The organism is Vibrio sp. Vb2880 (assembly GCF_033337975.1).
GTDB lineage: Bacteria > Pseudomonadota > Gammaproteobacteria > Enterobacterales > Vibrionaceae > Vibrio > Vibrio alginolyticus.
Window position 1 is genome coordinate 1 of sequence record NZ_JAWORT010000008.1, and the last position, 230,686, is coordinate 230,686.

195 protein-coding genes, 2 tRNA genes, 1 pseudogene and 1 riboswitch (1 of these 199 cut by a window edge) are annotated in these 230,686 nt (G+C 44.9%); of the genes and pseudogenes, 81 read left to right on the forward strand and 117 right to left on the reverse strand.

Features of this window, described 5'->3' with window-relative positions:
* Nucleotides 1-97: 97 nt before the first annotated feature.
* From R7M92_RS10785 to R7M92_RS10795, 3 genes are all read right to left on the reverse strand, one after another.
* Nucleotides 98-1,684 carry an AbgT family transporter gene (locus R7M92_RS10785; protein WP_005380301.1) on the reverse strand — a complete coding sequence of 529 codons (1,587 nt, stop codon included), beginning with the start codon at nt 1,682-1,684 and terminating at the stop codon, nt 98-100.
* 229 nt (nt 1,685-1,913) lie between these two features.
* Complete coding sequence (gene ykgO / locus R7M92_RS10790; RefSeq protein ID WP_005380299.1) at nt 1,914-2,039, reverse strand: type B 50S ribosomal protein L36; 126 nt, start codon at nt 2,037-2,039, stop codon at nt 1,914-1,916.
* Nucleotides 2,040-2,042: 3 nt separating this feature from the next.
* Nucleotides 2,043-2,303, reverse strand: a complete 261-nt coding sequence (locus R7M92_RS10795) for a type B 50S ribosomal protein L31 (RefSeq protein WP_005380295.1) — start codon at nt 2,301-2,303, stop codon at nt 2,043-2,045.
* Nucleotides 2,304-2,426: 123 nt separating this feature from the next.
* Between R7M92_RS10795 and tsaA the strand changes: the two genes are divergently transcribed.
* The 5 genes from tsaA (at nt 2,427) to R7M92_RS10820 (ending at nt 6,306) form a co-directional block, all read left to right on the forward strand.
* A complete protein-coding gene (gene tsaA / locus R7M92_RS10800; protein ID WP_005380294.1) occupies nt 2,427-3,122 on the forward strand; it encodes a tRNA (N6-threonylcarbamoyladenosine(37)-N6)-methyltransferase TrmO in 696 nt (231 codons plus the stop codon).
* Nucleotides 3,123-3,233: 111 nt separating this feature from the next.
* Complete coding sequence (locus R7M92_RS10805) at nt 3,234-4,949, forward strand: proline--tRNA ligase (RefSeq protein WP_005380292.1); 1,716 nt, start codon at nt 3,234-3,236, stop codon at nt 4,947-4,949.
* A 179-nt stretch (nt 4,950-5,128) separates the two neighbouring features.
* Nucleotides 5,129-5,797 (forward strand): tellurite resistance TerB family protein, encoded by a 669-nt coding sequence (locus R7M92_RS10810; protein ID WP_318133361.1) that lies wholly within the window; start codon nt 5,129-5,131, stop codon nt 5,795-5,797.
* 111 nt (nt 5,798-5,908) lie between these two features.
* Nucleotides 5,909-6,115, forward strand: coding sequence for a YaeP family protein (locus R7M92_RS10815; RefSeq protein ID WP_005391765.1), 207 nt, complete (start codon nt 5,909-5,911; stop codon nt 6,113-6,115).
* Entirely contained in the window at nt 6,115-6,306 is a 192-nt protein-coding gene (locus R7M92_RS10820) for a DUF4250 domain-containing protein (protein ID WP_005380289.1), read from the forward strand. The genes R7M92_RS10815 and R7M92_RS10820 overlap by 1 nt, the downstream gene beginning before the upstream one ends.
* A 104-nt stretch (nt 6,307-6,410) precedes the next feature.
* Here the strand turns inward: R7M92_RS10820 and R7M92_RS10825 are convergent, their stop codons facing one another.
* Complete coding sequence (locus R7M92_RS10825) at nt 6,411-7,775, reverse strand: sodium-dependent transporter (protein WP_033905531.1); 1,365 nt, start codon at nt 7,773-7,775, stop codon at nt 6,411-6,413.
* 378 nt (nt 7,776-8,153) lie between these two features.
* Here R7M92_RS10825 and R7M92_RS10830 point away from each other — a divergent pair, with 378 nt between their 5' ends.
* Nucleotides 8,154-10,700, forward strand: a complete 2,547-nt coding sequence (locus R7M92_RS10830; RefSeq protein ID WP_213871642.1) for an Ig-like domain-containing protein — start codon at nt 8,154-8,156, stop codon at nt 10,698-10,700.
* A 135-nt stretch (nt 10,701-10,835) separates the two neighbouring features.
* Here the strand turns inward: R7M92_RS10830 and R7M92_RS10835 are convergent, their stop codons facing one another.
* Nucleotides 10,836-11,579: a YggN family protein gene (locus R7M92_RS10835; RefSeq protein WP_005385316.1), complete on the reverse strand. Its 744-nt coding sequence runs from the start codon at nt 11,577-11,579 to the stop codon at nt 10,836-10,838.
* A 61-nt stretch (nt 11,580-11,640) separates the two neighbouring features.
* Nucleotides 11,641-12,120, reverse strand: a complete 480-nt coding sequence (locus tag R7M92_RS10840; RefSeq protein ID WP_318133364.1) for a GreA/GreB family elongation factor — start codon at nt 12,118-12,120, stop codon at nt 11,641-11,643.
* 76 nt (nt 12,121-12,196) lie between these two features.
* Here R7M92_RS10840 and R7M92_RS10845 point away from each other — a divergent pair, with 76 nt between their 5' ends.
* Nucleotides 12,197-14,122 (forward strand): ATP-dependent DNA helicase RecQ, encoded by a 1,926-nt coding sequence (locus R7M92_RS10845; protein WP_005380279.1) that lies wholly within the window; start codon nt 12,197-12,199, stop codon nt 14,120-14,122.
* Here the strand turns inward: R7M92_RS10845 and dinB are convergent.
* Together dinB and R7M92_RS10855 are read right to left on the reverse strand one after the other, a co-directional pair.
* Nucleotides 14,119-15,183 carry a DNA polymerase IV gene (gene dinB, locus R7M92_RS10850; RefSeq protein WP_025768236.1) on the reverse strand — a complete coding sequence of 355 codons (1,065 nt, stop codon included), beginning with the start codon at nt 15,181-15,183 and terminating at the stop codon, nt 14,119-14,121. The two genes, R7M92_RS10845 and dinB, sit on opposite strands and share 4 nt — an antisense overlap.
* Nucleotides 15,184-15,259: 76 nt before the next feature.
* On the reverse strand, nt 15,260-15,493 hold the full coding sequence (locus tag R7M92_RS10855) for a DUF2789 domain-containing protein (protein ID WP_005380277.1): 234 nt from the start codon (nt 15,491-15,493) through the stop codon (nt 15,260-15,262).
* 187 nt (nt 15,494-15,680) lie between these two features.
* Between R7M92_RS10855 and R7M92_RS10860 the strand changes: the two genes are divergently transcribed.
* Nucleotides 15,681-16,898 (forward strand): response regulator, encoded by a 1,218-nt coding sequence (locus R7M92_RS10860; protein WP_005380276.1) that lies wholly within the window; start codon nt 15,681-15,683, stop codon nt 16,896-16,898.
* A 157-nt stretch (nt 16,899-17,055) separates the two neighbouring features.
* On the opposite strand, the gene nqrM is transcribed toward R7M92_RS10860, so the two are convergent.
* The 9 genes from nqrM to bolA form a co-directional block, all read right to left on the reverse strand.
* Nucleotides 17,056-17,289 (reverse strand): (Na+)-NQR maturation NqrM, encoded by a 234-nt coding sequence (gene nqrM, locus R7M92_RS10865; RefSeq protein WP_005380273.1) that lies wholly within the window; start codon nt 17,287-17,289, stop codon nt 17,056-17,058.
* A gap of 22 nt (nt 17,290-17,311) precedes the next feature.
* Nucleotides 17,312-18,316, reverse strand: a complete 1,005-nt coding sequence (locus tag R7M92_RS10870; RefSeq protein WP_005380272.1) for an FAD:protein FMN transferase — start codon at nt 18,314-18,316, stop codon at nt 17,312-17,314.
* Nucleotides 18,317-18,473: 157 nt separating this feature from the next.
* Nucleotides 18,474-19,697, reverse strand: coding sequence for an NADH:ubiquinone reductase (Na(+)-transporting) subunit F (gene nqrF / locus R7M92_RS10875; protein ID WP_005380271.1), 1,224 nt, complete (start codon nt 19,695-19,697; stop codon nt 18,474-18,476).
* A 33-nt stretch (nt 19,698-19,730) separates the two neighbouring features.
* Entirely contained in the window at nt 19,731-20,327 is a 597-nt protein-coding gene (gene nqrE / locus R7M92_RS10880) for an NADH:ubiquinone reductase (Na(+)-transporting) subunit E (protein WP_005380270.1), read from the reverse strand.
* Nucleotides 20,328-20,334: 7 nt separating this feature from the next.
* A complete protein-coding gene (locus R7M92_RS10885; RefSeq protein ID WP_005380269.1) occupies nt 20,335-20,967 on the reverse strand; it encodes an NADH:ubiquinone reductase (Na(+)-transporting) subunit D in 633 nt (210 codons plus the stop codon).
* Entirely contained in the window at nt 20,967-21,737 is a 771-nt protein-coding gene (locus R7M92_RS10890) for a Na(+)-translocating NADH-quinone reductase subunit C (RefSeq protein ID WP_005380267.1), read from the reverse strand. Before R7M92_RS10890 ends, R7M92_RS10885 begins: the two co-directional genes overlap by 1 nt.
* Nucleotides 21,727-22,971: an NADH:ubiquinone reductase (Na(+)-transporting) subunit B gene (locus R7M92_RS10895; protein WP_005380265.1), complete on the reverse strand. Its 1,245-nt coding sequence runs from the start codon at nt 22,969-22,971 to the stop codon at nt 21,727-21,729. Before R7M92_RS10895 ends, R7M92_RS10890 begins: the two co-directional genes overlap by 11 nt.
* Nucleotides 22,972-22,976: 5 nt before the next feature.
* Complete coding sequence (locus tag R7M92_RS10900; protein WP_042521444.1) at nt 22,977-24,317, reverse strand: Na(+)-translocating NADH-quinone reductase subunit A; 1,341 nt, start codon at nt 24,315-24,317, stop codon at nt 22,977-22,979.
* 473 nt (nt 24,318-24,790) lie between these two features.
* Nucleotides 24,791-25,099 (reverse strand): transcriptional regulator BolA, encoded by a 309-nt coding sequence (gene bolA, locus R7M92_RS10905; protein WP_005380262.1) that lies wholly within the window; start codon nt 25,097-25,099, stop codon nt 24,791-24,793.
* Between the two features lie 243 nt (nt 25,100-25,342).
* On the opposite strand from bolA, the gene R7M92_RS10910 reads away from it, so the two are divergent.
* From R7M92_RS10910 to R7M92_RS10925, 4 genes are all read left to right on the forward strand, one after another.
* The gene (locus R7M92_RS10910; protein WP_054865671.1) at nt 25,343-26,497 is read left to right on the forward strand and encodes a methyltransferase; all 1,155 of its coding nucleotides are present in this window, start codon (nt 25,343-25,345) and stop codon (nt 26,495-26,497) included.
* A gap of 32 nt (nt 26,498-26,529) precedes the next feature.
* Complete coding sequence (locus R7M92_RS10915) at nt 26,530-27,099, forward strand: YajG family lipoprotein (protein WP_005380259.1); 570 nt, start codon at nt 26,530-26,532, stop codon at nt 27,097-27,099.
* The gene (locus tag R7M92_RS10920) at nt 27,099-27,644 is read left to right on the forward strand and encodes a peptidylprolyl isomerase (protein WP_318133366.1); all 546 of its coding nucleotides are present in this window, start codon (nt 27,099-27,101) and stop codon (nt 27,642-27,644) included. Before R7M92_RS10915 ends, R7M92_RS10920 begins: the two co-directional genes overlap by 1 nt.
* A gap of 71 nt (nt 27,645-27,715) precedes the next feature.
* On the forward strand, nt 27,716-29,068 hold the full coding sequence (locus tag R7M92_RS10925; RefSeq protein WP_005380257.1) for an AmpG family muropeptide MFS transporter: 1,353 nt from the start codon (nt 27,716-27,718) through the stop codon (nt 29,066-29,068).
* Between the two features lie 62 nt (nt 29,069-29,130).
* Here the strand turns inward: R7M92_RS10925 and R7M92_RS10930 are convergent, their stop codons facing one another.
* Genes R7M92_RS10930 through R7M92_RS10945 form a run of 4 tightly spaced genes read right to left on the reverse strand, consistent with a single transcriptional unit; the run spans nt 29,131 to nt 32,367 of the window.
* The gene (locus R7M92_RS10930; RefSeq protein ID WP_318133368.1) at nt 29,131-29,790 is read right to left on the reverse strand and encodes a ChrR family anti-sigma-E factor; all 660 of its coding nucleotides are present in this window, start codon (nt 29,788-29,790) and stop codon (nt 29,131-29,133) included.
* Nucleotides 29,787-30,371: an RNA polymerase sigma factor gene (locus R7M92_RS10935; RefSeq protein WP_005380255.1), complete on the reverse strand. Its 585-nt coding sequence runs from the start codon at nt 30,369-30,371 to the stop codon at nt 29,787-29,789. The genes R7M92_RS10930 and R7M92_RS10935 overlap by 4 nt, the downstream gene beginning before the upstream one ends.
* Nucleotides 30,372-30,415: 44 nt before the next feature.
* On the reverse strand, nt 30,416-31,774 hold the full coding sequence (locus tag R7M92_RS10940; RefSeq protein ID WP_005380254.1) for a DUF4397 domain-containing protein: 1,359 nt from the start codon (nt 31,772-31,774) through the stop codon (nt 30,416-30,418).
* Entirely contained in the window at nt 31,771-32,367 is a 597-nt protein-coding gene (locus R7M92_RS10945; RefSeq protein ID WP_005380253.1) for an LON peptidase substrate-binding domain-containing protein, read from the reverse strand. Before R7M92_RS10945 ends, R7M92_RS10940 begins: the two co-directional genes overlap by 4 nt.
* Nucleotides 32,368-32,690: 323 nt before the next feature.
* Between R7M92_RS10945 and R7M92_RS10950 the strand changes: the two genes are divergently transcribed.
* The 4 genes from R7M92_RS10950 (at nt 32,691) to csdA (ending at nt 36,294) form a co-directional block, all read left to right on the forward strand.
* The gene (locus tag R7M92_RS10950) at nt 32,691-33,488 is read left to right on the forward strand and encodes an outer membrane protein OmpK (protein WP_005380251.1); all 798 of its coding nucleotides are present in this window, start codon (nt 32,691-32,693) and stop codon (nt 33,486-33,488) included.
* Between the two features lie 108 nt (nt 33,489-33,596).
* Complete coding sequence (gene panE / locus R7M92_RS10955) at nt 33,597-34,487, forward strand: 2-dehydropantoate 2-reductase (RefSeq protein WP_206949382.1); 891 nt, start codon at nt 33,597-33,599, stop codon at nt 34,485-34,487.
* Complete coding sequence (locus tag R7M92_RS10960) at nt 34,484-35,083, forward strand: DJ-1 family glyoxalase III (protein ID WP_213962822.1); 600 nt, start codon at nt 34,484-34,486, stop codon at nt 35,081-35,083. The genes panE and R7M92_RS10960 overlap by 4 nt, the downstream gene beginning before the upstream one ends.
* A complete protein-coding gene (csdA, locus tag R7M92_RS10965) occupies nt 35,083-36,294 on the forward strand; it encodes a cysteine desulfurase CsdA (RefSeq protein ID WP_213962823.1) in 1,212 nt (403 codons plus the stop codon). The genes R7M92_RS10960 and csdA overlap by 1 nt, the downstream gene beginning before the upstream one ends.
* Nucleotides 36,295-36,327: 33 nt before the next feature.
* On the opposite strand, the gene R7M92_RS10970 is transcribed toward csdA, so the two are convergent.
* The 5 genes from R7M92_RS10970 to R7M92_RS10990 all read right to left on the reverse strand — a co-directional run bounded on the left by R7M92_RS10970 (nt 36,328) and on the right by R7M92_RS10990 (nt 40,747).
* Nucleotides 36,328-37,248 carry a GGDEF domain-containing protein gene (locus tag R7M92_RS10970; RefSeq protein ID WP_213868643.1) on the reverse strand — a complete coding sequence of 307 codons (921 nt, stop codon included), beginning with the start codon at nt 37,246-37,248 and terminating at the stop codon, nt 36,328-36,330.
* A 309-nt stretch (nt 37,249-37,557) separates the two neighbouring features.
* Entirely contained in the window at nt 37,558-37,986 is a 429-nt protein-coding gene (gene csdE, locus R7M92_RS10975; protein WP_017636016.1) for a cysteine desulfurase sulfur acceptor subunit CsdE, read from the reverse strand.
* Between the two features lie 19 nt (nt 37,987-38,005).
* A complete protein-coding gene (tcdA, locus tag R7M92_RS10980; protein ID WP_005380241.1) occupies nt 38,006-38,815 on the reverse strand; it encodes a tRNA cyclic N6-threonylcarbamoyladenosine(37) synthase TcdA in 810 nt (269 codons plus the stop codon).
* A gap of 99 nt (nt 38,816-38,914) precedes the next feature.
* On the reverse strand, nt 38,915-40,018 hold the full coding sequence (mltA, locus tag R7M92_RS10985; protein ID WP_318133371.1) for a murein transglycosylase A: 1,104 nt from the start codon (nt 40,016-40,018) through the stop codon (nt 38,915-38,917).
* Between the two features lie 273 nt (nt 40,019-40,291).
* Nucleotides 40,292-40,747 (reverse strand): DUF2850 domain-containing protein, encoded by a 456-nt coding sequence (locus tag R7M92_RS10990; protein ID WP_054728413.1) that lies wholly within the window; start codon nt 40,745-40,747, stop codon nt 40,292-40,294.
* Between the two features lie 162 nt (nt 40,748-40,909).
* Between R7M92_RS10990 and argA the strand changes: the two genes are divergently transcribed.
* Entirely contained in the window at nt 40,910-42,247 is a 1,338-nt protein-coding gene (argA, locus tag R7M92_RS10995; RefSeq protein ID WP_086047007.1) for an amino-acid N-acetyltransferase, read from the forward strand.
* Nucleotides 42,248-42,663: 416 nt separating this feature from the next.
* On the forward strand, nt 42,664-42,852 hold the full coding sequence (locus R7M92_RS11000; protein WP_005380230.1) for a hypothetical protein: 189 nt from the start codon (nt 42,664-42,666) through the stop codon (nt 42,850-42,852).
* A 34-nt stretch (nt 42,853-42,886) separates the two neighbouring features.
* Here the strand turns inward: R7M92_RS11000 and recD are convergent, their stop codons facing one another.
* The 3 genes from recD to recC form a co-directional block, all read right to left on the reverse strand.
* Complete coding sequence (gene recD, locus R7M92_RS11005; protein WP_318133373.1) at nt 42,887-45,034, reverse strand: exodeoxyribonuclease V subunit alpha; 2,148 nt, start codon at nt 45,032-45,034, stop codon at nt 42,887-42,889.
* Nucleotides 45,034-48,708 (reverse strand): exodeoxyribonuclease V subunit beta, encoded by a 3,675-nt coding sequence (recB, locus tag R7M92_RS11010; RefSeq protein WP_258667094.1) that lies wholly within the window; start codon nt 48,706-48,708, stop codon nt 45,034-45,036. The genes recD and recB overlap by 1 nt, the downstream gene beginning before the upstream one ends.
* Before the next feature lie 326 nt (nt 48,709-49,034).
* On the reverse strand, nt 49,035-52,526 hold the full coding sequence (gene recC, locus R7M92_RS11015; RefSeq protein ID WP_258509685.1) for an exodeoxyribonuclease V subunit gamma: 3,492 nt from the start codon (nt 52,524-52,526) through the stop codon (nt 49,035-49,037).
* 252 nt (nt 52,527-52,778) lie between these two features.
* Here recC and R7M92_RS11020 point away from each other — a divergent pair, with 252 nt between their 5' ends.
* Nucleotides 52,779-54,602 (forward strand): DUF3413 domain-containing protein, encoded by a 1,824-nt coding sequence (locus tag R7M92_RS11020; RefSeq protein WP_318133374.1) that lies wholly within the window; start codon nt 52,779-52,781, stop codon nt 54,600-54,602.
* A 75-nt stretch (nt 54,603-54,677) separates the two neighbouring features.
* Here R7M92_RS11020 and R7M92_RS11025 read toward each other — a convergent pair whose 3' ends face one another.
* Nucleotides 54,678-55,652: a TDT family transporter gene (locus R7M92_RS11025; RefSeq protein ID WP_017636010.1), complete on the reverse strand. Its 975-nt coding sequence runs from the start codon at nt 55,650-55,652 to the stop codon at nt 54,678-54,680.
* A gap of 109 nt (nt 55,653-55,761) precedes the next feature.
* Between R7M92_RS11025 and R7M92_RS11030 the strand changes: the two genes are divergently transcribed.
* The 5 genes from R7M92_RS11030 to dapD all read left to right on the forward strand — a co-directional run bounded on the left by R7M92_RS11030 (nt 55,762) and on the right by dapD (nt 60,663).
* Nucleotides 55,762-56,688: a LysR substrate-binding domain-containing protein gene (locus R7M92_RS11030; RefSeq protein WP_005386506.1), complete on the forward strand. Its 927-nt coding sequence runs from the start codon at nt 55,762-55,764 to the stop codon at nt 56,686-56,688.
* 128 nt (nt 56,689-56,816) lie between these two features.
* Entirely contained in the window at nt 56,817-57,116 is a 300-nt protein-coding gene (locus R7M92_RS11035; RefSeq protein ID WP_005380208.1) for a YebG family protein, read from the forward strand.
* 156 nt (nt 57,117-57,272) lie between these two features.
* Nucleotides 57,273-57,348, forward strand: a riboswitch (Fluoride riboswitch).
* A 259-nt stretch (nt 57,349-57,607) separates the two neighbouring features.
* Nucleotides 57,608-58,300, forward strand: a complete 693-nt coding sequence (locus R7M92_RS11040; protein WP_005386501.1) for an iron-sulfur cluster assembly scaffold protein — start codon at nt 57,608-57,610, stop codon at nt 58,298-58,300.
* Between the two features lie 23 nt (nt 58,301-58,323).
* Entirely contained in the window at nt 58,324-59,307 is a 984-nt protein-coding gene (locus R7M92_RS11045) for a GGGtGRT protein (RefSeq protein WP_318133377.1), read from the forward strand.
* A gap of 324 nt (nt 59,308-59,631) precedes the next feature.
* Entirely contained in the window at nt 59,632-60,663 is a 1,032-nt protein-coding gene (dapD, locus tag R7M92_RS11050; RefSeq protein ID WP_005391708.1) for a 2,3,4,5-tetrahydropyridine-2,6-dicarboxylate N-succinyltransferase, read from the forward strand.
* A gap of 81 nt (nt 60,664-60,744) precedes the next feature.
* On the opposite strand, the gene glpQ is transcribed toward dapD, so the two are convergent.
* Nucleotides 60,745-61,800, reverse strand: coding sequence for a glycerophosphodiester phosphodiesterase (gene glpQ / locus R7M92_RS11055; RefSeq protein ID WP_025768218.1), 1,056 nt, complete (start codon nt 61,798-61,800; stop codon nt 60,745-60,747).
* Between the two features lie 56 nt (nt 61,801-61,856).
* Nucleotides 61,857-63,221: a glycerol-3-phosphate transporter gene (gene glpT, locus R7M92_RS11060; RefSeq protein WP_318133379.1), complete on the reverse strand. Its 1,365-nt coding sequence runs from the start codon at nt 63,219-63,221 to the stop codon at nt 61,857-61,859.
* Nucleotides 63,222-64,117: 896 nt separating this feature from the next.
* Here glpT and R7M92_RS11065 point away from each other — a divergent pair.
* From R7M92_RS11065 to R7M92_RS11085, 5 genes are all read left to right on the forward strand, one after another.
* The gene (locus R7M92_RS11065; RefSeq protein WP_005380195.1) at nt 64,118-64,972 is read left to right on the forward strand and encodes an MIP/aquaporin family protein; all 855 of its coding nucleotides are present in this window, start codon (nt 64,118-64,120) and stop codon (nt 64,970-64,972) included.
* Nucleotides 64,973-65,031: 59 nt separating this feature from the next.
* Nucleotides 65,032-66,549: a glycerol kinase GlpK gene (gene glpK / locus R7M92_RS11070; RefSeq protein WP_005380193.1), complete on the forward strand. Its 1,518-nt coding sequence runs from the start codon at nt 65,032-65,034 to the stop codon at nt 66,547-66,549.
* Between the two features lie 159 nt (nt 66,550-66,708).
* Nucleotides 66,709-67,500, forward strand: a complete 792-nt coding sequence (locus R7M92_RS11075) for a DeoR/GlpR family transcriptional regulator (RefSeq protein WP_136976866.1) — start codon at nt 66,709-66,711, stop codon at nt 67,498-67,500.
* A gap of 176 nt (nt 67,501-67,676) precedes the next feature.
* Complete coding sequence (gene glpD / locus R7M92_RS11080) at nt 67,677-69,236, forward strand: glycerol-3-phosphate dehydrogenase (RefSeq protein WP_017636005.1); 1,560 nt, start codon at nt 67,677-67,679, stop codon at nt 69,234-69,236.
* Nucleotides 69,237-69,473: 237 nt separating this feature from the next.
* Nucleotides 69,474-70,427: a CorA family divalent cation transporter gene (locus tag R7M92_RS11085; RefSeq protein WP_005380188.1), complete on the forward strand. Its 954-nt coding sequence runs from the start codon at nt 69,474-69,476 to the stop codon at nt 70,425-70,427.
* A gap of 73 nt (nt 70,428-70,500) precedes the next feature.
* Here R7M92_RS11085 and R7M92_RS11090 read toward each other — a convergent pair whose 3' ends face one another.
* Nucleotides 70,501-71,685, reverse strand: coding sequence for an NnrS family protein (locus R7M92_RS11090; protein WP_318133381.1), 1,185 nt, complete (start codon nt 71,683-71,685; stop codon nt 70,501-70,503).
* A 182-nt stretch (nt 71,686-71,867) separates the two neighbouring features.
* Between R7M92_RS11090 and R7M92_RS11095 the strand changes: the two genes are divergently transcribed.
* The gene (locus R7M92_RS11095) at nt 71,868-72,419 is read left to right on the forward strand and encodes a gamma-glutamylcyclotransferase family protein (RefSeq protein ID WP_042521366.1); all 552 of its coding nucleotides are present in this window, start codon (nt 71,868-71,870) and stop codon (nt 72,417-72,419) included.
* Between the two features lie 38 nt (nt 72,420-72,457).
* Here the strand turns inward: R7M92_RS11095 and R7M92_RS11100 are convergent, their stop codons facing one another.
* Nucleotides 72,458-73,045 (reverse strand): outer membrane beta-barrel protein, encoded by a 588-nt coding sequence (locus R7M92_RS11100; RefSeq protein WP_005380175.1) that lies wholly within the window; start codon nt 73,043-73,045, stop codon nt 72,458-72,460.
* Between the two features lie 427 nt (nt 73,046-73,472).
* On the opposite strand from R7M92_RS11100, the gene ebgR reads away from it, so the two are divergent.
* Nucleotides 73,473-74,459: a transcriptional regulator EbgR gene (gene ebgR, locus R7M92_RS11105; RefSeq protein ID WP_005380173.1), complete on the forward strand. Its 987-nt coding sequence runs from the start codon at nt 73,473-73,475 to the stop codon at nt 74,457-74,459.
* Between the two features lie 169 nt (nt 74,460-74,628).
* Here the strand turns inward: ebgR and R7M92_RS11110 are convergent, their stop codons facing one another.
* Complete coding sequence (locus R7M92_RS11110; protein ID WP_395230267.1) at nt 74,629-75,546, reverse strand: LysR family transcriptional regulator; 918 nt, start codon at nt 75,544-75,546, stop codon at nt 74,629-74,631.
* A 112-nt stretch (nt 75,547-75,658) separates the two neighbouring features.
* Here R7M92_RS11110 and chrA point away from each other — a divergent pair, with 112 nt between their 5' ends.
* The gene (chrA, locus tag R7M92_RS11115) at nt 75,659-76,798 is read left to right on the forward strand and encodes a chromate efflux transporter (protein ID WP_318133383.1); all 1,140 of its coding nucleotides are present in this window, start codon (nt 75,659-75,661) and stop codon (nt 76,796-76,798) included.
* Between the two features lie 113 nt (nt 76,799-76,911).
* On the forward strand, nt 76,912-78,027 hold the full coding sequence (locus R7M92_RS11120; protein WP_318133385.1) for a phosphatase PAP2 family protein: 1,116 nt from the start codon (nt 76,912-76,914) through the stop codon (nt 78,025-78,027).
* A 99-nt stretch (nt 78,028-78,126) separates the two neighbouring features.
* Here R7M92_RS11120 and R7M92_RS11125 read toward each other — a convergent pair whose 3' ends face one another.
* From R7M92_RS11125 to R7M92_RS11190, 14 genes are all read right to left on the reverse strand, one after another.
* Nucleotides 78,127-79,140: a tetratricopeptide repeat protein gene (locus R7M92_RS11125; protein WP_005386465.1), complete on the reverse strand. Its 1,014-nt coding sequence runs from the start codon at nt 79,138-79,140 to the stop codon at nt 78,127-78,129.
* 20 nt (nt 79,141-79,160) lie between these two features.
* On the reverse strand, nt 79,161-80,102 hold the full coding sequence (locus R7M92_RS11130; protein WP_318133386.1) for a type II secretion system F family protein: 942 nt from the start codon (nt 80,100-80,102) through the stop codon (nt 79,161-79,163).
* Nucleotides 80,103-80,104: 2 nt separating this feature from the next.
* Nucleotides 80,105-81,073 carry a type II secretion system F family protein gene (locus tag R7M92_RS11135; protein ID WP_046875024.1) on the reverse strand — a complete coding sequence of 323 codons (969 nt, stop codon included), beginning with the start codon at nt 81,071-81,073 and terminating at the stop codon, nt 80,105-80,107.
* Nucleotides 81,074-81,082: 9 nt separating this feature from the next.
* Complete coding sequence (locus tag R7M92_RS11140) at nt 81,083-82,528, reverse strand: CpaF family protein (RefSeq protein ID WP_046875025.1); 1,446 nt, start codon at nt 82,526-82,528, stop codon at nt 81,083-81,085.
* Between the two features lie 12 nt (nt 82,529-82,540).
* On the reverse strand, nt 82,541-83,749 hold the full coding sequence (locus R7M92_RS11145) for an AAA family ATPase (RefSeq protein ID WP_005386455.1): 1,209 nt from the start codon (nt 83,747-83,749) through the stop codon (nt 82,541-82,543).
* 4 nt (nt 83,750-83,753) lie between these two features.
* Nucleotides 83,754-84,287 carry a TadE/TadG family type IV pilus assembly protein gene (locus R7M92_RS11150; RefSeq protein ID WP_005386454.1) on the reverse strand — a complete coding sequence of 178 codons (534 nt, stop codon included), beginning with the start codon at nt 84,285-84,287 and terminating at the stop codon, nt 83,754-83,756.
* Complete coding sequence (locus R7M92_RS11155; protein WP_031781046.1) at nt 84,284-84,748, reverse strand: TadE/TadG family type IV pilus assembly protein; 465 nt, start codon at nt 84,746-84,748, stop codon at nt 84,284-84,286. The genes R7M92_RS11150 and R7M92_RS11155 overlap by 4 nt, the downstream gene beginning before the upstream one ends.
* Before the next feature lies 1 nt (nt 84,749).
* Nucleotides 84,750-86,069, reverse strand: coding sequence for a pilus assembly protein TadG-related protein (locus tag R7M92_RS11160; RefSeq protein ID WP_137282334.1), 1,320 nt, complete (start codon nt 86,067-86,069; stop codon nt 84,750-84,752).
* 25 nt (nt 86,070-86,094) lie between these two features.
* On the reverse strand, nt 86,095-86,319 hold the full coding sequence (locus tag R7M92_RS11165) for a hypothetical protein (protein ID WP_031781045.1): 225 nt from the start codon (nt 86,317-86,319) through the stop codon (nt 86,095-86,097).
* A 13-nt stretch (nt 86,320-86,332) separates the two neighbouring features.
* A complete protein-coding gene (locus tag R7M92_RS11170; RefSeq protein ID WP_005386449.1) occupies nt 86,333-87,796 on the reverse strand; it encodes a type II and III secretion system protein family protein in 1,464 nt (487 codons plus the stop codon).
* A 7-nt stretch (nt 87,797-87,803) separates the two neighbouring features.
* A complete protein-coding gene (cpaB, locus tag R7M92_RS11175) occupies nt 87,804-88,559 on the reverse strand; it encodes a Flp pilus assembly protein CpaB (RefSeq protein ID WP_005386448.1) in 756 nt (251 codons plus the stop codon).
* Nucleotides 88,560-88,572: 13 nt separating this feature from the next.
* Complete coding sequence (locus R7M92_RS11180) at nt 88,573-89,886, reverse strand: AAA family ATPase (protein WP_165401630.1); 1,314 nt, start codon at nt 89,884-89,886, stop codon at nt 88,573-88,575.
* Nucleotides 89,887-89,948: 62 nt separating this feature from the next.
* Nucleotides 89,949-90,437 carry a prepilin peptidase gene (locus tag R7M92_RS11185; RefSeq protein WP_031781044.1) on the reverse strand — a complete coding sequence of 163 codons (489 nt, stop codon included), beginning with the start codon at nt 90,435-90,437 and terminating at the stop codon, nt 89,949-89,951.
* The gene (locus tag R7M92_RS11190) at nt 90,437-90,610 is read right to left on the reverse strand and encodes a Flp family type IVb pilin (RefSeq protein WP_031781043.1); all 174 of its coding nucleotides are present in this window, start codon (nt 90,608-90,610) and stop codon (nt 90,437-90,439) included. Before R7M92_RS11190 ends, R7M92_RS11185 begins: the two co-directional genes overlap by 1 nt.
* A gap of 336 nt (nt 90,611-90,946) precedes the next feature.
* Between R7M92_RS11190 and R7M92_RS11195 the strand changes: the two genes are divergently transcribed.
* Nucleotides 90,947-91,672, forward strand: coding sequence for a helix-turn-helix domain-containing protein (locus R7M92_RS11195; protein ID WP_130545037.1), 726 nt, complete (start codon nt 90,947-90,949; stop codon nt 91,670-91,672).
* Nucleotides 91,673-91,820: 148 nt separating this feature from the next.
* The gene (locus tag R7M92_RS11200; protein WP_206953302.1) at nt 91,821-93,512 is read left to right on the forward strand and encodes an AMP-binding protein; all 1,692 of its coding nucleotides are present in this window, start codon (nt 91,821-91,823) and stop codon (nt 93,510-93,512) included.
* Between the two features lie 68 nt (nt 93,513-93,580).
* Here the strand turns inward: R7M92_RS11200 and R7M92_RS11205 are convergent, their stop codons facing one another.
* Nucleotides 93,581-93,790, reverse strand: a complete 210-nt coding sequence (locus R7M92_RS11205; protein ID WP_005380156.1) for a DUF1127 domain-containing protein — start codon at nt 93,788-93,790, stop codon at nt 93,581-93,583.
* 97 nt (nt 93,791-93,887) lie between these two features.
* Between R7M92_RS11205 and R7M92_RS11210 the strand changes: the two genes are divergently transcribed.
* Complete coding sequence (locus tag R7M92_RS11210) at nt 93,888-94,835, forward strand: LysR substrate-binding domain-containing protein (protein ID WP_170893994.1); 948 nt, start codon at nt 93,888-93,890, stop codon at nt 94,833-94,835.
* Between the two features lie 118 nt (nt 94,836-94,953).
* On the opposite strand, the gene fusA is transcribed toward R7M92_RS11210, so the two are convergent.
* Together fusA and radA are read right to left on the reverse strand one after the other, a co-directional pair.
* The gene (gene fusA, locus R7M92_RS11215; protein ID WP_005386444.1) at nt 94,954-97,044 is read right to left on the reverse strand and encodes an elongation factor G; all 2,091 of its coding nucleotides are present in this window, start codon (nt 97,042-97,044) and stop codon (nt 94,954-94,956) included.
* Nucleotides 97,045-97,259: 215 nt separating this feature from the next.
* On the reverse strand, nt 97,260-98,639 hold the full coding sequence (radA, locus tag R7M92_RS11220) for a DNA repair protein RadA (RefSeq protein ID WP_005386443.1): 1,380 nt from the start codon (nt 98,637-98,639) through the stop codon (nt 97,260-97,262).
* Between the two features lie 136 nt (nt 98,640-98,775).
* On the opposite strand from radA, the gene R7M92_RS11225 reads away from it, so the two are divergent.
* On the forward strand, nt 98,776-101,124 hold the full coding sequence (locus tag R7M92_RS11225; protein WP_065274783.1) for a PilZ domain-containing protein: 2,349 nt from the start codon (nt 98,776-98,778) through the stop codon (nt 101,122-101,124).
* Nucleotides 101,125-101,187: 63 nt separating this feature from the next.
* On the opposite strand, the gene serB is transcribed toward R7M92_RS11225, so the two are convergent.
* Nucleotides 101,188-102,168, reverse strand: a complete 981-nt coding sequence (gene serB, locus R7M92_RS11230) for a phosphoserine phosphatase (protein WP_005386439.1) — start codon at nt 102,166-102,168, stop codon at nt 101,188-101,190.
* Nucleotides 102,169-102,259: 91 nt separating this feature from the next.
* On the opposite strand from serB, the gene R7M92_RS11235 reads away from it, so the two are divergent.
* Nucleotides 102,260-102,865, forward strand: coding sequence for a YtjB family periplasmic protein (locus R7M92_RS11235; RefSeq protein ID WP_005391677.1), 606 nt, complete (start codon nt 102,260-102,262; stop codon nt 102,863-102,865).
* Nucleotides 102,866-102,960: 95 nt separating this feature from the next.
* Here the strand turns inward: R7M92_RS11235 and deoD are convergent, their stop codons facing one another.
* The 4 genes from deoD to deoC all read right to left on the reverse strand — a co-directional run bounded on the left by deoD (nt 102,961) and on the right by deoC (nt 107,315).
* Nucleotides 102,961-103,680: a purine-nucleoside phosphorylase gene (gene deoD, locus R7M92_RS11240; RefSeq protein ID WP_005380140.1), complete on the reverse strand. Its 720-nt coding sequence runs from the start codon at nt 103,678-103,680 to the stop codon at nt 102,961-102,963.
* A gap of 143 nt (nt 103,681-103,823) precedes the next feature.
* Nucleotides 103,824-105,044: a phosphopentomutase gene (locus R7M92_RS11245; RefSeq protein WP_005386434.1), complete on the reverse strand. Its 1,221-nt coding sequence runs from the start codon at nt 105,042-105,044 to the stop codon at nt 103,824-103,826.
* 68 nt (nt 105,045-105,112) lie between these two features.
* Nucleotides 105,113-106,441 (reverse strand): thymidine phosphorylase, encoded by a 1,329-nt coding sequence (deoA, locus tag R7M92_RS11250; RefSeq protein WP_025768209.1) that lies wholly within the window; start codon nt 106,439-106,441, stop codon nt 105,113-105,115.
* Nucleotides 106,442-106,538: 97 nt separating this feature from the next.
* Entirely contained in the window at nt 106,539-107,315 is a 777-nt protein-coding gene (gene deoC, locus R7M92_RS11255) for a deoxyribose-phosphate aldolase (RefSeq protein WP_005380133.1), read from the reverse strand.
* A gap of 90 nt (nt 107,316-107,405) precedes the next feature.
* On the opposite strand from deoC, the gene R7M92_RS11260 reads away from it, so the two are divergent.
* Entirely contained in the window at nt 107,406-107,540 is a 135-nt protein-coding gene (locus R7M92_RS11260; RefSeq protein ID WP_005391675.1) for a hypothetical protein, read from the forward strand.
* A 358-nt stretch (nt 107,541-107,898) separates the two neighbouring features.
* On the opposite strand, the gene R7M92_RS11265 is transcribed toward R7M92_RS11260, so the two are convergent.
* From R7M92_RS11265 to R7M92_RS11290, 6 genes are all read right to left on the reverse strand, one after another.
* A complete protein-coding gene (locus R7M92_RS11265) occupies nt 107,899-109,182 on the reverse strand; it encodes a NupC/NupG family nucleoside CNT transporter (protein ID WP_005380131.1) in 1,284 nt (427 codons plus the stop codon).
* A gap of 204 nt (nt 109,183-109,386) precedes the next feature.
* Nucleotides 109,387-110,160 carry a TatD family hydrolase gene (locus R7M92_RS11270; protein ID WP_062730461.1) on the reverse strand — a complete coding sequence of 258 codons (774 nt, stop codon included), beginning with the start codon at nt 110,158-110,160 and terminating at the stop codon, nt 109,387-109,389.
* Nucleotides 110,147-110,344 (reverse strand): DUF5363 family protein, encoded by a 198-nt coding sequence (locus R7M92_RS11275; RefSeq protein ID WP_005380125.1) that lies wholly within the window; start codon nt 110,342-110,344, stop codon nt 110,147-110,149. Before R7M92_RS11275 ends, R7M92_RS11270 begins: the two co-directional genes overlap by 14 nt.
* Before the next feature lie 94 nt (nt 110,345-110,438).
* Entirely contained in the window at nt 110,439-112,028 is a 1,590-nt protein-coding gene (gene prfC / locus R7M92_RS11280) for a peptide chain release factor 3 (protein ID WP_005380123.1), read from the reverse strand.
* A 285-nt stretch (nt 112,029-112,313) separates the two neighbouring features.
* The gene (gene rimI / locus R7M92_RS11285; protein ID WP_005380122.1) at nt 112,314-112,769 is read right to left on the reverse strand and encodes a ribosomal protein S18-alanine N-acetyltransferase; all 456 of its coding nucleotides are present in this window, start codon (nt 112,767-112,769) and stop codon (nt 112,314-112,316) included.
* 12 nt (nt 112,770-112,781) lie between these two features.
* Nucleotides 112,782-113,180, reverse strand: a complete 399-nt coding sequence (locus tag R7M92_RS11290; RefSeq protein ID WP_017635885.1) for a DNA polymerase III subunit psi — start codon at nt 113,178-113,180, stop codon at nt 112,782-112,784.
* Nucleotides 113,181-113,339: 159 nt separating this feature from the next.
* Between R7M92_RS11290 and R7M92_RS11295 the strand changes: the two are divergent.
* A pseudogene (locus R7M92_RS11295) lies at nt 113,340-113,785 on the forward strand (hypothetical protein).
* A 62-nt stretch (nt 113,786-113,847) separates the two neighbouring features.
* On the opposite strand, the gene R7M92_RS11300 reads toward R7M92_RS11295, so the two are convergent.
* Together R7M92_RS11300 and R7M92_RS11305 are read right to left on the reverse strand one after the other, a co-directional pair.
* A complete protein-coding gene (locus R7M92_RS11300; RefSeq protein ID WP_213906511.1) occupies nt 113,848-114,351 on the reverse strand; it encodes a GNAT family N-acetyltransferase in 504 nt (167 codons plus the stop codon).
* A complete protein-coding gene (locus tag R7M92_RS11305; protein ID WP_005394645.1) occupies nt 114,335-114,862 on the reverse strand; it encodes a ubiquinone anaerobic biosynthesis accessory factor UbiT in 528 nt (175 codons plus the stop codon). The genes R7M92_RS11300 and R7M92_RS11305 overlap by 17 nt, the downstream gene beginning before the upstream one ends.
* 363 nt (nt 114,863-115,225) lie before the next feature.
* Here R7M92_RS11305 and R7M92_RS11310 point away from each other — a divergent pair, with 363 nt between their 5' ends.
* The 3 genes from R7M92_RS11310 to R7M92_RS11320 all read left to right on the forward strand — a co-directional run bounded on the left by R7M92_RS11310 (nt 115,226) and on the right by R7M92_RS11320 (nt 119,311).
* Nucleotides 115,226-117,265, forward strand: a complete 2,040-nt coding sequence (locus R7M92_RS11310; protein ID WP_005380112.1) for a bifunctional diguanylate cyclase/phosphodiesterase — start codon at nt 115,226-115,228, stop codon at nt 117,263-117,265.
* Nucleotides 117,266-117,398: 133 nt separating this feature from the next.
* Complete coding sequence (locus R7M92_RS11315; protein ID WP_005386427.1) at nt 117,399-118,412, forward strand: ubiquinone anaerobic biosynthesis protein UbiU; 1,014 nt, start codon at nt 117,399-117,401, stop codon at nt 118,410-118,412.
* Between the two features lie 20 nt (nt 118,413-118,432).
* On the forward strand, nt 118,433-119,311 hold the full coding sequence (locus R7M92_RS11320) for a U32 family peptidase (protein ID WP_318133408.1): 879 nt from the start codon (nt 118,433-118,435) through the stop codon (nt 119,309-119,311).
* A 53-nt stretch (nt 119,312-119,364) separates the two neighbouring features.
* Here R7M92_RS11320 and R7M92_RS11325 read toward each other — a convergent pair whose 3' ends face one another.
* From R7M92_RS11325 to rlmE, 17 genes are all read right to left on the reverse strand, one after another.
* Nucleotides 119,365-120,711 (reverse strand): MATE family efflux transporter, encoded by a 1,347-nt coding sequence (locus R7M92_RS11325; protein WP_062730457.1) that lies wholly within the window; start codon nt 120,709-120,711, stop codon nt 119,365-119,367.
* Nucleotides 120,712-120,835: 124 nt separating this feature from the next.
* Nucleotides 120,836-121,258 (reverse strand): MarR family winged helix-turn-helix transcriptional regulator, encoded by a 423-nt coding sequence (locus R7M92_RS11330; RefSeq protein WP_005380103.1) that lies wholly within the window; start codon nt 121,256-121,258, stop codon nt 120,836-120,838.
* A 99-nt stretch (nt 121,259-121,357) separates the two neighbouring features.
* Nucleotides 121,358-122,278 carry a lipoprotein NlpI gene (gene nlpI, locus R7M92_RS11335; protein ID WP_005380101.1) on the reverse strand — a complete coding sequence of 307 codons (921 nt, stop codon included), beginning with the start codon at nt 122,276-122,278 and terminating at the stop codon, nt 121,358-121,360.
* Between the two features lie 178 nt (nt 122,279-122,456).
* Entirely contained in the window at nt 122,457-124,592 is a 2,136-nt protein-coding gene (gene pnp / locus R7M92_RS11340; RefSeq protein WP_005380098.1) for a polyribonucleotide nucleotidyltransferase, read from the reverse strand.
* Nucleotides 124,593-124,884: 292 nt separating this feature from the next.
* A complete protein-coding gene (gene rpsO, locus R7M92_RS11345) occupies nt 124,885-125,154 on the reverse strand; it encodes a 30S ribosomal protein S15 (protein ID WP_005380094.1) in 270 nt (89 codons plus the stop codon).
* A gap of 141 nt (nt 125,155-125,295) precedes the next feature.
* Nucleotides 125,296-126,249 (reverse strand): tRNA pseudouridine(55) synthase TruB, encoded by a 954-nt coding sequence (gene truB, locus R7M92_RS11350; protein WP_005380088.1) that lies wholly within the window; start codon nt 126,247-126,249, stop codon nt 125,296-125,298.
* Nucleotides 126,249-126,644: a 30S ribosome-binding factor RbfA gene (rbfA, locus tag R7M92_RS11355; RefSeq protein WP_005380087.1), complete on the reverse strand. Its 396-nt coding sequence runs from the start codon at nt 126,642-126,644 to the stop codon at nt 126,249-126,251. The genes truB and rbfA overlap by 1 nt, the downstream gene beginning before the upstream one ends.
* A gap of 114 nt (nt 126,645-126,758) precedes the next feature.
* Entirely contained in the window at nt 126,759-129,470 is a 2,712-nt protein-coding gene (gene infB, locus R7M92_RS11360; protein ID WP_005380086.1) for a translation initiation factor IF-2, read from the reverse strand.
* A 22-nt stretch (nt 129,471-129,492) separates the two neighbouring features.
* Complete coding sequence (gene nusA / locus R7M92_RS11365) at nt 129,493-130,980, reverse strand: transcription termination factor NusA (RefSeq protein WP_005380084.1); 1,488 nt, start codon at nt 130,978-130,980, stop codon at nt 129,493-129,495.
* Nucleotides 130,981-131,016: 36 nt separating this feature from the next.
* A complete protein-coding gene (rimP, locus tag R7M92_RS11370; RefSeq protein ID WP_005386424.1) occupies nt 131,017-131,472 on the reverse strand; it encodes a ribosome maturation factor RimP in 456 nt (151 codons plus the stop codon).
* A 225-nt stretch (nt 131,473-131,697) separates the two neighbouring features.
* Nucleotides 131,698-131,774, reverse strand: a tRNA-Met gene (locus R7M92_RS11375).
* Nucleotides 131,775-131,830: 56 nt separating this feature from the next.
* Nucleotides 131,831-131,914, reverse strand: a tRNA-Leu gene (locus R7M92_RS11380).
* A 16-nt stretch (nt 131,915-131,930) separates the two neighbouring features.
* Nucleotides 131,931-132,269, reverse strand: coding sequence for a preprotein translocase subunit SecG (gene secG, locus R7M92_RS11385; RefSeq protein ID WP_005380080.1), 339 nt, complete (start codon nt 132,267-132,269; stop codon nt 131,931-131,933).
* Between the two features lie 220 nt (nt 132,270-132,489).
* A complete protein-coding gene (glmM, locus tag R7M92_RS11390; RefSeq protein WP_005388992.1) occupies nt 132,490-133,830 on the reverse strand; it encodes a phosphoglucosamine mutase in 1,341 nt (446 codons plus the stop codon).
* Nucleotides 133,831-133,849: 19 nt separating this feature from the next.
* Complete coding sequence (gene folP / locus R7M92_RS11395; protein ID WP_017820419.1) at nt 133,850-134,680, reverse strand: dihydropteroate synthase; 831 nt, start codon at nt 134,678-134,680, stop codon at nt 133,850-133,852.
* A gap of 52 nt (nt 134,681-134,732) precedes the next feature.
* Nucleotides 134,733-136,706: an ATP-dependent zinc metalloprotease FtsH gene (gene ftsH / locus R7M92_RS11400; protein ID WP_017635895.1), complete on the reverse strand. Its 1,974-nt coding sequence runs from the start codon at nt 136,704-136,706 to the stop codon at nt 134,733-134,735.
* Nucleotides 136,707-136,814: 108 nt separating this feature from the next.
* Complete coding sequence (rlmE, locus tag R7M92_RS11405) at nt 136,815-137,444, reverse strand: 23S rRNA (uridine(2552)-2'-O)-methyltransferase RlmE (protein WP_005388985.1); 630 nt, start codon at nt 137,442-137,444, stop codon at nt 136,815-136,817.
* Between the two features lie 138 nt (nt 137,445-137,582).
* Here rlmE and yhbY point away from each other — a divergent pair, with 138 nt between their 5' ends.
* Nucleotides 137,583-137,879: a ribosome assembly RNA-binding protein YhbY gene (gene yhbY, locus R7M92_RS11410; protein WP_005380066.1), complete on the forward strand. Its 297-nt coding sequence runs from the start codon at nt 137,583-137,585 to the stop codon at nt 137,877-137,879.
* A gap of 84 nt (nt 137,880-137,963) precedes the next feature.
* Here the strand turns inward: yhbY and greA are convergent, their stop codons facing one another.
* A complete protein-coding gene (greA, locus tag R7M92_RS11415; protein WP_005380065.1) occupies nt 137,964-138,437 on the reverse strand; it encodes a transcription elongation factor GreA in 474 nt (157 codons plus the stop codon).
* A gap of 546 nt (nt 138,438-138,983) precedes the next feature.
* Here greA and R7M92_RS11420 point away from each other — a divergent pair.
* On the forward strand, nt 138,984-140,006 hold the full coding sequence (locus R7M92_RS11420; RefSeq protein WP_005380064.1) for a porin: 1,023 nt from the start codon (nt 138,984-138,986) through the stop codon (nt 140,004-140,006).
* A 186-nt stretch (nt 140,007-140,192) separates the two neighbouring features.
* Nucleotides 140,193-141,614: a serine-type D-Ala-D-Ala carboxypeptidase gene (gene dacB, locus R7M92_RS11425; RefSeq protein WP_158159760.1), complete on the forward strand. Its 1,422-nt coding sequence runs from the start codon at nt 140,193-140,195 to the stop codon at nt 141,612-141,614.
* On the opposite strand, the gene R7M92_RS11430 is transcribed toward dacB, so the two are convergent.
* Nucleotides 141,593-142,438 (reverse strand): magnesium transporter, encoded by an 846-nt coding sequence (locus R7M92_RS11430; protein WP_318133390.1) that lies wholly within the window; start codon nt 142,436-142,438, stop codon nt 141,593-141,595. The genes dacB and R7M92_RS11430 overlap by 22 nt on opposite strands.
* Nucleotides 142,439-142,857: 419 nt before the next feature.
* Entirely contained in the window at nt 142,858-144,045 is a 1,188-nt protein-coding gene (gene tyrS, locus R7M92_RS11435) for a tyrosine--tRNA ligase (protein ID WP_017820416.1), read from the reverse strand.
* 130 nt (nt 144,046-144,175) lie between these two features.
* Between tyrS and R7M92_RS11440 the strand changes: the two genes are divergently transcribed.
* Nucleotides 144,176-145,468 (forward strand): peptidoglycan DD-metalloendopeptidase family protein, encoded by a 1,293-nt coding sequence (locus tag R7M92_RS11440; RefSeq protein ID WP_005386530.1) that lies wholly within the window; start codon nt 144,176-144,178, stop codon nt 145,466-145,468.
* A 64-nt stretch (nt 145,469-145,532) separates the two neighbouring features.
* On the opposite strand, the gene vmeK is transcribed toward R7M92_RS11440, so the two are convergent.
* The 3 genes from vmeK to erpA all read right to left on the reverse strand — a co-directional run bounded on the left by vmeK (nt 145,533) and on the right by erpA (nt 150,209).
* The gene (gene vmeK, locus R7M92_RS11445) at nt 145,533-148,637 is read right to left on the reverse strand and encodes a multidrug efflux RND transporter permease subunit VmeK (protein ID WP_213871659.1); all 3,105 of its coding nucleotides are present in this window, start codon (nt 148,635-148,637) and stop codon (nt 145,533-145,535) included.
* A gap of 9 nt (nt 148,638-148,646) precedes the next feature.
* The gene (locus tag R7M92_RS11450) at nt 148,647-149,762 is read right to left on the reverse strand and encodes an efflux RND transporter periplasmic adaptor subunit (protein ID WP_318133391.1); all 1,116 of its coding nucleotides are present in this window, start codon (nt 149,760-149,762) and stop codon (nt 148,647-148,649) included.
* Nucleotides 149,763-149,867: 105 nt separating this feature from the next.
* The gene (gene erpA / locus R7M92_RS11455; protein WP_005380031.1) at nt 149,868-150,209 is read right to left on the reverse strand and encodes an iron-sulfur cluster insertion protein ErpA; all 342 of its coding nucleotides are present in this window, start codon (nt 150,207-150,209) and stop codon (nt 149,868-149,870) included.
* 246 nt (nt 150,210-150,455) lie between these two features.
* On the opposite strand from erpA, the gene hemL reads away from it, so the two are divergent.
* The 15 genes from hemL (at nt 150,456) to R7M92_RS11525 (ending at nt 173,228) form a co-directional block, all read left to right on the forward strand.
* Nucleotides 150,456-151,751, forward strand: a complete 1,296-nt coding sequence (gene hemL / locus R7M92_RS11460) for a glutamate-1-semialdehyde 2,1-aminomutase (RefSeq protein ID WP_130545026.1) — start codon at nt 150,456-150,458, stop codon at nt 151,749-151,751.
* A 345-nt stretch (nt 151,752-152,096) separates the two neighbouring features.
* Complete coding sequence (locus R7M92_RS11465) at nt 152,097-153,182, forward strand: AI-2E family transporter (RefSeq protein ID WP_005386541.1); 1,086 nt, start codon at nt 152,097-152,099, stop codon at nt 153,180-153,182.
* 76 nt (nt 153,183-153,258) lie between these two features.
* Nucleotides 153,259-154,284: a 16S rRNA (guanine(1207)-N(2))-methyltransferase RsmC gene (gene rsmC, locus R7M92_RS11470; RefSeq protein WP_213987386.1), complete on the forward strand. Its 1,026-nt coding sequence runs from the start codon at nt 153,259-153,261 to the stop codon at nt 154,282-154,284.
* A 277-nt stretch (nt 154,285-154,561) separates the two neighbouring features.
* Nucleotides 154,562-155,131, forward strand: coding sequence for a hypothetical protein (locus R7M92_RS25085; protein WP_411974277.1), 570 nt, complete (start codon nt 154,562-154,564; stop codon nt 155,129-155,131).
* Nucleotides 155,132-155,589: 458 nt separating this feature from the next.
* On the forward strand, nt 155,590-157,896 hold the full coding sequence (locus R7M92_RS11475) for a response regulator (protein ID WP_411974278.1): 2,307 nt from the start codon (nt 155,590-155,592) through the stop codon (nt 157,894-157,896).
* A gap of 780 nt (nt 157,897-158,676) precedes the next feature.
* Nucleotides 158,677-160,359 carry an ABC transporter substrate-binding protein gene (locus R7M92_RS11480; protein WP_005380037.1) on the forward strand — a complete coding sequence of 561 codons (1,683 nt, stop codon included), beginning with the start codon at nt 158,677-158,679 and terminating at the stop codon, nt 160,357-160,359.
* A 170-nt stretch (nt 160,360-160,529) separates the two neighbouring features.
* Nucleotides 160,530-161,516, forward strand: coding sequence for an ABC transporter permease (locus R7M92_RS11485; RefSeq protein WP_005380038.1), 987 nt, complete (start codon nt 160,530-160,532; stop codon nt 161,514-161,516).
* Between the two features lie 2 nt (nt 161,517-161,518).
* Complete coding sequence (locus R7M92_RS11490; protein ID WP_025768199.1) at nt 161,519-162,544, forward strand: ABC transporter permease; 1,026 nt, start codon at nt 161,519-161,521, stop codon at nt 162,542-162,544.
* 2 nt (nt 162,545-162,546) lie between these two features.
* Nucleotides 162,547-163,530, forward strand: coding sequence for an ABC transporter ATP-binding protein (locus R7M92_RS11495; protein WP_005386550.1), 984 nt, complete (start codon nt 162,547-162,549; stop codon nt 163,528-163,530).
* Between the two features lie 47 nt (nt 163,531-163,577).
* The gene (locus R7M92_RS11500) at nt 163,578-164,573 is read left to right on the forward strand and encodes an ABC transporter ATP-binding protein (protein ID WP_005380041.1); all 996 of its coding nucleotides are present in this window, start codon (nt 163,578-163,580) and stop codon (nt 164,571-164,573) included.
* Nucleotides 164,574-164,636: 63 nt separating this feature from the next.
* Nucleotides 164,637-166,376 (forward strand): glycoside hydrolase family 9 protein, encoded by a 1,740-nt coding sequence (locus tag R7M92_RS11505; protein ID WP_318133393.1) that lies wholly within the window; start codon nt 164,637-164,639, stop codon nt 166,374-166,376.
* A gap of 2 nt (nt 166,377-166,378) precedes the next feature.
* The gene (locus R7M92_RS11510) at nt 166,379-167,269 is read left to right on the forward strand and encodes an N-acetylglucosamine kinase (RefSeq protein WP_262671912.1); all 891 of its coding nucleotides are present in this window, start codon (nt 166,379-166,381) and stop codon (nt 167,267-167,269) included.
* An 8-nt stretch (nt 167,270-167,277) separates the two neighbouring features.
* Complete coding sequence (locus R7M92_RS11515) at nt 167,278-169,197, forward strand: beta-N-acetylhexosaminidase (protein WP_258656333.1); 1,920 nt, start codon at nt 167,278-167,280, stop codon at nt 169,195-169,197.
* An 84-nt stretch (nt 169,198-169,281) separates the two neighbouring features.
* The gene (locus R7M92_RS11520) at nt 169,282-171,690 is read left to right on the forward strand and encodes a GH36-type glycosyl hydrolase domain-containing protein (RefSeq protein ID WP_039984526.1); all 2,409 of its coding nucleotides are present in this window, start codon (nt 169,282-169,284) and stop codon (nt 171,688-171,690) included.
* Between the two features lie 125 nt (nt 171,691-171,815).
* Entirely contained in the window at nt 171,816-173,228 is a 1,413-nt protein-coding gene (locus R7M92_RS11525; protein WP_005380053.1) for a phosphoglucomutase/phosphomannomutase family protein, read from the forward strand.
* Between the two features lie 157 nt (nt 173,229-173,385).
* On the opposite strand, the gene R7M92_RS11530 is transcribed toward R7M92_RS11525, so the two are convergent.
* The 10 genes from R7M92_RS11530 to hrpB form a co-directional block, all read right to left on the reverse strand.
* Nucleotides 173,386-174,417 (reverse strand): ABC transporter ATP-binding protein, encoded by a 1,032-nt coding sequence (locus R7M92_RS11530; RefSeq protein ID WP_005380055.1) that lies wholly within the window; start codon nt 174,415-174,417, stop codon nt 173,386-173,388.
* Nucleotides 174,417-176,042: an ABC transporter permease gene (locus tag R7M92_RS11535; protein WP_005386564.1), complete on the reverse strand. Its 1,626-nt coding sequence runs from the start codon at nt 176,040-176,042 to the stop codon at nt 174,417-174,419. The genes R7M92_RS11530 and R7M92_RS11535 overlap by 1 nt, the downstream gene beginning before the upstream one ends.
* 99 nt (nt 176,043-176,141) lie before the next feature.
* Nucleotides 176,142-177,155: a Fe(3+) ABC transporter substrate-binding protein gene (locus R7M92_RS11540; RefSeq protein ID WP_005386566.1), complete on the reverse strand. Its 1,014-nt coding sequence runs from the start codon at nt 177,153-177,155 to the stop codon at nt 176,142-176,144.
* A gap of 152 nt (nt 177,156-177,307) precedes the next feature.
* Entirely contained in the window at nt 177,308-178,537 is a 1,230-nt protein-coding gene (locus tag R7M92_RS11545; RefSeq protein ID WP_047102648.1) for an ammonium transporter, read from the reverse strand.
* A 27-nt stretch (nt 178,538-178,564) separates the two neighbouring features.
* Nucleotides 178,565-178,903 carry a P-II family nitrogen regulator gene (locus R7M92_RS11550; RefSeq protein WP_005386570.1) on the reverse strand — a complete coding sequence of 113 codons (339 nt, stop codon included), beginning with the start codon at nt 178,901-178,903 and terminating at the stop codon, nt 178,565-178,567.
* Between the two features lie 188 nt (nt 178,904-179,091).
* The gene (locus R7M92_RS11555; protein ID WP_054579081.1) at nt 179,092-179,460 is read right to left on the reverse strand and encodes a YacL family protein; all 369 of its coding nucleotides are present in this window, start codon (nt 179,458-179,460) and stop codon (nt 179,092-179,094) included.
* 99 nt (nt 179,461-179,559) lie between these two features.
* Nucleotides 179,560-182,157: a bifunctional aconitate hydratase 2/2-methylisocitrate dehydratase gene (gene acnB, locus R7M92_RS11560; RefSeq protein WP_318133396.1), complete on the reverse strand. Its 2,598-nt coding sequence runs from the start codon at nt 182,155-182,157 to the stop codon at nt 179,560-179,562.
* A 268-nt stretch (nt 182,158-182,425) separates the two neighbouring features.
* A complete protein-coding gene (locus tag R7M92_RS11565) occupies nt 182,426-184,756 on the reverse strand; it encodes a patatin-like phospholipase family protein (RefSeq protein WP_005380018.1) in 2,331 nt (776 codons plus the stop codon).
* A 122-nt stretch (nt 184,757-184,878) separates the two neighbouring features.
* On the reverse strand, nt 184,879-187,251 hold the full coding sequence (gene mrcB, locus R7M92_RS11570; protein WP_005380020.1) for a penicillin-binding protein 1B: 2,373 nt from the start codon (nt 187,249-187,251) through the stop codon (nt 184,879-184,881).
* Entirely contained in the window at nt 187,244-189,712 is a 2,469-nt protein-coding gene (gene hrpB / locus R7M92_RS11575; protein ID WP_213901485.1) for an ATP-dependent helicase HrpB, read from the reverse strand. Before hrpB ends, mrcB begins: the two co-directional genes overlap by 8 nt.
* Nucleotides 189,713-189,778: 66 nt before the next feature.
* Here hrpB and sfsA point away from each other — a divergent pair, with 66 nt between their 5' ends.
* From sfsA to panC, 7 genes are all read left to right on the forward strand, one after another.
* Nucleotides 189,779-190,495 carry a DNA/RNA nuclease SfsA gene (gene sfsA / locus R7M92_RS11580; RefSeq protein ID WP_318133399.1) on the forward strand — a complete coding sequence of 239 codons (717 nt, stop codon included), beginning with the start codon at nt 189,779-189,781 and terminating at the stop codon, nt 190,493-190,495.
* Between the two features lie 136 nt (nt 190,496-190,631).
* Nucleotides 190,632-191,078 carry an RNA polymerase-binding protein DksA gene (gene dksA / locus R7M92_RS11585; RefSeq protein WP_005386584.1) on the forward strand — a complete coding sequence of 149 codons (447 nt, stop codon included), beginning with the start codon at nt 190,632-190,634 and terminating at the stop codon, nt 191,076-191,078.
* 95 nt (nt 191,079-191,173) lie between these two features.
* Entirely contained in the window at nt 191,174-192,037 is an 864-nt protein-coding gene (gene gluQRS / locus R7M92_RS11590) for a tRNA glutamyl-Q(34) synthetase GluQRS (protein ID WP_104975576.1), read from the forward strand.
* 102 nt (nt 192,038-192,139) lie between these two features.
* Nucleotides 192,140-193,507, forward strand: a complete 1,368-nt coding sequence (gene pcnB, locus R7M92_RS11595) for a polynucleotide adenylyltransferase PcnB (RefSeq protein ID WP_005386589.1) — start codon at nt 192,140-192,142, stop codon at nt 193,505-193,507.
* Complete coding sequence (folK, locus tag R7M92_RS11600; protein ID WP_005380007.1) at nt 193,504-193,989, forward strand: 2-amino-4-hydroxy-6-hydroxymethyldihydropteridine diphosphokinase; 486 nt, start codon at nt 193,504-193,506, stop codon at nt 193,987-193,989. The genes pcnB and folK overlap by 4 nt, the downstream gene beginning before the upstream one ends.
* A 24-nt stretch (nt 193,990-194,013) precedes the next feature.
* Nucleotides 194,014-194,808: a 3-methyl-2-oxobutanoate hydroxymethyltransferase gene (gene panB / locus R7M92_RS11605; protein WP_005386592.1), complete on the forward strand. Its 795-nt coding sequence runs from the start codon at nt 194,014-194,016 to the stop codon at nt 194,806-194,808.
* Nucleotides 194,809-194,819: 11 nt separating this feature from the next.
* Nucleotides 194,820-195,725: a pantoate--beta-alanine ligase gene (gene panC / locus R7M92_RS11610; protein ID WP_005380005.1), complete on the forward strand. Its 906-nt coding sequence runs from the start codon at nt 194,820-194,822 to the stop codon at nt 195,723-195,725.
* Between the two features lie 54 nt (nt 195,726-195,779).
* Here the strand turns inward: panC and R7M92_RS11615 are convergent, their stop codons facing one another.
* The 4 genes from R7M92_RS11615 to R7M92_RS11630 all read right to left on the reverse strand — a co-directional run bounded on the left by R7M92_RS11615 (nt 195,780) and on the right by R7M92_RS11630 (nt 200,446).
* The gene (locus R7M92_RS11615; protein WP_213871669.1) at nt 195,780-196,709 is read right to left on the reverse strand and encodes a Kdo(2)-lipid IV(A) acyltransferase; all 930 of its coding nucleotides are present in this window, start codon (nt 196,707-196,709) and stop codon (nt 195,780-195,782) included.
* A 127-nt stretch (nt 196,710-196,836) separates the two neighbouring features.
* A complete protein-coding gene (locus R7M92_RS11620; RefSeq protein ID WP_005386598.1) occupies nt 196,837-197,607 on the reverse strand; it encodes an ABC transporter permease in 771 nt (256 codons plus the stop codon).
* On the reverse strand, nt 197,608-198,525 hold the full coding sequence (locus R7M92_RS11625) for an ABC transporter ATP-binding protein (RefSeq protein WP_005380000.1): 918 nt from the start codon (nt 198,523-198,525) through the stop codon (nt 197,608-197,610).
* Between the two features lie 250 nt (nt 198,526-198,775).
* The gene (locus tag R7M92_RS11630; protein WP_005379997.1) at nt 198,776-200,446 is read right to left on the reverse strand and encodes a SulP family inorganic anion transporter; all 1,671 of its coding nucleotides are present in this window, start codon (nt 200,444-200,446) and stop codon (nt 198,776-198,778) included.
* A 281-nt stretch (nt 200,447-200,727) separates the two neighbouring features.
* On the opposite strand from R7M92_RS11630, the gene can reads away from it, so the two are divergent.
* On the forward strand, nt 200,728-201,396 hold the full coding sequence (gene can / locus R7M92_RS11635) for a carbonate dehydratase (protein WP_005379996.1): 669 nt from the start codon (nt 200,728-200,730) through the stop codon (nt 201,394-201,396).
* A gap of 77 nt (nt 201,397-201,473) precedes the next feature.
* Here can and hpt read toward each other — a convergent pair whose 3' ends face one another.
* Nucleotides 201,474-202,004, reverse strand: coding sequence for a hypoxanthine phosphoribosyltransferase (gene hpt / locus R7M92_RS11640; protein WP_005379995.1), 531 nt, complete (start codon nt 202,002-202,004; stop codon nt 201,474-201,476).
* 319 nt (nt 202,005-202,323) lie between these two features.
* On the opposite strand from hpt, the gene opaR reads away from it, so the two are divergent.
* Nucleotides 202,324-202,938: a transcriptional regulator OpaR gene (gene opaR / locus R7M92_RS11645; RefSeq protein WP_005379994.1), complete on the forward strand. Its 615-nt coding sequence runs from the start codon at nt 202,324-202,326 to the stop codon at nt 202,936-202,938.
* Between the two features lie 145 nt (nt 202,939-203,083).
* Here the strand turns inward: opaR and lpdA are convergent, their stop codons facing one another.
* The 5 genes from lpdA to ampD all read right to left on the reverse strand — a co-directional run bounded on the left by lpdA (nt 203,084) and on the right by ampD (nt 211,127).
* Entirely contained in the window at nt 203,084-204,511 is a 1,428-nt protein-coding gene (lpdA, locus tag R7M92_RS11650; RefSeq protein WP_005379993.1) for a dihydrolipoyl dehydrogenase, read from the reverse strand.
* Between the two features lie 267 nt (nt 204,512-204,778).
* Entirely contained in the window at nt 204,779-206,671 is a 1,893-nt protein-coding gene (aceF, locus tag R7M92_RS11655; RefSeq protein ID WP_213871671.1) for a pyruvate dehydrogenase complex dihydrolipoyllysine-residue acetyltransferase, read from the reverse strand.
* A gap of 19 nt (nt 206,672-206,690) precedes the next feature.
* The gene (aceE, locus tag R7M92_RS11660) at nt 206,691-209,354 is read right to left on the reverse strand and encodes a pyruvate dehydrogenase (acetyl-transferring), homodimeric type (protein WP_005386612.1); all 2,664 of its coding nucleotides are present in this window, start codon (nt 209,352-209,354) and stop codon (nt 206,691-206,693) included.
* Nucleotides 209,355-209,402: 48 nt separating this feature from the next.
* Nucleotides 209,403-210,170, reverse strand: coding sequence for a pyruvate dehydrogenase complex transcriptional repressor PdhR (gene pdhR, locus R7M92_RS11665; RefSeq protein ID WP_005379989.1), 768 nt, complete (start codon nt 210,168-210,170; stop codon nt 209,403-209,405).
* 405 nt (nt 210,171-210,575) lie between these two features.
* A complete protein-coding gene (gene ampD, locus R7M92_RS11670; RefSeq protein ID WP_042521337.1) occupies nt 210,576-211,127 on the reverse strand; it encodes a 1,6-anhydro-N-acetylmuramyl-L-alanine amidase AmpD in 552 nt (183 codons plus the stop codon).
* A gap of 92 nt (nt 211,128-211,219) precedes the next feature.
* Between ampD and nadC the strand changes: the two genes are divergently transcribed.
* The 8 genes from nadC (at nt 211,220) to yacG (ending at nt 218,424) form a co-directional block, all read left to right on the forward strand.
* Nucleotides 211,220-212,107, forward strand: a complete 888-nt coding sequence (nadC, locus tag R7M92_RS11675) for a carboxylating nicotinate-nucleotide diphosphorylase (protein ID WP_005386616.1) — start codon at nt 211,220-211,222, stop codon at nt 212,105-212,107.
* Nucleotides 212,108-212,368: 261 nt separating this feature from the next.
* Nucleotides 212,369-212,818 carry a pilin gene (locus R7M92_RS11680; protein WP_054574816.1) on the forward strand — a complete coding sequence of 150 codons (450 nt, stop codon included), beginning with the start codon at nt 212,369-212,371 and terminating at the stop codon, nt 212,816-212,818.
* A 3-nt stretch (nt 212,819-212,821) separates the two neighbouring features.
* Entirely contained in the window at nt 212,822-214,507 is a 1,686-nt protein-coding gene (gene pilB / locus R7M92_RS11685) for a type IV-A pilus assembly ATPase PilB (protein WP_136976641.1), read from the forward strand.
* Between the two features lie 23 nt (nt 214,508-214,530).
* Entirely contained in the window at nt 214,531-215,754 is a 1,224-nt protein-coding gene (locus R7M92_RS11690) for a type II secretion system F family protein (RefSeq protein ID WP_318133402.1), read from the forward strand.
* Nucleotides 215,755-215,818: 64 nt separating this feature from the next.
* The gene (locus R7M92_RS11695) at nt 215,819-216,688 is read left to right on the forward strand and encodes a prepilin peptidase (protein WP_017635919.1); all 870 of its coding nucleotides are present in this window, start codon (nt 215,819-215,821) and stop codon (nt 216,686-216,688) included.
* Entirely contained in the window at nt 216,689-217,303 is a 615-nt protein-coding gene (gene coaE, locus R7M92_RS11700) for a dephospho-CoA kinase (RefSeq protein ID WP_017635920.1), read from the forward strand.
* Nucleotides 217,304-217,330: 27 nt separating this feature from the next.
* Nucleotides 217,331-218,071: a cell division protein ZapD gene (gene zapD, locus R7M92_RS11705; protein ID WP_005373086.1), complete on the forward strand. Its 741-nt coding sequence runs from the start codon at nt 217,331-217,333 to the stop codon at nt 218,069-218,071.
* Nucleotides 218,072-218,229: 158 nt separating this feature from the next.
* Nucleotides 218,230-218,424, forward strand: coding sequence for a DNA gyrase inhibitor YacG (gene yacG / locus R7M92_RS11710; protein ID WP_017635922.1), 195 nt, complete (start codon nt 218,230-218,232; stop codon nt 218,422-218,424).
* An 825-nt stretch (nt 218,425-219,249) separates the two neighbouring features.
* Here the strand turns inward: yacG and rplS are convergent.
* From rplS to ffh, 5 genes are all read right to left on the reverse strand, one after another.
* On the reverse strand, nt 219,250-219,603 hold the full coding sequence (rplS, locus tag R7M92_RS11715) for a 50S ribosomal protein L19 (protein WP_005379971.1): 354 nt from the start codon (nt 219,601-219,603) through the stop codon (nt 219,250-219,252).
* A 41-nt stretch (nt 219,604-219,644) separates the two neighbouring features.
* Complete coding sequence (gene trmD / locus R7M92_RS11720) at nt 219,645-220,406, reverse strand: tRNA (guanosine(37)-N1)-methyltransferase TrmD (protein WP_005385420.1); 762 nt, start codon at nt 220,404-220,406, stop codon at nt 219,645-219,647.
* 27 nt (nt 220,407-220,433) lie between these two features.
* Complete coding sequence (rimM, locus tag R7M92_RS11725; RefSeq protein WP_005379964.1) at nt 220,434-220,982, reverse strand: ribosome maturation factor RimM; 549 nt, start codon at nt 220,980-220,982, stop codon at nt 220,434-220,436.
* A 29-nt stretch (nt 220,983-221,011) separates the two neighbouring features.
* Entirely contained in the window at nt 221,012-221,260 is a 249-nt protein-coding gene (gene rpsP / locus R7M92_RS11730) for a 30S ribosomal protein S16 (protein WP_005379962.1), read from the reverse strand.
* Between the two features lie 209 nt (nt 221,261-221,469).
* Nucleotides 221,470-222,852 (reverse strand): signal recognition particle protein, encoded by a 1,383-nt coding sequence (ffh, locus tag R7M92_RS11735; protein WP_005385423.1) that lies wholly within the window; start codon nt 222,850-222,852, stop codon nt 221,470-221,472.
* A 224-nt stretch (nt 222,853-223,076) separates the two neighbouring features.
* Here ffh and R7M92_RS11740 point away from each other — a divergent pair, with 224 nt between their 5' ends.
* Complete coding sequence (locus tag R7M92_RS11740) at nt 223,077-223,871, forward strand: inner membrane protein YpjD (protein ID WP_005379950.1); 795 nt, start codon at nt 223,077-223,079, stop codon at nt 223,869-223,871.
* A 124-nt stretch (nt 223,872-223,995) separates the two neighbouring features.
* Nucleotides 223,996-225,276, forward strand: coding sequence for an HlyC/CorC family transporter (locus R7M92_RS11745; protein ID WP_005379948.1), 1,281 nt, complete (start codon nt 223,996-223,998; stop codon nt 225,274-225,276).
* 67 nt (nt 225,277-225,343) lie between these two features.
* Here R7M92_RS11745 and luxS read toward each other — a convergent pair whose 3' ends face one another.
* From luxS to R7M92_RS11765, 4 genes are all read right to left on the reverse strand, one after another.
* Nucleotides 225,344-225,862, reverse strand: a complete 519-nt coding sequence (luxS, locus tag R7M92_RS11750; RefSeq protein WP_017820391.1) for an S-ribosylhomocysteine lyase — start codon at nt 225,860-225,862, stop codon at nt 225,344-225,346.
* 84 nt (nt 225,863-225,946) lie between these two features.
* A complete protein-coding gene (locus R7M92_RS11755; RefSeq protein ID WP_005379943.1) occupies nt 225,947-226,552 on the reverse strand; it encodes a hypothetical protein in 606 nt (201 codons plus the stop codon).
* A 23-nt stretch (nt 226,553-226,575) separates the two neighbouring features.
* Nucleotides 226,576-228,144, reverse strand: coding sequence for a glutamate--cysteine ligase (gshA, locus tag R7M92_RS11760; protein WP_005385430.1), 1,569 nt, complete (start codon nt 228,142-228,144; stop codon nt 226,576-226,578).
* A 156-nt stretch (nt 228,145-228,300) separates the two neighbouring features.
* On the reverse strand, nt 228,301-230,686 hold the 3' portion of the coding sequence (locus R7M92_RS11765; RefSeq protein ID WP_017820389.1) for a M16 family metallopeptidase. The gene runs 458 nt beyond the window's last position; only the last 2,386 of its 2,844 coding nucleotides appear in the window; its start codon lies off the right edge, out of view; the stop codon is at nt 228,301-228,303.

The following is a 230,686-nucleotide window of genomic DNA, read 5'->3' on the forward strand; positions in this document are numbered from 1 at the left end:
TTAAAATACAAAACGCCCGATGAAGTACATCGAGCGTTTTAGTTAAAAAGTGTCAACCCATATCAGGACGGGTCAAGCTGTGTGAGGTAACCGTTTTCTAAGGTGTGTAGTATGTTGCTGCGCCAGGGCCTACTGGTAAACCAAATACGAATACCCATAGGTAGAACAGCACACTCCAACCTACAATGAAGCAGATTGAGTAAGGTAGCATGGTCGCGATCAGCGTACCGATACCTAAGTTCTTCATGTAACGAGTCGCTACGGCAAGAATCAAACCAAAGTAGCTCATCATTGGAGTAATGATGTTTGTCGTCGAGTCACCAATTCGGTAAGCAGCCTGAATCGTTTCTGGTGCATAACCAACAAGCATCAACATAGGAACAAAAATCGGAGCCGTTACTGCCCACTGTGCCGATGCCGAACCAATCATTAGGTTAATAAAGCCACACATCAGGATGAAGGCAAAGAACAACATTGGGCCAGTTAAGCCAATTTCTTGCAGGAAGCTAGCGCCAGCAACCGCGAATACCTGACCGAAGTTAGTCCATTTAAAGAAAGCAACGAACTGAGCCGCAAAGAAAACTAATACAATGTACATGCCCATAGAAGACATAGATTTCGCCATTGCATCAATTACATCGCGATCCGTCTTCATCGTGCCAACAACTTTACCAAACACAAAGCCTGGAATAGCAAAGAACACAAAGATGAATGCCACGATACTTTTCAGGAATGGTGAACCTGCAATTGTACCTGCATCAGAACGTAGAATGCCGTCTTCTGGAACAACCGTCCAAGCAAGCAGCGCTGAAACAACCAGTACAGCAACACCTGCTAGTTTTAGGCCTTTCTTCTCAATGTCTGTTAAGCCACCCATTTTGTCGTTCGACAAATCTTCTGAGGCTTCTTCTTCACTGTATTTGCCAAGCTTTGGCTCAACAATTTTTTCAGTAACAAACGCACCTGTGATTGCAATGAAGAATGTCGACACAAACATGAAGTACCAGTTAACTTCTGGACCAACAGTGTAAGTTGGGTCAATCATTTGCGCCGCCGTTTCAGTAATGCCTGACAACAGCGGGTCAACCGTACCAATAAGTAGGTTTGCTGAGTAACCACCAGATACACCAGCGAACGCCGCAGCAAGACCGGCAAGTGGGTGACGACCTAAAGAATGGAACAGCATTGCAGCCAGTGGAATAAGTACCACATAGCCAAGCTCTGATGCCGTATTTGAAATGATACCCGCGAAAACGACCGTCACTGTTACCATGCGTTGTGATGCACCCATGACTAAGCCACGCATTGCTGCAGATAGCAAGCCTGAGTATTCAGCAATAGCAACACCCAACATCGCAACCAATACCGTACCCAAAGGTGCAAAGCCGACAAAGTTTTTCACTAGATTGGTAACGATTAGTTCAAGGCCATCAGCGTTAAGCAAGCTAACGACATGAATCATGCCATCCGCGGCACGACCTTTTGCACCCTCAGGACGAGGATCAACTACGGAAACTTCGAAGTATCCTGCAATACCCGACATCACCAGAATGGCTAAACAGAAAATGGCAAATAGTGTGATCGGGTGGGGTAATAAGTTCCCCAAATATTCGACAGTATCCAAAAAGCGCGTAAACAGCGGCTTCTTAGGCGAGTTTTGTTTAATTGAATCAGATGAACTCATCTGTTCCCTCCTTGTTTTTATTCCTATGCAAATGTGACAAAAATGTCAAAAAGCGTGCGAAGGGTACTTGAGTAGAAGGTCAAATAAAAGCCCTAAATGTTACAAACTGTGACGAACAGAGGCATTTATAACCAACATTGAATAAAAATGTAGATATTTCATCCATGTAAGATAATTAACTCAACATTATCAATTAAACAAAACCATAAGTTAGATATATGCAGGCTGATTACTTTTGCACAGCTTTGAATCTCGGGTTCGTTTTACAAATGACATAAAGACGCCCTCTCCGTTTTACAATCTGACAATCCGGATGACGACTTTTTGCACTTTTTAATGATTTTACTACCTTCATGATTTATTCCTTTTCGCTCTTAAATTGACCAAAACGACGGTTGAAGTTCGCAATGCGACCTTCGGTTTGTACAACGCGCTGTTTACCGGTGTAGTACGGGTGAGAAGCTGACGACACATCTAACGTAAAGTAAGGGTAAGTTTTGCCATCTTTCCATTCGATGGTTCTCTCCGTTTTCAACGTAGAACCAACGACAAAGTACTTATCTACACTGGTGTCGTGGAACACCACAGGACGATATTCAGGGTGGATTCCTGGTTTCATAATACTTTTCCTTTCAATTAAATTGTTATGTTATAACATTTTAATTAATAATCATTATCAACAAGAAAAGCAAGAGAAATTTGTGATACTTTTCATCTCAATGAATTCTTAAAGATATCCACCATGTATTCCATCGAACCCATCGGCGTCATTGAGACACCGTACAAAGAAAAGTTTGCAGTTCCGCGCCAACCACGCTTAGTACCAGAGGCTAAAGCACGCGTAAAACTGTTAGGTGCAGCAAATAGCCCTGAAGCAGTGCGTGGGCTAGAACAGTTCTCTCACGTTTGGTTGTTGTTTCTATTTGATCAGAACCTGGAAGCTGGTTGGAAACCAACTGTACGTCCGCCACGATTAGGCGGCAATGAACGAATTGGTGTCTTTGCCTCGCGCTCGACTTTCCGTCCAAACGGAATCGGAATGTCAGCCGTTGAAGTGAAAGGAGTCACTAAGCAAGGCGATCAAATCTATCTTGATTTAGGCAGTGTAGATCTCGTGGATGGGACACCGATTGTGGATATTAAGCCTTATATCCCCTATTCGGATTCTATTTCGGAAGCACAAGGCGGATACGCAGACCAAGAGCCAGAAAAGTCACAAGTCACCTTTTCTGCTCAAGCATTAGCAACGATAGAAAATCGATCCGATACTGACTATGTAAGATCAGTCATTGAACAAGTTCTGGCACAAGATCCTCGCCCTGCATATAAGAAAAACAAGCCGGACGACAAAGAATATGCGGTAAATTTGTTCGACTTGAACGTAAAGTTCACAGCAACAAGCAACTTAATAACGGTTACCGCTATTGAAAGCTTTTGACAAACGCAATTGGCTGATATTATAGACGGCTAACAAATTTCCCTTTCGGGAACTCCCATACTCCTGCTTATTCAAGCTTGAGTATCTAACTTAAATAAACGGATAAATTTAATGCGTACCAGTAATTATCTTCTTTCTACTCTGAAGGAGACTCCAAACGACGCAGAAGTAGTGAGCCACCAGCTCATGCTACGTGCAGGTATGATCCGTAAGCTGGCTTCAGGTTTATACACCTGGCTACCTACTGGTCTACGTGTACTGCGTAAAGTCGAAAACATCGTTCGTCAAGAAATCGACAATGCAGGCGCAGTCGAAACTTTGATGCCCGTTGTTCAGCCGTTTGAACTATGGGAAGAGACAGGCCGCAGCGAAAAGATGGGTCCTGAGCTACTTCGCTTTACTGACCGTCATGTTCGTCCGTTTGTACTTAGCCCAACCGCTGAAGAAGTGATCACTAGCCTTGTTCGCAATGAAGTGAGCTCTTACAAACAGCTTCCGCTAAACCTGTACCAAATCCAAACTAAATTCCGTGACGAACGACGCCCACGTTTTGGCGTAATGCGTTCACGTGAATTCTCAATGATGGATGCGTACAGCTTTGACATTGATAAAGACGGACTACAAAAGTCATACGACGCAATGCATGATGCTTACTGTAAAGCATTCGATCGCATGGGTCTGGATTACCGTCCTGTACTTGCAGATAGCGGTGCTATCGGTGGTAGCGGCTCTCAAGAGTTCCACGTACTGGCTGAAAGCGGCGAAGATATCATCGCATTCTCTAGCGAGTCAGATTACGCGGCAAACATTGAAAAAGCAGAAGCACTAGCTCCAGCCTCTGAGGCTGCGGCACCAACACAAGAAATGACGTTGGTTGATACGCCAAACGCGAAAACAATCGCTGAATTGGTTGAGCAGTTCGAACTACCAATTGAAAAAACAGTGAAAACACTTTTTGTGAAAGCATCTGACGAAGTTGATGCGCCAATCATCGCGCTTATTATTCGTGGTGATCATGAACTGAACGAAGTGAAAGCAGAAAACCTTCCTCAGGTTGCAGCTCCACTGGAAATGGCATCTGAAGAAGAAATTCGTGCGCTTATCGGTGCAGGCCCTGGTTCACTAGGCCCTGTTGGCCTTAAACTGCCGTTCATTGTTGACCGCAGCGTTGCGGTAATGAGCGACTTCGGTGCGGGCGCGAACATCGATGGCAAACACTACTTCGGTATTAACTGGGGTCGTGATGTAGAGCTTGGCCAAGTTGAAGACCTACGTAACGTTGTGGAAGGTGACCCAAGCCCATGTGGCAAGGGCATTATCCAGCTTAAGCGTGGTATCGAAGTTGGCCATATCTTCCAACTAGGTAACGCTTACTCCGCAGCGATGAACTGTGGTGTACTGGGTCCTGATGGTAAGAACGTCATCCTAGAAATGGGTTGTTACGGTATCGGTATCACTCGCGTAGTAGCGGCTGCTATTGAACAAAACCACGACAAATACGGCATCATCTGGCCAGATGCAATCGCACCATTCCAGGTAGCGATCGTTCCAATGAACATGCACAAGTCAGAAGAAGTGAAAGAAGCCGCTGAGAAATTGTACGCTGAGCTAACGGCAATGGGCATCGAAGTGCTATTTGACGACCGAAAAGAACGCCCAGGCGTAATGTTCTCTGACATGGAGCTTATTGGTGTACCGCATACCATTATTATCGGTGACCGCTCAATGAAAGAAGGCAACTTCGAATACAAGAACCGTGCTACTGGTGAGAAAACAGCAGTCGCAATGACTGACATTGTTGAGCACGTAAAAGCTCAACTAAAGTAAGCACTCGACGAGTTCGCATTTGAAGTAGTTTCAAATAGTTAAAAAGGGTTGGCTTCGGTCAGCCCTTTTTTATTACAGCTCAACGCCCTCCCTCGACCTTTTTCGAACTATTCACTTTGTTAATCTTTGGTTCAGCTTCTTGCTATTAAACTGATTTCATCATCTAAAGGAGGTCAGTTATGGATTTAAAAAGTCTTCTAAACCAAGCACTCAAATCAGACTTACTTAAGCAAGGTGCAGATGCATTGGGCAAACAAACCAACAACATCAAATCCTCATCAAATTCAAGTAGCCTAAAAACGCTAGGAGTAGGTGCTGTAGGCGGAGGCCTCATCGGTATGCTGATGGGCTCAAAGAAAAGTAAAAAAATGACTAAAAAAATAGGGTCAAGCGCATTAAAAGTCGGTGGCGCAGCTGCGCTTGGAGCCTTGGCCTACAAAGTGTATAACGACTGGCAAGCCAAGCAATCCGGTCAAGGTGTTCAAGAAACCTTTGACCCCGATGACAGTAAACACAGTGTCTTAATTTTAAAAGCAATGATTGGAGCTGCAAAAGCTGATGGTCACGTTGATGAAGAGGAAATGGCTCGCATTGAACAAGCTCTCGCGGATATGGGCGCAGATGAGCACGTTCGTCACCTCGTTCAGCAAGAGTTAAACAAACCGCTTGATCCTGCTGAAATTGCTAATCAGGCGACCTCTCCTCAACAAGCGTCAGAAATTTACCTGGCGTCTTTGATCGTCGCTGATGAACAAAACTTTATGGAAAAAGCGTATCTGCAAGAACTAGCAAAACAACTTCAACTTTCGCCAGAAGTCACTCAGCAGTTAGAAGCACAAATGCAGTGATTAAATCTCGCTCAAGCAAACCTTCAACTTGAGCCAAAACAACTCTGTACTTTGAGTTTCAAATCCGCTGTGTGTATATTGAGATAAGTTATCATTTAGTGGAAAGAAAACATGCAAGTATACGGCTGTTGTGAACTGGTTCGTGAGCTTTATGCTCAGATTGGTAGTGGCGATCAAGCTTATATTCCCCAAGCAATTTCATGTGCAGTTAAAGCACTGAACGATGTTGCAGCGGATGAGTCCCTGCCTAAAGAAGTGCGTGAAAAAGCGGCATTTGCTGCGGCAAACCTACTGATTTCAGATTTTGAGGATAAGTAATGAATCTAGCGAACTTTGAATCCATGGATCCTGTCATGCTGATGAGCATTGTGAATATGAAGCTACGCGACGACTTCGGTGGTGACTTAGATAAACTGGTGGCTTTCTTCGATATCGAACGCACAGCACTGGAGACAAAACTGGCTTCTGCTGGTTTTGACTTTCTTCCAGAAGCAGGACAATTCCGTTAATCAACACCATTCTTGGCGGATAACCGAAACGAGAATAACCAATATGAAAAAGGGCTTGATGAGTTACCATCAAGCCCTTTTCTTTTATTCGATAGGCGTCTCGGTTAGCCAAATGAAGCCCAGATGACTGTCGCCACAAGAATTGGACATACAAACTTCACATACGCAGGCCATAACTTACCAAACCAACCTTGCGTAAACTCCGGGCAACCTTGCTCAAGCTCTTTGATTTTTGAGTTGCGATTCCATACCCAACCACCAAATAAGCAGAATAAGAGCGCAGCGGTTGGTTGTAGATACTGAGTAGCAACCGTCGCGACCATACCAAATAGAGCACCAAAATTATAAACAATCACCACACTGAACAAAGCAATGAGACCACCTAAAACCCAGCTCGTTGCGCTGCGCTTAGTATTGAAGCGCTCACTCACTAAAGCCACTGGACACTCTAACATTGAAATGGAAGACGTTAGCGCCGCAATCGTCAGCAATAAGAAGAACACAATAGAGAATAATTGACCAAGCAAACCTAAACTATCAAACATTAGTGGCAATACCGTAAACACTAACGTATCTGAGCTTAAGAGAGAGCCATCTTCTGCATAGATTTGAACGCCCTTTTGCATTGCTACAAACATCGCTGGCATCACCACTAACCCTGCAATGAAAGCAACGGCAGTATCTACCATGGTCACGTTCATCGCCATCTTTGGTAGGTTTTCTTTCTTACTCAAGTAAGATCCGTAAATCAACATTGAGCAGCCACCGATCGTAAGCGAGAAGAAGCCCTGTCCCATTGCAGCAAGAATCAACTTGCGGTCCCATACCTTTTCAAAATCCGGCACTAGGTAATGTTTCAGACCTTCCATCGCACCGTTTTGCGTCATGATGTAAGCAAATAGCAGAGCAAACAGAACAAACAATGCTGGCATCAAACGTGTGGACCACTTCTCAATACCTTGTTTTACGCCACCTTGTACGATGAGAATCGTCAGTACATAAAAAGTAATGGTTCCGAACAAGTTACGTTCAACACTAAAGCCCTTTAGCCATTGAGTTGCAGCTTCTAACCCCATTAGATCTGTGATTGCACCCAGTAAAAAGCAGATCAACCAACCACCAACAATTGAATAAAACGCTAAGACAGCGCTTGGTACGCTTAAACCAATCCAACCCACAATGCCGCCGAGTTTTTTACCGGTAGGGTTATCTGTGATTGCACGCATACTGTCTACAGGGTTGGCTTGACCATGGCGACCAATCGCCATTTCAACCACCAGCATCGGAAATGCGACGATAAGAATCATCACCAAATAAACTAATAGGAAAGCACCGCCACCATTACTGGCTGCTTGAGTTGGGAAGCCCCAAATATTGCCAAGGCCAACTGCAGCACCTGCGGCAGCTAAGATGAACCCGAGACGAGAGCCAAAATGCTCGCGAGGCTGAGAAGAGGTTTGCTGTGTCATACTACTCACACAAAAATATCATTGAACTAGCTAACTAGTACACTATAGCAATATTCACTATTCAACAAGAGTACCTCGGTTAAATCCTCGACAGTTGAAATAATTTATAGTCATTCAGCTTGTAAATTTTAACGTACATCTCATATTCATCGCTCAAAAGCCTCGTGACTGTTGCTCGTTTTACGTGGCTGAATTTTACCAATCCTTCTGCCGTGAAGTGAGCCGAAAAATAATGAGCTCTGGTGTAAGGGACGAACTGTTCCTCGTGATACTGTGTCGAAAAGCAGAATATTGTGCTTCGCTTTTTCCCCCTAATGTCTATTTATCAGCTAGTTATTACTCTGTTCTCATTTATACCCATGATTCAAGGAGAGGAAAATGAAGGTCACCCTACTTCACGGAGCGATGGTTGTAGCACTCAGCGCCAGCTACCAAGCTCAAGCCTATAACTGTCAAAGTCTACCCGACTGGGACAGCACTGCGACTTATACATCGGGCGCTTTAGTAAAAACGCAAGGAGCCGCTTATGAGGCTGCATATTGGACGCAAGGCAATGATCCCGTGACCAACTCAGGATCTTGGGAAGCATGGAAAGCGTTAGGGCAATGTGATGGTGGAAGCAACAATTTATCACCAACGGTGTCGTTCTCCTCTCCAATAAACAACGCACAAATTCCCGAAGGCAGTGCGATCACTTTGTTAGCCAACGCGGCAGACGAAGATGGCCAAATCACACAAGTTGAGTTTGTCGCAGGCAACCAAACGGTTGCTGTGGTAACTCAAGCACCATTCGAAGCTTCTTGGACAGCTATTGAAGGGATCTCGCAATTGACCGCAATTGCGACCGATAATGAGGGAGCTGTTAGCACCACGACGATTTCTATCCAAGTTCAACCACAAGTCGAATTACCACCACCAAGCATTTCATTGACCAGCCCAGTAGGCACAGAAGTGCTTAATGCAGGTGATAGCCTAACCGTAGCCGCTCAAGCTGACGATATTGATGGTGTGGTCACACAAGTTGAGTTCTTCGTAAACAATCAATCTGTCGCCATTGATACTAGTGCACCTTACGAATATCAATGGACCGCGAGTTCAGGTACATACTCGTTCAAAGCACAAGCGACTGATGATACAAACCTCGCAACGATGAGCCAAGAAGTAGCGCTGGTTATTAGTAATTCAGAAACCGGAACGGGCGGATGTGCAGATGCAGTACCTTATGTGGCAGGCACAAGTTATCAAGCTGGCGACCTGGTTTCTCACTTCAACCAAAAATATCGTTGTGATGTTGCTGGTTGGTGCTCCTCGGATGCGACATGGGCTTACGAGCCTGGTGAAGGGCTATACTGGCAAGATGCTTGGAGTGGCCTAGGTGCTTGTTCGACACCACCGCAAGTTACCATTACGGCACCAACGGATGGACAAGTCGTGCTCGCTGGCAGCAATAACGAAATCACGGCAAACGCAAGCGATGCTGATGGCACAGTCACACAAGTTGAGTTTTTTGCGAACAACACCAGCTTAGGGGTCACCACTCAAGCGCCATATTCCGTTACTTGGAACGCCACACTTATTGGCGCTAACCAGCTTAAAGCTGTCGCAACCGATAATGATAACAACACGTCAGAGTCCCTGGTTGGTGTGGAAGTCAGCGATAAAGATTTGGTCGTCTCTCTGACTTCACCAAGCAGCGGTCAGACCACCGGATTAGGCAAAAGCCTCGCATTAAGCGCCGATGCAACGTCTTTAACTTCAGGCATTAAACACGTTGATTTCATGATCAACGGCTCTATTGTTGCAACCGATACCACGGCACCTTACACAGCCAACTGGACACCAACTGCACTTGGTAACTTTACAGTTAGCGCCCAAGCTGTGGATTTGTCAGGAAGCAATGCATTGTCTGACGCCGCAGCAATAACGGTGGTTGAGCAAGTAGAGAAACGCCATAAACTCATCGGTTACTGGCACAATTTTGTAAATGGAGCGGGCTGTCCAATTCGTCTAGCGGATATGGCAGATGCTTGGGATGTGATTGATATTGCCTTTGCTGAAAATGACCGCAACAGTGATGGCACCGTGCACTTTAATCTATATTCAGGCGATATTTACAGCGATTGTCCAGCACTCGATCCAACACAATTCAAGCAGGACATGGCAGCGCTTCAAGCTAAAGGTAAGAAGTTTGTTCTCTCTCTTGGCGGCGCAGAAGGCACGATTACGCTGAATACCGACCAAGATGAAGCCAACTTTGTCTCTAGCCTAACAGGTCTTATCGCTGAGTGGGGCTTTGATGGTCTAGATGTGGATTTAGAGAGTGGTTCTAACTTAGTTCATGGCTCGCAAATTCAAGCTCGCCTTGGTCGTGCTTTGCTTCAAATAGAGCAAAACATGGGTGGAGATATGTACCTAACCATGGCGCCTGAGCACCCTTATGTTCAAGGTGGTTATGTGGCTTACAGCGGTATTTGGGGGGCGTACATCCCTGTGATTAACGAGACACGCAGCACGCTCGACTTGCTTCACGTCCAGTTATATAACAACGGCGGTTTGCCAAACCCATACCTGCCAGGCAGTGCACCAGAAGGCTCTGTGGATATGATGGTAGCGCAATCTAAAATGCTTATCGAAGGTTTTGAGTTGGCCGACGGCACTCAATTTGCACCATTGCGCGATGATCAAGTCGCAATCGGTTTACCTTCAGGTCCTAGCTCGGCAAATTCAGGGCAGGCTCCAACACAGAATATAATCAACGCACTAGATTGTTTAACCAAAGGCACTTCATGTGGCACCGTTAAACCAGCGTACCATTACCCGAATTATGCAGGAGTAATGACATGGTCTATCAACTGGGATCAACATGATGGTTTTAACTTCTCAAAACCTGTCGGCGATAAACTCACCGAGATGAATGCGCAATAAGCTATCAAAGAATAAGCGAGTAAAACGCAAATATCGTCTTGTTTTCATTACTTGTTCAAGTATGTAAAAACGCAAAGAGAGCACAATAGTGCTCTCTTTCTTTATCTCATCGAGTTTTTACTTTTTAATGAGTAATTAAATCGTAAATACTCGGTAATCTTTTAGCTCAGGGATTTTCTTCAACAGATCGTCTTCTTGCCCTGCCATGTCATCTAACGAGTCACACAAGTCTTCTGCTTGTTGCTCTACCTCTTTCGAATGCTCAGCTAAACGCTCTTCTACTTTCGCGCTGAGTTCAGCCATACTCTCCGATAATGCAGTGAGGTTTATTCCTCCCTCTTCCTTCATTTTTTTCGATAAAGCATCCAACGAACTCGCTAAAAACTCTTTATTGAAGATCTCTTGTGCTTTTGCAAAGTCTTCAGTCCACCCTTGTGTCATGGACTCAAAACTTTCCGCTGGTAGAATGAAATCGCCATCTTTGTAGTAACGTGATTCAACATCAGCGAAAAAGTCCTGTACTGCGACTTTGACGTTATCAAACGCGCCAGGTGCGTCTAGGCTTTCCGCGACATCATCAATAATATCATTTGCAAGCGCTAAACCATCACTCGCCAACTGCTTTGCTTGTGGAATATACGCGTTCATTTTTTCGCGATAGTCTTCAATTGCCGCTTTTTGGTCGGCATTGAGTTCAATTAGCTCACCTTTGATGAAGAGGTTGTTATCCTCATCCACGACAGCTTTATCACCTGTCGTTTGGCGAATTTCCAAGCTTTGCCCATCCATACGGACTTCATTATTGATGTCCACACGACACTGCGCTGCATAACCAGTAGCACTGACCATCAGCAATGAGAGTGTAAAAAGCTTTTTCATGTCATTCTCTTTTATTTAACATTACTCGTGTTAAACATAACACTGAGTGATACATGAGATGTCAGCAAATCGTCACGACTTCGTAACAATTTGTTTTATCTCCTATTTTCACGTCAACCTCATCACCTTCTTCTTTTCCGAACAACGCTCGACCCAGAGGAGATTTGGCTGTTAAGACAAAGACTTCCAGAGTCTGATATTGAACAGTCAAACCACCAGAGCAAGGGCCTACAAAGAAGTGCTTTTCGATCAAATTCTCATCTGCGAGAACAACGTAAGCACCAACACCAACAGGCGCATTCTTAAAGTTACGAGTCACTAAAGAACGATATTGACGCAACTCCTCTTCACTATCTTGAATTCGCATGGCTTGTCCATGAGCAAGATACGCGGCTTCAAGTGCCAATGTATCGTACTTGTGCTCGGGAACAGTTTCTTCATCTGTGGCGGCATCGATAGCTCGCTGAGCCGATGAATGGGCAACTTGAAGTTTTTCTTCCAGATGTTGGATGATAATTTGGACTAAGTCAGCTTTGTTCATACTTTTAGGACGCGCGTTTAGTATTCGGGGTGTGTTAATGTAGCCAAGTTTACCATCAAAGAAAGGTTTCCCTATTATGCAAAGTGACTCGCTGCATCAAACACTTCAATCTGTATTTGGTTTTGACTCATTACGCCAAGGTCAGCAACCCGTTATTGAAGCCGTTATGAATGGTTACTCTGCTGCGGCAATCTTTCCTACAGGCTCGGGGAAGTCACTCTGTTATCAACTACCTGCAACCATATTACCCAACCTTACGTTGGTGATCTCTCCGTTGTTGGCGTTAATGAAGGATCAACTGAGCTTTTTACAAAGTAAAGGAATCGCGGCCGCTTCTATCGATAGCAGTCAAAGTAGAGAAGAAGCACAACAGGTCATGGCTGGCGTGAAGAATGGACAAATCAAAATCTTGATGATTTCTGTTGAGCGACTAAAAAATGAGCGTTTTCGTGAATTCATTCGCCAAGTACCGATTTCTTTGATGGTCATTGATGAAGCGCACTGTATTTCCGAATGGGGGCATAACTTTCGTCCAGATTATCTCAAACTACCGCAATATCAACGTGAACTGAACATCCCACAGTCTTTACTTCTCACCGCAACGGCAACGCCTGCAGTTATTGAAGACATGCAAAAAAAGTTCGATATTTCCAGTGAACATATTACCGTTACAGGCTTCTACCGCTCTAATCTGGATATCTCGGTGATCCCGTGTGAGGAAACAAAGAAACAAGAACAGCTCAGTGAGATCATCGCCTCTTCACCTAAGCTTCCGACCATCGTATACGTGACGCAGCAGCAAACAGCAGAACGAGTAGCAAAGTCATTAATCCATATTGGCATTAACGCTCACGCATACCACGCTGGCATGAAAAGCGACGTTCGTGAACAAATCCAACAGCAGTTCATGGATGGCCAAATTGACTGTATTGTTGCAACGATTGCATTTGGTATGGGGGTCGATAAATCTGATATTCGACGCGTCATTCACTTCGACTTACCCAAATCAATCGAGAACTACGCACAAGAGATTGGACGTGCAGGCAGGGACGGGCAACGCTCGGAGTGCATTCTGCTAGGCAATACGTCCGGCCTAACGGTGTTGGAGAATTTTGTCTATGGTGACACACCAGAATTTACGTCAATTAACTATGTAGTCGAGCAAGCGAAAGAACATGCTCCACAATGGGAGGTAGTGCCACTGCGTTTGTCGCGTGAAAGTAATATCCGCCAATTGCCACTCAAAACCTTGTTGGTTTATTTGGAGCTACATAACGTCATTGAAGCAAAGTACAGTTACTTTGCGGAATATCGGTTTAAGTTTTTGCACGATCAGCAATTTATTGTGAATCAATTTCAAGGCGAGCGACGTCAATTTGTGGAGGCTATTTTTTCCTGCTCACAAAAAGCCAAAGTGTGGTGCCAAGTTGATCTAGAAGCGCTATGGATGAACTATCAATCGGAACGCAGCCGAGTTGTCGCAGCGCTCGACTATTTTCACCAGAACGGCTGGATAGAACTAGAGAGCAAACAACTGACGGACGTGTACTCAGTTATGCCAACCAAACAGAGCTCGGATGTTTTAATCCAACAACTGTATGAACTGTTCCAATCCAAAGAAAGCAAAGATATCGAAAGAATCCACACCATGCTGCACTTGTTCCAGTCCGAGCACTGTTTGAGCTCACAATTGGCGAACTACTTTGCGGATCACGATGCACCAAAGCAATGTGGTCACTGCTCCGTGTGTCGTGGTCACGTCGCCACATTCACAGCACCAGAACCTGAAGATATTGAACAATCTCAAGTATCGATATGGGCGCGGGAGTTTATTCAGCTTTCCCCATCGGCCATCAGTAATGATGCCGTTGCTCGCTTCTTGTGCGGAATCAGCACTCCTTTGATTAGCCAGCTAAAAGCCTCAAAGCTAGCAGGTTATGGTGCAATGGCAAATGTAAGTTTTGAGCAGGTATTAACGCAGGTAGAAACGGTAAGGGCCTAAAAAAAGCTCAATTGACGCGCTTGGTCTTCGGGCTTGAGCATCACGTTCAAGCCTAAAAGGCGAATTTCCCGTCCATTTTGGCGTTTAAGAATATCTCTTAGCAAGATCTTGAAGTCCTCAAGCTCTAATTGCGGATGGATGTGCTCAATTGTTGTCAGTTGAAAGTCGGCAAATTTGACTTTAATACCTTGTTTAATAATCGACTTATCTGGGCTTGCACGCTCTAAACGTTTCTCGAGTTCAGGATAAAGTTTCTCCTCAATCACTTGCCAACATTCATCATAGGTTGCGATGTTCTGGCTGAATGTCCTTTCCACACCGACGGACTTTCTCTCGCGCTCAACAACGACTTCTCGATTATCAATTCCATGGCTTCGCTGCCATAAGGAGGCACCCTGACGACCAAACTGCCTCAACAACTCTCGATAGTCACTGTTTTTAATGTCCTCACATCGATAAAAACCGGCTTGGTGGAGCTTCTCAAGACTCACCTTCCCCACACCAGGAATGTTCTCTAGCGGAAGACTATCGATAACCTCTTGGACTTTCTCTGGCGGAATCACAAACTGACCGTTGGGCTTGTTCATGTCTGACGCGACCTTGGCAAGAAACTTTATCGGAGCAATGCCCGCCGATGCCGTCAACCCAAGTTCACTCCAGATATCGCGGCGAATTGACTCTGCGATCAACGTAGCGGAGCCACGGCAAGCTGTCGAGTCCGTGACATCGAGGTATGCTTCATCCAATGAGAGAGGTTCAATGATAGGCGTATAACGCTCAAAAATAGCACGAATCTGCTGAGAGACTTGCTTATATACATGCATTCTACCGGGCACAACCAACAAATGAGGACAGAGTTGCAGCGCGCGCGCCGTTGACATTGCACTGCGAACACCATATTTACGCGCATCATAATTACAGGTGCTAATCACTCCACGCTGCTTTTCATGTCCGCCAACAGCGAGTGCAATGCCACGGTAACTGGGGTTATCTCTCATCTCTACGGCAGCATAAAAACAATCCATATCGACATGAATAATTTTTCTAATTCGATCTGACATAGCCATCAAAGCACTGTTCAAAAAAACAGTATAAATCAAATCTACCTGAAGAGAAATGGGCGTGTTTAAGCGAACGTCAATCTCGAAGCATTACGTCCAATTGATCGACTAATTCGGCCCAATCTGCATCTTCTTCGATGGCTTGTTTTAGAAAGTTCGCCTGTGACATCGTCCAAAAGCTAGCTTCATGTAAAGGCGCAGAATCTCTTTTGTGTCGATGTTGATTAATAAAATCTTTCATTTCTTGAGGAGAGCTACCGAGGCCCAGTTGTTGAAATAGCTCAGCCATACCATGTTGATGCATTTCCATACTACTTTCTCCCTACGTTAGCTAAACATAATTATATAACTAAGACAGGAATAATGATGTGATGTTAACGGATGCGTGTCAAACATTTGAGTAGTTGTTCTACTTTTGGTTGACATGTGTTTTTTGATGGCGATAAGTTTAATTTTAGTTATCATTGATTTTAAACAATTAATTTTGGGGACTGCGCTTGAGTAATAAGATTCTGGTTGTTGAAGATAGTCGTGCATTTAAAAACTTTCTTTGCCAAACAATAAGCCAAGCTGGTTATGAGGTCATCGCAGCGGAAAGCTACGCGGAGGCAAAGAACTTGTTATCTTCAGCACAGGACCTCTTCTGTGCGGTTTTAGACTATTGTTTACCGGATGCTCAAGATGGCGAGATTATTGACCTCGTTTTGGAACATGGTCATCGTGTCATTGTTTTAACGGCTCGATTTCAAGAAGACACTCGCGAAAAGATGCTTGCAAAAGGTGTCCTCGACTATATTTTGAAAGACAGCATGGCGTCCGTTTCCTATCTATTACCACTCCTCAAGCGACTAACCAACAATCAACAACACAAATGTTTAGTCGTTGATGATTCACACACCGTAAGAAGACACATTGCCCAACTTTTGGAGCATCAATATATTCAGACGTTGGAAGCTGACAATGGGCAAAAAGCCCTAGAGCTTGTCGAGCAAAATCCAGATATCACTCTCGTTTTAACCGACCATGATATGCCCGTTAAAGATGGCATTACTATGGTGCGTGAATTACGTCGGAAGTGGGATAAAAATCAATTAGCCATTCTCGGCTTGTCGGGTAGTAACTCTAAGACCATGACGGCTAGGTTTCTAAAAGCAGGGGCCAATGACTTTTTATACAAGCCATTTAATCAAGAAGAATTTTTTTGCCGTATTCACCAACTGTTAGATATCAAAGACGCAACATCTGAACTGTTTAAAATGGCAAATCAAGATGCGCTAACGGGCTTATGGAACCGCCGCTTTCTGTTTGAGCAACCCCATGTAGAAAACGCTCAAAGAAACATCGCGATGCTTGATATCGATTTCTTTAAGCAAGTAAATGATACACACGGACATGAGGGCGGCGATGCAGTGTTAGTCATGATAGCGAATATTCTAAAAATCTATTTTCCAAATGATATTGTCGCTAGGCTTGGTGGCGAGGAGTTTTGTATTCAAGCCAGTGGCGACTATGACGGCTTTCTAACACGCTTAGAACAAATGAGACAGCGCATAGAAAAAACGCCAATAACTTATTTGGACAAAAACATTCTTGTGACCGCGAGTATTGGTGTAAGCAACATCGAGGGGGAGCTGGAACAACAAATAAAAGTGGCGGATGAGCGACTTTACATGGCCAAAGAGAACGGACGTAACCAAATCATTTCTTCGTCCTAATACTATCAGTGTGGTCTTGCTCTGTAACATGAGAGAAAGAAACAACAAAACACGGTATTGGGCTCTTTCTCGGACATCTGAGCTTTGGTTAGCTGCCTAAAAATAAAGCTCAGCAGAACGCTGAGCTTTATCACTTTCTTAGTACGATTAACCAATACTAAGCAATTCTATCTTTTTCCCACGCCGCCAATTTCTCAGCACGCGCAGCCTCGCGCGCTTCACGTTTTTTACGCGCATCGCAGGGTTCTGGACAATTACACACTTTTTCGATGCCAACTGCCCCTAAGCCACCACAGCTACCTTTCACGACTTTCTTTTGGAAAATGTATCCGACAGCCATTGCAGTGATTACCGCGACAAACACAGCAAAGGTAATTAGAAATGTATTCATAAAAACATGCTCACTTCTGTTGTTATTTCTTCATGAATGGCTTGTATGCTTCCGAAGCCAACTCTTTAAAACCATCTTCCGTTTTCACAATCATGAAAACAGGAATATTATTTTCGTTCGCAATTGCCATGCCTTTGTCTTCACCTAGCACCATAAGACCAGTTGCAAGACCATCAGCAGTCATCGACGATTTATCTAATACCGTTACAGACACCACTTTATGATGAATTGGTTTGCCTGTTCGTGGATTAATAATATGAGAGTATCTCACACCATTACTCTCAAAGTAATTACGATAGTCACCACTTGTTGCAATTGCCATGTCGCCTGGTTCAATAATTTCTTGAATTGAACGTTCATCAACGGTCGGTTTTTCAATTGCGATACGCCAAGGCACACCTTCACGATTGACACCTTTGAGACGCATTTCACCGCCAACTTCGACCATAAAGTTCTGTACCCCTTCAGATTGAAGGTAGTCAGCAACCACGTCAACCCCCCAACCTTTCGCAATCGTCGATAGGTCGACGTACAAGTTAGGAAGGTCTTTGGACAGTGTATTACCATCAACAGATAGGTGGTGAATACCGGTATTTGCTTTGCGAGCAGCGAGTTCTTCATCGGTTGGAACTACATCTGGACGAGCTTCTGGACCAAACCCCCACAGGTTAACTAGAGGGCCGACCGTCACATCCAATGCACCTAAAGTAAGACCGTTAAGGCGAATTGCTTCTTTCACTACCGTTGCAGTTTGTGTCGAAACTGTAAATGGCTCGCTCGTTTGATGCTGATTAAAACGACTTAACTCTGAGTCGTCACGATAGGTCGACATTTGGTCATTAACCTCTTCCAATAAGCGATCAATTTCTGTCTGCATCGCTTTTGGCGTTGGAATACCATCTTGCTCGATATACTTGATGTTGTAAGAAGTCCCCATGGTAGGGCCACTTAAATGAATTTGATCGGCAGGCTGCTCACAGCCAGCCAAAATCAATAGAGAAGCAAATGCAACAAGCCACTTTTTCACTTGTTAACTCCCAATGTTGTTGAATTGATATGGGAAATAGGATCAATCCTTTCAATCCGATTACCTATATCAACTGTTGAGTATCAGTTTTATGTCTATAAAAAATAATGGCTAGCTCTCTTGGAGAGCTAGCCATAGATTCAATCACTTGGAGGAATTAACCACCGAAGTCATCTAGTAGGATGTTTTCATCCTCTACACCTAGATCTTTTAGCATGCCGATTACAGCAGCGTTCATCATAGGTGGACCACACATGTAGTATTCACAGTCTTCTGGCGCTTCGTGATCACGTAGGTAGTTCTCGTAAAGAACGTTGTGAATAAAGCCAGTGTAACCATCCCAGTTATCTTCTGGAAGTGGATCAGACAGTGCACAGTGCCATACGAAGTTGTCATTCTCAGCTTGTAGCATATCGAAGTCTTCTACGTAGAACATTTCACGCTTAGAACGTGCGCCGTACCAGAAAGACATCTTACGCTTAGAGTGCAGACGCTTAAGTTGGTCGAAGATGTGTGAGCGCATTGGAGCCATACCAGCACCACCACCAACGAATACCATTTCTGCATCTGTATCTTTCGCAAAGAACTCACCAAATGGACCAGAAATAGTACACTTGTCGCCTTCTTTTAGAGACCAGATGTACGAAGACATGATGCCTGGTGGTACGTCTGGGTTGTTCGGCGGCGGAGTTGCGATACGAACGTTAAGCATGATGATACCGTGCTCTTCTGGGTAGTTAGCCATAGAGTATGCACGAATGGTCTCTTCATTAACTTTAGACTCGTAACGGAAAAGGTTGAACTTCTCCCAGTCTTCACGGTATTCCTCAGGAATATCGTAGTCTGCGTATTTCACGTGGTGAGCAGGAGCTTCAATCTGGATGTAACCACCAGCACGGAAAGGTACTGATTCGCCATCTGGAATTTGCAGCTTAAGCTCTTTGATGAATGTCGCTTTGTTATCGTTAGAGATAACAGTACATTCCCACTTCTTAACGCCGAAGATTTCTTCAGGAAGCTCGATATCCATGTCAGTTTTCATTGCTACCTGACACGCTAGACGCTCACCTTCACGCGCTTCACCTTTAGTAATATGGTCAAGCTCGGTTGGTAGGATGTCGCCACCACCTGATTTAACTTTTACGCGACACTGACCACATGAGCCACCGCCACCACAAGCAGAAGATACGAATACGCCAGCACCTGCTAGAGCACTCAGTAGCTTACCACCTGGTTGTGTAACGATCGCCAGAGAAGGGTCATCGTTCACAGAAATTGTAATGTCACCTGTTGGTACAAGCTTAGACTTAGCGAAAAGAATCACTAGTACTAGTGCTAGTACGATCAGAGTAAACATCACTACACCAAGAATAATGTCCATTGACTATTCCTTAATTGTTGCGGTTTACCCGACTTACAGTTGAACACCAGAGAAAGACATAAAGCCTAACGCCATAAGACCTACAGTGATAAATGTGATACCAAGACCACGTAGACCTGGAGGTACGTCAGAGTACTTCATCTTCTCACGGATACCTGCAAGAGCAACGATTGCTAGCATCCAGCCCACACCAGAGCCGAAACCGTAAACGATCGATTCAGCAAAGTTGTAGTCACGTTGTACCATGAAAGATACACCACCGAAGATTGCACAGTTTACTGTGATCAGCGGTAGGAAGATGCCTAGCGCGTTGTACAAAGGTGGGAAGAAACGGTCTAGGACCATCTCTAGAATCTGTACAAGTGCTGCAATTACACCGATAAAGGTGATGAAGTTTAGGAAGCTAAGGTCCACGCCCTCAACTAACGCGTTCTCTCTTAGAACTAGGTTGTATACCAGGTTGTTCACAGGAACAGCGATAGTCAGAACTACCACAACTGCAACACCTAGGCCGAAAGAGGTCTTAACCTTCTTAGATACGGCAAGGAAAGTACACATACCTAGGAAGAAAGACAGAGCCATGTTTTCGATGAAAATCGATTTAACTAACAGACTAATGTAATGTTCCATGACGTCCTTACTCCTTCGCTTCTACTTGTTCTGGTTTCAGAATACGGATTACCCAGATAAGGAAGCCGATTAGGAAGAATGCTGATGGTGCTAGTAGCATTAGGCCGTTAGGCTGGTACCAACCACCGTTGCTCACTAGAGGTAGAACTTCTAGACCAAATAGTTTGCCTGAGCCAAATAGCTCACGGAAGAAACCTACAGTGATAAGAACGAAGCCGTAACCTAGACCGTTACCAATACCGTCAATAAGAGATGGTACTGGCGCAGACTTCATTGCGAATGCTTCAGCACGACCCATTACGATACAGTTAGTGATAATCAGACCAACGAATACAGATAGCTGTTTAGAGATATCGTATAGGTAAGCTTTTAGCACTTGGTCTACCACGATTACTAACGATGCGATGATTGCCATCTGAACGATGATACGCACACTGTTAGGAATGTGGTTACGGATCAATGAAACAGAGAAGTTAGACAACGCAGTTACAAATGTTACCGCTAGTGTCATTACAAAAGCTGTTTCTAGTTTAGTTGTTACTGCAAGAGCAGAACATACACCAAGAACTTGTAGCGCGATTGGGTTGTTATCCAATACTGGCGCTAGAATGCTCTTTTTAACGTTTTGTGCACTAGACATTAGTTAAGTTCTCCGTCACGAACTTTTGCTAGGAAAGGACCAAAGCCCATATCACCTAACCAGAAGTCAAATGTGTGTTGAACACCATTACTAGTGAGCGTCGCTCCTGATAGGCCATCAACACCGTGCTCAGAACCTTGCGGTGCGCCGCCTTTCACGACCTTAATCGCTGGCTGGTGATCTTCATTGTACAATTTCTTGCCAATGAATTGATCGCGCCATGAAGGGTTCTCTACTTCACCACCAAGTCCAGGAGTTTCGCCTTGCTCGTAGTAAGTAATAGCAGACACAGTGTTACCATCAGTTTCAACGGCTACAAAGGCATACATCATCGACCATAGTCCTTTACCGTGCATAGGCAGGATAACTTTTTGGACTTCATCTTGATCTTTTACAAGGTACACCACTGCTGTATTCGCGCGACGACGGATATCAGCTACGTCTTCTTCTGGTGTCAATGCGATTGAACGTTCTGCATCTTTTGATGCTTCACGTTGATCGTACGTAGATGCATTACCCTCAGTAAAGTTACCTGTTTCAAGGTCTACTAGACGAGGTTCGATGTACTCAGCAAATAGCTCTGGTACTTTCTTACCGTTTGCGTCAATGCCTGCAACTTCAACGATCTTTGATTGCTTATCTAGGACAGCGTTAGCTTTTTGCTTATCACGCAGACCTACTGCTGCTGTTGATACGATGATTGAACAAACAAGGCTCAACCCGATAACAACACCCAGCGTCTTTTTAATGCTGTCGTTATTACTTGCCATAGCGTGCTAGTCTCCGCTTGATGTTCTTCTCAATCACTACATGGTCGAACAGAGGTGCGAATAGGTTCGCGAATAGAATCGCCAGCATCATACCTTCTGGGTACGCTGGGTTAACTACACGGATCATCACACACATTGCACCAATCAGGATGCCGTACCACCATTTACCTTTGCTAGTAAATGACGCTGATACTGGGTCCGTTGCCATGAAGAACATACCGAATGCAAAACCACCTAGAACTAGGTGCCAGTGCCATGGCATATTAAACATTGGATTAGTGTCAGAACCGATCACGTTAAACAGAGTCGATACTGCGATCATACCGATCATTACACCCGCAATGATGCGCCATGAAGCGATTCGCATGTAAACGATCATCGCTGCACCGATCATTAGAGCTAGAGTCGATACTTCACCAATTGAACCAGGGATGTTACCGATGAACGCGTCCATCCAAGTGATAGGAGCGCCAGTTACTGTGTTAACTAGAGCACCGTTACCACCTTGAGCCCATTGGCTAAGAGCAGTAGCACCAGAGAAGCCGTCAGCTGCAGTCCATACTACGTCACCCGAAATTTGCGCTGGGTAAGCGAAGAATAGAAATGCACGACCTGCAAGTGCAGGGTTAAGGAAGTTACGACCTGTACCACCGAAGATCTCTTTTGCTACAACAACACCAAATGTGATACCCAGCGCCGCTTGCCATAGAGGTAGCGTTGGTGGAACGATAAGTGCGAATAAGATAGAAGTTACAAAGAAACCTTCGTTAACTTCGTGCTTACGCACCATACAGAACAACACTTCCCAGAAACCACCAACAATAAATACTGTTGCGTAGATTGGCAGGAAGTAAGTCGCACCTAGTAGCATCTTACTGCCAACACCCGCTTCCGCACCGATAGTGCCGCCAAGCATTTCTGTTAGCCAGTAGTGCCAGTTACCTGCGATAACTGTCGCTAGTTGGTCACCAGCGTACATGTGGTTAAGTGCTGCAATAGCTTGGCCACCTGCGTTGTACATACCCCAGAACATTGCTGGGAATACCGCAAACCAAACCATGATCATGATACGTTTTAGGTCAACGCTATCACGAACGTGCGAGCTTTTATTTGTTACGATACCTGGCGTGTAAAAAACTGTTGCTACAGCTTCGTACAGGGCAAACCATTTTTCGTGTTTGCCACCAGGCTCAAAATGATGCTCGATGTCTTCAAGAAACTTTTTAAGAGCCATGAAAATTACCCTTCCTTCTCGATAGTATCTAGGCATTCACGAAGTAACGTACCGTACTCGTACTTACCTGGACATACAAAGGTACACAATGCTAGATCTTCTTCATCCAGTTCAAGCGCACCCAGTGCTTGAGCACTGTCTGTGTCGCCGGCACATAGATCACGAAGCAGCAAAGTAGGCTCCATATCTAGAGGCATTACGCGTTCGTAGTTGCCAATTGGAACCATTGAACGATCACTACCATTGGTCGTCGTTGTCATATTGAACAACTGACCTTTGAATACGTGACCAAGGAAAGAGCGAGTTACCGAGAACTTATTCTTACCAGGCATTGCCCAGCCAAATAGTTCTTTTTCACGGCCTTCACGTAATACAGAAACCTGTTGATGGTAACGGCCAAGGTATGCGTGTGGACCAGTTGCATGTGTACCTGTTAGTACTGAACCAGAGATCACACGAACTTCGCCAGGCATCAGCTCGTTATCTGTTAGGTCATCTAAGCTTGCACCCATTACGGTACGAACTAGACGAGGGTTATTCACAACTGGGCCAGCTAGAGACACAACACGATCTGTGCATAGCTCACCAGTTAGGAACAGCTTACCGAACGCGATAACGTCTTGGTAGTTGATGCTCCATGCCACATTCTCTGCATTTACTGGGTATAGGAAATGCATGTGGGTGCCAGCAAGACCTGCTGGGTGAGGGCCATCGAAGACGTGTTCTTCTACGTTAGACTGTGAAGAGCGTGGCAAGCTAGTGCCAGATTTACATACGTAAACCTTGTCTTCTGTCAGGGCTGAAAGAATGTCTAGACCAGCAATGAATGCTTCTTGTTGCTCATTAATGATCAACTCAGGCTTAGCTGCTAGTGGATTAGTATCCATTGCAGTTACGAAAATAGCCTTAGTAGAAGACTCGATTGCAGGAACCTTGCTAAACGGACGAGTACGTAAAGCGGTCCATAAGCCAGAGTCAACCAACTGAGTCTTGATCACTTCACGATCTAGACCTGAAAGTTGAGCGGCTTCGAACTTATCAAATGTCACCTGCTCTTCACCTGCCACTTCAATCACTACAGATTGAAGGACACGTTTAGCGCCACGGTTAACTTCGATCACTTTACCGGCTGCTGGTGCAGTAAATTTCACGCCTGGGTTCTTTTTATCTTCAAAAAGAACTTGCGCTTTTTTCACTTCATCACCAACGCGGACATGCATGGTAGGTCGCATGCCAACGTACTCTTCGCCAAGCAAGGCGACTTTTTTGATGGTCTTACCATCATTAATCACCTGGGATGGAGTTCCTGCGATAGGAAGATCCAAGCCCTTCTTTATTGTAATCATACGCACTTGCACTACTTTTATCGGGAAAAAGATTCTTTTGATTGCGTAACTTTTAGACACGACATCAGTGTCCGGTTTTGATGTTGTTTTAAACATCAAAATCGCAACATCCTATTAAAAATCTCGTCACAAGGAATACGCGAGATTTATCAGGTGCCGTAGTCTAGCATTTTTTAGGAACTTGATGCCATGATCAATCATTAGAATAGAGGGGTTATTTCGGTAGAATCAGGTCTAAAAGGTCAAAGAATAGTCATAACTTTGACCCATCGCACAAATGCCATATTCCATACATATCTTATGGAAAAGTGATATTCATCGCCTGAAATATTCTGCAATTTCCATTCATTTGTTGAAACACTGTTAACACATTTTTTAACCAGAATTTGTGCCACGTTAACGTCCCTAAAGAATGTAAAACGAAAAAAGATGGCCTTAAGCCACCTTTCTCTGCACCTTTATATCTTGCGTTTTTAGTGACCACCACCCATACACATCGGGCTATCAGGGGCGCCATCTTGTTCACGCTTCCACTCTTCATCAGTGTATGTATGAATAGCTAATGCATGAATGTGGTTATCCAGTTCATCTGCCAAAATTTGATGAACTTGACGATGGCGCCCAATCAAACGCTGTCCCGCGAACGAATCACTCACAACAATCACTTTGAAATGACTCTCTGAGCCTGGTGGCACATTATGCATGTAGCTCTCATTAATGACTTTGAGATAGCTGGGTTGCAGCTCACTGTGTAGTTTCTTCTCTATGATTTCTTGGATCATATTCGTTCCTCATTGATGCGAATTCCATAAGTATATACCTAAGTAAAGCAGACATGCATCACTCAAACATCACTCTCATTATTGACGCACTTTGTAGACATATTGTCTCAAGGCCCTCGACTCCATGAACATGCCTAGAGAGCGGCCATCACTGAACTCGTAAAATTTGACAGCTTTTTGTATCTCGACACGTCATCATTTGCGACAATAACACTTAATTTCTAAATCAACTTACATTTAGCTATGAAAACCGAACTGAACCTTCACGAGCGAAGCTTAACACTTCATCGTTTCCCAAAACGTAGTAACGAAACGCTACAAGCGTGGGATGCCGGTGATGAGTATCTTATTAATCATGTTGAAGAGCTTGCTTTGCCAGACAATCAAAACATCCTCGTGATTAATGACAGCTTTGGTGCCCTCTCCTGCTGGTTTTCGGAAAAGCACCATGTAACGCTAATGAGTGATTCATTCATCTCACATAAAGGTGCACAGCAAAATCTCGAGCAAAACCAGTGCAATAAAGTAGCGTTTGCCACCACGATGGACCTCGTTCCTGCCAATATTGATCTCGTCTTGCTGCAACTGCCCAAAAGTAACCGCCATCTAGTGTGGATACTAAGCCAATTAAGAAAGGCGCTACCGGCTTCCTGCCCCGTCTTTGCAGTCAATAAAGCGAAAGACATTCACACTTCGACGCTAAAACTGTTTGAAAAATACTTAGGCGAAACAAAAACATCTTTGGCCTGGAAAAAGCACAGATTGGTGTTTTCTCAAGCAACAGTTGAGCCTCCGATTGAAGTAATGCCTTTCACGACTTGGCGCGTTGATGGCGAAGATATCGAACTCAAGAACATGCCAAATGTCTATTCAGGAGAAAGTTTAGATTTAGGTGCACGCTTTATGCTGCAGCACCTGCCTCAAGACCCTTCGATAGACAATGTCATCGACCTCGGCTGCGGCAATGGTGTTCTGTCTGTTAAATTTGGTCAGTTGAATCCAAATGCTCGGCTAACATGTGTTGATGAAAGTTTTATGGCGCTTGAGTCGGCAAAACAGAACCTACGCGACAACCTTGGTGAAAATAGAGACATACAGTGCATAGCGAACAATTGCTTGGACGGTTTTAAACACAGCAGCAGCTCTATGGTTATGTGTAATCCACCGTTTCATCAACAACAGGCAATCACCGATCATATTGCTTGGCAAATGTTCTGCGATGCTAAACAAGTATTAAGTGAAAATGGCCGTTTACTGGTTATCGGAAATCGTCACCTCGGGTACGACGCAAAACTCAAACGTCTGTTTGGCGATAAAAATGTGAAACTTATCGCTTCCAACAATAAGTTTGTGATTTTACAGGCTACAAAAAATCCTGCTAAATTAAGCGCAAAATAAGCTTTAGCAAAATAGTTAAAAGGAATAATAAAATGAGAAAATTGGTACTTGCGGCTTCGGTTGCGTTGCTTGCTGCGTGTTCAGCCCCTCAACAACCTCAGCTGAACCTGATGCCAGAAAGCACATTGAGCACCAATCCAATTGTTCAAGGCAAGACTTACAGTTTGACCAGCAAAGATGTACGTGCAGCGCAGTACGTGGCGTTGGTGGATAACGGCCGTTCGAACATTCTTCCTCTTCATGCTAAACAGAATTTACGTATTGCGTTAGAAGAAGCATTAGAGAAGCAATTCTCATCTCAAGGTTTCCATGCGGATCTAAACAGCAACAACGCGATTGAATTGAGCGTTCAAGAAGCGTTGGTCAACGTGAAGCATTCGGTGATGGAAAATGAGATGGATGCTAAAGTTGTGCTGGAAATCACAGCAGAGACACCTGAGGGCAAGCTAGTCAAAACTTATACAGGTACAGCAAAGCGATCTGGCACATTGAGTGCTTCTGATGCCGATATTGAAGAGACATTGAATGATGTGGTGACATTGACGCTTAAAGAGATTGCCAATGACCCTGAGCTTCGTCAATACATGCAGGAGCGTTTCTAATGTTACGCAAAGCGATTCTGTCTTTAGCACTACTCAGCTGCAGCGTTTGGGCTGGACCAAAAATAGCGTTTGAAACGACACTTGGTTCATTTACGGTTGAGTTAAACGAAGAGAAAGCACCTATCACTGTCGCTAATTTTCTAAAATATGTAGAAGATGGGAGCTACGAGGGTACTATTTTTCATCGTATTATCCCAGGCTTCATGGCACAAGGTGGCGGCTTTAACCAAGATATGCAGATGGTGAAAACATACGCGCCAATCAAAAACGAAGGAAATAATGGTCTAAACAATGACCGTGCTACCATCGCCATGGCACGAACCAATGCACCAAACTCTGCAACTCGTCAGTTTTTCGTCAACTTAGTCGACAATGACTTTCTCAACTATGGCGCTCGACCACCAGGTTATGCTGTATTTGGTGAGGTTACTGAGGGGTTCGACGTTATCCAGAAAATGGCTCAGCAGCCGACCACGACGGTAGGCCGAATGCGTGATGTACCAGAGACGCAAATCGTCATCACCAAAGCTACACTACTTAAATAGCCAAAACGATAAGCCCTTTGAATAATCGAAGGGCTTTCTCTTTCAACGGCTTCATTTTATTGGATTGATTTATGTCTTCATTACCTTCCATCACTTGGTTGGAAACGGTAAAAAGTTACCTCGATAAACGACTCATGTGGGTTTTCATGCTGGGCTGCTCTAGCGGCTTTCCGTGGGTTCTTATCGGTTCAAACATGTCAGGTTGGCTAAAAGATGCCGGCTTGACCCTCTCCGCAATTGGCTATTTTGGTAGCGTTTTTGCGGTCTATGCGATCAACTTTCTGTGGGCACCTCTGGTTGACCGCGTGAAGCTGCCAGTCCTCTTTAGACTGCTGGGGCAAAGACGTAGCTGGATTTTCTTTTGTCAAAGTATCGTACTCGTCGCTACCCTATTTATTGCCGGTGTTAATCCAGCGGAAAACTTGGTGTTTGCGTCACTACTCGCCTTGTGTATTGCAACGGCTTCAGCGACACAAGACATCGCAATTGATGCTTTTCGTATTGATACTTTCCCAAAGTCAGAAGAGTCTAAACTACCTCAAGCTTCTGCAATGGCGGTCATTGGCTGGTGGACAGGTTATTCACTACCGGGTTATTTAGCGTTTGTTAATGCTGACAGTGTCGGTTGGAATGGTGTGTATTACGGGATGGCGGTGATAGTCGGCATTCTAATGGTCTTTACGATTTTAGTCGGTGAACCTAAGACTCAACGCGAACAACTTCAGTCTGCCGCTGAACAACGCCACAAAGAAGTGGTTGGTTCGAAAGTCGTAGCTTGGTTTACCGTGACTGTTGTGGAACCTTTCCTTGATTTCTTTAATCGCAATGGTGTCCGTGTCGCGATTACTCTGTTGCTGTTCGTTTTCCTATTTAAAATTGGCGAAGCGTTTTTGGGCAGGATGTCGATCGCGTTCTACAAAGATATTGGTTTTAGCAATGAACAAATTGGCTATTACTCCAAACTGATTGGTTGGGGAGCCACCATCTTCTTTACTTTTGTCGGAAGCATGTTCAACGTTAGGTTTGGTATTGTACGTGGATTAATGATCGGCGGTATTGCTATGTCTGCCAGCAACTTGATGTTTGCTTGGATTGCTTCGGTAGGCCCAAACGAGCACTTGTACTTAGCCACGATTATTGTCGATAACTTTACGACTGCTTTCTCAACTGTCGCTTTTGTTTCATTTTTGACGATTCTAACCGGACAAGCATTTTCGGCAACTCAGTATGCGTTGCTTGCCTCTCTAGGAAACTTCGGACGGACGACTCTTGCTTCTTTCAGTGGCGAGCTAGTGGATTATCTTAATGATTGGAGCACATTCTTCGTGCTTACCGCTGTCATGGTCGTGCCAAGCTTGATTATGTTGTACTCGCTACGACATTACTTTGATGCTCTATTGGAAAAAGCACGTCACAAGCATTAACGAAACATATAAAAACCACCGAATTCGGTGGTTTTTGTTTTGCGAGATATAAGATAAGAGGTCTATGGGTATAACCCTTTACCAAACATATTAAATATACGTGCCACGCCTTGAGTAAAGATCATCGGCTCAGTCAATACGGTTAAACACAAGCAGTCTTCTCCGGCCTTAGTGTAAGGGCTGTGCTTCACTGATGCGTCTCTAATCATCAAATCGCCCTCTTCATATTGGCCATCCTCGTCACTAAATCCACCATGTAGGATCAATGTAGCCTCCAGGCCTTTGTGCGTATGTTGAGGGATTTGCACATCTTCCCCGATGTACATTAAGCTGACACGAGCGTCTTCCCCTAGATCAATCTGAGCACTGAAAACCTTGCCTCCGTAACTTCTCCATGACCCTACGAGGTCAGAGAAACGCGCTAAGGTTTTAGGAAGAGCGAAGCTTTTTCCTGCCACATTAACAGCAGCAGAGTCGCGGATCACGATGTTATCAGTCGCTGGCTCCGCGTTGATGATGTCATTGAACATATCGTCAAATTCAGAAACATACTCAGAAGGTATGTCACTTACGATGTTCGCTTGACTTGCTTCGACTTGGTTCACATAAGCTCGGCACTTGGTGCATGTTTCTAAATGGGTTGCGACCACAAGACCAGAAACTGCATCAATGCTTCCCGAAGCGTATGCTTCTAACAAGCTGTTATCTGGGTGTTTGTTCATAGTTGCTCCGTATGCATTGAATGCCTTAGCTTTTCTACTGCAAGCCTCAGCCTGGATTTTACGGTACCGAGGGGTATATCAAATAATTCCGCGACCTGTTGATGAGGTAACTCTTCAAGATATACCGCTTGTAAAACATCTCTCTGGTTTTTCGGTAATATATCTAAAAACTTAACCACCTGTTCTTTCAACATATCTTGTTCTGGTGAATAGTGATCAACAAGATCAGGTGGATAATACTCTGACGGCCAAATGTCATCAGAATGAATGTGTAATTCCTTACCTTTCTGTTTTCTGAGCAGATCAAAACAAAGGTTTCGGATTATGGTATATATCCAAGTCGATAACGCGCTCTTTTCACCATCATAGAGGTGCGCTTTCTGCCAAACTGTCGCCATGGTCTCTTGCACCATCTCCATAGCAACTTGCTCATTACCAACATGTTTGTAAGCGAATTGCTTCAGCTTGGGTGCGTAAAAACGGAATACAAAAGCGAACGCGTCTTTGTCTCGAGCCTTCACTTTATCCATGTAATCGTTCCAATCACTGCGCCCCAGTTTTTTCGGGCTATCACTCATCATAATCGGCCTTAATTTGTGGGAGGAGTCTCCTCCTCCCATTCATCCTAATCGGTCACGTCATCGACCAACAAGTTGAAACCACCGTTGTTCCCATCATCAATGGCAACGACTTGGTACACAACACCGTTCATTACATTGACTGGTGCTGAGTCAACCGCAACAATACTTGGGTTACCAGCCACTGTTACCGTTACATAATATGTACCTTCAGCGACATATAATCCTTGTACACTATTTTTATACGCAAAATTAGCAATAGTTGGATCACTTCCATCTATTCCTGCACTCGTAGTGAGGTAAATATCCACCATTTCCGCTATAGGATTAGCCGCCGCGTGTGTCACATTCAATGTCGCGCTAGTCGCCACAGCGCGTCTCATATCTTCAACAACCAGAGCTTCGATATCAATCGCTGGGCTAACAACACCGACTGCATAAACACTGTAATCCATTCCACCTGCAACCATTAACCCGTCAACATCTATGATCGGATTGGTTGTTGTGCCATCCACGTAAACGTCAATATCGTAAGCGCCAGCAGCAAGATCCAAATAACCACGAATCTCTTTGAACGCTAAGTCGGCAAGAGGAGCGAAGGCCGCCCCGTTAACGTTAACATCGACGACTGGCGCTCCATCGACAAGGTGTCCGACTCTTACTTCAGCTTGGCTGCCCATATCTTCAATTATAGAAGAGCCCGAACCGTCCAACACCAAGAGTTTGACAGGTGACGTGCTATTCGAATCTCCTGTGCCGATAGCGGCAATCGTCAAGTTGGAATTAGCCGCAAGAGGTACTGTGCCGGAGTCAAAAGCAACGCTGTCTCCTACGGCAAGTCGAACTTGATACTCACCAGCTGGGATGTTCAATACGTCGGTAGAAGCTTTGTAAGCAAGGTTAGTTATTGGAGTCGCGCTAGCAAGAGCAACACCTGGCTCAGTGACATAAAGATCAACAGCAGGAACGCCTGAAGCTGCATGAACAACTTGAACATCTAGACTATTGGCATCTGCCATTGAATCGGCGCTGCGAGTCACAACTAAAGGCTCAACTGGGTTTGGCGAACCATCGGCATCGCCAACAACGAACACGTTATAATTGAGGTCGGAATCAAGATCTAGTTCTGTTTTAGGTATTACGGTCGCGGTTTCATTACCTGGGAGCTGAACATCGACCTGAATCGAATTCATCCCCTCTCGCAATTTAACGTAGCCAGATCCCACACCATAATCAACATTCGTTAATGATGGTTTATCGTTGATCCACACATTTGCAAGCGGCGCATCAGAAGACGCGTGCACTGCTTGTAAATTGGAATACTCAATAGTGTCACTGTCGGAGCCACACGCCGCCAGTCCTAATGCCGCCACCATAGTTAGCGCAGCTCTGCCAAATCCTTTCATATCCTTGCCTCTTTGTTAGTCGGGGCTTCTATGGCTTCTGTCAGAAATTGCAACGCAGGAATGCAGTTCTCTGCGCCAACGAGCTGTTCGAACAGATTGCAGTCTAAAGGAAGTAATTCAAGCCAGCGCTGGGTCACCCAAGCTGAGTCATCGTAAAAACGATGCTGGTAGAGGTTTCCAAGTTGAGGAAACTCTTCATAAACATGGGATAACTGCTGGCTTAAATAGAAGAAATCTGGTGAGTTGTCTGGATGTTGCCAATTGTCTAACCATTCGACCTCTGCATGGCGTAAGCCGTCCGCATCTGCACGAACTCGTTTGACAACAAAGCGTTTCTCACCAGCGACTGTAATACCAAGAAGACCATCACTGAGTGTTTCAAAATCAACGATCCTGACCAAAGTTCCGATAGATGAAACGTTACCCACGTCTTTAGGGTCACCTTCACTTCCTACTAGGCAAACTCCAAAACCCACATTTTGTAGGCTGCATTCCTTTACCATTCGCTTATATCGTGGCTCAAAAATGCGCAGATTCATTTTACCTTCAGGGAGTACAACTGAAGTGAGTGGGAATAACATGACTTCTTTCATTCAAACGTCCTCTTTGATTCACGGATACATACGAATCCCTTATCACTCCGATCACTAACGATTTATGTTGGTTAATCGACTGGCTTAAAAAGTCATAAAATCGCTCACGCAAACGATCCAAATCACACATTTATTGCAATAAAATGCAACAAACAAAAAGTTCCGTAAATAAAGATAATTTCGTGATGCAACTCACCAAAAACGTTTCATTTTGCACCCTTTATCACTTTCATTTGGGATTTTTATCGCTATTATTCCCGCCAATTGGAAAGCGCAGCACAGATTGCGTGTTCTGAATCATTACAAACATAGAGAGTCCCCTTATGCGTAAATCACTTTTAGCTCTTAGCCTTCTAGCGGCTACTTCAGCTCCAGTTATGGCGGCAGATTACTCTGACGGCGATATTCACAAAAACGATTACAAGTGGATGCAATTTAACCTAATGGGTGCATTTGACGAACTTCCAGGTGAGTCTTCACACGACTACCTAGAAATGGAATTCGGCGGCCGCTCTGGTATCTTCGACCTTTACGGCTACGTTGATGTATTTAACCTAACTTCTGATCCAGGTAGCGACAAAGCTGGCGCAGAGAAGATCTTTATGAAATTCGCTCCACGTATGTCTCTAGATGCGGTAACTGGTAAAGACCTATCTTTCGGTCCAGTTCAAGAGCTATACGTTGCAACTCTAATCGAGTGGGGTGGTAACTCTGGTGTTAACTCTCAAAAAATCGGTCTAGGTTCTGACGTAATGGTTCCTTGGTTTGGTAAAGTTGGTGTTAACCTATACGGCACTTACGACGGCAACAAAAAGGATTGGAACGGTTTCCAAATCTCGACTAACTGGTTCAAACCATTCTACTTCTTCGAGAACGGTTCATTCATTTCTTACCAAGGCTACATCGATTACCAATTCGGTATGGATGATGCTGCTGGTAACAAGTTTGGTTCAACCGCGTCAAACGGTGGTGCAATGTTCAACGGTATCTACTGGCACTCAGACCGCTTCGCAGTGGGTTACGGTCTAAAAGGTTACAAAGACGTGTACGGTATCAAAGATACTGATGGGTTCAAGTCAACTGGCTTTGGCCACTACCTTGCTGTAACTTACAAGTTCTAATTGAACCACTAAGTTTGCTCAAAAATGGCGCCTTTCGGCGCCATTTTTATTTGCTTTCCTTTTTTCCCTCATTATCCTTGCAGCAAACCTTTTTAATGAGAGCGTTTGGTGAATATCCTTATCCTCGGTCCAGGTGCGGTGGGCTCACTCTGGGCAACAAAATTTAAGCTTGCCGGGCACAATGTTTCATTGTGGGGAAGAAGTTCTGAAAGCCAACAATCACTTCAGTTGGATGACACACCCGCAAACGTATTCAGTAATCAAGATATTTCCTCCGTAAATCAAGCGGACCTCATTTTGATCACGGTAAAAGCTTGGCAAGTGGAAGACGCCATTCAGCCTTTACTGCCTCATATCAATACAGACACGATTATCATGCTGATGCACAATGGTATGGGTACTGCCTCTGCCGTGGAGAAGGTTGTGCCAAACAATCCGATAGTGCTCGCAACAACGACGCACGGCGCATACAAACCAGATAACCAACACGTATTGCATACCGGTCACGGAACAACGCAAGCGGGTGGTTATAATGACAAAGGAATGCAGTGCACTTTTCTGCAAGATGTTATGCATAATGCCCTTCCAGAGGTCATTTGGAATCCACACATCCAATCTGCGTTATGGACTAAGTTAGCGATCAACTGCGCGATTAACCCACTGACTGCGATTCTCCAGTGTAAGAATGGTGAACTTGCGAAGCCCGAGTTTAAGATACAACTCGAAAGCATCACTCAAGAACTGGTTGAAGTAATGAGTAAAGAAGGTATTGCTATCGAGTTTCGCTCTCTTTTCGATACGGTAATGCAAGTGGTGAACGCCACAGCTGAGAACTATTCTTCAATGAGACAAGACGTATTCCATCAGCGTCGAACGGAAATTGATTTTATAACCGGATACTTGTTAAAGGCTGCCGAGAAACATCGCATCAATACGCCTGAGAATTTAAAACTTTACCAACGCATCAAACAAATAGAACAAAGCTGGACAGAACAATGAGTAAGAAAATCTTAGTGCCAATCGCTCCAGGCACCGAAGAAATGGAAGCCGTCACCGTTATCGACATGATGGTTCGCGCGGGTTATGACGTTACGGTAGCGAGTGCTGCTTTTGATGGCTCATTGACGATGAAAGCTTCTCGCGGAGTCACATTAACGGCAGATTGTAAGCTGGTCGATATCGCTGATGATGAGTTTGATGCCATAGCGCTTTCTGGTGGTGTTGGTGGTGCAGAAATTTTCCGTGATAGTACGGTGATGATAGAAATCCTTAAGCAGCACATCTACGAGGGAAAATTGGTCGCAGCTATCTGCGCAGCACCAGCGTTGGTATTGCAACACCATGATCTTTTCCCACAATCACTGATGACCTGTCACCCGAGCTTTCAGTCGCATATCCCGGTAGAGAAGTGGCGCAGTAAACGTGTGACCTTTGATATCAACCACAACCTGATCACTAGTCAAGGTCCGGGTACAGCTTTAGAGTTCGCGATGGAAGTAATCATTCAACTCTCAGGTAAAAAACACGCATGGTCAGTTGCTGAACCAATGATCCCTCTGCCTACTCTGCACTACCACAAGCTTGGTGAAGAATAATGTTTGACGTAAATGCTGTACGCGAGCAATTTCCTGCTCTAAACCAATCCGTCAACGATACGCCCTTAGTGTATCTAGATAGCGCAGCGACAACGCAAAAACCGCAATGTGTGATTAATGTCATCAGTCATTACTACAGTGCGCAAAATGCCAATGTTCACCGTGGCAGCCATAGTTTAACGGCTAATGCCACCAGCCAATTTGAAGCGGCACGAGAACGAGTGGCAAGCTTTATTGGTGCAAACAGCTCTAAAGAGATCATTTGGACACGGGGCGCAACCGAAGCACTGAACTTAATTGCTCAAACCTACGCCCGTAGCACGTTACAACCAGGTGATGAGATCTTGATTAGCGAGATGGAGCACCACGCCAACATCGTGCCCTGGCAAATCGTGGCAGAGCAAACGGGTGCTAAAGTCATTAAAGTTCCGATGACATCAGATTGCCAGTTCGACATCAGTGCATTTGAGGCGCTTCTGTCTGACCGCTGTAAAATTGTTGCTTGCGCACAAATAACCAACGTAACAGGCACACGCCAACCTATCGAAAAAATCACTGAACTGGCGCACAACGTTGGCGCGGTTGTTGTAGTTGATGGCGCGCAAGGCATCGTACATGAGCAACTTGATTTATCGACATCAGATATCGATTTCTACGTTTTCTCAGGTCACAAACTTTATGCACCAGCAGGCATTGGGGTTTTATACGGCAAGCTTAAACTTTTGGAAGCCATGCCACCATGGCACGGCGGCGGTAAAATGGTTGAACGTGTTTCTTTCGAGAAAACGACGTTTTCTGCACTTCCTGGTAAATTTGAAGCGGGCACACCAAACGTTGCGGGCGCGATTGCTCTAGCGAAAGCCATTGAGTGGTACCAAGGTTTTAACCATCACGAAGTAGAGGATCATCTCCATGTGCTTCAGGATAAGGCCTACCAAGCACTAAGCGCTTTGGATGACATCCATATTCTAGGCTATCAACCGAATGCCTCTGTACTGACGTTCGTCATGGACGGCGTTCATCACCAAGACATGGCGACGCTGCTCGATCAACAAGGCATTGCGGTACGAGCAGGACACCACTGCGCTCACCCATTGATGGATGCGCTAAACGTTAAAGGCACGGTACGCGTTTCTTTTGGTATTTATAACACGGCTGAAGATGTGGATAGACTCATCGCCGCCGTAGAAAAAGCCGTCGACATGCTATAACGCCAACGGTTTGATTTGGAGTAACCAACAAGGTTACTCCATCTGCCTATCCAGAGTCGCCACGCAATTTCTGCCATTTCTTTTCGCAGCATAAAGCGCTTTATCTGCATGCGCATACAAACGTTTGGTGGTTTCATTTCTGCCTATTTCCACCACGCCTACACTCACCGTGACCGGAATTTCAATCTTTTCAAATTCGAACTGACAATTTTGAATGTGGGAACGTACTTCCTCTCCTACCTCTTTCGCCGCCGACATAGAAGTTTCAGGCAAAATAATCGCAAACTCCTCCCCTCCGACTCTTGCAAAAATTTCGTCTTTGACGAGTAAGTGAGAAACCAAATCAGCTAAGGTCTCTAAGACATAATCCCCCGCATCATGACCACGTTTATCATTGATGACTTTAAAAAAGTCCAAATCAAACAATAACAACGCGGAGTGATAGTTCGGCTCTTGAGCTTTAATGACCTCTTCTGTGAGCTTTTCGAAAAAGACACGTCGATTGTAGATGTTGGTAAGAGCATCAATTTGGCTTTGATGGCGAAGAAGGGTTTCAACTCGGTGGCGATTGGAGATGTTGCGTGTAAGAATAAGGACAACGCGACGACCTCGGTATTTTATAGCGAGTGGGCAGATCTTGCCTTCGTAGTATAGGTCGCCTCTTGGCCCACTGTTAGCATCTATTCCCTGAATGCTGTCGGCGCACATCTTGTACTCGATCGTCACAATACTGTCTTGTTTCAGTGATCGACTGATCTGCTCGATAAACCAGTCAGCTTTATCTTTCTCGAGTACGCTGTGCAGCGTCTCACCTATCAAATTACTTCCATCGTGATAGGCTTTTTTATCTGTTCCTCCAAAAACATCAATATAGATACCATCTTCACTCAGAATAAAAGTGGGGTCTGGCATTCCGGATAACACGTCTTGCGCATGTTCCAAGGTGAATTGCATATAGGGAGGTTCCTAGCATTTGTATCTAAGTAACCCAATCGCTTCCAAGTGTGTTTCCACATTGGGGAATAGGAGCGAATGGGGCATATGTCTATTATCTAATATAGACAAATTTTAAATACAATTGAGTTTATAAAAACCAAGTGGGCAATATAATCAACCAGGATCAATAGAATGGTTAATTAACGCTAAAATAGTCGACCATTTGCATACTTTTTATCCATATGCAAAAAATATCTCAACTCAGATACAAAAAACGCCAAACAGCCAGGCTATTCAGCGTTTTTTAAGAATTGGGAAAATGACTCGTTACACGGCGGTTTGCTTAATCTGCTCTACAATAGCTTTCAAGCCATTACCACGTGACGGGCTTAAATGGGAGACAAGCCCCAGCTGATCAAAATAAGCATCAATATCAAATGCTTGAATTTGATCGGCCGTTTTTCCGTCATAAGCCGCCATCACCAAGGCAATCAATCCACGGACGATACGCGCATCGGAGTCCGCACAAAAATGCCAAACGCCATCTTGCTCTTGGCTCACTAACCACACCAAGCTTTCACAACCCGAAACGGTAACTTGTTCTGATTTCAGCTCTTCTGGCATTTGTGGCAGCTTTTTACCCCACTGAATAACCTGACGGTAGCGATCTTCCCAGCCTTGAAATTGTTGCATAGTCGCTACAATATCTTCGCTGGTGATATCTGTACCAAATGGAGAAACGGGAAAATCTGTCATGATGCGCTCTTCTTCTAGTTTACTTCTTATATTTTGAAATCAACTTCTCAACGATTCGCGATACCGCGACAAAGCCAAACGTTGCAGTTACAACAGTCGCCGCACCAAAACCGCTAGCACAATCCATACGTTTTGGGCCTTCCGCTGTCGACTTCACACCACACACTGAACCGTCTGCTTGAGGGTACTTCAGCTGCTCGGTTGAAAACACGCAATCAATACCAAACTTACGAGCCGGATTCTTAGGGAAGTTATGATGACGACGCAGGGTGTCTTTGATTTTCTTCGCTAGAGGATCTTGGATCGTTTTCGTTAAATCAGCGACCATAATCTGCGTTGGGTCAACCTGACCACCAGCACCACCCGTGGTGATCACTTTGATCTTGTTGCTGCGGCAATACGCCAACAAAGACGCCTTCGCTTTTACGCTGTCAATCGCATCTAGCACGTAATCAAACTCTTTGCTTAAGTACTCATGTTGATTGTCTGGCGTGATGAAATCATCAATCAGATTGACTTTACACTCTGGGTTGATCAATTTGACACGCTCGGCCATCACTTCAATCTTGCTTTGGCCAACGGTGCCCGTCATCGCATGAATTTGGCGGTTAATGTTCGTGACACAAACATCATCCATATCAATCAGAGTCAACTCACCGATCCCAGTACGGGCCAGCGCTTCGACCGCCCATGAACCCACGCCACCAATACCAATAACACAAACGTGTGCAGCGCGAAGAATGTCCACTTCACTGTTGCCATAAAGACGACGAGTGCCGCCAAAGCGTTGATTGTAGCTGTCAGATGCTGGGGTATCGAGTTCACGCATATTGAAGTCCAGATGATCGATAGAAAAACAAAGAGTGCGATTTATACGCACTCTTTGATGAAATGTCTAGATAAGAGGCGGTTCCTCTTTCTTGGGTCGCTATTGTAGCTTTTCTGGCGGCAAAGCCCAAGGCGCTTGAGTTGGTGAGTTTTCCAGCCCAAGTTTCCAAACTCGACCAAAATGCTTGTAGTGCCCTGCTTCCGTTCCTGCTCTCGCACCAATGCCATGATACAGATCCAAATGGTTCTGTTTTACCGCACCACCAGTGTCTAAAACGATCAGCATTCGCAGTTGATGCGCACCGCTCCACGTACCATCCGCATTCAGCAATGGTACTTCCGCCAAGATTGGTGTGCCCATTGGTAAGATAGAACGGTCACCCGCGACCGCGGCCATTGGCAACAAAGGAATACCAGCCGACCCCGTTACTGGCGCTTCCGCTTTTGGCGCAAAGAAGACGTAAGAAGGGTTTTGCTCCAACAACTCGCGTACTGTTGCGTCGTCGTTGTCCATTACCCATTCTTTAATCGCTTTGAGAGACATTTTTTCACGCGGCACTTCACCACGTTCAATCAAAATGCGGCCAATACTAACGTAAGCTTTATTATTTTTCCCTGCGTACGCGAAGTACTCCAACGTATCATCATCTTCAAAATGCACATAGCCACTGCCCTGCACTTCCATCATAAACGGGTCAATACGATTAGGCGCATAACCTAGCACTAAACCTTGGCCATCTAATGCCCCGTTGTAGATCTCCGCGCGAGTCGGACAATCTGATGAGCAGTTTGGCTTGCCATAAACTGGGTACTTAAAAATGTCGTTTGGTGTATGACGCAGCTCCATCACGGGAGAAAAGTATCCGGTAAACAGTACATTACCTTTTTGATCACCACCGCCTAATTGCGCAGCTTGAATGCCAAACGCACTCAACGCGCTGGTGTCTCCGCTTTGTTGCGCCCACTCACTTAATCGTTGATATAGCGGTTGGTAAATCTTCGCCATGGATGGTGACTTTATCACCACTTGCTCTGCTTGCTTGTTAAATTCAGTAAAATCGCGTGGTTTGTTAGACTCAACTACGTCCACTTTATTGAGGAGCTGAGGAAACTCACCATCAAGATATTGCTGAGCACGATCATTTTGTTGAGCACAGCCAAAGAGTAGGCTCAAAGAGATAATAGGAAGGAGTTTTTTTAACACGTGTCTTTTCCGTAAAAGAGAATAGCAAAAGGATGGCAAACAAATGAATACGACGCAATTGAAAAGCAACGACAAAATGTTTCAACGCTAAGCCAATCCGTTTACTCGTTGTAAATTCATTCAGTTAATGCAACATGATAACAGCGGAAGAATTACGGAATTGTCCGGATTATGTTTGAAAGTAAAATTTACTGATTGAGAGATGAAGTTGTGATCATCCATGTGACTCACAGACGAAAAAGCTGTCAGCTTAAGAGACAATAATAAAAACGACTATCTTACCGCAATCCTTGCACGCCCCTCTAAACGGAATACAGGTAGATAATGTGCATTAGCATCCAGCTTCATTTCTGCATGCTGCTTACCCACAAAATTGAAGTGCCGCTCATTTGAACCCACTCGATACGAAAACGAATCCCCATCGAATTCAAAACTGGTCGCCACTGTAGAACCATTTACGGTAACACCGCGCTCACTCAACACAAATTCTTCACGAGCATAAGGCGCAACATCTTGCTCAACCCAGCGACCATAAATTGTCGATTTGGGAATGGGCGGATTAATGGTTCGAGTAATCAAATCACTATACAGCATGCACACGACAACGGTTCCAACTATCGCTATAAGCATGAGAGAACGCTCTAGCCACTTACGAAACATTGATTTAGATGACGTTTTTGACAGATTGGAAGCAGTGATCGCAGCATTCTTATTAACAGCAGAAGACATGAGGTTCACGTATTGAGGAAAGACGCCACCATTGTAACCTTCCCTCTTAACGGGACCAAGAACCTACCTCAATATGTTTGTGCTTTATTCCAAAATTTCACCTTGCCACCAAGTGAATAAAAAGGCATTATTTTAACATAATTAAACAAAGGAATGGCTGTAGTGAAAATTCGTAGTACTGCTCTCGTAAAAGGATTCCGTCAATCAACACCTTATGTCAATGCTCACCGCGGAAAAACCATGGTGATCATGCTGGGCGGAGAAGCCGTCGCACACAAAAATTTTGGCAATATTATTAATGATATCGCACTCATGCACAGCCTCGGAATCAAAGTCGTGGTGGTGTATGGTGCACGTCCTCAAATTAATCAGCAGCTAGAAAAACAAGACCTCACTACGCCTTACCACAAAAATATCCGCATTACGGATGAATCGGCTTTATCTGTTGTTATGCAAGCTGCCGGACAACTTCAACTTGCGATTACTGCGCGCCTATCAATGAGCCTCAACAACACTCCGATGGCAGGTACCCAGCTCAATGTCGTTAGCGGAAACTACATCATTGCCCAACCACTCGGCGTTGATGATGGTGTGGACTATTGTCATAGTGGACGCATTCGCCGCATTGACACCGATGCTATCAACCGCACTCTTGATCAAGGTTCAATTGTTCTGCTAGGTCCCATTGCGAGCTCTGTGACTGGCGAGTGTTTTAACTTACTTTCTGAAGAAGTCGCGACACAACTGGCGATAAAGCTGGGTGCGGATAAGCTGATTGGTTTTTGCTCCGAACAAGGTGTCATTGATGACAACGGCAATGCTGTCGCCGAGTTACTACCAATTGAGGCGGAGCATGTCATCAAAACGCTTTCTGAAAATACGTCTCCTGACCTAGATTACAACACTGGAACACTGCGCTTTCTTAAAGGATCTATTGCCGCTTGTCGTGCCGGAGTGCCTCGTAGCCACTTGATCAGCTATAAAGTGGATGGAGCCCTAATTCAGGAGTTGTTCTCTTTCGACGGTATCGGAACCCAAGTCGTTATGGCGAGCGCTGAACAAGTGAGGCAAGCTAATATTGACGATATTGGCGGTATCTTAGACCTCATTCGCCCGTTAGAAGAACAAGGTGTACTGGTTAGGCGCTCTCGAGAACAGCTAGAGCAAGAGATTGGAAAATTTACCATCATCGAAAAAGACGGCTTGATTATTGGCTGTGCTGCCCTTTATCCATACCCAGAAGAGCGCAAAGCTGAGATGGCTTGCGTAGCGATTCACCCTGACTATCGTGATGGGAACCGAGGTTTGTTACTGCTCAACTACATGAAACATCGTTCTAAATCCGAAACCATTGATCAGATCTTTGTCCTCACGACACACAGTCTGCATTGGTTCAGAGAGCAAGGTTTTTACGAAGTCAGTGTCGACTATTTGCCCGGAGCCAAACAAGGGCTATATAACTTCCAGCGTAAGTCAAAAATCTTAGCGCTAGATTTGTAGCTTAACCTTAAATCACGAAGCAAAATTTAACGCTCCGCTATACCAAAACCTCAAGGTGCGGGATTCAGCTCATTAACGCTCAATCCTGCACATCGAGCTTGTTTAGGAACGAGTTTGTTTAGGAGTAAGGCCACACATAAACCCTACTCCGGACTAGCGAGTCATCATATAAACACCAACTTAGAAATACGCAAACCATTGCTTGATTTTCGTTCCAATTTTATCTTTTAAATATACATTTGGTTGGCTATACTCTGCTCGCTAGTGATTGGTTTTTAACCAATACGAATGGATCTAGGTGATGTAATGTAGCCTTCACCCTAAAATACTGGGCAATTGAAAAACTAGTTAGCTCCGTATTGCACACCAAGGACAGTTGTTAATCTGACTTTAAATAAGCCGAGACGAGCACTGTTATGAGAACAATCATTTGTAATTCGCTTCAAAGCTTCTGGGATATGGCTGACAATCAGTTTTTAGAAGGCCTAGACGTCCACTGTGTTTTCCCCGTAAATGACGCTATCCGAGATTTTATTCTTGCTTATCAACAGCAATACAAAATACGCAGCGTGTCTTTTACCAATGCGTTTGCAAAACATGCATAAAAGAAGACCGAGCCATAAGCTCGGTCTTCTTGTTTTAGTTGGTAAGCCGCTTTACTAACCCACTCGCGCGAGTGGTTTTCACCTTAATGCCTCGCTTCAGAACATTGAGTTCGGCGTAAAGAGCTAAACGCTTTTTCGCGCGGGTAATGCCTGTGTAAATCAACTCACGGGTTAATATCGGGCTAAAGTCTGGTGGCAAAATCATCAGGGTGTAATCAAATTCACTGCCTTGCGATTTATGGATGGTCATGGCGTAAGCCGTTTCATGTTCAGGTACTCGGCTCGGTAAGACCGATTTCACACTGCCGTCAGGTAACTCAAAAAAGACTTTCAAACGCGGTTCTTCTTCACTGTCATCTCGCATGCAAATACCAATATCACCGTTATACAAACCTAAACCGTGATCATTACGCGTAACCATGACGGGTCTGCCGTGATACCAAATTTCATCCTGAACTTGAATGAACTTGCGCGCCGCGAGCGATTTCTCGATGCGTTGGTTTAGCCCAGCCACACCAAAATCACCTTCACGGATCGCGCACAGCAGTCGGCATTGGTTGAAGGTATCTAACACCGCTTTGGCTTTGTGCGTTAGCGACTCTAGCTCTCCGGTTTTAGGATCTGTTTCCTGTTGTCCAATGCGTTTGAGGTAACGACCGTATTCCTGCACCAACGTCTGCATCATTTGGTTGTAATGTTGACTACTTAGCGCGAAATGTTCGATGTCAGAAAAGTCACGCGCCCAGACGTTATCTACGCTCGCAGCAGAACCGGAGTTAACCGCTTTTGCCAACTGACCAATGCCTGAGCGAGCATCAAATCGGTAGCTCTTTTGCAGCATACATAAACTATCAGCAATGCTAGATGCACTGTTACCTGTATGGGCTAAAGTATCGAAACCCGTCAGTTTTGCGATGGCTGACGCCTGCTCTTTGCCATAACCCAATGCATGGAACGAACAGATATCACCCAACACAGCCCCTGCTTCAACTGAAGCAAGTTGGTCTTTATCACCTAGCAAAATCAGCCGCGCATGTTTCGGTAAGGCATCGACCACTTTATACATCATTGGTAAATCAACCATCGACGCTTCGTCGATAACTAAAATATCCAAATGCAGTGGATTTTGCTTGTTGTGACGAAATTCTGCGCTATTAGGAATCGCGCCAAGCAATCGATGCAAGGTGCTTGATTCAGTCGGTATTTTGGCTTTTAGCTCCGGAGAAACTGGCAGCTCTTGCACTGCTTTACCAATGGACTCGGTTAATCGCGCCGCCGCTTTCCCCGTCGGGGCCACCAGCTTGATGGTTAGATTTTTCTCGTGCTTTGCCTGTTCAATCAAAGCAGCAAGCAATTTGGTTACTGTCGTCGTTTTACCCGTACCAGGACCACCAGAAATCACAGCAAATCGACGAGTTAACGCAACCGCCGCCGCGACTTTTTGCCAGTTCACACAAGCAGAAAGTGGCACCAGCTCATCCAGTTGCTGCAAATCCTGAACCTTGCGCGCATTGCTAAGCACGGAATCAATGGCGTGCCAATCCAACGATTCGCTTGCGACCACATCAAGGTGGTCACACACCAATTGTTGACGCAACACTTGGTTGCTGCTTCCCGCTTCTACTGCTTTGCCTAACGCGTTAAACAGAAAATGGTATTGGCGTGCAAATAAATGGTTGAGCAACTCGGATAATCGCGCAAACTCTTGTGGTTGCAAGTTAACTGCGGCGCCCAAGTGATTAAGCTTTTCCGCCAGAGTCACTTCATAATGCCAATAGCGGTGCAGATACAGACGCTCGCCATCGAACATCAACGGCAAGGCTTCTCCTTGCGCGCCGACCAAGCTGGAATTTTGTAATAGTTCTATCCAGTCTATGACTTGTAGCTGTGTGTTGAGCGCCAATGCCGACTCACCAAACAGCCCTAGCTTACTGGCTAAATCCGTAGATTGCCCTTGTGCATCGAACAGAGACAGGCAGATATGTCCTTTGCCAAGCTCACTACTGACAACACCAGCGATAAACGCCAGTGCTTGGCTATCCGACTGTTCATCATGCGTTTGAGAATCAATAAAACAGGCGAATTGGTAGTCGAGCTGACGAATAGCGCCTTTGTGCGCCAAGCGTTCCAGCACTACCAATAGACTATCTTGGCCAGAATGAAGATTGTGATTTGTCGTCATTAAAGTAGCTCCATCTGCCCGGCTTGAGTTGAGCGCGTTTCAAGTACTTGACCATCAATCAAACGATCCATCTCTTGTAAGAAGTCTAAGGTTGGTTTCGCGGCAAAAATGCCGTGGTCACTCTGCCCATCCATGCCGCGCAAGAACAAGTAATACACGCCACCGAAGTGATGATCATATTGATAATTCGCCAATCGGCTGCTTAGGAAACGATGCAGTGCTAACGCATAAATCTGATACTGCAAATCGTAGCGGTGATCCGCCATCGCCGATTTCAGAGCCTCACCATGGTAGCTCGTCACATCGTCGCCAAGATGATTCGATTTCCAGTCAAGCACGTAGTATTTACCTTGATGTTCAAACACCAAGTCGATAAAACCTTTGAGCATACCTTGCACGGTTTGGAAACCTAAATCCCCCGCTTTCGCCGACAACGGATCGTGACGTTGAATGACTCGGTTTAACGCCGGTGCAGACAAAACTTCAATCGGCAGCAAAAATTCCATCTCCACCAAACGTTGCGACGGTGCTTTTTGATTCAGCAGCAAAGACTTACCATCCAACGGCGTTGCGAGTACGGTATCAATCAATTGCTGTAAAATGGGTAACCACTCTTCATCGAGCTGTTCGCTTTCCATCAAACCAAGGATGATTTGTGTATTCTCTTCCGTCGTGGCTGGCTGAGTAAATTCAATTTCCTCAAACAGGCTGTGCAGGAACGTACCCGGACGCGCACCACGAGGGAAGGTAAAAATAGAACGCTCTGGCTCCACCAAATCCGCTTCGTCTTGTTCTTCAGATGAGTCGATATCAAAACCCGTAATCTCAATCGTGGCATCATGCTCGGCGTGATGAGAGCCTTGCTTGACCAAGCCAGAATAACTGGTGATGCGCCAGTTTCTATCGATAGGGTTTTGCAGCTCTTTCGCGCTAAGATCGTGTATTTCTTCTTGTGGCGCTACGTACTTCTCTTCGAGTTGCTGCGGCGGATCGGCCACAACGACACAATCAAGCTCGTCTTGTTGCTTTGTTAAACCTTGGTACAAATCGTTAATGCCACCTTCTTGACCATTTTGAATCAAATAGCCAATCGCACTGCGGTGTACGCCGGTTGGCTCTTTGGTCGAACGGCCATTGCGCAAAGGCGAGGCTCCAATAAAACACGCATACACAGCACGCGTTAACGCCACGTATATCAAGCGTAAGTCTTCCGCCAAACGCTCTTTATCCGCTTGCTTCATGGACGCATCGTTGCCAGTGATATCCAGTACCGTGCGGTCATTGGCTGCATCGTAATATTTGGCTTCGCTGGCTTCTCGATAGCTGAACACAAACGGCAGAAATACGAGGTCATACTCCAAGCCTTTTGATTTATGAATAGTTACGATCTGCACTAAGTTACGTTCCGATTCTAAACGTTGGATTTGGTCATCACTGCCGCCCAAACCATTTTCCGCATCACTGATGGACTGAGCGAGCCAACGCAGCAGACCGTGGTCGCTATCCAGTTCATTACTGGCTTGTTGAAGCAGTTCACCGATGTGCATTAAATCGGTAAGTGCTCGCTCACCATTTTCACCCTGTGAACTCGCACCTTCTTCTAGTAATCGCTCGGCAATATGGCGTTTGCTGATCACCGCGCGCAACATCGGCAGCACACCACGTTGAATCCAAAGTTTGCGATATTCTTTGAATTCGTTTACGGCGTTTTCCCACACCACTTCATCGTTATTAAGTGCATCCAAACTTGCTGCGTCGAGGGCAAACAGCTCAGAAGCAAGACTTGCACGCAGCGCACGGTCATTTTCTGGAGTCAGCACCGCTTGCAGCAAACGCTGTAGATCCTGCGCCACTGAACTGGTAAACACACTGTCTCGGTTAGACAGGTACACGCTGGCAATGCCTTGATCAGCCAACGCTTGTTTGATCATTCGACCTTCACTACCTGTTCGAACCAACACTGCGATATCGCCCGCTTGAACCGCTTTCTGTTTTTCGCCATTCACCAGACACGCTTTCCCCTGTTGAGCCTGCGTCAAAATGGTTTGGATTTGGCTTGCGGTCGCCTCCGCCATTCGAGTCAAATACTCGCCTTTGGGTAGCGGTTTATCGTCCGCTTCTTGCAACCAATAGGTCAGCGCGGGTTGCTTTTGGCCACCCATAGTCCAAATGCGTTTTTCGGCATTGGGACTGTATTTTACGGGTAAGAACGGGATGTCCGAATCATAGATAAATGGACTATCAGGCAAGGCAAATACTTGGTTTACCGCCTGCACCATATCTGCGCTAGAACGCCAGTTGGTTCCTAACGTGTAGTGGGCACTTACTTGGTTACGCGCTTTGATATAGGTGAAAATGTCTGCGCCACGAAAGCCATAAATCGCCTGCTTGGGGTCACCGATCATAAACAAACCACATTCCGGGTTGTTCAGATAAATACGGCTGAAAATACTGTATTGAAGCGGGTCGGTATCTTGGAACTCGTCAATCATTGCGACAGGATACAAAGTACGAATACGCGCCGCTAAAAGCTCGCTTTCGTCCGTATCGATAGAAGCAGAAAGTTGTGTCAGCAAATCATCGAAAGAGAGCCACTGTTTTTGATTTTTCGCGTTGGCCAGCATCACACGACAATGCTCAATCGCATGAGCAAGCAGTGGCGCTTTTAAGCTGATTGGGTTAGCAAGAAATGTTTCAATGGCTTCAAATACCGCGTGCTGCGGCGCACTGCCTTTCGGTGTTTTTTCCAACAAGACGTTTTGCGCGAATTTCTCCAGCTTGTCTGGATAATCGTAACCTGTGGTTTCCGTTGCTGCCCAAGCGTTTACCGCCTCCAACCACGTCGGCAGAGACTTTTTGGTGTAGCTGCGTTTGTTAATATCTGAATCTGAAATCAGCGTCAAGAAGTCATCTTGGCTTTCTCGCCACTGTGCTTTTAATTCATCAATTTTTTTCAAATTTTCAGTATGAAGATCAGCCAAACTGCCTTTCATTGCTGGAACAGAAAGGCTTAACGGCGCGCCAGTTAAGTAATTGCTGATGTCAGACAACAACGCAGATGGAGAGCCCCATAGCTGGCGGATTTCTCCCGCCAAAGTAAATGGCAATGGGTAGAAATTTCGGCGCCAGTAATCGGCTACAACTTGCGCTTTTAGGTGACTTTCATCGGTCACAAACTCGTTATTAAATCGGCTGCCAGATTCAAACGCATTTTGCGTTAGCATACGTTGGCAAAAACCGTGAATGGTGTAGACCGCCGCCTCGTCCATCTGACGCTCTGCCTGCAATAAAATTTCTGCGGCTTGCTTGTGATCGTCAAACTCATTAAGCAAAGGTTGGATCACCGGATCGGAACTCTGTCCACGCGCAAACGCGATTCGCGCATCATGGATTCTTGCCCTGATACGATCGCGTAATTCCGCAGTTGCCGCTTCGGTAAAGGTTACGACCAGAATTTGGTCGACCGTAAGCGGTACGCGATGTCGAGTTTCCGCGCTGCCGTGACCAAGCAAAAGGCGCAGATATAAACCTGCAATAGTGAAGGTTTTACCTGTACCTGCTGATGCCTCGATTAACCTCGCACCGTGCAGAGGAAACGTCATCGGTTCTAGTGGCGTTGGTTGAGGTTGCTCTGTGCGGTCTAACGTATGTAGAGGACACTCTGCACCTGACATTTGATCCATAACGCTGAATCTCTCCGGATTATTTACTAGGACGTATCACCTAATAAATGTGATCTATAGTTAAAAATTCTATTAATATGTTTAACAAGTTGGATAATTTAGAGCTTTGTGAGATCTTTCTCACGGTTATCCATAAGACGTACCGTTAGTATGCGCCCCACGAGATAAGCCAAACCTTTTGGCGGCACAACTCAAATGAATTAAACAAAAGTATCATGGTCCCTCTGACCTTGTGGCCGTACAGCGAACGCCCTACAAAAAATAATGATTTTCTGGCGGCCACCCTACTCTTCCTTCTCTTTATCCAACTGTCTTTATTACGCTTTTACGTCATCAGCGTCTTGAACCGCTAAGCGCGCACCTTGCAAAACTAATGCTGTCAGCAAACGAACTTCTGAGGCCAACTCATCATTCCAAGCAGGCCAAATTCGAGAGATGTACGCATTATTGCCTTCGCCCGGGCTCATGAAGCCATCATTGAATGCGTCAGCCATTTTCTTCAAAGATTTCTCTTCGTCATCTACCCACTGACCGCGACTAAAGCCCGCTTCAACACAAGCCAACGCCGTTTTCGGGAAATAAGGCAAAGGCTTAGTCATGCCTTCGAAGAATAAGCGAACTAATTCAGTCAGTAGCTGTTTGGCATACTGAGCATCGGCAATTTCTGGGTAGATCAAATGCAGCGCGCCTTCTTTACGATCGTAACCAATGATGTGGGTTTTCTTAGCATGACCCGACGCCGACATGGCAAGGTGATCGATCCACGCTGCAAGGTAATCCTGCGATCGAATCTTACCGCTTCGATAGCGAATCAAACCGGATTGGTAGCATTGAGTTAGCCAACCTGTTAGGCGAACGTTTTTCTCTTCGCCTTCATTTCGCTCAAACAAGGAATCAAACGTCAGGTCGATTTCCAAATCGTCTTGAGGCGCACCAGATAAAAACGCCAGTTTATCCACCAGCTCTTCCGCCTGAACTCGGTTGGTTTCAAATTCGATATCACCAAACGCCCCCACCGGCAGTTTGCCTTGCGCGCGCTGTTGACTCATAAAGTGTTTAAGCACCTCTGTTTTTTTCTCTGGCTGCATCAATGTCGTTTCAAGCAAGATTTCTAACAGCTCATCACGCATTTGATAGCTTTCCAAACCACCTAAAACAAAGGGTTCGTCGTCTTCCATCACCGGTAGCGGCGGTTCAAAGATTACTTTTAAACGACGATTGAAAAAATACTGCACTGGTAAACGCCAGAAACGTTGCAACTCGACTAAGTCGAGCTCAAGCGGGAACGTCGCTCCCAACAGATAGTCGTCTAATGCCCGATTAAAATCACGACGGACATAGCCTTGCGATTGACTGCTTTGAGTCAATGCCGCTGGAATCCACTCTTTCGCGTAGCTGGCGTGCATGCCTTGGAACGCACTTGGGCTAAACGGCACCATGGCGTGGGTATTCACCAACGCATTTAATAAGTTGTCGCCAGACTCATCAACAGGCAACGCTTCATCACCACTTAAACAATAGTTTTGGTGGCAGTATTCCATCAGCTCAGAAACCAGAACCGAAGGCACTCGCTCGGTATTGTCTTGGATTGAACGGCCAACATAACTGATGTAGAGCGTTTGTTGTGCAGACAACATCGCTTCGAGGAATAGGTAACGGTCATCATCTCGGCGCGAACGGTCGCCCGGTTTGGTTCTTCCTGTCATCAAGTCAAAGCCTTCTGGCGGCATGGAGCGTGGGTACACGCCGTCATTCATCCCCAGTAGACAAACGGTTCTAAACGGAATAGAGCGCATCGGCATCAGGGTACAAAAGTTCACTTGACCAGCAAGGAAGCGCTGGCTGACTCGTGTGCCAGATAATTTGTTTTGAAGGTATTGGCTGATGATCGACGGCGATAACGCATCATCAAATGCGGCATCAGCTAATTGCTCTTTGAGTTGGCTGAGCGTATCGCGAATGGACTTGAGCGCCATTTCGCCTTCTAACTCAACTGAGAAGAAGTCATCCAGCAGTGAAACCAAAGTCTCTCGCCAACCATCGATAGTTTGAACATGAGAAAGTTTGCTTCGATAAGTGCTAATTTGTTGGATAAAGTGTGCCAACTTGCCCGCCAGCTCTGCGCCCATGCCTTGCACTTCGTTGTACGGAGACAAACTGCCTTGCTCGGTTTCAAACAAACCTGCGGATTCTGGCATCGCGTAGCCAAGCAACATGCGTTGAATACCAAATTGCCATGTGTTTTGACGGGTTTCCGGCAGTTCAAATTCGCGTCCGGTATTGGCATCCAATCCCCAGCGAATTCCCGATTCCTCAACCCATTGTTTGGCTTGTAAAAAATCATCTTCGCTGAGTTCAAAACGCTTTAATATCGCCGGAGTTTCCAGAAGTTCGAGTAGTTCTGATGCCAAACAGCGCGTATTGGGTAAGTTCACCAACTGCATAAATGCGGCCAGAATTGGGCTCTCTTGATCGGCGGTTCGGTCAGAAATCGAATAGGGAATAAAACGCTCACCCGGCGCGTTACCAAAGACCGCCTGAATCGCAGGGCTGTAAGCGTTGATGTCCGCGACCATCACGATAATATCGCGCGGTTTTAACGTTGGGTCAGCATCGAACATCGCCAACAGTTGATCATGCAGCACTTCCACTTCGCGCATCGGGCTGTGACAAGCGTGTAGGCTCAGTGATTTATCACCCAAGCTAACCACTTGTTTGTGATGACTGTTTTCAATCTGTTGGTCATCTTGATGTTCTTCAAGATTGAGAATATCCGCTTGCAATTGATGGAGCAGACTGTCGCGCTCAACATCAACAAAGGCTTCGATTTCATGAGATTCCAGCTGAGACAACAGATACATATTGTCGCGCCCGAGTTTACCCATGGACGCCAACAGACTGTTTCCGACCACATCGGTGTGCAGCTCATCGATCACATTATCTTCCAATGAACCTTTCAGTTGCTCAGTTTCACCTTGCACTTCCGAGTGATCGTCCTGCCACACAACGTGCTGACGATGTTTCGCCGCCAAACGAGCCAGATATTTGCGATCTCGAACTTCACCCCAATAATAACGACAAGGGTTAGTGAACATCAGATGCACGTCGATGTGTTCACCAATTGCTTTTAGCGCATCCATATAGCGAGGCGGCAACGAAGAAATGCCAAAAACAAACAAACGCTTGGGCAAATGGTCAAAATTGCAGTTAAAACTCTCTAACGTGTCGATAAAGTGCTCATAAAGGTTGGCACGGTGATAAGGAGACTGCCCTAATGACACAGTGTGATCATACAACGCTTGCCATAAGATCGGCTGCCACGGATGCTCATCTTCCAGCTCTGGCACACTCTGCCCAGCTTCCCAACTTGCGATCCATTCCGGACGATACACCAAGTAACCATCGAAAATATCGGCAATTTTCTCAGCCAGCTGATACAGCTTAGAGTGGTCAATGTCATCTTTGAGGTACTGCGCTAACGGCGAAAACACCTCTTGGTTGAGAAGCCCCGGCAGCAGATGCATCAACTTCCACGTCATCGCTTCTTTGTTAAACGCACTGCGTTTTGGCACGTCTGGCAACACCTGCGTAAACATTTCCCAAATGAAAGTAGCAGGGAGCGGAAAATCAATGTTCGCGGCAACACCAAACTCTTTGGCCAATTCCATTTTTAGCCACTGGGACATGCCCGGACTTTGAACCAGAATTTGTTCTTTTTCGAACGGGTTTTCCAGCGGACTGATTCGAATCAGTTCGACAAGGAGTGATTTAAGAACGTCAACTTGGTTGGAGTGATAAACAGTAAACAAATTGGGAATACCGAGCGCCGATTGAAACTGTTAGCTAGCTTAGCACAGCCCCATTTAAACCCGCAGTGATCTCGCGTTCGGAAAAAACAAAAGGTTATATATTACTCAAATAGAGTATGAATCTTCTGAATTTTCACATGTCAATCAAGTCTGACACTTCCATACAAAATGTGACATTCGTCGCAACTATTCCATAATAAAAAACACTGTTTTATACTCCCTCTACCCATAATTTATAAACAAACAAAAAGTATGTTTCGCAAACTGTCTTCCAACAGCGCTTGGCTGATTGCTTTTTTTGCTTGCTTTGCAGTGTACCTGTCGATCGCTTGTTATCCTTTTGTGTTGTCTAACAATCAGAATGAACCGCTAACCTTGTTGCAAGGTTACTATTTGGTTTCGACTCAATATGGCTGGCTGGGCTTGATCGCTCTTCCATTTATGTTGTTGAGTTTATTGCTCTCTTTTCTACCGACTCGAGCATTCAAAGGTATCGTGATCGCTATCGCGATCTGTCTATTGATCATGTTTAAAGTCGATATCCTCGTTTTTCAGCAATACAAACTTCACATCAACGCCCTATTAATCCGTATGTTTTTCGAAGGTGGCGGTGATGTCTTCGATATTTCTTGGATGAGTTGGCTAATCTTCATCAGTGAAATTGCCATTCTGGTGATCGGGCTCGCTTGTACCGTTTGGGTAAGTAATCAACTGTCAGAAAGCCGAGCTAAGTTCGTTTTGATCAGCGTTTGGTTTGCTGTATTGCTTAGCACGCAGATGATTCATGCGTACAAAAATGCCCTTTACGACGATGAAGTCAGTCAGTTTTCGAATAACTGGCCACTTTACTACCCGCTGACGGCTCGTAAATTTATTTACAAACACGACCTAGTGGATGAGAGCATTGCATCGAAGAACCGCGTAGAGTTAACCAACATTGAACGTAGCTCACTCAACTATCCGCTTGCGCCGATTCAAGTGCAAAGCAAAGAGAAACAGCCCAATGTCTTGTTTATCTTGGTTGATGCGTGGCGCTACAGTGATGCGACGCCGGAAGTCATGCCAAATGTCAGCAAGTTCGCCGAAAAAACGGTGAATTTCACACAACATATGAGCGGCGGCAACTCAACTCAAGCGGGTATTTTCAGCCTGTTTTACAGCTTGCCAGCGACCTACTGGGAAAGCTTTTACGCAAGTCAACGCTCTCCTGTGTTTATGGATACGCTGCAAGCAGAAGGCTACCGCATGGGCATTTTTGGCTCGGCACCGCTCACCAGCCCGCCACTTTCTCGCACGGTATTCAAAAAAGTGTCGGACTTGACCTTGAAACAAACTGGGGAAACAGCTGTCGAGCGCGATCAGCAGATAACAGACAAGTTCATCGAGTTCCAAAAGCAGGACAGCGACAAGCCGTACTTTGGTTTTCTGTTCTACGATGCCGCCCACGGCACAGTATTTCCCGAACCTGAATTTGCGAAATTCAAACCATACTGGGAACGCGTTGACCACATTTTGCTCAACAACGATTTTGACGCTTCGCTTTACCACAATCGATACAAGAACTCGTTGTACTACATCGATAGCTTGATTGGCGATGTGCTGAAAAACGTCGACTTAGACAACACCATTGTGGTGATTTCATCAGATCATGGTGAAGAGTTTAACGACCATAAGATGAACTATTGGGGCCACACGGGTAATTACAGTGACGTTCAAGTGCATGTGCCTCTTTACGTGTACATGCCAAATCGTCAGCCAGAGCAAGTTGATTACCGCACGACCCATTTTGACGTCGTGCCAACCATGATGAATACGCTGTTTGACGTTCAAGGCACAACGAGTTCATACAGCGTTGGTCATAACTTGTTTGATAGCTCTGCCTCTCGCGATTGGTATATTGCAGGCAGCTACTACAACTATGCATTGGTCGGCAAAGAACTGATGCTTGTGGTCAACCCTGGCGGACACTCTCAGCAACTGAATCGCCAGTTAAAAGTCGAGAAAGAACAGAAAGTTCCTGTCGATATCATTCGTCATTCTCTGGATGAGATGTCGCGATTTTACAAAAAAGACTAGCGTCCAACATCGACGCCGATTGAAATAAAAAAGCCTCTTGGTTGTAAGACCAAGAGGCTTTTTCCTATCTGCTATTTAAGCGTGATGAGCGTGCATCAAGCGTGGCTGAATCAATAAGTTGTTGATGTATTGTAAGGCCACATAAGAGACAACAAATGTTGCCACAATCAACTCAAGACCAGCTAAGCCTCGCACTTGTTGAACATAGTGCGCAGCCAATCCTTGCAACTCCATCCAATTCGCCATTTTAAACAGCGCCGTCGCACCGATCACCATCGGGAAGGTAAACGCTGCATAGCCAGGGCTGAATGGCAGTCTAAGCAATTTAAAGAACGCGAGATATATGATGGCTGTCATCAATACCGCGATACCAAATAGCATAGCGATGATCACTGGTGATGGTGTCGCAGTGACCGTTAAGTACCCTGCCAATGATAGACTTGCTGGTGCCGCCATAATTGCCATGGTTGGTTTTGCTGCATCCGGAATTTCATGGGTGAACATGAAACGGTAAATCATCATCGGCAACATGATCGCGTACGCCACCATACCAAACATCAGTGCACCTTGTGCCACTGGTGCTAACATCGGGTTGCCAGAGAAAGACACATCCGCAACGATGATACCCACAGGCGGTACAAACCAACTAGGAACCATGTGGTGCAATTCAAAATCTTTGGCGCGATGGTAAACAAAGCTCACCAAGAACACGATGTGCAAAACCACCGCAATCAGCCAAAGCGCATCGCCAGCTAATGGGTAAAAATGGCCGAGAGAGTTCGATACCACCATAGTGCCCATCGCAAATGTCGGAACCACGCTGCCCACAACCGGATGAGCAAGATCTTGTCTCAACAGATGATTATGTAGCAAAAACTTGGTTGCCAATATAGCCAACAATATGCTCGCGATACCCGCACTAATCCACTGTCCGTAGCCATGTAATTCGGCGAAGTTCTCCCAACTCCAGCCCAAGCTTGCAATACCAAGAGCCAAACCCGCCATTGGAGTTGGCGCTCCCATTACTTTTGCTTTTGTTCTTTGAATCATGATGACCTCAACCAGACTCACTCTTGATGGGACGTATAATACGCTTGCACTTCGTTCCGATATATCTAATTATTTAAAACAAACGTTCAGAATTACTTAACGGTAGGGTATGGCAAGTCACATTTCTCTTAAACAACTGAAAGTGTTTACGACGATCACGCAGCACAAAACGCTCACAGCGGCTTCTGATAGTCTCTTTTTATCGAAAGCCGCAGTGAGCATGGCACTCTCAGAATTAGAAAAACAGATCGGCCATCACTTGTTTGATCGTGTTAACAACCGACTGATTTTGAACCAAGAAGGTCAAAAACTGCTACCACTGGCGGATGAGTTACTCAACCGAGCCAAAGACATCGAGAGCATTTTCGATGGTGACCAAGCGCTATCGGGCCAACTTCGCATTGGTGCCAGCGACACCATTGGCAACCAAGTCGCGCCCTATTTGCTTAGCGAATTTCGTCAGCAAACGAACCATCGTTCTCAAAGCCTGTTCATTTCTAACTCCGCACAAATCTGCGACATGCTGACCGATTACGAGTTAGACATAGCCCTCATTGAGGGCAAAACACTTCACCCTGAATTGCAGTCTACCCAGTTTAGCGAAGATGAAATGTGCGTGATTTGCGCGCCCGATTACCCAGCCGCGCACGAAGGGCCAGTAAACTTAACCGAGCTAGAAAACAGTGAATGGATATTGCGAGAGGCAGGATCTGGTTCACGCGAATTTTTTATGCGCGTTGTCGCACCGCGCTTGGAACATTGGCATGAAGCTTTTCAGCTCAATACCACCGAAGCGTTGATCAACTCAGTATCGGCAGGGTTAGGCTTGGGCTGCTTGTCACGTTTGTCTGCAGAACCTGCTATTCGTGACGGCCGCGTAAAACTGCTCGACATGCCTTTAGATATGAAACGTCGCTTCTGGTTACTGGTTCATAAAGAGAAATATCAAAGCCCATTGCTCAAAACGTTTATCGAATTTTGCCAAGATTGGGAGCGACCAACAAACCTTCCTTTGACGGACAAACCCGCAAAGTGAAACCAAGATAGTTTAAATGCTAGTCAGTTAGTTGTACGTGTCTCTCATTCTGAGGCTTGTCGCTAGACTTGATTGGTCAAAAACTGTATAAAAAGCCAGTATCAATACACCAAATTAGGGGACCAACCATGGCTGTAATCGTCAAGTACGTGGTAGAACGCAATGGAGAAGAGAAAATGACTTTTACCTCTAAAGCGGAAGCTGACGCATACGACAAAATGCTGGATATGGCAGACGAGTTATTCTCACTGCTGGGTAAAAGTGAACTTCTAGAAGACGAAGGTAAGCAAGAAGATCTTGCAATGTTCCTTGCGCAAAACAAAGAAGAAGTGCTTTACGCTCTTGGTGCAAAACGTAAACCTGCACCAAAAAAAGCAAAGAAGCTTGAAGCTGTTGAAGAAGATAGCGAGCAAGAAGACGCTGCATAAGCCTCTCATTTGTTTAGAAAAAACGTCGCATTATGCGGCGTTTTTTTATTCCTTCCGTTTATCTCCATATATCTCTGAGAATATAAAGAACCGATTTAATATCCCAAATTACTCTAAATTTCATGTTGCAGATTAGTGTGACTTAGCTCTAGTCTAAATGGGTTCGGTGATGGGGTACCACCGGAATCGAAAGATTCGAACCGCTGTTAAAGCTAATGACTCCTACAGAAACGAAAACAGGTCAGCCCTGTTGGAAGTGCTTTCGCTTATGTTGTGAAAGCGAGAGTTCTGTAGTGAGCAATTCAACTCTTCTCCAACCCCGCTCCTGTTTTCTCAAAAATTAAAAAGATATCCAAAATAGTTGTTAACTCAACAAGGCGACAAACGCATGAACCTCCTGAACATAGTTTTCTATTTGATGGAGCGAATAAGAGCAGTCAACGCCGTTGAGTCTGACAAATAGGCTGGATATCGTACACTGGGAAAACACTATGCAATACTCACACGAAATCCAATCAATGTGCCCGATTCAACGCGGCGATCTTCATGCATCTGCACCGATCCCTGTTGAAGGCGCAATGATCAATCCAAAAGACGTTATCGCGATTTCTGGTCTTAGCCACGGCGTTGGTGCTTGTGCTCCTCAACAAGGTGCAGCAAAACTGACTCTTAACGTCAAAAACGGCATCATCGAAGAAGCTTTGATCGAAACGATCGGCTGTTCAGGCATGACTCAATCAGCCGCGATGGCCGCAGAAATCCTAACAGGCAAAACTATTCTGGAAGCACTGAATACCGACTTGGTATGTGATGCTATCAACGTCGCGATGCGCGAAATCTTCCTTCAATTTGTTTACGGTCGTACTCAATCTGCTTTCTCTGAAGGCGGCTTGGAAATTGGTGCGGCACTGGAAGACCTTGGTCAAACTCAACGCAGCCAAGTGGGTACTAGCTACTCAACTAAAGCAAAAGGCGTGCGTTACATGGAGTTAGCTGAAGGCTACGTAACAAAACTCGCGCTAGACGAAAACAAAGAAGTGATTGGTTACCAATATCTCAACCTCGGCAAGATGATGAAAGCCATCAACGAAGGCGTATCTGCTGCAGAAGCCGCAGACAAAGCAACGGGGACTTACGGTCGTTTTGACGAAGCCGTAACGACCATCAACCCACGCCAACAATAATTGCCACCAAGAGGGAAGAGATTATGAACACTCCGATTACTGAATCTGTACGTCGCACATTAGACGAAATGCAACTATCTTCTCTGGAAGAGGCTTACCAATACTGTATGGATCGTGGTATCGACCCAAAAGCATTGGTGATGGACACTCAACCTATCGCGTTTGAAAGCGCTGCCGATGCCTACACACTGGGCACTGCTTTGGCGATTTTCCGCGGAGCAAAAACAGCAGAAGAAGCGGCAAACATCATCGGTGAAGGTCTTCAAGCCTGCACAAAACCGGGCAGCGTAGCGCAGCAGCGCCAAGTGGGTATCGGTCACGGTGCATTGGCGGCTCGTCTATTGAATGAAGAAAGTGGCTGTTTTGCTTTCCTTGCCGGTCACGAGTCATTCGCTGCGGCAGAAGGCGCTATCAAAATCGCATTGAACGTTAACAAATCACGAAAAAATCCGTTGAAAGTTATCCTAAATGGTTTGGGTAAAGACGCCGCTTACCTAATCTCACGCATCAATGGTTTCACTTACGTACGCACTCAATACAACTACCAAACTGGTGAGTTAGTGGAAGTAGAACGTCGCCGTTTCTCCCAAGGTCCACGTGGTGAGATCCTTTGCTACGGTGCAGACGATGTGCGTGAAGGCGTGGCTATCATGCATAAAGAACAAGTGGATGTGAGCATCACTGGTAACTCAACTAACCCGACTCGCTTCCAACACCCAGTAGCAGGTATCTACAAAGCAGAACGTAACCGTGAAGGCATGCCTTACTTCTCTGTAGCATCAGGTGGTGGTACTGGTCGTACTCTACACCCAGATAACATCGCGGCAGGCCCTGCATCTTACGGAATGACCGACACTATGGGTCGCATGCACGCCGATGCTCAGTTCGCGGGTAGCTCTTCTGTACCAGCGCACGTTGCAATGATGGGCTTCATCGGCATGGGTAACAACCCAATGGTAGGGGCAACGGTTGCACTTGCAGTAGAGGTCGGCGAGCTAAGCCTCTAAGTCGATTTATCGCTTTACTATCCAAAGCCAGTAAATCCAACAAACCCAGTGTAGGGGGAGTGACTTCGGTCCTCCCCTTATTTTTTGCTATGCCCCCTTCTCCAACTTCACTGTGTCTCTGCCCAAAATCGGTCTGGTAAGGCTTTTGCGACACATTTCTCATCAGACAAACATATCTCTAAAAAGACAAAAGGTATCCATCTACAGACTTTCTCCATTTCCCCTCTTTAAACTCCCCAACACTCTCTTTATGATGACTGACAACTTAATTATTTCTTGTCAGTGAACAGACGAGACACAAGACTCAACACATGGAGATCAACTATGGCTTTCTTCTCTCTAGCCTTTGGTACGGCAACTAAAAATCGCGACGGCAAAATCATCGAAGCGTTTTTCCCAAACCCAGTTCTTAACCCAAGCGAAGCGCTTGTTAACGCACTAGCAGCAGTAGCAGGTTACGAGCAAGGCAACCAAGCTATCGAGATCTCTGCAGCACAAAGCGCAGAACTGGCAGCAGCATTTGAAGCAAACGGCGATGCGGCAAACGCTTCTTTCGCAGCAAAAGCAGCAGAATCAGCACAACCACTTGTACTGGTTATCCTTGCAACTGACGAACAGCCACAAAGCGTTGCTGAAGGTTTCCTAAAACTTCAACTTATCTCTAACCGCCTAGTTCAACCGCACGGCACGGTACTAGACGGCATCTTCGGTCTACTACACAACATCGCATGGACTAACGAAGGTCCAATCGATCTACCTGAACTAGCAGAGCGTCAAATCGAAGCTCGCCTAGCGGGTCGTGCACTAAGCGTAGATTGCGTAGACAAGTTCCCTAAAATGGTGGACTACGTGGTACCAACTGGCGTTCGTATCGCTGACACTTCTCGCGTACGTCTTGGCGCACACGTTGGCGAAGGCACAACGGTAATGCACGAAGGCTTCATCAACTTCAACGCGGGTACAACTGGCGTGAGCATGGTTGAAGGTCGTATCTCTGCTGGCGTAGTGGTTGGTAACGGCTCTGACATCGGCGGCGGCGCATCTATCATGGGTACGCTATCTGGCGGCGGTAAAGTTGTGGTTTCTATCGGTGAAAACTCGCTACTAGGCGCGAACGCAGGTCTTGGCTTCCCAATGGGTGACCGTTGTACTATCGAATCAGGTCTATACGTAACTGCTGGTTCTAAAGTACGTATGCTAGATTCTGCTGGCCAAGAAGTAGAAGTGGTGAAAGCACGCGATCTTGCTGGTGTGTCTGACCTACTGTTCCGTCGTAACTCTGTAACAGGTCAAATCGAGTGTCTTGCAAACAAGAGCGCGGTTGAACTGAACAGCGAACTGCATAAAAACAACTAATTCATTCGTGAATTAGCCCTACGAAAAATCCCCCAGCAGGAAACTGTTGGGGGATTTTTTAGCTTACAGCAAAATGCGTGATTACTGATTTAAAAAGCTGACCGCTTTATCTGGGAAATCAGTAAACAAGCCATCCACTTTTACTTGGTTGTAGTACACATCCATCATGCCTTCAAAGCTGTCAGTGTACGCTGGAATGCGTCCTGGATCGGCGCGGAACGTGTATGGATGCACTTGCAAGCCAGCGTCTTTTGCAGCCTTCATCAACGGCTTGATGATGATATTGTCTTTGGTTGACTTATCATCCACCAGCATCGGCTTCCAAGGTCCAATTCCTTCCGCGTAACTCGCTACTTTCTTCATTCCGTCGGCTTCGAACATCCAGTCATAACTGTATGGTGTTGCCTTGTCGCCTTTGTACACCATAGTTTCGTTCCAGTCCGTGTAAGCCATAAGCTGAACGAGCTTTAAGTCCATGTCCATTGCAGGCATGAGTTCACTGTTGATGCGTTGAAGTTCATTCGCATCAAAACACTGAAGGTAGACTTTGTCGTCTTGAGAGCCGTAACCGTACTGCTTCAAGACTTTAAGTACTGCTTTAGAAATGTCCTTACCTTCATGACGATGGAACCAAGGCGCTTTAATTTCTGGGTAAATACCGATGTCATAACCCAGCGTTTTGTTTAAGCCTTGGATCAGCTCAATCTCTTCAGCAAACGTCGGCACGGTGAAATCAGATTTCCACATAGGGAATCGGGTTGGATAGCCCGCTACTTTGTTGCCTTTGTCATCGATATTAAAGCCTTCAGTTACTCGCAAGGATTTGATTTCCGCCAGAGTGAAATCAATCGCGTAATAACGACCATCTTTACGTGCACGATCAGGAAAACGCTCCGCAACATCCGTTACGCGATCGAGATAATGGTCATGCAACACGACCAACTGGTCGTCTTTCGTCATTACCACATCTTGCTCTATGTAGTCAGGTTTCATTGCGTAAGCAAGTGCTTTGGCTTCTAGCGTGTGCTCAGGCAAGTAGCCCGATGCGCCACGGTGCGCAATGACAAGCGGCTTCGCAATCGCACCAGCAGAAAGGCTAAGTGCTAAAAAAGTAAGACATACTGACTTTGTTTTCATTGTTATTTCCTTGATAAAGCGAAGAGGCAGTATTCCACTGCCTCTTTAAATAAATATTACGCTAGCGCTTCCTTCTCACGCTCTTTTTGCTCGTGGTGCGCACGTTCACCTAAGAAGGCGTACATCAAACACACGATAGAAGTAATACAAGAACCCACTAAGATGATAAAGCCACCATCCCAGCCAAAGTGGTCTACGGTGTAGCCCAAAATCGCGTTTGCGGCAACTGCCCCACCCAGGTATCCAAACAAACCAGTAAGACCAGCGGCAGTACCTGCGGCTTTCTTCGGAGCGAGTTCAAGTGCGTACAAACCGATCAGCATAACCGGACCATAGATTAGGAAGCCAATTGCAATAAGCGCCATCATATCGACTGTTGGGTTGCCCGCAGGGTTAAACCAATAAACCATCACTGCAACTGTCACTAGCACCATAAATAAGATACCAGCAGGTGCACGACGACCTTTGAACAATTTGTCAGAGATCCAACCACACAATAGTGTTCCTGGAATGCCAGCCCATTCGTATAAGAAATAAGCCCATGACGATTTATCTACCGAGAAATCCTTCGCTTCTTTTAGGTAAACAGGTGCCCAGTCCAGTACGCCGTAACGAATTAGGTAAACAAATGCGTTTGCAATTGCAATCGACCAAAGAAGTTTGTTGTTGAAGACGTATTTGAAGAAGATTTCCTTCGCTGTCATTTCTTGTTCATGGGACTTGTCATAGTCATCTGGGTAATCGTCTTTGTATTCTTCAATAGGAGGCAGACCACAAGACTGAGGGGTATCGCTAACCGTCATCCAAACAAACACAGCAACCAACGTGGCGAAAAATGCAGGAACATAAAATGCAGTGCGCCAATCATCGTTAAATGCCCACAGGCCAAGAATAAATAGTGGACCAATCAAGCCGCCACCCACGTTGTGCGCCACGTTCCAAACCGAAACGATCTCACCACGCTCTTTACGTGACCACCAGTGCACCATGGTTCGGCCACAAGCAGGCCACCCCATCCCTTGGAACCAACCGTTCAAGAAAAGCAAAATGAACATCGCAGTGACGCTACCAGTCGCCCATGGCATAAAGCCAAAGCAAAACATCACTAATGCAGACATCAATAGGCCGCCACTAAGGAAATAGCGAGGGTTGGAGCGGTCTGAAACGCTGCCCATTAGAAACTTAGAGAGACCATATGCAATGGAAACAGCTGCCAAGGCGACACCTAAGTCTCCGCGGCTAAAGCCTTGCTCGATAAGATAAGGCATCGCCAAACTGAAGTTTTTACGAACTAGATAGTAACCGGCGTAGCCAACAAAGATACCGATAAAGAGTTGCCAACGGAGGCGAGAGTAGGTGCTATCGATGCTGCCAGGGGACAGACGATCAATGTGCGCCTTAGGTTTGAATATTCCAAACATAGGAACCTCATTATTTTGTATGCGATGGTAAAAACACAAAAGGAGCGAACGAAACAAAACAAATCTTCGTTCGAAAGTTCATGAATTGTATGGAGTTAGGATTTTATTTCTGTGACAAATGTTGCACATGGATTAAATGTAAGTAAATACAGTAAATTATATGAGCATTAATTAGATCATCGTTCAACTTTACTCAAGATTCGTTAATATGAAACTGATATTCAAACCTCTCACTTGAGCATTCCAATTCGAAACCTTTGAAACAAAAGCTCGAATTAGAACATAAACTAACCGTAAAAAGGGCGATTTACGCCTGCCCTACTCGCTCCGAACCAACTAATAACTATAAAACTGAAAAACGATCACGTTTAGCATCAAACGAAATAAAAAAAACAATTTTTATTTGAATACAAGCCGAAGCAATGATTCACAAACACAAGACATTAACAGCGTTTATTCTCTTCTCAACTCATCCTATTGGTACCAATGGGATGACGATTTTTTCTAAAAGTCCAAACATGACAGCGTATTTTTTATATCACTGCTATCCCTTGATACATTTGACATTCCGCTACTCCTTTAGGGTTAATTGCTACACAAGTTCTGTGCAATAAGTCTCCAAGCACGTAGCAGCTTCACAAAACTCCTCTTACCAGTTGTGCATTCTTTTTCACATCGGTAATTTGAGCGCTCTCAACACTGGCCTCGTGACAAATAAATTATTTTCGTTGTGTTCTTTTCCGGTTAAAAGATGCGCCATTTAACAAAAACGAAGACTTTGATTAACAAATTTATGCTCAAACGCTCATTTTTAACGCTCGTTTGTTTTCGCAAACGTTTATATATGCACAATAGTATCGTGCTAGACAGGCAAAAATGATCAAAGGACTTTTAACATGACAACGAACAAACACCCCTCTCTGCTTGGAGAATGTTTGGCCGAGTTTATCGGTACAGGACTACTTATTTTCTTCGGCGTAGGCTGTGTTGCAGCCTTAGTTCTAACAGGCGCATCATTTGGACAATGGGAAATCAGTATTGTATGGGGCTTCGGTGTCGCCATCGCTATTTACTGTACGGCTGGCGTCTCTGGTGCACACATCAACCCTGCCGTTACCATCGCACTTGCTATGTTCCATGGTTTTGATAAGGCGAAAGTGGTGCCATACATTATCGCTCAAATGCTTGGGGCATTCTGTTCTGCTGCATTGGTATACAGCTTATACAGCAACCTTTTCACCGACTACGAAATCGCTCATAACTTCGTTCGCAGCAGCCAAGATGCACTAGCAACTGCTGGTATCTTCTCAACCTATCCGCATGCCTCCCTCTCTTTCTTTGGTGCTTTTGCTGTGGAATTCGTTATCACTGCTGTGCTGATGTTTGCGATTCTGGCTCTGGGCGATGAAAATAACGGCGCGGCACGTGGCGCAATGAACCCTCTATTGATCGGTATTTTGATTGCCGTCATCGGTGGTTCACTTGGCCCACTAACAGGCTTTGCGATGAACCCTGCTCGTGACTTTGGACCAAAGCTGTTCGCTTACTTCGCTGGTTGGGATTACGCTCTGACAGGTGCTAAAGACATTCCTTACTTTATCGTGCCTTTACTTGCTCCGATTGCAGGTGCGTGTTTTGGTGGTTGGTTGTATCCAAAAGCGATTGCCGCTTACCTTCCACAACAAGGTCACGGTTGCACGATTCCAAACCAATGTGAGACGGAAGAAGAAACAGAAGAAGCTAGAGCTTAAAACTGACGTAACTCGAACATTTACTAAAATATAAATAACGAAACAAAAGGATTCTTACCATGACTGAGCAAAAATACATTGTTGCCCTAGACCAAGGTACAACAAGCTCTCGCGCAGTGATTCTTGATCATGATGCGAACATCGTAAGCGTCGCGCAACGCGAATTTACTCAGATTTATCCAGAAGCTGGTTGGGTTGAACATGATCCAATGGAGATCTGGGCAACACAAAGCTCTACCTTAGTAGAAGCTCTAGCTAAGTCTGGCATCCGTAGCGACCAATTAGCGGCTATCGGTATTACTAACCAGCGTGAAACGACCATCGTCTGGAACAAAGAAACAGGTAAACCCGTTTACAATGCGATTGTATGGCAATGTCGCCGTACTGCTGATATCTGTGAAGATTTAAAAGCACGCGGTCTCGAAAACTATGTACGTGACAACACTGGTTTGGTGCTTGACCCTTACTTCTCCGGTACCAAAGTTAAATGGATTCTGGACAATGTTGAAGGCGCACGAGAAGACGCAGAAGCAGGTAAGCTGTTGTTTGGTACTGTCGATACTTGGTTAGTTTGGAAGATGACTCAAGGTCGCGTTCACGTAACCGACTACACTAACGCATCGCGTACCATGCTGTTTAACATCAACGATCTATGTTGGGATCAAAAAATGTTAGATGAGCTTGGCATCCCAGCATCTATGATGCCAGAAGTGAAGCGCTCATCGGAAATTTACGGTAAAACCAACATCGGTGGTAAAGGCGGTACTCGTATTCCTATTTCTGGAATCGCAGGTGACCAACAAGCGGCGCTTTACGGCCAAATGTGTGTTGAAGCGGGTCAAGCGAAAAACACTTACGGTACGGGTTGTTTCTTGCTAATGAATACGGGCCAAGAAAAAGTCACTTCGACACATGGTCTTCTAACAACTTTGGCTTGTGGTCCTGCAGGCGAACCAGCTTATGCACTTGAAGGTGCCGTATTCATGGGTGGAGCTTCTATCCAATGGCTACGCGATGAATTGAAAATCCTAAACGGTGCAGAAGACTCTGAATACTTCGCGACAAAAGTGGATACATCAAACGGCGTTTATGTCGTGCCTGCATTTACTGGTTTAGGCGCACCATACTGGGATGCCTACGCACGTGGCACGATTGTCGGCCTTACTCGCGGTGTGAATTCAAACCATATCATCCGTGCAACATTGGAAGGCATCGCTTATCAAACTCGTGACGTACTGGATGCGATGCAAGCTGACTCAGGCATTAAGCTTGCGAACCTTCGAGTCGATGGTGGTGCAGTAGCGAACAACTTCCTAATGCAATTCCAATCCGATGTATTGAACACAGAAGTACACCGCCCTCAAGTAACTGAGGTTACCGCTCTTGGTGCAGCCTACCTTGCCGGCCTTGCAGTTGGTTACTGGGATAGCATTGATGAGTTGCAGAATAAAGCGGTACTTGATCGCACCTTTGAGCCACACGATGATGAAGAAAAACGCAATCGTCGTTACAAGGGCTGGAAACGTGCAGTGAAATGTGCACAAACCTGGTCTGAACTTCACGACGAAGAAGATTAATCTCATCTCCATAAGAAAAAAAGAGCGCCATTTGTGCGCTCTTTTTGCGCTTTATCCCCGATTCCTGAACTCGCTTACTTCTCACAACGAGCAAATTCGAGCACAATAGAGCTTCGAATTTGAAGCATTGGCCGTTACCAATGCACAAGGGAGTGGTAAGTGAAGCAAATACCTCGACACCAGCAGATTGTTGAGCTGGTGAAAAAACAAGGCTATGTCAGCACGGATGAGTTGGTAGAAAGATTCAATGTCAGCCCACAAACCATCCGACGCGATCTCAATGAACTCGCCGATGACAACAAAATTCGTCGTTATCACGGTGGAGCCACTATTCCTCTCAGTTCTGAAAACACATCTTACAACACGCGTAAAGCGCTCAACTTCAATGAAAAAGATGTCATTGCAGACGAGGTAGTCAAACACATTCCAGATGGTGCCACACTATTCATCGATATTGGCACTACACCAGAAGCAGTTGCGCGAGCGCTCAATAAAAATCATAAACAGTTGCGTGTTGTCACCAACAACATCAATGTTGCGACCATTCTTTTCCCTAACCCTGAAATCAAAGTCATTTTAGCGGGTGGAGAAGTCCGCAGCAGAGACGGTGGTATTGTTGGCGAGGCTACCCTCGATTTCGTTAAACAGTTCCGTCTCGACTTTGGTATTCTCGGCATTAGCGGTATCGACTTCGATGGCTCACTATTAGACTTTGATTACCACGAAGTCCGGGTAAAACAAGCGATCATTGACAATAGCCGTAGTGTATTTCTTGCCGTAGACCACACCAAGTTCGGGCGCAATGCTATGGTGAAACTAGGCAATATTGCACAGCTCAACATGATCTTTACCAATAAGCTGCCACCAGAAGAAATCTTGTCAATTTTGAAGGAAGCTTCTATCCCACTTGAAGTGGTTGAAGCTAACGAATCAAACTCCGAAAACGAGTAACGTCAATCGTATAATTCCCCCTCAAATGACCTCTGTCTTAATTAGACAGAGGTTTTTTTGTGTCTAAATCACACAAAACGCTCACAAACGAAAATAATAGATGATCACAAACGAAACCTGAGCTAGGATTACATCATGTTCTAAAATGCTCGTTCGCTCACCAAGAGGTCAAATTTATGAGTATACAAAATAATGCTTCCACTACTAGCTCATCCACTACCTTAGACTTGATCGTAATCGGTGGCGGCATTAACGGAGCTGGTATTGCGGCAGACGCAGCAGGCCGAGGTTTGAGTGTTGGCTTATATGAAGCAAATGACTTCGCATCTGCGACTTCTTCAGCAAGTTCTAAACTGATACACGGCGGTTTACGCTACCTTGAACACTACGAGTTTCGTTTAGTTTCGGAAGCGCTCGCAGAGCGTGAGGTTATTCTTCGTAAAGCACCACACGTCGCACTACCAATGCGTTTCCGTTTACCGCATCGCCCATTCCTACGCCCAGCTTGGATGATTCGTTGTGGCCTTTTCCTTTACGATAACTTGGGTAAACGTACGACGCTGCAAGGCAGTAAAACCGTCAACCTTGCGAAATCTGGCTTGCTAAAACCAGAAATGAAAACGGGTTTCGAATACTCTGACTGTTGGGTTGATGATGCACGTTTAGTATTACTGAACGTTCTTGCGGCTCGCGAAAACCATGCTGAAGTGCGTAACTACTGCCGCGTGGAAAAAGCACACCGTGAAGGTGGTATCTGGCATGTTACTATTCACGATGTGATGACAGACCAACGTTTCGAACGTAAAGCGAAAGCGTTAGTCAATGCTGCGGGGCCTTGGGTAAAACAGTTCTTTGATGATGGATTAGAGCAAGCCTCTCCTCGTAACATTCGCTTAATCAAAGGCTCGCACATCGTTGTTCCTCGTATCCACAACGAACCGCAAGCCTACATTCTTCAAAACAAAGACAATCGCATCGTATTTATGATTCCTTACTTAGATAAGTTCTCAATCATTGGTACAACAGATGTGGAATACAAAGGTGACCCACGTGAAGTGTCGATCTCAGATGACGAAGTCGATTACCTCATTGATATCGTAAACCAACACTTTGTCCACCAGTTGACTCGCGAAGATGTAGTTTGGACATACAGCGGTGTTCGTCCTTTATGTGACGATGAATCTGACTCTCCGCAAGCAATCACACGAGACTACACGCTAGAGCTCGATGCGGAATACGACCATGCACCTCTGCTTTCTGTTTTTGGTGGTAAGTTAACGACCTACCGTAAGTTAGGTGAAGCAGCAATGAAGAAACTTGCTCCGTTCCTACCTGAAATGGGTAAAGACTGGACGGCCAACCAAACCCTTCCTGGTGGTAACTTCAGCTGTAGTCGTGAACAATTAGCTAAACAAATTCACGCTAAATACACTTGGGCGCCAGAAGCATTGATTCTTCGTTATGTCACACAGTTTGGTACCCAAACCTGGAACTTAATGGAAGGCACAACAAGTGAAGCTGACTTAGGACAAACGTTCTCGGCACAAGCAGGTGGTGTTTACCAACGTGAGATCGATTACTTAATGAACCATGAAATGGCAATGACCGATGAAGACATTTTATGGCGCCGTACTAAGCTTGGTCTTTACATGAACGAGGAAGAAAAACAGGCCTTAACGGACTATTTAAAGAAAAAGCTACAACAGAAAGTGGTTAATCTTTCTCAAGTTGGCTAACAGCTCCCCTCCCTCCCCCACAATAAAGCCTGCTTAGTTGCAGGCTTTTTGTTTTGTTGTTTAAGAACAACTATTCATAGACATTTGGCGTTAAATACAATCATACTCATTTGAAAAATAATGCATCAATGACTTCAGAGTACCGTACTCAGAGTATTGCCTCTGTATGGCAATGCAATTCTCGCGAAAGAAGTATCTTGAGGTTATTTTGGTATCGGCTCAAACAAGGAAAAGAAAATGGGTTTTATGATTGAACATTGGGACTTCTCAACCCCAGAAGCAACTCAACAATCCACCACGGCAGAGCAAATTCAAGCTAAGCATTGGTACCATTGCGAACGGCTGCATCCTGATATTCGTGGTTGGCTGGAGCAGAACCAAGTACCTCGAGCTACGGTTGATCATCTATTAGCCGACGAAAGCCGACCATCTTTCCATCCTTTGGATGACGAGAACTTCATGTTGATTTTACGAGGCGTCAATATGAACGGCAATGCATCACCAGAAGATATGCTTAGTATTCGAATTCTCTACTTTCAAGGCGCACTCATTTCAACTCGTAAAATTCCATCACGCGCGATCATGGAGATTCGCCAAGCATTAGCGGAACACAAAGGCCCAAAAAGTCTTGCCAGTTTACTTCATCAGATCATTGAAGGATTAAACAGTAAAATAGACATTTACCTTGATACGATTGAAGAAACACTAAACCAGTTCGACGTGAATGATGAGTCGACGTACAAACATATGGCGACTCAAAAAGCACTGATTTCTATCAAGCGTTTTATTCGCCCTCAGCAGTACGCTATCCGTGATCTTGTGGAGTCAGAATCAGAATTGATTGCTTTGAGACCTCATCAATATCGCTTCGCACACAATAATATTACGCGCATAAATGAAACACTTGAGTTTTATCTTGGAGAAGTGGCGCTTTTCCAAGAAGAGATCAAACATCATCGTGATGAGAAAACCAATAAAAACAGTTACCTGTTTACTTTGGTAGCAACGATTTTTCTACCAACCAGCTTCTTAACAGGTTTACTCGGTATCAATGTTGGTGGAATGCCAGGCGTGGATTCCACCATGGCATTCACCTGGTTCTGCATCGCCTTAATTGTCATTTTTGGTCTAGAGTGGTGGCTATTTAAACGCTTGGGGCTCACGAATAAAGCGGACGACGAAGACGAATAAACACTAAACCTATAAAGAACAAAAACCAAAAGAGGAGCACGCGGCTCCTCTTTTCTCTACTCACATTAGAATCTTATCCGGGGTGACCATCCACACGATGGGTCACAAGCATCACACCAAAGCGCCACACAAATAGCCCAAACGCAACAATCCATAATCCACCGCTGATATCAATCCACAGTATCATGTTCGCTGGATCAAAGATCACGGCGAAACTGCGAACCAAAGCTGCCGCGGTAATCGCTGCAAACGCAAGGCTCATGTTTGGCCCTTTGTAGATCATGCGACCAGTATGTCCCATCGTCACCCGTGTAATCATCGCTAAAATCAAACCGCCTAACGCACCTATCGCAAACAGGTGAATGAGGTTATGGCTGGCAAATGCATCTCCCCAGACGCCTCGCAAAATTAAGCTTAGTGGTAAACACAAATACGCAGCATGCAGCGACCATACTAAAGGCTCGTTCAGGGTTAACCAAGGTTTCCAGCGAACAAAACGCACCAACTGAGCAACACCTGCAAATAGCATCAAAGGACTACCTAGTTCTGCAAACGTCACAGGGAAAAAGCTCAGCACAAATAGCATTACCAATGGCAAGTTCGCGAACCACTCTAACCAAGCCAATGGTTGCGCTTTTTCGAAATTAAATCGACGCGCAGTAAAAAATGGAATTACACGTCCGCCCATCACTGACAACAGCAAGGTAAACCACCACAGCATTGCTTGCCACACCGCTGAAGAGCTAAAGGGCGGCATACCTTTTATCGTTGCGTAGCTTGCAAAGTTCGCAAAGATGGCTAAAAGAAACAGTGGAACGAAAAACAAATTACGCCAACCTTTGGCTCGATACACACGAATGCCCACCTCATAGGCGACAAACAGTAAAAATACCGCTTCGATACTGCTGGTTAACCATAACGGTGCTTGTGTCCAAAGCAATATGCGGGGCACTAACCACAAGCCAAATAAAGCCAGAAGCATGTAATGCTTGGTACCATTAATGCCAGTCCAGTTTTGTACCGCGGTCAGTACAAAGCCAACTACAATGGCCATCGAAAAACCGAACAACATTTCATGTACGTGCCACCACAATGCAGGCACGGCTAATGCGTTTGGCTGTCCGCCTTGGAACATCCACACCCACAACGCAATCGCAACAATGGCGTAAATCGACCCAAACAGAAAAAACGGCCGAAAGCCTAATCGCAGCCATGCGGGGATTTTTTCTTCTACTTTTTTATCGGTGATATTCAGCATTATCTTGCCCTCAAGCGTCTCTCGATGCTGGTTAACTCAACTACATATTGATGCTACCATAAACATGCATAAAAAATACATGTTTATAATTAAGATTATACTTAAGAGGTAAAGTTGTGCTTCAGATGCGGGTTAGGTATAAACATGAGAGGCACAACTATCAGTTAAGGGATGCAACGACAATGTACATATTTGGCTATGGCAGTTTGATTAATTCTGCGTCACGTAAATTAACCGGACAAACGGGAGAAGCCATTCCCGTCATAGCACATGGGTTGGTTCGCTACTGGGGGAAGATTGACGACAGCTACAGCCTCTCTCCATTAGTGGTGAACCAAGGCGATGGACAGGTTAATGGCGTTTTACTCGAAGTGAATAAAGAAGCGCTCGCAGAATTCGACCGCCGTGAGCGAGGTTATCATCGTATTCAACTTCAGCCAGATCAAATCGAAACAGATGCGAGTTTTAACCAAGAACATGACATTTGGGTTTACGTAAAAGACGAGCCACTACCACCATGCGCAAAGAGCCCAATCATGCAAAGTTATGTTGATACCGTGCTGGCAGGTTGCTTGGAAGTTTCCCACGCGTTTGCAGAGCATTTTGTGCGTCACACCATTGGCTGGCAACACGCGAAAGAAAATGACCGCCATCAACCCAAATATGGCAACCTTGCAGGCGTACAAGATCACCATTATGAGTTGATTGATAATCTGATCAAAAAAGGAGCCTAACGGCTCCTTTTTAGTATCTATGTTTTGCTTACGCGAGCTTAAAACTTGTAATCAACACCAACGTACAGGCTGTCAAAATCAAAATCTTCGCTGCCACCGTTTTCGGCATCAATACTTACCGAAGAAGCACGGTAGCCACCAGATACAACCAAACCTGAAGCGAACTCATAACCAGCCTCAACACCGTAGTTAAAGCCTACATCACGACCATCATCGGTAACAGTGCTAGATGATTTCACTTCATAAGAAACACTCATTACACCAAGGCCAGCAATCGCACCAACATAGAAGCCTGTACCTGCAAATTGGTATTTAGGCTTCGCATTGAAATTGAACGCAGAAGCATCAACACTAAATTTAACCGGCCACCCCATGTAAGAAAATGTTTCTTCAAAGTCGCCAAAGTATATGTACTCACCTTCAAAAGCTAGTTTGAAGTTTTCTGAATATTGAAGCTCTTTACCTACAGCAAAGCTAAGACCTGTCGCAGAAAAATCTTTTGACAAGCTTTTAACTTTAAGATCTGAATTTACCAAATCAGCACCAACATACCAGTTACCTTTTGCTTGAACTGATGCTGAAGCAACCACTGCACCTAAAGCCAATAATGGCAATACTTTTTTCATTATAATTTCCTAATTTTTCATACTGTTAGACAGCTTTTAAAAGCGCGGAGATTATAAATAGAGTTGAATACTTTCCTATTGATTTGTTTATAAAATGAGACACAAAACATAAACATGAACAATAAAACGTTTGCTTGATTAAACTCTAAACAGCTCGAGTCCTATTAAGTACTAGAGTTACCACAAGTAGCAAGTTTCCAAACCAGTCGCGTTTTTCAGTATTTTTACAGCAATATAATCCTTACGTTTACGGCTTTATTTATTACTCAATAGAGTGTATTTCATGAAAACAAGTTGGCTTGATATGCTGATTTAAAGTGTTTAGGACTGTCTTACTAAAGGTTTGTGCATCTCTAAGTAGCTGTTTAAAATAGTCAGATTATTGAGCTCACACTTGGGCAGTGAGCAGTGCCGACGGGAAATTTACATGGCAAAGCTAAAAGATATCGCCATTGAAGCGGGCGTCTCACTTGCAACCGTATCGCGGGTTTTGAACAACGACCCAACGTTGAGCGTTAAAGAAGAAACCAAATACCGCATTTTGGAAATTGCAGAAAAACTGGAGTACCGCACCAGTAGCTCGAAGAAAGGCATCAAAGAAGTTAAGCAAAAACATCACTTTTTAGCCTTATATAACTACAAACAAGAAACAGAGGTGAATGACCCTTACTACTTATCAATTCGTCATGGGATTGAAACGCAATGCGACAAATTAGGTATTACGCTAACCAATTGCTATAACAGTGAAATTGATGTTGAAACGAAAAAGATAACAGGTGTCCTTTTAGTCGGAAATGTCGACCAAAAGGTAGTAGATAAATTACCTAAACGTCTAGCCGATAGCATCTGCTACATAAACTTTTCAGATCCAACCTGCCCTTATGATTGCGTTGATGTCGACCTTATTCGAATCAGTAGGCAAGTAGTTGATTTCTTTGTACAACGAGGCTACCGCCGCATCGGTTATATTGGCGGTCAAAACAAGCCCGACGCAGCTGACACTCGTGAAAATGTGTTTTTGGACTATGGCTATCTAAAAGGCGTGGTCGCAGAACAAGATATACACTATTGTGCCTGCTCTAGTTTGTCCGGTTATAACTTAGCGAAAGAGATGCTAGCCAAAGGTGACTTCCCGAAAGCAGTATTCATTGATTCAGACTCCATCGCGATTGGCATAGTACGTGCAATCCATGAATTTGGCTTAAAGATACCAGAGGATATTACGTTGATTAGTATGAATGATATTCCTACTGCTCGCTTTACCTTTCCGCCGTTGTCTACAATTCGTATTCACTCTGAGTTGATGGGAACTCAGGGAGTGAACTTACTGGTGGAAAAATACCGAGATGGACGCTTACAACCTCTTCATGTATACGTGCAAACAGAGCTTAAACTACGTGGTACAACTCAATGATACCTTTTCCATTAATCTCTTTTATGAATTAAATCTGGAACATCCCCCCCAACCAAAGACATTCATTTTGCTCAATCAGTACTGTTTCGGTATAACGCCGATAACTCAGCGGGTTGTAAGAAGTTCAACAACAAATAACTCTAAGCACCATGAGTGCCCCAAATGTTTATCATTTAGAGGTGATGGTCGAAGAAACCAACTCGCGTAGCCAAATGCCTTTGTCTTCATTGTTTCGGCTGGAATGCCACAGTATAGCAATATCAAAATCCGCAACGGCGATCGGCGGCTTAACGGTAACGAGATCGTCCGAAAAGCCCTCCGCCAACGCCATTTTTTCTGGCACGATGGCAATGAGATCGCGCTTTTTCAATAGATGCCGAATAGTGAGAAAGTTGCGCGACGCCACGGTGACTTTGCGGCTCAAGCCATGTTCTGCGAGCTTTTGGTCTACTTGTGTCTTTAAGCTCCCATCGGGACTTACCAGAGCTTGCTCGATGTTCGCGAACGCTTCCAGAGACAGCTGTGTTTCCCCTTTCAACACCTGTTTATCACACATGCACACGTGTTTTTCGGTGTACAAGTACAAGCTCTCAAAGTTGTCATCCAACACCGGCATGCTGCCAATAATGACATCGAGCTTTTCATGCTCAGTTAGTGCCACGTAGTTGCTACGATTGACGTTAATAAAACTGATCTGCGCCTCTGGGGCGCGCTGGCGTATTTCGTCATAAAGCCGAGGAGCAAAGATAAACTCGGCATAATCCGTTAACCCGATGCGACATACACCCGCGTAATTTTCAGGTTGGAAGGCAGACTTAGTGAGCAAGTCTTTGGCGATAGAATCCAACAAGTGATGCACAGTTGGCGCGATGTGGTGAGCGTGCTCGGTGGGCTCCATCTTGTGCCCTTTTCGCTCAAAAAGCGGGTCGTCAAACAACAACCTTAAACGAGACAAACTATGACTCATCGCCGACTGGCTAACGTAACTTTTCTCTGCCGCGACGCTAACGCTTCGATGGCGATACAGGTAGGAAAACGTCACCAATAAGTTCAAGTCAATGTTGCGCCATTGAATGTCCTCTTTCACTCCAATATCCTTATCCCATTTCATTCATAGATGAAATTAAAATCATCAATTTGAGTCATTTTAGAGCATTCGATAAATTAGCAACAATGCTTTTTAGATAAACAGGCTCGACATGTTCACCATATTCAAAACTTTTTTCTGGCTGGGTTGGTTCAGCTTCGGCGGCCCGGCGGCTCATATTGGTTATTTTCGCCAAACCTTTGTTGAGAAACTGAAATGGCTTGATGACAGCGAGTACGCGCAAATTGTCGCACTCAGTCAGTTTTTGCCGGGACCGGGCTCAAGCCAAGTTGGCTTTGCTTTAGGCTATAAACGCGGCGGTTTAAGTGGCGCATGCGCAGCATTTGTCGGATTCACGCTTCCTTCGGTGATCATCATGTTGGCGCTGGCGATGGTGAGTAGCCAAATCACCGACACCGCAATGTTCCAAAACATCGTTCACGGCCTAAAACTGCTAGCAGTCGTCGTCGTGGCGGATGCGACTTGGGGCATGTACAAAAACTTCTGCCAAAGTAAACTGACCGCGGGTTTGTGCGTCGCGACTGCGATTGCGTTGCTGGTGGCACCAAGCATCATGACGCAAATGTTCGTGTTGCTCGCAGCAGGTTTTGTTGGTATGCGATATCTGAAGAAAGACTCCGCGCCATCAGCAGAGCCGTTTAAACCATCTATCGTGCCATTGGCTCTATTTGCGGTGCTTTTACTCGGCTTACCATTAGTGGCTCATACGTTACCTTTGCTTGGGCTGTTTAGTGATTTTTTCCAAGCTGGTAGCTTAGTGTTTGGTGGCGGTCATGTGGTTCTGCCGCTTCTGCAAAACATTGTTGGCGACCAGCTCAGCCAAGATGCATTTTTAACAGGCTACGCCGCTGCACAAGCTGTACCGGGGCCAATGTTCACCTTTGCGACTTTTATCGGTTACGAGCTTTCGGATACGCCAATTTTAGGCGCTCTGATCGCAACGCTTGGCGTATTCCTCCCAGGGTTTCTTTTACTGCTTGGCGTTCTTAAAAACTGGCAAGCACTGGCAGGCAAACCGCTGGTCTCCGGCGCCATCAACGGTGTAAATGCCTCGGTAGTAGGGTTACTACTCGCGGCACTTTACCAGCCAGTATTTAGCAGCGCAGTTGTTGCTCCCATCGACATGGCGTTAGTGATTGCGGGTTTCTATCTACACAAAAAGCTCAACCTTTCGGTTCTGTGGATGATCGTGTTTTTTGTGGCGGCAGGCCTTGTCACGGGCATGATGTAGCCTGCTGATACGCCAACTATTGAATCCAGATAAACCACGGGTACTCAAATACGAGTGCCCGTTTTCTCAACTAAGCTTAATGATATTGGAAGGATAGAGATGACGGATCATCAATGGAACAAGACAACAATTACGAGCTCAACCTTAGCTGGCAGCAAAAAGCATCGGCTTTACTCACATCAGTAAAGAATGAGTTATTGAACGATAGGGTTTTCTACACCTATTGCTTTATCTCGACTGCTGTCATTTATCTTTGTTCTTTATATCTCGATTTCCCTATTGATTACTCTTTTACCACTTACCTTGAAACGCTCATGCAAGCTTTGTATGTCACAGGTTTAAGCTGGTGTATCTATTATTATTTCTATCTCATACTGCGCAAAGAAAAACAGCCAGCAAAGCGCTTCATACGAAAACTGAAGCATCTTATTTTTCCACTCCACCGCCCTGTATCAGTGTTTGTTTCGATGATGGCACTTAACCTGATTTTCTCTAACCACACGTTTTTGAAATCGCTTATTCCAATCATCAATCCTTTTAAATGGGATCTAACCTTTGCGAATATTGATACGCTGTTGCACTTCGGCGTTGCACCTTGGGAATTGACCCATGCATTATTCTCCAATGCTTGGGCCTCATTAGGGCTAAATGTAGCCTACAACGCATGGTTTTTTTGTATGTGGGGCATACTCATCTTTTTCCTTATCTACAAAAAATACCCGTTGGTAAGGCAACAGTTTTTACTCACGTTCGCACTGTCTTGGATGATTCTTGGTGTCTTCTTCGCCACGTTGCTTTCTTCAGCAGGCCCATGTTATGTAGAGCTTATCACTGGAGATGAACAGTTTGTTCCTCTGATGAAAACGCTCGAAGTCCAAAGCCAATATCTTACCAATGTGGACGCTGGGCAATTGTGGGCATTGCCTACACAGCAATATCTTTGGGATGAGTACATCGCGAATGCCAATGGTATTGGCTCTGGCATTTCGGCAATGCCGAGTTTGCACGTTTCCATTGCTGTTTTGATGGCGCTATCAATTTATAGACTCAACAAAACCATCGGCTACTTTGCTTACGCTTTCGCAGTCATCATTCAAATCGGTTCGGTACATTTAGCTTGGCATTATGCGATTGATGGCTACCTCGCAACACTCTTGACGGTGATGTTATGGAAGATAGTTGGTTGGGCTTTACGGCGCTATGCTTCTTACCCTGAAAGAAGCGAATGACGGCTAATTGAACAAACACCTTTGCAACGGACTACTCCCCATAAATGAAAAAGCCACTCTATCTTGCAGAGTGGCTTTCTTTTAAAAGGGTCTTCAAATTTATTGGAGAAGCGCGGTAGAGGTATCCCCTCGCTCTCTCACCATTGCCAATGCTCGTTCTAGGTTTTTATTTGCCAGTTCATAGTAGGCAGGGTTCTTATCAATAGCCTGTTGTAAATAAGGAATCGCCTCTCCTGGTTTGCCTTGAAGGATCAAGAAATAACCAACATTGTTGAGCGCTTCGGGTTCTGTCATGTGTCGACTAAAAATACTCAGAGCTTGTCGTGGCTGATCTTTAGCTAAAGCAATGAGACCTAAATTATTGATTCCTCTCTCATCTCCTGGCTTGATACTTAGTGCGGCTTGAGTAAAGTGCGCCGCTTTTGAGTAAGCTTTTTCCATGTAGTAGGAGTAGCCAAGGCTGACCAAAGCGTTTACGTTTCTTGAGTCAATATCCAACGCTTTTCGAATTAACGCCTGCGCAATATCGTGGTCGCCACGAATGTCGTAAAGCACACCTAGACCGGAGTAAGCAGAGACTGGTGATTTATCATCATAGCGATATGTTGCAACGCTCTCTGCAGTAATGTTGTCTTTAGTGATGGTAGGATCGCCATCCATGCGAATTTGGTCAGCATTCAAAGCGCGTATGTAGTAGCTTTTCCCAACGTCCTTTTCTCCACGTTTCGTGTATAAAGTACCTAGCTCAGTCAGGGAACCAATATGATCGGGGTTCTCAGCCAAAGATGCTCGAAATGATTTATCGGCGAGCTCTGAATTCTCCCTAGCTAAATGGATGCGACCCACGGTGTACAAGGTTTTATCTTTATGGACTGCATTCGGGAAAGAGAGTGAGCGAATATATTCATACAAGGCTAAGTCGACATTTTTGTTGCTTAATGCAATATCCCCTCGTGAGATTGCCTCTTCCTCTGTTTTGGGAGGTTCATCATTAGTGAGAGACTCAACGGGCTTACCTGAGTACAGCGTTGAATCGAAATCTGATGACTGTTCAGTTGTTGAACATGCGGTAAGCACCAACAACGAGATGATGACGTATTTCTTAATCCACATAACGATCCCTATTTTGCTTTTTAATTAGAAAATGCCTCAGCCAATGAAATTAACGCAGGTCCGATAGCCACTATAAAAAAGCAAGGCCAAATAAATAGCACCATTGGAAACATCATTTTGACTGGGATTTTTGCAGCAATTTCTTCTGCTGCTTGTTGACGCTTATCCCTGTAGTCTTCGGTATATTCACGCAAGGAGTTGACTAAACTCCCCCCTATTCGAGAGGCATGGCTAAGCATACTTACCAGCCCCATTAATTCTTCTAACCCTGTTCTTAATACTAGCTCCCTCAGCGCTTCTGGCATTGGTTTGCCCGCTTTAATTTTGTTGCACACCGTATCGATTTCATCAGCAAGCTCTGGGTGAGAGATAACCAGTTCATCTGCAACCCGACGCAACGCTGCATTAAAGCCAAGCCCTGATTCGGTACAAACCACCAGCAAATCAAGCATGTCGGGCACACCTGCACGAATCGCTTGCTGACGCTTGTTCACCATTCGACGCAAAATAAAATCAGGAAATAAAAGCCCAATAAACACGGATAACGCCATATACGTGTACAGGTATTTAGATTCCGGAACCGAGAAATACACCAGTGACGCCACCATCACACCTAAGATTGTCGTGACCGATTTAATGGCATAAAACATCGATAATGCATTGCTTTCATGAAACCCAGCATGCATCAGTTTATTGCGTGTCGTTTGGCGCTCTTTTTCACTGGTTGGGGAAGTTAAAGGCGCTAACGACTCCAAGGTGTCTGACATTTTTTTGTTGTGATGAGAGACTTCTTTCTTATCACCAGACAATTCGGCTAACTTTCGTTTAATTGGCGAGTTAACCCCGATAATTATCGAGCCTAACGTCATCACAACCAACACTGTAGTGATGAGGATCAACCCCATAAGCAGTGTTTCTTGGCCGACAGCAAAATCGTTTAACCATCCTTGAATACTTTCCATGGCTACACCTCAATATTGACGATTTTACGAATCCAAAGCGTGCCGATAAACAACGCGACCATCCCACCAATGACCATTTTGATCCCCATTGGATGCGTGTGGAGTAACTCAATATACTCAGGTCGAACAAGGGAAATGATGACGTACAAACCAAAAGGCGCTAATACTAATACCCATGCCGACATTCGAGATTCCGCCGAAATGGTTTTTATTTTTCGAGCGAGTTTGAAACGAGCACGTAGGATATGGGAGAGCTTTTCAATGTTTTCGACTAAGTTACCACCCGTTTCCTTTTGCAGTAACACCGCACTGGAGAAAGCAAGCATAGATACGGTAGGAGTTCTCTCCGACATTTGCATAATCGCCAAACGGAGGTCATAACCATAGTTGAGTAAGTTAAAGGTATTCATGAACTCAGGACCAAGCGGTGCACTAACCTCTCTGCCTACTTCTCCAAACCCCTGCGTAATTGGCTGCCCTGCTTGTAAAACTCGCTTGATGATATCGAGAGCCTCTGGCAGTTGCTCTTCAAATTTCATTAAACGATCAGCAATCCTTTTCTGTATGTAGAAGTAAACAGACACCCAGCAAGCAAACGCAACACCAGCACAGAGGTACCAAACTTGCCCGAACAAGAACAGAAATAGACCAACCGCAGTCCCTCCGAGGAATGTGAGGAAAATAAACCGACTGAACCCCATGTGTATCCCAGCCAGTTCCAACTTCTTCTTAAAGTTATCGAACAGACTAAACCTCACAAGCCATCGCTCTAATGGCGAGAGATTCTTGAGCGAGTTTTCCCTTAATAAAGAAATACTCTCTTGATCAATATGTTTATGGCTTTCGTGTATCCGCTTGATTAATTGCTTATGCTTAACCTTTTTACCCGCAGAAGGCAGAATTAACGCTTGGCTAATAAAGAATACGGACAAAAACAGCAGTACAAGAAAAAGGGGGAATTGACTATCCATAGCAATCTCCTAACGGGCTTTTTCATTGAATATTTCAAATGGTACGTCTAAGCCTCGTTTTACTAATTGGTCATGGCAGCTTGGTACAATCCCTGTAGCCATGTAATCACCTAACACATTACCTTCTTGATCGACCCCTCTTCTCTGGAAGGTGAAGATCTCCGACATGGTAATAACGTCACCTTCCATGCCATTGATTTCTTGTACGCTAACCATGCGACGTTTACCGTCTTCCTGGCGATCCATTTGCACAACAATATTGATGGCAGACGCGATCTGCGCTCTCAAGTTTTTTGTCGACACATTCCACCCTGCCATCGAGAACATATTCTCAATCCGGCTCAACGCATCTCTTGGTGTATTCGCGTGGATAGTAGCCAAAGACCCATCATGACCCGTGTTCATTGCGGATAGCATATCCACCGCTTCTGAGCCACGAACCTCACCAACAACTATCCGATCGGGACGCATACGTAGTGAGTTTTTTACTAAATCACGCTGAGAAATTTCACCCTTACCCTCGATATTGGAAGGACGTGTCTCCAAACGGATAATATGTGGCTGTTGGAGTTGTAACTCTGCCGAGTCCTCAATGGTTACAATGCGTTGGTCGCTAGGAATAAAGCTCGACAAAATATTTAGCGTGGTTGTTTTACCAGAACCTGTACCTCCAGAAATCAGAATATTCATTTCCCCCACAACCGCCGCATTAAGAAACTTCGCCATTTCAGGAGACAACGATCCAAGTTCTAATAAGTTATCCATGTTCAAACGTTCAACCGCAAAACGTCGAATAGAAACTGAAGGCCCATCAATAGCAAGAGGAGGTATAATCGCATTAAAACGTGAGCCATCTTTGAGTCGAGCATCCACCATGGGTGAAGCCTCATCGATCCTTCGACCCACTTGGCTTACAATACGGTCGATAATGTTGCGCAAATGGCGTTCGTCTAAAAAGGTGTGCGGTGTTTTCTCCAACTTACCAAAACGTTCGACGAAAATATTTTTCGGGCCATTTACTAAGATATCTGAGATTGTTTGATCTTCAAGAAGTGGCTCAAGAGGCCCCAGGCCGAACACTTCATCTTCAATTTGATGTATTACGCGGTTTCGCGCTTCTGAACTCAATGGGTGTGTTTGATCTTCCGCGATGAGCTGAACAACCGCTTCGCGCAACTCCTCTTTCGCGCGATCTTCTTGCAAGTGCGATAGAAGCCCGAGATCCAAGGTATCCAGTAGTTTCTTGTGGTAGTAGTGTTTTATCGAGAGATCTTGTTCTAATTGCTTTTTCTGCTCCTCGATCGCTTTCATCTTGGCTTCTACCGGCGACAACGACTTTTGCTCATCTGACGTGTCTTCATCAGATTTTGCCAACTCGACATTCACAACTTTGGATTCTTTTGTTTCATCTACGGAATTGAAAGAACTCCCGACGCCTTTCCGTTTGAAAAACATAACTCCCCCTTACTAAGAAAATAGTTTTTTTATCCAACTTTGATTCTCTTTGGTCGGACTTTCTAATAAGTGCGATATTTCAGCCAAAGACGCTTTCAGCGCACTATTTTTCTTAGATTGAACAATTGGGTTGCCCAAATTAGCGCTCTCGATAGCAATAGCAAAGTTATTAGGTACTAAGTGTATTGCATGTCCACTAACCGCATTTTCAATGTCTTTCAACGATATTGTCGATTTCTTTTCAAAACGATTAACAATTAGTTCAACCTGATGACTACTTAAACCATAGTCTAATTCTAAAGAACGTATATAACTAACAGCATGCTTCACCGATGTAACATTCTGTTGCAGAATCAAAAAAACATGTGTTGCCGGAGAAACAATTTGTTGATAAACGTGCTCAACGCCATGAGATAAATCCACAATAATATGTGAGTAAAACTGCCTCAAAATAGGTAATAATTTACTAACTTGAACCGCATGCTTGTAATTACCTTTAGGATCATTTTGGTTAAAACACAAATAATTCAAACCTGAAGGATGCTGGTAGACTAGTCCTTCTAGTGATAATTCATCTAAATCATTAACAGAATCAATCACATCATTAATATTGTATTTAGGCTTACAGTTTAAATAATCAGCGGCATCACTAAACTGCATATCCAAGTCAACGAGCAACACTTTACTCTTAGCATAGCTTGATAATTCTATTGCTGTATTAATAGCCAAAGTGGTTGCTCCAGAGCCACCTTTTGTATTAATAAACAATGTTAGATCGCCCATTTTCTTATTGGCAATCTTTTCATCCGCGGTAGATTTTAATAAAGGATATAGCTCGCCAAAATCAACCGAACGAGACAAATAATCTGTTGCCCCAAGCCTTAATGCCATTTTAAGGGATGCAGTATCGTTCTCGTCGCCAAATACAATCAAAGCGGTATGATTATGCTGTAAACTGCTGTCACTAGAATAAACATGAGCCACTTTCTGAGCCCAGCTTTCACCGGTTTCAATATAAATGAGATCAGGAACTTGCTTATTTTTCACAAAGTCCAAGTTAAAGGTATCTAGCTCTATCCAATCAATATTTAGATTTACACACCTTGATAGTTCATCAGCAATGTGAATTTTAAAATTTGATGTAGAATAAACTATCCAAATAATCAAGTTAGTTTTTAAACTTTTATGTGTTTCATTATCCATTTTGACTGGTTTCAACATAAAGCTACTCCGCGGAACAATCCGAATAAACAGCAGGGTTATCAGCTTCAGGCTTTAATACACCTAAGCTTTCTGCCGGCAATACAGTTTCAAAAGCAGGCGTTTTTCCTACTGCACTAATAAGCGCAGCTAACACAAAAAACTTAAATTCATAATCAACTGCTCTTGCTTGAACATATTTTATTTTTGAAAACTGAGCATCTAACACTGTAGATGCTGCAGGTGGAGTACTCAAAAAATCCGACACATCAACAGTTGCACCTGTATCGTCTAAATATTCGATTTGTAAATTATTAGCGGTAAAACCTGAAGGATATAGACTCTCCAAAGCTTGATGATTAGGTATTTCATCACGTTCAGAAATAAAACAAACCGTGGCAAGTCGTGCCGCTCGCCTGGTAATTTCGTTGACCATTTGCACTGAATAAAAGTAGATTGCAAACTCAATAATCATGAACAGTACTAACATTACCGCAAGTGCAATTAACGAAAACTCAACTTGGGTCAGTCCTTTCTGTTTCCTTATCCATTGTTTCATGGGCTAGTCCTCATTGACGCAGAAGAGCCAATACTGAAAGCCAAAGAGGTTCCGGTAAAAGGTAAGGTTGAGAAAATAGGCTCATAATTATAAGTAGCTGATATGGTTACAACCTTATTGGTGTCCGTTGGTTGAGTCACAATAATGTCAGCAGCTTCAATATAGTCGATTACTGGCGTACCAACGCCACTCGGCGTACCATAGATCACCACATTTTTAATATCAGATTCTTCAGCTATACCTTCAAAATCTAACGTGCCATAAGTATCAACCACGGCATACCGTGCGCCATTTTGCAACGCTTTGTTGACCTCTGTGTATTGAATAAAAGCTCGGCTCACGTCGATAACTAATACGGTCAGCATCAGTAGCACTGGCAATGCAAGAATAAACTCTATAATTGCCAGTCCTTTCTGGTTAGCCATCTTTTTCATCTGATGCTTTCTATTGGAGTACATCATATTAAGACCCTCCACTTGACGGGTCTTTGTATAGAACGATTTTGTATGGCCCAACTCCATCTTCATCCGGATCTACCCCAGACGACGCATTTTTTACCGTACAATCCTCTAGAAACTGACCGAATATTTCCGATTCATTCCCCTTGTTTTGCACTTCCTGAGTAACAAAAAAGCATCCTAGGCCCAGTACTTCTAAATCCATCTTGCCGCCTTTTTTTGGAGCTTCATCACAACGAACGATCGGCACTCGTAATACCCTTCGATCGGTTTTCCCATCCGCTCGGTAATATTGCGACTTGCACGCGCCAGGCCCACCCGTACAAGCGGCTAACCCTTCGACATAATCGGCATAATAAAACGCATCGTTATCAACGGCCGGATCTTCCGCATCCTGATATTGTTGTTGGTAATTGTCGTATGTTACGTTGGACTCTTCGATGTACTTATCTGAAGTAATGCCTTCATCTGGCTTACCCCCATCAAATCTCGTATTTAGACCTTGAGCTACTGGTCCCGTACCTTTACCAGTCTCTGTTGTGACTAAATCACCGACTGTTATGCACTCCTCAGTATCCCCTGCCAGCATTTCTCTTACTGTATTTTTACCGGAACCAAAGTCTAAAAGGTGGTAGTTACCCGAACCAATGCCACCATCCGTGTGCCCTGATGGTTTCAATACATGAATAGTGTCAGCATCTCGATCTTGTGCGCCATTGTAGTTTGGGTTTGAAGAGGGAATGTATCCCCACGCCAGATCCGCTGAGCCTACATCGCCACACATAGCAATAGGCGACACGTTACATGTAGTAATGCTTGGCGCACTTGGTCCTGCAACAGCACTTGCTGACACCCCTTTGTCGAGCCCAAACATGCCACTTAAATACTGTGTCAAAAGAACATTACTAACGGCAACACGAACATAGATGTCGCTGTCACTGCCCAAAGAGAACTCTCCAGCTTCAACAAATGAGCCTTTAGCGTTCGAATTTGAGAAAGTTACATCTATGTTTTCCCCCGTGTAAACTAATTCTTGGTTACCATCAGACGCAGCAGAATGAGTCAGAGCATCATTCGCCGCTTGCGTCGCTAAACTAAGCCGCTCAGCCAAATCTGCCGCGTCGGTCCTTTCATCGACGACAACCGCAGCCGCTAATGCAGCGGAGTCGACCGCGTTTTGTAGTCTTGTTTTATTGAGTACTTGGTGATTCAAATCAATACCAAAGGCTGCAACACCAAGTAAAAATAATAAAACTAAACTAATTAATACCAAGGTAATCCCTTTCTGAGCTCTCCTTGGCGCTATATGCATATTCCTTCGCATAGCCCCTCCTAAGTGAACGTATCACTTAATCATCTTTGGCTACCCCATTGTTGTTATATACCTCTAAGCTAACTTGTGTGCGCTCACCACTACCTTCCGGTAAGTAGCCCAAATTCTCATACCAGGCTTCTGGATTCAGAGTTTGTTCAGCGCGCAGCTGGCTAACCGAGATACCAAGCTCGGGGTCATTCGCACAGCCAAACAAGCCGAATGATGTGAAACAAATGGTCATTATCATTATGCTTTTCATCTTGTTCTCCCACTTATAGACTGTGCCCAAACTTGCCCTCAGAGCCACCTTCTGACGAACCGTATTGAATAAAATTGTTGTTAGTATCTTCTTCACTAATGTCGTTTAGCTGGTACCTATCGAAATCCAACTCAGCACCTTTACCAAGCAAATAGAACTCCACATCGTTTGGAGCAACAAAACCATCTGTTGGTAGCGTGATTCGACGTCGATCAATTGGGGTTGCTAATCGAGGAGTAACCAGAATGACTAGTTCTGTTTCCCCAGAGGTAAATTCTTCACTCTTAAACAAGCGGCCTAACACAGGTAGATCACTCGCACCAGGTATACCATTCGCAACGTTACGCGCGTTTTCACTCAATAGCCCCGCAATGCCAATGGTTTGACCATCTGCTAGCTCAATCGTGGTACCAGCACTTCGTTTTGTGATTGGTGGAATAAAGAAAGTGGCATTCACTTCGTTTGGATTAAACGTCAACACACCAGAATTGGAAATTTCACTCACATTGACATTCAGTTTGAGATTGATTCTCTTATCGCTCAAAATAAACGGAACAAAGTCGAGTTGAACACCGTACTCTTTGTAGTCGATGGTAATGCCATCTTCATTTGGTACTGGAATTGGGAATTCACCACCAGCGACAAACTCGGCTTGCGTACCACTTAATGCGGTAAGGCTAGGCTCTGCCAGCACTTTCGCTACGCCATTTTGCTTCGCCACATCAAGCGCAAAGGTAAACAAGGTATTACTGTCGATAAACGATCCGAGAAAACCGAAATCTTCGACTGTTGGGACGTTCAAAATTGGTCCAATGCCATCAATACCGCCACCAGCAGTCGTACCACCCCAAGTAAAGTCCCCACTTCTTTGGAAAAAGTGGAAGTTTGAGTCGAAGCGTCTTACAAGTGTGCGCTGTACTTCGGCAACGGTAACTTCTAGCGTCACCTGCTGAGCACCACCAATAGAAAGTAGATTGATGACCATACTTTCATCATCTTTAGAGCTATCATCTTCTTCATCTGCCGCTTCACCCAAAGCAAAGGTTTCAGCAATTTTGACCGCAGTGTCCATGTTTTGCTGACTGCTGACCAAGCCTCTAAGTACCACTTTTTCTTGCGCACTGTGCACTTCGATATTTTCATCCGGCAAGAACTGATAAAGCTTCGACTTAAGCGTATTTAGATCATGCGTGACTTCCACGTTAAACTGCTCAATTAACCGGCCTCGGCGATCCCACACCGACACATTCGTGGTACCTAACTTCTTACCAATAAGAAACAGCTCGTTCGATCTGAGCACTAAAATATCCAAGACTTCTGGATCCCCTAACGTCACTTTCTTTGCTTGGCCTGATATCATCAATTGAGTTGATTGGTGATGTGCAACGGTTACGACTTTTCCTGACTGCGCCGTAGCTGCGTTAACAGACAAGCTGACGAAAAGTAACTGGCTAACAAGTAATATTATTGTTTTCATAATTCACCTAATTGCTGACTCGGACACTGGATGCCTGAGATCCCTTAATAATGGTCACACTAGGTCGTGGCGTGTATTTTCTTGCTACAACAGGTTTATCCACTTCATGAGGGTTGCGCAGAGCAAGCTGTATATCGCCTTTGCTGTTCGCCGATAAGAGCTTTTCTGCCTCTTTCGGTGTTACTTCTAAAGTCACAGCGCGTACAATCACGGGTTTGTTATCATTCGTTTTGGCTGTTTGGTCCACCGCAAGAACATTGATATTTTTAAGCACTGTTTTTGTTGTGGCGTTTTTACCTTGTCCATAACTCACTGTATTCAGGACATCGACCTTGTTGCCTGGTAACAAAAAACCTGCCACACCGATAACGTCATTTACGCGAATAGTGATTGCTCGCTTGTTTTCTGGAATTAATGCAGCAAGTGTTGCGCCTTCACCAGGTAGGGCAAGGCGATGAGGGTTAACAAGTTCACCCGCGTAAATAGTATTGGCAACGATTCTTCCCAATGCCTGTTCTTTTACTTTCAATGTTTCATCATCTATCCAGTCCACTTCCATGAGCTTAGTAGACAAATGTTTCTCAGAGAGAATAGTTCCTGGTTCTAGCTCCATGGCGGCAACTAAAACGGGATGCCTTTCGACCTCTTCTAACTCGACTGTTGGTTGGTTTCTGCCATCCATCCATTGTTTAGCTATCAACACGGCAGCAAGGCCGAAAACAATGGAGAGTAGCAATAGCATGATGACTTGAGTCCGACTCATAATTTAGATCTCCCTATTCATCCACTGTGAAATACAGTCCCCAGGCACGAGTTAAAATGTCTGATGAGACGACTTTTCGTTTTCCTTCAAAAACGAGAACGTCTCTGCTAATGCCCAAAAGATCTTTAGGTAAGCATGGATAATTAGGCATTTTATTTTCACGGTGCAATTGATTTAATGTGTCAAAGAATTCAGGCGACAACGCGAGTTGCAAGTCTTTGGACAGCGATAACCAAAGCGCTTTATAGTCATCATCACCAAGTGGCTTAAACTCTATTTTGTACCCCAGACGGCGTAAAAAAGCAGGGTCAGCAATTTTGCTTGGTGCAAAATTGGATGAGAATGCCAAAGTAAGCATAAATGGCACCGTTACTTGTTGACCATTTGGCAGCGCCAGATGGTCAAATAAGTATTCCATTGGAACGATCCATCTATTTAGCAAGGCATCAACAGGCATTGACTGACGACCGAGATCATCAATCACTAAGATTCCGTTGTTAGCCATCATTTGAAGTGGCGCAATCCATACACGATTATGCTCGCTGTGGTTTACCTCAAGCATCTCCAATGTCAGCTCACCGCCCACTTGAATGTTTGGTCTTTCACAAAGAACCCAGCGTTTGTCGTAATGGGTTTCCAACTTAACGAAAACCTGAGAATGGGAGTTGTCTAAACGACGGTGATGATGCTCTGAGAACACTTTGATGATGTTGCCATCGGCATATACGGCGTAAGGAATAAACACCGAAGTGTTCATTGCATTGAGCACTCTTGATGCGACGTAACTTTTACCAGTACCCGCGTGGCCATAAAGCAACAAAGCTCGTCCAGAGTTGATAGCAGGTCCGAGAACAGGAACCAAGTGATCCGAGCCAAAAACATCAGATAATGCACGCTCTACATCGATACGGGTAACAGGGTTTTTGCGTAGATCTTGTCCTTCAACAACGGTCCAATACTCTTCCAAAGAAACTGGAACAGGACCGATATACGGATCTTTTCTATATGCAATGTCTGCTTCCGCAAGTCCTAATTCCGTTAGACTATAACGAATGTTCGAGTACGAATGGTTTAGCTTCTCAGATGTAGGCTGATATACCTCAACCCAGCTTCGTTTCCTCAACTGCGCCAAAGCAAGTTCAACAATATTTGAAACCACGCATAACCGCTGTGTTAACTCGATCAAATCACATTTCGGATAAGCTGACAGGTGTTTCAACACTAAGTTTTCAACTACTGAAGCCGGTATGCCAAGACCTTCTACCGATGAAGGTACTTTTGGTGGATTTATTTGTGGCACGAGTTTTTCCCAATACACAGAGCCCATCACACTTCCCCTCCTTGAAGTTGCTTAGCCAACTGATGCTGCATGCCATTTATTATTTTTATTTAGTGGGTATAGGAAAAATAAGCTAATCCAATTACGATTATCGGCGCGAATGGAATGACTAACGGCTTACTGGACCTAAAACCTGGTGTTACTTTTTCTAAGCAATACCCTTTAATCTGATGTGATAGAGCAACACTAGTCGATGACACATGTAGCATTAGATAAAAAATGCCGACAATGCCTCCAGCGAGTATTATCCCGGTAGACGCTTCCCCAAGGTTACTCAATCCCAACCATGCCCCTATGACGGCGAGTAACTTAACGTCTCCTCCAGCCATTACTTTGAAAAGATACAGCGCGAAACACACCGCAAACGCAACCAACCCACCATATAAATGATCCAAACCAGTTGTGGCTGGGTTGTAAATTACGTTTGCAGTTACTGCAACCAAAAGCATAAGCACCGCTTTATTCGGTATTCTGTGTTTCTGTGCGTCTGAAACTCCAATCGCAATGAGTAATGACCAAATAATTAACTCGCTAACCATTACGAAGAGCTAATACGACCAGCTACTGAAGTGAACTTGTTAGACAAGGTTGTCCAGAAGCCTGAAGTCAAGAATGCAGTAACAATTAGTGCCGCACCTAGGATGTACTCCAAAAGTGTTAGCCCCTCTTCGTCTTCCATGAAGTCCTTGATTAGATTGCGAAAGTTATCCATAAGATTATCCCCTTTATTTAACCAAATCTCGCTTGTCCATGACGCAGGTATCATATACACCCGAATCATGCTTAAACATTAGTCATCAAGAATTAGGGGGGTTAGGACTTTTTTGCCAAAGGTTAGTACTTTCTTGCCTGTCTGCGCTTCAGAGGCAAAATGTATCATAAATAAGACACATCACTGTAAGCCATGTGACACATTTCACACTTGCAGTATGACTATATAAGCCTAAGCTTAATAAACGAAAGGGTGAGGTCTGAAGCTCAAGGAATGAGGCTCGACTGACCTCAATGCATACTAACATTGGTGTAGTACGTACTGAGCAGGATTCATATGGATAAACAGACCAAAGCTTACTGGATAGGAGAGACCCTTTGCTCGCTGCCGGAACAATTTCGTTGTGAGTTTGATGGGTGCTTTGACATTATGGACTGCAGTAAAGATATCTCAGTCCTCAGTGATAAAGAACATAGCTATTTCTTTTACTACATAACCTGTGATCATCAAGAGCACTTGAAAGGTGTTATAACGCTCTGTAAAAACCTCGACAAAAAACTGATCGTCGTATCTCCAAAAGATACGGCTCCTCACTTGCCGCCCAAGCATATTTGTGCGGAATATTATAAGTTGAACGAGCTCACTCTTCCTATCTGGCTTTCACAAATAAAATTGAAATACTTTTTGCATAGTAAAGTAGACGAAGAACAAATCTCGGTAGATAAACTTTTCTCTCGAAGCGGCAAGTCAAACTTTTCAGACGTAGTCCATTACATCGCCAATAACGTTCATAAGGACCTAAGAGAAGAGGAAGCAGCCGCTCTTTGTCATTACTCGCCGAACTACTTTTCCAAAGTTTTCCACCGTAAAGTGGGTATGTGCTTTCGTGATTATGTCACGGCGAAACGCATTTCATTAGCTAAGAAAATGCTAATTGAAAATGAATCGATGAAAATTGCTTACATTGCTTATCAGTGCGGGTATCGAGACGTTTCTTACTTTTCTCGAATTTTTAAGAAAAAAACAGGTCTGTCTCCAGCAAATTATCGACAGCAGTTTTAGGCTTTATTTGTAGCAACTGTCAGGACAACTAACGCTATCTTCCCCACATATTTCATCAAAATGCATTCCCGTGTCGCGATTTAACATGCTAAAGTTAACAATGCGTTAACAATTATAAATACAATGAGAAGACATGGAGTCACTTAAAATGAATCAGCCGAATCTAAATAGCGCTGCTGGTTGCGCTCTCCCACCACCAAATGAAATGATCCTCAAATGGGCTCAAGAGCGTCCAAATGAGGTCTACCTAAAACAAATTATTAACCGACAGTTTGTTGAGTACACATTCTCTGATGTTGCAGATCAAGCCTTAAAACTTGTCAGCGCATTACGCACGCTTGGTGTAAAGCCTGGCGACAAAGTCGCGTTAGTATCTAAAAACTGTGCAGAATGGTTTATTTGCGATCTTGCTATGATGCTTGGTGACTATGTCAGTGTGCCAATCTTTCCGACCGCCGGTGCAGACACCATCGAATACTGTGTGACTCATAGTGAAAGTAAAGCGATCATTGGCGGAAAACTCGATGATCCCAAAGCAACTCAGCAAGTCATTGATGCTATGCCTGAACTCATTAGCATCGCTCTACCTTATGACACGGCACCAAAGTGTAAGCACGAATACCAAGCGCTCATTGCAGATGCAGTGCCAAGTGAAGAGCGTCCGCAGCATTACGATGACAAGCTAATGTCGTTGGTGTATACCTCAGGCACATCAGGGTTACCGAAAGGCGCGATGCTAACTTACGGCGCATTCAGTTGGTCTGTTCAGCAACTGATCAATCATATTGGTATCCAAGAAAACGACCGATTGTTCTCTTATTTACCGCTCGCTCATATTACAGAGCGTGTTTATATCTTCGGTTCATCGATTATGGGTGGCGTGCCAACAGCATTTCCAGAGTCACTGGACACTTTTATCGAAGATGTGAAGATGCACCGACCAACTCTGTTTATCTCCGTCCCACGATTATGGACGCTATTCCAGCAACGTATTCAAGACAAACTTCCACAGAAGAAGCTCAATATTCTGTTGAAAATCCCATTCGTCAATTCTTTGATCAAGAAAAAGCTAGCAGATGGTCTAGGTTTAGATCAGGCTCGAGTATTAGGCTGTGGCTCTGCACCTGTCTCGCCAGCGCTGTTGGAATGGTACCACTCAGTGGGCCTTGATATCACAGAGGCTTGGGGGATGACGGAATCATTTGCCTACAGCACGCTCAACTACCCATTTAGAGCTGACAAAATCGGTAGTGTCGGTAATGCAGGGCCAGGCATTGAGTTAAAAATCGCAGCTGATGATGAAATCATGGTGCGTGGCAAAGGGCTATTTTCTGGCTACTACAAAAATGACATTGCCACCCAAGAGTCTTTTGATTCAGAGGGCTGGCTACACACAGGCGATATCGGCGCTATCGACTCAGATGGTTATCTAACGATTCAAGGCCGTAAAAAAGATAACTTCAAAACCGCCAAAGGTAAATTTGTCTCTCCGGTTCCTATCGAGAAAAAGCTTTTCGAGTACAGTCGCGTAGAGATGATGTGTCTCATCGGTTTAGGGCTACCCGCTCCGATTCTTTTGGTTGTGCCACATGACTTCCCTAACTTTGATCGAGAGCGATACGCACGCACCACACGTAAAGTTATTGCTAGGATGAATCAAGAACTCGCCTCTCATGAGCAAATCAAAGGCGTGTTAATGATTAAAGAACCTTGGAGTATAGAAAATGGCGTACTGACGCCAACGCTTAAAATTAAACGTCATGTGCTCGAACAAAAGTATCATGAGATAGGCCACAATTGGCCAAAAGATGAATTGGTCGTGTGGGAAGAAGACTTGTAATTTTGCTTGCACTCCTCAACACCATTGGGGAGTGCAACTTAACTTTGAGCTTGAATCAAACTCATAAACTACTCTCTCCAGAATGGCTTACTCACTTCACAACTAATCTCCCTTTCACCTAATCCAATATCGTCCCAAAGGTGCTTTGGTAACTCTCTCAAGTGACGACGTGTCTTATAGTTCCTTCTCCAAGCCGCCAGTTTAGAATAAATTAACTGTAACCCGCTCTGATGGGCAGTAGGTATAGTACGCTCACAAGTGTGTGTCATGTTTTCCATTTCAGAGATTCCTATACAATGTTGACCACTTAATAATCAGCGACTACGCTGATATCCTCAAACGATAGAATCTGCCATAGAGTTAAGGAAAACTAATGTGAAAGATCGAATGCCTCCCTTACAGGGCTTGTATTACTTTTTCGTTGCAGCAAAGGAAGGAAGCTTTAAAACGGCAGCAAAAGAACTGTTTGTTACGCCAGCGGCCATTAGTCAGCAAATTCGTCATTTAGAAGAGTTCTTAGGCACGGACCTATTTGTTCGTCAGCACAGAAAAATCGTGCTCACACCTGAGGGAGAGCTACTGTTTACTCAGGCAGAAAGAGGGTTTGCTCATTTGCAGCAAGGGGTTAGATTAGTCAATCAAGATCCAAACCCGAACCACCTTTCGATATCAACACTCCCCTCTTTCGCTCATCATTGGTTGGTCCCGAAGATTACGGCTTTTCGCCAGCGTCACCCTGATATCGCCTTGCTATTAGAACCAACCAATGATTTGGTGTCTTTTCAAGATAGCCAGATAGATTTATGTGTTCGTTACGGTTTAGGAAAATATCCCAATTTAGAATCACAATGGCTGATGGACGAAGCTTTTTATCCTGCTTGTCATCCGGTGTATCAGAAAGAGCACGGGATCTATAACATCGAGGATTTAAGCAAAGCTGAGCTGATTGAAGATGTTTGGCCTGATCTTGATTGGAATATGTGGTTAGCAACCTTGGGTCACTGCGCAGCAAAGCCTACCTTAAAATACAGTGGATCACATCTCGTGCTTGAGGCTGCACTATCACTTCAAGGCGTCGCATTGGTAAAACACAGTTTAGCTCATCAATATTTTCGTTCTGGCAAATTGGTCCGAATTGGAGATATCGCCATCAAGCCCAATTTTGCGTATTACTTATGCGCGCCAAAAGGCTACTTAAAAAGACCTAAAGCTCAATTGTTTGCGCAATGGTTGAAGGAAGAAATAGAAATATTTGAAAAGTCAGTGGTACCAGACTTTAGGACCATTGATCTAAAAGGCAACAGCACTAGAACGGCATCATAACAATCGTCAAAACAAACGCTAAATAGGAATAAAACAAAAACGCTCTGCGTATAAGGCTGCTAGATACAAAAAGCCCCGCACTAAGCGGGGCTTTCAAGTTATAGAGTTAACTTAAGAATTACTTCTTAGCGTTACGCTCTTTAACGTCAGCAATTACTTGCTCTGCAACGTTTGTTGGACATGGTGCGTAGTGTGAGAACTCCATAGAGAACTGACCACGACCAGAAGTCATAGTACGTAGAGTACCGATGTAACCAAACATTTCTGATAGAGGTACATCACCCTTGATACGTACGCCAGTAGACGCTGCTTGTTGGTCTTTGATCATACCACGACGACGGTTAAGGTCACCGATTACGTCACCAACGTGATCTTCTGGAGTGAACACGTCAACTTTCATGATTGGCTCAAGAAGTTGCGCGCCAGCTTTAGGCATAGACTGACGGAATGCACCTTTCGCTGCGATTTCGTAAGCGATAGCTGAAGAGTCAACTGCGTGGAAACCACCGTCGAATAGTTCAACTTCAACGTCTAGAGTAGGGAAGCCAGCTAGAACACCGTGCTCCATCATTGACGCAAAGCCTTTCTCAACTGCAGGCCAGAATTCTTTAGGTACGTTACCACCAACAACTGTTGATTTGAACGTGAAGCCAGAGTTTGGCTCACCTGGTTTGATGCGGTAATCGATCTTACCGAACTGACCAGAACCACCAGACTGTTTCTTGTGCGTGTAGCTATCTTCGATTGCTTGAGTGATAGTTTCACGGTAAGCAACCTGTGGAGCACCAACTTCTAGCTCAACGCCGTAAGTACGCTTAAGGATATCTACCTTGATGTCTAGGTGAAGTTCACCCATACCTTTCAGGATAGTTTCGCCTGAATCTTCATCAGTCTCAACTTGGAATGATGGATCTTCTGCAACCATTTTACCGATCGCGATACCCATCTTCTCAGAACCGCCTTTATCTTTAGGCTTAACTGCGATAGAGATTACTGGATCTGGGAAGATCATTGGCTCAAGAGTACATTCGTGCTTAGGATCACATAGAGTGTGACCAGTTTGAACGTTCTTCATACCAACTACAGCGATGATGTCACCAGCTTGTGCTGAATCGATCTCGTTACGCTCGTCCGCGTGCATCTCAACCATACGGCCGATACGCTCTGTTTTACCAGTTGCAGAGTTAAGGATTGTGTCACCTTTCTTCATCTTACCAGAGTAGATGCGGATAAAGGTTAGAGCACCGAAGCGGTCATCCATAATCTTAAATGCAAGAGCACGTAGTGGCTCGTCTGCAGATACAGTCGCAACTTCACCAGTTGGCTCACCAGTCTCTGAATCAGTTAGAGGCTGTGGATCAACTTCTGTTGGAGATGGTAGGTAATCAATTACCGCGTCAAGAATAAGTTGGATACCTTTGTTCTTGTACGCTGAACCACAGTAAGTTGGGAAGAATGCTAGATCACGAGTACCTTTACGGATACAACGTTTGATGTCTTCTAGAGATGGCTCTTCGCCTTCTTCTAGGTAAGCCATCATTAGATCTTCGTCTTGCTCTAGAGCAGTTTCGATTAGCATTTCACGGTATTCAGCAGCTTTCTCTACCATGTCTGCTGGAATATCTTGAACTTCGTAGTTCTCTGGTTGGCCAGACTCATCCCATACGTAAGCTTGTTGGCTTAGTACGTCTACAACACCTACGAAATCTTCTTCGATACCGATAGGTAGAGTCATAACTAGAGGTGTAGCACCTAGTACGTTCTGTACTTGATCTACAACTTTGTAGAAATCTGCGCCCATACGGTCTAGTTTGTTAACGAAGATCAGACGTGATACGTGTGATTCGTCAGCGTAACGCCAGTTAGTTTCTGACTGAGGCTCAACACCACCAGAACCACAGAATACACCGATACCACCGTCAAGTACTTTTAGAGAACGGTAAACTTCGATAGTGAAGTCAACGTGTCCAGGAGTATCGATGATGTTTAGACGGTGATCGTTCCAGAAACAAGTTGTTGCTGCAGACTGGATTGTGATACCACGCTCAGCTTCCTGCTCCATGAAGTCAGTAGTAGTTGAACCGTCGTGAGTGTCACCGATCTTATGGATCTTACCAGTTAGCTTTAGGATACGCTCTGTAGAGGTAGTTTTACCCGCGTCTACGTGAGCAAAAATACCAATGTTTCTGTATTTTGATAAATCAGTCATTGTCTTACTCTGTTAATAAGGTATAAAGTGCGCGCAGAGTATATCACATTCTGTCAATACTGATACCCTTGCGTGCGGATGGAAGAAAAAAAATTTTAACGTGAAATTTCCGTCCCCAAAGCATAGTCAAACACAGCAATTTATGTACTTTATTCGCATTTTATTGAGGACGGATAGAACAGTTTGTGATTGCACAAATACCATTCTTATGAGCATTACAGCTCGTCAAAAGCCTCTATAGCTTCCGACAATTTCTTAACGCCGTGAATTTGCATGCCAGGGATGCCACCTTTCGGCATGTTGGCTGCTGGCACGATGGCTTTCTTGAAACCATGTTTGAACGCTTCATTCAAACGCTCTTGCCCACTTGGCACAGGACGGATTTCGCCCGCAAGCCCTACCTCACCAAAAATCACCACATCTTTAGGGAGTGGACGGTCACGAAAACTCGATAAAAGCGCCATAACTAAAGCAAGATCAGCGCTCGTCTCCGTCACCTTAACACCGCCAACCACATTAACAAAGACATCTTGGTCTGCCATTTGTAAGCCACCATGCTTATGCAATACAGCGAGCAAAAGTGATAGGCGGTTCTGCTCCAAGCCGACCGCAACACGACGAGGGTTGGCTAACTGCGAGTAATCCACCAGCGCTTGAATCTCTACTAGTAGAGGGCGCGTGCCTTCCCAAACAACCATGACGGAAGAGCCTGATGTTTCTTCTTCACCACGAGAAAGGAAGATCGCTGATGGGTTACTCACTTCTTTCAATCCTTGGCCTGTCATTGCAAAGACACCAAGCTCATTCACAGCGCCAAAACGGTTTTTATGACTACGCAAAGTGCGGAATCGGCTATCCGTTCCACCATCGAGTAGTACCGAACAGTCGATAATGTGTTCAAGAACTTTGGGGCCCGCAAGGGTACCATCTTTTGTTACGTGACCAACAATAAATACCGCAACATTATTCTGTTTTGCGTATCGTGTCAGAGCCGTCGCAGATTCACGTACCTGAGCAACACTGCCAGGCGACGATTGAACATCAGAAACGTGCATCACCTGAATCGAGTCTATTACCATTATACGAGGCTGCTCTTTTTCGGCGATTTGGCAAATTTTGTCGACGTTCGTTTCCGATAGCATTTTTAAATGATCTTTCGGCAAGCCCAATCGGGAAGCACGCATTGCCACCTGCTGTAACGACTCTTCACCGGTTACGTAAAGCGTTGGCATTTGCGCAGATAAACTACACATGGTTTGCAACAGAAGTGTTGATTTACCTGCACCAGGGTTACCACCAATCAAAATTGCGGCACCTGGCACAACCCCACCACCCAACACACGGTCAAGCTCTTTAAACCCACTGGTGAAGCGAGGTACTTCTTGCAGATCAATTTCGGATAGCGTTTGAACCGTAGCTTCTGTTGCGGAACCAGCGTAGCCGCTTAAGCGTTCATTGCGAGCAACGGTTGGCGATGCAGCGATACGTACTTCTGTTATCGTATTCCATGCACCACATGCGTTACACTGCCCCTGCCAACGGGGAAAGTCCGCGCCACAATCATTACAAACATACGCTCGTTTTGCTTTCGCCATGATGCCTCAATTTTTTCTACAAATGTGACTAAGCACAGCCAAGTCAGACCTGAACTGAAATGAACTATTGATATACTTAAGTATTACTTCGCTTAGCCGATACAATTTAAAGTAACGACATACTCTAACAGAAATAATGCAGCAATCTGAAATTCTCTCGCTCGCAGAACGACTCATTCCCGTTTACGGTACGAATGACTTTGACTTTGTCCTTGGCCAACTGACCGAGGAAGAGCCGCCTTCGGCCAAAATTTTGGTTAAAATGGAACTTAACCGCTTAATGGCTCCATGCAAAAAAAGCATTGATTTGCGAGGTCGCGTTCAAGGCGAATGTCGCGAGTATATTTTGGATGGTATTCCACATTGGTTGGATGATGTTGCTTTCAACGCTTACCATAAAAACATCAAAAAGTTTGGCTGCTACACGGAAGGAATGTGGGAAGCATTGGTCAACACGCGAAATAACTTTCGCGTAATGAGCAAGCGCCTTACTCAGCAAAAAACGCAATCGTTAACGGATCCTAAAAGCCCGTTCTTAGCAGAACCCGTTCACCTAGGCTACGATTTAAAGCGCCAAGAAAAACGCTTGAAAGTCCAATCTCAAGTTGAAATTTGCCGTTCTAAAGGACAGCTTCTTCATGGATTAAGCATTGATTTATCTAGCTCTGGCGCAAAGTTCAAAGTCCCTAGCGCATTTAAATATAACCTTGGGGAAATTATTCAGGTCACGTTTACTGAATTTGCCAGCAAATCTAACGTTGCAGGTATAGAGAAACCGCTTGCATACCGCATACTCGCGGTTGATGACTGTTACGAAAATGACTCAGTTCGATACCTCAGAACCATACGCTTAACTGATACCAATGTCGTCACCAAAGTGATAGATGAAGCGCTCAACAGTGCTGCTAAAAGGGCTCGTCACGACAATCAAGACAAGATTATTCGAGCTCGAACTCGCGGTTATGAGCACATCGCACTAAAGCACACCAGCAGCTTGCCTCTATTCTTTGATGGTAGTGACCTAAAATTAGCAATGTTAACGCCAAACAATCAAAAGCTTTGGCAATACTGGCACGATGAGAGAAACCAGCAAATGTTTGGTTCCTTATTCAACGAGCAACGCATCGCGTCACTCATTAAGCCTGGTGTTAAAGGAACAACCAATGTCCTTTATTCATTTACTCACGAGCACGAGAATCGAACCTATTTCTATTCGATGTTTCGCCCAGAAGCAACTCGCGAACAGCGCCAGCTATTTTGGCATTTAGGTGGCAAACGAGAGAGTTGGCGCGCCTTTAGAATTTCAATCTTTGAACTATCAGAGCAAGAACAGGAAGACCTAGCAGCATTCTCTCCAGAGTTGGCAGAAACGTCTCAATCACTGACTCATATTGGTATTTTGCAAGAAATTGCTGACGAAAAATCAGGGCAGGATTACCTGCTAACTGAAAAGCCGCGCTTACCCGCTAATACGTTAAACGCGTTTCGTCATCCGAGAAGAGTTATCGGCAATCCAAAGGGCATTTATTTTGATGCAAAGTCTCGTCGTAAAGAGCCTCGTTATCGTTTTAAAACACCTTTAGAGTTGTACTCAGGACAAACTAAAACAGGCGGCTGTACTGTTGACCTTTCCAAACGAGGACTCGGAATTAGGCTAAGTGAGCCCACGATGTTACGTTCTGGGCAAGAGGTAAGAATCAACTTTCGAGAATTACAACTCTACGATAAAAAATTGCCGTTAATGTCGGTGCCATATCGAGTAATTCGTGTAAGCCCAGATGGTTGTAGCGTGCAGCTAGTTATTGATGAAAGCAGCCAAACCATGAAGGTAATCGCTTTTTTCAACAGTATTATCGAGCACAATCAAGACAAGCTAATCCCGCAAAAAGAGACGCTACCAAGTAATGCTCTACTTGAAAGGCTGCACTGCATGTTGCTCTCGCGTACGCTGAGCACGCCCATTTTTATCAGTAAGAGTACGTCATCTTCAATAAAAACCCCCGTTATCGGGGTGAACTTGCCGCTACCTAAACACATTGAGCTTTTTGCCCGTCTTGGGCATGACCAACTGTTGTCACTTGAACCTATCTTTAAAGGCCGGACAAGCACATTAATCGCAGAGCCAATAAAACGTGTAGAAGGTGCTCAAGCCAGACATCAGGATATCTACATAAGCGCCGCAAAAGTAGGCAATAAAATTACAGGTATTGAGTCAAAGCTTCATCAAGAGTTCAACAGCGTAAAAGAGCGGATTCAATTTATAAAGAAAGCGCGAATGATGGGTGACTTTTACGTGCTTCGCCTTTCTACTGCGCCAATTTTCGATCCGATGACATCATTACTGCAACAAGATTTAAGTGACTTAACCCAATTTGGTGTACATCAAGCAAGCAAGTTAGAAAAAGAGTTGACGGCGCTCGTTGGTTACAGTGAATTTGAAGACATTACTGAAGAGGTTGTAATTAGATTGGAGTTAACCGAGTAAATTCAAAGTCATACCAAATTGAAAAAAAACACCGCCTTTCTGGCGGTGTTTTTGAATGGGTGGTTAAGGTTTAGCTTTCCAGCTGACCTTTTGCTGCTTCACCAATGCGCCAGATAAAATACAGAGCACACCGCCCAACCCAGCAAAGCGAATCGCAGATTGCGCTTGAGCTTCCACTTTTGGTTTTGCGTGATACGCAATCCCTAATCCTGCCACCGACATCATCACAAGATCATTAGCGCCATCACCGACAGCAACCGTGTTGTGCTGCTCAATTTCATATTCATCCGCCAATTCCACTAGAATGTCTGACTTCATCTGCGCCGTTACCACATCACCAAGTACGTTACCCGTGAGTTTGCCGTCAATAATTTCTAATTGATTGGAGCGAGCAAAATCTAGGTCGACTTTATCTTTGATGTAATCAGAGAAGTAAGTAAAACCACCGGAAGCAATCGCTGTTTTCCAGCCCAAGGCTTTCAACGTCGCAATTAGCGCTTCAAAGTCCGGCATGAATGGTAACTGGGAACGAACTTGTTCAAGAATTGATTCATCGGCACCTTTGAGCTTACCAACTCGCTGACGTAAACTTTGCTCAAAATCCAGCTCACCTTGCATGGCACGTTCAGTGACTTCCGCTACCTCATCCCCTACTCCTGCCAGTTTCGCGATTTCATCAATACACTCTATCTGGATCGCCGTTGAATCCATATCAAATACAATCAACCCTTGGGTTGATAGATCGGGCACTTCATTAAGCGAGGCGTAATCTAGGTTGAGACTTTGTAAGATCGTTTCATGTTGAGGAGTCAACTCTCCGGCCATCAGGGCTACTTCATATTGGCCAACTTTCCACGTTTCTAGTATCGGGTTGTAAAAGCCGGTGAAGAAATCAATGTCTTCGAAGTGACTTGGCGAAAGGTACTCAGCAAATACGATCCAGTTTGCTTTTGCTTTATCTAATTGGGAGGCAAATCGAGTCTCGGGTAATCGTTTTAAAAGTGTCGTATGTTTTCTGATAGGCAAGCTTTTTGACGCGTCCATGTATATAATCCCTTATGACTTTGCTAAAACGTTACCTCAACAAACTAAAAAGGCAAGTCTTTGTTTTATTTTAAATGGATGAGTAAAGAGCATGAGTGAATCTTTGTTCTCAGTAAGGAATGCCCTAAGAATTCTGGCACTAATCCTACTGTGTGTGATGTTGTTTATCACAATAAAAAACAGTGTTGTGATCAGTAAGGGTAATGAGAAAATTCAAGCACAACAGCTTGAAACACTCACCAAAGTTTTGATTTCACAAGCGTCTCTTTCTGCCAGTGAGATGATTTTAACTAAAGATCAAGAACGATTACTTCAGCTAACAAACCAACTAGCACAAGACCGTTTAGTGTTTGATGCAACAATCTACGATGCACAGGGTGTACGTTTAGCGTCTAGTGAAGAGGCATTATCGGTACGCGAAGTTCTTGGCCTAGATACGCCTTTGGCAACAGCTTCCATTGGTCGCCAGCAGTTGGTTGAACCAGTTTTTGCAGATGGTGCGCTTATCGGTTTTGTTCGCGTGACCTTTGAGACGGGCCGGGTGACGGCTATTTCTGACCACCACTATCGCAAGAGCGATCGTTATATGTACATGATGGTCTTAATGAGCTTTGTCTGTGGTATGTTGTTCATCTTGATTTTACGTCGACAACCGATACGTCGTAAAAAAGCGCCAAACCTGCTGCTAACCAAGTAACTAGGTAGCGCTAACAACTCATATAAAAACAGCCCGCAATGTGCGGGCTGTTTTTTTAGCTCTTGAGAGCGAAAAATAGAATGACTCTTCGTCGCTTACTCTTCGTCACCAAGCAATACTGAATCTAGTGCGATTAGCATCATGTCGTTGAATGTCGTTTGACGCTCGTCAGATGTAGTCTGTTCGCCAGTCTTGATATGATCAGAAACCGTACAGATTGTCAGAGCTTTTGCACCGTATTCTGCCGCAACACCGTAAATACCAGCCGCTTCCATTTCAACACCAACAATGCCGTACTTGTCCATTACATCGAACATTTCTGGATCTGGCGTGTAGAAAAGCTCTGCTGAGAATAGGTTACCAACTTTAACGTCAATACCGCGAGCTTTTGCAGCGTCTTCTGCCGCACGAACCATGTTGTAGTCTGCGATTGCCGCGAAGTCATGACCTTTAAAGCGGATACGGTTCACTTTAGAGTCAGTACATGCACCCATGCCGATCACAACATCACGCACTTTGATGTCTTCATTCACTGCGCCACAGCTGCCAACACGGATGATTTTCTTCACGCCGAAGTCTTTGATTAGTTCAGTCGCGTAAATCGAGCATGATGGGATACCCATACCGTGGCCCATTACCGAGATCTTACGGCCTTTGTATGTGCCTGTGTAACCAAACATATTACGAACGTCACACACTTGAACGACATCTTCAAGGAAAGTCTCTGCGATGTATTTTGCACGTAGTGGATCACCAGGCATCAGTACGACGTCTGCAAATGCACCCATTTCAGCATTGATATGTGGAGTTGCCATTTTCTTTTCCTTAACCTTTCTCTAGCGCTCCGCGCTTAAGGCGATATAAGCCAGAGTATTCTCATTTCCGACAAGCAGCATTTACATACTGCAAACATAAAACTAGGAGCAATCAAGCTCCTAGTTTTCAAAAACCTAACTAATTATAGGAAGTTCTTACCGTAATCCATTGGAGAAGTACCGAAGTAACTTGCCAATGTTTGACCGATATCTGCGAATGTTTCGCGGCGGCCAAGAGAACCAGCTGGTACTTTTTGACCATAAACCAATACTGGGATGTGCTCACGAGTATGGTCAGTGCCTGGCCATGTTGGGTCACAGCCGTGGTCTGCCGTTAGGATAAGCACATCGTCTTCTTCCATAATCTCTAGCACTTCGTTGATACGACCATCGAAGTACTCAAGTGCCGCTGCGTAACCCGCTACGTCACGACGGTGACCGTAAGCTGAGTCGAAGTCTACAAAGTTAGTGAATACGATCGTGTTGTCGCCCGCTTCTTTGATTTGCTCTAGCGTTGCTTCGAACAATGCAGGGATACCTGTCGCTTTCACTTTCTTAGTGATGCCGCAGTTTGCGTAGATATCAGCAATCTTACCAATAGAAACCACGTTGCCTTGCTTCTCTTCAACAAGTTTCTGTAGAACCGTTGCTGATGGTGGCTCAACAGAAAGGTCACGACGGTTACCGGTACGCTCAAATTGACCTTTACCAGCACCAACAAATGGACGCGCGATAACACGACCAATGTTGTAATCTTCTAGCTCTTCACGTGCGATTTGGCAAAGCTCTAGTAGACGGTCTAGACCGAAAGTCTCTTCGTGACATGCGATTTGGAATACAGAGTCCGCAGAGGTGTAGAAGATTGGTTTGCCAGTCTTCATGTGCTCTTCACCAAGATCGTCAAGAACTTGAGTACCAGACGCGTGACAGTTACCTAGGAAACCGTCAAGACCTGCACGCTCAAGAATGCGGTCAGTCAATTCTTTCGGGAAGCTGTTTGCTTTGTCAGTGAAGTAACCCCAGTCAAACAGAACAGGAACACCTGCGATTTCCCAGTGACCAGACGGCGTGTCTTTACCTGAAGAAAGCTCTGCTGCATGACCGTATGCACCAATGATTTCAGCGTCTGCGTCTAGTCCAGGTGCGAAGCGACCTGTCGATTCTTTATGCGCCATTGCCAAACCAAGTTTCGATAGATTTGGAAGGCGAAGTGCACCTTGGCGATTGTCGTTATCTGCTAAGCCTTTTTCACATTGGTCAGCGATGTGACCTAGTGTGTCTGAACCTACATCACCAAATTCTTTAGCATCGGCAGTTGCACCGATACCGAATGAGTCTAGTACTAAAATAAATGCTCTTTTCATTGCTCGTTCCTTAGGCCCACTCGGCTTTTTATTATGGTTGAGTAGGCCTTGTGTAATTACTTGTTCTATTAGATATCTTCTGCACGAATTTGGCGGTAAACCTCTGGAGTTGGTGTGTATTCACCACCTACTTTGATTGCACTGCGCAGTGCTTTTGCTGCTTCTTCCCATTGCTCTTCAGTGCGAGCGTGGATGACCGCAAGAGGTTTATCACTGTCTGCGACCTCACCTAGGCGGATGAACTCGTCGAAACCAACTGCGTAGTCGATTTCATCAGTAGCAACACGACGACCACCACCCATAGCAACCACAGCCATGCCGATAGCACGTGTATCCATTGCAGAGACAATGCCCGTTTCGGTTGCGTAAACTGGCTTGATGATTGCTGCTTTTTCTAGGTAGTTGTCGTAGTTTTCTACGAAGTCCGCAGGGCCGCCTAAGCCGGCAACCATCTTGCCGAAGCACTCAGCCGCTTTGCCGTTATCCAGCACTTCCATCAGTTTTGCGCGTGCGTCTTCTGTGTTCTCAGCAAGCTTGCCAAGTACTAACATTTCAGCACATGAAGCCATGGTCACTTCAAGTAGACGAGGGTTACGGTATTCACCTGTTAAGAAACGAACCGCTTCACGAACTTCTACTGCGTTACCCGCTGAAGACGCCAATACTTGGTTCATGTCCGTAAGAATTGCCGTAGTCTTAGTGCCAGCACCGTTTGCTACCGCAACGATTGATTTTGCTAGCTCTTCAGACGCTTCGTAAGTTGGCATAAATGCACCTGAACCCACTTTTACGTCCATCACTAGCGATTCCAGACCCGCCGCCAGTTTCTTAGAAAGGATCGACGCCGTAATCAGGGAGATATTGTCTACCGTTGCGGTAATATCACGAGTCGCGTAAACACGCTTATCCGCAGGAGCAAGGTCACCAGTTTGACCGATGATCGCCACACCAGCGTCTTTGGTTACTTGACCAAAAACATCGTTGCTCGGCGTAATGTTGTAACCAGGGATAGATTCAAGTTTATCCAGCGTACCGCCTGTATGACCAAGACCGCGGCCAGAGATCATAGGTACGAAACCGCCACACGCTGCCACCATTGGGCCAAGCATTAAAGAAGTTACGTCACCCACACCACCGGTTGAGTGTTTGTCGACAATTGGACCACCGAAATTCATGTGGCTCCAGTCGATAACCATGCCCGAATCACGCATTGCACACGTTAAGGCGATGCGCTCATCCATGGTCATTTCATTAAAGAAAATCGTCATAGCAAACGCCGCAATCTGACCTTCAGATACCGTGTTGTTCGCTACGCCTTGAATAAAGAAGTTGATTTCATCGGCGGTTAGGACTTCGCCGTCACGTTTTTTACGAATGATTTCTTGTGGTAAATACATTAGTGCCTCCCAAGCTCTTTTGAGCCATGGTTGTAGTAGGATAGAAGAGGTTTGGTAGCACCCGTTTAGGTGCTACCGTTCAGACGTATTATTGGAATTAGTACGCTGTTGGATCAGCGACGTCGTCCGATACTTCTAATGTATTTAGTAGGTTGGTTAGCAGGCTAGACGCACCAAAACGGTAGTGACGAGCATCAACCCAGTTGTCACCTAGGATTTCGTCAGCCATTGCTAGGTATGCAGCTGCGTCTTCAGCAGTGCGCACACCACCTGCTGGTTTGAAACCAACAGTTTCTGCAACACCCATGTCGCGAATAACTTCAAGCATCATGCGAGCGTATTCTGGTGTTGCGTTTACTGGCACTTTACCAGTTGAAGTTTTAATGAAGTCAGCACCTGCTTCAATACAGATTTGAGATGCTTTCTTGATTAGTGCTTCTTCTTTTAGTTCACCTGTTTCGATGATCACTTTAAGAAGAATGTCACCACAAGCTTCTTTACATTGCTTAACTAGTTCGAAGCCTACTTTCTCATCACCCGCCATTAGCGCGCGGTAAGGAAAAACTACGTCAACTTCGTCTGCACCGTAAGCAACCGCCGCTTTTGTTTCAGCAACTGCGATTTCAATGTCGTCGTTACCATGTGGGAAGTTCGTTACTGTTGCAATACGAACCTCTGGCGTACCTTGCTCACGAAGTGTCTTCTTAGCAATAGGAATAAAGCGAGGGTAAATACAAATTGCAGCTGTGTTGCCTACTGCTGTTTTCGCGTCATGACATAGTGAGATCACTTTTGCATCAGTGTCATCGTCATTCAACGTAGTTAGGTCCATAAGTTTAAGTGCACGTAGCGCTGCTGCTTTTAAATCGCTCATTTCTATCTCCGAACAATATTCAAAAAATTCACTACTCAGCCTTACATCACGTCTTTAACTATAATCAACAAGTCGAGACAATGTGAGTAAATGGCTAAACAGTCTATTAATGAACGGACTTGGTTCCCTGAAGACTCGGCATATACAGCGAAAATTTATCATATGCCAATTGCTATCCTTGTCACCGCACAGTACCAGTTTGGCCTATGGCACAACAATCTATGATTGCGGTGTCTTTAATATCACATCACAAAGCAAAACGCCTATTAGATCTGATATTGCAGGGCAATTCATTTGCCCATCGATTATGTAATATTCATTACGTGATTAAGAATCAAGCTTAACCACTATCCTGTGATTAATACATTATAGAGTTTCACCGCAAAACTGTAGCACCAAATAGAGCGCAAACGGTTTGTATCTCAAAATTTCCTAGCCCCTATTCCATTGACTGCGTAATACCTCGACTAAGGCAAACACCCGATGAAATTTTGGAGCCCGAAAAACGAAAAATGCCCCGCAGCAATCTCTTGCTACAGGGCATGATGTAAAACGGCGTCTATATATTAAGAACCGATTCTAATTATAGTGCTGCAAGGCTTAAGCAGAAGCCTGCAATTGTCGCTGCCATAAGGTTAGACAACGTACCTGCAAGAACTGCTTTAACACCCATGCGAGCGATGTCACTACGACGGTTTGGTGCAAGGCTACCTAGACCACCAAGTAGAATCGCGATAGAAGAAAGGTTCGCGAAACCACATAGTGCGAATGAGATGATAGCTGTTGTCTTCTCAGACATTACTTCACCAGTTGCCGCGATTACTTGAGCGTTTTCACCTAGGTATGGTGTGAAGTTCAAGTAAGCAACGAATTCGTTCACTACGATTTTCTGACCGATGAATGAACCAGCTGTTACAGCTTCTGCCCATGGAACACCGATTAGGAATGCTAGTGGAGAGAACGCGTAACCTAGAATTAGCTCTAGTGTTAGTTCTGGCATGCCGAACCAACCACCGATGCCACCTAGCATACCGTTGATTAGCGCGATTAGACCAACGAATGCGATTAGCATTGCACCTACGTTAAGCGCAAGTTGTAGACCAGAAGCCGCACCGCCCGCAGCTGCGTCGATTACGTTAACTGGTTTGTCGTCACCGCCGTCCATCGCTTCTTCGATACTTTCGTGAGGCTGGTCAGTCTCAGGGTGAAGGATTTTAGCGAACAGTAGACCACCTGGTGCCGCCATGAATGATGCCGCAACTAGGTACTCTAGTGGAACACCCATAGATGCGTAACCAGCTAGTACACCACCAGCAACAGAAGCTAGACCACCACACATTACCGCGAATAGCTCTGATTGAGTCATTTTTGGAACGAATGGGCGAACAACTAGAGGTGCCTCAGTTTGACCTACGAAAATGTTAGCTGCAGCTGACATTGATTCCGCACGAGAAGTGCCTAGCGCTTTTTGTAGTGCGCCACCAAGAATCTTGATAACCCATTGCATAACGCCAATGTAGTAAAGAACTGAAATCAGTGCAGAGAAGAAGATCAGTGTAGGAAGAACACGGAATGCGAAGATGAAACCGCCGCCGCCGAATACTTCGAACATCTTGTCAGAAACAAGACCACCGAACAGGAATGATGAACCATCGTTACCGTAGTTGATAACGTTAGAAACACCTGAAGAGAAACCGTTTAGTAGATCACGGCCCCAAGGTACATACAGAACAAATGCACCTAATGCGAATTGGATAGCGAATGCGCCACCCACAGTTCTAAAGTTGATAGCTTTTCGGTTGTTAGAAAATGCCACTGCAATCGCAAGAAGCACTACCATACCGATTAGGCTCATAAACAGGCTCATAGTTTATGACTTCCTTATAAGTTATTTATTGGCGTGTTACAAAATGGAGCTATAAAGCGGGGGCAATTATACTCATGCAGAATCAATTAAAGTAATGCCAGCCTCACACTTTCCTATAAGATTCATGATTGATTCAACCAGCTTTGTGAGTTAATTCACAATAAGCAGGAAAACGTTTTCGATTTCAAACCACATCTTTAGATTTTATTCACATATCGAGAAAGCAAAATTGCTATTTTTCCACAGTTGAGAGGCAATCGATTGCTTTCGGCCGTTATGCAACTCTACAAGCTCATTAAAGACGTGAATGAGTTTGGCTGGGTGATTTGACTCCCCTTGATATCCAAGTATAGGCATATCTGGTGCGTCTGTTTCGATTACTAGGTTTTCGAGTGGTAATTTTTGAATTGCGTCGCGTGTTTTCTTGGCTCTTGGGTAGGTAATCGTTCCTCCTACACCGATAAAAAAACCTAATTTGACCCACTCCATGGCTTGCTGATAACTCCCAGAAAAAGCGTGTAGCACACCACCTCTAGGGAGATTCGCCGATTTCACCATTTGAATGAGGCGATTGTGCGCTTTTCGGCTATGTAAAATAACTGGGAGTTCGAAGCGTCTAGCCAGCTCAAATTGAACTTCAAGTATCTTTTCTTGCAACTGTGGATAAACATCAATGGCAAAATCTAAACCACACTCTCCTATTGCTACGCACTGTGGTCCTTTTTGATTTAGATAGCCTTCTAGCTCTGTAAGGTGCTGCTCAACGTTATCTTCAAGAAAATACGGATGAAAGCCGAGCGCATAATACAAATTGGCATGTTGCTCTGCCAAAGTTTGAATACGAGCCCAGTTTTGCGGACCGACGGAAGGAATCAAAATTCTTGCGACGCCTTGCGTTTGAGCAAGCTCAAGTTGATGCGCAAAGTCATCTTGAAACACATCAAAATCAAAGTGGCAGTGCGTATCAAAGAGCTTCATCTTGACGCTTTTTATCTGTATCTGCGGGCAGAAAATCAGAGGATGGTTGGGCTTCACTCTTCTCTTCAGTTTGATGGGCAGGGTCTTTTCGATATGGGACACAACTGCGTTTCTGATCGGGAGTTAACCCCATCTCTTTACACCAGTTGTCGTAACGCTTTAGCCCACGTTTAAACCAATTCATATCTTATCCTTATATAAAAACGCCCTTGGCTAAGTTTATAGCCAAGGGCGTTTTAAAATCTAGTTTGCGTTACGGCTTACCCTAACCGCGCAAATTAGTGCTCACGTGTCGCACGGAAATCAACGTCAGGAAAACGCTCTTTCGCTAAGTTTAAGTTAACCATTGTTGGAGCGATATACGTTAGGTTATCACCACCATCCAATGCTAAGTTCGCTTGATTCTTGCGTTGGAACTCATCCAGTTTCTTCGCATCACCACACTCAACCCAACGCGCAGTTGCAACGTTAATGCCTTCATAAATCGCTTCAACGTTATACTCAGACTTCAAACGAGCCACAACAACATCAAACTGAAGTACACCAACGGCACCAACGATCAGATCGTTGTTCTGTAGAGGACGGAATACCTGTACCGCACCTTCTTCTGATAGCTGAACCAAACCTTTGAGAAGCTGCTTCTGCTTTAGTGGATCTTTCAGGCGAATACGACGGAATAATTCCGGAGCGAAGTTCGGAATACCAGAGAACTTCAGTGATTCACCTTGCGTAAAGGTATCACCAATCTGAATAGTGCCGTGGTTATGTAGACCAATGATGTCACCGGCGTAAGCGTGTTCTGCACGTGCACGGTCACCAGCCATAAAGGTTACTGCATCAGAGATACTCACTTGCTTGCCAAGACGAACGTGGTTCATCTTCATACCTTGCGTGTAAGTGCCCGATACAATACGCATGAATGCGATACGGTCGCGGTGTTTTGGGTCCATGTTCGCTTGGATCTTAAATACGAAACCAGAGAACTTCTCTTCAGTCGCTTCGACTTCACGTTCAACCGCTTGACGAGTTTTCGGCGCTGGAGCCCATTCAGTTAGACCGTCTAGCATATGATCCACACCAAAGTTACCTAATGCAGTACCGAAGTAAACTGGCGTAAGATCACCGGTTAGGAACATTTCCAAATCAAACTCAGGGCAAGCGCCCATCACAAGTTCAAGCTCTTCTCGAACACTTTCCGCAAGGCCTGCACCAACTTTTTCATCAAGCTCTGGGTTATCGAGACCTTTGATGATTCGAACTTCTTGAATCTCATGACCGTGACCTGATTCGTATAAAATCGTTTCATCACGGTGAATGTGGTACACACCTTTAAATTCTTTACCACAGCCGATTGGCCATGTAATTGGCGCACACATCATGCCCAACTCGTTTTCTACCTCGTCCAATACTTCCATTGGATCACGAACGTCACGGTCAAGTTTGTTCATGAAGGTTACGATTGGCGTGTCACGCAGACGCGTTACTTCCATCAGCTTACGTGTTCGATCCTCGACACCTTTCGCCGCATCGATAACCATCAAACACGAGTCTACTGCCGTTAACGTACGGTATGTATCTTCCGAGAAGTCTTCGTGTCCAGGCGTATCAAGTAGGTTTACCAGACAGTCATTGTAAGGGAACTGCATTACAGAAGTGGTTACCGAGATACCACGTTCTTTTTCCATTTCCATCCAGTCTGATTTTGCGTGCTGTGCGTTACCACGACCTTTAACCGTACCTGCTTTTTGGATCGCGTTTCCGAATAAAAGGACTTTTTCAGTAATGGTGGTTTTACCCGCATCCGGGTGAGAAATAATAGCGAACGTTCTGCGCTTAGACACTTCGCCTAAAAAAAGGGGATTTGACATTAGTTAATCTTCTAAATTACTTTCATGCTCACAAAATAGGCAAGCATATCTACTATTCGATATTGTGCGGTATTCTCGCTTATTATCGCTGTGCTAGCAAACTGGAAAGACATGAACTGAATTTACTCGGCTCACCAGCCTTTACCTGCAACTAACAAGGGAAAGCCAGCTCCACACAAAGAGATGTAAAAATTCAAAAAATTATTATTACATATTCAAAAGCCTCGAATCCGGATACGCATTTAAAGCATAAGTGTTGATGAGGTAATTAGTAACAGCCTAAAACTAACTCAAAAATAAGTAACTCATGATAATGGCGTCTTCCTTACCATTTCCCGATTTAGCTGGGTAATAGTTGTAACGACGGTCCACTTCATTAAAACCTGCTTGCTCATAAATATGGATAGCTGGGTGATTACTTTCACGCACTTCTAACCAAGCACTCTCTGCTTTGGCTTGTTCACAGTATTCAATAAACGCGTCCAGCAATTTTTGCCCTAGCCCTCTGCCCTGTTGAGAAGGCGCTACTGCAATATTTAATAGTGTCACTTCTCCAACAATATTCTGTCCATAGAAGTAACCAACCACTTGAGAGCCTTCCAGCATCACATGGTGGCAAGCACCGCGACTGGATAAGTCACGAACCAAAGATTCAGCCCAAGGGTGAGAATGTGCTTGCTGCTCGATTTGCCAAACTTGGTCGAGGTGCTCTGCACGCATCGGCGTAATTTCAATTGTCACGCATTAGCTCCGTTAAGAGTACGAACAGATTTGTTGCCACAATGCGCGGCGCTGTTCGTTATTACCATCAATATCTTGTAATAGTGGCGAGGTCAGGTGCTTTGCCTTGATGCTTTTATCAGCCTCACAGCCTGCAAACCACACCCACTCTAGCTGATGTTCACCCAGCATGGATAAGCGCTCAGGCTCTAGGTGTAGCGCATCATCAAGCGTGAGCTTAATGCTTTTTAATACGCGCTCAAACATCAATGCCGTCTCGTTTTCTGGACATATTGGCGATACCAATAGGAGTTTACATGAACTTTGCAAATCCAATAATGGCGATTGATAGCCTTCCAGTCTTTCAGGGTGTACCAGCTCCCATGTGCTGATCCCCATTTCACGTAAATACTGTTTCTCGTTAATTGACATTTTCCGTCACCTATTTGAACGAGGGCAATCCTATCAAATTATCGCGATTATACCTAAAGGACTTCAAGGAACACCTGAACACAATGAGATGATTTGGATATTCCTGAACATAGCGTTTTGCCAACGGCCACACATTAGGTATGACATATGAGGTACATTATGAAATTCTTAAATACGCTACTACTTTGCACACTGGTAGCCGCCACCAGCATGAGTGTTTTTGCTAATAACAGCGATGAGTGGGAGCTGATTGCAACGAAAACCGTTAACTTTCATACAGAAACAGATACCGTGACACCAAATAGCCTATTCCGAAACCGAAGCTTCAGTAAAATAAAACTAAAATGTGTGCAAGGAACGGTAGACATTAATGGTTAAAAGTCGTCATGACAGATGGTAGTGAGAAAAAGCTTTCCTCTATGGGCGTACTAACAAGCGGATTGTCGACTCGTGCCTGGAGCCTTCCAGGTACAAAAGAAGCCAAGCTAAAACAGATTGAAATGACTTACAGTAGCTGGGGAAGCACAAAACTCAGCCTGCTAGGGGTAAGTAAAAAAGCGAAAATAGAGGTCTGGGGCAAAAAGAAAAGTAACCAGTCATCCTAACCTCCCTATCTCAGTTTTCAGTGAATAAGAAAGAAGCCCACTTAATCGTGGGCTTCTTTCATTTACAGTTCAGAGAACTCTGGCGCATAGTCTATGCGTCCGGAGCGTCCAGCACATTGACCTTCGACCAACTCTGCGACTCGAAATGCACCTTTAGGGACATCCCAAGCACATTCAAAGCCCATCTCGTCGCATGATTGAAAACCCTGGAGCGCGTAATAATCAGGATCGCCCAACACCACACACACTGGGTAGCCAAAATCACGCAGTGAATCAAAACCTTCTTTGATCAACTCTGCAGCGATGCCTTGGCGACGGTAATCTTCATGAACAGCTAATGGCGCTAGCCCTTGCCATGACAAATCTTCACCATTTAAGGTCACAGGGCTAAATAAAGCATGGCCTATCACCTCTCCCTCATCTGTACACGCGACTAAGGAAAGCGTGAATTTGCTGTTTTCGCGCAAACGCATCACAAGCTCAGCTTCAGCTTCCGTCGGGAAGGCGTGTTTCAATAAGCGGTCAATGGTAAGAATGTCCGCTGGGGCTTCAGTTCGAATAAGCATTCGCTACTCCGGTTGGTTGTGCAGGCGCTTGAACTCCTTTCTGAACAAAATCAGCCAATTGATTCAAAGCGACTTGCATTGCTTTCGGTAACTGCTCTAAGTCGACACTGTCCATTAAGTTTTTCACTTCTAAGCCAAGCTCAGTATCACCTTCAATTGAAAGGCGACGTTGGAAGAACAGTGTGTCAGGGTCTTCTTTACGACCAGCAATCAGTACTAGGTCGTTTAGATTACCACTAAAACTCACATCTTCCTGAACTGGTTTTTCAGCTACCACCAATTTTTCGTCTTGATAGCTGATGTACCATGCTAAGTTCAAGTCTTTAATCGCAACTTTTAACCACTTGTCTTCAAGGAACTCAAAGTCACCATCTTCCAAGGCTTCTTTAAACACCATTTTTAGCCCTTCCAGCAATGCTTTTTGCTGAATTGGCTGTGGTAATAACTGGACTGGAGAACGCAAAATATTAGCTGCGTTCTTTACTAGTTGACTGCGAATCTTGTTTAACACGTTCATTATCCGTTACTTTGTCATTAGGTTGCTTATATTAAGCAATCGTGGCGATGAGATTACTGTTATGTATCAATAAAGTGCTTATTTTAGATTGGTGGTTTATTGCTCACTAACGCTTCTTTTTTTGAACTTACGTGTATTATTGATGCGAACAGGTGGATAAACACTTTTACAACCGTATTTTCAAAGTTATAGTTATCTGAGCGTATCCATGTGATTGTCGACTGCACAGCTAAAACCGCGAGCCCTTTAATGGCAGGTAACACTTTAGCTTGGTGGTAGACCGCCGCAGGCTTATCAGGGTGTCGCTTTTTATACACGGACGAATAATCTGGCTCATTGGAGATCGGTAATACCCTAATGCCTTCCCAGCAATTAAAACATTGGTTTGCCACGCTAACCTCAAATAGCCCTTTCTTCTTTGCCATTCTTGATAAAAAACACAATTATCGAATGGTAAGTGACCGTTACTGCGATATCGCAGGTTTAAGTCATGAGGAAATCGTCGGCTTAAACGATTGCCAAGTGCTGGGTGAACAGTTTTATAAGAAGCTTGCACCATACTATCAGCGCGCGTTCAAAGGGGCACATGTCGAAGCCGAAATCACGCTCGATGAAACCGACCTTGAAACCAGTCTTCACTTTAGTCTTTCGCCAGTTTTTGAAGGTAACGACATTCGCTTTGTTGTTTTTCACGCTGTCGATACTTCAGAAAAGCAGATACTCGTTCGCTCCTTAGAAGAGTCCGAAAGTAAGTTTGCGAAGTTAACACAACTGCTACCAGACGGCTTACTGCTTATCGAAGATGATATTGTCATCTCTGCGAACCCCGCATCAGCGCGCCTTCTCGGACTTAACTCTCCTCATGAATTGTTGGGCGAAGAGCTAAGTCGTTTATTCATCGATGAAAACAGTAAAAAGGTATTTAGTCATCGATTGAGTACATTAATTTCTGACAAACCTTTTGTCTGCTTAACCAGTGCAAGATGCGGCTTTGAACGGAAAGTTCAGCTACACGCGGATTCCACGGCGATATTAGGTAGCGAATCTCAAATTATCCTAATCCAAGATGCTGATGATGCGCCCAAAAACCTGTCTTCTGCATCGAATGAAGACATACACATTGACTCGCTCACCAAACTCTACAACCGCTTTGGCTTCACCAAACGTTTGGAACAGCTGATCAAAAAGCAAACACCGCTTCTGGTGTTCTATTTGGATATCGATAACTTCAAAAACATTAATGACTCACTTGGTCACCATATTGGCGATAAAGTGATTCAAGAGGTATCGGCCCGTCTTAAACGGTTACTACCAAACCAAGCGATTATTGGTCATTTGGGTGGCGATGAGTTTGGCGTCATTCTGCCGGAGCCAGAAAATACCCGCATGGCTGAAATTTTGTCCGATCGCATTATCTCGTTGATCAACCAACCTTTCGACTTGCACCACTTCAGCAAACGCCTTGCCTGTTCAATTGGTAGCGTTCGATACCCTGAAGACGGACAAGATGCACGAATCCTACTACAAAATGCCGATACTGCGATGTATGAAGCCAAAGATCGTGGTAGAAATCGTCTGATCAAATTTAACGATCAAATGAACAAAGAAGCGCGTATGCGTTTGTGGCTTGAAATCGAACTGCAAAAAGCATTGCAGCAGAACGGTTTGGAAGTGTGGTATCAACCTAAGGTTAACGCGCGAGACTTCAGTATCAACGGCGCAGAAGCGCTCGTTCGTTGGAAGCATCCAGTCGAAGGGTACATTAGTCCTGGCTCATTCATTCCTGTCGCCGAGCGCGCTGGGTTAATCGAACACCTTGGACGTGTCGTGATGCGTGATGTTTTCAATACGGTAAAACGTTGGAAGCAACAAGGCATACTGCCAGGCCGTGTCGCCATCAACCTCTCTCCCGAGCAATTTGGCAACCCACAGCTGATCGACTTTATGGAAAAGTTGCTTCGCACTACCGAGCTTGATCCAAGCTGCATTACCTTCGAGCTAACCGAAAGTGCCGTGATGAGTGATAGCGAACATACACTGCAAATGTTGAATGCGATTAAAAAGCTTGGCTTCGCTCTCTCTATCGATGACTTTGGTACCGGCTACTCTTCTCTTTCCTACTTAGCGCGTTTCCCTATTGACGAGCTAAAAATCGACCGCGCTTTTATTAATGATATCGACACACTACCGAAACAAGTCACTGTGATTGAAAACATCATTAATCTGGGTAAGTCGCTCGACTTAACTGTCGTTGCCGAGGGGGTGGAAACCCACCAGCAAGCTACTTTGCTCTCTAACCTTCAATGTAATGCGATTCAAGGATTCCATTTTTATCGCCCGCAGCCAAAACATGAAATTGAAGAGCTGTTTGTACAGAATCGTCGTCACAAGAACTAACCCCGACCCGATACCCTTACTCGCAAGGGGTAAATATCGACTTTATTGAGCTAAACCTAACTTAGGTCAATTTCGCTATTCATAATTCTTCATAAAATGCGGACACCTTTTTATTCTCAATGATTGTGAGCATATGGAACTCTTGTGTCCCGCGGGTAACCTGCCTGCGTTAAAAACTGCGATTGATTGCGGTGCCGATGCCGTCTACATTGGTTTCAAAGATGATACCAACGCCCGTCACTTTGCTGGCCTCAACTTTAACGGCAAAAAGTTAGAAAAAGCGGTGCAATACGTTCATGACCGCAATAAAAAAATTCATGTCGCGTTGAATACCTTCGCTCATCCCAATGGCTTCGAGCGCTGGACGAACGCAGTAGACAATGCAGCGGCACTGGGTGTAGACGCGCTGATTGTTGCAGACATTGCAGTGCTGGAGTACGCGGCTCGCAAATATCCCGATCTGGAACTACACCTTTCAGTGCAAGCATCAGCGACTAATGTCGCAGCCATTGATTTTTACAAACAAAACTTCAACGTAAAACGGGTAGTGCTACCTCGCGTTTTATCGATTCATCAGGTCAAACAGCTTTCACGCAACATCACTAGCGATGTCGAGTTAGAAGTCTTTGCTTTTGGTAGCCTTTGCATCATGTCTGAAGGTCGCTGCTACCTATCGTCTTACATGACAGGCGAGTCTCCAAACACTGTGGGAGCATGCTCTCCAGCTAAGTACGTTCGCTGGCAAGAAACAGAAAATGGTCTGGAATCCCGCCTTAACGACATTTTGATCGATCGCTACAGCGCCGGTGAAAATGCGGGCTACCCTACCTTGTGTAAAGGTCGTTTCGAAGCAGAAATCGAAGGCGAGAAAAAACGCTACCACGCACTGGAAGAACCAACCAGTTTGAACACCCTCTCTATGCTGCCAGAACTATTTGCTGCAAATGTGGCGTCTGTAAAAATTGAAGGTCGCCAACGTAGCCCTGCTTACGTAGAACAAGTCACTCGAACATGGCGAGCCGCGATTGACCGTTACCAAGCAAACCCAGAAGCTTATCAAGTCGAAGCGGCTTGGGATGCCGCATTGGCAAACGTGTCTGAAGGTACGCAGACCACACTTGGTGCTTATCACCGCAAATGGCAGTAGAGGTTAAGATGGATAATTCAATGAAATACGCGCTTGGCCCGCTGTTGTACTTCTGGCCAAAACAAGACATCGAAGCGTTTTATGAACAAGCGAAATCAAGCTCCGCGGACATCATCTATCTTGGGGAAACCGTATGTTCAAAACGTCGAGAAATGAAGCCTTCGCATTGGCTTGAAATCGCAAAAGAGCTGTCTGCATCTGGCAAGCAAGTGGTGCTATCAACAATGGCACTACTAGAAGCTCCGAGTGAAGTAAACATAATGAAGAAGTACATCGACAACGGTGACTTCGCGATTGAAGCAAATGACGTATCTGCTGTTCAATTGGCATCAGAGCATAAAGTGCCTTTCGTCGTTGGCCCTGCAATCAATACTTATAACGCACACACGCTCAACTTATTTTTAAAGCAAGGTATGATGCGTTGGTGCATGCCTGTCGAGCTATCTCGCGAATGGTTAAACGATACTTTAATTCAGTGTCACGAGCTTGGTATTCGTAACAAGTTTGAAGTTGAGGTATTTAGCCACGGTTATTTGCCTTTAGCGTATTCCGCTCGCTGTTTCACAGCCCGAGCTGAAAACCTAGCGAAAGACGATTGCGAAACCTGCTGTATCAAATACCCTACGGGTATCCAGGTCAGCAGCCAAGAAGGACAAGAAGTCTTTAACCTTAACGGCATTCAAACGCAATCAGGGTATTGTTATAACCTGATCAATGACTTACCAAGTATGCAAGGCCTGGTTGATGTGGTCCGATTAAGCCCTCTCGGTGTGAGTACACTTTCTGAGTTAGAGCATTTTCGCTCAAACGAGCACGGCGACAACCCTGAAAAACTTGAAAGCCGCCAATGCAATGGCTATTGGCATCAGCTAGCTGGCTTAGAAGTAAAAAACATTTAGCTCCCCAAAAAAGAAAAGCGAGGCCCAACCTCGCTTTTCTCTATCAGCCATTGTTAACAGGCTTGCACTGTTGGCTCAGCCGAAGTTTCATTAAGCAGCTTTTTCACATCTCGCCACAACATACTGATCACGACCAAACTCAATGCAATGTTAGACAATGGGAAAGCTAACCAAATGCCTGTCACGCCGAAAAGTTTCGGCATAATGAATAAGAATGGCAACTGGACCAGCATGTTGCCTAGTGTTACAAACATAGCTTTGCTGCCTTTGTTTACTGATTGATAGTACGCGGCCGCCACAACTAAAAAACCATCTAAGAACAACGCAAACATGTGTAAACGAATCCCGATCACAGTGCTATCAATCAACTGTTGGTCAGCATTATTAAACACCGCAACCAGTTCGTACGGGAAAAGGTTCATCAAAACAACGAACGCCACCCCACCAAGCACAGATGTCCCCATCGCGACCTTTAATAACTTTCTGATGTTCTCCTGATTACGTGCACCGTGGTTGAAGCTCACTAAAGGCTGCATACCATTCGCAATTCCTTCGGCTATCAGATAGTAAACCGTCACGATGTACCCCAAAATGGCGTACGCTCCGATCAACATTGCACTTCCGTATTGAGCAAATAACGCGTTGTGCAGTGCCACCATCACAGAGCCGTAGGCGTACATAAAGAAACTTGATGTACCTATCATGATAATCTTTGGTGCAGCATCAACCTGAACTTTGAAGTCGCGGATACGAAGGCGTAATGTTGCTTTTGAAGTAAAGAAGTAACCAATACCGAGCACAGTGACCACTAATTGTGCAAGTGCAGTGGCAATAGCGGCTCCGGTTAACTCCCACTCCAACCAAGCAATAAATACGTAGTCTAATACGATGTTAATAACGGCACCGATGACCATCAAAATCGTTGCTAAGTTCGGGCTGTCGTCATTGCGTAACAGAAACGGAACTGCGATAGAACCCAACGTGAATACGCACGCGACAATCAGAATATGCAAATATTGCAGCGCAAGTTCAAACACTCGCCCTTCCGCACCTTGCCAGCGAATAAATTCATCCGAAAACAAGAACAATATTGTAGCAACGACCGGCATCAATGCCGCTAACAACGTCAATCCGGTCGTTAGGATTCGCTTAGCGCCTTCATGATCGTTCTCTCCTTGCTTGATCGAAGTCAGCGCGCCAGTCCCCACCCCAATCATCATTCCTATACCGAGGATCGAACCGATAATAGGCCACGCAACATTGATCCCAGCTAATCCGTCAGCGCCAACATAACGGCCAATAAAAATGCCATCAACTATTTGATACAAACCGTTTACGAGCATTGCTGCGACGGTTGGAATCGTATATTTCCAAAACTGTCTATAAATTGAGTTTTGCATGACTATCACCAGTAGTTAGCAAAGCTAACCATTTAATTAGCAAGACTAACTAAATGGTTAAATTAAATAAAAGAAAGATGAAACAACAAAAACTAAACCATACAGCTGAGGCCTTTGCTTTAGTTTAAAATGACTTATTACTCAATGCTTTATTCAATAAAGCTTGTAACTGTTCAGCTTCTTGCTGATTTAATTGTTGCATCATTTGGTCAGAGATATCTTTGTACACTACCTGCTCCAAAGACATTTTTTCTGCGACTTCTTCCGTAAGCAACACACGCTTAGCACGAGCATCCTCATTACATGCGATGCGTTTCACCAAACCCTTTTTTTCCAAACGCACAACCATTGTCGATGCGGAAGGCTTAGTCACTTGCAGCTCTTCTGCAAGATCGGTTATTCGCACACCCTCAGGGTAAACCTGAATCACACGTAAATAATCGAACTCATTAAAGCTTAGATGTGATAATGGATCTTCTTTGGCATAGACACGCCAAGCTTTGGCGCAAAAACGCTCTAAATCAATCAAGCTTTCTTCTAATGCCATAAAAGCCACCACCACTTAGTTAGCAAGACTAACTATTTTAAATGAGTCACTCATCAAGTTCAATCATAAAAAAAGCCGCTCTCATCGAGCGGCTCTAAATCATTCAATTTCCAGCTTCTTGGCAGCCTTTAACTTGGCCAATCTATCTTGCTGTAATTGATCGTAAATTTGCGCCAACTCCAAGAAAGAATAGCGATGCTCAACATAATCGTAAACGTTGAACGAAATCGCGAGCTTATAAAGTGAGATGGCACTTGCGATATCACCTTCAAGCTGATTACGCTTTCCAAGGTAGAAATACGTTTCCGTCAATCGTTCAGCTAGGCGATAGTTCTCTCTCGTTCCATCCATAATTGCTTTAAGCGCGTCTTCGTCCGAGACGTCTCGTAGCATGATGGCAACAAGAACCCATCCCCACTCTTCACTACGATCTCGTAAATAACGCTGTTGAAGATTGGCTTTTGCTTGCTCTGGATTTTGCTCAGCTTCGATGATGTACAGCCATAATGAACGAAAAGGATCCGTTGGCATTTCTTGATAATGCTTGGTCATATCTTCTAAAGCGAGATCGATTCTGCCACCATAATACAGTGCAATCGCACGGTTGCGCTCAGCATAGGTATTATCAGGAGCCAACTCTATGGTCGAGTCAAACGCTTCATATGCCGCATCAAACTCTCCTACTTGGGTAAAGTATACTCCCAAAAGATTGAAGATGTCCGGCTGAGCAGGATTCAACTGCAAAGACTGGTTAAAGTCCAAACGGGCAAGATCACGTAAACCAACGCTGTCGTAGTAGCTACCGCGCTCATAATGCATTTTAGCGCGCACTTCATCACTAAGGTCGGGACGTTGTAGCAACTGCGAGAGACGCGCGATTTGTACTTCTTGTTGAACACTAGGCTGAAGTGGCACCGCCATCGGTGGATATAACCACTTTTGTGCTGATTGTTGAGAAGTATTTGCACAACCGGTCAGCGCGATAGCAACACATAAAATTGCGGTTTGAAACCATTTCACTAATTGATACTCCTGTTTGGACCGCTCAAGATTTATTTCTCTTAATGCAATATAGGCGATAACCTCGTTTGAGGTTAATACATCGAAACAAACCAAAAAAGGGGAGCGAAAATGCTCCCCTTTTATAACATGCTTTCAGGCCCTTAATCTAATAAAAGGCTGAAAGTCTCATTTTGTCTTACTCGTCTTTAGCAGCTGGTGCTTCAGCAGCAGCTTCTTCAGCTGGCTTTTCTACCGCTTCTTTCATGCTTAGACGTACACGGCCTTGGCGGTCGATTTCAAGAACTTTAACTTGAACTTCTTGACCTTCAGCTAGGTAGTCAGACACTTTCTCTACGCGTTTTTCTGCGATTTGAGAAATGTGTACAAGACCATCTTTGCCTGGAAGAACCGTTACGAATGCACCGAAGTCTGCTAGACGTGCAACTTTACCTGTGTAGATACGGCCCACTTCAACTTCAGCAGTGATCTCTTCGATACGGCGGATAGCTTCTTTCGCAGCAGTGCCTTCAGTTGCCGCAATCTTGATAGTACCGTCGTCTTCGATTTCGATAGTTGTACCAGTCTCTTCAGTTAGAGCACGGATAACTGCACCACCTTTACCGATAACGTCTTTGATCTTCTCAGCGCTGATCTTCATCGTGTGAATACGCGGAGCAAATTCAGAGATGTCTTCACGAGCACCAGAGATTGCTTCATCCATTACAGATAGGATGTGCTTACGTGCGCCTTGAGCTTGGTTAAGCGCAATTTGCATGATTTCTTTAGTGATGCCTTCGATCTTGATGTCCATTTGAAGTGCAGTGATACCAGTGTTAGTACCTGCTACTTTAAAGTCCATGTCACCTAGGTGGTCTTCATCGCCAAGGATGTCAGAAAGTACAACGAAATCGTCACCTTCTTTAACAAGACCCATTGCGATACCAGCAACAGATGCTTTGATTGGCACACCTGCGTCCATAAGTGCAAGAGAAGTACCACATACTGAAGCCATTGAAGATGAACCGTTAGATTCAGTGATTTCCGATACAACACGTACTGTGTATGGGAACTCATCAACAGAAGGCATTACTGCAGCAATACCACGCTTCGCCAGTTTACCGTGGCCGATTTCACGACGCTTAGGAGAACCTACAAAACCAGTTTCACCTACACAGTATGGAGGGAAGTTGTAGTGCAGTAGGAAGTGATCTTTACGCTCACCAGTTAGCTCATCGATGATTTGAGCATCACGCTGAGTACCTAGCGTTGCAGTAACGATCGCCTGAGTTTCACCACGAGTGAATAGCGCGCTACCGTGAGTACGAGGAAGAACACCAGTACGTACATCTAGTGCACGAACCATGTCTTTTTCACGGCCATCGATACGAGGGTTACCTGCAATAATACGGCTACGTACTACTGTCTTCTCTAGATCATGGAAGATAGTGTGGATTTCTTTTGTGTCTGCTTCAGGATCTTCAGCAAGAAGAACTTCATTTACTTCCGCAGCGATCTCATGGATGCGGTCGTAACGAGCCATTTTCTCAGTAATTTGGTAAGCTTCAACAAGTTTAGCTTCTGCTAGATCAGCAATCTTATTTTTAAGCGCTGTGTTCTCTTCAGGAGCAACCCAATCCCAAGCAGGAGTTGCAACTTCTGCTTTGAATTCGTTGATAGCTTGAATAGCAACTTGTTGTTGGTCATGACCATAAACAACCGCCGCTAGCATTTCTTCTTCAGTTAGGTTGTCCGCTTCTGACTCAACCATCAGTACTGCTGACTCTGTACCTGCAACAACAAGGTCAAGCTTAGAAGTTTCTAGTTCAGTTTGGCTAGGGTTAAGTACAAGCTGACCATCGATATGACCAACACGCGCCGCACCGATAGGGCCGTTGAATGGAATGCCAGAGATAGCAAGAGCAGCAGAAGTACCGATCATTGTAACGATATCTGGCTGAACATCTGGGTTTACAGACATTACTGTCGCGATAACCTGAACTTCGTTTTTAAACGCGTCTGGGAATAGCGGACGGATTGGACGGTCGATTAGACGAGCTGTTAGCGTTTCGCCTTCAGAAGGACGACCTTCACGTTTGAAGAAGCCGCCTGGGATTTTACCCGCAGCGTAAGTACGCTCTTGGTAGTTAACCGTTAGTGGGAAGAAGTCTTGACCTGCAACGGCTTCTTTTTTACCTACAACAGATACGAATACAGACGTATCATCCATTGTGACCATAACTGCTGCTGTAGCTTGACGTGCAATAACGCCAGTTTCTAAAGTAACTGTGTGGTTACCGTACTGGAACGTTTTAACAACTGGTTTTTCGAACATTGTTATTCCTTGTTTCTAATCTTCCTTTAGTGCTTAAAGAAATCTTAGATGTGTTAATTGACACTCAAGGCATTACGAATCGCGACTAGTAAAAAGAAACTCGGAAATTCCTTTTGAATAGTCGCGACCTTTTGGTCGACGTGGTTGACTGTAATGCTATGAGCTTTTGAGAAAACCTCTTACAAGGTTTAGCCGCCAGTATTATAACGGCATAAGTCTAATTTGGCTAAATTTAGGCAACAAAAAAGGGGCATAAAGCCCCTTTTTAGACAAACTGCTATGCAGTCGCTGATTAGCGACGTAGGCCTAGACGTTTGATTAGGTCTTGGTAGCGAGCTAGGTTTTTACCTTTTAGGTAATCTAGAAGCTTACGACGACGAGAAACCATGCGTAGAAGACCACGACGGCTGTGGTGATCGCCTTTGTGCGCTTTGAAGTGACCTTGTAGGTGGTTGATAGAAGCTGTAAGTAGAGCTACTTGAACTTCTGGTGAACCAGTGTCGCCTTCGCCTTGTGCGTATTCTGCAACGATTGCTGCTTTAGTTTCTGCATTCAGAGACATAATTCTCTCCTAATAAGAGTAGGTTTAAAGTTGTAGCAGCCAATCTCTGATTCAGCCGCTACGCGAAGCGCGGATTATAGGGAAATTTCCTATCTCGTGCAATATAAAAATACCGACACTCAGGTCGGTATTTTCAATCATTTACTTGGATGCAACGTCATCTCGGAACACGACCAATCGCTTAGGAGCGATTTTGCCATCTTCGTTCATTTCGCCAACGCCAATAAACAAGCGTTCTTCACCCATAGTAAGGCGAAGTGAGCCCTCAGTCGGAGCACCAAATACTTGAACGGGCTGCCCATGTTGGACCATATTCGCCAGTTCAGGCACCAAGTTGACTTCTGGTAAGTCTTCTACCGCTGTATCCATTGGCAAAAGCAGTGGGTCCAGTAGTTCTCGAGGCGCTCGTTCCTCGCGGTGAGCTTGCTCTAGCAACTCATTTAGTTGCTCAAGTGTTACCATATTCTCGTAAGGGTATTTAGCAACACCAGTACGACGAAGCATAGTTACGTGCGCACCACAACCTAACATTTCGCCCAGATCATCAACGATAGTACGAATATAGGTACCTTTAGAGCAGTGCACTTCCATCTCTACTTCATCGCCTTCAAAACGGTGAAGAACAATCTCATATACCGTGATCTTACGAGATTCACGCGGAACTTCGATGCCTTTACGAGCGTATTCATACAAGGGTTTACCTTGATACTTCAACGCAGAGAACATGGAAGGCACTTGATCAGATTCACCACGGAACTGATCGATGCACGCTTCTAGCTTGTCTAACGTAACATCGACTGGACGCGTCTCTACAACTTCACCATCCGAGTCAGACGTATTGGTACGTTCACCCAGCTTTGCGATCACGCGGTAGCGTTTATCAGAATCAAGAAGAAACTGAGAAAATTTTGTCGCTTCACCCAAGCAAATTGGCAGCATGCCTGTCGCTAATGGGTCCAAGGCTCCAGTGTGGCCTGCTTTCTCGGCAAAGTAGATTCGCTTTACTTTTTGCAGTGCATCATTGGAAGAGATACCTGTTGGTTTGTCCAACAGTATAACGCCATTAATTGGACGACCTTTACGACGACGAGCCATTATTCTTCGTCCTCACGACCAGAATCTTTTTGCTTTTGTTTGTCTGAACTAACGACTTCAGACACTAGGTTAGACATACGCATACCTTCAACAAGCGTATTGTCATAGTGGAAGCGGATTTCTGGCGTTAAACGTAGACGAATACGCTTACCTAACATCATGCGAATGTGCACTTCGTGCTCACGTAGCGCTGCTAGACATGATTCTGGTGTTTGCTCACCCACACACAGGAAGGTCACAAATACTTTTGCGTAAGCTAGGTCACGAGAGACTTCTACGTCTGAGATCGTCACCATGCCAAGGCGAGAGTCACGAACTTCACGTTGAAGGATCATCGCTAGTTCTTTTTGCAGCTGCTGTGCAACGCGCTGCGTGCGGCTAAATTCTTTTGACATATCTTTACTCTTATATAGAAAGAATGGGGGGTTGGTCAAAGCCAGCCCCCCATGGTGTATTCAACAACCAATTACTACTTATCTTTCAAAGACAATATTAGTAATTTTAGTCAATTAGTCTAGAGTACGTTTAATTTCAACGATTTCGAAGACTTCGATTTGGTCACCAACGCGAACATCATTGTAGTTCTTAACGCCGATACCACATTCGTAGCCATTCTTAACTTCTTGAACGTCATCTTTGAAACGACGTAGTGACTCTAGTTCACCTTCGTAAATAACAACGTTATCACGTAGTACACGGATTGGGTTGTTACGCTTGATCACACCTTCTGTAACCATACAACCAGCGATAGCGCCCAGTTTCGGTGACTTAAACACGTCACGAACTTCAGCAAGACCAATGATCTCTTGCTTGAATTCTGGAGCAAGCATACCGCCCATTGCTTGTTTCACTTCATCAATCAATTGGTAAATGATTGAGTAGTAACGTAAGTCAACAGCTGCGGCTTCAACAGCACGGCGAGCAGAAGCATCTGCACGAACGTTAAAGCCAAGGATGATTGCGTTTGAAGCTTCCGCTAGTACTACGTCAGTTTCCGTAATACCACCTACACCAGAACCAACGATGTTCACTTTAACTTCGTCAGTAGATAGCTTAACTAGTGAGTCTGCGATTGCTTCTACAGAACCTTGAACGTCTGCTTTAAGTACAACGTTAAGTTCAGCAACTTCACCAGCAGTCATGTTAGAGAACATGTTCTCTAGTTTAGATTTCTGCTGACGAGCAAGTTTCACTTCACGGAACTTACCAGCACGGTAGTTAGCTACTTCACGCGCTTTACGCTCGTCACGAACTACTGTTGCTTCATCACCTGAAGATGGTACACCTGAAAGACCTAGGATCTCTACAGGGATAGATGGGCCAGCCGAAGTAATTTCTTTACCTAGCTCATCACGCATTGCACGAACACGGCCGTATTCTTGACCACAAAGAACGATGTCGCCTTTGTTTAGTGTACCTGATTGAACAAGTACTGTTGCAACTGGACCACGACCTTTATCTAGGCGAGATTCAACAACAACACCAGATGCCATGCCTTCAGCTACAGCTGTAAGTTCAAGAACTTCAGACTGAAGAAGGATTGCTTCTAGAAGACCATCGATGTTTGTACCCTGTTTAGCAGAGATGTGAACGAACATGTTCTCACCGCCCCACTCTTCAGGAATAACGTCGTATTGAGCAAGCTCGTTCTTAACGTTATCTGGGTTCGCGTCTTCTTTATCGATCTTGTTCACAGCAACAATTAGAGGAACGCCTGCCGCTTTCGCGTGCTGAATCGCTTCTACTGTTTGTGGCATTACGCCATCGTCTGCTGCAACTACAAGAACAACGATATCTGTTGCTTGAGCACCACGAGCACGCATTGCAGTAAACGCTGCGTGTCCAGGAGTATCAAGGAACGTGATCATGCCGTTGTCTGTTTCAACGTGGTACGCACCAATGTGCTGAGTAATACCACCCGCTTCGCCAGAAGCAACGTGTGTGCGACGGATGTAGTCAAGTGTTGACGTTTTACCGTGGTCAACGTGACCCATGATAGTAACAACTGGAGCACGTGGAACTGCTTCCGCGTTAGTGTCACGGTCAGATAGTACCGCTTCTTCCAGTTCGTTCTCTTTACGAAGAACTACTTTATGGCCCATTTCTTCAGCAACAAGTTGTGCTGTTTCTTGGTCGATCACTTGGTTGATAGTCGCCATAGCGCCCATCTTCATCATTACTTTGATAACTTCTGTCGCTTTAACCGACATCTTGTTAGCAAGTTCTGATAGAACGATCGTTTCGCCAATTACAACGTCTTGCTTAGCAACCGTTGCTGACTTATCAAACCCGTGCTGCATTGAAGTCGGCTTAGCAAGTTTGCCCTTACGACCTCTACCGCCACGTTGGTTGTTACGGCCACCGCGAGCTTGGTCGTCTTTACCCGAAGCTGCTTTTTTCTTCTTACGACGACCGCCTTCTACTTTGCGATCTGCTTCATCTTCGGCTTCACGTGCGTATTGTGAAGTCGTTACATGGTAATCTGTATCTTCCATATCACCCTTTTTCTCTTCTGCAGCAGACCAACGCTCTTTATTCTTTTCAGCCAATTCGCGAGCTTCTTCAAGCTTGCGCTGACTTTCCTCTTCAGCCTTACGCTTAGCTTCTTCTTCCTGACGACGTTTAAGCTCGTCGGCCTCTTTTCGCGCTGCTTCTTGCTTAATTTTCTCTTCAGCATCACGCTTTGCTTTTTCTTCAGCATTACGTTGTGCATTCGTATCTACGTCTCGCTTCGCTTTTTCTTCAGCTTCACGTTTCGCTTTTTCTTCCGCTTCACGTTTTGCAGCTTCTTCAGCTTCACGTTTTGCAGCTTCTTCAGCTTCACGTTTTGCAGCTTCTTCTGCTGCACGTTTTGCTGCTTCTTCTGCTTCACGTTGTGCTGCTTCTTCAGCTTCACGTTTCGCTTCATCTTCAATTGTGCTGCGCTTCACGTATGTACGTTTTTTGCGCACCTCAACCTGAACATTCTTACTCTTACCACCACCCGCGTTCACACTAAGTGTACTACGAGTTTTACGCTGAAGCGTAAGGCGAGTCGGCTCTGAATCACCTGATTTATCACCGTGTTCTTTCTTTAAATGAGAGAGAAGCTTCTGCTTCTCTTCATCAGTAACATTGTCAGAGCTCGCCTTTTTAATGCCAGCGTCAGCAAGTTGTTCAATCAAGCGGTCGACTGGCGTACCAATCTCATCACTCAGTGCTTTAACTGTTAATTGTGTCATGCCGCTTCCTCCTTGCCGAAAATTATGCTTCTTCGCCGAACCAACAGATGTTACGTGCGGCCATAATTAGCTCACCTGCACGTTCTTCGGTCAGGCCTTCGATACCTTCTAAATCGTCAATACCTTGGTCAGCAAGATCTTCCAGTGTCGCTACACCTTTCGCTGCCAATTTAAATGCCATCTCACGCTCAAGACCTTCAAGTGCAAGTAGGTCCTCAGCTGGTTCTAGACCTTCAAAAGACTCTTCTTGTGCTAGTGCGATCGTCGTTAGTGCATCTTTTGCACGTCCACGAAGCTCTTCGATTAGTTCTTCATTCAAACCATCGATTTCTAGTAGCTCGTTAACTGGCACGTATGCGATTTCTTCTAGCGTTGAGAAACCTTCTTCAACAAGAAGTTGAGCGAAGTCTTCTTCAATATCTAGGTACTTCATGAAGTTTTCAATAGATGCTTGTGATTCTTCAGCGTGTTTCTTCTGAAGATCAGCAACTGTCATAACATTCAGTTCCCAACCGGTTAGTTGAGATGCTAGACGCACGTTTTGACCGTTACGACCAATAGCTTGCGCTAGGTTGTCAGCTTCAACTGCGATGTCCATTGAATGTGCATCCTCATCAACGATGATAGAAGCAACATCAGCTGGCGCCATTGCGTTGATAACGAATTGAGCTGGGTTATCATCCCAAAGAACGATATCGATACGCTCACCACCAAGTTCGCCAGAAACAGCTTGTACACGTGCACCACGCATACCAACACACGCACCTACAGGGTCGATACGTTTGTCATTTGTTTTGACAGCGATCTTAGCGCGAGAACCAGGATCACGTGCTGCGCCTTTAAGCTCGATAATATCTTCTGCGATTTCAGGCACTTCAACACGGAACAGTTCTGCCAACATTTCTGGCTTAGAACGAGTGATGAACAATTGGAAACCACGTGCTTCAGGCGCGACTTTGTAAAGAAGGCCACGTACGCGGTCGCCTGGACGGAAGTTTTCACGAGGAAGTTGGTCATCACGCAGGATTACCGCTTCAGCGTTATTACCAAGATCAAGCACGATTGTGTCACGGTTTACTTTTTTCACGACACCAGTGATTAGATCACCTTCATTGTCTATGAACTGTTCAACGATTTGTGCGCGCTCAGCTTCACGAACTTTTTGAACGATAACTTGCTTAGCAGTTTGAGTCGTAATACGGTCAAACGTTACTGATTCGATTTCGTCTTCTACGTAGTCGCCAAGCTCGATTGAGTCATCTTCGTATTGCGCTGCTTCTAGTGAGATCTCTTTTGTAGGGTTCTCAACGTCATCAACAACTAACCAACGGCGGTAAGTTACAAACTCACCGGTTTTACGGTCAATGGCAACACGTACGTCGATTTCGATTTCGTATTTCTTCTTTGTAGAAGTTGCTAGAGCAATCTCAAGAGCCTCAAAGATACGCTCACGAGGTACCGCTTTTTCGTTCGATACCGCTTCTGCTACCGCTAAAATTTCTTTACTCATTGTATTTAGCCTCTAAGCTTAAACTTTTTTAGGGAACTAAAATTTAGGGATCAGGTTAGCTTTGGAAATGTTACTTAGAGCAAACTCTTCTTGCTGACCGTCTACAGTAATTGTCACTGTTTCGCCATCAACACCGTGGATAATACCTTTCCACTTACGACGGTTTGCTACAGCCATTTTCAATACGATGCTGACCTCGTGACCAATAAATTGCTCGTAATGTGCTGCTTTAAAAAGTGGTCTTTCTAAACCTGGAGAAGACACTTCTAGGCTGTAAGCAACAGAAATTGGATCTTCAACGTCTAAAACTGCACTAACTTGGTGGCTAACTTCTGCACAGTCGTCTACGTTAATACCATTTTCATGGTCAATGTAGATACGTAACGTTGAGTGCGCGCCTGCACGAATGAATTCTAATCCAACTAACTCATAACCTGATGCCGCTACTGGCGCGTCAAGCATTTCAGTAAGTTGTCTTTCTAAACCAGTCATTTAACCACTCCAGAAACAAAAAAAGGGCTCAGAGCCCAATCAAAAAACCAAGCAGTATCTGAGCTATTTCAAAAAGCTCAGATAACAAAAAACCCCGATAGTCGGGGTTTTATGCTGCTGGACCCTGATACGTTAAGAATAGCCAACAATTGCTTTTCTTAACTCGTAGTGTGGTTAGCACTACGCAAACTTGCCAATCTACGATTTCCTTTTAAAGAAAGAGATTGGTTGCGGGGGCCGGATTTGAACCGACGACCTTCGGGTTATGAGCCCGACGAGCTACCAAGCTGCTCCACCCCGCGTCCGACTTGCTGAGCATTATACTCGCAAACAAGTGATTTACAAGTTTGTAAATACATGGTGCCGAGAGAGGGACTCGAACCCTCACACCTAAGGCACTAGCACCTCATGCTAGCGTGTCTACCAATTTCACCATCTCGGCATCAAAACCTTACAGCTTATTGAGGAATTTCATCACCCGCAGGGGCAGGAACTTCACTCGCTGCATCCTTAACTTGTTCAACAACTGGTTGACCTAACGTTGGGTCTACCCATTGTGATTCAGTCTGGTGCGTAGACATACGACCAAGTAACAAGCTAACGATAAAGAATACGGTTGCTAAAATAGCAGTTGTTCGGGTTAAGAAATTACCTGAGCCGCCAGCACCAAACACTGTGTTTGAAGCACCAGCACCGAACGAGGCTCCCATATCTGCGCCTTTACCTTGTTGAATCAACACAAGGCCAATCACACCAAGCGCTGCCAACAGGTAAATCACAAGTAGAACTGAAAACATTTTTTCCACCTATGTTCCAAATTGTTGAGCCAGCGCCGTTCAAAAGAATAAATCATAATGAACAAGGCTAGCGACCTCCTAACGGGAGGCGGAGCAATACTAGCGAAAGCCAGTAACGCTGACAAGGGAAAATTAGTAAAAAATCAATGCCAATGCGTTAAGCGCTCAAAAAAAGGGCAAAAGACGCCCTTTTCATTCAAGACATGCTTTAACGCAATGATTAACAACTTGCTTTAACAGCCTCAGCGATTTTCAATGCTGAGTGTTGAACTAGTTCACCATCTTCTCCTTCCACCATAACGCGGATCAAAGGCTCAGTGCCAGACTTACGCAGCAATACACGCCCTTTATCACCAAGTGTCGCCTCTACTTCAGCGACAGCATTTAATACAGCTGTAGCTTCAAGAGGGTTACTTTCTCCTGAGAAACGGACATTTTCTAAAACCTGAGGATATAGTGTCATTCCTTGCGATAGTTCATATAAAGACATATCGCTGCCAATTACAGAAGCAAGTACTTGAAGTGCAGCAACAATCGCATCGCCGGTTGTGACTTTATCTAATAAGATCACATGGCCTGAGTTTTCAGCACCAATTTTCCAACCTTTTTCTAGCAGTTGCTCCATGACATAACGGTCACCAACAGCAGCACGTACAAACGGAATGCCTAGCTGCTTTAAACCATTTTCCATACCCAAGTTAGTCATTAGTGTACCAACAACACCACCCTTTAGCTCACCACGACGAAGTGCATCACGAGCGATGATATAAGCAATTTGGTCACCATCAACTTTGTTACCCAAGTGATCGACCATAATGATACGGTCACCATCACCATCAAACGCGAGACCAAGATGCGCTTGCTCTTCAACAACACGCTGTTGAAGAGCTCGTACGTCTGTTGCGCCCACTTTTTCATTAATGTTGATGCCGTTAGGCTCTACGCCCATAGCGATAACTTCTGCCCCAAGTTCTTTGAAGACATTTGGAGCGATGTGGTACGTTGCACCGTGCGCACAGTCTACTACGATCTTAAAGTTCGCAAGGCTCAACTCAGATGGGAAAGTACTCTTACAGAATTCGATGTAACGACCAGCTGCATCATTTAGGCGGGTTGCTTTACCAAGCTCAGCAGACTCCACACATTCAATTTCTTTATCTAACTCTGCTTCAATCGCCAATTCAATATCGTCAGGTAGCTTAGTACCCTCAGAAGAAAAGAATTTAATGCCGTTGTCGTAATATGGGTTATGTGATGCAGAAATCACAATACCAGCCTCGGCACGGAAAGTCTGAGTTAAATAGGCCACAGCTGGAGTTGGCATGGGACCAGTAAATGTTGCTTTAAGTCCCGCAGCTGCAAGGCCTGCCTCTAGTGCAGATTCAAGCATATAACCTGAAATACGTGTATCTTTACCTATGATAACTTTCTTTGTGCCTTGTTTCGCTAGTACACGACCAGCAGCCCAGCCAAGCTTAAGTACGAAGTCTGGAGTGATTGGGTATTGTCCTACTTTACCGCGCACACCGTCAGTACCAAAGTAACGTCTTTCATTCGACATAAACTTTCCTTTATTATTTTTAAATATTGTTTTTCGTCATCTCAACAACTTTCATTGCTTCGATTGTCTCTTCAAAGTCATGCACGCGAATGATCTGCGCGCCTTTCATCGCGGCAATCGTAGCACAAACAACACTTGCGTTCGTACACTCTGCCGCTGGCTTGTCTAACAGTTTGAAGATCATGGATTTACGAGACATGCCAGCCAAAATAGGCAGGCCGAATTCATGAAACTTTTCAAGATGAGCAAGCATATGATAATTGTGTTCGATTGTTTTGCCAAAGCCAAACCCAGGATCGAGAATCAGTTGAGATTTATCAATCCCTGCAGCTTCACACGCCGCGATACGTTCTTCTAGAAAAGCCGACACGTCCCCCATTAAATCATCATAATGAGGGTCAACTTGCATGGTCCTAGGTTGACCTTTCATATGCATCAGACAAATTGGAAGGTTTGCTTCTGCTGCGACTTCCAGAGCACCAGGCTCTTGCAGCGAGCGGATGTCATTGATCAAATCAGCCCCAGCATCAATTGCTTGACGCATCACTTCTGCTTTACTGGTGTCAACGGAAATCCACACATCATACTTTTCACGAATGGCTTTGATTACTGGGACAACACGCCTAAGCTCTTCTTCCAAAGACACATCCGGTGCACCAGGTCTTGTTGATTCACCACCAACATCAACAATACTTACACCAGCCTTTATCATTTTATCAACTTGAGCAAGAGCAAGTTCAATTGAGTTGTATTTACCGCCATCCGAAAAGGAATCCGGTGTCACATTTAGAATGGCCATGACATGTGGACGCGAAAGGTCCAAAGATTTGTTATTTGCTGTAATCATCATCATAAACACAAAAACCCCGAGATAACTCGGGGTTTAATATTATCGATACTCTTTATTCAGAGTCTTTCTTTTCAGGCGCTTCGTTAGAAGTGGTTTCAGAAGAGCTAGGCTGTTCTGCATCTTTCGCAGTCTCCGTTGCTTCTTCTTTAACTTCTTGCTTTGCTTGAGGCTTGTCGCTGTCTTCTGGTTTGCTTGCTGAGTTATCACTCCAGCCCGCAGGCTCACGAATTTCAGCTTTGCGCTCCATTAAGTCATCAATCTGGCGAGCATCAATGGTTTCATACTTCATCAGCGCATCTTTCATCGCATGCATGATATCCATGTTCTCTTGAAGAATCTTCTTCGCACGATCGTAGTTGCGGTCAATGATCTGACGAACTTCGTCATCAATCAACTTCGCTGTATCGTCAGACACATGTTTAGTCTGAGTTACACTACGTCCTAAGAACACTTCGCCTTCATCTTCTGCATACAGCAGAGGGCCAAGCTTTTCAGAGAAACCCCATTGAGTAACCATCTTACGAGCAATATCTGTTGCGCGCTCGATATCATTAGAAGCACCGGTTGATACTTTGTCAGCACCGTAGATAAGTTCTTCTGCTAAACGACCACCATACAAGCTAGAAATCATTGATTCTAGGTGTTGGCGAGACATACTCACGCGGTCCTGCTCTGGAAGGTACATTGTTACACCCAACGCACGACCACGTGGAATGATAGACACTTTGTACACTGGATCGTGTTCAGGAACCAAGCGACCAACAATCGCGTGACCCGCTTCGTGGTATGCGGTTGACTCTTTCACTTCCTCAGACATCACCATTGAACGGCGCTCAGCACCCATCATGATTTTGTCTTTCGCCAGTTCAAACTCAACCATAGAAACGTTGCGCTTGTTACCGCGCGCAGCAAACAGGGCTGCTTCGTTAACTAAGTTTGCTAGGTCAGCACCAGAGAAGCCTGGAGTACCACGTGCGATGAGAGAAGGCTCTACATCACCCGCTAGAGGGACCTTACGCATGTGAACTTTTAGGATCTGTTCACGGCCACGTACATCTGGAAGACCAACTACCACTTGGCGGTCAAAACGACCAGGACGCAGTAACGCAGGGTCCAGCACATCCGGACGGTTAGTCGCAGCGATAACGATAATACCTTCGTTACCTTCGAAACCATCCATCTCAACGAGCATTTGGTTTAGTGTTTGTTCACGTTCATCATGACCACCACCAACACCTGCGCCACGTTGACGACCTACCGCATCGATCTCATCGATAAAGATAATACAAGGTGCGGCTTTCTTTGCTTGTTCAAACATGTCACGCACACGAGATGCACCAACACCAACGAACATTTCTACGAAATCAGAACCAGAGATAGTAAAGAATGGTACTTTCGCCTCACCGGCAATGGCTTTCGCTAGAAGCGTTTTACCCGTACCAGGAGGACCAACCATTAGAACACCCGTTGGAATCTTACCGCCCAGCTTTTGGAAGCGGCTTGGATCGCGTAGGTAGTCCACCAGCTCTTTCACGTCTTCTTTTGCTTCGTCACAACCTGCAACGTCAGCAAAAGTTGTCTTGATTTGTTCTTCGCTCATCATTCGAGCTTTGCTCTTACCAAAAGACATGGCGCCTTTACCACCGCCGCCTTGCATTTGACGCATGAAGAAAATCCATACACCAATTAGTAAGATCATTGGGAACCAAGAGATGAAGATAGTACCCAGCAAGCTTTGCTCTTCTGGAGGCGTGCCTTGTACTTTCACGTTTTGGTTAATTAGGTCATCTAGAAGCTTTTGGTCATACACTGGCATGTAAGTGACCATTTTGGCACCGCCGCCACGACGAACAAAGCTAATTTCACCGTCTTTAAAAGTTGCTTCTTGAATCTGGCCTTGGCCAACTTCCTGTACAAACGTGGTGTAATCCACGGTTCTGCCATTGCTTTCTCCAGGGCCAAAGCTCTGGAATACCGACATCAATACGACGGCGATAACAAGCCACAGAATTAAATTTTTTGCCATGTCACTCAAGGTGTAAGCCTCTCGATAACTAATTGTAATTAAAGGTAGGGTACTACAGTTCATTAACTGTAGCTATAGTGTTAACACGCTCTCAAGAGAGCAAAATGGTTAACCTTTGTAACCAGTGGCTACGACGAAGACCTCTCGAGAGCGAGCTCGCGATGAGTCTGGTTTTCTAATTTTTACGGCTTTAAACATGTCTCGGACTTCTTTCACATACTGATCGAAGCCTTCCCCTTGGAAAACCTTTACGACAAAGCTACCATTAGGCGCTAGAACTTGTCGACACATATCTAAAGCTAATTCAACTAAATACATAGCGCGAGGTTGATCAACAGAATTGTTTCCCGCGATGTTAGGCGCCATATCAGACATTACTACGTCTACCATGGAAGGTTGGATCCTTTCTAGCAAAGCTTCCAATACCGCATCATCACGAAAGTCGCCTTGTAAAAAGCTAACGCCAGCAATCGGGTCCATAGGAAGCAAGTCACACGCGATGATCTGACCACTGTCCCCTACTATCTTAGCAGCATATTGAGACCATCCGCCCGGCGCAGCCCCCAAGTCGACGACTGTCATTCCAGGCTTTAACAATTTATCTTTCGTTTGAATCTCATCGATCTTGAAATAAGCACGTGAGCGGTAGCCTTTTTTTCGGGCTTCATTCGCGTATTTATCATCAAAGTGTTCTTTCAACCAACGACCAGAACTAGCCGAATGTTTTTGTTTACTCATTTTAATCCCAACAAGGCACAAATTGGAGCTATTGTTTTAATAGGCGCTACCTATTACTCAATAAATTATAGTCTTCAGCAATAGATGGCGTTAAAATAGCTTTTTTCAACCCTTATTTTAAAGAAAATTGGCCGCGTAATGAACCTAAGCACCAAACAAAAGCAGCACCTTAAAGGCCTAGCTCACAGTTTAAAACCTGTTGTGCTAATGGGCGCAAATGGACTTACAGAAGCCGTGCTAGCAGAAATTGAAATCGCTCTTAACCATCACGAACTTATCAAAGTAAAAGTTGCTTCGGAAGATCGTGAAACAAAACAGCTAATCATCGACGCTATCGTACGTGAGACGGGCGCTGAAAAAGTTCAGACTATTGGTAAAGTGCTTGTGCTATACCGCCAGTCTGAAGAGCGTAAAATCGAAATCCCTCGTAAGTAACTCTACTTACGTTGCTGAAGAAAAAAGGTCGCCTGAGGCGACCTTTTTGCGTTTTATCAGAGTAGTAATGCTACTCCAGACGACTTAGATATATTCTACTCGGTCAATTTCGAAGTCTTTCGCGCCACCCGGAGTTTGAATAGCAACTTCATCGCCTTCCATCTTACCAATCAGGCCACGAGCAATAGGTGAGCTCACTGAAATGCGACCTGCTTTGATATCGGCTTCGTCATCACCAACGATTTGGTACGTTTTTTCTTCTTCGGTGTCGATATCAATCAAGGTTACGGTTGAACCAAAAATAACTTTACCCGTGTTCTCCATCTTCGTTACGTCAATAACTTGAGCAACTGACAGTTTGTATTCAATGTCACGGATTTGTGCTTCACAAATGCCCTGCTCTTCACGAGCGGCGTGATATTCAGCATTCTCTTTTAAATCACCTAGCTCACGAGCTTCAGCAATTGCCTCTGAGATCTGAGGACGTAGTTTAAGTAGACGATCGAGTTCTGCACGTAGCTTTTGCTCGCCACGTAGTGTCATTGGAACTTTTTCCATTTTATAACCTCAAGCCCAAATGGGTCTTTGGACAAAAAAAAGCCCACCCTGTCATAGGACTGGGTAGTGCGCTTAAAGATGTATTTCGTTTAGTGTAAACAAACTCCCGGACGAAATCATCTTAATTCGAAAGACAGCAAGACTATGCCTTTTCGGCATAATGATATAACTCACTTTTAGAGCGGTTCTAGGGCGAATTACCTTCTCAATTTATTGAAAAACAACACTGTTCATTACACCAAAAACCTCAAAAAAGATAAAAACTAATCAATGTCAGGCTAATGTCATTGCCAATAATTTCAATCAAAAACAGCAATTTAAATAAAAACAACGCACAATTGAACAGTGTTCATCAGTGGGATTTATATCATTTTACTAACTCATACGGAAACTTTAGCAGTAAAACATGTCCAGCGAGTTGTTAGATCAATGGCTTACAAGTGCGAACTACATCGCTCAATTAGCCAATTTTGGACCAACAACTTGTGAGAGATCACCTCTCCCCCATACAACAATGATTATGGACAGCTAACTAGGACAAATAAGATGAAAAAGACTCTAATTGCTCTTTCTGTATCTGCAGCAGCTATGGCAACTGGCGTAAACGCAGCTGAACTTTACAACCAAGACGGTACTTCTCTAGAAATGGGCGGCCGTGCTGAAGCACGTCTATCTATGAAAGATGGCGACGCTCAAGACAAATCTCGCATCCGTCTAAACTTCCTTGGTAAACAAGAAATCAATGACAACCTATACGGTGTTGGTTTCTGGGAAGGTGAATTTGAGACTGCTCAAAACGGTACTGTAGACGGCGACGACAAGAGCGATCTAGAAACTCGTCTTGCTTACGCTGGTCTTGGCGGTGCTTACGGTGAGTTCGCATACGGTAAAACTGAAGGTGCACTAGGCGTTATCACTGACTTCACAGATATCATGGCTTACCACGGTAACTCTGCAGCAGACAAACTAGCTGTATCAGACCGTACAGACAACATGATGGCTTACAAAGGCCAGTTTGAAAACCTAAGCGTAAAAGCAAGCTACCGCTTCGCTGATCGTATGGAAAACAAAAACACTGGTGAGTACTACGACAACAAACAAGACGGTTACTCTCTATCTGCAATCTACGCTCTAGCTGACACTGGTCTTGAGCTAGGTGCTGGTTACGCAGATCAAGACAAAGCTAACGAGTACATGCTAGCTGCATCTTACACAATGTCTGATCTTTACTTCGCTGGTGTATTCACTGACGGCGAGAAAATGGAAGATTCAAACAACAGTAACACAGTTGATTACACTGGTTACGAGCTAGCGGGTGCTTACACTCTAGGCCAAACAGTATTTACAACATCATACAACAATGCAGAAACTAACAACGAAACTTCTGCAAACAACTTCGCTGTTGATGCTTCTTACTACTTCAAGCCTAACTTCCGTGGTTACATTTCTTACAACTTCAACCTGATTGATGCAGGTGACAAGTTTGGTTCAACTGACACGAGCAAAACAGTTGCAACTAAGATCGATGCTGAAGACGAGCTAGCTCTAGGTCTACGTTACGACTTCTAATTCCGGTCTTTGACTAGAATATCGAATGCCCGCTTTAAGCGGGCATTTTTTATACTTCATTTTAAGCAGCGCGCCTTTCTCTCGTGTCTCATTCATGAAGACATTTGAAGCATTTCTTTAGTTACCTAGCATATTGAAAGGACTTGCGTATACTCAATCACATAACTCACCTTAGAAAGTATCATTATGCGTTTACGTTGGCCCTTGCTCATATTCTCTTCATTACTTTCTGCTTTTTCACAAGCGTACCCTCATCAAGAGGTGTTGCCTGAAGGCGCCCGCATCAGTTTAGTTGCGGAAAAACTCAGTGAAAATGCTGAGCTTGACGGTGTTCATCCTACCGAACAACTGTTCCCACCAGCGAGTACATTAAAAATCGTCACCGCATTAGCCGCAAAGCTAGAACTGGGTGATAACTTCAGGTTTCGAACCAAGCTGGAAACGTCGAACTCAGATACAGTGATTTACTTTGTCGGCGACCCAACACTCCAAACCAACGACTTAAAATCACTTCTCACTCTAGCTAAGAAAAATGGCTTAAAACGGATTAACGGTGACCTATGGCTCGATAACAGCGCATTCACTGGTTATAACCGTGCGGTGGGCTGGCCGTGGGATATCTTGGGAGTTTGCTACAGCGCTCCGGCATCGACCATCACACTCAATAACAACTGTGTACAAGCCTCTATCTATACACAAAAAGATGGTGGAACGCGGGTCTACGTACCAGAGCATCAACCTATTCGTGTCACAAGTACCGTAGAAACAGTTTCTAAAACCATTAAGAAAAGTCGTCATTGTGACTTAGGTTTAGTTGCAAATCCCGATAACAACTACAAGCTAACAGGGTGCTTGGTTGAAAGAGACAAACCATTGCCACTGAAATTTGCGGTTCAAGACCCTGAGCGTTACACCAGTCAAAGGTTGGCGACTTTGCTCAAGGAGCTCAACATTGGGGTATCAGGAAAGATTAGGGTCGGTACGGCGCCAGAAAAGCAGCGAAAGCTCATCGCAATGCATCAATCAAAGGCCTTACCAGACATTCTTGAAGATATGCTCAAAAACTCTGACAACTTGATTGCTGACACATTAACCAAAACACTTGGCGCTAAATTTTTCGTTCAGCCAGGCAGTTTTACTAACGGGACAGAAGCGATCAAGCAGATCATTTTCGCCAACACTGGTATTGATATTCGTAATGCGCGCCTAGAAGACGGCTCAGGACTTTCGCGAAATAACCGGATCTCCGCGACCAAGATGGCTGAAATGCTGCGCTATATTTGGAAGCATGAAAACGAACTCAAATTGATTGCCATCATGCCGAAATCAGGTGAATCCGGCACATTAAAGTACCGACAAAGTATGCGAAAACTTCCAATTAAAGGACAGCTGATCGCGAAAAGTGGCTCTATCTACGGGACTTACAATATGGCTGGATATGGCTTGGATAAAAATGGTCAACCTAACACCATTTTTGTTCAGTTTGTTTCAGACTACTTCCCAGAAAAAAGGGACGACAACACACCTGTCATCGCCCCGATTACACATTTTGAGCAGCTTTTTTACAATGACATTGTGAACTTTAGTCAGGCAATACCTAAGAAATAGTTCACCACGTTAAAGTAAATCCACATTCCTGAAATATCGACGATAGACGCAAGAACTGGACTCACCAATACGGCTGGGTCCAACTTGCAAGCTCGTGCAATAATTGGCAACAGCCCGCCCAATGTTGTAGAAATGGTGACTTGAATGAACAGCGCAACTGCTATTGCCAGTGCGATATCGGTCAGTTCAAAGCCTCCTGTTGATTGTCCTGCACTAAATAACATAATGCGTCCAATCATCACGATAGCGATTGCTAGCGCAATAAATAGAGCGACTCGGCTCTCTTTCCACAAAACTTCTAACCATTGGCGTTTTTTTAACTCTCCAGTAGCAAGAGCACGAATCACCAAAGTTGCTGCTTGTGTTCCTGTGTTACCACCAGCAGCTGCAATCACTGGCATGTACACTGCAAGTAAAACAAGCTGACTAAGGGTGTCCTCATACTGAGCGATGATCAAGCCTGACACTATCCCTAAAAGAGCCAGCGTAATGATCCATCCAATACGCTGTTTTACATGCCCTAAAACACTAGTTGATAAATAACCATCGGGTGTATCAACTTCAGACATATGCAGACCCAGTTGGTGAGCATAATGACGTGCGCGTTTGTCATGACCTGCTTGCTCAAGTTGAGCAATAAGACTATTCACATAGCCGACAGAGCAATGCTGTAAAATACCTACAGCCTCATCAATCGGCATAACCGTAAGCAAATGGACTTGTTGCTCTTGCTCGTACTGCAAGAATGCATTGCGAGCTGCACCAATTTCTACTTCAGAAAAGTTTGGTGTTGTTTCAATAAAAGTGTTGTTCATTACCGTCATGGCGAATCTCCCGATTGGCATTGGTAACGACCATCGACAAAGCATGAAAAAGCCACTCTCGCACGCTAAAAGTCAGACAACAATTAAGATGCACAGAGAAAACCAATGCGAATGCACTGTCTATTCAGAATGTATGAAGGAAATAACGAGAAGAAAGTTAGAAAAGATGCCTCACCACTTAGGTAAGGCGGAGATCGCCAATACCGAAGCGGGTTATTTCGCTCCCTTAATCTTACTCACCCAACGACTGGGAGGATGGTCGGTATTGTTCATGTAAATCTCCGATAGCGCTGCCATTATTGGCAGCGCAAGTATAGTAGCAAAGTTCATCAGGTATGGAAGTTTTACTTTGCCGTTTTTGCTAAATTTTCATACAAAAAAAGCGCCCTTCGGACGCTTTCATTTGCAGTCATTATGAATTACTGAATAGTAATACGAGCAAATTTACGTTTGCCTACTTGGAACACGTAAGTACCCGCTTCTGGAGCAAATTTGCTGTCCGCAATTTTTTCACCATCAATCTTCACAGCGCCCTGCTTAACCATGCGCATCGCATCTGACGATGATGGACATAAGCCTGCTTCTTTCAACAGATTACTCACTGGGCGACCTGCGTCAAAGTCAAACTCTGGCATTTCATCAGGAATTTGGTTCTTCGCAAAACGGTTTACGAATTCTTGCTCTGCTGCATCGGCATCGGCTTCACTGTGGAAACGAGCAATAATTTCTTTTGCTAGCAATACTTTGATGTCACGAGGGTTTTTGCCCGCTTCTACATCAGCTTTGAATTGAGCAATCTCTTCCAGAGGACGGAAAGAGAGCAGCTCGTAGTAGCTCCACATTAAGTCATCAGAAATAGACATGATTTTACCAAACATTTCGCTTGGCGCTTCGCTGATACCGATGTAGTTGTTTGCTGACTTAGACATCTTCTTCTCGCCATCAAGGCCCACTAGAAGCGGCATCATCAGTACAACCTGAGGTTTTTGACCGTGAGACTTTTGCAGTTCACGGCCCATTAGAAGGTTGAACTTCTGGTCTGTACCACCTAATTCAACATCCGTTTCCATTGCTACTGAGTCCCAACCTTGTAGAAGTGGGTACATGAACTCATGAATAGCAATTGGCTGACCACCCGCGTAACGCTTTTTAAAGTCGTCACGCTCTAGCATACGAGCAACGGTTTGGTTTGCCGCAAGGCGAATCATACCTTCTGCGCCCAGTTCAGACAGCCACTCAGAGTTAAACTGAATTTTAGTCTTTGCAGGATCGAGAATTTTGAACACTTGCTCTTTGTACGTTTCAGCGTTACGCAATACGTCTTCACGACTTAGCGGTGGACGAGTTGTGTTTTTACCTGTTGGGTCACCAACCATTGCAGTGAAGTCACCGATTAGGAACGTCACTTCATGACCTAGTTCTTGGAACAAGCGAAGCTTATTGAAAATAACCGTATGGCCTAGGTGAATGTCAGGTGCTGTTGGATCAGCGCCCAATTTAATACGTAGAGGACGGTCTTCTTTTAGTTTTGCGATTAGCTCTTCTTCTGGAATCAGCTCTTCAACACCGCGCTTAATCTCGGCTAGTGCAGCTTCAATGCTCGCCATTCTTGTTCACTCCCACAGATTTGGCAAAAATATAATAGCTGAACATATTACTTGAATAGCGATGCATTTTGAAACACGTTAGACTAGGTAGTTGTCACTTTTTCCGTTTAATTTAGCAATCAAGTACCTCATGCATTCGATTTTTGTCCGACTTCCACTCTTGCACAAAGTATTGATCGGTTTTTTTAGTGCGCTGATTATCTTCGCGCTCTTCTTTTTACCTGATCCGCAAGACCTAGACCCGCAGCAGAGCCGATTAAAAGTTGGTCAACATTATCCTGTGCCAGTTTCCCTCGAACTCAGTGCACTAAATAGTTCATCGCCTGCGGTTCCCGCCGTGCTGCGCTGGGAGACATACAAGGTAAAAAATGGCGAGAGTGCTGCCATCTTATTTAGTCGCGTAGGGCTTTCTGCTCGTCTATTACATGAACTGGTGTCATCAGACAAAGAAGTGGAAAAACAGTTAACTCGGCTTCGACCTGGTGACCGATTGCAATTTGGTTTTGACGAAAATAACGACTTGGTGCAGCTAAGAAGAACACTAAGCGCGTTCGAGACTTTTCGTATCACATTAAAAGACGGCAAGTACGTTTCTGAAGTTGATAAGAAAGAAGTCGACTTCCAGTACAACTACGCAGAAGCCACCATCAAATCAAACTTTTGGAATGCAGGAATATCTTCTGGATTAAATGGTAACCAAATCATGGAACTGGCTGGCATATTTGGTTGGGACATCGACTTTGCTTTAGATATTCGTAAAAACGATAGCTTCCGAGTACTTTACCAAGAGGAAGTGGTAGAAGGAGAAGTAATCGGCCGTGGAAAAATCATTGCTGCGATCTTTAAAAACCAAGGCGATACCTTTACCGCAATATTGGATCAGAAAAGTGGCAAGTATTACGACGAAAATGGGCGTGCAATGAAAAAAGCATTCTTACGCGCGCCGTTGGATTTCCGTCGAGTTTCGTCTAACTTCAACCCACGCCGCTTACATCCAGTGACGGGACGCGTTCGTCCTCATAGAGGCACGGACTATGCAGCACCAGTGGGCACCCCGATTTGGGCGGCTGGTGATGGTGTCGTTCAAAAATCGTCTTACAACAAATTTAATGGTAACTACGTTTTCATTAAACATAGTAATACTTACATTACCAAGTACCTGCACTTAACCAAACGTACTGTACGAGCTGGTCAACGCGTTAAGCAAGGCCAAACCATCGGTACGCTTGGCGGAACTGGCCGTGTAACTGGCCCTCACCTGCACTATGAGTTCCTTGTGAATGGTGTCCATAAAAACCCGCGCACGGTGAATTTGCCACAATCTAAATCCCTGACAGGCAAAGCGAGACAAACTTTCATGGCAAACGCGAAAATTAGCATGGACAAGCTTGAACGCTACAGCAAACTGCTAGCAATGAAGTAAGCCAGGTATTGAAAAGGGCAGCGAAGCTGCCCTTTTTGTTTTGTCGATATCATCACGATAAAGCTTACTGTTCGGAGTGATGCTCTCTACCGAGCATAAGCAAACACGGTGTCAGAACTAACGTTAGCAAAGTCGCAAACGCCAAACCACCCGCGACAGCGGTCGCAAGCTGAGACCACCATTGAGTGCTTGGTGCGCCAAACTCCACTTTCTGATTAACTAAGTCGATGTTCATTTCTAAAACCATTGGCAATAAGCCTAATATGGTGGTCACCGTCGTAAGTAAAACGGGTCTTAAACGCTGCACACCCGTACGTAAAATAGCCTCAGATTTTTCTAAACCACGTTTACGCATCTGATTATAAGTATCGATTAAAACAATATTGTTGTTTACCACGATACCAGCCAACGCAATCACTCCAATTCCCGACATAATGATGCCAAATGGCTTTTGGAAAATAAGTAATCCAGCGAAGACACCAACGGTAGAAAACAGCACTGCACTAAGGATTAAGAAAGCTTGATAAAAGCTATTAAACTGCGTAATTAAAATCAAAGCCATCACACCAAGCGCGACAATAAAAGCATTTTGCAAGAATGCTGATGAGTTTTCCTGCTCTTCATTTTGCCCCCGAATCTTATATTCAATGCCTTCCGGTAAGTCGAGCTGTTCCATTCCAGCGGCAATCTTAGGTAACTCAAGCGCCAAATTGTAACCTTCCACCATATCCGCTTTAATATTGATAACTCGATGACCGTCGACCCGACGAATAGTGTCTTGCTTATGATCTGGTTTGATTTGAGCAAAATTCGTAATCGGTACCAGACCAGCTGCCGTTTTCACTCTCAGTTGATCAAATCGACCTATGTCGCGCTTATCTTGCGGATAGCGCACCAAAATATCGACTTCTTCATCCGCATCATCGGGCAAATAATCGCCTATTTTCAAGCCGTTCGTAACAAACTGGACGGTATTCCCGACTAAGGTAGCATCCGCTGCAAAGCGAGAAGCGTCATCTCGCTGGATATCAATTTGCCAATCAATCCCTTCCTTATTAGTGGTATCACTCAAGTTGGTCAGTGCAGGATTACCATCAGCCCAATGTCGTACTTTTTTGGCCGCTTCATCTAACGCACTAACACTCAAGTTTCGTGATGATACTTCAATCACGAGATCATGCTCGACAGGCGGTCCTGCGTCCGGGAATTTATACTCAAGTTCAACACCATAAAAGCGGTCTGTCGTCTCTTTTAGTTCCTCAATAATGGTTTTCACTTTGCGTCGATACTGCCAATCCACAGGCGTTATTTGAATCTGGCCAATCTCGTCCCCATTATCGCTCGCTCCTGTGCGCGTGTAGACACTTTCAAACTCGTCATGACCGAGCATCACCTTCTCGATTTCGCGCATAACAACATCTTTTTCGTGAATAGACAGGTCACCATAAGAACGAACTTTAACGGTAAAAAAGGCAGGGTCCACTTCAGGGAAAAACTCTGCACCCAAGCCAGCTTTGTTGTAAGTGAAGCCGACACCTGCCGCTAGCAGTATCGCGCTGAGTAAGACTTTCCATGGATGACGAATCGCTACCGACAGAGTCTGGTAATAAAGCTTGGTAATGCCAGTCGCTTTTTCAAAGTTGCCGTTATGCAGCTCCACCATTTCTCGCTGAGCTTTCTGATTGACTACTTGAGGCTTGCCAATTATCCCACCGATGACAGGAACGAACAATAAAGCCATCATCAGCGAAGCGGCCAAGGTAGCAATTAAAGTAAGTGGTAAGTACTTCATGAACTCACCAGTGATGTCTGGCCAGAAAAGTAACGGAGCAAACGCAGCCAATGTGGTTGCTGTGGATGCGGTAATAGGCCAGGCCATTCGCTTTGCTGCATCTCGATAGGCTTCTTTACGTGGCGTTCCTTCTTGCATGCGCCGATCTGCAAACTCTGTCACCACAATGGCACCATCCACCAACATGCCTACCGCCATAATTAAAGCAAACAGTACGACGATATTGACCGTCAGCCCAAATACCGATAACACCAACAACCCAGTCAAGAACGATCCTGGAATAGAAATCCCCACGAGAAGCGCGGTCCTAACCCCCAATATGGCAATAATGACGATAACTACGAGGATAATTGCGGATAAGATATTGTTTTGTAGATCACTGAGCATCAATTTGACATCGTCGGATTGATCCCAAGTGTATTTAACTTGCAAATTGTCGGGCCACTCGGCGCGCTTCTGTCCCTGAGCCAGTACTTCTTTTACCAGCTCAACCGTTTCAATAATGTTTTCCCCTGCCCGTTTTTTTACGTCCAAAACGATGGCAGATTCGCCATCTAAACGAGCAAAACTTTCAGGATCGCGAAATGCACGCCGTACTGTCGCCACATCGCCAAAAGTGATCACCTCTTTGCCATTCACCTTGATCGGTAATTCAAGCACATCTTTCAGTGAATCAAAAACCGATGGGACTTTTACCGAAAAGCGTCCATATCCAGTATCGACAAACCCCGCAGCCACAACTCGGTTATTCAAGGCAATTAAATTATAGATATCCGCTTGATCGAGACCGTAGCTTTCCATCAATAGCGGATCGACAACTATTTCCACGATGTCTTCGCGATCCCCTGCGATTTCAACTTCAAGAACCTGACGGAAACTCTCCAAACGATCACGTAGCGTTCTGGCAATCTGTACAATGGTCCGCTCTGGTACGGTGCCATATAGAACAACAGTCAACACAGGCTCTTCAGATGCAAACGTGACTTCATTTACCGTTGGCTCATCACTGTCCTCTGGTAATTTTGGCTTTGCAAGATCAACCGCATCACGCACATCTGCCATCGCTTTATCAAGATCCACTCCAACACTAAATTCCAGCGTCACCGAAGCATGACCTTCTGATGCCACAGAGGTCATCTCTTTTACGCCTTCAATAGAGCGCAACTCTTGCTCTATTGGCCGAACTAATAAACGTTCGGCATCGACGGGAGAAATGCCTTGATGCCCAACAGAAACGTAGATAATAGGAATGGTAATATCTGGGCTCGATTCCTTGGGGATAGTGACGTAAGTAATGACACCGGCAATTAAGATCATCACCAGTAATGTCAGCATGGTGCGAGCGCGGGATAACGCAGCATCAATCAGAGTGTACATAAGTGCTCCTTACTGCTCACTAGCCGCTTCAACAACTACGTCATCAACTTTATTGGCCAGTACTTGATCACCATCTCGCACAAAACCTTGTCCCAGCACGATAATGTCTACACGCTCTCCTAACCCAGAGAGCCACACACCATCATCCTCGGCCTTAACGAGTTGAATTGGAACAAACTCAACATGCTCATTACGCAGTGTCTTGACACCTAAGTTACCTTCTTCATCTAGTGCTAACATGGCAGCCGTAATCTTTACCGCCAACACTTCACTCAAAGGCAACTGTACTTCTGCGCTCATACCGGCAGGAATTCTTGCGTCTTGATTATCAATTTCGATTTCAATTGGAAATGTATTAGTAGAAGCAGAAGAAACACGTCCAATGTAGCGCACAAGACCTTGATGATGCTGTTGGTTAATGGTTCTTACGTCGGCTTCTAGGCCTTCCTTAAGGTATTGTATATGCCGTTCACTGACATCGGCTTCAATCACTAAAGTATCCAAATCAATGACCGTCGCAATAGGGTCGCCAATCCCGACAAAATCACCTAACTCAACAAAGTGGTGATCTACGATGCCATCAAATGGCGCTTTAACCTCAGTATTTCTTAAAGCCGTTTGCACGTTACTCAAATTCGCACGTGCATCTACCAACGCTGCTTGCGCTGTCGCAAATGCAACCTCACCTTGCAGTCCACGACTTTTTAGCGATTTAGCAGCATTAAACTCTTTCTCTTTAACCAACAGCATCGCCTGGGCCCGTTTAAGTTGAATGCCAAGGTCGCGCTTATCGATGTTTGCGATCACTTGTCCCTGTTTGACCGCTTGGCCTTTCTTTATGTTAAGACTGACTATTTTACCGGCAACTTCGGCGCCAAGACGCGCTTGACGATTGGGCGCTGTTCGTCCATACAATTCAATGGTTTTACTGGTAGGTTCGGCAAGAAAAGTATCAAACATCACCTTTGCAAGTGGTGTCGTGTTCGTGGATGTTGAAGAGTTAGGATGATCATCTTGTGCTTTGAGTTGGCCGGTGGTTAGCCATGCAACAAGAAGTAAGACGAGGATAAGAGATACTAGCCAAGGGCGCTCGACAATTCGGCGTCCAAAAGAAAGTCCAGACATATAAAGTCCTTTTTATTATTTCTCTGCATATCTGCGAGTGTGCGCTTTACGTGACATCCTTCTACATAAAGCACAGGCAGCCATTAGCTGCCTGTTAGGTGTTAATTACACACTGAACGATGCACCACAACCACATGTTGTCGTTGCATTGGGGTTATTTACGAAGAAGCGCGCTCCTTCCAACCCTTCTGTGTAGTCAACAATACCGCCAACGAGATATTGCAGACTCATAGGGTCTACAACCAGTGTTACACCACTGTTTACGATTGTCGTATCGCCTTCGTTTACATTTTCATCAAAAGTAAAGCCGTATTGGAAGCCGCTGCAGCCGCCGCCAGTAATATATACGCGCAGTTTCAATGCTGGGTTTTCTTCTTCAGCAATCAATGCTTTAACGCGAGATGCTGCTGCGTCAGAAAAAGATAATGGTACGTTTACTTCGCTCACGAAGACCTCTCTCACTCGTGTAATGCGTCAAGCCTGAAGCAAGACGTCAAATTTGTGCTAATTGAGACGATTATCCAATACCTGACAAACTCGTTCAAGTATTCGCCGCCGATTCTTTACAACAGATGCGGATATATAAGATTACACTGCGAAACAACACATAAATTAAGCAAAACGTTTCTAACTTGATTATAGCTAGGTACAATGCGCTCCACTTGGTCCGAGCAATCAAAAGAGGATAACCCCATGACCAAATCATCAGAGCTGTATCAAAAAGCTCAGCAAACCATCCCTGGCGGTGTCAATTCACCAGTTCGTGCATTCAACGGCGTTGGCGGTTCTCCGCTATTTATCGAACGAGCAGACGGTCCACTGATTTTTGATGCCGATGGTAAAGCGTATATTGATTACGTTGGCTCTTGGGGTCCAATGATTCTTGGCCACAACCACGCGGTTATCCGCGAAGCAGTAATTGATGCAGCGCAACGCGGTCTCAGCTTCGGTGCGCCAACAGAACTTGAAATCGCGATGGCAGAATTAGTTTCTGAGCTTGTTCCATCAATGGAGCAAATCCGCATGGTAAGTTCTGGTACTGAAGCTACTATGAGCGCGATTCGCCTTGCACGTGGCTTCACCGGTCGCGACAAGATCATGAAATTTGAAGGTTGTTACCACGGCCACGCTGACAGCTTGCTAGTAAAAGCAGGTTCTGGTGCACTAACACTAGGTCAACCAAGCTCTCCTGGCGTTCCTGCAGATTTTGCTAAGCACACGCTAACAGCAACATTCAACGACCTAGATTCTGTACGCGAGCTATTTGCTGCGAACAAAGGCGAAATTGCTTGTATCATCGTTGAGCCAGTAGCTGGCAATATGAACTGTATTCCACCAGTGGAAGGCTTCCACGAAGGGCTACGTGAAATCTGTGATCAAGAAGGCGCGCTACTAATTTTTGATGAAGTAATGACAGGCTTCCGTGTTGCTCTAGGCGGCGCGCAAGCACACTACAACATCAAACCCGACCTAACGACACTGGGTAAAGTAATTGGTGGCGGTATGCCAGTAGGTGCTTTCGGTGGCCGTAAAGAAGTGATGCAATACGTTGCACCTACAGGCCCAGTTTACCAAGCTGGTACCCTTTCCGGTAACCCTGTCGCAATGGCAGCAGGCTACGCATGTTTGAACCTTCTAAAAGAAGAAGGCAACGAAAAGCGCCTAACTTCTAAAACGAAACAACTTGCTGAAGGCTTTAAGTCTCTAGCAGAAAAACACGGTATTCCGCTAGTTGTTAACCAAGTGGGCGGTATGTTCGGCTTCTTCTTCACTGACCAAGAAAAAGTAACTTGCTACGAAGACGTAACGAAGTGCGATGTAGAACGCTTCAAGCGTTTCTTCCACTTAATGCTAAAACACGGTGTCTACCTTGCGCCATCTGCGTTTGAAGCGAGCTTTACTTCACTCGCTCATGGTTCAAAAGAGATTGATGCCACACTAGAAGCTGCTGACCGCTGTTTTGCTGTTCTTGCAGAAGAAGCGAAATAATCGCTAAAAACGGCGATAACGCATTTAGAAAAGGACCGTAACGGTCCTTTTTTATTGCCAATTCAAAATAACCAATATCGCTAATACCCCAACGACAATGCCAAACCACGGTATTCGCTTAGCTTTTTTCTCGGTTTGACACTTTTTATCACCGTTGCAACAACCCATAGCTCATCTCTTGATTGATAACCGACTGATTTGTAGTCATTATAGCAAGGTACATCGCCCTGCTCTAATTCGGCATTGTCATAAGCTTGAAAGAGTTAAGAGTGCAAAGTAATAAAGGTTACACGCCATCATTGAAGGCATAAACCGTAAACGTCACCTGTAAGTTGGACTAATACCATGCCAAATAATGTAAAAATAACGTCGAGTCACCGAGTACTAATGGTTGCTTTACTCGCCGCTGCTTTTGCTTGCTACTTATTGGTTGAGCCATATATCAATTCCATTGTGATGGCTTTTATCATTTCTTTGCTCATGTTTCCGATACACGAATGGTTTGAGCAGAAAATTCCCAAGCACCCAAATATGGCAGCACTGCTGTCATGTGTCGTCTTGACGTTTATTATTGTTATCCCGCTTTTATTTGTGTTTGCCGCCATTGTTCAGCAAGGCTCTGTTTTCTCACAAAATACATATAATTGGGTTACCAATGGTGGTATCCAAGATATATTCCAACATCCTTTCGTTATCAAAGGCTTAGCGATTGTTAATGAGTACTTACCTTTTGATAAAATCGAGCCCAAAGCCATTGCTGAGAAAATTGGTCAATTTGCCACATCGTTTGGCTCTAACTTAGTCGCTATCAGCGCAAAGATTTTAGGAGACGCAACCAACTTCCTAATGAACTTCTTCCTAATGCTGTTTGTGCTGTTTTTTCTGCTTCGTGACCACGACAAAATTATCTCTGCGATTCGTCATATCCTGCCACTCTCACGTAGCCAAGAAGACCGCATATTGACAGAGATAGAGCAAGTATCTAAATCAGCCGTAATGGGCTCATTCATGACAGCGATTGCTCAAGGTCTGGCTGGCGGTATCGGTATGTGGCTAGCAGGCTTCCCTGGGTTATTTTGGGGAACGATGATGGGCTTTGCATCATTTATTCCAGTGGTAGGAACCGCGCTAATCTGGATTCCTGCAGCAGCGTACTTGTTCTTAACAGGCGATATGACTTGGGCTATCTTCTTGACGGTGTGGAGTGTAGTTGTCGTTGGCTCTATAGATAACCTATTGCGCCCGTTGCTAATGCAAGGCAGCGCCGGCATGAATACCCTTATGATTTTCTTCTCATTACTGGGTGGTCTGCATCTGTTTGGTTTGATTGGTCTTATCTACGGCCCACTTATTTTTGCCGTGACCATGGTACTGTTTAATATCTACGAGGAAGAATTCAAAGACTTCCTTAACCAACAAGACAACAGCTAGTCACCGCTTAATCACTTCAAGCTTGGGGCAGATTGTGCGAAAATCTGCCTCAAATTATTTCTGATGAACCAAATTTATGTCTGCTTATATCGCTCCTAGCCAAATAGCTCAGCGCCAACTTGAATACTTCAACGGAAAACACGTTTTAGTCGCTGGTGAAGTTGAAGACCTATTTCCTCTTGAGTTAGTGGCTCATTGTGAGTCTGTTGAAGTGTTTACTTCCAACTATAGCTACTACCGCCAAATTCAAACCTCTGACAAAGTGAAAAGTCATTTTGGCTCTGAGTTTGATGTTGAAACAAAAGCAGACATGGTCCTTTTATACTGGCCAAAAGCAAAAGCTGAAGCAGAATACTTGCTGGCGATGTTGATGGCGAAACTGGGCATTAACACCGAAATCGTCATCGTTGGTGAAAACCGCTCCGGCATCAAGAGCATCGAGAAGATGTTCCAAGAATACGGCCCTGTGAACAAGTACGACTCTGCTCGTCGCTGCTCATTTTACTGGGGTAATTGCCTCAATGAACCAAAACCTTTCAACCAAGCAGATTGGTTTAAGTCTTACACTGTTACACTCGGTGAGCAGTCGCTAGCGGTTAAGAGCCTACCTGGCGTATTCAGCCATGGCGAGTTCGACTTAGGTAGCCGATTGCTGCTTGAAACCTTACCTAAGCTGTCGGGCAAAGTGCTCGACTTTGGTTGTGGTGCAGGTGTGCTCGGTGCGTTTATGGCGAAAGCGAATCCAGAGATCGCGATTGAGATGTGTGACATTAATGCTTATGCGATCACTTCTAGCCAAGCCACATTAGAAGCGAATGGTTTATCCGGACGCGTATTTGCATCAGATATATACTCGGATACCGCAAAAGACTACCGCTTTATCGTCAGCAACCCGCCATTCCACAGTGGTCTAGACACAAATTACAACGCAGCGGAAACCTTGTTGGGTCAGGCGCCACAATACCTAACCAAAGACGGCGAAATGGTGATTGTCGCGAATAGCTTCTTAAAATACCCACCAATTATCGAGCGGGCGTTTAATAATTGCGAGACGCTAAATAAGACCAATAAATTTTCTATCTACTACGCGAAAAAATCATAACTTCCCCCCGCGCAGGCACAAACCTGCGCGATTTTTTCTCATAAATTCAACACTCATAAGAAAAACTGCGTCACCCTGCACGCTTTACAACTAACTTTCTTGTCAAAGAAAAAAAACTCGTTAATTTTGTTAATTCTATCTAGTTGAACATCTTATCCGTTTTTAACGAGAACCTCGGCAGCGAAGTATGTTTTAGAACTGCCCATTATGAGTTGTAATCTTATCCATGTTTAAATTCTACAAAAAACAGAAATTTAAGCGCCTTCAGAGTACACTGATGACCGCATTTCTGGTGCTCAGTATCACACCTCTTACCATTACTGCGATCTTTTTCTTGCAGTCCCACAGTAAAGATCTGCAAGAACAAAGCACCTCGCACTTACTGTCTGTTCGAGATACAAAACAGCAGCAAATCATCGACTACTTTGAGGCACGAGAAACCGAAGTCATGGGCTTTGTGCGCTCAGAGTTGGCTTACGCCAGTGGTGGCCGATTCTACGGTCTCGTCAATGCTTTTAGTCGTTTAGGCAATGATATTGAAGAGTCTCGTAAAAACGCCCAACAGCGCTACATCGAGGGCAGCGGAGACCAAATCAAAACCTCAACGTTACCCGAGTCATCCAACTATGTAGGAAGTGAACGTTACCGACTTTTGCATAAACGCTATCATTGGCCTACTTGGAGCTCCTCAAGCGCTCTGATTTTAATGACATTTTACTGGTCGACATCAATGGTAACGTCACCTACTCGATCAACAAAGACGATAACTACGGAACGAACTTGTTATCAGGCCCCTACAAAGACTCGGCACTTGGCAAAACTTTCAAGCGTCTCGCCGATGATGTGACTGAACGTCGAAAAGTAAACGAAGACTACACTCCTGTGATTGTGTCTGACTTCGAGCTGGAAGGGGGGAAATCAGTCGCTTGGCTAGGTGCACCAATTGTTCAGCAAGGTTATCTACACAGCTATGCCATGTTCCGCTTGCCAAATAATGGCATCACTAAGTTAGCCGCAGACGCCAACCGAGAGTCATCCATTAACACCCTGCTGGTTGGAAATGATCACCAACCTCGCACAATTAACACGAAACAAGACGACATTAAGAACAGTTTAGAAGTGATCGATAAAGCACTCTCTGGTGCGTTTGGTGTCGGCACTTACACGAACGGCTTAGGTGAAGAAATCATCGCGGCTTATGCACCGATTGAAACTCGTGGTGTGATTTGGGCGCTCGTCGTACAGTTACCAGAAAACGAAGCTTTCGCTCGTATCCATCAACTCGAAAAACTATTCGTTATCGCTATGTTGATCGCCATTATCCTTGTGGTGATAGCTTCTCACTATTTATCAAACTTTATCACTTCTCCGTTGCTGAAATTGACTTGGGTTGCCGAAAAGGTCTCTGCAGGGGATCTTGATGACACGTCTTTTAATACGGTTCGTAAAGATGAAATTGGTCGGCTTGCGTTAAGCTTTGAACGAATGCAACGCTCTATTCGAGAGAAGATTCAAACCATTAAGAAGCAAAATGAAGAACTAGAAAGCAACATACAGATCATTCAGAAACAGAATGAAGAACTGCAATTGGCCGATAAATTAAAAGATGAGTTCTTAGCCACGACTTCTCATGAACTTCGTACACCGTTACACGGCATGGTCGGGATTGCTGAAACCTTAGCGTCCGGCGCCAATGGCGCGATCCCCGCTAGCCAGAAATATCAGCTTGATATCATCATTAAAAGTGGTCAGCGTCTCGCTAATCTAGTCGATGACTTGTTGGATTATCATAAAATGCGTTATGGAAGCATGGATATCCAGAAATCAGCAGTGAGTTTGGGCAGTGCAACACGATTGGTTTTAGAGCTTTCTAGCCATTTACTCGGAAGTAAAACCATCCGCATCATCAACCAAGTCCCAGCGGATTTAAAAGCAGTATCAGCTGACCCGCAACGCCTTGAACAAGTGCTATATAACCTGATTGGCAATGCGATTAAATACACCTCAGAAGGTAAAATTGTTATTTCCGCTAATGTGGTAGATGATCATGTACGCGTACAAGTTGTGGATACTGGACAAGGAATTCCCGCAGAACAACTTGAACATATTTTTGAACCACTCATCCAAGCAGGGCAAGACGCGAGCCGTTATCGTCAAGGTGCAGGACTTGGGCTCTCCATTAGCCGTCAATTGATCGAATTAATGGGAGGCTCGTTATACGTCAGTAGCCAACCAATGGTCGGAACTACCTTCAGTTTCACTTTACCGCTCGCCAGTGAAGAAGAAATCCAAGCAACCCAGACTCTAGCTGCGCACGGGCACTTCCAAATTCCTGAAGTTAATGTAGAGAACAGTGAAGACTTATCACTTCCAGAGAACCCAGACGGCCCGTTACTGTATGTTGCTGACGATGAACCAGTAAACTTACGCGTGCTTGAAAGCTTTTTACGTTTAGAGGGCTATCGTGTGCGTACCGTCTCCGATGGGCCAGAAACGTTAGCGCTCGTCGAGCAAGAGAAGCCGGAACTTCTGTTATTGGATATCATGATGCCAGGCATGAGCGGCTACCAAGTTTGTAGTGAACTACGTGAAGCCTATGATCATGCCGAATTGCCAATCATTATGCTCACCGCACTCAGTCAAACAGAAGATCGTGTAAGAGGTTTTGAAGCAGGAGCCAACGACTATTTATCGAAACCATTTAATAAACAAGAGTTGGCGGCACGTATCCAAGCGCATTTAACGGCAAGCAAAGCAGAAATGCGCCATATGGAAAACAAAGTGCTAGAGTCTGAACTTAGACAGCGAGCAGTCGTTGAAGCAAGCTTACTTGAGACTCAAGGTCGTTTGTTGGAACAGCTAGAATCGGCTCCTGAAGCAATCATCTGTCTACGTGAAGACAAGCGTATTCGCTTTGCTAACGAAGCTGCTTGTAAGCTATTCAAGCGTAGCTTAGAACAGCTAAAGCGCTCATCTGCTGATGAGCTGATTGCCCCTAAATATCTAACCGTCAAACAACCTCATTACTGTGGCAAGATTGATATCTATATTGAAGATATTCGTCAGAACATCGAAGCAGACATTCTTAAGCTCCCTGAAGGTTCAGGGTTAGATATCATGTACATCTTTAATGTCGGCGGTGGAGCCAGTGCCGCTCGCATACATAATCTAGAAACCGCCGTAGAAGTGCTTTCAAGTTATGCATTTGATGGTGACAAAGACCAATTACAAAAGCTAAAAGAGCTTGGCGGAGAATTTACGCGCCTTGCAGACAAAGCGCTCGGTAATAAAAAAGACAAGCAAGAACTTATGCGAGAAGTTCTAGTCGACGCAATGACACATGCTTTAGAGTATTGGGAATCTGTAACGGGTGAAAGTAAGTTCGCATTTGCAGAGCAAAGTGGCTTGTGGCGCGTTTATCTAGACCGTAGTACTTTGCAAACACGCACTTTAGATAAATACATGCGTATAGAAACATTACCCAAAACACCGCGTTGGAGAACGGTGCTAAGCTCGATAGAGTTCATTCTCGAACACTGCAAAGAACAGAGCCCCGAGAGAGCATACATAGAAGCACAACGAGATAAACTACAGCGACTATTGACCAGCTAATATTTATCAAAAAACTAGCCCAGCGTGCATGCTGGGCTTTTTTGTTATTCGAGTATTCCCTTCCTAGAGATAAAAGAGACCGCCTCTTCCTACCCCGTTAACATATTTCCAATAACGAACATTTGGTTAGACAACGCTATCTATTGTTGGTCTTCAAAACGTACGACCTTATCCATTTAACTTGTCTTAACTAGGTAAGTTCGAGCAACCGAAAAACTTCATTCATAAAATAAAAAAAGGGCAACAAACGGAAGAAAACTGTCGATAAAAAAGGCCATTTTTCAGATAACAAGCGGATTTTGACGAACTATTGATAGAGATTGCGAACTTAATCACAACAGAACGGCAGATTAATTTTTAGCTGATTAATTAACACCATTTCTGCATGTGAGCGAGATCTCCGAACCTAGAAACCAAGCAAGAAACGTATACTTAAAAAGGACCAACAGGTTAGTAATCACCAACATTCATTATTAACAAGGATATAAACTGCGACGCATATCAACGTTTATTTTTTGGCCCAATGCTGGTTAAAATTAGCCAAAATAACGTTTATAACGGAGAGCTCAGAGATTTTAACGTTTTTAACGGGAATCAAGTTTGATTATTTTATGGATAAGGTGTTTTCTTACTCCTGCCTAAGGCCTACAGGCCACTCTTGGCGAAACTCAATGTTGTAATGAGTAAGGCATGTACAAGAGGTAGGTCTTAGAGAGTGTTTATCAATTGATGACATTCAATTCCATTTAGTGAAATGAAAGCAAATAGTAAGGAACAGCTATGCTTGCCAATATTAAAAAAACAGCACTAGCAACAGCAATTATTGCAACGGCTACTACAGGTTTTGCATCGGTAGCTACTGCGGCTGAACGCAGTGAACTGACTATCCACCCTAAAGAGTTTACAACTTTCGTTCGTAACTTTAACCCTTTCTTGGGTGCAACTAACCTGCACACAACAACCGACTTTATTTACGAGCCGCTCGTTGTTTTTAACGAAATGCACGGTAATACGCCTGTATTTCGTCTAGCAGAAAACTTTACCATGGCTGATGACCTGATGAGCGTAACCTTCGATATCCGTAAGGGCGTAAAATGGTCTGATGGCAAAGCGTTTACCGCTGATGATGTTGTTTACTCTTTCAACCTAGTTAAAGAGAAGCCAGAGCTAGACCAATCTGGTATCAACTCTTGGGTGACTGGCGTAGAAAAAGTTAACGACTACCAAGTTAAATTCCGTCTAAGCGAAGCAAACTCAAACGTTCCTTACGAAATTGCGAAAGTACCCGTCGTACCTAAGCACGTATGGAGCAAAGTAAAAGATCCAGCAACATTCACAAACGAAAATCCAGTAGGCAGTGGTCCATTTACCGAAATCGACACTTTCACACCGCAGCTATATATCCAGTGTGAGAACCCGAATTATTGGGATGCAGACAACCTAGATGTAGACTGTCTGCGTGTGCCGCAAATCGCGAACAACGACCAATTCTTGGGCAAAATCGTTAACGGCGAAATGGACTGGACGTCTTCATTCGTACCAGACATCGACCGTACGTACGCTGCAGCAAGTCCGAATCACCACTACTGGTACCCACCAGCGGGTACTCAAGCATTTGTAGTGAACTTCAAAAACCCAGACGCTGCGAAAAACGAAGCGCTAACTAACGTTGACTTCCGTCGTGCGTTCTCTATGGCGCTAGACCGTCAAACTATTATTGATATCGCTTTCTACGGCGGCGGTACAGTGAACGACTTCGCATCTGGCCTTGGCTACGCATTCGAAGCTTGGTCTGATGAAGAGACGCACAACAAGTACAAAGGCTACAACACATACAACGCGGAAGGTGCGAAAAAGCTTCTAGCTAAAGCTGGCTTCAAAGATGTAAACAAAGATGGCTTTGTGGATACACCATCTGGCAAGTCTTTCGAGCTTCTAATTCAATCACCAAACGGTTGGACTGACTTCAACAACACGGTACAACTAGCCGTTGAGCAACTAGCAGAAGTGGGCATTAAAGCTCGTGCTCGTACACCGGACTTCTCGGTATACAACCAAGCTATGCTAGAAGGTACTTACGACGTTGCTTACACCAACTACTTCCACGGTGCAGATCCACACTTGTACTGGGATAGTGGCTACAACTCGAAGCTACAAGCTGGTGACGGCATGCCTCGCTTTGCAATGCACTTCTACAAGAACGATAAGCTAGACGGTCTTCTTAACAGCTTCTACAAGACAGCAGATAAGCAAGAACAACTAGAGATCGCTCATGGCATTCAGAAGATCATTGCTCAGGACCAAGTAACTATTCCTGTGCTATCTGGCGCGTACATGTACCAATACAACACAACTCGCTTCACTGGTTGGTGGAACGAAGAAAACCCTAAGGGCCGTCCAAACATTTGGGCAGGTATCCCAGAGCGTCTACTTCACGTACTGGACCTAAAACCAGTTAAATAAGTAGAAGTTCATTTCAAGCGGCATACATCCCGTGTGCCGCCTATAAAAATCCCTTGTTAACGAAACCAATATGTGGCGCTCGTCGTCAGGGGATTTTTCGCTCTAAATTTCGCTAGGAGCGACCTGAAACCAGAAACAGGGAAAAAATCTGGGTGAGTAAGGTGTGAGTTATGGGTTATTTTTTAAGACGTTTGTCGTTCTATCTTGTCGCGCTCTTAGTTGCAGCGACGTTAAACTTTATTATTCCGCGAGCAATGCCTGGTGACCCAGTTACCATGATGTTTGCTAATGCTTCAGTACAGGTGACTCCAGAACGAATCGCAGCAATGAAAGAACTGCTCGGTTTCGTTGATGGGCCAATTTACATTCAGTACTTCTCGTACATTAAAAACATTCTAAGTTGGGAATTGGGCACCTCAATCCAGTTCTACCCACTTTCAGTTAATTCTTTACTAGGTAGTGCATTTGGCTGGTCACTATTTCTAGCTGGTACTGCGGTTGTTCTTTCTTTCTCCATCGCTTCTGTCCTTGGTATTTTTGCCGCCTGGAAGCGCGGTAGTAAGTACGATGCATTCGTAACGCCTGGCACATTGATCATTCAAGCTATTCCACAAATGGTTATCGCAATGTTAGCGCTGTTTACCTTTGCGATTGGCCTGAAATGGTTCCCATCTGGCTATGCTTACACGCCAGGTACTATTCCTGATTGGACAAGCTGGGAGTTCATCAAGAACGTGGGTTACCACGCTGTACTACCTCTATTCTGTGCAACCATCGTTCAAATTGGTGGCTTCTTAGTTAACATGCGTAACAACATGATCAACCTTCTCGCCGAAGACTATATCACGATGGCTAAAGGTAAAGGGCTGAGTGAAAACCGCGTCGTCTTTAATTACGCCGCACGTAACGCACTACTTCCAAGTGTTACCGCACTGTCTATGTCTTTAGGTATGGCCATTGGAGGTCAATTAATCATCGAGATGATTTTCAACTACCCAGGCCTAGGTACTGTTCTATTGAACGCAATTCACGCTCGTGACTACCAAGTACTTCAAGGTCAGTTAATTATCATGACGATGTTCATGCTGTGCTTCAACTTAATGGCTGACATGCTGTACATGATTCTAGACCCTCGCCTACGTACGGGAGGCAAATAATCATGAAAGAACTATTCAAACTTATTTTAGGTAACGCATTTGCTCGCATTGGTCTTGGCATTGTTACGCTGTTCGTGTTCGTTGCGATTGCCGCTCCTTTACTTACAAAGCATGCGCCAGACAAGCGAACCGGTAACCCACACGAATACCCAAGCTTTGTTGTAAAACAGGCACAAAACAATCCTGATGGTTGGGTCGCTAAAAACCTGGCAGACGATCGTCGTACGCTGATTATGTCTAAAAAGGCCGACCACGTATTAGGTACTAGCCGAATGGGTCGCGATATCTGGTCGCAAGTGGCTTACGGTGCACGAGTATCACTGGGTGTAGGCTTTGGCGCTGGCATCATCGTGTGCTTCTTAGCAACAGTCATTGGTATATCGGCAGGTTACTTCGGCGGCAAAGTGGATGACGTATTGAGTGCCGCGATGAACATCATGTTAGTAATTCCGCAGTATCCATTGCTATTCGTGTTGGCGGCCTTTATCGGTGAAGCAGGTCCACTCACCATTGCCTTGATTATCGCTGGTACCTCTTGGGCGTGGGGCGCACGTGTTGTCCGTTCTCAAACCATGGCTCTACGCGAGAAAGAGTTTGTGAAAGCCGCTGAAGTATTGGGCGAATCTTCATTCCGCATCATCTTCGTTGAGATTTTACCAAACCTTATCCCGATTGTCGGTGCGAGCTTCATTGGCTCAGTGATGCTGGCGATCAACACTGAAGCGGTCATTTCGTTCCTAGGTTTGGGTGATGCCAACACGATCAGTTGGGGCATCATGCTTTACAACGTGCAAACCTCATCAGCCATGCTGATTGGCGCATGGTGGGAAGTACTAGCACCTTGTATTGCCCTAACACTACTGGTTACTGGTCTTGCTCTGTTGAACTTTGCCGTTGACGAAATTGCGAACCCTCAACTTCGTTCTCACAAAGGCATGAAACGCTGGAAAAAACTAGCAGCAAAAGACAAGAAAGAACGTGAGCCTGAACTGGCACCACAAAATGCACTATGGAGCGGAGATAAATAATCATGACTGCACCACTAATTTCCATCCGTAACCTATGCGTAGACTACATCACAGACGCGGGCGATGTCCGCGCCTGTAACAACGTGAGCTTCGACATTGCACCAGGTGAAGTATTCGGTCTGGCTGGTGAATCTGGCTGTGGCAAATCCACTGTTGCCTTCTCACTAATGCGCCTTCATAAGCCGCCAGCGTTTATCACAGGTGGTGAGGTGATCTTCAACGGTGAAGATATCCTTCAGTACAGCGATGATCGCATGCAAGCGTTCCGCTGGAGTGAAATGTCGATGGTATTCCAGAGTGCGATGAACGCTTTGAACCCTGTTCTAACCATGGAAGAGCAGTTCTGTGACGTCATCATGCGTCATACCAATATGACTCGCGCTCAAGCAAAAACACGCGCTGAAGGTCTGCTGGAAATCGTTGATATCCACCCTAGCCGATTGAGTGATTACCCGCACCAGTTCTCTGGTGGTATGCGTCAACGTCTAGTAATCGCAATCGCTTTGGCTCTGAACCCAAAAATGATCATCATGGACGAACCGACTACCGCATTGGATGTAGTGGTTCAACGTGAAATTCTACAAAAAATTTACGCGCTTAAAGAAGAGTTTGGTTTCTCAATTCTGTTCATCACACATGACTTGTCATTGATGGTCGAGTTCTCGGATCGTATCGGCATCATGTACTCAGGTGAGTTGATTGAAGTCGCGCCTTCTAAGCAAATTCTGGAAAGTCCTTACCACCCTTACACCAAAGGTTTGGGTAGCTCTTTCCCTCCACTAACTGGACCAAAGACCAAATTGACTGGTATTCCAGGTAACCCGTTGAACTTGCTAGAAGTACCACAGGGCTGCCGCTTCCAAGCTCGTTGCGACCGCGTACATGAAGCATGTACACGTGTACCAACCCAATTACGTCAAATTGAACCAGGTCGCCTCTCAAATTGCCATTTGTACGGCGACACCATTGCTCAAGCTAAGGTTTAACAACAAAAAAACACTAGCTAAGAACAAAAATTACACTGGAGAGAATTATGAGCAAACAATTCGGCGAACTGCTGATTGAGGGTAAAAATGTCGTTAAGGACTTCCCTTTAAACAGTAACTCAATCAAACAATCTAAGATGCGCGCAATCAACGACGTCTCTTTCAAAATGTACAAGAGCCGCGGCTTGTCAGTGGTAGGTGAATCTGGTTCAGGTAAGTCTACTACTGCAAAAATGATTGCAAAAATGTACGCACCAACCGATGGCATCATTGAATACAAAGGTCGTGATATCCAAGACATCACCTCTCGTCACGATTTAATGACCTACCGTGAAGGTGTACAAATGGTGTGGCAAGACCCGTTTGGCTCGCTAAACCCAACGCACAATATCTTCCACCATATTGCGCGCCCGCTGCTGATTCATAAGAAAGTAGCACCGGGCAACAAGAAAGAACTGGAAGAGCGTGTGTACGACCTACTTGAACAAGTTGGTCTTATTCCACCAAAAGAAACGGCGCAAAAGTTCCCGCACCAGCTATCTGGCGGTCAGCGTCAGCGTGTCAACCTGGCTCGTAACATCGCGGTTGGAGCTGAAGTAGTCTTGGCGGATGAGCCAACATCCATGCTCGATGTATCGATCCGCGCTGGCGTTTTGAACTTGATGGAAGAGATGAAGTTTGAAAAACAAATGTCTCTGCTCTACATCACTCATGACATCGCAACAGCGCGTTACATTGCTGAAGATCTTGCGGTCATGTACGTAGGTCACATGGTTGAATGGGGCGATACTGAAGAAATCATTCACGACCCTCAACACCCATATACGCAACTGTTGGTATCTGCGGTTCCAGATCCATCGAAGTCTATTCACGAGAAACTGAAAGGCAACAAAGGGGAAATCCCACTTTGGACACCAGAATCTGTCGGCTGTCCATTTGCTGGACGTTGTGTACACGCTACCGACAAATGTCGCGAACGACTACCAGGCGTCACTCAACTGTCCGACAACCACTTTGTCCGCTGTTACTTATTTGAAGATTAATCATAACGAGGGTCAGGTTCAGCCTGACCCACTCCTGTTTTTATCGTTTCCCGGAGACATTGAATGCTGCTACTGACTAACCACATTGGTTATGAACGTCTGGGCCCAAAGAAAGCCATTATCCAGACCGAACAACCACACTTGTCTTCTTACACTGCTCAATTGATTTGTGCCACTAGCGAGCAAACCGTGGCAACTTTTGCGGTTGAAGAACAAGGTAAAGTGGCGAACTGGCATCAGGGCTATTTCTACCTCATCGACTTTTCCTCTTTCACAACGTCAGGTGACTATTTCTTGCAAGTAGAAGATACGCGCTCTTCCTCTTTCATCGTTGGCGAATACATTCTGTTGGATCAAACTTTGTCAGATGTGATCCACTATTTCAAATCGCAACGTTGCGGCGGAATCTTCGATCAACAAGATCGACAACTTCCAGTACTAAACTCCAATAAAAAGGTTGATGTACACGGCGGCTGGTACGACGCATCAGGAGACGTTAGCAAGTATTTAAGTCACCTTTCATACGCGAATTATTTGAATCCTCAACAAACCCCAATGGTGGTTTGGAACATCCTAAAAGGGGTTTCGTTGCTTGAAGGAAGCGAAGACATTACAGCTTTCACACGTACACGTCTGATTGAAGAAGCCCTGTTCGGTGCAGACTTTCTTGTGCGTATGCAAAACGAAAAAGGCTTTTTCTACATGACGGTCTTTGACAAGTGGAGCAAAGATACTGCGCAACGCGAGATTTGCGCGTACGAAACTCAACTTGGTCACAAATTTGACGACTATCAAGCAGGCTTTCGACAAGGTGGCGGTGTCGCCATTGCAGCGCTAGCGGCAGCGTCGCGTTTAAGTGTTCACGGTGAATACGATCAACAAAAATACCGCAACGCTGCCGAAAATGGTTACTGGCACTTAAAAGAGCACAATACGCAGTACCTCAATGATGGGGAAGAAAACATTATCGACGAATACTGTGCGCTACTGGCTTGTGTAGAACTGTTTAAAGCAACCAAAGAAACTCGCTACTTGGAAGAGAGCCGTTTGTGGGCGCAACGTTTAGTTGCACGCCAAATGAGCGACGAGCAGATTCAACACTTTTGGTCAGCAAACCAAGACGGCAGCCGTCCATATTTTCACGCAGCCGAAGCTGGTCTACCAGTTATTGCCCTATGCGAATATCTATTAATTGAAGACGACTCAGCACGAGCGGAATCGGTAAAACGTATCGTCAACCTAGCGTGTGAGTTTGAGATCACAATATCGAATAAAGTGATCAACCCATTCGGTTACCCTCGCCAATATGTTAAAGGCGTAAATGAGTCAAAACGCGAGGCATTTTTTGTCGCACACAACAATGAATCCGGCTATTGGTGGCAAGGCGAGAATGCTCGACTGGGCTCACTCGCGACCATGGCGTACCTTGCTCAACCGCATATAGCGTCGCAAGACGTACAGCAACAACTTTCTGTGTTTGCTCAAGATGCATTGAACTGGATTGTAGGCTTAAACCCATACGACATGTGCATGCTAGATGGCCATGGTCGTAACAACCCTGATTACCTCCCTCAATATGGTTTCTTCAACGCAAAAGGTGGCGTGTGTAACGGAATCACTGGCGGCTTTGAAGACGAGGAAGACATTGCATTTAACCCACCAGCACAAAAAGAAGACGTGTTACAAAACTGGCGCTGGGGCGAACAATGGATCCCGCATGGCGCTTGGTACTTACTCGCGATAATGAGTCAAGCTCAGCATGTTTCTCAGTTGGCGACCTCTAAAAATATGAAGGAAGAATAATCATGGGAATGTATTTTGTCGGTATCGATGGTGGCGGCACGTCATGTCGAGCCAGGATTAAAGATTCACAAGGTAATTTTCTTGGCGAGGCCAAAAGCGGCAGTGCCAACATCATGCTAGGTGCTGAAATAGCAATGGCTTCGATTCTTGAATCCATCACTTCGGCTACCGAGCAAGGCGGTCTGACACAACAAGATTTCGCGTCGATGCACGTCGGCTTAGCCCTTGCTGGCGCAGAGCACAAAGCATCTTGGCAAGCCTTCATGTCTCTTCCTCATCCATTTGCCAGTATGACTCTGAATACCGATGCTTACGGTGCGTGCGTTGGTGCGCACAATGGCGAAGATGGCGCAATCATGATTGCGGGAACCGGTTCTTGTGGCATCTACCTTAACGGATTGGAGCAACATGTTGTCGGTGGTCGTGAGTTCCCTATTTCGGATCAAGGTGGCGGCGCAGCGATGGGGCTACGCCTAGTTCAGCAAGTTTTGTTAGCTGAAGATGGCATCAGAGAAAAAACGCCCCTAGCACAACACGTTATGACGCATTTCGAAAATGAGGTCGACAACGTGGTGGCGTGGTCAAAACAGGCGCTTCCTCGTGATTATGGGCAGTTTTCTCCGGCTATTTTCCAACATGCGGAACAAGGCGATGCACTGGCCATTGAAATGCTGAAGCAAACCGCAGCGGATATAGAAATGTTTCTCGTGACATTAAACAAGCGCGGCGCAACACGTATTTGTTTAATGGGCAGCATAGCTGAACGCATTGTACGTTGGCTTTCACCACCAGTTCAGCAATGGATTGTTGAGCCACAGTTTGACGCGATTGAAGGCGCAATTATGTTTGCTGGCAAACCAGAACATAACCTTTACTCGCTCAATGCGGCGTAGGAGTAGATATGGAATATCGTGTTGATCTCGTAGTCCTTTCTGAGCAGAAACAAAACTGCCGCTTTGGCCTCACCTTTCATAACTTGAGCGACCAAGACCTAAACAGCTGGAGCTTAACTTTCGCTTTCGATCGTTACATTCTTCCAGACAGCGTTTCAAATGGTCAACTGACTCAAATTGGTAGTTTTTGCACACTTAAGCCAGAAGGGCTGGTACTGGCTGCCAACCATCACTATTACTGTGAATTCAGTATTGGTTCGAACCCATTCCGTTATTACTCGGATGGCTTTAACGAAGCGATGATCAACTTTGTCGTTGATGGAAACCCACAGCGCGCACAAGTGGATGTCACGCCTATCGTATTAGCTTCACCATACCGTGAACGCAGTGAGATTCCTGCAAGTTTAACCCATGCACAGCCCTTGCTGCCAAAACCAAACCATATTGAGGTCAGCGATCACTATTTTAGCTTTGATCATCATGCTGGCGTCGCGGTTTATTCAAGCCTGGCCAATTCAGCTAAAGAATGGCTACTTGATGAGCTTAAGCGCATTCACCAATTTGAGTTCGCATCAGACAATGGCAGTCAGATCATCTTCAAAGGCAACCCAACCTTGGATGAAGGCGCTTACAAACTGAAAGTAGCCGAAGAGTCAATCAAAATTGAAGCAGGATCTTCGTCTGGTTTTACCCATGCTTGTGCAACGTTATTACAACTAATCAAAGTTGGCGATCAACCTAACTCAATGGAAGTAGTTTGCTGTTCAATCAAGGACAGGCCACGTTTTCGTTACCGCGGTATGATGCTGGATTGTGCTCGTCATTTTCACTCCGTTAAGCAAGTCAAACGCTTGATCAACCAACTGGCTCATTACAAGTTCAATACGTTCCATTGGCATCTTACCGACGATGAGGGTTGGCGAATTGAAATCAAATCACTGCCTCAACTGACCGATATTGGTGCTTGGCGCGGATTGGATGAGATCAATGAACCACAGTACACGCACTTTGATGAACGTTACGGCGGCTTCTACACACAAGAAGACATCAAAGACGTTATCGAATTTGCATCGCAACGCGGCATCACCATCATTCCTGAAATTGATGTACCTGGTCATTGCCGAGCCGCCATCAAGTCGTTACCACACCTATTGGTAGAAGCGGAAGATACCACCGAATACCGCAGTATTCAGCATTACAACGACAACGTCATTAACCCTGCTCTGCCGGGGAGCTATGAATTTATCGACAAAGTGCTAGAAGAAGTCTCTGCGCTTTTTCCTGCACCTTACGTTCATATTGGTGCCGACGAAGTACCTAACGGCGTATGGTCAAAAAGCCCAGCATGCCAAGCACTAATGGAACAACTGGGTTACAGCGACTACAAAGATTTGCAAGGACACTTCTTGCGTTATGCCGAAGACAAACTTCGTAAATTGGGCAAACGCATGCTGGGCTGGGAAGAAGCTCAACACGGCGACAAAGTCAGTAAAGATACGGTGATCTACTCATGGCTAAGCGAAGAAGCGGCATTGAACTGTGCTCGCCAAGGCTTTGATGTGGTGCTGCAACCAGCACAAACCACTTACCTAGATATGACCCAAGACTACGCACCTGAAGAACCGGGCGTGGACTGGGCAAACCCACTGCCACTAGAAAAAGCTTACAACTACGAGCCGCTCGCTGAAGTGCCTGCTGACGACCCAATACGTAAGCGCATTTGGGGCATTCAAACAGCATTATGGTGCGAAATTATCAATAACCAACCTCGCATGGACTACATGATCTTCCCTCGTTTAACTGCAATGGCAGAAGCATGTTGGACAGACAAACAACACCGAGATTGGACCGACTATTTATCACGCTTGAAAGGCCATCTACCTCTGCTTGATTTGCAGGGAGTGAATTACCGTAAACCGTGGAAGTAATACAAAACTGATGTCGAAACATCACGCTTGAAGAGTTTTTAAATTTTGGCTGCTGATGCAGCTTCGTAAAAAGGAAAGACACAAATGAAATACGGCTATTTCGATAACGAGAATCGCGAATACGTCATCACTCGCCCTGACGTACCAGCACCATGGACCAACTACCTAGGTACTGAGAAGTTCTGTACGGTTATCTCGCACAACGCGGGTGGCTACTCGTTCTACAACTCTCCAGAATACAACCGTGTTACTAAATTCCGTCCAAATGCGACATTCGATCGCCCAGGACACTACGTTTACTTGCGTGATGATGAGACAGGTGATTACTGGTCAATCTCTTGGCAACCAGTTGCGAAGAGCCTAGACGAAGCAAACTACGAAGTTCGTCACGGCTTGTCTTACTCTAAGTTCAAATGTGAATACAGCGGTATTACCGCAACAAAAACTCTGTTCGTGCCAAAAGGCGAAGACGCTGAAATCTGGGATGTAGTGATTAAAAACACCTCTGACAAACCACGTACGATCAGTGCATTCTCATTTGTTGAGTTCTCATTCAGCCACATTCAATCTGATAACCAAAACCATCAGATGTCTCTGTACTCGGCAGGTACGGCTTACAACGAAGGCGTGATAGAGTACGACCTGTACTACAACACCAACGATTTCGAAGGCTTCTACTACCTAGCTTCAACATTTGACCCAGATTCATACGACGGCCAACGTGACAGCTTCCTAGGCCTATACCGTGACGAAGCAAACCCGTTAGCGGTAGAACAAGGTAAGTGTTTCAATACAGCGCAAACTTGTTACAACCACTGTGGCTCTTTGCATAAGCAATTTACTATTCAGCCGGGTGAAGAAGTTCGCTTTGCTTACATTCTCGGTATCGGTAAAGGCAACGGAGAGCGTCTGCGTGCTAAGTACCAAGACCTTGCAGAAGTCGACAACGCATTTGCGGGTATCAAAGCACACTGGGATGAGCGTTGTGGCAAGTTCCAAGTGAAATCACCAAACGAAGGTCTAGATACCATGATCAACGCTTGGACGTTATACCAAGCGGAAACGTGTGTGGTGTGGTCTCGCTTTGCTTCATTCATCGAGGTGGGAGGCCGTACTGGTCTTGGTTACCGCGATACAGCGCAAGATGCAATCTCAGTTCCTCACGCTAACCCAGCAATGACGCGCAAACGTATCGTTGACCTACTGCGCGGCCAAGTAAAAGCGGGCTACGGTCTACACCTATTTGATCCAGATTGGTTCGATCCAGAAAAAGCTGACGTTAAACCATCGAAATCCCCAACCGTGGTTCCAACACCGTCTGATGAAGACAAGATTCACGGCATCGAAGACACCTGTTCTGATGACCACCTATGGCTAGTTCCAACCATCTGTAAGTACGTGATGGAAACCGGTGAGCACAGCTTCTTTGACGAAGTGATCCCTTACGCCGACGGTGGCGATGCAACGGTTTATGACCACATGAAAGCCGCACTAGACTTCTCGGCTGAATACGTAGGTCAAACCGGTATCTGTAAAGGTCTGCGTGCAGACTGGAACGACTGTCTGAACCTAGGTGGTGGCGAATCTTCAATGGTGTCGTTCCTACATTTCTGGGCACTGCAGGAGTTCATCGACCTAGCGAAATACCTAGGTAAGGAAGCCGACGTTGAAAAATACACGGTGATGGCAGCAAACGTTCGTGAAGCGTGTGAAACCCACCTTTGGGATGACGAAGGCGGTTGGTACATCCGTGGTCTGACGAAGAATGGCGACAAGATCGGTACTGCGCAACAAGCGGAAGGCCGAGTACACCTAGAGTCAAACACACTTGCGGTACTTTCTGGTGCGGTATCTCAAGAGCGCGGCGAAAAAGCGATGGACGCTGTCGATGAGAACCTATTCTCTGAATACGGCCTTCACCTAAACTCACCATCTTTTGCAACACCGAATGATGATATCGGCTTCGTAACTCGTGTTTACCAAGGCGTAAAAGAGAACGGGGCGATCTTCTCGCATCCAAACCCATGGGCTTGGGTAGCTGAAGCGAAACTGGGTCGTGGTGATCGTGCAATGAAGTTCTACGATGCACTAAACCCATACAACCAGAACGACATCATCGAAAAACGTATCGCAGAACCGTACTCCTATGTGCAGTTCATCATGGGTCGTGACCACCAAGACCACGGTCGTGCAAACCACCCATGGTTAACAGGTACATCTGGCTGGGCTTACTTCGCTGTTACCAACTTTATCCTTGGTGTGCGTACAGGCTTCGATGGCCTAACTATCGATCCATGTATCCCAACGAACTGGCCTGGTTTCGAAGTGACTCGTCAATGGCTAGGTGCAACGTACAACATCAAAGTCGTTAACCCAGACTCAGTAAGCAAAGGCGTTAAGTCGATTACTGTGAACGGTGAAGCGGTGAATGGTGCCTCTGTACCAGTTCAAGCGGAAGGTTCAGTAAACGAAGTTATCGTTACTCTAGGTTAATCATCTTTTGGGGGAGAGCTTTTCCCCTTTTGATTTATCCGATGCACTTGAGTTTGAGAAGTGCATCGGTTCGCTAGCAAAGATTTAAGACGCGGTGGGATGCCGCTCTTATCGAGGATCGAATCATGATCAAATTTGGTACAGGCGGTTGGCGTGCATTTATTGGTGAGGAGTTCACCAAAGATAACGTACGCTTGGTTGCCCAAGCAGTTGCAAACATCACGAATAACGAATCGGTTGCTGATCGCGGTTTTGTGATTGGCTATGACCGTCGTTTTCTTTCCGATAAAGCAGGTCGTTGGTTCGCTGAAGTTCTAGCAGCAAACGGCATTATGGTTAGCTTTATCGACAAATTTGTCCCAACACCTATCGTAATGTTTAAAGCGAAAGAAATGGGCTGCGCATACTCGGCATGTATTACCGCATCACACAACCCTGCCGATTACAACGGCATTAAAGTCTTCATTGAAGGTGGTCGTGACGCAGATGAAATCATCACCCAAAAAATCGAATCACAAATAGACGCGCTCACTGCGCAAGATGTAAAAAGCGTCGACTTTGAACAAGCGGTTGAAGATAAGCTGATTGAAATCATCAATCCGATGAACGAATTCGTTGACTCAATCATCGACTTTATCGACATCGGAGCGATCAAGAAGGCGAATTTACGTGTTTTGATCGACCCAATGTTTGGTGTCGCGAAAAACGCACTGCAAACCGTATTAATCAACGGCCGCTGTGACGTTGATGTGATTAACGATGGCAAAAACCCAGACTTCGGTGGGTTAATGCCTTCGCCAAGCGCTGCAACACTCTACCGTTTGATGCACCTAGTGAAAGAGCAAGGTTACGATATTGGCATCGGTACTGATGGCGATGCGGACCGTCTTGGTATTATCGACGAAAAAGGTAACTTCATTCATCCAAATGAAGTGCTACTGCTGCTTTACTACTACCTACTTGAATACAAAGGCTGGAAAGGCTCCGTGGTACGTAACATCGCAACCACCCACCTTCTCGATAAAGTCGCCGAAGATCATGGCGAGAAATGCTTTGAGGTTCCTGTAGGCTTTAAGCACATCAGCTCCCAAATGGAAGCGGATGACTCACTGATTGGCGGGGAAAGCTCTGGTGGCCTAACCATTCGCGGCCACATCAAAGGTAAAGACGGCGTATTCGCATCAAGCCTATTGGTAGAAATGATTTCAGTAACCGGCAAGAAGCTGTCTGAGTTGCTGGATGAAATCTACGGCAAGTACGGCTATGCCTACATGGCAGAAGGCGATTGCAAGTTCAAACCAGCGCAAAAAGACGTACTGTTCAACAAGATTTATGTTGAAAAGCAGTTGCCTGAGTTCGAGTTTGAAATCGAAAAAGTCAGCTATGAAGATGGTGCGAAAGTCTACTTCAAGAACGGCGGTTGGATCATCGCTCGCTTCTCTGGCACTGAGCCACTGCTACGAATTTTTGCAGAGATGCAAGATAAGGACACTGCGGAACGTGTTCTTCAACAGTTTAAAGACTTCTTGTCTTTATAACTGAACCTTGTGCCCGCTTCGAGCACTATGATGAGAGTCAACGCTGTCTGAAAAGGCGCTCATCAACAGGAGAAGAGCACTTGCCCGGCTCCACAGCCGGGCTTTTTTATTGTATGTTGGAAAGTCGTAAACGAGATAGCAAAGATACTCAGGAGCGTTAAGCAAATGCCAGGACGCCTTGCGTTTCAATTTTCACCGCGACGGACTCACCTATATTTAATGCTTGCGAAGCTGTAGCTAACAAACGGTCACCATTCGCGTTAATCACATAACGGCAGTGATCACCCATAAAATGCTGTTCCAATACGGTTACCGAACTATCTTCATCGGATTGAATTTGTACATGCTGCGGTCTTAGCAGTAAAGAGCACTCCGCCTGTACTGGAATATCTTGTTGAGCCGTGGCTTCAACCACGCCCAAGTGGGTTTCATATTCTGAATTCGAAACTCGTTTAGCAGCAAGGTAACTGCCACCACCTAAGAAATCAGCGACAAATTTACTTGAAGGTTGGTAGTAAAGCTCAGATGCTGTGCCATATTGCTCGATGACTCCATTGTTCATCACTGCCATTTTATCGGCGAAAGCAAAAGCCTCTTCACGGCTATGCGTAACAAAAATGGCAGTCACACCTTGGGCCTTAAAAATCTTACGGATCTCACTTATCAACTCATGGCGAACTTGCGTATCAATATTAGAAAACGGTTCATCCAGTAACAGTAAGTCTGGGCTGTAAGCTAATGAGCGAGCAATCGCAACACGCTGCTGCTGTCCACCAGACAATTGATGAGGATAACGATCGCCATAACCTTGAAGATGCACGAGTTCTAACATCTCTTGAACTTTGGCATTTTTCTCTTTTGTCGAGCACTGCTTTAAGCCAAAGGCAATGTTTTGCTCCACCGTCAAGTGAGGAAAAAGTGCGTAATCTTGGAAAATCATCCCTATATTACGCTGTTCTGGCGGCAACCAGTTTTCCCCATCATCAATTGTGACGCAATTTAGACTCATTTCGCCTGACGTTAACGGCAATAATCCCGCAACGGCCTTTAATAGTGTTGTTTTCCCACAGCCACTAGCTCCTAGCAAACAGACAATCTGCCCTTGTTCTACCTCAAGAGACAATGATTCGAGTACGGTTTGATCATCATATTGGCACGTTAGGTTTTTAATTGATAATGCACAGCTCATCAGTGATTTTGCTCCAGTGAACGGTTAACAACAACAAGCGGGATCAACCCAACAAGAACCAACAGGACCGCTGGTAAAGCGGCCAATTCTAAATGCTCATCCGAGGCGAAGTTATAAACGTATGTGGCTAGTGTTTCAAAGTTAAACGGACGAAGTAACAAAGCTGCATTGAGCTCTTTCATTGACTCGATAAACACTAATAAAGCCGCAATCAGTGCACCGCGCTTAACCAGCGGAAAGTGCACGCGCCACAGCATGGCATTGGGCTTACAACCCATAGTGCGCGATGCCATATCTAACGACGGAGAAATTTTATTTAAATTACTTTCGATACTACCAATCGCTACCGCGGAAAAGCGCACAACCATGGCAAATACTAGTGCGAACATGGAACCAGAAAAGATAAGTCCCGGCCTTCCCCACTCCATGGCTTTAGCAACGTCGTTGACACGATGATCCATAAACAGCACAGCGACCATCACACCGATGGCTAGTACCGTTCCTGGTACTGCATAGCCCATAGAAGAAAGACGCATAAATGCCAAGCTTTCTCGTTTACCATTGACTCGATGGGTAAAGTTAACGATCAGTGCGACAGCAACACCAATAATCGCAGCAATAACAGACACAACTAAGCTATTCCATGCGTATTCACGAAACTCTGAGGTCCAACTCTGTGCAAAATAAGTGATCGCATAATCAATCAGCTGTAGTAGCGGCAAAATAAACGCGACCGAAACCAAGCCCCAGCACCAAACTAGTGCGGTCCACTTTTTCCAGCCCGTCAACTCGTAACGAAAATCTTCGTGACTGTTAAATTGGCTTTGAAAAAGCTTTTGTTTACGTCGGCTGTATCGTTCGGCACTAAGAAGCAGTACTACAATGACGAGCATCATGGCAGAAATCTTGGCTGCCGCATTAAGATTAGAGTACCCCAACCAAGTATCGTAGACCGCTGTGGTTAACGTATTCACCGCGAAGTAACTTACCGTACCAAAGTCACCAATGGTCTCCATTGCGACCAATGATAAACCCACTGCGATAGAGGGTCTTACTAACGGCATCGAGATGCGCCAAAAACTTTCCCATGGAGAGCACTTGAGCAAACGCGCGCTTTGCAATAAAGAGACATTTTGCTCCATAAACGCAGCCCGGCACAATAAATACACGTAAGGATACAACACCAAAGCCAACACAAAGGTCGCACCAGGCAACGTACGAATGTCAGGGAACCAATACTCGCCAGGTCCCCATCCGGTTACATCACGCAAAAAGATCTGAATCGGGCCTGCAAAATCAAACCAATCAGTAAAAATATAACCAATGATATAACCTGGCATTGCAAGAGGTAGTACCAATGCCCACTGCAACCATTTTTCGGTCGGCAGTTTACACATGGCCATTATCCAAGCGCTTGGAATACCAAGAATTAAGGACAGCACCATTACGCCAACAGTTAGCGCAACCGTGTTAAAAATATAAGTCGGCATGACCGTTGCCATTAAATGAGCAAACAAATCATCCGTTTCACCAATCGCGGTGTAGAAGATCGCTAAGATCGGCAAAACCAGTAGCAGAGTTATTACCCCACTACTGGTTTTCCATAAAGAGTGTTTATCTTTCATCGCCTAATTACTGCAAGGCTGTATGAAATACAAATGCTGTTGCAAATACATCTCATATCCTTTAATCAAATGGGGGTACTGTTATACCCCCACAAGGAATTAAAGGTCAAATTTCACTTCGTCTAATAGCTTAATTGCCGCTTCGTGGTTGGCTGCAATATCGTCTAGAGAAAGCTTGTCTGCTTTAAAGTCACCCCAAGATTCCACAAGCTCAGAACGCTTCACGCCTTCTTTAACTGGGTACTCATAGTTAACTTCTGCGTACATTTGCTGCGCTTTGTCACCCGTTAGGAATTCCATTAGCTTCACAGCATTGTCTTTGTTTGGAGAGTACTTCGCCATCGCCATACCAGAGATATTCACGTGAGTGCCTGTAGTCTCTTGGTTAGGGAAGTTGATGTAAACTGCATCAGCCCAAGCCTTTTGCTCTTTGTCGTTAACCATTTTACCTAGGTAGTAGCTGTTACCCAGAGAAACATCACATAGGCCTTCTTTGATCGCTTTAACTTGTGCACGGTCGTTGCCTTGTGGTTTGCGAGCAAGGTTTGCTTTCACGCCTTCCAACCACTCTTTGGTTTCTGCTTCGCCATTGTGAGCAATCATTGCTGAAACTAGAGAAACGTTGTACGGGTGCTTACCGCTACGAGTACAAATTTTACCTTTGAACTCTGGCTTAGCTAAGTCTGCGTAGTTGAAATCTGCGCCTAGTTTACCTACGCGATCACGTGATGAATAAACGCTACGAGAACGTAGAGTTAGAGCAAACCACTCATTCTCTTTATCTTGGTATTGAGCAGGTACGTTTTCTTCAATGATTTTGCTATCGACTTTCTGAACTAAACCTTTGTTTGTCAGTTCAGCTAGACGGCTGATGTCTGTCGTAAGAATAACGTCAGCAGGGCTGTACTCACCTTCTTGAGCTAGCTTTTCTGCTAAGCCTTTTTTAGCAAATTTTACGTTTACTTTGATGCCAGTTTCTTTAGTGAACTCATTGAACATAGGTTCAACTAGGAAAGGTTGACGGTAAGAGTAGACGTTCACTTCTTCAGCAGCCATTGCTGTTGGAGCTAGAGTAGCGCAAGTTAGTGCTGAAAGAGTTAGCAGTTTTTTCATTGTTTAATCCTTTACCATGCTAATGATAACGTTTATCAGTTGCGTTATTATATGTATGTTCAATAAGAAGACAATGACGAATATTAAAAAACCTGCTCATCGGAGCAGGTTTTATTGTGTTAAGTGTGTAACCATTTATTACAAGCTAATGATTATTTCACCGTAACAAACTCTGGGTAAGCACCAACACCACAATCATGCATGTCCATACCTTCCATTTCTTCATCTTCTGTAACGCGAATCCCAACGGTTGCTTTCAAGATTGCCCACACAACTAGGCTGGCACCAAATACCCAAGCAAAGATAACTACGGCACCTAAAAGCTGTGCACCAAACGTTGCATCACCGTTGCTCAGTGGCACTACCATTAGGCCGAAGAAACCACACACACCGTGAACTGAGATAGCACCTACTGGATCGTCAATTTTAAGTTTATCTAGAGCAATGATACTGAATACTACTAGTGCACCCGACACCGCACCAATCGCAACCGCGTACAGTGGTGATGGCGATAGAGGGTCTGCAGTGATGGCAACCAAGCCAGCTAGCGCGCCATTGAGAATCATCGTTAAATCGGCTTTACCCCAAGTAGTTTTACAAACGAATAGCGCCGCAATTGCACCGGCAGCCGCTGCTGCGTTAGTGTTTAGAAAGATCTGACCTACCGCTGTAGCATTCTCAAAATCTGAAACCATCAACTGAGAACCACCGTTAAATCCAAACCAGCCAAACCAAAGGATAAAAGTACCCAACGTTGCCAAAGGCATGTTAGAACCTGGAATCGGATAAATTTCACCATTTTTACCGTACTTACCCTTACGCGCGCCAAGCAGTAACACACCAGCAAGAGCGGCAGAAGCACCTGCCATATGTACGATACCAGAACCCGCAAAGTCACTAAATCCAGCTTCTGCTAGGAAGCCTCCACCCCATGTCCAGTAACCTTCCATTGGATAGATAAACGCAGTTAAAATCGCAGAGAAAATCAAGAAAGACCAAAGCTTCATGCGCTCAGCTACCGCACCAGAAACGACAGACATGGCAGTTGCAACGAAGACAACTTGGAAGAAGAAGTCAGACTCTAAAGAGTGGTCGGCCCCTTCACCTTGAGTACCAATTAACGTACCAAATGAAGGTAACCAGCCTCCTTCTCCATTATCGACATACATGATGTTATAACCGACAATCAGAAACATCGTACATGCGATGGCGTACAAACAGATGTTCTTCGTAAGAATTTCTGTTGTGTTTTTAGAGCGCACAAGGCCAGCCTCTAGCATCGCAAAGCCTGCTGCCATCCACATTACCAACGCACCGGAAATGAGGAAGAAAAAGGTGTCAAGTGCGTAACGTAACTCGGTTACTGTTGTTGCTAATTCCATAATAAGTATCTCCAATCCTTTGAATTCTTAAAGTGCTTCTGCGTCCATTTCGCCAGTTCGGATACGCACCGCTTGGTTCAGATCGTAAACAAAAATTTTACCGTCGCCGATTTTTCCGGTTTGCGCAGCTTTTGTAATTGCTTCAACAACGCGATCTACATTGTCTGCGTGAGTCGCGATTTCAATTTTCACCTTTGGTAGAAAATCGACTTGATACTCTGCACCGCGGTACAATTCCGTGTGACCTTTTTGACGACCGAACCCTTTAACTTCTGATACTGTCATCCCTTCGATACCGACATCAGCCAATGCTTCTCGTACATCGTCTAATTTAAACGGCTTAATAATGGCATTGATTATTTTCATTGAGTTATCTCCGAAGCTTTCATCCTGAAACACTTCTTATAATCCAATCTACGTGCCAAGTTTTTAAGTTATTGAATAATAAAAGCTAACCTCAATTTACATATCTATAAACAAAAAGAGCGCACCATATCGGTGCGCCCTTTTCACAAATTTAAAGCTACGGCAGAGAAGTTACCCAAAACTGTGCATTAAATGTTCAAAAAGTCTTTCCACTGTTCGATAAGTGCCATGAAATCCTCTATCCCACAACTTGCTGTACTTTCTGCATTGTAGAAGTCGAACTCACTTTCCATCTCGACATCATATTCATGGGCTAATGCGTTTTCTTGTACAAGAACTTCGTCGCCCTGAATCATCAAGCTAATTTCCGTGCCTGTTAGGTTATGCTCCTGAGAAGGCGCTAAAAATGACCGCTCAATTAGCTTTTCAACTTGTGCAATCTTCATCGGATCTTTGCCAATTTCTTCTTGCAACCAGCGCCCTACAATCTCATGTCCCATGCTACATTTTACGTAGTACTCGCCCATCAACGTGTTACGAATGAATTCAAATTCCACCGAGATTGCCTATTTCGTATCAATTTGGTGCGAGTATAGCGAATTGCTCCCATAAAAAAAGCACCTCATGTGAGGTGCTTTTGAATTGTGCATTTCTGATTATGCTGGTTCTTGGAAGATCACTTCGTCCGCTTTCTTGGTGTATTGATCCATTTTATGGAAGTTCAAGTAGCGGTACGTATCCGTTGCCGTAGCGTCGATTTGCTTCGCGTATTCTAGGTATTCTTCTTTGGTTGGAATCTTACCTAGGATTGCACCTACTGCAGCTAGCTCAGCTGACGATAGGTAAACATTCGCACCAGTACCCAGACGGTTCGGGAAGTTACGCGTTGAAGTCGACATTACTGTTGATTTATCTGCAACACGCGCTTGGTTACCCATACAAAGTGAACACCCTGGCGTTTCAATACGCACCCCTGCACGTCCGAAGATACCGTAGTAGCCTTCTTCAATCAGCTGGTCTTTATCCATCTTCGTTGGTGGCGCTACCCAAAGGCGCGTCGCTAACTGGCCATTGAACTTATCAAGCAATTTACCTGCTGCGCGGAAGTGACCGATGTTCGTCATACAAGAACCGATGAACACTTCATCAATCGCTGTGCCTTGTACTTCAGACAACAAACGAGCGTCATCTGGGTCATTCGGTGCACATAGTACTGGCTCATTGATTTCAGCCATATCGATTTCAATCACATGTGCGTATTCAGCGTCTTTATCTGCTTGCATCAACTCAGGGTTTGCTAGCCACTCTTGCATTGCAGTAATGCGGCGCTCGATAGTACGGCGATCACCGTAGCCTTCAGAGATCATCCACTTCAGCATCACGATGTTAGAGTTTAAGTACTCTTCGATCGACTCTTGAGACAATTTCACAGTACAACCTGCCGCCGAACGCTCTGCAGATGCATCAGAAAGCTCAAATGCTTGCTCAACCGTTAGCGTTTCTAAGCCTTCAATCTCAAGGATACGGCCAGAAAATTCGTTGATCTTGCCCGCTTTTTCTACCGTTAGTAGACCTTGCTGAATCGCGTAGTAAGGGATGGCATGAACAAGATCACGCAGTGTGATACCCGGTTGCATTTCACCTTTAAAACGAACCAAGATTGACTCTGGCATGTCTAGCGGCATAACGCCTGTCGCAGCTGCAAAGGCAACCAAGCCCGAGCCAGCTGGGAATGAAATACCCAGAGGGAAACGAGTATGTGAGTCACCACCCGTACCGACAGTATCCGGCAGCAGCATACGGTTTAGCCATGAGTGGATAATACCGTCACCAGGACGAAGAGATACACCACCGCGGTTCATAATAAAGTCCGGAAGTGTATGGTGAGTGTTAACGTCTACTGGTTTTGGATAAGCCGATGTGTGACAGAAAGACTGCATGACAAGATCAGCAGAGAAGCCGAGACACGCCAAGTCTTTAAGTTCATCACGAGTCATAGGGCCAGTAGTATCTTGCGAACCTACTGTCGTCATTTTCGGCTCACAGTAGGTACCAGGGCGAATGCCTTCTACGCCACACGCTTTACCAACCATTTTCTGTGCAAGCGTGTAACCCTTGCCAGAATCTGCGATTTCACCAGGTTTACGGAATACATCCGAAGGCTCAAGACCTAGCGATTGACGCGCTTTGTCTGTCAAACCACGACCGATGATCAATGGGATACGACCACCAGCACGAACTTCATCAATCAGTACTTCTGTTTTTAGCGAGAACTCAGCTAGAACCTCACCAGTTTCGTGGTTGCAAACTTTACCTTCATATGGGTAAACATCGATAACATCGCCCATGTTGAGCTTAGTTACGTCAACTTCAATTGGTAGTGCGCCAGCATCCTCCATTGTGTTAAAGAAGATAGGGGCAATTTTGCCACCAAGCACATACCCACCAGCTCGTTTGTTTGGAACGTAAGGGATATCATCACCCATAAACCAAAGCACTGAGTTGGTTGCAGATTTACGTGAAGAGCCAGTACCAACAACATCACCAACGTAAACCAATTGATGGCCTTTGTCTTTTAACTCTTCAATTTGCTTGATCGGGCCAATAGTACCCGGTTGATCAGGGTTTATTCCTTCACGCTCGTTTTTAAGCATCGCCAGTGCGTGTACTGGGATATCAGGGCGAGACCAAGCGTCAGGTGCAGGTGAAAGGTCATCCGTGTTCGTTTCACCTGTTACTTTAAATACGGTTAGAGTGACTTTTTCTTCAAGCTTAGGCTTAGAAAGGAACCACTCAGCATCAGCCCATGATTGAAGTACTTTCTGTGCATGCGCATTGCCTGCTTTCGCTTTCTCTTCTACGTCATAGAAAGCATCAAACATCAGCAGCGTATGAGACAGCGCTTTTACTGCGATCTCTGCCAGTGCTTCATCACCCAATAGCTCAACTAGCGGTTCGATGTTGTAACCACCTTGCATAGTGCCTAGCAGTTCAGCCGCTTTTTCACGACTCACTAATGGTGATTTAACTTCACCTTTTGCTACTGCTGTTAGGAAACCCGCTTTTACATAAGCAGCTTCATCAACACCTGGAGGGATACGGTTTTCAAGTAGGTCAAGAATGACTTTTTCTTCACCTTGCGGGGGATTTTTCAGAAGTTCTACAAGTCCAGCAACTTGTTCTGCGTCTAGCGGTTTAGGAACAACTCCTTCAGCAGCACGCTCTTCGACGTGTTTACGGTAGGCTTCAAGCACGACTTTTTCCTCTCATTGCGGTTCCTCCTCTATTATTACTATTGTTAAAGTAAAGGAGTGAACATCCTTGGAAACTTGGCTCTCCATTGCCCTTGTTTTCATTCAATTATGATTGAGAAACAGCGCCGTAGAGGCCAAACTGTGGGCAAAATAATAGCAAATTTAACCTTAAATTAAAATCTTATCATTTTGACCAACATAGCAACTTACGACTAAAGTTCTGCTAATTTTGACCAAATATGCCAAGTTTTTGCTTTCTCATACCCGATTAATTAAACGATGTTCCTACGATCAAATACACAGCATCCAAATCTTGCTCGGTACGACCGTATGCCAACATTATTGGTCCTATTGGTGAGTCAACACCAAAGAAGATGGAGCCAGCATTGTAAAGCGGCGCTTCGTTTAGTTTCAGATCATTATCAGACCAAACGCCGCCATATTCGACCGATGCGCCCAGGTAGACTGGAGCTTCAAACAATCCGAAATCATTATCAAACCACTTATATCGGTACACCAAACTGCTGAAAAATAAGTTCTGTCCGATCAGGCTATTTCTTGGGATTCCCGATAGGCTTAAGAAGCCGCCCAATTCTCTGGGATCAAGCGGTAAAGATGAGTTTTTACTCTCTACAAAACTATATTCAGCATGTCCGACTAAAGTATGACGCTGATGACTCACTGCACCTTTAAATCGTGCAGAGATTTCATACACGGTATCTTCAATAATTTTGTCAGTTTCTAAAAGGCTAACGCCCTGAGGACTTTGATCATGAGACACTAAATATTCGAGATCGACTAAAAGCCCGCGAGTCGGAAATGCGAAATCATCAAGTGTATCTAGGCGATAGTTCGCAAACAGGCCACGACGTTCAAAATCCAATTTACCAGCAGAAGCCAAAGTAGAAAGCTCAATATCTCCGGTAGAGTAGCGAGCGCCAAATCGAAGTTCTTGCCACAATGTGGGTTGGATACCTATCGCTAACTCTGTTGTAAAATCATCGTAAGTGACCGGAAAAAAGTCATTTACTGACTCTAAATCTGGTGCTTGAGGCTCTGTTAAAGGTAAGTTTCGGCTCTCACTACCATAGGAAATTCGCCCCGATACAAAAAGTTCTTGGCTAGATAAAACAGGGGAATACAACTCAGCTTCAATCAGCTTATCCGTGCCCATTTCTACGTTGAACGCCAACTCCGCGCCATGAGAGTTTAAATTGGTAAAGTTGGTCGATATTCCTATGCCGTACTGGCTATCTGTATCGAAGTCATCTTCCAGAAAAAATCGGAAGTTGAGATAATTAGGCCCCCACGACTTCTCGTTAACATCAAAAACCAACAATGTCTCACCATCCACCTCTTCAAAGTGATAAGTGATGAGCTCGAACCGATCTAACGCGTAGAGGTTTTCAACGGCTTTCTCAATTTCGGCCGTTGAAATACGACGTCCGGTTTCTAATTCAATACGATTCGTCAACAGCACATCGCTGTAGTGCGTGTTATTAACAATCACTATGTCATCAACCACACGCTGATCGCCATAAATCAAAGTTTTACGAACTTCTTGTTTGCGATCGATGTATTTTTGATAGTCCGCATTGGACAAGCGCAACCCTTTCAGCTTGTCTTTTAACTGCTTGGTAATATCGTACCCAGCTTGAAAAGCCCAAGGCATTTTGTCGAACTCGACAGTTTCCATGGTGCCCACATTGGGACGAATATAAATATCTTGAGGTTCAAGCTCGTCCACTTGCTGTTGTGTACTACGACGAACGAGATAGTTAGAGAGTTGGTCCGCGACAGTAAACAGCCCCGTAAATTCATCTTCGGTTTTGTAATCGGTGCTAATATCGACGGCAATAACGACATCAGCCCCCATGGCGCGAGCCACATCGACAGGCATGTTATTGACGACGCCGCCATCAACAAGCATATGGCCATTGAGCTTATAGGGAGGAAGCGCTCCTGGTACAGACATGCTGGCCATCATGGCGTCCACAAGGTAACCATTGCCCAGTACGACTTCTTCTAGGGCAAGAATATCAGTCGCAACAGAACGATAAGGAATGGCAAGATCATCAAAAGAATCGAATCGCCCTAAGTTCCCTGTAGTCTCACGCAATACTCGCAACATGTTCTGGCCTTGCACCACACCCGTTGGTGCTCGTACCTCACCGAACCTTAAGCCGAGGTCGGTATTAATTTGATATCGGTCTTCATACTCTTTGTCACGAACTCGACGTTGGCTACGGTCAACACGATCTCGATAACCGCTGCCCCAATCGACGGTGTAGATAAAACTCTCAATTTCATCAGCACTCATCCCCGTGGCATAGAGCCCACCCACATAGGCGCCCATACTGGTACCGGTCACAATATCGACAGGGATCTGCATTTCTTCCAATGCTTTTAAAACCCCAATGTGTGCCGCCCCCTTCGCTCCGCCACCAGCGAGCACAACCGCCACCTTTGGTCGAGGTTCCAAGTCATCCGTTTTTGTTAGAGAGTTTGCGAGGGAAACAGAAGGAGTGATCATCAAAAAGGTACTAACCCAAAGCGCAAAGTTGCGAACCGATGGGCTTGATAACAGCTTTTTGAACATTCACTTCTTCCTTTATTGAATATCTGATCAAGTAGGGCGTGCTAGCAGTACTGTACTAACACGCCCTAATATGTACTAAGAATTAATCAGATAAACAAGCTAATGTTGTTGATTTGGCGATGCTACCAATCAAATATGCTATTTAACCAGTTTGATTTCTTCTCACACTGTTGCTTTATCTGACCGGTTTTATCCCAAACCGGCAGTTTGTAATCACTACGGCAGTTCATTTCTAAACCTCCATCAGATGTAGGCTTGAACCCTAATGTGGTGATTTCTCTTGGCCATGGGAGCTCTAAGCGCTCAGGAATACGCTGCTTCAAGTACTCTGCGTACACTCGTAATGCACCACTCGACCCCGTTAGATTCACGGGTTTATTATCGTCGCGGCCTAGCCAAATTGTCGTCACCTCACGACCATCAACACCGACAAACCAACTATCGCGGTTGTCATTACTGGTACCCGTTTTTCCTGCCAATGCAGCCCAACCAAACTGGCTTTGTAAGAAGCGGCCAGTGCCTTGAGCAACCCCTTGTTTCATCGCGTAGGTCGTTAGCCATGCAGCTTGTTCATCCACGGCTCTTGATGAACGAGGCAAGGATTGATACAGCACATTACCTTCCATATCCATGACTGAGCGCAGAGCGGTCAGTTTTGCACGCTTACCTGAATTCGTCAGAGTCTGATACATCTGTGCAACTTCGAATGGCGTCAAAGAAAACGAACCCAAAAACATCGAAGGCACTGGGCGAATTTCGTCTTTGTTCACGCCCAAACGCTCTAAAGTATTGGAGACTTCAGGAATGCCAAGTGCCATACCTAAGCGCACGGTCGGTACGTTAAGTGATTTCGCTAAAGCAATGTAAAGTGGCACATCACCACGATATTTTCTATCGTAGTTGCGCGGCGTCCACACGTTACCTTTACTGCTCTTCAGACTTAACGGCGTGTCGTGTAGCGTCGTGCCTAGGTTGTATTTATCCGGTTGTTCTAGAGCCGTTAAGTAAATCGCTGGTTTCACTAAAGAACCAATCGGACGACTGGCATTGAGCGCGCGGTTAAAGCCTTCATAACCGACACGTTTACCACCTACCATCGCACGGATTTCACCACTATGGCGATCAACGGCCACAGCTGCGGCTTCTAACTCTTTACCACCCCGTTTAGCTAGTTCTGGGATCTTTTTCGCGATAGCTTGTTCCATTTTGCTTTGCGATACTGGGTCCAGAGACGTAAATACGCGCAGTCCGGTCTCTGCCTTAAATCGCTCCCCAACTTTTTCTTTTAATTCAATACTCAATTGTTGGAAATAAGCTGGCTGACGGCTCGCAATACGTGGCTTGCTTTGCGTATCGAGTGGACGACTTACAGCTTGTTCATACTGCTCTGAAGTCAACATGTTTTGCTGCATTAACAGGCGCAGAACGAGATCACGACGCTCTTTCGTTCTCTCAGGGTAACGAATTGGGTTGTAGTAAGACGGTCCTTTTACCATCCCAACTAACATCGCCAGCTGATCGATTCGCAACTCCTGGATTGGCTGCCCAAAATAGTAACGCGACGCCAAGCCAAACCCGTGGATCGCTTCACCTCCACTTTGACCTAGGTACACTTCGTTTAGGTAGGCTTCTAAGATACGATCTTTGCTGTAACGGTAATCCAAAATTAGCGCGATATACGCTTCTCGAACTTTACGCCACAGTGTTTTATCACGAGTCAAAAACAGGTTTTTTGCCAATTGCTGAGTCAGCGTACTACCACCTTGAACAGTACGACCCGCCTTAATGTTCGCAACCAATGCACGTGCAATCGCGAGCGGTGACACCCCGTCATGTTGATAAAAATCCCGGTCTTCGGTCGCAAGCAGTGCATCCACCAAAATTTCAGGGAACTGATCACGACGTAAGAAAAGGCGCTGTTCATCACGGTCTTTCTCCAGCATGCCCAACATCTTCGGTTCTAGGCGCAAGTAACCAAGGTCTCCTCGAGATTCTAAAGACTGAATACGTTGCAAGCCGGAATCAGAGAAATGCAGCATAATGTGACGATCCGGCTCGGGACCATCGGCAAACTCGAATGGACGACGAATCAATTCAATCCGAGTGGAAGAAGAGGAATATTCGCCTGGGTAACGAGGTTGACTCACTTTACGGTAATTCAACACATCTAGCTCGTTGCGCAGCTCTTGGATAGTGATATTCTCACCAGGACTTAGATTCAAGATACGGGCATAAACCACTGTTGGCAGCTCAAATAGCTGACCTTCAAAGCGTTCTTTCACCACACTATCTAAGTAAATCCCAACAAACAGCAAAACAGCGGCAAGTGCAACGCCAGCTTTCCAGCTAAACGACCACAGAACTTTCAACCACGAACGTTTCTCGTTAGTCGGCTTTTTACTCGGCGTACGTCGAGTCTGTTTTGCGGTTCCTTTATTGGTTGTACTTTTCTTCGCTGGCGCTTTTTTCGCGCTAGGCTTCTTGCTGTCAGTCATTATTCAATTGTCTTTTTGTTTTCGTTGTTGCTACATGATTGGCAGGATCATCTGGCCAAACGTGTTTTGGGTAGCGCCCTTTCATCTCTTTTTGAACGTCTTTGTAGCTTCCGTTCCAGAAAGCCGCCAAGTCCGACGTTACTTGCAATGGACGTTGTGCCGGTGAAAGCAGTTCAAGCACCAAACGCTTGCGGCTAAGAGCCACCGTTGGGGAACCACTCTCCCCAAATACTTCTTGCATACGCACCGATAATATCGGCTCGTGGCCATATTGGTAACGGATACGCTTCTTTGAACCTGTGGGCAGTTGGTAATGCTCAGGTAACCATTCATCCAGTTGTTGATTGAGTGGCCAACCTAATCGAGCATTAAGCGCTTCGACCAAGTTTATCTTGCTCAGGTCTTTAACCGAGCTGACAGACGTCATGTATGGCTCTAACCACTCCTCTAATGAATCCAGCAAACTGGCTTCATCAAACATTGGCCATGACTGCTCAGGTAACCATTCCACCGCACAACGAATCCGAGCCAACAAGCTCTCCGCTGCCGGTGTCCAGTTTAGACTCTGTAAGCCCTGGCGGCGGACATACGTGAGTAAAGCTTGTGTCATTTTTTCTTTGCCCGGGCTTGGCAACGACTCGCGTTCAACGACCAGCAGACCGAGTTTTGTTTGTCGCTCAGCTATTAGACGGCCTCTTTTTTCATCCCAGTCCACTACTTCTTCAGACGAAAATAGCGTATCAAAGGTCGTTCGCAATATATTGACATCCAATTCACATGCCGAATGAATTTGACTTGAATTAGAATGAGAACGCATTAAGTCAACGGCAACCAAATACTCACAGCCACCTAGCATGTCTTCCTGATGACATTCTGCACCATGACCATTAGCCAAAGTAAATCGCCCAAATTGATTTGTGCGCTGCTGCGCAATGCGATCTGGAAATGCCAAACTTAACACCAGCGGTAATGCATCTTCATCCACACCTTTCAGGTCAAATACCGTATCCAATTTGTACGCCAGAGATTGAGCACGCTTGAACAACATCGACTTTTTTGGATGAGTACCAACAAGCCAACGATGCAAGCTATAAGCGATATTGGTAACATTTCTCTCTGGCTCTTCAATCAGTGCGACCGCCGCCAAAGCAGCATTTAACATCTTATCACTGTAAGATTGCGCTTTAATTAGCATCGCAGCCGCACGAGGCTCAACGCCTAGTTCATGCGCCTGTTTTCCTTCGGACGTTAATTGCCCTTTTTCCGTCAGTAGTCCCAATGACACCAATAGCTGCTTCGCTTGTTCCAATGACGCATTAGCGGGAACATCAAGCCACTTTAGATCGTGGATATCACTCGCTCCCCAAAAGGCAAGCTCCATAACTAAACTAGCCAAATCGGAATGCAAAATTTCGGGTTGGGGAACCAGCGGTTGCTGCTTGAACTGGTTTTCAGAATAAAGACGAACACAAATGCCCTCTTCTATTCGTCCCGCTCGTCCTGCACGCTGAATCGCTGAAGACTGTGCAATGCGTGTTTGCTCTAAGCGTGTTAAACCGTTTTTCAAATCAAAGCGGGCAATACGCTCTAACCCAGAATCAACGACGAGGCGAATGCCTTCAATCGTTAGTGAAGTTTCTGCAATGTTGGTCGCTAGAACGACTTTACGCTTACCTTGTTCTGCTGGCGTAATCGCTTTTTGTTGATCTGCAAAGCTCAGTTGACCATAAAGTGGGCATACGTCGATATCATCCGCTAAATGAGACAACCGCTCTTCAACTTGTTTTATGGCACCAACACCCGGTAGGAAAGCTAACAAAGATCCAGACTCTTTGTTCATAAGACTTTCTATTGTTGTTGCCATACTCGTAGGTAAATGCTCGTTCACACCTAACGGCTGGTAGCGCATTGCAACATCAAAGCTGCGCCCTTCAGATTCAATGTAACTGGCTTCTGGCAACAACGATTGTAATGCTTGTTGGTCAAGCGTTGCCGACATTACCACCAGCTTGAGATCGTCTCGCAATGCCTCTTGAACTTCTAAACTGAATGCCAAAGCGGTATCGGCATGAATGCTGCGTTCATGAAACTCATCAAAGATCAGTAGATCAACCCCATCCAGTTCAGGGTCAGTTTGGATCATCCTGGTCATGATCCCTTCGGTCACGACCTCCAGCTGCGTTGCAGAACTTACCTTTGCCTCGCCACGAACTCGATAACCCACGCGTTGACCTACTTGCTCTCCCAATTGCTCAGCAAGATAACGGGCAATGTTACGCGCCGCGAGTCGTCTTGGCTCAAGCATGATGATTTTTCCAGCAACCGAATGATTTAAGAGTAACTGCAAAGGGAAGTAAGTCGACTTACCGGCACCAGGCGCCGCTTTTAAGATCACTTGATGTTGATTTTTGACCGCCGTCAGCAACTCAGGCATCACGGCTTCAATCGGCAATTGTGACAAAGAAAATACCTTATGGTGTAATGGTGGCAACATTGTACATAAAAAATTTTTTGTCTAAATAAGCAAATGCATTTCACACCCGCTTTAGAGTCCGCCACTCTACTCAAACGTTATAAACGCTTTCTTGCCGATATCGAGCTCGATACTGGTGAAATCCGTACAATCCACTGCGCAAATACAGGTGCAATGACGGGTTGTGCAACGCCCGGAAACAAGGTTTGGTTTTCTACTTCCGACAACCCGAAACGAAAATACCCCAATAGTTGGGAGTTGAGTGAAACCGAACAAGGCCACCGTATTTGTATCAATACCGCGCGCGCCAATCAATTAGCCGTAGAGGCTATTGAAAATAATGTCATTTCAGAGCTTTGTGGTTATGACATACTTCAAACTGAGGTGAAATACGGCAATGAAAATAGCCGAATTGATATCTTGCTCAGCGCAGTCGACAAGCCAAAGTGCTATATAGAAGTGAAAAGCGTCACTCTTCTTGATGAGACCGACTCTACTGGACAAGGATACTTCCCAGATGCGGTCACGACTCGGGGACAAAAACACCTGAGAGAGCTCACAGAAATGGCACAAAATGGAAGTAGAGCCATACTTTTATTCACTGTTTTACATTCAGGTATTGAAAAAGTATCCGCGGCGCACCATATAGACGCGAAATATTCACTATTACTCAAACAAGCACAAGACGCTGGAGTGGAAGTTCTCTGCTACAAAGCTGAACTGAGCGATACTGGAATGAAGCTGATTTCCGCTATTGATTTTATCAATTAAGAGAAAAAATGATGTCGTCTTCACATTGACGATAACTTTGCGATTCAGTATTTGCTTGCACCGCCTCTTTTTGCTATAGATACCCGCCTTAAATTGACTGCGTAGCAGTTGACTAGGTGTAAGTAGGAGATGCTGTATGCCAGAATCAAAGAAGAAAACGATAGGCATCCTAGCCATTGCCGGCGTGGAGCCATATCAGGAAAAACCTGGTGAAGAGTACATGTCACCAGAGCAGGTTGAACACTTTACGAAAATCTTAACAGCTTGGCGCGACCAGCTAAGAGCTGAAGTGGATCGTACTGTTCACCACATGCAGGACGAAGCAGCAAACTTCCCAGATCCAGTTGACCGCGCCTCTCAAGAGGAAGAGTTCAGCCTAGAACTGCGTAACCGTGACCGCGAACGCCGTTTGATCAAGAAGATTGAAAAGACTTTGGATAAAATCAAAGAAGACGATTTTGGCTTCTGTGAGTCTTGTGGCGTAGAGATTGGCGTTCGCCGTCTTGAAGCACGTCCAACCGCTGACCTTTGTATTGACTGTAAAACACTTGCAGAAATCAAAGAGAAGCAAATGCAAGGTTAATCACCCAGCATTATGATTGTTGAAGGGAGCTCAGGCTCCCTTTTTGTTTTGGCTACCTTCGCACCCTATTTGTTTACTAAATTCGAGATACACGCATGACACGCTATGTAGGTCGATTCGCCCCATCTCCTTCTGGTCCACTGCATTTTGGTTCACTGATTGCCGCTCTTGGCAGTTATTTTCAAGCAAAAGCACAAAACGGAGCTTGGTTAGTACGTATTGAGGACTTAGACCCACCAAGAGAAATGCCAGGTGCAGCGCAACTTATCCTAGAGGCACTCAAGGCCTATCAGCTGCATTGGGATGGAGAAGTGGTATACCAGAGCGAACGTCACGACCTTTACCAAGCTCAAATAAACAAATGGCTCGAAAATGGGGAAGCCTATTATTGCCAATGTACTCGTAAGCAAATTAAAGAGCATGGCGGTTTTTATCCTGGCACTTGCCGCGATAAAAACTTGAAAGAAGGCGCGATTCGCCTAAAAATGACCAAGCCTGTCGCTCATTTCCTCGACCAAAAGCGGGGAACCATTACTATTCCAGAGCAACTCGTTAATGAAGATTTCATTATTAAACGTCGAGATGGATTATTTGCTTATAATCTTGCGGTAGTATTGGACGACATCGACCAAGGCGTCACAGAAGTCGTGCGAGGTGCAGACTTAATCGAGCCGACAGGGCGTCAAATTAGCCTGTACCAAATACTTGGTCAGCCAGAAGTTAGCTACTTGCATTTACCATTGGCGATGGACAACAACGGCAATAAATTGTCGAAACAAAATCACGCGACGGCTATTGATATAGATACACCAAAACCTACTCTATTGCGCGCCATGACATTTTTAGGTTTCGAGATACCTGAAACCGTAAGGGCGGCCAACATAGAAGATATTCTTCGTTGGGGCTGCGAAAACTGGCGCTTGGAACAGCTTCCAGCAGAGATCGAGATCACACCGTGATTCTCAAATGGCATTGTGTAGGCTATCATTAGCCGCAAATTAGGCCCTAGAGGCGTATAAAACTAACCAAAGCAAGATTGGATTAAACCCAGTTATTGCCAGATGCACATGAATACAAACGACTATACACCAAGCGAACCTGCCACAATTCCAGAGCTCGCTCTCAATGTAATAACTCGTGAAGAGCACAACATTTCGCGTAAGCAGATCAGTGATAATGCGCTGAAGGTACTGTACCGCCTAAATGGTGCTGGTTTCGATGCTTTTCTTGTGGGTGGCGGGGTTCGAGACTTACTGCTTGGACAAAAACCAAAAGATTTTGACATTGCGACCAACGCAACGCCGGAACAGATCAAACAGCTATTTCGTAACTGCCGTTTGATTGGTCGCCGCTTCCGCTTGGCTCATATTATGTTTGGCCGAGACATCATTGAGGTTGCGACATTCCGTGGTCACCACCAAGAGCAAAAGAATAAGAGCATTTCTCAGCAATCAAAAGAGGGTATGCTGCTGCGTGATAACGTCTACGGCACCATCGATGAAGATGCTGAGCGCCGTGATTTCACGATTAACTCGATGTACTACAACATCGCAGATTACTCGATTCACGACTACGCACGTGGTATTGAAGATTTAGAAGATCGCCTAATTCGACTGATTGGTGATCCAGAAACACGCTACCGTGAAGACCCTGTGCGCATGCTGCGTGCGGTTCGTTTCGCGGTAAAACTAGACTTTGATATTGAAGAAGACACCGCAGCGCCAATCGAACACATGGCACCGTTGCTCGGTGACATTCCGTCAGCGCGTCTTTTTGAAGAGTCACTCAAATTATTGCAATCCGGTCATGGCTTAGAAACCTACCACCTACTGCGTGAGTACAACCTATTCCAGCAACTATTCCCGACGATTGCAGCGCACTTTACAGAAGATTACTCCTCTCACACTGAGCAGATGTTGGATCTTGTCCTAGATTCTACCGACATGCGCATCGAAGATGGGAAACGCATCAATCCAGCATTTATGTTTGCTGCAATGCTGTGGTACCCACTGTGTGCGAAAGCCGATGAACTGATGGAAGAGCGCAACTTAGGCCATTACGACGCCATTATGGAAGCGAGCAACATCATTCTTGACGAGCAAGTTCGCACAATTGCCATTCCAAGACGCCACACCGCAACCATTCGCGAGATTTGGCAGTTACAGCTTCGTCTTCCACGACGTAACGGTAAACGTGCATTCCGTCTTATGGAGCTCAATAAATTTAGAGCTGGCTTTGATTTTCTTGAAATGCGCGGTGAAATTGAAGGTGGTGACACTCAGAAGCTTGCCAAGTGGTGGGAAACTTTTCAAAATGCAGGCCGAGAAATGCGTCAAGCAATGGCTGCCGACTTAGACGGTCAATCACCGAAAACAGGCCAACGCCGCCGTAAAACTTATCGCAAGAAAAAGAGTAAGCCCAAATCATGATTACAGCGTACATTGCGGTAGGCAGTAACTTGGCTGATCCTGTCAGCCAAGCGAAGCAAGCGATTGAAGCATTAAAAACGCTGCCTAAATCAGAGTTTGTTCAAGCTTCTTCGCTATACAGCAGCACGCCAATGGGGCCACAAAACCAACCGGATTACATCAATGCGGTTGTGTCTATTAACACCAGTTTGACGCCTATTGAATTGCTCAATTGCACACAAGCTATAGAGCAAGAACAAGGGCGTGTCCGTAAAGACGAACGCTGGGGACCAAGAACCTTGGACCTCGACATTGTGCTTTATGGCAATGAGGTGATTAATTCCGAGAGGCTGATCGTTCCTCATTATGGAATGAAAGAGCGTGAATTCGTACTCTACCCTCTTGCGGAAATTGCACCAAGTTTACAACTCCCTGATGGGACCGAGGTCTCTAAACTACTGGAACAAGTAGATAGAAACGGCCTCAGTATCTGGCAGTCATAGCCAACTCCTAGTAAGGATAAAACCATGAAAAAAATGACCATCAACGACCTAATCAAGTGGAAGCAAGAAGGTCGTAAATTTGCTACTTCAACCGCTTATGATGCGAGCTTTGCCCAACTGTTTGAAAGCCAAGAAATGCCAGTACTTCTTGTCGGTGATTCTCTAGGTATGGTTTTGCAAGGTCACAACGATACTCTGCCAGTAACGGTCGATGATATCGCTTACCATACTCGTTGCGTACGCGCTGGTAGCCCAAATTGTTTGTTGATGGCAGACATGCCATTCATGAGCTACACCACGCCAGAGCAAGCTTGCGAAAATGCGGCTAAACTGATGCGTGCTGGTGCCAATATGGTAAAAATTGAAGGTGGTGACTGGCTTGTCGACACGGTGAAAATGCTCACTGAACGATCAGTTCCAGTTTGTGCTCATCTTGGTTTAACTCCTCAAGCTGTTAATATTTTTGGTGGTTACAAAATCCAAGGTCGCGATCAAGAAAAAGCAGACCGCATGGTAAAAGACGCATTAGCGCTGCAAGAAGCAGGCGCTCAAATCGTCTTACTAGAATGCGTACCAGCTGAGCTTGCTGAACGTATTACGCAAGTGCTTGACGTTCCTGTTATCGGTATTGGTGCAGGTAACGTAACAGATGGTCAAATTCTCGTAATGCATGATATGTTTGGTATTTCTGCCAACTACATGCCGAAATTCTCCAAAAACTTTCTTGCTGAAACAGGTGATATGCGCAAAGCCGTTACTAAATACATTGAAGATGTAGCCAACGGTGTATTCCCAGACGACGCTCATACCATTGCCTAGAGGATAAATGCATGCAAACTTTTGCGGAAATCTCAGCAGTTCGTGAACACCTTAAAACCTTTAAACGTGAAGGTCGTAAAGTGGCGTTTGTCCCTACCATGGGCAACCTTCACGAAGGCCACTTAACTTTAGTGCGTAAAGCACGCGAATACGCTGATATCGTTGTCGTAAGCATCTTTGTTAATCCGATGCAGTTTGATCGTGCAGACGATTTAAATAATTACCCACGCACGCTAGAGGAAGACTTAAGCAAGTTAACCTCTGAAGGGGTCGATGTGGTATTTACGCCAACACCAGAAGTTATCTACCCAGAAGGTCTGGATAAGCAAACCTTCGTCGATGTCCCTGGCCTATCAACAATTCTCGAAGGCGCGTCTCGACCAGGTCATTTCCGTGGCGTGACGACGATTGTGAATAAGCTGTTTAACATCGTACAACCGGATGTCGCGTGCTTCGGCGAGAAGGACTTCCAACAACTTGCGGTTATCCGCAAGATGGTTGATGACCTAGCAATGGACATTGAAATCATCGGTGTACCAACCGTACGTGAAATGGACGGTTTAGCAATGAGTTCACGCAATGGCTTGCTTACGCTGGACGAGCGTCAACGTGCTCCTGTACTTGCTCGTACAATGCGTTGGATCAGTAGTGCCATTCGCGGTGGCCGCGATGACTACGCATCGATCATCGAAGATGCAAGCGACCAACTTCGAGCTGCAGGTCTGCACCCTGATGAGATCTTCATTCGTGATGCTCGTACATTACAAGTGATCACACCAGAAACGACACAAGCTGTCATTCTGATGTCTGCGTTCCTAGGCAAGGCTCGTCTTATCGATAACCAAACGGTAGATATGGTTGTCGAAGCGAAGGAAGAAGCTGAATCTAACAATACAAACTCAGAGAGCGCAGAGTAAGCTCTGAGTCATAAAAGTAAAAAGGTCGACTCTTAAGTCGACCTTTTTTATACTCTACGTATAGACGCAATCTAACCCTTCAGGGCGAGTTTTAAACCGCTTGTGCAGCCACATCCACGCTGGAATATCACGTTTTATCATTTTCTCAAGCTCTTGGTTCAAGATGCTTGCCGCTTTAACCGCATTACGTCTCTCGAAACACTCGCTAATGTCTTTTCCAATGTACAGCGTGTAATGGTGATTTTTACTCACTGTAACGCCAGATATAACCGCGCACTTTGTTGCATCAATGAGAACACTAGACCCGACGGTACTCGCCGCTTGTTCAACAGCAAAAAACGGCGCAAAAACAGAATGGTTAACGCCATAATCATGGTCGGGCAAATACCAAAGTCGATGACCACTCTTCAGAACTTTGATCATTGATTTCACGTCTTTTCGATCAATCATTTGATGTCCAAAACGAGTTCGACCTCGATGTTGAATAAACTCATAAGCAGGATTCGAATTTGGGCGATAAACGCCATAACCTTGGGCAAACCGGCTAAAAATACGAGCGGTTATCTCCAAGTTTAAATGGTGACTGCACACCACCAACACACCACGTCCATTCTTTTCCTCAGCGAGTAAACGATCTTTTCCAACAATAGAGGTTATCCGACGTATCCGCCAATCTGGCCAAAACCAGGCGATACCGGTTTCGATGATCGCCATTCCAGTATATTGAAAGTTTTTTCGTACTACGTCCTTACATTGCCAATCCGTAAAATCAGGGAAACACAGCTGGAGATTACGCAGAGCGATCTTGTGTCGGCGCTTCATTACATGCATCGCAATACAGCCGATGCTTCTACCTAAGATTCGTAATACTACGTATGGCAGTACATTAACAAGAATCGCTAAAGATCCAAATGCCAGCCATACAGACCAATATTTGGGCTTAAGTAATTGATAGGAGAAAGGCGGCGGCGGGACAATATTCATAGGATCACTCATTTATTACAAATGATTGAAACCTACCATGATAAAAACCGAAAAATTGTATGGGTATGTATTGTTATGCACGCGAAAGAGCAGCATGAGTCGCTGCTCTTTGCTTTATGAGAATGGCTTAGCTTCTTAGGCCAATCCCTTTGGTTACTAGGTAATGCGCAATGGCATACAGTGCAACAACAAACACTGCAAGTACACTAAATGAAGTGACAATGCCCACATCCGAGACACCTAAAAAGCCGTAGCGGAACGCATTCACCATGTAGACGATTGGGTTGATCTTAGAAACGCCTTGCCAAAATTCAGGCAGAAGACTAATCGAATAAAAGACACCTCCCAAGTAAGTTAGAGGAGTCAATACAAACGTAGGGATGATCGAAATATCGTCAAACGTTTTTGCGTAAACCGCATTGATCAAGCCACCGAGAGCAAATACCACCGACGTCATGAAGACAGTCGCGACAATAATGCCCCAGTGCTCCACTTGCAAATCAACGAACAAAAGTGACACACAAGTAACAATTGCACCGACCAACAAACCTCGAGTCACGCCGCCCATCACGTAGCCAGCAATAATCACATAGTTTGGTACCGGTGCCACCAGCAGTTCTTCAATGTTCTTCTGTAGCTTTGCACTAAAGAATGACGACGCCACGTTCGAGTATGAGTTAGTGATCACCGACATCATTATCAAACCTGGAACAATGTACTCCATGTAACTAAAGCCGCTCATCTCACCAATTCGAGAGCCAATAAGATTGCCGAAAATGATGAAGTACAACGTCATCGTAATGGCTGGCGGCACTAAGGTTTGCACCCAAATACGTGTAAAACGAGTGACTTCTTTGCTCAGCAAGCTGCGAAATGCCGTCCAATATAAACCGTACATTTAATTACTCCCCTCTCTTACAATGCTGACAAACAACTCTTCAAGTCGGTTGGCTTTGTTACGCATTGAGAGAACTTTAATGCCATGCTCGGTTAACTGACTGAATACCGAATTCAATCCTTGGCTTTTATCTAGTTCTATCTCTAAAGAGCCATCAACAATACTTTGTCGATTAACACCTTCAAGCTCAGGCACCTCGACTTCTGACTCAATATCCAAGATAAATGTCTCGACGCTTAGCTTACCTAGTAACGCCTTCATGGTGGTATTTTCAATCAGCTCACCACGATTAATAATGCCGATATTTCGACACAGCATCTCCGCTTCTTCTAGGTAGTGTGTCGTTAAAATAATCGTAATTCCTTGCTCTTGGTTGATCTCTTTCAGAAACCCCCACATTGAGCGGCGTAGTTCAATATCCACTCCAGCCGTTGGTTCATCTAAAATGAGTAATTGCGGCTCGTGCATCAAAGCTCTTGCGATCATTAAACGACGCTTCATCCCACCGGATAGGTTACGAGCACGCTCTTGGCGTTTTTCCCATAAATCCAATTTTTTCAGGTATTTTTCTGCTCTTTCTTTGGCTAATACTTTAGACACACCGTAATAGCCAGCTTGCTGCATCACAATTTGCTCAACGGTTTCAAACTGGTTGAAGTTGAACTCCTGTGGCACCAAGCCTAAATTCTGCTTGGCCAATTCGAGGTCGGTATCAATGTCATAACCGAAAACTTTCGTCGTTCCGGAGGTTTTATTCACTAAGGAGGAAATGATGCCAATCGTGGTCGATTTTCCTGCACCATTGGGACCCAGAAGCGCGTAGAAGTCACCCTTTTTCACTTGGAGACTTATACCTTTTAACGCCTCAAAGCCACCTGCATACGTCTTGCGCAGTTGTTCAATTTCTAATGCGTACATAAGGTCTTGATTGCCGTTTGTTTGTGATTACTAATACCGACTTATATTTAGCAGCGGTTTACTACAAAATCGCCTTGGGTATCGTATTGGAGGTCCATCAGTTTATCGTTGAATAACGATGATTACAAATAAACCTTTCGATAATATTGGAAATATAACCCTTGCCTCGTAAAGGTTATCTCTGAGTAAGACAAAATAGAGCATAAAAAAACGCAACAGGACACTGTTGCGTTTTTAACTGTCAGAATGATTACGCCGTTATGCGCTGATACTGGTCTGCCTCAACATGTGCCACCGCCGCATTCAATGCTTCGTAACGGAATTGGTACATATTTTCATCAGGCACAAGGTCAATCACATGGAATTTCTCTAGCTGTTCTCGTGTTCGCTCATTCGGGCATAATAAATACACGGCACAATTGGCATCGAGAGCATCCTTAATCGCATTCTCTAACGCCAAACCGACGGTTACATCAATCATTGGTACATCCGTAAGATCGAGAATCATCACGTCATAGTCCGAAATACTAGAGTGCTGACGTGAAATGGCTTTAGAAACACTAAAGATCATCGGACCGGAAAGATAAAAGAACAGCACTTTACCATTAGCACGATCCAACAAACCACGCTCGCTGTCAGTCAGCGGCACATCATCTTCATCCGCGTCGCTGATCGCTTTTACTTGTCGCGCCTGCTCTCGGCTCAAACGCTCGATGATGATAATGTTCGAGATAAAGACGCCTAAACCCACCGCAACGATAAGATCAACGAATACTGTAAGCAACATAACGCCATACATCACCGCCATTCCGGAAAAACTTACCTTATGTGCCCTCTGAATAAAGCTCCAGTCTAGGATGTTAAAGCCAACATACACCGCAATGCCTGCTAACACAGCCATCGGGATTGGCTCTGTTAACCCGCCAGCAACCAGTACAACCAACGCCAACATTAGTGCACGAATCACACCAGATAATGGCGAACGAGCCCCAACTTGGATATTCGTTACCGTCCCCATGGTAGCCCCCGCCCCCGGCAGCGCACCAAACAAGCCTGAGATCATGTTAGCTAACCCTTGACCTCGCAGCTCTTTATCTGAGTCGTGTTCTTTACGAGTTAATGAGTCACCGATAACTGCCGTTAACAAAGTATCAATACAACCTAATGTGCCTAGCACTAATGCATCAATGACCATCTCGACAAACATATCTGTGTCAATGTATGGTGCGACGAGAGAAGGTAACCCAGCAGGAATTTCACCGATACGACGAATATCTTCTGTATCAAAGAGAATCACAGACAATAAAGTCACCGCGACCAATGCCACGAGCTGTGCAGGAACGTATTTACGATATTGCTTAGGGAAGAAAAAAAGAATCCCCAAAGTCAGTAGTCCCAAAAACAACTCACTGAACTTAAGGTTAGAAATGGTCTCCGGCAAAGCAGATAACGTTCCGAGTACTCCCCCTGAAGGCGCAGCATGCCCCATCAAAGGCGATAACTGCAGAATGATAAGAATCACACCTATGCCAGACATAAACCCAGAAATAACGCTGTAAGGCATCAAGGTAACGTATTTACCCAGTTTTAACGTCCCCAATAGGATTTGGAACGCGCCAGCCATCATGACAACCGTGAAAGTCATAGCCATGCCCGTTTCTGGGTATTTCGCCATCATACTGGTTAATACTGCGGTCATGATTACCGTCATTGGCCCTGTCGGTTCTGATATTAACGTATTAGAACCACCAAATAACGAGGCAAACAAACCGACCATTATTGCCCCCCAAAGGCCGGCCTCAGCCCCGGCTCCGGATGCAACACCAAACGCTAACGCCAGAGGGAGAGAGATAATCGCCGTGGTTACCCCGCCAAACACATCCCCTTTGAAATTGATATCTTCAAAACGACTACCGAACACTGCTGATTTTCCCTGCATTCAATTTTAAAAAGTAAAATATCACTACTTTAACGAGCTAGGCGAAAATTTAAACCATAAATAGATTAAGGCTAAATTCACACCACAAATAGTTTCACCAGATTTTACTTTTTTCTTAATGAAAACTAGTCAGATGAGTCCTATCTGACGAATATTTAACGAGATCGAAATTGTAACATTGTGTATAGTTACAACACTGATCGCTTGCATGTGCACACAAACAGCGGCAGCGATTTTGTCTTTTAAGGGAAGTAGTTTGCAAAATGCCGGAAATAAAACAGTTATTTGAAAACAATTCGAAATGGTCTCAAGAGATCAAATCTGATCGACCTGAATACTTCGCAAAACTCGCAGAGGGTCAAAAGCCTGATTTTCTTTGGATTGGCTGCTCTGATAGCCGCGTCCCTGCCGAGCGACTAACCGGACTATACTCAGGTGAACTCTTTGTTCATCGGAATGTTGCAAACCAAGTTATCCATACTGATCTCAACTGTCTATCTGTCGTCCAGTACGCCGTAGACGTGCTTAAGGTTAAACACATCATTGTATGTGGACACTATGGATGTGGTGGCGTAAACGCAGCTATTGATAACCCTAAGCTAGGTCTTATTAATAATTGGCTGTTACATATCAGAGATATCTATTTCAAACACCGCACTTACCTAGATCAAATGCCGCAACAAGATCGAGCGGATAAACTAGGCGAGCTTAATGTTGCAGAGCAAGTGTACAACTTGGGTAACTCAACCATCCTGCAAAACGCTTGGGAGCGTGGACAAGATGTTGAAATTCATGGTGTGGTATACGGAATTGAAGATGGTCGCTTAGAGTACTTAGGCATTCGTTCTAACTCTAAGGAAACCGTAGAAGCGTCTTACCAGAAAGCTCTTTCGACGATTCTAAATACAGACAACAAGCTCCTTTGTCGCTAAGTCATATCTAAAAGTTGAACGAAAAACGCCCATCTTAGATGGGCGTTTTTTTATATTTTTAATGCTGAACTCAATAATTATTCTTGAGGTACAACTTTACCGATGTATGGTAAGTGGCGGTATTTCTGCGCGTAATCAATACCCACCCCAACGACAAACTCATCTGGGATTTCGAAACCAATCCAATCCACAGGAACATTCACTTCACGACGAGATGGTTTATCTAGGAGCGTACAAATCGCGATAGACTTCGGCTCACGCAGTGATAAGATCTCACGGATTTTATTTAGTGTGTTACCTGTATCAATGATGTCTTCAACAAGCAAAATGTCTTTGCCTTTGATGTCATCATCCAAATCTTTCAAGATACGAACGTCACGTGAGCTTTCCATCGTATTGCCGTAGCTTGACGCAGTCATAAAATCAACTTGGTGAGTCAGTTCGATAGCACGTGCCAAGTCTGCCATAAATACAAATGAGCCTCGCAATAAGCCTACCAACACAAGATCTTCACTACCTTGATAACGCTCTGTAATTTGTTTGCCTAATTCACGAACTCGCTCCTGAACTTCTTGCTCAGAAATCATGACTTCTATTGTATGTTTCATACTGTGCTCAATCTAAATTTGTGGGTTGAGGTAAGTCGCACGCAAACGATCACCTAATCTTACGGCGTGTAGTGTATCACCACGTTCATTGGGTTGAAAGTCGCATCCTGTTGCCAACAAATCTTGGAAGAAGGTCTTAGTTTTATAAAGTTCATAGCTAAATTTATCAATAATAATGACATTACTGTATATAAATTGTTCTACAGATGTTGACCTTGTGCATATGCACCATTACACTCATCACTGCTTTAAGCAACTATTAAAATAATCAATTAGGGGGTTACCCCCAATATCAACTCAAATGGCAAGGAAAATGGATATGGACTCAATTGCAAAGAGACCTAGAACTAGGCTTTCTCCAATTAAGCGTAAGCAACAGTTAATGGAAATCGCATTGGAAGTATTTGCGCGCCGCGGCATCGGTCGTGGTGGTCACGCAGATATCGCAGAAATTGCTCAAGTTTCTGTAGCGACTGTTTTTAACTACTTCCCTACACGCGAAGACTTGGTGGATGAAGTTCTCAATCACGTCGTACGTCAGTTCTCAAACTTCCTATCGGATAACATAGACCTAGACTTACATGCACGTGAAAACATCGCCAATATTACTAATGCGATGATCGAGCTTGTCAGCCAAGATTGTCACTGGCTAAAAGTATGGTTCGAGTGGAGTGCTTCAACACGTGACGAAGTATGGCCATTGTTTGTTTCAACTAACCGTACTAACCAGTTGCTGGTACAAAACATGTTCATTAAAGCAATTGAACGTGGCGAAGTGTGTGACCAGCACGATTCAGAACACTTGGCAAACCTGTTCCACGGTATTTGTTACTCACTGTTTGTCCAAGCGAACCGCGCTAAAGGTGAAGCGGAGCTGAAACACCTAGTGAATTCATACTTAGATATGCTTTGCATTTACAACCGTGAACACTAAAGCTTAGCTCGTAATATATGTCAGCCCACCGTTTGGTGGGCTTTTTATTGTCTGCTGTCAGCTAAGCACACATTTATATTTCTATATAACAAGCATAAAAAAACCGCTGCAATGCAGCGGCTTCTATCACTCAGTCAGAAAAAGCTTACTTCTTCTTAACTGCTTTTTTGTTTGGCAGGTCAGTGATTGAACCTTCAAATACTTCAGCAGCTAGACCTACAGACTCGTGTAGAGTTGGGTGAGCGTGGATAGTCAGAGCGATATCTTCTGCATCACAGCCCATCTCAATTGCAAGGCCGATTTCACCAAGTAGTTCACCACCGTTAGTACCAACGATAGCACCACCGATTACGCGATGAGTTTCTTTGTCGAAGATTAGCTTAGTCATACCGTCTGCACAGTCAGATGCGATTGCACGACCTGATGCTGCCCATGGGAATGTTGCTACTTCGTACTTGATGCCTTCTTCTTTCGCTTCTTTTTCAGTCTTACCAACCCAAGCCACTTCTGGCTCAGTGTACGCAATTGAAGGGATAACTTTAGGGTCAAAGTAGTGCTTCTTACCAGAGATAACTTCAGCAGCTACGTGACCTTCATGCACACCTTTGTGAGCAAGCATTGGTTGACCAACGATATCACCGATCGCGAAGATGTGAGGAACGTTAGTACGCATTTGCTTATCAACGTTGATGAAGCCGCGCTCGTCAATTTCTAGACCCGCTTTTTCACCGTCGATTAGCTTACCATTTGGTACACGACCGATAGCAACTAGAACCGCATCGTAACGCTCAGCTTCAGCTGGCGCTTTCTTGCCTTCCATTGAAACGTAGATACCGTCTTCTTTTGCTTCAACTGCTGTTACTTTCGTTTCTAGCATTAGCTTGAACTTGTCTTTGATACGCTTAGTAAATACTTTCACGATATCTTTGTCTGCTGCAGGAATTACCTGGTCAAACATTTCAACAACTTCAACTTTAGAACCTAGAGAGTGGTAAACCGTACCCATTTCTAGACCGATGATACCACCGCCCATGATAAGCAGTTTTTCTGGCACTTCTTTTAGTTCTAGAGCGTCAGTAGAGTCCCAAATACGTGGGTCTTCATGCGGGATAAATGGCAGTTTGATTGGACGAGAACCAGCCGCAACGATTGCGTTGTCAAAGTTAACAACTGTTGGCTCACCTTCGCCTTCTACAAGGATAGAGTTAGGGCCAGTGAACTTACCGTAACCGTTAACTACTGTTACGTTACGCATCTTAGCCATACCGCTTAGGCCGCCAGTTAGTTGGTTAACAACTTTTTCTTTCCAGATGCGGATTTTGCTGATGTCTGTTTGAGGCTCACCGAACACAACGCCGTGGTCAGCCATCGCTTTCGCTTCTTCAATTACTTTAGAAACGTGAAGCAGTGCTTTAGATGGGATACAACCCACGTTCAGACATACACCGCCAAGCGTGCTGTAACGTTCAACTAGTACAGTTTCAAGACCTAAGTCCGCACAACGGAATGCAGCGGAGTAACCAGCAGGACCAGAACCAAGTACAACAACTTGGGCTTTAATTTCTTTGCTCATTTTGACCTCTTGTAGTCATTATCCCTAACAGGCTGAGTGGGTATCGATTTTTTATGTTTAAGAGAGATTTGTTTTAAACAGTTATTTTCAGACCGCTAACAGTTTACAGAGATGTTAATGGTGTGAAAAGTAAATCAATTTAGCCTGTGAGCTAGACAACAATTCGATTGTGAAAACCCTGAACGAAGCAAGGCTGATAACCAAATTGTCGGTAATTATGATTAGCAGAGGCGGCTAAGTTGCCGCCTCTCATTCATCTAATTTCTATTACAGAACTAGACGACGAATGTCAGATAGACATGAGTTTAGGTAAGTGATGAAGCGCGCACCTTCAGCACCATCGATCACACGGTGGTCGTATGATAGAGACAGTGGAAGTTGTAGACGCGGTTCGAACTCTTTACCGTTCCATACCGGTTTCATTTCTGACTTAGACACACCTAGGATACCAACTTCTGGTGCGTTTACGATTGGAGTAAACGCTGTACCGCCGATACCGCCTAGGCTAGAGATAGTGAAACAGCCACCTTGCATGTCAGCCGCAGTTAGCTTACCAGCACGTGCTTTCTTAGAAACCGCCATTAGCTCTTCAGATAGCTCGTAGATGCCTTTCTTGTTCACGTCTTTAAATACAGGAACAACTAGACCGTTTGGTGTATCTACCGCGATACCAACATTCACGTATTTCTTCAGAATTAGGCTCTCACCGTCTTCTGATAGAGAAGAGTTGAACGCTGGGAACGCTTCAAGCGCTTTAGCTACCGCTTTCATGATGAACACAAGTGGTGTGATCTTCATGCCAGTGTCTTTCTTCGCTTCAATCGCGTTTTGCTCTTTACGGAATGCTTCAAGAGCCGTGATGTCTGCGTTATCCCACTGTGTAACGTGCGGGATCATTACCCAGTTACGGTGTAGGTTTGCGCCAGAGATCTTCTTAATGCGAGATAGCGGTTGAACTTCTGTCTCACCAAACTTGCTGAAGTCCACTTTTGGCCATGGTAGTAGACCAAGAGCCGCGCCGTCGCCTTTGCCAGATGCTGCTGCACCTGCGCCAGACTCAAGACGCTTAAGTGCATCTTTCACGTAAGCTTGAACGTCTTCTTTTAGGATACGGCTCTTACGACCAGAACCTTTAACCTTAGAAAGATTAACGCCAAATTCACGCGCTAGACGACGAACAACTGGAGACGCGTGAGCGTACTCATCGTTTTCTTTGAAATCGCCAGTCGCTGCTGGAGCTGCTGCCGCTGGAGCTTCTGCTTTAGGAGCTGGAGCTGCAGGTGCTGCCGCTTGAGCTGGAGCTGCTGCAGGAGCAGGTGCTGCGCCCGCCACTTCGAATACCATGATTAGTGAGCCAGTAGACACTTTGTCGCCAGCTGCAATCTTGATTTCTTTAACTGTGCCAGCGAATGGTGCAGGAACTTCCATAGAAGCTTTGTCACCTTCAACAGTGATTAGAGATTGCTCTTCTTCCACTGTGTCGCCAACCGCAACCATGATCTCAGTAACTTCAACTTCGTCGCCGCCGATATCTGGTACGTTCACTTCTTTTGCCGCAGACGCTGCTGGAGCTGCTGCCGCAGGAGCTTCAGCTGCCGCTGGTGCTGCTGGAGCGCCTGAACCTGCGGTTTCGAATACCATGATAAGTGAGCCAGTCGATACTTTATCGCCTGCTGCAACTTTGATCTCTTTTAGAGTACCTGCGAATGGCGCTGGAACTTCCATAGAAGCTTTGTCGCCTTCAACAGTTAGAAGAGATTGCTCTTCTTCGATGCTGTCGCCAACGGCAACCATGATTTCAGTAACTTCTACTTCATCACCACCGATGTCTGGTACGTGAACTTCTTTTAGTTCTGCCGCTGCTGCTGGAGCTGGAGCTGCTGTTGGAGCTGCTTCTGCCGCAGGAGCAGGTGCAGCGTCAGCTGCACCCTCGGCTTCGAAAATCATGATTAGAGAACCAGTAGAAACCTTGTCGCCTTCTGCAACTTTGATTTCTTTAACGATACCCGCTTGAGAAGCAGGAACTTCCATAGAAGCTTTATCGCCTTCAACTGTGATCAGAGACTGCTCTTCTTCAACCTTGTCGCCAACGCTTACAAGAATCTCAGTAACTTCAACCTCATCCGCACCGATGTCTGGTACATTAATTTCGATTGCCATTTCTTATCTACCTTCTTAATTAAGCGTATAGCGGGTTTGTTTTCTCTGTGTCGATGTCGAATTTCTTAATTGCTTCTGCAACTACAGATTTCTCAACTTCGCCACGTTTCGCTAGTTCAGTTAGCGCTGCTACTACTACGTAACCTGCGTTCACTTCGAAGTGACGACGTAGGTTTTCACGGCTGTCTGAACGACCGAAGCCATCAGTACCAAGAACTTTGAAAGACTCAGCAGGAATGTATGCACGAACCTGCTCTGCGTAGTTCTTCATGTAGTCAGTTGCTGCGATAGCAGGTTCAGTACCCATTACTGTTTGGATGTAAGGTACTTTCGCTTCCGCTTCTGGGTGAAGCATGTTGAAACGCTCTGCATCTTGGCCATCGCGAGTTAGTTCGTTGAATGACGTTACAGAGTAAACATCAGAAGCAACACCGTAATCTTCGCTTAGGATTTGAGCTGCTTTACGTACTTCATTCATGATAGTACCAGAGCTCATTAGCTGAACTTTCGCTTTGTCGCCCGTGTAAGTTTCTAGCTTGTAGATACCTTTACGGATGCCTTCTTCAGCGCCTTCTGGCATTGCTGGCATTGCGTAGTTTTCGTTCATTAGCGTTAGGTAGTAGAACACGTTTTCTTGTTCTGGACCGTACATGCGACGGATACCGTCTTGCATGATTACTGCTACTTCGTACGCGAATGTTGGGTCGTAAGAAATACAGTTAGGAACCGTACCCGCCAAAATGTGCGAGTGGCCGTCTTCGTGCTGTAGACCTTCACCATTCAACGTTGTACGACCCGCAGTTGCACCTAGTAGGAAACCACGTGCTTGTTGGTCACCAGCCATCCACGCCATGTCGCCAACACGTTGGAAGCCGAACATTGAGTAGTAGATGTAGAACGGGATCATTGGTAGGTCGTTTGTCGAGTATGAAGTCGCAGCAGCAACCCATGAAGACATAGCACCTAGCTCGTTAATACCTTCTTGTAGAACCTGACCTGAAGTCGCTTCTTTGTAGTAAGAAACAACGCCACGGTCTTCTGGTGTGTAAGTTTGGCCGTGCGGGTTGTAGATACCGATTTGACGGAACAGACCTTCCATACCGAATGTACGTGCTTCGTCAGCAATGATAGGAACGATGTTCTTACCAATGTTCTTGTTCTTAAGAAGAACGTTTAGCGCACGTACGAATGCCATAGTAGAAGAGATATCACGCTTCTGTTCTTCTAGTAGTGGCTTGAATTCTTCTAGCTCAGGAACGATGAATTCTTGAGTGAATTTTGGTAGACGCTGTGGCGTGTAGCCGTGTAGCGCTTTACGACGAGCGTGTAGGTATTCGTACTCTTTTGAACCTTCTTCAAGTTTCAGGTACGGAAGTTCTTTCACTGCTTCGTCAGTTAGGATGTCTTGAAGACCTAGACGGTCACGTAGGTGTAGTACGTGAGTCATGTCCATCTTCTTAACTTGGTGCGCGATGTTCTTACCTTCAGCCGCTTCACCCATGCCGTAACCTTTAACAGTCTTAGCTAGGATTACTGTTGGACGACCTTTAGTTTCTGCCGCGTTTTTGTATGCCGCGTATAGCTTAGAAGACTCGTGACCACCACGCTTAAGTGCGAAGATTTCGTCATCAGTCATGTCAGCAACAAGTGCAGCTGTCTCTGGGTACTTACCAAAGAAGTGCTCACGTACGTACGCGCCATCTTTTGATTTGAATGTTTGGTAGTCGCCGTCGATCGTTTCATTCATAAGCTGTAGAAGCTTACCAGTCGTATCTTTAGCTAGTAGTGAATCCCAGTTGTTACCCCAGATTACCTTCACTACGTTCCAACCAGCACCTTTGAACAGACCTTCAAGTTCTTGAATGATCTTACCGTTACCCATTACAGGGCCATCTAGACGCTGTAGGTTACAGTTGATTAGGAAACATAGGTTGTCTAGTTTCTCACGCGCAGCGAAAGAGATAGCACCACGTGATTCTGGCTCATCCATCTCACCGTCACCTAGGAACGCGTAAACGCGCTGCTCTGAAGTATCTTTAAGACCACGGCCTTCTAGGTACTTAAGGAAACGAGCTTGGTAGATAGAAGCGATTGGACCTAGGCCCATCGATACTGTCGGGAACTGCCAGAATTCAGGCATCAGTTTAGGGTGCGGGTATGAAGGAATACCTTTTCCGTCTACTTCTTGACGGAAGTTGTCTAGCTGCTCTTCAGTTAGACGACCTTCAACGAATGCACGTGAGTAGATACCTGGTGAAATGTGACCTTGGTAGTAAACTAGGTCGCCACCATCCTTCTCGTTTGGCGCACGGAAGAAGTGGTTGAAACATGTCTCGTAGAACGCAGCAGAAGACTGGAAAGACGCCATGTGGCCGCCTAGCTCTAGGTCTTTCTTAGATGCACGTAGAACGATCATGATAGCGTTCCAACGAATAATTGAGCGAATACGACGCTCAAGTGTTGTGTCACCTGGGTATGCTGGTTCTTGGTCTGCAGGAATCGTGTTGATGTAGTTAGTTGTGATACCTGTTGGCATATCAACACCGTCTAGACGTGCTTTATCTAGAACTTGCTCTAATAGGAATTGAGCACGCTCTAGACCTTCTTCACGTACAACTGACTCAAGCGCTTGTAGCCATTCTTGAGTTTCCAGTGCATCTACGTCATGCTTCATATCAGACATGGCGATCTATCCTTCTGTTGGTTGGATCTACTTATTTAAGTAACGCTCTTACGAGTCGTTACCCTGCTGAATTCGACGTAGAGAACGCTCTCGTCGAGACTCTTCTCGAGTCAAATCCAACAATGTTTCTTCGATGTAAGCCAAGTGCGAGTGGGACATTTCTCGCGCCTTTTCAGGCTGACCAGAAACAATCGCATCCACGATATTGGCTCGGTGTTTACTGACTTTCTCGACCGCTTCTGGGCGGCGACGTAGTAATTTAAAATTTTGTAGAATATTTTGCTCAAGCAAAGGTGCTAAGCTTCGAACAATGTGCAACAAAACCACGTTGTGCGCGGCTTCTGTCAAAGCGATCAAAAATTGCATCACTTCCGCAGATTCAGCTTCGATATCGTTGTTTGCTTGCTCTTGGCTAATGCGTTCAAGGCAACCTTGAATACGCGCAAAATCTTCTTCGGTACCACGTAAAGCTGCAAAGTAAGCTGAAATTCCTTCCATTGCATGACGAGACTCAAGCACATCAAGCTGGGTTTCAGAATGACTAGACAACAAATTCAACAAGGGATCTGAAAAGCTCTTCCAGATATTCTCACTTACGAATGTTCCGCCACCTTGGCGACGAGTCAACAAACGCTTCGCTTCCAAGCGTTGAATGGCTTCTCGGACTGAAGGACGAGACACATCGAACTGTTTTGCCAGTTCACGCTCTGGAGGCAGTTGTTGCCCCGGAGACAATGTTCCTTCCACTATCAACCTTTCTAACTCTTGTTCTATAACATCAGAGAGTTTTGGCTGACGAATCCTTTGATAAGCCATAATTTATTGTTCTTCTACTCTTGCAGGTAATTGGTAATACCAATTTTAAGTTGGTGCAGAAATTAACATAATTAAAACGCCACTGTCCAGCCGAAAATTGACCTAAATCATAGAACGAGCTTACTTCCAACACTCTGATAACAATCGACTGTTAAAACAGCAATAGAATTGGTATGACCAATTACATAAAGCATACAAATGGGAAGTCGACGTGCTAGCAGTTTTGGAAAAGAAATACAGAAAATGACAAAATTATCAGTCTATTTATTCACCAAAACGGCATATGCGAGCGTAAAAATGTAGTTAACTTTTAACAATCATTAATATTTCTGGTATCAAAAAAAGGCATACCTGATCGTATGCCTTATTTATTTCGCTTTTTTGAATTTACACTTTCGCTACAAATCAACGCTGTATAAGCAGTCTATATTTCACCCAATCAAAGCTTAGACCAGGATCGCTTTTTCTCAAGGGCGCAATATATTGATGACCGGTAATTCGTGGCGGGGTGATTTGAGGATAAGACTGCATAATCACCTCAGTGATCTCTGCAAGTGATTGATATTGCGCTTCTGTGTAGGCAGTAAATTCTGTCCCTTCAAGCTCGATACCAATGGAATAGTCATTACAACGCTCCCTGCCCGCGAAACTGGATTGACCGGCATGCCATGCTCTATCAAGAAAAGAAACAAATTGAACAACCTCGCCGTTTCTTTTAATCAAGCAATGTGCAGAAACGCCCATTTTGTGAATAACTTCAAAAAATGGATGTTCATTTGGGTCTAGCTTGCCAGTGAAGAAGTCCTCTATATATGGTCCACCAAACTGCCCAGGAGGCAAACTGATGTTGTGTACCACCAGCAGAGAGATGTCGTTTATATCAGAGCGGGCATCAAAAAATGGTGACGGAACATGCTTTGCCTGTGTCAGCCAGCCATTCTCGATAATTGGGCGCATATCAACCTCTCTACTTTGCAAATTAACTGCTGAAATTATTGACACCGGAGAGTATCATTCGTTGCCATCTCCCTTTCAAGACAAGATTTGCGATGAAGAACACACACAACATTCAAGAACGCCTAGAATACCTTAAACAACAACTCCCTTTAGAGATCACTCGCTCTGTCGCTGATACCTTAAAAGAAGATCTAGGTGGCAGTGTCGACGCAGATAACGACATTACTGCATCTTTGATCCCTGCCGATGCGGTTAATGCCGCAACGATTATTACTCGTGAGCATGGTGTGTTCTGTGGTCAAGCATGGGCTGATGAAGTTTTTAAACAGCTCGGTGGCAAGGTCAGCATTGAATGGCACGTAAAGGACGGAGATAAAGTCGAACCTAACCAAACCCTTTGCACGCTGACAGGCCCTGCTCGTGACTTGTTAACTGGTGAGCGTAACGCAATGAATTTCATCCAAACGTTGTCTGGCTGCGCAACAGTTACCGCAGAGTACGCTGAAAAAATCGCGCATACTGAGTGTCGTCTACTAGACACACGCAAAACCATTCCTGGTCTGCGTAGCGCACTAAAATACGCCGTGACGTGTGGTGGTGGCTTTAACCATCGCATCGGCGTGTTCGACGCTTACCTCATTAAAGAAAACCACATTATTGCTTGTGGTGGCATCACTCAAGCCATCCAAAAAGCGAAAGAGCTTAACCCAGGCAAACCAGTAGAAGTAGAAACGGAAAGCTTAGAAGAGTTGAAACAAGCGATAGAGGCTGGTGCCGACATCATCATGCTCGATAACTTCACAAAAGAAATGATGCGTGAAGCCGTAGCGATTAACGCAGGTCGTGCCGCTTTAGAAAACTCCGGCAACATTACGCTAGAGACCATCGCAGAATACGCAGAAACCGGTGTCGATTACATTTCGGTAGGCGCGTTGACTAAGCATTTAAAAGCGATGGATCTTTCGATGCGCTTCAAATAATAAAAGCAACACAATCTCAATTACTTCAACTAACTCAGTGAGTTGTGAGTAACTCATCATTTAAAAGGGCCAATTGGCCCTTTCTTTTTATCCACTAAAAAATAGTACTACTCGCAAAACTCTGCATGCGATATGCAACTTTTCACCAAAGAGTTTTATCTCACTCGAGAGCCCATCCCTTCCCCATTTTCAACCCACCTTAACTCTCCATAATCTTTCGCCAATGCAAGAGCATTATTAATTTTTAGGAAAGGGTTAAAAATGAAAAACAGTAAACATAAAGAACAACAGGGTTTTACTCTGATTGAATTAATGATTGTGGTGGCCGTTATTGGTGTTTTAGCAGCGATTGCTATCCCTCAATACCAAAACTATGTGGCCAAGTCAGAGTTGGGGGCTGGACTAGCAACAATAACCTCAGTACGAACTAATGTTGAAGATTACATTGTTACAAATGGTAGTTTTCCTGATGGTACAACTGCTGGCCAGCTAACAACTGACTTAGGAGTGATTCAGCCAAACAATGGTGCAATAACTTTTGATGACGCCAATAGCAACATCCTGTTAACTTTTGCCGGTTCTGGAAATAGCCCTGACGTAAATAATGCAAAAATAGCACTAAACAGAGCGGCTGGTGGTACATGGACATGTAAAGCCACCCTAGATGCTAAACTACTTCCAAAATCATGTTCTAAGGATGCTAATTTATAGAATATGTTAACCAACCTATCCACGGCTCTTCGCCAAAAAGGGTTACTGACGTTTTCCCAAGAAGAATCGTTAATAGAGCAAGTCAAAGCTTCTGGCATTTCGATGCCGGAAGCTTTACTCAGTTCTGGATTCTTCACGTCAAGCGAACTCGCTGAGCACTTAAGTTCTCTCTTTGGTTTAAATCAGCCCGAGTTATCTCAGTACGAGTATGCTTCGCTTTGTCAGCAACTTGGCCTTAGGGAATTAATCACACGGCATAACGCACTCCCACTCCAGCGTACGTCTTCAACGTTATTACTCGCCGTTGCCGACCCCACCAACCAACAAGCAGAAGATGATTTTCGCTTTGCCACTGGTTTACAGGTTGAATTGGTCTTGGGGGATTTTAGTCAACTCAGCGCGGCAATTCGACGCTTGTATGGTCGTTCATTGAGTCATGAGAAGTCCGGGTTAAAAGAGATCAACCAAGAAGAGTTAGCCAATCTGGTTGACGTGGGCGCAGATGAAATCGACAACATTGAAGACTTGAGCCAAGATGAGTCTCCTGTTAGCCGTTACATCAACCAAATTCTATTGGACGCTGTGCGCAAAGGCGCATCCGATATCCACTTTGAGCCTTATGAAAAGATGTACCGCGTGCGCCTACGCTGCGATGGCATCTTAATTGAAACACAGCAGCCACCAAGCCACTTAAGTCGCCGCTTATCCGCTCGTATCAAAATCCTCTCTAAGCTTGATATTGCAGAGCGACGTTTACCACAAGATGGGCGTATTAAGCTCAAGTTGAATCAAGACACCGCAATTGATATGCGTGTATCCACGCTGCCTACTCTATTTGGAGAGAAAATTGTACTACGACTGCTCGACAGCAGCTCTGCGTCATTGGATATCGACAAGCTTGGTTATAGCGAACAACAAAAACAATTGTACTTGGATGCGCTGCGTCGCCCACAAGGCATGATTCTGATGACTGGCCCAACAGGGAGCGGTAAAACCGTTTCTCTATACACTGGGCTAAGTATCCTCAATAAGCCAGAAATCAATATTTCCACGGCAGAAGACCCAGTAGAAATTAACTTATCGGGCATTAACCAAGTTCAGGTTCAGCCTAAGATTGGTTTTGGTTTTGCCGAAGCCCTGCGCTCTTTCTTACGTCAAGACCCGGATGTGGTAATGGTCGGTGAGATTCGTGACTTAGACACCGCCGAAATCGCTATAAAAGCATCGCAAACCGGTCACTTAGTACTTTCAACCTTACATACCAATTCTGCTGCTGAAACGGTTATTCGTTTATCAAACATGGGCGTAGAAAGCTTTAACTTGGCCTCATCTCTTAGTTTGATTATTGCCCAGCGCTTGGCCCGTAAACTGTGCTCGCACTGTAAACAATCACAAGAGCTTACCGTTCAGCTACAACACCTTGGAATTCAAGCAAGCGACAACATTTTTAAAGCCAATCCCGATGGATGTAATGAGTGTACCCATGGTTATTCCGGCCGAACGGGGATTTATGAAGTGATGCGCTTTGATGAATTTCTTTCCGAAGCGCTTATTAAAGGCGCCTCGGTACATGAACTAGAAAAACTCGCCATCGCAAATGGTATGAGCACGTTACAAATGTCGGGCATAGAAAAACTCAAACAAGGGATCACAAGTTTTAGTGAACTACAGCGCGTACTTTATTTTTAATCCTTTAATCAGCAGTCACATCCATGAAAAGCACTACACCACAACTTAAAAACTTCCGCTGGAAAGGCATCAACAGTTCAGGCCAAAAGACGTCTGGACAAACCCTCGCGATGACGGAAATTGAAGTACGCGAGCGTCTAGACGCACAGCACATCAAGATCAAGAAGTTAAAGAAAAGCAGTATTTCGTTTCTCACTAAACTCAGCCATCGCGTGAAAGGCAGAGACATCACGGTGTTTACCCGCCAAATTTCGACGATGTTGATAACCGGTGTGCCCTTGGTTCAGGCTTTAAAATTGGTATCAGAGAATCACAAAAAAGCAGAGATGAAATCCATTTTGATGAGCGTGACACGCGCCGTTGAAGCGGGGACGCCCATGTCAAAAGCCATGCGCACTGCAAGTGAACACTTTGACCCACTCTATACTGATCTTATCGCCACAGGTGAGCAATCCGGTAACTTAGCAGAAGTGTTCGAGCGCTTAGCCACCTACCGAGAAAAAAATGAACAACTCCGTGCGAAAGTGATCAAAGCACTGATTTACCCTGCGATGGTAGTGCTAGTAGCGTTAGGCGTGTCGTTTATCATGCTCACCAAAGTCATTCCCGAGTTTGAAAAAATGTTTGTTGGTTTTGGTGCTGACTTACCTTGGTTTACCAGGCAAGTGTTAGATCTTTCCGCCTGGACACAAAACTGGAGTCCGTTTATCGCACTAGGCTCCATTAGTTTATTCATCTCGGCGAGAATCCTCTCTAAGCGTTCAGATTCTTTTCGCTTAACGCTCAATCGATCTATGCTTAAATTTCCTGTCCTTGGGCCTGTATTATCAAAAGCAGCGATCGCCAAATTTAGTCGAACACTCGCCACAAGCTTTACAGCGGGCATTCCAATTCTAACCAGTTTAAAAACTACATCAAAAACATCAGGAAACTTGCACTATCAACTCGCCATAGAAGAAGTTTACCGTGATACCGCCGCAGGTATGCCAATGTATGTAGCCATGCGCAACTGTAATGTGTTCCCTGAATTGGTGTTACAAATGGTTATGATCGGTGAAGAGTCTGGTCGACTTGACGATATGCTCAATAAAGTTGCAACAATCTACGAGTTTGAAGTCGACAACACCGTCGACAACCTTAGTAAAATTCTAGAGCCACTAATTATCGTTTTTTTAGGTATCGTTGTTGGCGGATTAGTGACAGCAATGTACTTGCCAATCTTTAACTTAATGAGTGTATTGGGCTAGAATGAGCTGTTAACTCCTTTAAAACAGCATCTTGCTGATTTCACTCATCGCTCAAGAGACAAATATGGAAGTATTCCAGTACTACCCTTGGCTATTCGTTGTGTTTGCCACCATCTTCGGTCTGATCGTGGGTAGCTTCCTCAATGTGGTTATTTATCGACTACCTAAAATCATGGAACTAGAATGGCGACGCGAATGTGCCGAGTCATTTCCTGAATACAAAATAGAACCTCCTAAAGAAGTGCTGACCTTGAGCGTTCCACGCTCCTCCTGCCAGAAATGCGCAACACCGATACGTATTCGCGACAACATTCCTGTGATTAGCTGGCTGCTTTTAAAAGGCAAATGTCACAACTGTCAGGCAACCATTAGCGCACGCTATCCACTGATTGAACTGCTCACCGCGTTCTGTTCAGGCTTTATAGCTTATTACTTTGGTTTTAGTTACTTTACCGTTGCCCTACTCTTTTTTACTTTTATCTTAATCGCCGCAACATTTATCGATCTCGATACTATGTTGTTACCTGACCAATTAACATTACCATTAACTTGGGCTGGCATTGCCTTAGCATTAGTCGAAATAAGTCCTGTTACTCTACAAGATTCTGTCATTGGTGCTATTGCTGGTTACCTATGTCTCTGGTCCGTTTACTGGGGCTTTAAGTTACTTACTGGTAAAGAAGGAATGGGGTATGGTGATTTTAAACTACTAGCGGCACTAGGAGCTTGGCTAGGTTGGCAGTCACTGCCGATGATCATTCTACTTTCTTCTGTGGTTGGCATCGTATTTGGCATCATTCAACTACGCTTGCAAAAGCAGGGAATTGAAAAAGCTTTCCCTTTCGGTCCTTACTTAGCAATTGCTGGTTGGATAAGCTTAATTTGGGGCGACCAGATTTTAAACTGGTACTTTACTTCAGTTCTAGGAGTGTAAATGGCTTTGGTTATTGGTTTAACAGGTGGTATCGCTAGTGGAAAAACAACCGTCGCGAATCTGTTCAAACAACAATTTAAAATCGATATCGTCGATGCCGACATTGTAGCAAGAGAAGTTGTCGAGCCAGGTACTCCCGGCCTAAACGCGATTATTGAACACTTTGGTCACGATATCGTTCGTGAAGACCAAACTTTAGATCGCGCAAAGCTGAGAGAAAAAATCTTTTCGAATTCAGATGAAAAAGCATGGCTCAACGCACTGTTGCACCCGATAATTCGTGAAAAGATGATCGAAGATTTGCAGCAAGTCACTTCAGAGTATGCGTTACTTGTGGTGCCGTTGCTCGTAGAAAACAAGCTAGATAGTTTGTGTGATCGCGTTCTTGTCGTCGATGTAGAACCGAATACACAGATATCTCGCACGATGAAACGAGACAATGTGAGTGAAGATCAAGTTCGCGCCATCCTTGCCTCTCAAGCATCAAGAGAGCAAAGGCTCGCGCTTGCAGACGATGTGGTTAAGAATAATCCAAGTGACCCTGATCTTTTGCTTCAAATCACAGATTTGCACGAAAAGTACCTAGCCATGTGTAAGAAAAATCTGCGAAAATAGGAACGAAACTCACAAAGGCTTATGTCGATGACCACGCACAAATTTGAACATCCGTTAAATGAGAAAACTCGTATTTATCTAAGAGTGGAGTCTCTGCTGCGTCAGGCTCACTTGGCCTCTGGGTTTAGCGAAAATCATCAGTATCAACTGTTTTTCCGTGCGTTATTCGATATGGTTGAGATCTTCGAACAAATCCAACTGAAAAGTGAACTGGCTAAAGATCTTGAGAAGCAACGGCTGTCGTACCGCCATTGGCTAAATGTTGATGGTGTCGATCAAGACGCATTAAATACCTTGCTACAAGAGATAGATGTCGTTCATAGCCAACTAATGGGTGCTGAACGTTTTGGCCAAGCATTAAAAGAAGATCGCTTCCTAAGCTCTATCCGCCAACGCTTTAATCTACCGGGTGGTTCATGCTGCTTTGATCTGCCAGCATTACACTACTGGCTTCACCTACCCATTGAACGTAAAAAGCGTGATGCACAACAGTGGCAAGCAAGCTTAAAGCCCTTATCTGATGCGCTTTCGTTATGGTTAAAGCTCACTAGAGAGACCGGACATTTCAAAGCTCAAATCGGTCGTGCAGGTTTCTTCCAAAGCGACGCTGATGAAGCCAACATTCTAAGACTTCACATCCCAATGGAATATGGCGTTTATCCTATGATTTCAGGTCATAAAAATCGCTTTGCGATCAAGTTCATGTCGTTTGAAAACGGTCAAGCGTGCACACAAGATATTGAGTTTGAACTTGCTGTGTGCAGCTAAGACGACACTACGCCTCGCCTCCATAATCTAAAATTCAACGCTTTATTGCGCTTATATTTGATAAAATTTCGTAGCAGCAATAGCGCGTTGAATAAGCCATCTTTAATTCGTTTAGGTATACTACCCTTTAACACCAATTAGTAATGGGACGCTCAACTATGTCTAAAGTTACCATCGTTCAATGCCCACAATGTGGCGCCGACGTAGAATGGGGAGAACAAAGCCCTCATCGCCCTTTCTGCAGTAAACAATGCCAAATGATTGATTTTGGTGAATGGGCAGATGAAGAAAACACCATCCCTGGCGCACCCGATATGTCCGATAGTGATGGCTGGTCTGAAGACCAGTATTAAATTGAGACCTAGGGTAAAGGAATACCCTAGGTTCCTTCTTAGGGAATCTGAATCACGCTCCTTCGTCGCTGTCCAGAATGACGAATTTTAACCACGGTACTCTATAATCTTTGACCATCATTTCCTGTCATTCCGAGGAGCCATAGCGGCATCAGAAATCTACTCATAGCAAGGATGAAGCTAACAACATAAATACTTGCATACTCGACTAGTAGATTCTGAATCACGCTCCTTCGTCGCTGTCCAGAATGACGAATTTTAACCACGGTACCCTGTAATCTTTGGCTATCAATTCCCGTCATTCAGAGGAGCCATAGCGGCATCAGGAATCTACTCATAGCAAGGATGAAGCTAACAACTTAAACAATTGCATGCTCGACTAGTAGATTCTGAATCACGCTCCTTCGTCGCTGTCCAGAATGACGAATTTTAACCACGGTACTCTGTAATCTTTGACCATCATTTCCTGTCATTCCGAGGAGCCATAGCGACATTAAGAATCTACTAACAGCAAGGATGAAGCTAACAACTTAAACACTTACATTCTCAACTAGTAGATTCTGAATCACGCTCCTTCGTCGCTATCCAGAATGACGAATTTTAACCACAGAACCCAGTAATATTTGATCATTGTTTCCCGTCATTCCGAGGAGCCATAGCGACATCAGGAATCTATTCACAACAAGACAGAGGCGTGGAGTGTACGTCAGTGCATGAGCATCGACAGTGCAGGTCGGGTGAAAAGAAACGAGCAAGCTAATTACACAAATAAAAAAACGGAGCCCTAAAAGGACTCCGTTTAAGATGAGAACGCTAGTTATAGCATTACTTCTTAGCAAGTTTCTCTTTGATACGAGCAGACTTACCAGAACGCTCACGTAGGTAGTACAACTTGGCACGACGTACTGCACCACGGCGTTTAACTTCGATGCTATCAACGATTGGAGAGTGTGTTTGGAACGTACGCTCAACACCTTCACCGTTAGAGATCTTACGTACAGTGAAAGCAGAGTGTAGACCACGGTTACGGATTGCGATTACAACGCCTTCGAAAGCCTGTAGACGCTCACGGTCACCTTCTTTTACCTTAACTTGAACTACAACAGTGTCACCTGGTGCAAATTTAGGTAGGTCTGATTTCATTTGCTCTTCTTCAAGAGCTTTGATGATGTTACTCATTTTTTAAATTCCTAGAATAAACTGATACTAAATAAATTAGGTTACTTTGCGTTATGTTCTTTAATGGCTTTATGCTCATTAACAAACTCAGCAAGTAATTGTTCCTGTTCGTCAGTCAGAGCTAGGTTTTCCAGGAGCTCTGGTCTTCTTAGCCAAGTACGGCCCAACGACTGCTTGAGTCGCCATTGACGAATGTCCTTGTGATTGCCTGACATCAGTACAGCTGGTACCTCTTTGTCATCCAATACTTCTGGACGCGTATAGTGAGGGCAATCTAACAAGCCATTTGCAAAAGAGTCTTCTTCTGCTGACGCGAAATCCCCTAGTACACCCGGAACAAACCGAGAGACAGAGTCGATTAACGTCATGGCTGGTATCTCACCACCCGTCATCACAAAATCACCAATCGACCATTCTTCGTCGACTTCAGATTGAATGATGCGCTCATCTACCCCTTCATAACGACCACAAATCAGAAGCAAGTTCTCATTCGTTGCCAGTTCTTCCACTCCTTTCTGGTCGAGCTTGCGACCTTGAGGAGAAAGGTAGATGACTTTCGTCTTGCCCGGTGAGGCTGCTTTCGCGGTATGAATGGCATCGCGCAAAGGCTGAACCATCATTAACATACCAGGGCCACCACCGTAAGGTCGGTCATCGACTGTGCGATGTTTGTCGTGAGTGAAATCTCTAGGATTCCAAGTCTCAATCGACAAAAGACCTTTTTTAACCGCTTGACCTGTTACTCCAAAATCAGTAACAGAACGGAACATTTCTGGAAAAAGGCTAATAACGCCAACCCACATGTTTATCTCGCTCTGTAATTTTGGAGATTAGAATCCAGGATCCCAGTCAACTTCGATCCGTTGAGCTTCGCGATCAACATTAATGATCACTTGCTCTTCAAGGAACGGGATTAATCGTTCCTTCTGCCCGAAAGCATCTTTAAGATTTGCTTTAACAACCAGAACATCGTTTGAGCCAGTTTCTAGCATGTCAGTAACGACACCTAGATCGTAACCTTTAGTAGTTACAACTTGCATCCCAAACAATTCGCGCCAGTAGAACTCATCTTCTGACAATTCAGGAAGTACCGCAGGGTCAATAGCAATTTCAAAGTTCGTCATTAGATGCGCGTCTTCACGAACATCCATGCCTTCCAGCTTAGCCACCATACCTTTGTTATGGCGCTTCCAGCTTTCTACTTTGTACTCAACCCACTTACCCTTTTGGTTAATGTACCAAGGGCTGTAATCGAAAATGCTTTCAGCATTGTCTGTGTAGGAAAAAACTTTAAGCCAACCACGAATGCCGTAAGTAGCACCAAACTTGCCTACAACAATCTTTTCGTTGCTCATTGTTTCTTTACCTTTCATCGACATAAACTAGTTTCTACTTTTCAAGTAAAAAATTAAGCCGCTTTTTGAGCGTCTTTAACTAGCTTAGCAACACGGTCAGATACTGACGCGCCTTGACCAACCCAGTGGTTAACGCGGTCTAGGTCTAGACGTAGACCTTCTTCTTGACCTTTAGCAGTTGGGTTGAAGAAACCAACTTTCTCGATGAAACGGCCAGTTGCAGCGTTGCGGCTGTCCGCTACTACGATTTGATAAAATGGACGCTTTTTAGCGCCGTGACGTGCCAAACGAATGGTTACCATGTCGTCCTCTTTGCTTTCTCAAAAATAAAATTAACCCCAAAAACCATTCAATAAATTAAACAGTTTGGGGTCTCGTGCCAAAATAAAGCTCCGGAATTTTACTCTTCTCCCGGAGCAATGCAAGGAGTTTAGTTACTTTTTCACCAACATAAATTGAATTTAAAGTTTGTGACGTACCTAACACCCTGAATCTATGCGTGATCGATTAATTAACGACCAAATGGATTGAAGCCACCGCCACCACCCATGCCGCCCATCATGCCTTGCATATTGCGCATCATGCCTTTCATTCCACCTTTTTGCATCTTTTTCATCATTTTCTGCATTTGGGTGAACTGTTTTAGTAAGCGGTTTACATCTTGAACCTGCACACCAGAACCAGCCGCGATACGCTTCTTGCGCGAGCCCTTGATAATTTCTGGGCGTTGACGTTCTTTCATTGTCATGGAGCTGATGATCGCTTCCATCTGTTTGAACATCTTGTCATCGACTTTGTCTTTTACATTGTCTGGTAGCTGGGACATTCCTGGAAGCTTATCCATCATCCCCATCATGCCGCCCATGTTTTGCATCTGGCCTAGCTGTTCACGGAAATCTTCAAGGTCAAAACCTTTCTTCTCTTTGAACTTCTTCGCTAACTTTTCTGCCTTTTCTTGGTCAACGTTGCGTTGTAGGTCTTCAATCAAAGACAAAACGTCACCCATGCCAAGAATACGTGAAGCAACACGATCTGGGTGGAACGGTTCTAGCGCGTCAGTTTTTTCACCGACACCCAAGAATTTGATTGGCTTGCCCGTGACATGGCGTACTGAAAGTGCCGCACCACCACGAGCATCACCATCAACCTTAGTTAGAACTACACCGGTAAGAGGTAGCGCATCGCCAAAGGCTTTTGCTGTATTTGCTGCGTCTTGACCCGTCATGGCGTCAACAACAAATAGCGTTTCTACTGGGTTGATAGCTGCGTGAAGATCTTTGATCTCCCCCATCATCTCTTCATCAATTGCCAAACGACCTGCGGTATCGACAATAAGTACGTCGTAGAATTTTTTCTTCGCATGGTCAATCGCTGCATTGGCGATATCAATAGGCTTTTGGTCTGGTGATGATGGGAAGAAGTCAACACCGATGTCTGATGCCAGTGTTTCAAGCTGCTTGATTGCCGCAGGACGGTAAACGTCGGCAGACACAACCAAGACTTTCTTCTTGTCACGTTCTTTTAGAAGCTTAGATAACTTACCTACCGATGTGGTTTTACCCGCACCTTGTAGACCAGCCATAAGAAGCACTGCAGGTGGTTGAGCAGCAAGGTTTAGCGCCTCATTCGACTCACCCATTACGGCTTCAAGTTCTGTTTGAACGATCTTGATAAATTCCTGACCTGGAGTCAGAGATTTAGAAACTTCTACGCCCACCGCTTTTTCTTTAACGCGGTTCACAAATTCACGAACGACCGGAAGCGCAACGTCAGCTTCAAGTAGAGCCATTCGGACTTCACGCAGGGTTTCTTTAATGTTGTCTTCGGTCAGACGACCTTTACCACTGATATTTTTCAGCGTTTTGGATAATCGATCCGTTAAATTCTCAAACATCTTTGTCTCTTCGCTAAAATGGCGATTAATTAGTGTGAGTATACATTAGCCAAGGTCTGAGTCATACCCGTACCGCTGTCCTATTCTTGTCTCTATTTATATATGGTGCGGTAACTTATTAATTTCAATATCTCATCTCTCACGATTGATGTCGGATATATCGTAGCCCCAAAGTGTAATGCAAGGTATAATTTCTCCATCGTGCACAATAATATTTAGGATTCATGGATAGCTTAATAGCCATCGCGGCCGCCATACTTTATGTCTTGGCGATTGCGACCATCATACCCGGACTCTCACAACAGTCAGGAATCAAAGCAAAAACAGTGTTTGCTAGTGCTGCCTGTGCGCTTGTTTTTCATGCGTGGATTTTGAGTGATCTGATTTTTGATGGTTCAGGTCAAAACCTGAGTATTCTCAACGTGGCTTCTTTGATCAGTTTTATTATTTCTCTGGTCATGAGCCTTGCTATGTTGAAAAACCGACTGTGGTTTTTATTGCCTGTCGTTTATAGCTTTGCTGCCATCAATTTATCTGCTGCCACATTTTTGCCAAGCACGTTTATAAAGCACCTAGAGAATGACCCTAAGCTACTCATTCATATTTCATTTGCGCTCTTCTCATACGCGACTTTAACTATCGGGGCACTCTATGCGCTTCAGTTGGCTTGGCTGGATCACAAACTGAAAGCAAAAAAATCTTTGGCGATTAACCCAAACCTGCCGCCTCTATTAATGGTGGAGCGTCAACTCTTCAAAATCATTTTGATCGGTAACTTATTGTTAACTGCCACGCTCATTACTGGCTTTGTCTTTGTGCAGGATATGTTTGCCCAAGGTAAGGCACATAAGGGCATTCTTTCTTTCATCGCTTGGGTGGTGTACTCAATACTGCTTTGGGGTCACTATCAAAAAGGCTGGCGTGGTAGAAAAGTCACATGGTTCGCTGTTGCAGGAGCAACACTGTTAACTCTGGCATATTTTGGCAGTCGCTTTGTAAAAGAAATCATCTTGAATTAAGGAGCTCTAGGGCTCCTATCCTTTATATTTTAGGCTAGATAAAATACAGTACGCCTTAACTCTTTGACTTAACGGACTTACTCAACCGTTATATAACCCAATACTTACAAGGAACAGCAACGTTTTGGACGACATCTCTACGGGTATCTTGTTTGCGCTACTCGCGTGTCTTATCGTCATATCAGGTTACTTTTCCGGTTCAGAAACAGGGATGATGTCTCTGAATCGTTATCGCTTAAAACACTTAGCCAAAAACGGGCATAAGGGTGCTAAGCGAGTCGAAAGACTATTAGACCGTCCAGATCGTTTGATTGGTCTTATTCTTATCGGCAACAACCTCGTTAATATTCTCGCGTCTGCTATCGCGACCATTATTGGTATGCGTTTGTATGGTGATTTAGGTGTCGCTATCGCAACCGGTGCACTAACTATGGTTGTATTGGTTTTTGCCGAGGTTACCCCTAAAACAATTGCAGCGCTTTACCCTGAACGTGTGTCCTACGCGAGCAGTATATTATTGACCATACTGATGAAGTTACTGTCGCCTTTAGTGATGCTTGTTAACTTTATTACGAATGGCTTTATCCGCTTACTTGGTGTAAGAGCGGATCACTCAGCAGAAGATCATCTTAGCTCCGATGAGCTGCGTACGGTAGTAAATGAAGCTGGCGGTTTGATCCCTCGCCGACACCAAGACATGCTGGTGTCTATTTTGGATCTTGAGCACGTCACCGTGAACGACATTATGGTCCCACGCAATGAAATTACTGGTATCGATATTAACGACGACTGGAAATCCATTGTTCGTCAACTAACCCACTCACCACATGGGCGCATAGTTTTCTATCGTGACCAAATTGATGAAGTGGTTGGCATGCTGCGCTTGCGTGAAGCTTATCGTCTGATGTTGGAAAAGAACGAATTCAACAAAGAAACGCTATTACGTGCTGCTGATGAGGTCTATTACATCCCAGAAGGCACACCACTGAACGTGCAAATGTTGAAATTCCAACGTAACAAGCAACGTATCGGTCTGATCGTGGATGAGTACGGTGATATCATCGGTCTAATTACTCTTGAAGATATTCTGGAAGAGATCATTGGTGAGTTCACGACGTCAATTTCTCCAAGCCTCTCTGATGAAATCAGTCCTCAAGGTGACGGAAGCTTTCTTATTGAAGGCAGCACCAATATCCGAGATATCAACAAAGGCCTGAAATGGGATTTACCAACGGATGGTCCGAGAACGCTAAACGGGCTCATTTTAGAACACTTGGAAGATATTCCTGAGAGCCATCTAAGTGTGAGAGTGGCTGGTCATCCAATGGAGCTTGTTGAGATTGAAGAGAACCGAATCAAGCTCGTTCGTGTTTATCCGAAGAAGAAAAAATCGACATCCAAATAACCAAAAGAAAAGCCTGACTCATGTCAGGCTTTTTACTTATTGGGGCAATATGCTTCTTAATGAGCACCTAGTCGATGCGCAACTCTTTTAACATCGACTCAGGCAAAGCAAGTTCATCATTTTTGTTCACCGAAACACCAGCATCCAAAATGTTCTTTGCGATCTGTTGTGCTTCTTTTAAAGAGTGCATTGCTGCCGTGCCGCATTGGTATTCGTTAAGTTCAGGGATCTTATTCTGACTTTCTACCTTCAGCACATCTTCCATTGCTGCAATCCAAGCATCTGCGACTTGCTGCTCTGATGGTGTGCCAATCAGGCTCATGTAAAAACCTGTGCGGCAACCCATAGGCGAAATATCGATGATCTCAACAGAATCACCGTTTAGGTGATTACGCATAAAGCCTGCATAAAGGTGCTCTAGGGTGTGAATACCTTTTTCAGAAAGAATGTCTTTGTTTGGCGCAGTAAAGCGTAAGTCGAAAACAGTAATCGTATCCCCTTTTGGGGTCTGCATGGTTTTCGCCACTCGTACAGCGGGTGCGTTCATACGAGTGTGGTCCACGGTAAAACTATCGAGTAAAGGCATTACATCTCTCCTGATTGTAACTCCAGTACCTTTCGGTAATGGATAAATGTCATTCATCCCTACAGCACATGAACTGACTGTGGGCTAAAAGAACCAGCTGCTGTTGTCTTCTAATTCCTGACGACATTGCTTCAGCTGCCAGCCATAAGTTTTCGCTGTTTGTTCAACACGTCGAGCGACTTTGATTAAACTAGGCTTTCGATTATAAGTACCTCGCTTATACCCACCTCGCCCTTCATGATAAGCCAGATACTGGTTATAGGGATCCCATAATGAAATCCCTAGCTGACGCCGTGTTTCATGAGTATACCAACCGACAAACATCATAGAATCATCGAAGTTGGTACGAGAGCCACCCTGACCTGTGGCATCTTGGAAGTCTTCCCAAGCAGGGTCTTGAGCTTGAGCGTAACCATACGCACTGCTGACTCGTCCCCAAGGAATAAACCCTAGCAAATAATCTTTAGGTGGTTTTGCATCGTGCCGAAAGCTGCTTTCTTGTTTAATGATGGCCATAGCGACATGAATAGGGGTCCCCCATTCATCTTCCATATCTTTGGCATCATCGTACCAACCGGATTTCTCTCGGAATATCTCGCATAAGTTATTCTGCTGCTTTGGCGGTGCCGTAGCACAACCTGCAAGTAACACGCTTCCAAGTACCGCTACTACTGACGACTTAATGTTCAACCGCACCAATCCTTAGTTAGTCATTACTGCTTCAGGTAAGCAAAGTAATCTTCCAAAAAATCATCAAAAGAAAGCGTATCACTCTGCTCTGCTTGCTTTTGTTTTTCCACGGACGACGCTACTTCCGTTTCCATCGTATCTTGTGAATAGTACTGATAACCGTGAGCTAGGTTTTCATCACGGTACTTCATACCAAGAGTACAACCAACTTTACCTAGCCCACCCAGCTCTTTCGTTAGCTCTAATAGTTGACCAGAGATCGTTAGTTCTGGGTTATCAATCCATGTCTCGAGTTGATTACACACATCTTGGTATGCACTGCCACCAGCGGTCATATCCATTTGCTGTGCTATTTGACGTAACTCGACGAAAACTCGGTGTGCCCAATCTTGTAGAGATAGACGCTCACCTTGGCAACCAATTTGCAGCATTAGACCTTTTTCACGGCCAGAAACAATGACTTTATTCCAGTTATCGCGCCAACACTCTAATTCACAGTTATCCATAGGGTCTGAGTCTGACAAGGCCGCCCAGGTAAGGAAGAGATCCAAGAATCGTACTTGCTCTTCATTTAAACCCACTGCGCTGAATGGGTTAACATCTAGAGAACGAACTTCAATGTATTCGACACCACCGCGTCGTAACGCATCTGAAGGCTTCTCACCACTTTTCGATACACGTTTTGGACGAATCGGAGCGTACAGTTCATTCTCAATTTGTAAGATATTGGAATTAAGCTGGCGGTATTCACCATCCACTTTTACCCCAATTTTCGCAAACTCTTCTGATGGGTGGCGAATCGCATCACTCAAACCATCGAGGTATTGGTCAATGCTGTTAAAACCAATTTTCAGCACACTTTGAGCACTATTGGTATAGCCAAGATCGCTCAAACGCAAAGACGTCGACTTCGGCAAATATAATGTCCCGCCAATCTTCTCGAATGGCAGATCGGTTTCACGACCTTGAATAAAAGAGCCACACAACGCTGGTGATGCACCAAAGAAGTAGGGAATCATCCAGCCAAAGCGGTAGTAATTACGGATCAACGCAAAGTACGCATCAGACTTAGCATCTTGGCGGGCTTGTTCATCTTGCTCGCCATAGAGCGCATCCCAAAATGTTTCAGGAAATGAGAAGTTAAAATGGACACCTGAAATTATTTGCATCAGGCTGCCATAGCGACGCTTTAGACCTTCTCGGTACAGCGTTTTCATTTTCGCTGCATTCGAAGAGCCATACTGGGCTAACTGAATATCATCCTCTGAGCCGACGTAGCAAGGCATTGATAGTGGCCACATTTTCTCTTCACCCATTTTGGTTTGAGTGAAATGATGGATATCTTTCAGCTGTGCCATCAGTTCTGGAATTTCATGTGACACAGGCGTAATGAACTCTAACAATGATTCCGAAAAATCCGTTGTGATCCATTGATTTGTGAACGCAGAGCCTAACCCTTCAGGATGAGGAGTTGTAGCTAGATGTCCATCCTGACGATAGCGCAAAGTTTCTCGCTCAACACCGCGTCCAAACTGCTTAAATACTTCGGGGTTTGATGCAACTTTTTTTAGTCGCGCAGCAAAATCAGTCAAAATGAGGTTCGCTTATATTGGGAGCAGGACACTTGTTACATAACACAAGTGTAAGCTAAGTTATTGATAGTTAATGCATCTAGATAAATAACCCACGAAAAGTTGCTTATCTAGATGAATAGCGGAGAAACGTTTCTCCGCTATTAAATGTGTACTCTATCGAATGATTTCAAGCTCTTCTACGTCTTTCCCCAACTTTTCTAATTGAGGACGCAACGATTTAGCATCACCAACGACGATAATTTGATAGTCATTTGGATCAAACCATTTCTGAGCCAGCGCATTCAACGTCTGCTTATCGACTTTTTCTACGATAGCGTTTCTTTGCTGCAAGTAATCATGATCGAGGTTGTACTTAAGAATATCACTGATGAGCTCCGCTTTTTGTGTTGGCGTTTCATATTTCAGTGCATCTTTTTGACCGACCGCTTGACGCATAAATTTCATCTCTTCATCAGTAATACCTGACTGCGAGTATTCATTTAGCTCATTTTCCATCTCAATGATCGAAGCAACCGTTGCATCCGCTCGTACTTGCGCGGTGAAAACCACCGAGCCTGTTTCTGGATTACCAGAGAAGTAGCCGTAAGCACCGTATGTGTAACCCTTGTCTTCACGTAGATTTTGGTTAATGCGGCTATTGAAGTTCCCAGCTAAGTTGAAGTTTGCCAGTTGGCTTAGGTAAAAATCGCCCGTTGCGTCGTAAGGCATACCTTGACGAACCATCATGACCACACTTTGCGGCGCTCCTGGTTTATCAACAAGATGGATCTTTTGCTCACCTAATGCAGCAATGCTTTGCGGTGCATACAATGGCGCAGCTTCATCTTGCCAGTTTTTCCAGAACGTCAGTTGCTGCTCAATTTCCTGTTTATTGATGTCACCAACAACAACGATTTGCGCACTTTGTGGCGTGTAATGCTTCGAGTAGAATTCACGGACATCATCCAACGTTAATGCACTGACACCTGCTTGCGTGCCGTCTTTTGGTCGAGCAAAAACCGAATCCCCATAGAGCACCTGGCGACTCGCTTGTGACGCCATCCAACTTGGATTTTGGTGCTCATATACCAGGCCTTCTAGCGCTTGCATTTTTACACGCTCGAAATCATCTTGATTAAATGCAGGAGACAGCAACATCTCTTCGACAATTTTTAACGTCGGCTCTAAGTTCTTTTCTAGAGCAGAAACACTGATGTTTGTTGTATAACCTGTGGCATTAACAGAGATAACACTACCCAGTTTATCAAGCTCAGCTTGAATCTCTTCGACACTGCGTTTCGTTGTACCTTCTTGCAACATCGCAGCGGTCAATTGGGCAAGACCTTCTTTACCCTTTTCAACAAAACGTGTCCCTGCAGGTAGACTAAATTGCATCATCACCGTCGGCGTTTCGTCGCTAACTGCACCAAGCAGCTCTGAGCCATTCTTGAAATGTAACTCGTACAGCTCTGGCATCGTCGCTTTCACTGGTTCTCCTACTGGCGGTTGCACTGAGCGATCGAAGTTATCGGTCGCACGACGATACGCCAATTGGTCATCGGAAATCTTCTCATATTCTGGCAGCGTACGCTTTGGCGTCACAAAGGTCGCAGGTTTTACGACAAGGTCTGTTTTTCCTTTTGGGACCACGCTTAGGGTCACTTTGTTCTTACCTTGGATAAAGTCCGTATACGCTTTTTCTACCGAAGTCGGCGTAACTGCACGGATTTGTTCAAGCTGTTGCTCAAGACGATCAGGATCGCCGAAAAATGTCTCGTTGGAAGCCAACTGAGTCACTTTACCTTTAACGCTTTCTAGCGCAAAAATAGCATCCGCTTCCGCTTTACCCTTCAACTGCTCAAGGCGATCTTCTGTCACGCCTTTTTCCGCAAACTGATTTAGTGATTGTAAAAGCTCGTCGTACAGTTTTGATAGGTCGCCTTTGTCTCCAGAATCACCCATTGCGTAAACGTAAAAGTTACACGCCAGTTCAGCACAGTCATGGAATGAACCAGCATCGACCGCTTTTTGAGTCTTCACTAGGTCTTGATAGAGCACGCTGTTGGTACCGCCACCCAATACTTCTGATAATGTATCGAGAGACGCTTGGCTTTCTTCGCCGTTGTAGGTTGTTGGCCACGCGATCATCACCATAGGTTGTTGAATACGATCTTCTAGAGTGATGTATTTGTCTTCTTGCAGTTTTGCAGGTTGTTTCGGCGCATTTTCAACCTCAGGACCACGAGGAATCGAACCGAAGTACTTATTTACCCACTCTAGAGTTTGTTCAACGTCTAAGTCACCACCGATCGTGATAGTCGCATTGTTTGGGCCATACCAACGCAAGAAAAACGCTTTGAGATCGTTCACATCAACACGATCAAGATCTTCAACATAACCAATGGTTTGCCACGAATACGGATGACCTTCAGGATATAGCGCTTCGGACATGCGCTCCCAAATTAAGCCATAAGGACGATTATCGTAACGCTGAGCTCGCTCATTTTTTACAGTAGAACGCTGAATTTCAAATTTGCGTTGAGAAACCGCATCCAACAAA

What these genes read in the sequence shown, in the direction of transcription:
- R7M92_RS10785 (WP_005380301.1), bottom strand. Translation starts at nt 1,684, where the DNA reads ATGAGTTCATCTGATTCAATTAAACAAAACTCGCCTAAGAAGCCGCTG.
- ykgO (WP_005380299.1), bottom strand. Translation starts at nt 2,039, where the DNA reads ATGAAGGTAGTAAAATCATTAAAAAGTGCAAAAAGTCGTCATCCGGAT.
- R7M92_RS10795 (WP_005380295.1), bottom strand. Translation starts at nt 2,303, where the DNA reads ATGAAACCAGGAATCCACCCTGAATATCGTCCTGTGGTGTTCCACGAC.
- tsaA (WP_005380294.1), top strand. Translation starts at nt 2,427, where the DNA reads ATGTATTCCATCGAACCCATCGGCGTCATTGAGACACCGTACAAAGAA.
- R7M92_RS10805 (WP_005380292.1), top strand. Translation starts at nt 3,234, where the DNA reads ATGCGTACCAGTAATTATCTTCTTTCTACTCTGAAGGAGACTCCAAAC.
- R7M92_RS10810 (WP_318133361.1), top strand. Translation starts at nt 5,129, where the DNA reads ATGGATTTAAAAAGTCTTCTAAACCAAGCACTCAAATCAGACTTACTT.
- R7M92_RS10815 (WP_005391765.1), top strand. Translation starts at nt 5,909, where the DNA reads ATGCAAGTATACGGCTGTTGTGAACTGGTTCGTGAGCTTTATGCTCAG.
- R7M92_RS10820 (WP_005380289.1), top strand. Translation starts at nt 6,115, where the DNA reads ATGAATCTAGCGAACTTTGAATCCATGGATCCTGTCATGCTGATGAGC.
- R7M92_RS10825 (WP_033905531.1), bottom strand. Translation starts at nt 7,775, where the DNA reads ATGACACAGCAAACCTCTTCTCAGCCTCGCGAGCATTTTGGCTCTCGT.
- R7M92_RS10830 (WP_213871642.1), top strand. Translation starts at nt 8,154, where the DNA reads ATGAAGGTCACCCTACTTCACGGAGCGATGGTTGTAGCACTCAGCGCC.
- R7M92_RS10835 (WP_005385316.1), bottom strand. Translation starts at nt 11,579, where the DNA reads ATGAAAAAGCTTTTTACACTCTCATTGCTGATGGTCAGTGCTACTGGT.
- R7M92_RS10840 (WP_318133364.1), bottom strand. Translation starts at nt 12,120, where the DNA reads ATGAACAAAGCTGACTTAGTCCAAATTATCATCCAACATCTGGAAGAA.
- R7M92_RS10845 (WP_005380279.1), top strand. Translation starts at nt 12,197, where the DNA reads ATGCAAAGTGACTCGCTGCATCAAACACTTCAATCTGTATTTGGTTTT.
- dinB (WP_025768236.1), bottom strand. Translation starts at nt 15,183, where the DNA reads ATGTCAGATCGAATTAGAAAAATTATTCATGTCGATATGGATTGTTTT.
- R7M92_RS10855 (WP_005380277.1), bottom strand. Translation starts at nt 15,493, where the DNA reads ATGGAAATGCATCAACATGGTATGGCTGAGCTATTTCAACAACTGGGC.
- nqrM (WP_005380273.1), bottom strand. Translation starts at nt 17,289, where the DNA reads ATGAATACATTTCTAATTACCTTTGCTGTGTTTGTCGCGGTAATCACT.
- nqrF (WP_005380271.1), bottom strand. Translation starts at nt 19,697, where the DNA reads ATGGACATTATTCTTGGTGTAGTGATGTTTACTCTGATCGTACTAGCA.
- nqrE (WP_005380270.1), bottom strand. Translation starts at nt 20,327, where the DNA reads ATGGAACATTACATTAGTCTGTTAGTTAAATCGATTTTCATCGAAAAC.
- R7M92_RS10885 (WP_005380269.1), bottom strand. Translation starts at nt 20,967, where the DNA reads ATGTCTAGTGCACAAAACGTTAAAAAGAGCATTCTAGCGCCAGTATTG.
- R7M92_RS10890 (WP_005380267.1), bottom strand. Translation starts at nt 21,737, where the DNA reads ATGGCAAGTAATAACGACAGCATTAAAAAGACGCTGGGTGTTGTTATC.
- R7M92_RS10895 (WP_005380265.1), bottom strand. Translation starts at nt 22,971, where the DNA reads ATGGCTCTTAAAAAGTTTCTTGAAGACATCGAGCATCATTTTGAGCCT.
- R7M92_RS10900 (WP_042521444.1), bottom strand. Translation starts at nt 24,317, where the DNA reads ATGATTACAATAAAGAAGGGCTTGGATCTTCCTATCGCAGGAACTCCA.
- bolA (WP_005380262.1), bottom strand. Translation starts at nt 25,099, where the DNA reads ATGATCCAAGAAATCATAGAGAAGAAACTACACAGTGAGCTGCAACCC.
- R7M92_RS10910 (WP_054865671.1), top strand. Translation starts at nt 25,343, where the DNA reads ATGAAAACCGAACTGAACCTTCACGAGCGAAGCTTAACACTTCATCGT.
- R7M92_RS10915 (WP_005380259.1), top strand. Translation starts at nt 26,530, where the DNA reads ATGAGAAAATTGGTACTTGCGGCTTCGGTTGCGTTGCTTGCTGCGTGT.
- R7M92_RS10920 (WP_318133366.1), top strand. Translation starts at nt 27,099, where the DNA reads ATGTTACGCAAAGCGATTCTGTCTTTAGCACTACTCAGCTGCAGCGTT.
- R7M92_RS10925 (WP_005380257.1), top strand. Translation starts at nt 27,716, where the DNA reads ATGTCTTCATTACCTTCCATCACTTGGTTGGAAACGGTAAAAAGTTAC.
- R7M92_RS10930 (WP_318133368.1), bottom strand. Translation starts at nt 29,790, where the DNA reads ATGAACAAACACCCAGATAACAGCTTGTTAGAAGCATACGCTTCGGGA.
- R7M92_RS10935 (WP_005380255.1), bottom strand. Translation starts at nt 30,371, where the DNA reads ATGATGAGTGATAGCCCGAAAAAACTGGGGCGCAGTGATTGGAACGAT.
- R7M92_RS10940 (WP_005380254.1), bottom strand. Translation starts at nt 31,774, where the DNA reads ATGAAAGGATTTGGCAGAGCTGCGCTAACTATGGTGGCGGCATTAGGA.
- R7M92_RS10945 (WP_005380253.1), bottom strand. Translation starts at nt 32,367, where the DNA reads ATGAAAGAAGTCATGTTATTCCCACTCACTTCAGTTGTACTCCCTGAA.
- R7M92_RS10950 (WP_005380251.1), top strand. Translation starts at nt 32,691, where the DNA reads ATGCGTAAATCACTTTTAGCTCTTAGCCTTCTAGCGGCTACTTCAGCT.
- R7M92_RS10960 (WP_213962822.1), top strand. Translation starts at nt 34,484, where the DNA reads ATGAGTAAGAAAATCTTAGTGCCAATCGCTCCAGGCACCGAAGAAATG.
- csdA (WP_213962823.1), top strand. Translation starts at nt 35,083, where the DNA reads ATGTTTGACGTAAATGCTGTACGCGAGCAATTTCCTGCTCTAAACCAA.
- R7M92_RS10970 (WP_213868643.1), bottom strand. Translation starts at nt 37,248, where the DNA reads ATGCAATTCACCTTGGAACATGCGCAAGACGTGTTATCCGGAATGCCA.
- csdE (WP_017636016.1), bottom strand. Translation starts at nt 37,986, where the DNA reads ATGACAGATTTTCCCGTTTCTCCATTTGGTACAGATATCACCAGCGAA.
- tcdA (WP_005380241.1), bottom strand. Translation starts at nt 38,815, where the DNA reads ATGCGTGAACTCGATACCCCAGCATCTGACAGCTACAATCAACGCTTT.
- R7M92_RS10990 (WP_054728413.1), bottom strand. Translation starts at nt 40,747, where the DNA reads ATGTCTTCTGCTGTTAATAAGAATGCTGCGATCACTGCTTCCAATCTG.
- R7M92_RS11000 (WP_005380230.1), top strand. Translation starts at nt 42,664, where the DNA reads ATGAGAACAATCATTTGTAATTCGCTTCAAAGCTTCTGGGATATGGCT.
- recD (WP_318133373.1), bottom strand. Translation starts at nt 45,034, where the DNA reads ATGACGACAAATCACAATCTTCATTCTGGCCAAGATAGTCTATTGGTA.
- recB (WP_258667094.1), bottom strand. Translation starts at nt 48,708, where the DNA reads ATGTCAGGTGCAGAGTGTCCTCTACATACGTTAGACCGCACAGAGCAA.
- R7M92_RS11020 (WP_318133374.1), top strand. Translation starts at nt 52,779, where the DNA reads ATGTTTCGCAAACTGTCTTCCAACAGCGCTTGGCTGATTGCTTTTTTT.
- R7M92_RS11025 (WP_017636010.1), bottom strand. Translation starts at nt 55,652, where the DNA reads ATGATTCAAAGAACAAAAGCAAAAGTAATGGGAGCGCCAACTCCAATG.
- R7M92_RS11030 (WP_005386506.1), top strand. Translation starts at nt 55,762, where the DNA reads ATGGCAAGTCACATTTCTCTTAAACAACTGAAAGTGTTTACGACGATC.
- R7M92_RS11035 (WP_005380208.1), top strand. Translation starts at nt 56,817, where the DNA reads ATGGCTGTAATCGTCAAGTACGTGGTAGAACGCAATGGAGAAGAGAAA.
- R7M92_RS11040 (WP_005386501.1), top strand. Translation starts at nt 57,608, where the DNA reads ATGCAATACTCACACGAAATCCAATCAATGTGCCCGATTCAACGCGGC.
- R7M92_RS11045 (WP_318133377.1), top strand. Translation starts at nt 58,324, where the DNA reads ATGAACACTCCGATTACTGAATCTGTACGTCGCACATTAGACGAAATG.
- dapD (WP_005391708.1), top strand. Translation starts at nt 59,632, where the DNA reads ATGGCTTTCTTCTCTCTAGCCTTTGGTACGGCAACTAAAAATCGCGAC.
- glpQ (WP_025768218.1), bottom strand. Translation starts at nt 61,800, where the DNA reads ATGAAAACAAAGTCAGTATGTCTTACTTTTTTAGCACTTAGCCTTTCT.
- glpT (WP_318133379.1), bottom strand. Translation starts at nt 63,221, where the DNA reads ATGTTTGGAATATTCAAACCTAAGGCGCACATTGATCGTCTGTCCCCT.
- R7M92_RS11065 (WP_005380195.1), top strand. Translation starts at nt 64,118, where the DNA reads ATGACAACGAACAAACACCCCTCTCTGCTTGGAGAATGTTTGGCCGAG.
- glpK (WP_005380193.1), top strand. Translation starts at nt 65,032, where the DNA reads ATGACTGAGCAAAAATACATTGTTGCCCTAGACCAAGGTACAACAAGC.
- glpD (WP_017636005.1), top strand. Translation starts at nt 67,677, where the DNA reads ATGAGTATACAAAATAATGCTTCCACTACTAGCTCATCCACTACCTTA.
- R7M92_RS11085 (WP_005380188.1), top strand. Translation starts at nt 69,474, where the DNA reads ATGGGTTTTATGATTGAACATTGGGACTTCTCAACCCCAGAAGCAACT.
- R7M92_RS11090 (WP_318133381.1), bottom strand. Translation starts at nt 71,685, where the DNA reads ATGCTGAATATCACCGATAAAAAAGTAGAAGAAAAAATCCCCGCATGG.
- R7M92_RS11095 (WP_042521366.1), top strand. Translation starts at nt 71,868, where the DNA reads ATGTACATATTTGGCTATGGCAGTTTGATTAATTCTGCGTCACGTAAA.
- R7M92_RS11100 (WP_005380175.1), bottom strand. Translation starts at nt 73,045, where the DNA reads ATGAAAAAAGTATTGCCATTATTGGCTTTAGGTGCAGTGGTTGCTTCA.
- ebgR (WP_005380173.1), top strand. Translation starts at nt 73,473, where the DNA reads ATGGCAAAGCTAAAAGATATCGCCATTGAAGCGGGCGTCTCACTTGCA.
- chrA (WP_318133383.1), top strand. Translation starts at nt 75,659, where the DNA reads ATGTTCACCATATTCAAAACTTTTTTCTGGCTGGGTTGGTTCAGCTTC.
- R7M92_RS11120 (WP_318133385.1), top strand. Translation starts at nt 76,912, where the DNA reads ATGGAACAAGACAACAATTACGAGCTCAACCTTAGCTGGCAGCAAAAA.
- R7M92_RS11125 (WP_005386465.1), bottom strand. Translation starts at nt 79,140, where the DNA reads ATGTGGATTAAGAAATACGTCATCATCTCGTTGTTGGTGCTTACCGCA.
- R7M92_RS11130 (WP_318133386.1), bottom strand. Translation starts at nt 80,102, where the DNA reads ATGGAAAGTATTCAAGGATGGTTAAACGATTTTGCTGTCGGCCAAGAA.
- R7M92_RS11135 (WP_046875024.1), bottom strand. Translation starts at nt 81,073, where the DNA reads ATGGATAGTCAATTCCCCCTTTTTCTTGTACTGCTGTTTTTGTCCGTA.
- R7M92_RS11140 (WP_046875025.1), bottom strand. Translation starts at nt 82,528, where the DNA reads ATGTTTTTCAAACGGAAAGGCGTCGGGAGTTCTTTCAATTCCGTAGAT.
- R7M92_RS11145 (WP_005386455.1), bottom strand. Translation starts at nt 83,749, where the DNA reads ATGTTGAAACCAGTCAAAATGGATAATGAAACACATAAAAGTTTAAAA.
- R7M92_RS11150 (WP_005386454.1), bottom strand. Translation starts at nt 84,287, where the DNA reads ATGAAACAATGGATAAGGAAACAGAAAGGACTGACCCAAGTTGAGTTT.
- R7M92_RS11155 (WP_031781046.1), bottom strand. Translation starts at nt 84,748, where the DNA reads ATGATGTACTCCAATAGAAAGCATCAGATGAAAAAGATGGCTAACCAG.
- R7M92_RS11160 (WP_137282334.1), bottom strand. Translation starts at nt 86,069, where the DNA reads ATGCGAAGGAATATGCATATAGCGCCAAGGAGAGCTCAGAAAGGGATT.
- R7M92_RS11165 (WP_031781045.1), bottom strand. Translation starts at nt 86,319, where the DNA reads ATGAAAAGCATAATGATAATGACCATTTGTTTCACATCATTCGGCTTG.
- R7M92_RS11170 (WP_005386449.1), bottom strand. Translation starts at nt 87,796, where the DNA reads ATGAAAACAATAATATTACTTGTTAGCCAGTTACTTTTCGTCAGCTTG.
- cpaB (WP_005386448.1), bottom strand. Translation starts at nt 88,559, where the DNA reads ATGAGTCGGACTCAAGTCATCATGCTATTGCTACTCTCCATTGTTTTC.
- R7M92_RS11180 (WP_165401630.1), bottom strand. Translation starts at nt 89,886, where the DNA reads ATGGGCTCTGTGTATTGGGAAAAACTCGTGCCACAAATAAATCCACCA.
- R7M92_RS11185 (WP_031781044.1), bottom strand. Translation starts at nt 90,437, where the DNA reads ATGGTTAGCGAGTTAATTATTTGGTCATTACTCATTGCGATTGGAGTT.
- R7M92_RS11190 (WP_031781043.1), bottom strand. Translation starts at nt 90,610, where the DNA reads ATGGATAACTTTCGCAATCTAATCAAGGACTTCATGGAAGACGAAGAG.
- R7M92_RS11195 (WP_130545037.1), top strand. Translation starts at nt 90,947, where the DNA reads ATGGATAAACAGACCAAAGCTTACTGGATAGGAGAGACCCTTTGCTCG.
- R7M92_RS11200 (WP_206953302.1), top strand. Translation starts at nt 91,821, where the DNA reads ATGAATCAGCCGAATCTAAATAGCGCTGCTGGTTGCGCTCTCCCACCA.
- R7M92_RS11205 (WP_005380156.1), bottom strand. Translation starts at nt 93,790, where the DNA reads ATGGAAAACATGACACACACTTGTGAGCGTACTATACCTACTGCCCAT.
- fusA (WP_005386444.1), bottom strand. Translation starts at nt 97,044, where the DNA reads ATGACTGATTTATCAAAATACAGAAACATTGGTATTTTTGCTCACGTA.
- radA (WP_005386443.1), bottom strand. Translation starts at nt 98,639, where the DNA reads ATGGCGAAAGCAAAACGAGCGTATGTTTGTAATGATTGTGGCGCGGAC.
- R7M92_RS11225 (WP_065274783.1), top strand. Translation starts at nt 98,776, where the DNA reads ATGCAGCAATCTGAAATTCTCTCGCTCGCAGAACGACTCATTCCCGTT.
- serB (WP_005386439.1), bottom strand. Translation starts at nt 102,168, where the DNA reads ATGGACGCGTCAAAAAGCTTGCCTATCAGAAAACATACGACACTTTTA.
- R7M92_RS11235 (WP_005391677.1), top strand. Translation starts at nt 102,260, where the DNA reads ATGAGTGAATCTTTGTTCTCAGTAAGGAATGCCCTAAGAATTCTGGCA.
- deoD (WP_005380140.1), bottom strand. Translation starts at nt 103,680, where the DNA reads ATGGCAACTCCACATATCAATGCTGAAATGGGTGCATTTGCAGACGTC.
- R7M92_RS11245 (WP_005386434.1), bottom strand. Translation starts at nt 105,044, where the DNA reads ATGAAAAGAGCATTTATTTTAGTACTAGACTCATTCGGTATCGGTGCA.
- deoA (WP_025768209.1), bottom strand. Translation starts at nt 106,441, where the DNA reads ATGTATTTACCACAAGAAATCATTCGTAAAAAACGTGACGGCGAAGTC.
- deoC (WP_005380133.1), bottom strand. Translation starts at nt 107,315, where the DNA reads ATGAGCGATTTAAAAGCAGCAGCGCTACGTGCACTTAAACTTATGGAC.
- R7M92_RS11260 (WP_005391675.1), top strand. Translation starts at nt 107,406, where the DNA reads ATGGCTAAACAGTCTATTAATGAACGGACTTGGTTCCCTGAAGACTCG.
- R7M92_RS11265 (WP_005380131.1), bottom strand. Translation starts at nt 109,182, where the DNA reads ATGAGCCTGTTTATGAGCCTAATCGGTATGGTAGTGCTTCTTGCGATT.
- R7M92_RS11270 (WP_062730461.1), bottom strand. Translation starts at nt 110,160, where the DNA reads ATGAAGCTCTTTGATACGCACTGCCACTTTGATTTTGATGTGTTTCAA.
- R7M92_RS11275 (WP_005380125.1), bottom strand. Translation starts at nt 110,344, where the DNA reads ATGAATTGGTTTAAACGTGGGCTAAAGCGTTACGACAACTGGTGTAAA.
- prfC (WP_005380123.1), bottom strand. Translation starts at nt 112,028, where the DNA reads ATGTCAAATCCCCTTTTTTTAGGCGAAGTGTCTAAGCGCAGAACGTTC.
- R7M92_RS11290 (WP_017635885.1), bottom strand. Translation starts at nt 113,180, where the DNA reads ATGTCAATTAACGAGAAACAGTATTTACGTGAAATGGGGATCAGCACA.
- R7M92_RS11300 (WP_213906511.1), bottom strand. Translation starts at nt 114,351, where the DNA reads ATGCTTATTCGAACTGAAGCCCCAGCGGACATTCTTACCATTGACCGC.
- R7M92_RS11310 (WP_005380112.1), top strand. Translation starts at nt 115,226, where the DNA reads ATGCCTTCCCAGCAATTAAAACATTGGTTTGCCACGCTAACCTCAAAT.
- R7M92_RS11315 (WP_005386427.1), top strand. Translation starts at nt 117,399, where the DNA reads ATGGAACTCTTGTGTCCCGCGGGTAACCTGCCTGCGTTAAAAACTGCG.
- R7M92_RS11320 (WP_318133408.1), top strand. Translation starts at nt 118,433, where the DNA reads ATGAAATACGCGCTTGGCCCGCTGTTGTACTTCTGGCCAAAACAAGAC.
- R7M92_RS11325 (WP_062730457.1), bottom strand. Translation starts at nt 120,711, where the DNA reads ATGCAAAACTCAATTTATAGACAGTTTTGGAAATATACGATTCCAACC.
- R7M92_RS11330 (WP_005380103.1), bottom strand. Translation starts at nt 121,258, where the DNA reads ATGGCATTAGAAGAAAGCTTGATTGATTTAGAGCGTTTTTGCGCCAAA.
- pnp (WP_005380098.1), bottom strand. Translation starts at nt 124,592, where the DNA reads ATGTTCGAAAAACCAGTTGTTAAAACGTTCCAGTACGGTAACCACACA.
- rpsO (WP_005380094.1), bottom strand. Translation starts at nt 125,154, where the DNA reads ATGTCTCTGAATGCAGAAACTAAAGCAGCAATCGTTGCAGAATACGCA.
- truB (WP_005380088.1), bottom strand. Translation starts at nt 126,249, where the DNA reads ATGGCTCGTCGTCGTAAAGGTCGTCCAATTAATGGCGTTATACTGTTG.
- rbfA (WP_005380087.1), bottom strand. Translation starts at nt 126,644, where the DNA reads ATGTCAAAAGAATTTAGCCGCACGCAGCGCGTTGCACAGCAGCTGCAA.
- infB (WP_005380086.1), bottom strand. Translation starts at nt 129,470, where the DNA reads ATGACACAATTAACAGTTAAAGCACTGAGTGATGAGATTGGTACGCCA.
- nusA (WP_005380084.1), bottom strand. Translation starts at nt 130,980, where the DNA reads ATGAGTAAAGAAATTTTAGCGGTAGCAGAAGCGGTATCGAACGAAAAA.
- rimP (WP_005386424.1), bottom strand. Translation starts at nt 131,472, where the DNA reads ATGACTGGTTTAGAAAGACAACTTACTGAAATGCTTGACGCGCCAGTA.
- secG (WP_005380080.1), bottom strand. Translation starts at nt 132,269, where the DNA reads ATGTTTTCAGTTCTACTTGTGATTTACCTGTTGGCAGCGCTTGGTGTG.
- glmM (WP_005388992.1), bottom strand. Translation starts at nt 133,830, where the DNA reads ATGTCGAATGAAAGACGTTACTTTGGTACTGACGGTGTGCGCGGTAAA.
- folP (WP_017820419.1), bottom strand. Translation starts at nt 134,680, where the DNA reads ATGATGATTACAGCAAATAACAAATCTTTGGACCTTTCGCGTCCACAT.
- ftsH (WP_017635895.1), bottom strand. Translation starts at nt 136,706, where the DNA reads ATGGCAAAAAATTTAATTCTGTGGCTTGTTATCGCCGTCGTATTGATG.
- rlmE (WP_005388985.1), bottom strand. Translation starts at nt 137,444, where the DNA reads ATGAGTAAACAAAAACATTCGGCTAGTTCTGGTCGTTGGTTGAAAGAA.
- yhbY (WP_005380066.1), top strand. Translation starts at nt 137,583, where the DNA reads ATGAACCTAAGCACCAAACAAAAGCAGCACCTTAAAGGCCTAGCTCAC.
- greA (WP_005380065.1), bottom strand. Translation starts at nt 138,437, where the DNA reads ATGGAAAAAGTTCCAATGACACTACGTGGCGAGCAAAAGCTACGTGCA.
- R7M92_RS11420 (WP_005380064.1), top strand. Translation starts at nt 138,984, where the DNA reads ATGAAAAAGACTCTAATTGCTCTTTCTGTATCTGCAGCAGCTATGGCA.
- dacB (WP_158159760.1), top strand. Translation starts at nt 140,193, where the DNA reads ATGCGTTTACGTTGGCCCTTGCTCATATTCTCTTCATTACTTTCTGCT.
- R7M92_RS11430 (WP_318133390.1), bottom strand. Translation starts at nt 142,438, where the DNA reads ATGACGGTAATGAACAACACTTTTATTGAAACAACACCAAACTTTTCT.
- tyrS (WP_017820416.1), bottom strand. Translation starts at nt 144,045, where the DNA reads ATGGCGAGCATTGAAGCTGCACTAGCCGAGATTAAGCGCGGTGTTGAA.
- R7M92_RS11440 (WP_005386530.1), top strand. Translation starts at nt 144,176, where the DNA reads ATGCATTCGATTTTTGTCCGACTTCCACTCTTGCACAAAGTATTGATC.
- vmeK (WP_213871659.1), bottom strand. Translation starts at nt 148,637, where the DNA reads ATGTACACTCTGATTGATGCTGCGTTATCCCGCGCTCGCACCATGCTG.
- R7M92_RS11450 (WP_318133391.1), bottom strand. Translation starts at nt 149,762, where the DNA reads ATGTCTGGACTTTCTTTTGGACGCCGAATTGTCGAGCGCCCTTGGCTA.
- hemL (WP_130545026.1), top strand. Translation starts at nt 150,456, where the DNA reads ATGACCAAATCATCAGAGCTGTATCAAAAAGCTCAGCAAACCATCCCT.
- R7M92_RS11465 (WP_005386541.1), top strand. Translation starts at nt 152,097, where the DNA reads ATGCCAAATAATGTAAAAATAACGTCGAGTCACCGAGTACTAATGGTT.
- rsmC (WP_213987386.1), top strand. Translation starts at nt 153,259, where the DNA reads ATGTCTGCTTATATCGCTCCTAGCCAAATAGCTCAGCGCCAACTTGAA.
- R7M92_RS25085 (WP_411974277.1), top strand. Translation starts at nt 154,562, where the DNA reads ATGACCGCATTTCTGGTGCTCAGTATCACACCTCTTACCATTACTGCG.
- R7M92_RS11475 (WP_411974278.1), top strand. Translation starts at nt 155,590, where the DNA reads ATGTTGATCGCCATTATCCTTGTGGTGATAGCTTCTCACTATTTATCA.
- R7M92_RS11480 (WP_005380037.1), top strand. Translation starts at nt 158,677, where the DNA reads ATGCTTGCCAATATTAAAAAAACAGCACTAGCAACAGCAATTATTGCA.
- R7M92_RS11485 (WP_005380038.1), top strand. Translation starts at nt 160,530, where the DNA reads ATGGGTTATTTTTTAAGACGTTTGTCGTTCTATCTTGTCGCGCTCTTA.
- R7M92_RS11490 (WP_025768199.1), top strand. Translation starts at nt 161,519, where the DNA reads ATGAAAGAACTATTCAAACTTATTTTAGGTAACGCATTTGCTCGCATT.
- R7M92_RS11495 (WP_005386550.1), top strand. Translation starts at nt 162,547, where the DNA reads ATGACTGCACCACTAATTTCCATCCGTAACCTATGCGTAGACTACATC.
- R7M92_RS11500 (WP_005380041.1), top strand. Translation starts at nt 163,578, where the DNA reads ATGAGCAAACAATTCGGCGAACTGCTGATTGAGGGTAAAAATGTCGTT.
- R7M92_RS11505 (WP_318133393.1), top strand. Translation starts at nt 164,637, where the DNA reads ATGCTGCTACTGACTAACCACATTGGTTATGAACGTCTGGGCCCAAAG.
- R7M92_RS11510 (WP_262671912.1), top strand. Translation starts at nt 166,379, where the DNA reads ATGGGAATGTATTTTGTCGGTATCGATGGTGGCGGCACGTCATGTCGA.
- R7M92_RS11515 (WP_258656333.1), top strand. Translation starts at nt 167,278, where the DNA reads ATGGAATATCGTGTTGATCTCGTAGTCCTTTCTGAGCAGAAACAAAAC.
- R7M92_RS11520 (WP_039984526.1), top strand. Translation starts at nt 169,282, where the DNA reads ATGAAATACGGCTATTTCGATAACGAGAATCGCGAATACGTCATCACT.
- R7M92_RS11525 (WP_005380053.1), top strand. Translation starts at nt 171,816, where the DNA reads ATGATCAAATTTGGTACAGGCGGTTGGCGTGCATTTATTGGTGAGGAG.
- R7M92_RS11530 (WP_005380055.1), bottom strand. Translation starts at nt 174,417, where the DNA reads ATGAGCTGTGCATTATCAATTAAAAACCTAACGTGCCAATATGATGAT.
- R7M92_RS11535 (WP_005386564.1), bottom strand. Translation starts at nt 176,042, where the DNA reads ATGAAAGATAAACACTCTTTATGGAAAACCAGTAGTGGGGTAATAACT.
- R7M92_RS11540 (WP_005386566.1), bottom strand. Translation starts at nt 177,155, where the DNA reads ATGAAAAAACTGCTAACTCTTTCAGCACTAACTTGCGCTACTCTAGCT.
- R7M92_RS11545 (WP_047102648.1), bottom strand. Translation starts at nt 178,537, where the DNA reads ATGGAATTAGCAACAACAGTAACCGAGTTACGTTACGCACTTGACACC.
- R7M92_RS11550 (WP_005386570.1), bottom strand. Translation starts at nt 178,903, where the DNA reads ATGAAAATAATCAATGCCATTATTAAGCCGTTTAAATTAGACGATGTA.
- R7M92_RS11565 (WP_005380018.1), bottom strand. Translation starts at nt 184,756, where the DNA reads ATGTTCAAAAAGCTGTTATCAAGCCCATCGGTTCGCAACTTTGCGCTT.
- mrcB (WP_005380020.1), bottom strand. Translation starts at nt 187,251, where the DNA reads ATGACTGACAGCAAGAAGCCTAGCGCGAAAAAAGCGCCAGCGAAGAAA.
- sfsA (WP_318133399.1), top strand. Translation starts at nt 189,779, where the DNA reads ATGCATTTCACACCCGCTTTAGAGTCCGCCACTCTACTCAAACGTTAT.
- dksA (WP_005386584.1), top strand. Translation starts at nt 190,632, where the DNA reads ATGCCAGAATCAAAGAAGAAAACGATAGGCATCCTAGCCATTGCCGGC.
- gluQRS (WP_104975576.1), top strand. Translation starts at nt 191,174, where the DNA reads ATGACACGCTATGTAGGTCGATTCGCCCCATCTCCTTCTGGTCCACTG.
- pcnB (WP_005386589.1), top strand. Translation starts at nt 192,140, where the DNA reads ATGCACATGAATACAAACGACTATACACCAAGCGAACCTGCCACAATT.
- folK (WP_005380007.1), top strand. Translation starts at nt 193,504, where the DNA reads ATGATTACAGCGTACATTGCGGTAGGCAGTAACTTGGCTGATCCTGTC.
- panB (WP_005386592.1), top strand. Translation starts at nt 194,014, where the DNA reads ATGAAAAAAATGACCATCAACGACCTAATCAAGTGGAAGCAAGAAGGT.
- panC (WP_005380005.1), top strand. Translation starts at nt 194,820, where the DNA reads ATGCAAACTTTTGCGGAAATCTCAGCAGTTCGTGAACACCTTAAAACC.
- R7M92_RS11615 (WP_213871669.1), bottom strand. Translation starts at nt 196,709, where the DNA reads ATGAATATTGTCCCGCCGCCGCCTTTCTCCTATCAATTACTTAAGCCC.
- R7M92_RS11620 (WP_005386598.1), bottom strand. Translation starts at nt 197,607, where the DNA reads ATGTACGGTTTATATTGGACGGCATTTCGCAGCTTGCTGAGCAAAGAA.
- R7M92_RS11625 (WP_005380000.1), bottom strand. Translation starts at nt 198,525, where the DNA reads ATGTACGCATTAGAAATTGAACAACTGCGCAAGACGTATGCAGGTGGC.
- can (WP_005379996.1), top strand. Translation starts at nt 200,728, where the DNA reads ATGCCGGAAATAAAACAGTTATTTGAAAACAATTCGAAATGGTCTCAA.
- hpt (WP_005379995.1), bottom strand. Translation starts at nt 202,004, where the DNA reads ATGAAACATACAATAGAAGTCATGATTTCTGAGCAAGAAGTTCAGGAG.
- opaR (WP_005379994.1), top strand. Translation starts at nt 202,324, where the DNA reads ATGGACTCAATTGCAAAGAGACCTAGAACTAGGCTTTCTCCAATTAAG.
- lpdA (WP_005379993.1), bottom strand. Translation starts at nt 204,511, where the DNA reads ATGAGCAAAGAAATTAAAGCCCAAGTTGTTGTACTTGGTTCTGGTCCT.
- aceF (WP_213871671.1), bottom strand. Translation starts at nt 206,671, where the DNA reads ATGGCAATCGAAATTAATGTACCAGACATCGGTGCGGATGAGGTTGAA.
- aceE (WP_005386612.1), bottom strand. Translation starts at nt 209,354, where the DNA reads ATGTCTGATATGAAGCATGACGTAGATGCACTGGAAACTCAAGAATGG.
- pdhR (WP_005379989.1), bottom strand. Translation starts at nt 210,170, where the DNA reads ATGGCTTATCAAAGGATTCGTCAGCCAAAACTCTCTGATGTTATAGAA.
- ampD (WP_042521337.1), bottom strand. Translation starts at nt 211,127, where the DNA reads ATGCGCCCAATTATCGAGAATGGCTGGCTGACACAGGCAAAGCATGTT.
- nadC (WP_005386616.1), top strand. Translation starts at nt 211,220, where the DNA reads ATGAAGAACACACACAACATTCAAGAACGCCTAGAATACCTTAAACAA.
- R7M92_RS11680 (WP_054574816.1), top strand. Translation starts at nt 212,369, where the DNA reads ATGAAAAACAGTAAACATAAAGAACAACAGGGTTTTACTCTGATTGAA.
- pilB (WP_136976641.1), top strand. Translation starts at nt 212,822, where the DNA reads ATGTTAACCAACCTATCCACGGCTCTTCGCCAAAAAGGGTTACTGACG.
- R7M92_RS11690 (WP_318133402.1), top strand. Translation starts at nt 214,531, where the DNA reads ATGAAAAGCACTACACCACAACTTAAAAACTTCCGCTGGAAAGGCATC.
- R7M92_RS11695 (WP_017635919.1), top strand. Translation starts at nt 215,819, where the DNA reads ATGGAAGTATTCCAGTACTACCCTTGGCTATTCGTTGTGTTTGCCACC.
- coaE (WP_017635920.1), top strand. Translation starts at nt 216,689, where the DNA reads ATGGCTTTGGTTATTGGTTTAACAGGTGGTATCGCTAGTGGAAAAACA.
- zapD (WP_005373086.1), top strand. Translation starts at nt 217,331, where the DNA reads ATGACCACGCACAAATTTGAACATCCGTTAAATGAGAAAACTCGTATT.
- yacG (WP_017635922.1), top strand. Translation starts at nt 218,230, where the DNA reads ATGTCTAAAGTTACCATCGTTCAATGCCCACAATGTGGCGCCGACGTA.
- rplS (WP_005379971.1), bottom strand. Translation starts at nt 219,603, where the DNA reads ATGAGTAACATCATCAAAGCTCTTGAAGAAGAGCAAATGAAATCAGAC.
- trmD (WP_005385420.1), bottom strand. Translation starts at nt 220,406, where the DNA reads ATGTGGGTTGGCGTTATTAGCCTTTTTCCAGAAATGTTCCGTTCTGTT.
- rimM (WP_005379964.1), bottom strand. Translation starts at nt 220,982, where the DNA reads ATGTCGATGAAAGGTAAAGAAACAATGAGCAACGAAAAGATTGTTGTA.
- rpsP (WP_005379962.1), bottom strand. Translation starts at nt 221,260, where the DNA reads ATGGTAACCATTCGTTTGGCACGTCACGGCGCTAAAAAGCGTCCATTT.
- ffh (WP_005385423.1), bottom strand. Translation starts at nt 222,852, where the DNA reads ATGTTTGAGAATTTAACGGATCGATTATCCAAAACGCTGAAAAATATC.
- R7M92_RS11740 (WP_005379950.1), top strand. Translation starts at nt 223,077, where the DNA reads ATGGATAGCTTAATAGCCATCGCGGCCGCCATACTTTATGTCTTGGCG.
- luxS (WP_017820391.1), bottom strand. Translation starts at nt 225,862, where the DNA reads ATGCCTTTACTCGATAGTTTTACCGTGGACCACACTCGTATGAACGCA.